The organism is Cellulosimicrobium sp. KWT-B (assembly GCF_002127155.1).
Classification (GTDB): domain Bacteria; phylum Actinomycetota; class Actinomycetes; order Actinomycetales; family Cellulomonadaceae; genus Cellulosimicrobium; species Cellulosimicrobium funkei.
This window is the reverse complement of record NZ_NEDO01000002.1, coordinates 167,600-398,285: the sequence shown is the minus strand read 5'-3', so window position 1 is coordinate 398,285 and position 230,686 is coordinate 167,600. Positions and strand designations below refer to the sequence as shown.

Below are 230,686 nucleotides of genomic sequence, written 5' to 3'. Positions count from 1 at the left end.
ACCTCGCCCAGGACCCGGTCTTCCACATCACGCTGCGCAACTCGCTGCTGTGGATCCTCCTGACGATCGTCCCGCAGGCGGTCATCGGCTTCACGCTCGCCTGGCTGCTCAACACCCGGCTGCGGGGACGCACGGTGTACCGCGCGATCTTCTTCCTGCCGGCCGTCCTGTCGCCCGTCGTCGTGGGCATCGTCTGGCAGCGCCTGCTCGACCCGTTCAACGGCGTCCTCGCACAGCTCGGGCGGGCGACCGGCCTCGAGGTCCTCACGCGCCCCTACCTGTCCGACCCGTCGACGGCGATCGTCACGGTGATCGTCGTCAACGTGTGGATGTGGTCGGGCTTCTCCATGCTGTTCTACCTCGCCGGCCTCCAGCTCCTCGACCACTCCGTCCTCGAGGCGGCGCGCATCGACGGGGCGAGCGGCTGGGCGCTCGTGCGGCGCATCGTCCTGCCGCTCCTCAAGCCGACCCACCTCTCGCTCGTCCTGCTCGGGATCATCGGCTCGCTCAAGACCTTCGAGCTCGTGTGGGTGCTCACCGAGGGCGGGCCCAACCACGCGTCGGAGCTCATGCCCACGTACATGTTCAAGGAAGCCTTCCAGCTCCAGTCGTTCGGCTACGGCGCGACGATCTCCGTCGTCCTGCTCGTCCTCGCGATCGGCTCGTCCGTCGCGATGCTGCGCACGTTCGGGGCCGGGTTCATCACGGGGGAGAAGTCATGACGGCGCTCAGCTCCGGCACCGACCGCGCGCGGCGCGCGGCCGACGGCACCACCACGCCGCCCGCCGCCCCCGTCCGCCGTCGGCGCGGCCACGGCCGCAGCAAGGACGTCGAGGCCCCGCCGCGGTGGTCGCACTGGGTGCTCGGACCGCTCGCGGCGCTGTGGATGGTCCCCGTGGTGATGGTGGTCGGCATCTCGCTGCTGCCCACGTCGAACCCCTCGACGACGGCGCTCGGCCTGCTCCCCGAGGAGCCGACGCTGCGCAACTACGTGACGATCTTCGAGACCAACCCGATCCTCCAGCACCTGCTCAACAGCCTGCTGGTGTCGGTCCCGTCGATCCTCCTCGTCGTCCTCCTCGGCTCCATGACCGCGTTCGCCCTCGCCCGCCTGCGCGTGCCGTTCCGGGGCGTCGTGTTCGTCGGGCTGCTGCTCGCGCTCGTGCTGCCCATGGCGAGCATCGTCGTGGCGGTCTTCAAGATCCTCCAGGCGATCGGCCTCTACGACTCGCTGCTCGGGCTCGTCCTCGCCTACACGGCGCTCGGCCTGCCGTTCGCCGTGATCATGATCCGCACCACCTACCTCGCGATCCCCGACGAGACGTACGAGGCCGCGCTCGTCGACGGCGCGTCCGCGTGGACGATCTTCTGGCGCATCTACTTCCCGCTCGGCAAGGCGGCCGCCGCGGTCGTCGTGATCTGGCAGCTCATGATGACGTGGAACGACTTCCTCCTGCCGCTCGTCGCGATCAGCGACAACGACCTCAAGCCCCTGACGCTCGTCCCCCTCGCGTACCGCGGGATCTACCTGAGCCAGCCCGGCGCGCTGTTCGCGGTGCTCGTGCTCATCTCCGTGCCTATCGTCGTCGTCTACCTGTTCATCCAGCGGTACCTGGTGAACGGTCTCGCGGGGTCGGTCAAGTGAGCTACCTCGGCATCGACCTCGGGACCACGGGGACGCGCGTCGGCGTCTACGACGAGGGGGGCAACGAGCTCGTCGCGCGCTCGCGCCGCACGACGGTCGTGCGCCCCGCGCCGGGGCGCGCGCACGTCGACGCGGAGGCCGTGCTCGACGGCGTCGAGGCGCTCGTGCGCGACGTCGTCGCCGAGCCCGCGGTGGCCGCGGACCCGGTGGAGGCCCTGTCCTTCTCGACGCTCGGCGAGGCCGTCGTGCCCGTCGACCGCGCGGGCCGCGCGCTCGGCCCCGCCCCGCTGAGCATGGACGGCCGGGGCGCGGGCTCGGCGGACCGGCTCCGCGAGCTGCTCGGCGGCGACGCCGTCCAGGAGATCACGGGCCAGCCGCTGCACCCGATGTTCTCCGTGCACAAGGTGCGCGGGCTCCTGCCCGACGGCGCGCTGCCCGCCGCGGTGCGCACCCTGGACGACTTCGTCGCGACGCGGCTCGGCGCGGCGCCGGCCGTGGACCTGACGATGGCGTCCCGCACGGGGGCGTTCGACGTCCGGACGCGCGCCTGGTCCGACGCGGTGCTCGACGCGCTCGACGTGCCCGCCGCGCTCCTGTCCCCGGTGGTCGCCGCGGGCGACGTGATCGGCGCGGTCTCCGCGGACGCCGCCGCCCGGACGGGGCTGCGCGCCGGGACGCCCGTCGTCGCGGGCGTGCACGACCAGGCCGCGGCCTTCCTCGGCGGGGGCGGACGCCCCGGACTGCGCGCCGTGTTCTCGTTCGGGTCGAGCGACTGCCTCACCGTGGGCACGCGCGCCCGGCCGGAGCGGCTCGGCGGGACCGGGCTCGCGACCTACCCCGTGGGAGCGGACCTGTGGGTCACGCTCGCGGGCACGGCGGCGGGCGGCTTCGCGCTCGACTGGTTCTCGTCGATCGTCCACCACGACCGGATCGACCCGTGGGCGTCGCTCTACGAGGTCGGCGCCGTCGACCCGCCCCCGCTCCTGGTCGCGCCCTACCTCGCCGGGTCGGGCACGCTCGACAACGACCCCGCCGCGCGGGGCGCGCTCCTCGGCCTGACGCTCGAGACGACGACGGCGCAGATCGCGCGCGCGTTCGTCGAGGCGTCCGGCTTCGAGCTCGCGAAGATCCGGGCGGCGCTCGCGGAGCGCGGGGTGGAGCCGGTGGACGTGCACGCCGTCGGCGGCGGCTCGGCCAACCTCGGCGCCCTCCAGGCCCGGTCCGACGCGGCCGGGGTCCCGCTGCGCGCCGTCGTGCGGGAGGCGGCGGGGCGCGGCGCCGCGCTCCTCGCCGCGCTCGGTGCCGGCACCTTCGCGAGCGTGCTCGACCTGCCCGCCCCCGCCGTCGTGCACGAGGCGAGCCCCGACCCGCGGCACGCCGGATGGTACGCGCGGCAGCGCGCGACGTTCGACTCGCTGCACCAGCTCCTCACCCCCGTCAGCACGTCCCTCGCCGTCGAGACCGTCGACGGCACCGCACTCAAGGAGATCGCATGACCACGCTGGACACGTTCGACCTGCAGGCCGCGCGCGAGGACGTCCTCGCGTACTGCCTGGAGTCCGTGAAGCTCGGGCTCAACTTCAACACGCAGGGCAACATCAGCCTCCGCATCCCGGGCACGTCGACGTTCCTCATCACCCCGACCGACCTCGAGTACGACCGCATGACGCCGGACGACCTCGTGGTCGTGGACGAGGACGCGAACGTCGTCGAGGGGCGGCTCCAGCCGTCGTCGGAGGTGACGGTGCACCTCGCCGTCTACGCCGCACGCCCCGACGTCCAGGCCATCGTCCACACCGAGCCCACGTACGCGAACGTGTTCGGCGTGCTGGGCGAGCCGATCCGCGGCGCGCTCGTCAACATGGTCATCTACACCAAGGGCGACGTGCCGGTCATGCCGTTCGCGCTGAGCAACTCGACCGAGTTCGGCCGGGACATGGCGCGGTACCTCGAGGACCGCAACGCCGTCGTCTGGGCCAACCACGGCCTGCTCACGGTCGGGCCGAACCTGCGCGACGCGTTCAAGACGAGCGTCGCGGTCGAGAGCGCGGCGAAGGTGCTCTCCGCGGCGCGCGCCGTGACGGACGACCCGATCGTCCTCGACTACGCGTCGCTGGGCATCACGCACACGCTGTGAGCGGGCCCGGCGCGCGGCGACCCGGTCCGGTCGGGCGCCCCGCCCGGCCGGGCCGCCTAGCCGAGGACGTTGCGCGCCGGGTCGATCGGCACGCACCCGCAGGTCGTGCCGTAGGCGATGTCGTAGTCCATGTCGAGCAGGCGCGGCGGCAGCGACGGGTTGTTCATGCGCTCCGTGAGGAGCTGGACCGTCCGGGCGGCGAGCGTCGCCGCCGGCGCGACGGCGTTCGTGGGCACGAGGCCCGTCGTCCCGACGCCGGGCACGTTGTCGAACGTCGTCAGCACGACGTCGGACGGCACCTTGAGGCCGAGGCGCTGCGCCGCGGTGAGCACGCCCCAGAACATGAGGCTGTTGGTCGCCAGCACGCCGAACGGCGGCTCGAGCGTCCGGAAGAGCGAGTACGCCGCGGTCGCCGCCTCCTCCGACGTCGTGAGGCCGGCGAGGACGTGGTTCTCCGTCCCCGTCCGGCTGACGACGCGCTGGAACGCGGTGTGCCGGTTGCGCAGCGTCGAGACCGCGAGGTCGCCCGCGACGAGGCACACGCGCTGCACGCGGTGCTGCTCGATCATGTGCAGCGTGAGCTGCTCGGCCGCGTGCCGCGCGTCCGGCAGCACGTGGTCGACGAGGCCGCGCACGGACGGCACCGTGCGGTCGACGACGACGGTCGGCACCGACTGCGCGAACTCCACGAGGCCCGGGGCGCCGGTCGGGAAGATGACCATGCCGTCGACGTCGAGCCGACGGAACGCGGTGAGGATCGCCTCCTCGGTGTGCAGGTCGTCGTCCGAGTCCGCCGACAGCAGCGTGGGGCTCACGTTGGCGAGCCGCTCCTGGAGCGCGCGGCTGACGGCCGCGAAGTAGTCGTTGCGCACGTCCGGGAAGACCAGCCCGACCACGCCCGTGCGCCGCTTGCGGCCGCGCGGGCGGGACTCGCCCTCCAGCCCGAGCTCGGCGATCGCGTCCTCCACGAGGCGCCGCGTCGCGGCAGCGACGTGCGGCTCGTCGTTGACGACGCGCGACACCGTCTTGATGGACACCCCCGCGCGCGCCGCGATGTCGGCGAGCCGCACGGACCGGCCACCCGCTCCCGCGGTCCGGTCGTCGTCCTGCGTCACGTCGCCTCCGCCCGTCGCTCGCCCGCACCCGCCGCCGTCCGCCCGGGCGGCACGCTCCCGACGACACGACAGGAAGGTCAGCCATGACCCTCGTCACGAACCGTACCCTGCTCGACGCCGCCGCCCGGGGTGGCTACGGCGTCGGCGCCTTCAACGTCGCGGACCTCGCGATGGCGACGGCGGTGCTCGACGCCGCGCGCGCCACGGAGAGCCCCGTCATCGTCGAGACCCTGGCCGGGTCCCACCCGTACGCCTCGGACGCGCTGTGGTGGTCCGCCCTGCGCACGGCGATCGCGGCGTACCCCGACGTCCCGGTCGCGCTGCACCTCGACCACGGCCCCGACGAGGCGACGTGCGCACGCGCCGTCGCGGCGGGGTTCACGAGCGTCATGATCGACGGCTCCCTCGGGCCCGACGGCCGCCCCGCCGCCTTCGAGGACAACGTCGCGGTGACGCGGCGCGTCGTCGAGCACGCGCACGCGCACGGCGTGTCCGTGGAGGGCGAGCTGGGGACGATCGGCGGCTCGAAGGACGGGCGCAGCCACGCGGAGATCGTCCTCGCGGACCCGGAGCAGGCCGAGGAGTTCGTGCGCCGCACCGGGGTGGACGCCCTCGCCGTGGCGATCGGGACCTCGCACGGCGCCTACAAGTTCACGAGCCCGCCCGACGGCTCCGTCCTGCACATGGACCTCGTCGAGCGCATCGCGTGGCGCGTGCCGGGGACGCACCTCGTCATGCACGGCTCGTCGGGGCTCCCGGCCGACCTCCGGGCGACCATCAACGCGCACGGCGGCGACCTGCCGGAGTCGTGGGGCGTCCCCGACGCCGAGAAGGCCCGGGCGGCGAGCCTCGGCGTGCGCAAGATCAACCAGGGCATGGACCACTACATGGCGTTCACGGCGGGCGTCCGCGTCGCGCTCGCCGCGTCGCCCGGCGACGTGGACCCGGCGCGCTACCTCGCGCTCGGCCGGGAGTGGGCGCAGCGGCTCGTCGAGGAGCGCATGGTGCTGTTCGGCCAGGCCGGCCGCGCGTCCGACGTGCTGCCCGCCGCCGCGGGCGCCCCGGCGGCGGGCTGAGGCCGGCTCACGGCCCGGCGGGCGTGCCCTGGACGACGCGGCGCGCCGGGTCGTCGGCGCCGGCCAGCCGGTCGAGCAGGATCCGCGCGGCCGTCGTGCCGAGCGCCCGGGGGTCGAGCGGGACGAGCGCGACGTCGGACGTGCGCGACGTCGCGAAGGGCAGGTCGCCCACGATGCCGACCCCGACGGCGGGCCCGTCGCCGGCGCCGCGGGCCCGTGCGTCGGTGGCCGACGCCGCGGGTCGGCCGTGCGCCTCGGCGAGCGCCCGGAGCACGCCGACGCCCACGAGGTTGTTGGTGGCGAGGATCGCGTCGGGCGGGTCGGGCCGGGCGAGCAGGTCGACGGCCGCCCCGTGGCCGCCGTCGACGCGGAAGTTCGCGTGCACGAGCAGCCCGTCGGGGGAGAGCCCGGCCTCGGCGAGCGCCTCGCGCCACCCGTCCGCGCGCTCGACCGCCGTGCTCGTGCCGCGCGGCCCGGTGATGCACGCGACCCGGCGGAACCCGCGCTCGACGAGCTCCGCGGCGGCGCGGCGCCCGAGCGCGACGTTGTCGAACACGACCTGGTCCACGTCCTGGCGCACCCGGCGGTCGATGACGACGACGGCCCGACGGCGGGCGCGCAGGGCGGCGGTCTCGGGCGCGTCGGTGGCCGGGGCCAGGACGACCCCCGCCATGTTCTCGCGCTCGGCGACGGCGAGGTAGCGCTCCTCCTTCGCCGGGTCGTCGTCGGTGTTGCACAGGACGACGGAGTAGCCCGCCTGCTGGGCGACGTCCTCGACGCCGCGCGCGACCGCCGTGAAGAAGGGGTTCTCGACGTCGGGCAGGACGAGCGCGACGACGTCGCTCGACCGGCGGCGCAGGGACCGCGCCGTGCGGTCCGGGGCGTAGCCGAGGTCCTCGACCGCCGCGCGGACGGCGGCCGCGAGCTCCGGCCGGACGGTCTTGCCGTTGAGGACCCGGGAGACGGTGGCCGTGGACACGCCGGCGTGCCGGGCGACGTCGACGATGCGGGTCATGCCCGCGAGCGTAGCCGGGCGCCCGGGTCCCACCCGCGCGCCTGCGGCACAATGGTCCGGTCATGGGGCCGGTCGCCGGCCCCGTCGGGCGTGGGGACGAAGGGGCGAGGGTGTCGGTCGACACGGTGCGTGCGGGGTCGCTGGGGGATCGTCTCGCCCACGTCCTGAGGGTCGCGATCGTCCGGGGGGAGCTGGCGCCGGGGGAGCGGCTCGTCGAGGAGGGCGTGGCGCGGCAGTACGACGTGTCGCGCGGGCCCGTCCGCGACGCGCTGCGGGTCCTCGCGGCCGAGCACCTCGTCGAGTCCGAGCGCCGCGGCTACGTCGTGCGCGGCGTGGGCGCCGCCGACGTCGACGAGCTGTACGACGTGCGCAGCGCCCTGGAGGCGGTCGCCGTGCGCGCGGCGGCGGAGCACGCCGACGAGGTCGACTGGTCCGCGAGCGAGGCGGCTCTCGCCGGCATGCGCGAGGCGGCGGACGCCGGCGACTGGTACACGTACGCCGCCCACGACCTCGCGTTCCACTCCACGCTGTACGCCGCCGTGCCGAACCGCCGCCTGCGCACGCTGTGGGAGCAGATCGAGCCCACGTTCGCGGTCATGCTCCAGGAGACGAACAAGCAGGACGTCGACCTGCACCCGTCGTGCGCGGACCACGAGCGGCTGCTCGACGCGATCCGGACGCCGCGCCTCGACGAGGCGCTGGCCTACCTCGACGAGCACCTCGCCGGCTCGCGCCGCCGCATGAAGGACGCGCTGCAGCAGCCGCGCCGCTGAGCTCCCTCCCGCACGCCCCGGTCTGCCTCGGCAGGCCGGGGCGTCGTCGTGCCGCAGGAACGTCTTCTCGTTGACGGTTGACTGTTAACAGTAAACGGTGCCATCCTGACGGCGGCGCGAAGCAGCGCCCGCGCAGCGACGCGAGAGACCGAAGGAGACGTGCCATGACCACGGCACCGGAGATCATCACCCCGCCCGTCACGACCTACGACGCGTCGGGTGCGCTCGACCTCGGGGCGCTGCGCGTGCTGCTCGCCCACGTGGAGCCGGAGGTCGACGGGGTGTTCGCCGTGGGCACGACGGGCGAGTTCCCGGCCCTCGACGCCGCCGAGCGCGCCGCGCTCGTGCGGACCGCGGCCGACGTGTTCGGCCCCGACCGGACGATCGCGCACGTCGGTGCCGCCTCCGTGCACGAGGCGCTCGACCACCTGCGCGCGGCCGAGGACGCCGGCGTCCGGCGCTTCGCCGCCATCACGCCCTACTACCTCACGGCGAGCGACGAGGGCGTCGTGCGCTACTACGCCGCCCTGCGGGCCGCGACCGACGGCGAGCTCTACGCCTACGTCTTCCCGGACGTCGCGTGCTCCGACGTCTCGCCCGAGCTCCTCGCCGTGCTCGCCGAGCTCGGGCTCGACGGCGTCAAGACGTCCGGCGCCGCCTCGGCCCGGGTCGACGCGTACCGGTCCGCGGCCCCGCGGCTCGCGCTCTGGTCGGGGAACGACGCCGACCTCCCGCACGTCGTCGCGGCCGGTGGGCGCGGGACCGTGTCCGGCGTCTCCGGGGTCGCGCCGCGCGCGTTCGCGGACCTGCGGGCGGCGCTCGCCGCGGACGACGCGGCCGCCGTCGTGCGGGCGCAGGCGGTCGTCCAGCGGCTCGTCGCCGCGCTCGGGCCCAGCATCGCCCGCCTCAAGTACGGCCTCGACGTCCAGGGTCTGCCCGGCGGGACGACGCGCATGCCGGTCGACCCGCCGTCTGACGCCGTGAAGGCGGAGATCCGCGCGGCACTCGCCGCCGCCGGGCACGACCTCGCGGCCGCCTGACCCCCGCTCCGAACCGCTCGACCCGCGGCACCCCGGACGGGTGCCGCGGGAGGGGCCCGGGCCCTCGCCGCTGAGACCCGGAGCCCCCACACTGAGATCAGCGGAACCCCGCACCGAAGGAACAACGATGTCCGTCACCGCACCCGCGGCCCCGCTCACGAGCAGGCGGTACGCCTGGAAGGTCACGCTCTCGAGCTTCGTCGGCAACACGCTCGAGTACTACGACTTCCTCGTCTACGGCACCGCCGCCGCGATCGTCTTCCCCGCCGTGTTCTTCCCGTCCGAGAACTCGTTCGTCGCCACGCTGTCGTCCCTCGGCACGTTCGCCGTCGGGTTCCTGGCCCGCCCGCTGGGCGGCATGTTCTTCGGCCGCCGCGGCGACAAGCAGGGGCGCAAGTCCACGCTCGTCCTCACGCTCGCGATCATGGGGACCGGGACCCTGCTCATCGGCTTCCTGCCGTCCTACGACTCGATCGGCCTCCTCGCGCCGGCGCTGCTCGTCGTGCTCCGGCTCGTCCAGGGCTTCGCCGTCGGCGGCGAGTGGGGCGGGTCGATGATCATCGTGCTCGAGTCCACGAACCCGCGGCACCGCGGCTTCTACACGTCGTGGCCCAACACCGGCGGCTTCTCCGCGCAGATCCTCATCACCCTCGTGTTCGCCTGGGTGTACACGCTCGACGACGCGCAGCTCCAGTCGTGGGGCTGGCGCGTGCCGTTCTGGCTCTCCGCCGTCGTGCTCGCCGTCGGCCTGTGGATGCGCCGCTCGCTCGAGGAGACGCCGGTCTTCACCGACGCCGTCGCCGGCCTCGAGAAGGAGGGCCGCAACCGCTCGCTCACCGTCGAGAACCTCGAGGCCAGCCAGGCCGCCGTCCGCGAGCGCCAGGAGCGCGACGCCGCCGCGGCCACCGAGACCGCTCCGCAGGCGCCCACCCGCGGGCCGCTCGCGAGCGTCTTCCTCGAGGACTGGCGGAACCTGCTGCGCATCGTCGGGCTGCGCTTCGCCGAGGCCCTGCCGTACTTCCTGCTCACGGTCTTCGTGCTCAGCTACGGCCCGCAGCACCTCGGCATCGAGAAGGAGAGCCTCAACACCGCGATCCTCATCATGGCGGTCCTCGCGTTCCCCGCCCACGGGATCTTCTCCTGGGTCTCCGACAAGATCGGTCGCCGGCCGGTCTACTTCTTCGGGGCCCTCGTCGTGTTCGTCATGGCCTTCCCGTTCTTCGGGCTGCTCAACACGGGCAGCTTCGTGCTCATCGTGCTCGGGTACGTCCTCATGCTGAACCTCGGGCACAACGCCATCAACTCGATCCAGCCGGCGTTCTTCGCCGAGCTCTTCCCGGCGGACCGCCGCTACTCCGGCGCGGCCACCGGGCGCGAGATCGCGTCGATCGTCGCGGGCGGCCTCACGCCGTTCATCGCGACGGCGCTCGCGGGCGAGGACGGGTCGCGCTGGCAGCTCGTCGCGCTGTACGTCATGGTCGGTGCGCTCATCACGATGCTCACCGTGTGGAAGACGCCGGAGACCTTCCGGCGCGACCTCAACGTCGTCGGCGAGACCGTCCGGTGACGACGCCCGTGGAGCGCCTGCTCGTGTCGGGCGACGGCGAGGCGTGGGCCCAGTGCCACGCGTCCACCGTCGCCCGCACGGGCGGGCGCACGCTCGTGGCATGGTTCGCCGGCACCCGGGAGGGCACGCCGGACAACGCGATCTGGCTCGTCGCCGAGGAGGACGGCGTCTGGGGCGAGCCCCAGGTCGTGCTGGGCGAGGACGACGGCGTCGCGTGGTGGAACCCCGTGCTCGCCGTCGCGCCCGACGGCCGGCTCTGGCTCTTCGCCCGCCGGGGCGAGCGGATCTCGCGCTGGGTGACCTGGTACCGCACGTCCACGGACCACGGCCGCACCTGGACGGCGCCGCGCGAGCTCGTGCCCGGGGACGCGAGCGGCGGTCGGGGCCCGGTGAAGAACCCGCCCGTCGTCACGCCGCGCGGCGCGTGGCTCGCCCCGTCCTCGGTCGAGAGCGGGGGAGCGGACCCCGTCTGGGCCGCGCGCTTCGACCGCTCGGAGGACGCCGGGGCGAGCTGGGCGCTCGCGGACGTCCCGCTCGACCGGTCGCGGCTGCGCGGCGCCGGGGTCATCCAGCCGGCGCTCTGGTCGGGGCGGTCGGGTCTCGTCGCCGTCTGCCGGTCGAGCGAGGGCCTCGTCTTCCGGACGACGTCCGCCGACGACGGCCGCACGTGGACGGTCGCCGCACCCACGCGGCTGCCCAACAACAACTCGGGTCTCACGGCCGTCCGCCTGCCGAGCGGGCGCGTCGCCCTCGTGCACAACCCGGTCGGCGAGGAGTGGGGCGCGCGGTGCCCGCTGAGCGTCTCGGTCTCGGACGACGACGGGCTGACCTGGCACCGGGTGCTCGACCTGGAGGACGGGACCGAGGCGCCCGCCACGCTCCCGGGCGTCCCCGTGCCCGCCCTGCGGGAGGCCGGCCCGCCGAGCGGGTTCGCCGCCGGCGACACGGGGATCGTCACGGACGGGCGCGGCGAGTACTCCTACCCGTCGGCGACGACCGACGGCGCGACGCTGCTCGTCGCCTACACCTGGCAGCGCCGGGGCATCGTCCTCGCGCGCGTGCCGCTGCGGCTCGTGGACCGGCCGGTCGCCGCCGCGACCGACCGGGCCGGGTCGTCGTGAGGATCGCGCGGCTCCGCACCGCGCACGGCCCGCGGGCCGCCGTGCTCGACGGCGACGCCTGGGACGTGCTCGTCGCGGACGTCCCCGAGCCCGCGACGGGTCGCGACGGCCGCCCGGCGCTGCCCGCGTCGAGCGGCGTGCGGGTCCGCGTCGACGACCCCGGCCTCGACGGCGCCCTGCTCGCGCCGTGCCGCCCGCGCGTGGTGGTCGGCATGGCCCACAACAGCGGGCCGGAGGGTCGGGCGCTGCCCCCGCAGGCGTTCCTCAAGTCGGCGCGCACGGTCGTCGGGCCGGGGGTCGTCGTCCGGCACGACCGCGCGCTGGGGCGCCTGGTGGCGGAGGCGGAGGCCGCGGTCGTCGTGGGACGACCGTGCCGCGACCTGCGGCCCGACGACGTCCCCGGCGCGATCCTCGGCTGCACCGTCGCCGACGACCTCACGGCCGACGACCAGGTGCCGCTCGACGCGATGATGACGCGCGCGAAGAACGGCACGGGGTTCACGCCGCTCGGCCCGTGGATCGACACCGCCGCCACGCTCGACGACGCCGCGCTCGTCGTCGCGGTGGACGGGGTGGAGCGGGCGCGGTCGACCACCGCGGGGCTCTCCTACGACGTCGTCGACCAGCTCGTGTTCCTCACGCGCCACCTCGAGCTCGGCCCGGGCGACGTCGTGCTCACGGGCGCGCACCGGTCCGCCGTGCCCGTCGAGGGCGGGGTGGAGGTCGCGCTCGAGGTCGGCGGCGTCGGCACGCTGCGCCACCGCATCGCCTGAGCGGCCGCGTCGCCGGAGCCGACCGGGCGCCGGTGGGCCGGCGCGGCGGCTCCTAGCCCTGCACCGCGCCGTCGACGTAGGACCAGCGGTCGCCCTCCCGGACGAACCGGCTCACCTCGTGGAGCCGCCCGCGGTCGGCCGGGTCGGTGCGCGAGCGGTGGTGCGCGACGAACTCCACGACCCCGGTCGTGTCGAACGGGCCGCCCGCCTCCGTGCGCACGACGTCGAGGCGGCGCCACTCGACGTCGTCGTCGAGCTCGAGGTCGGCGGGCCGGGTGGAGGCGTGCCACGTCGCGAGCAGGTAGTCGGCGTCGCCGGCGGCGAACGCGCTGTAGCGCGAGCGCATGAGCGCCTCGGCGGTCGGTGCGTGCGGGCCCGGGGCGGCGCCGTCCGGGCCGGGGCGCAGCCCCGCGTGGTACCGGCCGCAGCACGACCCGTAGGTGTCGCCGGAGAGGCAGGGGCAGCGCGCGCCGTCGTCGAGCGGGTTCCCGGTCATGCGGCCGCATCCTACGGGCGAGCCGTGCGGGCACGGCCCTCGCACGACGACGCCCGCCTACCGAGGCGGACGGGCGTCGTCGTGCTCGACGGCTCTCCCGGGCGCCTCGCCCGCGGGCGAGGCGACCGGGAGGGGTGCGTCAGTCCTGCGGGTCCCAGGGGCCCCAGCGGTCGCCGGGCGCCTGGTTCCGCGTCCACCACTTCGCGGTGTACGTCGTGCCCTCGTACGTCACGCTGTCGCCCTTGACGTAGATGCGGCTCGGCTTCCACGCGCCGACCCCGGCGGAGTCGACCCCCGCGATCTCCTCCCACGGGCCCCACGCGTCGGCGCCGGGCACCTGGCCCTTCGTCCACCACTGCGCGCGCCAGACGGCGCCGCCGTAGGTGACCGTGGTGCCGCCCGCGTAGGCGGTGCCCTTCGACCAGGCCGGCGGCTCGGTGTACGTCGGCTGGGCCTGCGGGTTGAACTCGTCCGTCACGACCGACTTCGCGGCGTTCGTCACCGGGTCGTCGAGCAGCAGAACGTCGAGGCCCTGCTGGATGTCGTTCGAGATGATCGCGCCGTTGTACCAGTACGCCGACCACGAGCCGCCGAGGACCAGGCGCTCCGCGGACAGCGGGCCACGGTCGAACCACGCGATCTCGACGGGGTTCGCCGAGTCCGTGAAGTCCCACACCGAGATGCCGCCCTGGTACCAGGCCTGGACCATGATGTCGCGGCCCGGGACGGGGATGAGCGAGCCGTTGTGCGCGACGCAGTTCTCCGTCGCGGCCTGCTCGCGCTCGATCTTGTAGTAGCTCTTGAACACGAGCTCGCCGCCGACGATGTCGTAGATGGCGTCCGCGCCCTTCTCCGGCCCGACGGTCGGGTTGCACGTCGGCGCCCCGCCGCCGCCCAGCTCGTCCGTGAAGACGACCTTGGTGCCGGCGTTGTTGAACGTCGCCGAGTGCCAGAACGCGAAGTTCGTCGTGTCCCGGACGACCTCGGTCACCACCGGGTGCGCGCGGTCGGAGATGTCGAGCAGGATGCCGTCGCCCATGCACGCGCCCGCCGCGAGGTCCTTCGACGGGTAGGTCGTGATGTCGTGGCAGCCCGACGTCGTGCTCGAGCCGTTGCCGCCCGGGTTGCCGCCGTCGGGGAAGAGGACGGGCGTGGAGACGAGCTCCGCCGCTGCGGGGTCGTCGAGCGGGATCTGCACGACCGAGATGAGGTCGTGCGGCGGCTGGCAGTCGGGGAACGCCGCGTTCGGGCTGTACGACGAGACGTAGACGAACAGCTCCTCGCCGTCCTGCGACGGCGCGAGGGAGTGCGTGTGGGAGCCGCACTGGGTCTCGACGGACGCCACGTACTCGGGCGCCGTCGGCTCGGAGATGTCGAAGACCTTGATGCCCTCCCACGAGTCCTTGATCGCGGCGCTCTGGGCGACGTTCTCGCACGAGTCGTTGCTGCGCGAGGAGTCGGTGCTGAGGACGAGCAGGTCGCCGTAGACGGAGATGTCGTTCTGGGACCCGGGGCACACGACCTGGGCGACCTGCTGCGGGGCGGTCGGGTTCGCGACGTCGTACACGGTGAAGCCGCCGTAGTTCCCGGCGAACGCGTACCGGCCCTGGAACGCGAGGTCGGTGCTGTACTGCCCCTCCGGCGCGAAGCTGCCGTTCTTCGGGATGTTGGCGACGTGCGTGAGGTTGGGGCTGCCGGCCGTCTCCCCGGGCGCCAGGACGTCGGTGGCCTGGGCGAGGGGGGCGAGGCGCTGTGCGGGGAGGTCTGCGAGCGAGGCGGCGGACTGCTCGGTGAGCGCCGCCACCGCCTCGGGGGAGCCGTCGGACGGCTCCGCGGCGGCGGTCGTGGCGACCGCGAGGGTCGAGACGGCGAGGGTCGCCGCCAGGGACGAGGCGAGCAGGACCCGGCTCCGGTGCCGGTGCGTCTGCCGGTGCGTTCTTCGATGCACGAGGGAAACACCTCCTTGGTAGTGTGCTGCAAATTCTGGCGGGCACATGTGATCTGGACCACTCAAACCGGGCGGATGGCGAGGATCTTTTACACGGAGGGAACAGCGCGGGTGCAGATTTTTCCCAGCCGTAACACAGCGCGGCGCAGCGCCGTGCGTGCCCTGACCTGCGGCGTCACCGCGACCGGCCTGGCGCTCGGGTTCGCGCTCGGGCTGGCCGCGTGCACGCCCGACCCGCAGCCGACGTCGACGCCGTCGAGCGTCGTCGTGCAGCCCGGGCGGCCCGGGGAGGACGCGACGACCGTCGACCCCGAGGACTACGCGGGGGCGCCCGACGAGGGCTCGTGGAACCAGGCCGACGCCGCGTTCGTCACCGGCATGATCGAGCACCACCTCCAGGCCCTCGAGATCGCCGCGCTCGCGCCCGACCGCGCCGGGTCCGACGCCGTCCGGTCGTTCGCGGAGCGCGTCACCGCCGCGCAGGGGCCCGAGGTGCACGCGCTCGCGTCGTGGCTCCAGGCGCGCGACCTCGCCGTGCCCGAGGGCGCGCAGGACGCGGGCGGGACCGGCCCGCGCGCGCCCGACGGCGCGGAGCACGACCACGGCGACGGGACCGCCGGGATGCTCTCGGACGAGCAGCTGGCGGCGCTCGAGGCCGCGAGCGGCCCGGAGTTCGACCGCCTCTTCCTCGAGGGGATGATCCAGCACCACGAGGGCGCGCTCGCGATGGTCGACGTCGTGCTCGTCGAGGGGGAGGACCTCTTCGCGAACGAGATGGCCGCCGAGACGGCGGCCGGCCAGGGCGGCGAGATCGACCGCATGCGGGACCTCCTCGCGCAGCTCTGACCCGTCCGTCCCGGCACGGGGCACCACGCACGACGGCGGCCCGCCCCGGGGTGGGACGGGCCGCCGTCGGGCGTGCGGGACGGGTCAGCAGGAGAGGTTGTTGCCCGTCGTCGTGCCGAGGATCTGCGTGAACCGCTGGAACGCGGCGATGCGCGACTGCACCTGCGCCGGGTTCCCGCCGTTGCACTCCATCGTGCCGTTGATCGAGCGGATGGACTCGCCGAAGCCGGCGCCCGACACGATCGCCTGGTGTCCGGACATCGAGCCCGCGCCCGACTGCGTGTTCCAGAACCACAGGCCGGTCTTCCACGCGACCGCGGAGTTCTGCTCGACGAGGTACGGGTTGTTGAGCAGGTCGATGCCGAGCGCGTCGCCCGCGGCCTTGTAGTTGTAGTTCCAGCTCAGCTGGATCGGGCCCTTGCCGTAGTAGGCGGACTGGCCTGCCGGGCAGCCGTACGGCTTCGAGGTGTCGCAGTAGTGCGGGTAGTTCGCGGTGTTGATCTCCTTGACGTACACGAGGCCGCCGGTCTCGTGGTTGACGTTGGCGAGGAACGCCGCGGCCTCGCGCTTGGCGACCTCGGTGCCGCCCGTCGTCGCGAAGCCCGGGTAGGCGGACAGCGCGTCGACGAGGCCCTGGTACGTGTAGAACGGGTTCCGGTTGGGGAACATCTGGTTGAACTGCGCCTCGGAGACGACGAACCCGGTCGGGTTGCCGGGGTTCCCCGGGTTGCCGGGGTTCGTGCCGCCGCCGCAGGCGCCCTGGCTGCGCCAGACGCCCCACTCGCCGGTGGTGCCGGGCGTGTCGCCCTGGGTCCACCAGCCGGCCTTCCAGTTCTGGCCGCCGTGGGAGACGACGGCGCCGCCCGTGTAGACGGCGCTCGCGCTCCAGGGGGCCGCGCACGTCGCGGCGTGCGCCTGCTGCGCCGGGCCCGCGACGGACCACGAGAGCGCTCCCGCGAGCGCGAGGACGAGGCCGAGGAGCAGGGCGAGAGAGCGGGAGATCGGCCGGGCGGCGGCCGTCGTGGGCGCCGCGGGGGAGGACGACGCCGGGGCTCGCGTGTGCATCGGTGCACCTTTCGTCGGTGGTCGGGTCGCGTCGAGCCTGACCGCCGCGCGGCGTCGTGGACAACCCCCCTACGCGGAACCCCGTACCCGTGGAAGCCCGAGGTAGAGCCGAGGTCCCGCGAGGTAGAGCCGAGGTCGGGACCACGGCTCTACCTCGCGCGACCGCGGCTCTACCTCGCGCGACCAGGGCTCTACCTCGTAGTGGGGGACGGGCGTCGCGGGGGCGGCGGGGTTGACGTCCGGGCGGGGCGGGTGCGAAAGTGTCCGCCAACCCGGAAACGTTTCCAGGGCTGTCGAGGTCGTCAGTCTGGAAACGTTTCCAGAACGACGGTCCTTCGACGACGAGGTGGACGACAGTGACGTCATCACGCGCCACGCTGATCCAGGTGGCACAGCGGGCCGGGGTCTCCCTGGCCTCGACCTCCCGTGCGCTGCACGGGACGGGCGCGAGCCCCGCGATGGTCGAGCGCGTGCGCGCCGCGGCCACCGAGCTGGGGTACAGCCCGGACGCCATCGGGCGCTCGCTGCGCCTCAAGAAGACGTTCCAGGTGGCGTTCGCCGTCGCGGACATCGGCAACCCCGTCTACGTCGAGATGATGACGGCGATCCACGAGGTGCTCGCGCCGCACGGCTACCGCGTCGTCGTCATGACGACGGGGGACACCACGCGGTCCACCGTCGAGCTCGTGCGCAGCCTGTCGAGCGGCTTCGTCGACGCCATGATCCTCAGCCCGCTGCGCACCGACGACGAGCTCGTCGAGGAGATCCGCGAGGCGCCGGTGCCCGTCGTCGTCATCGGCCGCACGCTCGCGGACCGCGGTATCGACTCGGTGTCCACGGACTCGGCGGGCGGCATCGGCGAGGCGGTGCGGCACCTGCTCGGCCTCGGCCGTCGCCGGATCGCGTTCCTCAACGGCCCCCTCGACACGACCCCCGGTGAGGCGCGCCAGCGCGGCTTCGACGCCGCGACGCGTGCCGCCGACTTCGACGCCGAGCGGGTCGAGGTCGCGCCCGCCCTCGACTTCACCGTCGCCGCGGGCCTCGCGACGACGCGCGCGCTGCTCGACGCCACGGACGACGACGCCCGCCCGGACGCGATCGTCGCGGCCAACGACCTCCTCGCCATCGGCGCCATCCGGGCCGTGCGCGAGCGCGGGCTCTCGGTCCCCGAGGACGTCGCGGTGACCGGCATGGACGACACGGAGATCGGCCGCGTGTTCCAGCCCTCCCTGACGAGCGTCTCGCTCGGCTCGACGGAGCGTGGACGCGTCGCCGCGCAGCTCGTCGTGGACCTCGTCGACGGCGACGCGGAGCCCGGGCGGCACACGGCCGTCGGGCCGCGGCTCGTCGTGCGCGAGTCGACCGCTCCCGGGGGTGGTTCCCGGTGAGCGCACCGACCCTCGCGGGCGACCCCCGTCGCTCCGCTCTGCGCCCCGACCGCGGCCCGGTGCGCCGGACCGGCGGCATGGCCCGCGCCAAGCGGCGCGAGGCGATCGCGCTCGTCATGCCGTCGCTCCTGCCGATCCTCGTGCTCAGCGTCGCGCCGCTCGTCATGGGCGTCGCGCTCGCGTTCACCGACGCGCGGCTCGTGCGCCAGCCGGACTACCAGTTCGTCGGCGTCGACAACTTCGTGCGCCTCGCGGACAACTCGTTCTTCTGGGACTCGTTCCGCATCGGCATGATCTGGGCCGTCTCGGTGACGCTGCTCCAGCTCGTCGCAGCGATGGGCCTCGCGCTCCTGCTCAACTCGGGGCTCCGGCTCCAGGGCCTGACGCGCGTGCTCGCACTCATCCCGTGGGCCATGCCGCCGGTCGTCGTGGCGATCATGTGGCAGATGATCTACTCGCCCAACGCGGGGCCGCTCAACGCGTTCCTCGGCGCCCTGGGCCTGCCGGACGACATCAACTGGCTCGCGGACTTCTCGACCGCCCTGCCCGCGGTGATCGTCGTCGGGGTGTGGGTCGGCATGCCGCAGACCACCGTGACGCTGCTCGCCGGGCTCCAGCAGATCCCGGACGAGCTCCACGAGGCGGCGGCCATGGACGGCGCGGGCGCGTGGCGCCGCTTCACCGCGGTGACGCTCCCGAGCCTGCGCCCGATCATCACCTCGATCACGTCGCTGAACTTCATCTGGAACTTCAACTCGTTCTCGCTGGTCTACGTGCTCACCGAGGGCGGCCCGGGCGGCCGGACCATGCTCCCGATGCTCTTCACGTACCTCGAGGCGTTCAAGAACCGCAACATCGGCTACGCCGCCGCGATGGGCGTCGTCCTCGTCGTCGTGGTCGTCCTCCTGCTCGCGATCTACCTGCGGTCGCAGTTCCGCTCCGAGAAGGAGAGCTGACCCGTGCGCGCACTCGTCCGCCCCGCCCAGTACGCGGCCCTGGGGTTCTACATCCTGTTCCTCGGCTTCCCGCTGCTCTGGCTCATCTCGGCCTCGCTGAAGTCCTCGGGCGAGCTCAACTCGCTCACCGTGAGCCTCATCCCGCAGGACTGGCACTGGGAGAACTACTCCCAGGCGCTGGCCCGGCAGGGCCTCGTCCGCTCGGCCTGGAACAGCGCGATCGTCGCGGTCGTGTCCACGCTGCTCGTCATCGTCATCGCGCTGCCGGCGTCGTACGTGCTCGCCCGGCTGCGGGGGAAGATCCGCGCGGCGGGCGTCGGCTGGATCCTCGTGAGCCAGGTCTTCCCGGTGATCCTCATCATCCTGCCGCTGTTCCTCATCCTGCGGACCATCGGGCTCACGGACTCGCTCGTCGGCCTCACGCTCGTCCACACCACGTACACGCTGCCGTTCGCGCTGTGGATGATGCAGGGCTACGTCAGCGCCATCCCCGTGGACCTCGAGGAGGCGGGCTCCATGGACGGCGCGAGCCGGCTCACGGTCTTGCGCACCATCGTCTTCCCGCTGCTCATGCCCGGGATCGTCGCGACCGCGATGTTCAGCTTCGTGTCCTCGTGGAACGAGTTCTTCTTCGCGCTCGTGCTGCTGCAGTCGCCCGAGAACTACACGCTGCCGATCACGCTGAAGATGTTCATCGGCGGCGAGGGCAAGGTGGCGCTCGGCCCCCTCGCCGCGGGCTCCGTGCTCGCGGCCATCCCCAGCATCGTCTTCTTCTCGATCATGCAGAAGAAGCTCACCGGCGGCCTGCTCTCGGGCGCGGTGAAGGGCTGACCGTGACCCCCTCCACGCCCGGTCCCGCCCCCAGGCTCTCTCGACCCCACCCCCACCCGAAAGGTAGAACCATGAAGACTCGTGGTGCGTCCATCGCCGCATGCCTCACGATCACGACCCTGCTCGTCGCGTCCTGCTCCAGCGGGGGCGGCAGCGGGGACGACGGCGCCGACGGCGGCACGGTGACGCTGAAGTTCCAGTCGCTGTCCGACCAGCCCGCCGCGATCGAGGCGACCGAGAAGATCGTCGCCGACTGGAACGAGGCGAACCCCGACGTCCAGGTCGAGATCGTGCCCGCCGGCTGGGACGGCATCTACGACAAGCTCATCACCCAGTTCAACGGCGGCGCCGCGCCGGACATCATCCACTACGAGGCCGCGAGCATCGTGCCGTTCGCGGTCGACGGGTACCTCGCGGACCTCTCGGAGTACATGTCCGACGAGCGCCGGGACGACATCCCCGAGGGCATCCTCGACGCGGTGACGGTCGACGACCAGGTCATCGCGTACCCGACCGAGCTGCAGTCCTACATGGTCTTCGCCAACAAGACGATGCTCGACGCGGCCGGCGTCGAGATCCCGACGGGCGAGACGATGACGTGGGACGAGCTGCGCCAGATCGCGCAGGCCACGACGAAGGACGGCGCGTACGGGCTCGGGTGGGGGCTCGCGAGCCCGACGGCCGCGTTCATGGCGATGGCCCCCGGCTTCGGCGGCGAGTACTTCGAGGGCACCGGCGCGGACGCGAGCATCACCATCGGCGAGGGCGAGATGGCCCTGCCGGAGCTCGTCGACACGATGGCGCACACCGACGGCACGGTGCTGCCGGTGACCCTCACGCAGTCCGGGTCGGAGACGCTCGCGTCGTTCTACGCCGGCGACGTCGCGATGACGATCCAGGGCTCGTTCCAGGCCGCGAACATCGCGAACGACGCGCCCGAGGGCTTCGACTGGGTCGTGCTGCCCCCGCTCGAGGGCCCCGACGGCGCCGAGCAGGCCGCGAACCCGCAGACGCTCTCGGTGAACATCGACTCCGAGCACGTCGAGGAGTCCGCGGAGTTCATCGAGTTCTTCACGCAGACGGAGAACCTCGCCGCGCTCAACGAGGCGGACGCGCTCATCCCCGCGACGACGTCGGCCCAGGAGGCCATGGCGGAGTCGCTCGGCGACGAGAACGGCTGGTCGACGATCCTCTCCTCCGGCCAGTACCTCACCTCGGCGCCGTACCTGTTCGTCGACGCGTACGCGCAGTGGAAGGACACCGTCGCGACGCCCGCGTACCAGAAGTTCCTCGCCCAGGAGATCGACGCCGACCAGCTCGCGACCGAGCTCGAGTCGGGCTGGGCCGAGATCACCAAGTAGCACTCTCGGTCGCTCGCCGCGGCACCGCGTCACGGGTCGCGGCGAGCACCGAGCAGCAGCGGCCGGGCGGCCGCGCACGCGACCGCCCGGCCGGGAACCGCGACCCGCACGGGTCGCACCGGCGCGAGGCGCCGAGACGGATCGACAGGGAGTGGATCGTGACCTGGCTGGACGACCGAGCGGTGGCAGTGATCACCGGAGCGGCGGTGGGGGACGCGCTGGGAGGCGCCACGGAGGGCTGGACGCCCGAGCAGATCGAGGAGCGCCACGGCGGCCGCGTGACGGGGATCGTGGAGCCCTGGTACCCGAACTGGCAGGACGCGCGTCCGATCGCGCCCTACCACAAGGGCGACGGGCACATCACGGACGACACCCTCATGACGCGCGCGCTCGTGGAGGTGTACGCGAAGCGCCGCGAGCACCTCGACGCGTACGCGATGGCCGAGGACCTCGTGCCCCTCATGATCGGCGAGCCGCGCTGGATCCCCGAGCTCGAGTCCACGGCCCTGCTGCTCCAGCGCGTGTTCCTCGCGGAGAAGTGGATCGTCGCGCGCCTGCACTACGGGCACGTCGACCCGCGCGAGGCCGGGGTCGGGAACGTCGTCAACTGCGGCGCCGCGATGTACGTCGCGCCCGTCGGGCTCGCGAACGCGGGCGACCCGCGCGGCGCGTACGCCGAGGCGATCGACCTGACCGGCGCGCACCAGTCGAGCTACGGCCGTGAGGCGGCGGGCGTGTTCGCGGCCATGGTCGCCGCGTCCGTCGCGCCGGGGGCCACGGTCGACGACGTCGTGCACGCCGCGCTCGACGTCGCGCACGACGGCACGGCCGCCGCGCTCCAGGCCGTCGTCGAGGCGTTCGACGGCTGGACGACGGCGCCCACCACCGACGAGGAGGAGCGCGCCCTCGCGCGGCTGATCCGCGACACGGTCGCGCCGTTCGACTCCGTCGGGCCCGCGTACCGGCAGATGTCGATGGACGCGCGGCGCCCGTCGCGCACCAAGTCCATCGAGGAGCTGCCCGCGGCGCTCGGCTTCGTGCTCGGGCACCGCGGCGACTTCCGCGGCGCGGTCCTCGGCGCCGTGAACTACGGCCGCGACGCCGACTCGATCGCCGTCATGGCCGGCGCGGTGTGCGCGGGCCTCGGCGGGACCGCCGTCGTGCCGGACGAGTGGCTCGACGCGATCGAGGAGGCGAGCCGCATGGACGTCCGGGAGACCGGGCGGCTCATGGCGTCCGCCGCGCAGGACATCCTGCGGGCCGACCGCGAGCGCGCGACCGCCCGCCTGCGCGCGCTCGCCGAGCTCGGCAACGCGCCCGTCGACGGCGCGGCCCTCGCCGCGCGGGCGGGTGACCCGGCGTGAGGCTGACCTGGGCCCAGCCCGAGGACCTGCTCGCGCACGAGCTCGTCCAGGCCGCGGCGGAGGGCAAGGACCCCGCGGCGCTCGCGGACGTGCGCGAGCGCTGGGCCGCCGCGGGCGGGGACCCCGTCCCCGCGGTGAGCGGGGCCGGTCCCGTCCCCGCGACCCCGGAGCTGCGCGCGCTCGCGCACGACCTGCTCGTGGAGCTCGACGCGCTGCCCGCGGCGCCCGCGCCGCACGAGCCCGACGACTGGGACGCGATCCTCACCACGCTCCCGGCGGCGCCCGGCCTGCCCACCCGCCCGGGCGCCGTCGGGTCCTCCGCCGGCATCGCGGCCGGTGCGCCAACCGGAACCGCCGCCGCCGACGCCGCGTACGCGGACCGCGTGCTCGGCGCGTGGACCGGGCGCGCGGCGGGCTGCCTGCTCGGCAAGCCCGTGGAGAAGATCCCGCGCGCCGGGATCGAGGAGATCCTGCGCGCCACGGGCCGGTGGCCGCTGGACCGCTGGTTCACCGCCGTCGGGCTGCCCGACGACGTCGCCGCGCGCTGGCCGTGGAACCGGCGCAGCGCCCCGACGTCGCTCGAGGAGAACATCGACGGGATGCCCGAGGACGACGACCTCAACTACCCGATCCTCGCGCTCGCCCTGCTGGAGCGGCACGGGCGCGGCTTCACGACGGACGACGTCGCGCAGCTCTGGCTCGACGCGCTGCCCGCGGGCCGCGTGTTCACGGCCGAGCGCGCCGCGTACCGCAACATCCTCGACGCGCGGCCGGTGCCGGAGACGGCGACGCACCACAACCCGTTCCGGGAGTGGATCGGCGCGCTCATCCGCACGGACGTGCTCGGCTGGGTCTCGCCCGGCGACGTGCGCGAGGCCGCGCGCCTCGCGTGGACGGACGCGCGCCTGAGCCACACGCGCAACGGCGTGTACGGGGCGATGTGGGCGGCCGCGCTCGCGTCGGCGGCGATGGTCTGCGAGACGGTGGACGAGGTGCTCGACGCGGCCGACGCCGTCGTGCCGCCGGGCAGCCGCCTGGCCGCCGCGATCCGGCTCGGGCGGGAAGCGGGCCGCGACGGCGACGCGTCCGAGGCGGGCGTGCGCGCCGGGCTCGACACGATCCACGCGGCGTACGGCGACCTGCACTGGGTGCACGTGCTCAACAACGCCGCGGTGATCGCCTACGCGCTCACCGCGGGGCGTGGCGCGGACGGCCGCGGCGACTTCGGCGCGAGCGTCGCGATCGCCGTCACCGCGGGCTGGGACACCGACTCGGCGGGGGCGACGGTCGGCGGCGTGGTGGGTGCGCTGCAGGGCGTCGAGGGGATCGGCCAGCGGTGGACGCGCCCGCTCGACGGCCACATCGCGACCTCGCTGCCCGGCGGCGAGCAGAGGATCGTGGACCTCGCGGCGCGGACGGTCGCGCTCGCGACGGTCCCGGTCGTGGTGGCCGGGGGAGCCGTGCAGGGTCCCACGGAGGAGGCGCAGGCATGAGCACGACGGCGGACGGGGAGCAGGGCGCCACGGTCCCGGGCGGGTCGGGACGGGTCGTGGTGGTCGGGTCGGCGAACGTCGACCTCGTCGTCGACGTGCCGCGGCACCCCGGCGGCGGCGAGACCATCCTCGGCGGCGAGCTGCGGCGCAACCCCGGCGGCAAGGGCGCGAACCAGGCGGTCGGCGCGGCGCGCGCGGGCGGTGCCGAGACGACCTTCGTCGGCGCGCTCGGGCACGACGACGCGGCCGACCTGCTGCTCGCGTCGCTCGACCGCGGCGGGGTGCGGGCCGACCTCGTCGAGCGCGTGGACGCCGCGACGGGCACCGCGCTCATCACCGTCTCGCCCGACGGCGAGAACGCGATCGTCGTCGCGCCCGGCGCGAACTCGCACGTGACGGTCGGCGCGGCGCAGGCCGAGCGGATCGCCGCGGCGAACGTCGTGCTCGCGCAGCTCGAGATCCCGCTCGACGTCGTGCGCGCCGCCGCCGCGGCGCGCCGGCCGGGCGCGCTGCTGGTCCTCAACGCGGCGCCGTCGCGCGACCTGCCCGACGACGTCTGGGCCGCGCTCGACGTGCTCGTCGTCAACGAGCACGAGGCGGCGGACCTGGCGGGCGCCTCCGGCGACGCCGACCCGAGCACGCTCGCGGGGCTGCTGCTGGAGCGCGTGCCGGCCGTCGTCGTGACGCTCGGCGGAGAGGGCAGCCTCGTCGCGGAGCGCCGCCCGGCCGGGCCCCTGCTCACGACCGTCCCCGCGATCGCCGTCGAGGCGGTCGACACGACCGGCGCGGGCGACACGTTCTGCGGCGTCCTCGCCGCGGCGCTCTCGCGCGGCGCCGACCTGCCCGACGCCGCGCGGCTCGCCGCCGCCGCAGGCGCGCTCGCCGTGACCCGCCCCGGTGCGCAGGACGCCGTGCCCGACGCGGCGGACGTCGTCGCGCTCGCCGAGCGCGCCGCGAACGCCGACCGACCGACCTGAGCCCGTCCGCAGCACGTCCGAGCGCGGGCCCGGCCCGCCGAGGGAAAGGCACCATGACCTACACGTTCGACCCGCTGGTCCCGCGCCCGATCGACCTGCCGACCGAGGTCGCGCTCGACGGGCCGCTCACGCCCGAGCAGTCCCTCGCGCTCGACGAGGCGAAGATCTTCGTCGGCCCGGCCGACCCCGCCGACCGCCCGGCCTGGCGCGAGCGCCTCGCCGCGTGGCGCGACGACGCGCGCCGCCGCCACGGGTACACGGGCGCGGCGTACGACCGCCCGGACGCGGCGTGGGCCGCGGGGTGCTCGACGGTCGCGCAGGTGTGGCTGTGGGACGAGCTGCTGTACTCGTTCGAGGAGCACCGGTTCACGCCGGAGCGGTTCCTCGCCGACGCGCGCGAGCGGTTCGGCGGCCTCGACGCCGTCGTGCTGTGGCACGCGTACCCCGTCATCGGGATCGACGACCGCAACCAGTGGGACTTCTACCGCGACGTCCCGGGGATCGTCGACCTCGTGCAGACGTTCCACGACGCGGGCCTGCTCGTGTTCGTCGACTACAACCCGTGGGACGTCGGCACGCGCCGCGGCGACGACGACCTCACCGAGCTCGCCGCCGTCGTGCGCGACCTCGGCGCCGACGGCGTCTTCCTCGACACGCTGAAGAAGGCCGAGCCGGAGCTCGTCGCGCGGCTCGAGGCCGCGCGCCCGGGCATCGTCCTGGAGGGCGAGTCCAAGCTCCCGGTCGAGCGCATCGAGGACCACTCGTCGTCGTGGGCGCAGTTCTTCGCCGACTCGCCCGTGCCCGGCGTGCTGCGCGCGCACTGGTACGAGCGCCGGCACATGCAGCACCACGTGCGCCGCTGGCACCGCGACCACTCCGAGGAGCTCCAGTCCGCGTGGCTCAACGGCGTGGGCGTCATGGTGTGGGAGGTCGTGTTCGGCGTGTGGGTCGGCTGGTCGCGGCGCGACGCCGCGACCGTGACGCGCCTGGTCACGGTCCAGCGCGCGGCGCGTCCGCTGCTGCTCGACGGCGAGTGGACGCCGCTGGCCGAGCTCGCGCCCGAGGCCGAGGCCGCCGGGGTGTATGCGTCGCGCTGGGAGCTCGACGGCGTCACCCTGTGGACGCTCGTCAACCGCGGTGACGCCGACTACGCGGGCCCGCTGCTCGCGGGCGGCGGGGACGGAGCGGACGTGCGCGTGCCCGGCCGAGGGATCGCCGCGGCGCTGCGCGTGGCCGACGGCGCGGCGGAGCCCGCGTGGCTGCCGCACCTGCGCGACGTGGTCGCCTCGCTCGACGAGACCGCGCCGCACGACCCCGACGCGCGGTTCCCGCACCGCCTCGCGCGGCGCCTCGACGCCTCTGTCCCCACGTCCGCTCCGACCGGGGAGACGGACCCGACCGGGCCGGAGGCCGTCGTCGGGCAGGACGCCGCCCGGGCGACGGGCGCGCCCGGGGCGGGCGCCGTCGTCGTGCCTGAGGGGCCGTACGCGCTGACCGTCCGCTACCGCGCGCGCGAGACCGGGATGTACCAGGGCGCGCCGTACGTGGACGAGTGGAAGCCGCTCCCGCCGCGCCTGCACGACGCGCGGACCCTCCAGCGCGACGGCGGCCTCGCCGCCCCGGTGGCGGTGGGCCGCGACGTGACGAACGCGGAGTTCGCGGAGTTCCTCGCGGCCACCGCGTACGTGCCCGCCGTCGCGCACCGCTTCCTCGCGCACTGGGTCGACGGCCGTCCAGCGCCCGGCACGGAGGACGAGCCCGTGACCTTCGTCGACCTCGACGACGCGCGCGCGTTCTGCGCGTGGCGCGGCGGGCGCCTGCCCACCGAGGACGAGTGGCAGCTCGCGGCCGAGCAGCCCGGCTGGACGCGCGGCGAGCCCGCCGTGTGGAGCTGGACGGGCTCCGAGCACTCCGACGGCCGCACGCGGTTCGTCATGCTCAAGGGCGGCAGCGACCACCGCGCCGAGGGCTCCGACTGGTACGTCGAGGGCGGGCGCCACGCGGCGGACTACGCGGTCAAGCTCCTCGTCCCGGGCCTGGGGCTCGCGCGCGGCGCGACCGTCGGGTTCCGCTGCGCGTGGGACCTCGCCGACGACGCGACGGGGGTGACGGCATGACGGACGCACCGCGCGTCTCGCGCGACCCGGCCGCGGGCGCGCTCGCGGGCCTGCGCGTCGTCGACGCGTCGACGCTGTTCGCCGGTCCCATGGCGGCGATGCACCTCGGCGACCTGGGCGCCGACGTCGTCAAGGTCGAGCACCCCACGAAGCCCGACCCGTCGCGCACGCACGGCGCCGCGAAGGACGGCGTGAACCTGTGGTGGAAGACGCTCGGGCGCAACAAGCGCACCGTCACCGCGAACCTGGGGAGCGACGGCGGCCGCGAGGTGTTCCTCGCGCTCGCCGCCGAGGCGGACGTCGTCGTCGAGAACTTCCGGCCCGGCACGCTCGAGCGCTGGGGCCTCGGCTACGACGAGCTGTCCGCGCGCAACCCGCGGCTCGTGCTCGCGCGCGTGAGCGGGTTCGGGCAGGTCGGGCCGTACCGCACCCGCCCCGGGTTCGGCACGCTCGCCGAGGCGATGAGCGGGTTCGCCGCGATGACCGGCGAGCCCGACGGCCCGCCGACCCTCCCGCCGTTCGGGCTCGCCGACGGGGTCGCGTCGCTCGCGACCGCGTTCGCCGTCATGGTGGCGCTGTCCACGCGCGAGCGCACCGGGCACGGGCAGGTCGTCGACACGGCGATCATCGAGCCCATCCTCGCGATGCTCGGGCCGCAGATCACGCGCTGGGACCAGCTCCGCACCGTGCAGCCGCGCACCGGCAACCGGTCCGCGAACAACGCTCCGCGCAACACCTACCGCACGCGCGACGGGCAGTGGGTCGCGGTGTCGACGTCGGCGCAGTCCATCGCCGAGCGCGTCATGCGCCTCGTCGGGCGTCCCGAAATCGTCGACGAGCCGTGGTTCGCGAGCGGCGTCGAGCGCGCGCAGCACGCCGACCTGCTCGACGAGGCCGTCGGCGGCTGGATCGCGCAGCGCACGCGCGACGAGGTCGTCGCCGCGTTCGAGGAGGCGCAGGCCGCCGTCGCGCCGATCTACGACGCCCAGGACATCGTCGACGACCCGCAGTTCCGCGCGCTCGGCACGATCCACGAGATCGAGGACCCCGAGCTCGGCCCGATGCTCATGCAGGGCCCGCTGTTCCGGATGTCCGAGAACGACGGCGTCATCCGCTTCACCGGCCGCGCGCACGGCGCCGACACCGACGCCGTGCTCGGCGAGCTCGGCTTCTCGCCCGAGCGCGTCGCGGAGCTCCGGGCCGAGGGGGCGGTGTGACGGGCCGCGGCGACCGGCCGGGCGCCGTGCCGCTGACGCTGCTGTACGTGCCCGCGGACCGGCCCGACCGGGTCGCGAAGGCGCTCGGGTCCGCGGCCGACGTCGTGCTCGTCGACCTCGAGGACGCCGTCGCGCCGGCGCGCAAGGACGAGGCGCGGGCGCACGCCGTCGCGCTGCTCGACGACGCGGCCGCCGCGCGCGGCGTCCAGGTGCGGGTCAACCACCCCGCGACGCCGTGGCACGCCGCCGACGTCGCGGCCCTCGCCGGGCTGCCGCTCGCCGTCGGGGCGCGCGCACCGAAGGTCGAGTCCGCCGACGAGGTGCGCGCGCTCGCCGCGGCGCTCCCCGGGCGAGCGCTGCACCTGCTGGTCGAGTCGGCGCTCGGCGTCGAGCGCGCGTTCGAGCTCGCGACGGCGTCGCCGCAGGTCGCGTCCCTCGGGCTCGGCGAGGCCGACCTGCGCTCCGACCTGCGGGTCGACGACGAGGCCGGGCTCGCGTGGGCGCGCAGCCGGGTCGTCGTCGCGGCGCGGGCGGCGGGGCTGCCGTCGCCCGCGATGTCCGCGTTCACGCACGTGCGCGACCTCGACGGGCTCGCGGCGTCGTGCCGCGCCGGGCGGTCGCTCGGGTTCTGCGGCCGCACCGCGATCCACCCCGTGCAGCTCGACACCATCCGCGACGCGTTCCTCCCGACCCCGGACGAGGTGGACCGGGCGCGCGAGGTCGTCGAGCGCGTCGGCGACGCGACGGCGTCGGGCACGGGCGTCGTGGCGCTCGCCGACGGCACGTTCCTCGACGTCGCGATGGTCGAGCGCGCGCGCACCGTGCTGGCCCTGGCGGGCCGCCGCCCGCCCGGCTAGCGCGGCCGAGAACGACCCTCCTCCCGGTCGAGCACGACGTCGCTGTCGTCATCGGCCCGGTCACGACAGCAACGTCGTGCTCGGCGGGACGAGGGAGGGGGAGGGGGCAGTCATCACCGGATCTCGACGAGGAGACACCATGGACGCAGCACGACGGCCGCACCGGCGGTCCGGGACGACGGCGGCCCTCGCCGCGCTGGCGGTGAGCGCGACGATCGGCGGGTCGGCGCTCGCGCTCCCGGCGACCGCCGCGGAGCAGGGCACGGTCGAGACGGGGCGGGTCGCGGACTCCGCGGCCGGGCCGATCGACTACACGGTCTACCTGCCGCCCGGCTACGACGACGCCGCGCAGGAGTACCCGACGCTCTACCTGCTGCACGGCCGCGGCGACACGCAGGCCGCGTGGCAGCAGGTCACGGGCGACCTCGACGAGCTCATCGGGGCGGGCGAGATCCAGCCGATGGTCGTCGTCATGCCCGACGCGCCGTGGAACGACCGCGGCTCCTGGTACACGGATTCCCTGTACACCGGGGACGCGACGGGCGCCGGGGCCGGCACCGCCGTCGAGACGGCGTTCACGCGCGACCTCGTCGAGCACGTCGACGCGACCTACCGCACGGTCGAGGACCGCGAGGCGCGCGCCGTCGGCGGCTACTCCATGGGCGGCGCGGGCGCGCTGCGGTTCACGCTCGCCCACCAGGACACGTTCTCCGCGGGCATCGTGCTGAGCCCCGCCGTCTACGTGCCGCAGCCGCCCGCGGACTCCTCGGCCCGCGACCATGGCGGCTACGGCGTCGGGAGCGCGCCGTTCGACGCCGACCGGTACACCGAGCTGTCGTACCCGACGGCGCTCGCGGCGCTCGACCCGGCGCTCCCGGTGCACCTGTTCGTCGCCGTCGGCGACGACGAGTGGGCCAACCCCGACCCCGCCGAGGCCACGCACGACATCGACTTCGAGTCCGCGCGCCTCTACAACCAGGCGCGCCGCGTCCCGGGCGTGACGGCCGAGCTGCGCGTGCTCGACGGCGGCCACGACTGGGACGTCTGGCGGCCCGCGTTCCGCGAGGGGGTCGTCGACGTCTCGGCGCGCCTGCGCACCACGCCCGCCGCGCCGTGGGACGCCGAGCTCCTCGGCTCCGCGGGCGACGACCGCGCGGGCGGGGTCGCGGCCCTGCCCGACGGCGGGACCGCCGTCGCGCTCAACCTCGCCGGTGCGTGGGACGGGTACGAGCCCGCGGGCGGGCTCGACACGGTCGTCGTGCGGCGCGACGCCGACGGCGCCGAGGTCTGGCGGCACGCGGTCGCGACGGCCGCGGACGACCGCGCGTACGGCGTCGTGCCGGGCGCCGACGGGGGCGTGCTCGTCGCCGGGTACACCAAGGGCGACCTCGACGGCGCCCACGCCGGCACGACGCGCGACGACGGGTTCGTCGCGGCCGTCACCGCCGACGGCGAGCGCGCCTGGACGCTGCAGACCGGCGACCCCGGCGCGGCCGACCGCTTCTACGCCGTCGCGCCCGACGGCGCGGGCGGCGCCTACGTCGCCGGGTACACGAGCGGTGCCGTGGGCGACGCGCCGAGCGCCGGGGACAAGGACGCGCTGGTCGGGCGGGTCTCCGCGGCGGGCGAGCTGCTGTGGCTGCGCCAGGTGGGCGGGCTCGGCGAGGACAAGGCGCTCGCGGTCGCGGCCTCGCCCGACGGCGCGGTGTACGTGGGCGGGGTGTCGGGCGGCGGGATGCCCGGGGCCGAGCGCGCGGGCGGGAACGACGGCTGGGTCGCGCGGTACGGCGCGGACGGCGAGCAGGAGTGGCTGCGTGCCGTCGCGACGAGCGAGAACGACCAGGTCAACGGCCTCGTGGCGCGCTCGGACGGGTCGGTCGTCGCCGTCGGGCACACGCGCGGGGCGCTCGGTGACGGCGGCAACTTCGGGGACAACGACGTCGTCGTGCGTGCCCTCGACGCCGCGGGCGAGGTCCTGTGGACGACGCAGGTCGGGACGTCGACCGACGACCGCGGCGTGACGGGCGCGCTCGGCGCCGACGACGCGGTGCTCGTCGTCGGCACGACGTACGGCGCGCTGGGCACGGCCGTCGGCGGGGTCGACGTCGTGACGTTCCCCGTCGCGGCCGACGGCACCCCGGGCGAGGCGACGCAGACCGGGTCGCGCGAGCGCGACGGCGCCGACGAGTGGGACGACGCGAACCTGTTCGCGGCCCCCGCACCCGCCGCCGACGGCCGCGACGGCGCGGCGCTGCTCACCGGGCTCACGTACGGCGCCCCCGCGGGCACGACGAACGCGGGCGCCGCCGACGTGTTCGTGGCCCGGGCGCCGTGGGACGCCGTCGTGCCCGACGCCGGTGCCACCGGCCCGGCGCTCGACGTCACCGCCGAGGCGCGGTGCCTCGCGGGCAAGGCCTACGTCGCGGTGCGCGCGACGAGCACCGGGGACGCGCCCGTCGACGTCGCGCTCGCGACGCCGTACGGCACGCACGTCGTCGCGGACGTCGCCCCGGGCGCGTCGGCCTACCGGTCGTTCGCCGTCCGCTCCACGACCGTCCCCGCGGGCGAGGCGACCGCGACGGTGGACGGCCGCGCCGTCGTCGTCCCGTACGACGCGCTCACCTGCGCCTGACTGCGCCCGGCGCCTGGCGGCGCCGAGAACGACCCTGCACGCGGCCGAACACGACGTTGCTGGTGTTATCAGCCTGATGACGACAGCAACGTCGTGCTCGGCGGGGGCTCGTTGCTGGCAGGCGGTCAGCAGGTGAGGTGGTCGCCCGTCGTCGTGCCGACGATCTCGACGTAGTGCCGGAAGAGGCGGACGCGGTTGTTCATCTGGCGGGGGTTGCCGCCCTCGCACTCGAGCGGGCCGTTGATCGAGCGGATGGTCTCGGCGAAGCCGTGCTCGCCGACGATCGCGTCGTGGCACGTCATCGAGGCCGTGCCGGGCTGGGTGTTCCAGTACCAGAGCGCCGTCTGCCACGCGACGGTCGGGTCCTGCTCGACGAGCCACGGGTCGGCGAGGAGGTCGATCCCCAGCGCCTCCCCGGCCGCCCGGTAGTTGAAGTTCCAGCTCAGCTGGAGCGGGCCGCGGCCGTAGTAGGCGTCCTGCCCGGCGGGGCACCCGTACGGCTGCGCGGGGTCGCAGTAGTGCGGGTAGTTCGCGGTGTTGACCTCGACGACGTGCTCCAGACCGTGCGTCTCGTGGCTCACCTGCGCGAGGAACGCCGCGGCCTCGCGCCGGGCCACGCGGTCGCCGCCCGACGTCGCGAACGCGGGGTACGCGACCGTCGCCGCGACGAGCCCGGCGTACGTGTAGAACGGGTTCCGCTCCGGGAACATCGCGTCGAACTGCTGCTCGGTCACCACGAACGTCGTCGGTGCGGTGGTGGTCGTCGGGTCGGTCACGGGGTCCCCCTTCGTCGGCGGCGGCCGCGACGCCGCGGCCGCGCCCACCCTACGGGATTCGTGAGGACACCTGCGTAACCGGTGAACCAGCCTCGATCAAGCCACCGGGTCGCCCACCGAGACCCCCACGACGCTGCCGAGCACGGGGTCGGCGACCGGATGGGTGCGGATCCGGTCGCCGTCCCCGTGCTCGACGGGTGGGGGTCAGGGCGTCAGCGGCATGCCGTCTCCGGGTAGGCGGCGGTCGTCTCCGTCTGCACGGCCCGCCCGTCGACGTCCTTCGTCGCGACGAGCGTGATCTCGCCCGCGTCGAGCGTCTTGGCCTTCACGGCGAGCGTCTTCTCGGCCGACTCGCCGGCGGGGACCGCCGAGAACGTGTGCTCGCCCGCCGGGGTCTGCACGTGCACGTCGATCGGCACCGTGTCCTCGTTCGTCACGGCCGCCGTCAGCCAGAGCTGCTTGCCCGCGGCCTTGCACGACGGCGTCGCGGTGCCGGAGAAGCGGACCGTCGTCGAGCCCGGCTCGGCGCCGACCGTGGCCGCCGTCGCGGACTGGTCGAACGACGCGTTGCCGAAGGTCGTGAACCAGCCCTGGGCGGTCGCGAAGTCGTCGGTGAAGGCGCGTGACAGGAGCAGCAGGAGACGCGCCTTGACGGCCGTGAGGTCGCCGCCCGCGATGATGCCGTTGCCGCCCCCGTACGACGACCCCGACCCGGTGCGCGTCGTCGAGACGAACCAGACGCCCTTGTCGCGGACGGCGGCGGTGCGCGCCTGGCTCATCGCGGACGAGATGCCCCCCGCACCCGTCCCCGCGGTGACGATGCCCTGGACGCCTGCGTTCGCGAACGCCGTCACGGCCTCGCCGCCGGCCTGCTGGTAGGACATGAGGATCTCGACGCGCGGGAGCGTCTTCGCGTCGACCTTCGCGAGGTCGAACGGCGTGAACCACTCCTCGGTGTCGCACGCGAGCACGCGCGCCGGTGCGCGGCCGAGCGTGACGTTGTCGCCGTCGATCCAGCCGAGCACGCCGTACTCGCGCGTCTGGAACGTGTCGGTGCGGTACGAGTTCGACTTCGTGACCTCGCGGGCCGCCTGGATCTCGTCGTTGAGCATGAGCACCGTGCCGAAGCAGAACGTCTGCTGGGACGCGGCGACCTTGATCGCGTTGTAGAGGTTCGCGGGCGCGTCCGTGCCGAACACGAGGCTCGAGTCCGGCCCGGCGCCCGACCCCCACGGGCGCATCGAGCCGGACGTGACGACGGGCTTGCGCGACCGCACGGTGAGGTCGAGCCAGTACGCGAACTCCTCCTGCGTGTCCGTGCCGGTCGTCACCACGACGGCGTCGGCGGTCTTCAGCTGCTTCTCCACCTCGAGCGTGAGCGCGTGGAACTGCTCCATCGAGTAGCCGGACGAGCCGGCGTTGCCGAACTGGACGGCGGTGACGTCGGCGACCGCGTCGAGCTCGGGCCGCAGCGTGTTCAGCATGTCCTCCATGCGGTAGGTACCGGCGCGGTAGCTCGTGAACGTGTCGCGGCCGGTCGCCTTGCCGGCCATCGTGCCGCCGGTCGCGACGACGACGACCTTCGGCTTCTCCGCCGCGGCGGTCGCCGTCGCGGTCGCGTACCGCGCGGACGTGATGCCGAGCGGGTTGGCGGGCGCGGTCCCGGCCGCGAGCACCGGTGCCGCGGCACCCTCGGCGCGCGCGGCGGCGGCCGACGCCCGGGAGTCGGCGACGGTGTACGCGACCGTCGCGGCGAGGGCGGCGCACGCGAGCACGAGCGCGACGACGGCCGCGACGGCGCGGCCGGACAGGGTCAGGGTGAACGTTCTCAACAGGGGGCCTTCCGTCGGGGGGAACATCTGGCCCGCCCGACGCTAGGGACCGTGTGTTGCCTGGGGATTGCCTGGGCGTAAGAAGTACGGACGTGCCGGTTACCGCCGGAGCGGTTGACCCGCGCTCCCCACGGGTCCAGCCTGGCGGGAGGGCCGGCGTCGGTCCGGCCCGGTCAGGAGCGGTCATGGACGATCGCGACGCCGCCCTCCTGCGGGCGCACGAGCACGCCGCCGCGTGGCTCGACTCCCTCGCGACGCGCCCGGTCCCGCCCCGGGCGGGCGTCGCCGACGTCGTCGCCGCGCTCGGCACGGACCTGCCGGACGGCCCGAGCCCGGCCGCCGACGTCGTCGACCTGCTCGCCACGGCGTGCGGGCCGGGCCTCACCGCGATGCCGTCGGGCCGCTTCTACGGCATGGTCATCGGCGGCAGCCACCCGGCGGCGCTCGCGGCCGACTGGCTCACGAGCGCGTGGGACCAGAACTCCGCGCTGCGCACCGTCACCCCGGCCCACACCGCCGTCGAGGACGTGACGAGCGCGTGGCTGCTCGAGCTGCTGGGCCTGCCCGCGTCGGGCGCGGTCGGGTTCGTCACCGGCGCCACGACCGCGAACTTCACGGCGCTCGCCGCTGCGCGCGGCGAGGTGCTGCGCCGCGCGGGGTGGGACGTGCGGCGCGACGGTCTCACGGGTGCGCCGCGCGTGCGCGTGCTCGTCGGTGCCGAGCGGCACGAGTCGGTCGACCTCGCGCTGTCGTACCTCGGGCTCGGGGCGCCCGAGGTCGTCGCCGCGGACGACCAGGGCCGGGTCTCGGTCGCCGCGCTCGAGGAGGCGCTGGCCGACCCTGCCTCTCCCTCGGACGACCGGGGCTCTACCTCGCGGGACCTGGCCTCTACCTCGCGGGACCGGGGCTCTACCCCGGCGCCCACGATCGTCGTGCTGCAGGCGGGCAACGTGCACTCCGGGGCGTTCGACCCGTTCGGCCCGGCGGTCGACGTCGCGCACCGGTACGGCGCGTGGGTGCACGTCGACGGCGCGTTCGGGCTCTTCGCCGCCGCGTCGCCGACGTACCGCCACCTCGTCGCGGGGTACGAGGGCGCCGACTCGTGGGCGACCGACGCGCACAAGACGCTCAACGTCCCGTACGACTGCGGGCTCGCGATCGTCGCGGACCCGGCGCCGCTGCGGGCCGCGATGGGCATGCACGGCGACTACCTCATCCAGAGCGAGGCGGGCGACCCGCTCGACAAGGTGCCCGAGCTCTCGCGGCGCGGTCGCGCGTTCCCCGTCTGGGCGGTGCTGCGGGCGCTCGGCCGCTCGGGCGTCGCCGATCTCGTGGACGGGTTCTGCCGCCACGCGGCGACGTTCGCCGACGCGGTGCGCGCGCTCGACGGCGAGGTGCTGCACGACGTCGTGTTCACCCAGGTGTGCGCGGCGTTCGTCGACGACGCGCGCACGCAGGACGTCGTGCGGCGCGTGCTCGACGACGGGACCGCGTGGATGTCCGGCTCGCGCTGGCACGACCGCGCCGTGCTCCGCGTCTCCGTGAGCTCCTGGGCGACGACGGACGCCGACGTCGCGGTGAGCGTCGACGCGCTCGGCCGGGCGGTCGCCGCGGCCCGCGCCTGACGACCGACCCCGGGCGCCGAGGCGACGCCCGGGGTCGGTGGTCCGTCAGCGCCCGCCGTGCCGGCCGAGGTCGATGCGCACGAGGTGCCCGTCGGGCGGCGTCGTCTCGTCCGCCGGGAGAGCGTTCGTCGTCGCGAGCAGGCCCTTGCCGTCCCACTCGAGGCCCGCGGGGAGCGGGACCTCGACGAGGGCGCTCGGCCCGCGCTTGCCGACCTGCGAGATCTTCCCGCCGAACAGCTCGGCGACGTAGACCGTGCCGTCGCCGGACACGGCGAGGTTGGTCGCGCCGAGGAACCCGGTGGCGAGCCGGCGCACCGCGCCGCGCCAGGGATCGACCGTGTACACCGCGCCGCGCGCGCCGAGGCTCGCGTCCTCGGGCCCGCCGGGGAGCGTCGTCACGTAGAGCACGCCGCGCGGGCCCACCTCGACGTCCGTCGGGACGGGCTCGAACCAGTACGTCTGCCCGACGACGCACGCGGGCCACCCGAGGCCCGCTGCCGCCTCGGCGGTGACGACCGCGGGCTGCGCGGGCAGCACGGCCACCGTCCGGACCCGGCCGCGGTCGCTCACCGACAGGATCGCGTTGGCGCCCGCGTCGGCGACGTACGTGGTCCCGCGGGACGACGTCGTGGCGTACGGGTGGGAGTCCGCGATCCCCGTGTACCGGGGCGGGACGGGCGACGCGGGGACCTGGGCGACGCACGCCGGGTCGGTGTCGCGCAGGCCGTAGGTCACGCCGCCGTCGGGGTTGTTCGCCCGCTCGTACGCGAACGTGTCCGCGAGCACGACGGGCGCGCCCGTCGGGTTGCCCCGCCGGTCGGTCCGCAGCGTCGACACCTCCGACGCGACCGGACCCTCCTCGCCGAGCTGCGTCTCGGTGAAGGTGATCCGACGGCCGTCGTAGGAGACGCCGCCCACCTCGCCGCCGTCGGGCGACGCGTAGAGGACGGTCGGGGTGCCGTCGCGGCCGACGGCCGTGAGCAGCCCGGGGAAGTTCTGGGTGACGTAGGTGGTGCCGCGCGGTCCGACGGCGAGGCTGAGCGGCGTGACGAGGCCGGTCGCGACGTCGGTCACGGTCGGCGGGCGCGGCGTGGGCTTGCCGCCGTGCGCGACGGCGGGCCCCGCGACGAGCACGAGGGCGGCGGTCGCGGCGGCGACGGCGGCGGGCAGGGCGGTGCGGAGTCTTCTCATGGGTGCTCCTGGTCCGGCGGTCCCGCGGGGGCGAGGGGAGCCGGCGCGCGCTGCTGTCGGCGCGGGCGTCGCCCCGGGGACGAGGGTGAGGTGGTCGTCGGGCCGGACGACGTGGCGCGCCGGGGCGTGCCGTGCGACCGGCGAGGCGCCGGCCGGGAGTCTGCTGTGCGTCGGCGGTGAGCACAGACCTCCGAGTGTGCACCCGCGGGCGGCGCCGGTCCACCATCGTCGCCCCGGGCGACGAGCACCCGGGGCGACGTCGGGGCCGGTGGGTCAGCCGCGGACGGCCAGGTCCACCCAGACGAGCCGGTGGTCGCTGCTCGGGAACGGGAAGACGCCGGTGAGCCGCGAGAGCGGGTCGGCCTGGACGGGCCAGAACACGCCCGCGTCCCGGACCCGCAGGTCGCGCGACGGCAGCACGTAGTCCGCGCGCAGGTTCCCGGGCGCGGTGTCGGCGAAGTCGGCGGTGTCGAGCGCCGGGTCGCCCCGGTGGGTCGTGTTCGCCCCGCCCTGGAGCGTGGCGGCCTCGACCGCGCCGGCGGACCGGGGCGCCGGGTCCTGGACGCGCCGGTGGTCGAGGAGCTGGTCGATCGCGGCGTCCACGGAGTCGCCGTCGAGCGGGTCGGCGTTCTGGTCGCCCAGGACGACGAAGCTCGCGCCCGGGCGCAGCCCGCCGCGCCGGCCCGCGTCGTCGTACACGTAGCGTGACGTCTTGCCGGGCGTCACGTAGTCCGCCCAGAACCGGATCTCGTCGTGGTTGCGGCGGCCGTTGCGGTCCTCGGGGCCGTCGAACGTGGGCGGGGTCGGGTGCGACGCGAGCACGTGGACGGTCTGCCGCCCCACGCGGACCGGGACGTCCCAGTGCGACTTGCTCGACAGCCGCACGACGTCGAGCTCCTCGGGCGTGAACCAGTCGGCGGGCGCGGGCGTCGCGGGGTCGTCCGGGAGGAGCGCTCCCGGCATGTCCTTCCACAGGAAGTGCTGGAACGTGCGGACGCCGCGCGTGTCGATCGGGTACCGCGACAGCACGACCATGCCGTACTGCCCCTCGAACGCGCCGAAGCCGAACGCGTCGTCGCCGCCGCCGACCACGCCGTCGCCGTTGAGGTCGAACCCGCTCGGCACGCCGGTGTTCGACGGCGCGACGTAGGCGTGGCGGTACTCGATCGGCTCGGCGTCGCCCTGGGGGACCTCGAGGTAGTTCTCGCGGAACAGGTCGACGGCGCGCCCGCCCGGCACGTAGTCGAACTCGTTGAGCAGCACGACGTCGGGCCGCGCGCGCTGGAGCACCTCGGCGATCGTCGCGGCCTGCGGGTCGTCGGGGGTCGAGAGGTCGGCCTCGAGCTCGCCCGCGGCGGCGCGGTTGAGGCTCGCGTTGTACGTCGCGACGCGGAGCGTCCCGCGGTCGTGGCCGTGGCGGTCGCCGTGCGCGGCGGCGGGCGCGGCGACGGCGCCGGCGCCCGCGACGGCGAGGGCCGTGGCGGCCGCGAGGGCGGGGACGAGCGCGGTGCGTGCTGCGCGCGGCCGGGTGCGGCGCGGGGTCGGGGTGGACGGTCTCGTGGACACGGTGGCTCCTCGTCGTCGGGGACGGTGGTCGTCGAGAGGTTCCCCGCCACCGTACGCACGGGTGCCCACGCCCGGAAGGTCGGGAAGGTGTCGCGCGGGCGAACACCCGGCGCCGGGCCGGGGTGACGATGTGGGGTGCCCGGTGGGACCGTGAGACATGGACACCTCGCCGTCCCGACCCGTCCGCACCTACCCGCACGGCGTGCCCTGCTGGGTGGACACCGAGCAGCCCGACGTCGACGCCGCCCTCGCGTTCTACGGCGCCCTCTTCGGGTGGGAGTTCGAGGACCGGCTCCCGCCCGGCGCGGGGGAGCGGTACGTCGTCGCCTCGCTCGGCGGGCAGGACGTCGCGGCCGTCGCGACGGGCCGCGGCGAGCCCGGGTGGATCACGTACGTCGCGGTCGACGACGTGGACGCCTCCGCGCGCGGCGTCCCGGACCTCGGGGGCGAGGTCCTCGACGGCCCGACGACGGTCGGCCCGCCGGGGCGCATGGCGACCGTGCGCGACCCCCAGGGCGCGACGTTCCGGCTGTGGGAGCCCGGCGCGCGGCTCGGCGCGCAGCGCGTCAACGAGCCGGGCACGTGGAACTTCAGCGTGCTGCGCACGCCCGACGTCGCGCGGGCCCTGCACTTCTACGGCCCGCTGCTCGGCTGGGAGGTGAGCCCGGACCTCGGGGCGGGGATGGCGCGCGTCGAGGGCTACGGCGACCATCTCGCGCGGACCGTCAACCCGGAGATCGACGCGAACCAGGCGGGCGCGCCGCCCGGCTTCCGGGACGTCGTGGCGGGCGTCCTGGAGGAGCCCGGACCCGCACGTCACACGGTCACGTTCGCCGTCGCGGACCGGGACGCCGCGGCCGCGGCGGCCGAGCGCGCCGGTGCGGTGGTGCTGTCCTCGGTCGACACGGGGTGGACGCGCGAGGCCGAGGTCCGCGACCCGCAGGGTGCGGTGCTCACGCTCTCGCAGTTCACGCCGCCCGAGGGCTTCTGACGGGACGGCGGCCGCCGGGCCGCGGCGGGTGCGGCATCATGACGCCGTGAACGTCGTCACGCGCAGCCCGCACGCCCAGGTCGTCGACCGTCTCCGCGCCGCGGACCTCGAGTACGGGCGCGTCGGCCCGACGGACGACCGCGGCTGGACCTTCGCCGAGGTCGACACCGAGGACGGCACGTGCGCCGACGAGGCGGACGTCCCCGGGTCGGTCGCCGAGTCCCTCGCGCGGGTCGACGCGCTCGTGCCGGCGCCGTGGGTCGTGCAGCTCGACGCGGGCTCGGACCTGCTGCCCGAGGGCGTGAGCGCGATCCTCGCCGCCCGCCCGGACGCCGTCGCGCCGCCGGTCGTCGTCACGTGGGCCCCCGCGCAGCCCGGCTCGACCACCGACCACACGATGCGCCTCGACGGCGACCCGGGCGCCGTGCTCGCGGCCGTCGGCGCGCTCGTCGGGCTGCGGGACGCGACGACCGCCGCGGACCGGCTGCGCGCGCTCGAGCACCCCGACGACCTTCTCGAGGCGTTCGCGGCGGTCGCGGACCTGCCCGCGACGGGCTCTGCGGCGCCCGACGCCGTCGTGCAGCTCGTCCGCGCCGACGCCGCGTTCGTCCGCGCCGCCGTGCGCCGGGCGGGCGCGGCGTGGGTGCGCGCGACCGACGAGCGCACCGTCGTCTGGACCGCCGCACGCCCCGAGGCGCCGAGGTTCGGTGCGTCGGACGAGGCGGAGCAGGAGGCGTTCCGGTCGGCCCTCTCGGGCGAGTTCCGCGCCCGGTCCACGATCGAGCGCGGCCTGCGCGCCGGGGAGGTCGTCGTCAGCCTGGAGCGGACCGGCGGCGGCGTCGCCTGGACGCTCAGCACGCCGGGGCGCCCGTGGGTCTTCGGAAGCTGGAACGACACCTGGACGGACCTCTCGACGTCCGGTCCCGAGGGTGCGTACGAGGCCCTGGTCGAGGCGTTCGGCGCCCCGCGCGACCCGGGCCGGCTGCGCGCCCTGCTCGCCGCGTCGACCTGGCCCGGCGACCCGGTCGCCGACCTCGCCTACCTCCTCGGGCTGCCCGCCGCGCTCGTCGAGGCCGTCGAGGACCCGGCGCGGTTCCGGCACGGCGCCGAGCGCGTCCAGCCCCTCGGCCCGACGGCGCCGCTCACCGCGACCGAGAAGGCAGCTCTCGTCGCCCGCGCGCCCCGGCGCGGCGCGGGGAGCGCGGCGTGGGACGTCGTCCTGCTGGTGCTGGGCCTCGTGCTGCTCGGCCTCGGGGCGGCGATCCTCGCGACGGACGGCGCCGTCGTCGGGTCGGACGGGCCGCCCGGGTGGGACGTCGTCCCGTGGGTCGCGGGCGGCGCCCTCGTCCTCACCGGCTGGGCGCGGGCCGGGTCCGCCCGCGGGGAGCGGCGGCGCTTCCTCGCCGACGCGTGAGCGCCCGTCCCCGGTCGGCTCCGACCGGGGACGGGCGACGTACCGGGCCGCTGCGCGCAGCGGCCCGGTCGATGTCAGGCGCCCCGTCAGGCTGCCCGGTCAGCGGCCGTCGAGGTGGTCGACCTCCTCGAGCAGGCGCTCGCGCGTGGCCGTGTCGCGCACGAACTTCTCCACGACCTTCCGCACCGACGCCCACCGTCCGGCCTCGACGGCGTCGAGCGCCTTCGTCAGCTGGCCGGGCGGGAGGTCGAGCGCCGCGAGGCGCGAGCGCAGGCCCTCCGGCGTGACGGTCACGACGACGGTCGCCTCCGCGGTCGCCTCGCCGCCCGCGCCCCGCGCGGTCGCGGTCACCGTGTGCTCGCCGAGCGCGAGGTCCGCGGCCGGGACGACCGCCCCGTTGTCCACGGGCTCGCCGTCGAGCGTCACGACCACCTCGTCCGCGTCCGTCGTGCTCGCCGCGACGACGAGCGTGCCGCCCCGCTCGACCTCGGTGCCCTCCGCGGGGCTGACGATCGTGACCGTCGGCGCGCCGGGAGCGGGCGCCTCCTGCTCGCGCGCCTGCTTCCACCCGACGAACGCCCCCGCGCGGTCGGTGATGATGCCGTCGACCCCGATCTCGGTGAGGCGCGCCCAGTCGGCCGCGGAGTTCACCGTGTACGGCATGACGGCGACGCCCGCCGCGTTGAGGTCGGCGACGACGCCCGGACGCGCGAGCAGCGCGCTCGCCGACGGGTTGTACATGACCGCGCCGAGGTCCTGCGCCACGGCGACCGGGTCGGCGTCGAGCGCGCCGCGGAGCAGCCCGCGCGGGATCTGCGGGGCGTGCTCGCGCGCGGCGCGCAGCGCGTCGACGTCGAACGACTGGAGCACCACGCGGTCCTCGAGCCCGGCCTCGACGACCATGTCGACGACGCGCTCGACCTCCGCGGACGTCTCGGGCCCCTTGATCTCCAGGAGCAGGGTCGACGACCCGGTCTCCAGCAGGTCGAGCAGCTGCGCGAACGACGGCAGCCGCTGCCCGGCGAACGCGGGCGAGAACCAGGACCCGGCGTCGAGCGCGGTGACCTGCTCGCCCGCCAGGACGGCGACGTCGCCCGTGCCGTCGGTCGTGCGGTCGACCGTCTGGTCGTGCAGCACGACGGGGACGCCGTCGGCCGTGGTGTGCACGTCGACCTCGACGTACTCCGCCCCCGTGCGCATCCCGGCCGCGACGGCGGCGAGCGTGTTCTCGGGTGCCACCGAGGAGTAGCCGCGGTGCGCGACGGTGACGGGCAGCTCGCCGTCGCCGCCGACGTACGACGCGGGCTCGATCTCCGTGACGGTCACGTCGTCGACGCTCACGGTCGCCCCGGCGGTGACGAAACCGAGCGCGCCGTCGCGGGACCGGTCGATCCGCCCCTCCAGCACGGTCCGCCCGTCGAGCGCGTACGTGACGGCCGCGCCCTGCACCTCGACGGACAGGTGCACGTCGCGCCCGGTCGCGGCGTCGGCCGGCGCCGAGCCGGTGTACGGGACGTTCCAGGCGTCCGCGACGGTGCGCTGGGCGATCTCGACGCCGTTGGGCGCCGTCGTCGTGCTGCGCAGCACGGCCTGCCACCACGGAGTCGTGCCGTCGGGCGCGACGTCGAGGATCGCGCCCGCCCAGCGCGACGCGTTGTCCACGCTCTCGAACCGGAGCGTCGCGTCGAGCCGGTAGTTCTCCGCGGAGCGGCCGAACACGATCCGCGCGGGCGACGACCCGTCGGGTGCGTCGCCGACGAGCCGGCCGTCGCGCACCTGCCAGTCGCCGAGCACGGGCGTCCAGCCCTCGGGGAGGACGTCGCCGTCGAACGACTCGGCGAGCAGCACGTCGCCGGGTGCGGCGGCGGCCGGGGCGGCGAACGGCACGGTCGCGGTCGTGGCCGTGGCGGCGACGGGGGTCGTCGCGAGCAGGGTCCCCGCCAGTGCGGCGGCGGTGCCGCGCACGGCGCGGCGTCGGGTGGTCGTCATCGGGTCCTCCGAGCGTCGGGTCGGTTGCCCCGGCGACCCTAGGAACGCGGCGTTGCGCTCCGGTGGACGCCGGGCGACGCCTCGGGGACGGTCAGGTGTCGGGACGCCGCCGCCCCCTCGGCATCCCCCCGAGCCTCACCCGGGCTGCCCCGTCGCGCCCGTCAGGAGCCGTGCGACGTCGGACCCCGCGGCGAGCAGCGCGACGGTGCGGCGAGCGATCGCGTCGAGCCGGGCGTCGAGGGCCGCGAGGGTCGGGGCGACGTCGTCGAGCCGGCGCAGCGCCGCGATCGTCTCGCGGACCGCCGGGACCGGGTAGCCGGCCGACCGCAGCGCCGCGGTGATGCGGGCCTCCCGGACGGCGGCGGGCGGGTAGGCGCGCGCACCGTGGGTCCCGGCGCGCGTCGCGACGCGCTCGGGAGCGACGAGCCCCTCGCGCTCCCAGTGGCGCAGCGTCGAGGCCCGCACGCCGAGCGCCGCGGCGAGCCCGGTGATGGTGAGGACGTCGTCCTCGTCGCCGGCCGCGCCCGCGGGCACGTTCGCGGACGGGCCGCCCTCGTCGGGTCCGGTCTCGCCGGTGGGCCCGCCCTCCGCGCGGATCGCGAGCAGCGCCCGGCGGGCGACGAGCGCCTCGTCCCGCTCGCGCGCGAGCGTCACGTGCAGCGCCCCCACGCGCGCTGCGGCGTCGGGCAGGGGGAGCGTCCGGACCTCGCGCAGGACCGCGCGCGCGACGACCGGGCCGACCGCCGTCGCCAGCCCCCGGTACGCGCGCAGCGCCAGCACGTGCTCGTCGCCGAACGTGCGGTAGCCGTTCGGCGACCGGCCCGCGGGCGGCAGGACGCCGAGCGCCTCGAGGTCGCGCACCTGCTGGACGGACCAGCCGGTCGCGCGCGCGACGTCGGACGTGCGCAGCACCCGGGGCGCGCCGGGACCGCCGCCCGACCCCCGCGCTGCACCCACGTCGCCCAACCCTCCGGAAGCACGTCAACCTCACACTGGAACCATGAGTATGGAGCAGATCCTCGCCACGGTCCGGTCGCTCGACGGCGCCCTCGTGCTCTCCCCGGGGCCGGGCAGCGCGTTCCCCGAGCTCGCGTGGGGCGACCACTTCTTCTACCACGCCCCCGACGGCGTCGTCCCGCCCGGTCAGCCGTACGGCACCGTCGTCACGAAGGACTACCCCGACGACACCGCGTCGCGCCTGGGTGCGGAGGGGCGCTGGAGGGTCAACGTGCACGTCGGGCGCGACCGGTTCCGGACGCTCCTCGGCACCGACCCGCGCGACGGCACGGCGTCGGAGGTGGCGGAGACCGACGTCGTCGTGCCGCACCCGGTCTACGGCGCGCTCGGCTGGGTGGCGGTCGTGGTCCCGGGCGAGCGCACGACCGCGCTCGTCCTCGACCTGCTGCGCGCGGCCCACGACGACGCCCGCGCCCGCACCGCCCGCCGCACCACCCGGTAGCGGAGACCTCCGGCGGCCTGCCGTCGACCACGGGGTTGATCCCCGCCGAGCACGGGGTTGGCGGCGTGTTCCGCCGGAGAACGACCACAACCCCGTGTTCGGCGGAGGTTCCACCGTCGGGGGGATCACGCGGGATGGTGGTCAGGCGGGGAGTCGGGTGCTCGCGCGAGCGGGAGCGGGGCGCGCGGCGACGTGGCCGTGGCCGGCGACGTCGACCCCGGCCGCGAGGAGGCGGGGGACGCCGTCGGTCACCTCGACGGTCGAGACGGACGCGTTGGGCAGCGCGACGAGGCCGGTGGGGGCGAGCGTCGCGAGCCACGCGCCGAGCGTGAGGCCGTGCCCGACGACGAGCACGTGCCGGTCCCGCGTCGCGCCCGGGCGGGACGCGTCGTCGTGCGCGGCGACGACGCGCGTGAACACCGCGCGCACGCGCGCCATGAAGTCCCGGCCCGGCTCGCCGCCGCCGACGCCCGGGTGGGTGCCCGCGAGCATGCGGGGCACGAGCTCGGCCCACGGCTCGACGGCGTCGAGCTGCGACTCCGGCCGTCGCTCGTAGGAGCCGAACGACAGCTCGCGCAGGTCGGGGTCGACCGTGAGCGGGAGGTCGGGGTGGTGCCGCAGGATCTCCATCGCCGTGAGGACCGCGCGGCCCTGCGGCGAGGAGTACGCGGCCGCGAAGTCGTGCCGAGCGAGGTGCTGCGCCGTGACGCGCACGCCCGCGCGTCCCGTGCGGGTGAGGGGGGAGTCGCACGCCCCCTGCAGGTGGCGTCGTGCGTTGAGGTAGGTCTGCCCGTGGCGTACGAGCGTGATCGTCAGGGTCATCGTCGCTGTGCCCTCTCCGGTGCGTCCCGGTCTGCTGGTCACGGCCGACGCTAGGGGAGCGGGGTGTCGGGACGACGACCGCCGGGTGACGCCGGGGTGGCGGGTGCCGGAACGCCGTCCCTCAGGAGCGCGCGGTGACCTCGTCGCGGTGCCGGGCGTCGTCGGGCCCGGGAGCGTCGTCGGCGTCGCGCGGCCCTGCCTGCTCGGGGTCGGGTGCCTCCGCCTGCTCGGCGCCGCGGGCCTCCCCCTGCTCGGGCGCGCGCTCCTCGGGCTGCTCGGGAGCGACGGGCGCGGGCCACGGCTCGTCGGCGACGGCCGACCCCGCGTGCGGTCGCGCGCCCGCGTGCCGGTGCACGACCACCGCGAGCGGCGCCACGAGCACCCCGCACACCATCCCCCAGGAGAGGCCCGCCTCGAGCACGGGGAGGGTGCGGCCGGCGTCGGGCAGCACACCGCCCGCGGCGAGCGTGGAGGCGACGACGGGCACCGCCGCGGCGAGGGCCGCACCTCCGGCGCACGCGAGCCACACCCCGAGCAGCAGCACCGCGCGGCCCTCGACCGGCGGCAGGCGTCGCGCGGCGAGCGCCGTGAGCAGCCCGACCGCGAGCCCGACGCCGACGGGCAGCAGCAGGTGCACGGGGTCGTCGAGGAGCGCCGCGCGGTCGACGGCGATCCGGGCGGAGGGCAGCAGCACGACGTCGCGCGCCACGCCCCACGGCGACTGGGGGTCCGCCGCGCCGGGGAGCGTCGTGCGCCCGACGCCCGCGGCCGCCCACAGCACGCCCGTCGCCGTGCCCGCGGCGAGCGCGGCGGGCCACGCGCGCACGCGCGTCGGCGTCCGGGTGTGCCGCGTCCCGGCGGGGTCGTCGTGGCGGTCGGTGAGGGCGCGCGCGACGGCGACCGTCACGGCCACGAGCGGGCCGTTGACGAACCCCCACCAGCCGCCGAGCGCGGTCGCGACCAACCGGGTGATCGTGTCCGCGCGCCAGGCGAGCGTGACGCCCGCGAACCAGGCCGCCGTCGCGGCGAGCGCGGACGCGAGCACGGCCGCGCCCCACACGGCGAGGAACGCGGCCCAGCGGCCCTCGCCCGCGGGCAGGCGCCGCAGCACGAGGTGGGTGCCGAGCGCGACGAGCCCGCCCGCGAGGGCGGCCGTGAGCACGGTGCTGCCCGACACCTGCTGACCGCCCGTGACGACCCCGGTCGGGTGGGGCAGGAGCGTCCGGACGAGCCCGGCGGGCAGGGCGTGCGCCGCCCCGGCGAGCCAGTCCGCGACCTGCCCGGTGACGACCCAGAGCACCGCGGTGAGCGTCCCCGCGGCGACGACGGCGGGCACGGTCCTCGATGACGGCATCCTGCGAGGGTAGTGGCAACGCGGGGCCGCGCGGACCGCTCAGTTCCGGCGACGGGCGCCGTCTCTACGCACGGGACCTGCCGCGACGCGCGGCGGCACGACGACACGGAGGACGCCATGAGCGAGACCACGACCCGCACCACGAGCCACACCCTGGACGTGCCGGGCGCCGTCCTGGCCTACGACGTCCGGACCCCCGCGGCGCCGGGCGACCTGCCGCCGCTCGTCGTCATGGGCTCGCCCATGGCGGCGTCGGGGTTCGGGCAGCTCGTGGACCTGATCGACGACCGGGTGGTCGTCACGTACGACCCGCGCGGCACGGAGCGCAGCACGCTCGCCGCCGACGGCGAGGTGTCGGTCGAGCGGCACGCGGACGACCTGCACGAGGTCGTGGCCGCCCTCGGGCTCGGGCCGGTGGACGTGTTCGGGTCGAGCGGGGGCGGAGTCGTCGGGCTCTCGTGGATCGAGCGGCACCCGGGCGAGGTGCGGACGTTCGTCGCGCACGAGCCGCCGATCACGCCGCTCCTGGAGGACGCCGCGACCGCGACGGCGGTGCAGGCGGACATCGTGGAGACGTACCGCCGCGAGGGCTTCGGGCCCGCGATGGCGAAGTTCGTCGCGCTCGTCAGCCACGTGGGGCCGCTGCCCGCGGACTACCTCGACCGCCCGGCGCCCGACCCGGCGATGTTCGGCTTCCCGACGGAGGACGACGGGTCGCGCGACGACCTGCTCCTCGGCCTCAACCTGGCCACCATGCCGTCGTGGGCGCCCGACGGCGACGCCCTGCGCGCGGCGACGACGCGCATCGTCCCGGCCGTGAGCGCCGCGGGGGAGGGCACGCTCGCGTGGCGCGGCGGCGCGGCCCTCGCCGCCCTCCTGGGCGTCGAGCCGGTGACGTTCCCGGGCGACCACGGCGGCTTCATGGTCAACGAGTGGTCGCCCGCGAACGACCCGGCCGCGTTCGCGACGACCCTGCGCGAGGCGCTCGCGGGCTGACGACGGAACCCGGTCGCGCCGACGACGCGGCGCGACCGGGCCCGCCCCCTACGAGGCGGCGAAGAGCGGTGCGCGGCCGGGCGGCTGCGCGGGCGGCGGGTCCTGGATCCCGGCGAGCAGGGGCCGCTCGAAGACCGCGTGCTCGGGCGTGAGCTCGAACGGCTCGTCGCCGTGCACGACCCGCAGCCGCTCGCCGGACTCGAGGCGGTACGTGACGCCGTCGGGCCGGACCTCGACGCGCGCCCGGGCGTCGCCGTGGTGGACGGCGAGCGCGAGCCGCGTGAGCCGGGACGGGAGCCGGGGGGCGAGGCGGAGCCCGTCGTCGTCGTGCCGCAGCCCCACGATGCCCGTGACGACGGCGGTCCAGGCGCCCGCGAGCGACGCGACGTGCAGCCCGCCGTCGGTCGAGGCGCGCAGGTCGCACAGGTCGAGGAGCGCGCTCTCGCGCGCGTAGTCGTACGCGAGGTCGACGTAGCCGATCTCCGCGGCGACGACCGCCTGCACGGGCGCCGAGAGCGAGGAGTCGCGGACGGTCAGCGGCTCGTAGTAGTCGAAGTCGCGGCGGCGCTGCTCGGGCGTGAACTCCTCGGGCGCGGCGTGCAGGGCGAGCACGAGGTCGGCCTGCTTGACGACCTGCCGCCGGTACAGCTCGACGTAGTGCACGTGGTCGTCGAGCGGGAACCGCGCGGTGCCCCGCGACTCGAAGTCCCAGGGGGCGTGCCGCGTGAAGTCCTGCGACTGCTCCGTGACGCCGAGCTCCGGGTTGTACGGGACGACCATCCGGTCCGCCGCGCGCCGCCACCCCGCGCGTTCGTTCGCGGTGACGTCCAGCCGCGCCGCCTGCTCCGGGAACCGCTCGCACAGCTCGTCCGCCGCGCGCAGGTTCTTGCGCGCCATGAGGTTCGTGTACGTGTTGTTGTCCACCACGGCGGTGTACTCGTCGGGCCCGGTCACGCCGTCGATGCGGAAGCCGGCGGCCGTGTGGTGGCCGCGCCCGGCCCACAGCCGCGCGGTCTGCACCACGAGGTCGACGGCGACGTCCCGGGCGAGCTCGTCGTCGTGCGTGGCGGCGACGTGCCGCACGGCGGCGAGCGCGACGGCCGACGAGACGTGGAACGCGGCGGTGCTCGCGGGCCAGTAGCCCGACGACTCGCGGCCGCTGATCGTGCGCCACGGGAACGCCGCGCCGGGCAGGCCGAGCTCGGCGGCCCGCTCGCACGCGTGGGGGAGGGTGGTGTGCCGCCAGCGCAGGTGCGCGGCCGCGGCGTCGGGCAGCACGTGGTCCAGCACGGGGAGCACGAACGTGTCCGAGTCCCAGAAGGCGTGGCCCGCGTAGCCGGTGCCCGTGAGGCCCTTCGCCCGCACGCCCACGCCCTCGACCCGCGCCGACGCCTGGACCACCTGGAACAGGCTGTGCCGCAGGGCCTGCTGCATCTCGTCGTCGCCGTCGAGCTCGACGTCGCCCCGGTCCCAGACCGCGGCGAGGGCGTCGGCCTGCTCGCGCTCGAGCGCGTCCCAGCCCGCGTCGACGGCCGCGGCGAGCACGGTGTGCGCGTGCGCGGGGAGCGCGTCGGCGTCGGCGCCGCCTGCGTACGCGGCGAGGACGACGACCTCCAGCCACTCGTCGGCGCGCAGGTCCACGGTGAGGACGGCGGCGCCGCCGCGGTGGTGCCAGCGCGGGCGGACGCCGTCCGCGGCGTCGACGAGGTGCGCGGTCTCGGCCGCGACGCCGCGCTCCGAGCGGGCGGTGCGCTGGCGCACCGACGACCCCTCGGCGTCGTGCCGGCACGAGACGGTGACCAGCCCGGGCGCCTCGCGGCCGGGGTCCTGCCCGCCGTGCGCGCAGCCGGGCACCGGGCGCAGGGTGACGGTGACGTCGTCGTGCGCGACCACGCGCCAGCGCGACGCGACGACCTCGCGGCGCGAGAGCGGCACGAGCCGCTCGTTGTGCAGCGTGACGGTCCCGCCCGACGGCGCCGTCCAGCGCAGCTCGCGCCGCAGCACGCCCCGGCGCAGGTCGAGCACGCGCTCGTGCGCCTCGACCGTGCCGTCGGGTCCGGCGGGGTCGGCGGTCCGGACGTCGACCGGCTCCCCGTCCACGGACCAGCCGACCCGCCACGCGTCGACGACCGGCACGAGGCGTTCCTCGACCTCGGGGTAGGCGTACGCGCGTTCCGCGTAGGTCTGCTCGAACTCCTCGTGGACGGAGGCGACGAGGGTCGAGGGGTCGTCGTCGGGGTCCGCCTCGTCGAGCGTTCCGCGGACGCCGACGTATCCGTTGGCGAGGGACAGGAGGGACGCGGCCGTGGCCGGGTCGTCGACGTCGAGGGCCGACTCCCGGACGGACCACGCGGGGAGGTCGTGGGTCACGCGGTCACTCCACCACGACGCCGTGTCGTACACCCGTCCGGGGCGTGCTCGAGCCCCGTCCAGGGCCGCTCCGGAGACAAGTGTCGATCGGGCATGGACTTTTGCTTGTTGTCGACACAACTTTCGCCTACCTGTTGACATCCACGCACTGACTGCGGTGTCATGAACCTCGTTGCCCCTGGAACCGACCAGGGGGCCGGACGTCGGCGCAGGGGAGCCCGTCGTCCGGACCGACAGCCGGACGGTACGCACCGACGCGTATCCCGGCGGGGCCACGACGGCCCTGGACCTCGCCCCACGGCCGGTCTCCCACCGGCCCGGGTCGAGCCCCGCACGACCGAGCACCCTCTCGACCCTCTGCGACCGCGGGACACCCCCGCACCACCCAGTCCTGCTGCTCAGAGTCCCCCCGCACCACCTCGGGGAGCCTCCGCGCGCCCGAGCGCGCCGGCACGCGGGGCGGCGACCGCCGTCCCGCCGGTCCGGCGCGCCACGGACCGCCCGGACGACCCCGTACGCCCGGAAGGAGTCCCCCATGCCCGACCCGACGACCGAGACGGCGCCGAGGCCGCTCTCGAGGCGGGCCCTGCTCGCCGGGGCCGGCGTCGTCGCTGCCAGCCCCGCCGCCGCACTCCTGCTCGGAGCCGGCGGCAGCGTCGCCGCGGCGCCCCCCGCCGCCGCCGCGACGACCGTCACCGCAGCCACCGGCGTCCGCAAGATCACCATGTACGCCGAGCGCATCTCCGACACCCTCGTCGGCTACGGGCTCGAGCGCGGCAAGGCGACCGTCCCCGGGCCCATCCTCGAGATGTGGGAGGGCGAGACCCTCGAGATCACGCTCGTCAACACGACCGACAAGCGCCTGTCGATCCACCCGCACGGCGTGAACTACGACGTCAACAGCGACGGCAGCACGTTCAACAACTCGTTCAACGAGCCGGGCGAGACGCGGACGTACACGTGGTCGACGGTCAAGATGGCGCGCGACCGCGGCATCTGGATGCCCGGCAGCGCGGGGTACTGGCACTACCACGACCACGCGTGGGGCGAGCACGGGACGCAGGGCCTCGCCGCGGGCCTCTACGGCGCGCTGGTCGTGCGCCGGGTCGGCGACGTGCTGCCGCAGAAGCAGTTCACGATGGTCTTCAACGACATGACCATCAACAACAAGGTCGCGCCGGACACGCCGATGTTCGAGGCGAAGCTCGGCGAGCGCGTCGAGTTCATCTGCATCGGGCACGGCAACCAGCTCCACACCTTCCACCTCCACGCGCACCGCTGGGCGAACAACCGCACCGGCCTGCTCGCGGACCAGTACGACCCGAGCCAGGTCGTCGACAACCGGGACCTCAACCCGGGCGACGCGTTCGGGTTCCAGGTCGTCGCCGGGCTCGGCGTCGGACCCGGTGCGTGGATGTACCACTGCCACGTCCAGTTCCACTCCGACGGCGGCATGGCGGGCATCTTCCTCGTGCGCAACGCCGACGGCTCGATGCCGCCGGGCGCCCAGGAGTCGATCGACCGCTTCCAGGGTCACGGCAGCCACACCATGTCGGCCCCCTCCGGGGCCGCGCCGTCCGGCGCCGCCGCGACGACGAGCGCCCCGGCCACCGCCCCCGGCGGTCCGGCCGCCGGTGGCTCCGGTCCGGCCGTCGTCGACCTCACGGGCCACGCCGGCCACTGACCGTCCGCCGGTGAGGTGGGACGGGCCGCCGGCCCGTCCCGCACCCGGCAGGACCCGCTCCCGGCCCGTCCGGGAGCGTCGCACCGATGACGAAGGAGTTGGAGAGTGCTTTCCAGACGATCGACACCCCCCACGAGGGGGCGCTCCCGACCGGGGGCACTACGGGCCCTGACCGTCGGCCTGACGGGCGTCGCGCTCGTCGCGAGCGCCGCCGTCCTCCCGGCGGCGGCCCAGACCGGCGCCACCGCACCGACCACCGCGGTCAGCGCGGGCGGGTCCCTCGCGGCCGGGTCCGTCGCCGCCGCGCCGGCCGCCGCAGCCGCGCCCGTGCGCGTGCTCGTGTTCCACGGCGCGCCCGACGAGCAGACCGACCCCGTCGTCGACGCGACGGCGGCGCTCACCGAGATCGGGGCCGCCAACGGCTTCGAGGTCGAGGCGACGTCCGACCCGGAGATGATCAGCGCGGCGACGCTCGGCGAGTACCGCGGCGTCGTCATGCTCTCCGCGGAGGGCATCGAGCTGAGCGGCGAGCAGGAGGCCGCGCTCCAGGCGTACATCAACGGCGGCGGCGGCTTCCTCGGCGTGCGCGACGCCGCGCGCTCGCAGGAGGCCTCGAAGTGGTTCGAGGGCCTCGTCGGCGCCCGGATCAAGGGCGCGACGATGACGGCGGAGAAGGTCGCCGAGGCGACCGGCACCGGCCGCAGCCCGGCCGCCGAGACGCCGGCCAAGGCCGTCGACGGCGACCCCAACACCAAGTGGCTGACGTTCGCCCGCACGGGCCAGCTCACGCTGCGCATGGAGCAGCCCGTCGCGGTGGTGAAGTACGGCATCACGTCGGCGAACGACTCCGCGGGCCGCGACCCGAAGAACTGGAAGCTCCAGGGCTCGACCGACGGGCAGACGTGGGTCGACCTCGACACGCGCGCCGACGAGGACTTCCCGCAGCGCTTCCAGCCGCGCACGTTCGACGTCGCGAACGAGACCGCGTACGGCTGGTACCGGCTGGACGTCACGGCGAACTCCGGCGACGCCGAGATCCAGCTCGCGGAGCTCTCGATCTTCGGCCCCGACTCCGTCGAGCAGCCCGACCCGGAGATCCCGCTCGAGGAGCGCACGGTCGACCTGGTCGACCGCCAGCACCCCGCGACGGCGGACCTCCCGCTCACGTGGGACCGCGAGGACCGGTGGCTCGACTGGGCCGACGACCCGACCGGTGACGTGCACACGGTCGCGACGCTCGAGCCCGGCCCCGACGCCGGCCCGACGACGAACCCGTTCCAGCCCGTCTCGTGGTGCCGCGACTACGACGGCGGCCGGTCGTTCTTCACCGGCATGGGCGGCACGCCCGAGAGCTGGGCGGACGCGACGTTCCGCGAGCACCTGCTCGGTGCGCTCCAGTGGACGACGGGTGTGGTGCGCGGCGACTGCCAGGCGACCATCGCGTCGAACTACAAGGCCGAGCGCCTGTCCCAGGTGAACACGGCCGGCACGCTCGACCAGAACGGCGAGCAGCACGGCCTGACGATCGCGCCCGACGGCACCGTCTTCTACATCGGCCGCGGCGCCTGCCCGACCGGCCCGATCGTCCCGTGGAGCGACCCGAACGTGGGCCTCGGCTGCGGCACGATCCACCAGTGGGACCCGGAGACGGGTGAGGCGAAGCTGCTCACGACGCTCGACGTCATGGGCAACCGCGGCAGCGGCGACGAGCTCGTGAAGAACGAGGAGGGGCTGCTCGGCATCGTGCCCGACCCCGACTTCGCGACCAACCACTGGCTCTACGTGTACTGGATGCCGCACGAGAACATCGACCGGGAGCGTCGCGTCGGCTACCGGACCGTCTCGCGGTTCACCTACGACCCCGAGACGCCGACGATCGACCAGAGCACGCGCGTCGACCTGCTCGAGTGGGAGACGCAGATCCACAGCTGCTGCCACGCGGGCGGCGGCATGGCGTTCGACAGCGAGGGCAACCTCTACATCGGCTCGGGCGACAACAACTCGTCCGGCGGGTCGAACGGGTACTCCGGCAACAACTGGACGCAGGAGTTCGCGGGCATCAGCTTCCAGGACGCGCGCCGCACGTCGGGCAACACGAACGACCTCAACGGCAAGATCCTGCGGATCCACCCCGAGGACGACGGCACGTACACGATCCCGGACGACAACCTGTTCCCGGTGGGCGAGTACCCCGCGGACAAGACGCGCCCGGAGATCTACGTCATGGGCGTGCGCAACATCTCGCGCCTCCAGATCGACCCCGACACCGACTGGCTGACGGCCGCGTGGGTCGGCCCTGACGCGACGAGCCCGAGCCCCGAGCTCGGCCCGGCGAAGTACGAGACCGCGACGATCATCACGTCCGCGGGCAACCAGGGCTGGCCGTACTGCATGGGCAACAAGCAGCCGTACCGCGACCGGAGCAACGAGGACGCGAGCGTCCTCACCGGCTGGTACGACTGCGACAACCCGAAGAACACGTCGCCCCGCAACACGGGCCTCGTGGACCTCCCGCCCGTGCGGGACAACATGATCTGGTACTCGCCCTCGGGCGGCGGGCCGGTCTTCCCGGACCGCGGCAACGGCATCCCGACGTACGAGGACGACGAGGCGACCTACACCATCCCGTGGCTGCGGGGCGGCGGCCAGGCCGTCATGTCCGGTCCGACGTACCGCCAGTCGCAGGTCGACCCCGAGTCCGACGTCGCGTGGCCGTCGTACTGGGAGGGCAAGTGGTTCATCGGCGACCAGTCGAACTCGAACAACCGCGTCGCGGTGACGGTCGACCCGGACGCCGTCGAGGAGCAGGGCGCCCCGGCGTTCATGGAGGACCTGCGCCAGATCATCCCGGGCGGTCGCGGTGACGGGCTGCTGCAGAGCTGGATGGACGCGAAGTTCGGTCCGGACGGCGCGCTGTACCTGGTCGACTACGCGGGCGGATTCTTCAGCCTCGACCCGAACCAGAAGCTCATGCGGATCACGTACCAGGGCGGGGCCCCGACCCCGGCCCCGGCCGCGTCCGCGACGAGCATCCAGGGCGACCCGCTCACGGTGCAGTTCACGGGTGCGCGGTCCGGCGGCGTCTCCTACCTGTGGGAGTTCGGCGACGGCAAGACCTCGCGCCAGGCCAACCCGAAGCACAAGTACCCCCGCATCGGGACCTACGAGGCCAAGCTCACCGTCACGTACGCGGACGGCTCCACGGCCACCGTGACGACCGACGGCTCGCCGTCGTGCACCCTGCCCGACGAGCGCGAGACCGTGTTCTTCGGCGACGTCGACTCCACGGTCGAGAACCTCGACCTCGGCGCCTGCACGATGAACGACCTGTTCCAGGACGAGAAGGAGTGGCGTACCCACGCCCGGTTCCTGGCGCACGTCGAGTCGGTCGCGAAGAGCCTGTACGACGACAGCCGGATCGACGAGCGCGAGCGTGCTCGCCTCGTCGACGCCGCGGCGCGGTCGCAGATCGGCGTGGACCCGGGCGGGTACCGCACGATCTTCGACGGCACGCAGGAGTCGCTGTACGACTGGTTCCAGGCACCGAGCGGCAAGTTCACGCTCGAGCCGGGCGGTTCGCTGAAGTCGAGCGGCGGCCTCGGGATGCTCTGGTACGCGGGCGAGGAGCTCGGGGACTTCTCCGTGAAGCTCCTGTACCGCGACGTCTCCGCGGGTGACCACCACGCCAACACGGGCGTGTTCACCCGGTTCCCGAACCCGAACGACCCGGGCGACGTGCCGTGCGCGGCCAACCAGTCGCCCGCGTGGGTCGCGATCTCGTGCGGTCACGAGATCCAGATCTACGACGGTCCGACGGGCGAGCCGCAGAAGACCGGCTCGGTCTACAACTTCGACCCGCTCGGCCTGAACACCGGCGGCGAGAAGCCGAAGGGCGAGTGGAACGAGTACGAGATCCGGGTGGTCGGCCAGCAGTACACGATCATCCGCAACGGCGTCGTCATCAACGAGTGGGAGAACACCCCGGGACAGCAGTCGTCCCGTGCCGGTGACCCGCCGACCGACCTGCGCCAGTTCGACAGCGGGTTCATCGGGCTCCAGAACCACGGGAACGCGGACCTCATCGAGTTCCGCGACATCCGGGTCGCGGACCTGTAGCACCGCCGGGCGGGGGCGGCCGTCCCGGCCGTCCCCGCCCGTACCCCGCAGTCCGACAGAGCCCCCAGAACCACCCCCAGAACCTTCCCGAGACACCCCCCGAGGAGTGCACCCTCATGGAACGACGTACCAGTCCCGGCGGCGTCCGCCGCCGCGGCGCGCGGCGGTTCCTCGCCGCCACGGTCGCCGGGCTCACCGCGACGACGGTCCTCACCGTCGCCCCGGCGTCCGCGTCCCCCGCAGGGACGGCAGCGCCGTCGTCCGTCTTCTCCGTCGCCGACGCCACCGTCGCGGCCGAGCAGGTCCTCACGTGGACCGCGGACAACAGCGTGACCGACTACAAGGCCTTCCCCGCCACGGCCGAGGCGGGCCCCGCCACGATCGTGTTCGAGAACAGCATCGCGACCGGCAGCACGTTCGGCATGAGCCACACGCTCACGTTCGACACGTCGTCGCCGGGCTACAACCACGACGTGAACCTCAACATCCTCGCGAGCCCGTTCGACGCGAACGGCGGGCGGCACGAGGCCCAGGTCACCTTCACCCCGGGCAAGTACCGCTACTTCTGCGCCATCCCCGGGCACGGCGAGATGTGGGGCGAGCTCGTCGTCACCGACGGCGGCACCGGCGGCGAGGACACCACGGCCCCGTCCGTGACCGCGCTCGTCACCGGCGAGCAGGACGGCGACGGCGCCTACGTGGGCGGCGCGACCGTGACGCTCGACGCGACCGACGACGACTCCGGCGTGGCCGGGGTCGAGTACGACCTCGACGGCGCGGGCTGGCAGGCCTACACGGAGCCGTTCGTCGTCGACGCCGTCGGCGCGCACACGCTCCAGTTCCGCGCGACCGACGCCGCGGGCAACACGTCCGAGGCGCAGACCGCGAGCTTCACCGTCGTCGAGGGCGACGTCGAGGAGGACACGACCGCGCCGGTCGTCGAGCCCATGGTCATGGGGCAGCAGGACGAGGACGGCGCCTACGTCGGCACCGCCGCGTTCATGCTGCACGCCACGGACGAGGGCTCGGGCGTCGCGTCCGTCGAGTACCAGGTCGACGGCGGCGCGTGGCTCCCGTACACCACCACGGTGCCGTTCACCGAGGTCGGCGAGCACACCGTGTCGTTCCGGGCGACCGACGTCGCGGGCAACGTGTCCGAGGTCGGCTCCGTGACGTTCACCGTCGTCGCCGGAGGCGGCGAGGACGACACGACCGCCCCGACCGTCACCGCCGAGGTCACCGGCACGCGCGACGGCAACGGTGCGTTCGTCGGGTCCGCCACGGCGACGCTCACCGCGACGGACGACGCGTCCGGCGTGGAGAGCGTCGAGTACGACCTCGACGGCGCCGGCTGGCAGCCGTACACCGAGCCGGTCGTCGTGGACGAGCCCGGCGAGCACACGCTCGTCTACCGGGCCACCGACGTCGCGGGCAACGTCTCCGAGGAGACCGTCACCGAGTTCGTCGTCGTCGCGGAGGCCGAGGAGGACACCACGGCCCCCGTCGTCGCGACCGAGCTCAGCGGCCAGCAGGACGAGGACGGCGCCTACGTCGGCTCCGCGTCCGTGCTGCTCACCGCCACGGACGACGGCTCGGGCGTCGCGACCGTCGAGTACGACCTCGACGGCGCGGGCTGGACCGAGTACACCGGGGCCGTCGTCGTCGACGAGCCCGGCCGCCACACGCTCGCCTACCGCGCGACCGACGTCGCGGGGAACGTCAGCGAGCCGGCGACCGTCACGTTCGACGTCGTCGCGGGCCAGGGCGGCGACACCGTCGCCCCGACCGTCGACCACCGCGTCATGGGCGGCGACAAGAACGAGGCCGGCGAGTACCTCGACAACGTGTTCGTGCGCCTCCTCGCGAAGGACGCCGACTCCGGCGTCGCGTCGGTCGAGTACCAGCTCGACGGCGGCGAGTGGACCCCGTACGCCAAGCAGATCTCCGTGCGGACCCCCGGGTCGCACACGGTGACCTACCGCGCGACGGACGTCGCGGGCAACGTGTCCGCCCCGAAGACGGTCACGTTCGTCATCGCGGGCGGCGAGGAGCCCGGCGGCGACACCGACGGCCCCGTCGTCACGGCGGGCGTCAGCGGCAGCCGCACGCGCGACGGCGACTTCGTCGCGAGCGCGCGCGTCACGCTCACGGCGGTCGACGAGGAGTCGGGCGTGGACCGCATCGAGTTCCAGGCCAACGACGGCGCGTGGCAGCGCTACGCGGCCCCGGTCGCGTTCGCGGCCGATGGCCAGCACGTGGTCCGCTACCGCGCGGTCGACGGCGTCGGGAACGTCACGAGCGGCGAGGTGACCTTCACGGTCCTCAAGCTCGTGCGGGACCGCTGCGTCGGCTCGGACATCCGCCCGACCGTGATCATCGACGGCCACGACAGCACGGTGCAGAACTACGACGACGGCACCGGCTGCACGGTCAACGACCACGTCGCCGAGAACGACGAGTACGCGACGCACCGCGAGTTCGTCGACCACGTGAGCCTCGTGACCGAGGACCTCGTCCTCGACGGCGTCCTCGACGACGCCGAGCGGGACCTCGTCATCACGGCGGCCCAGCTGTCCGACATCGGTCGCCGCTGACAGCACCCGTCCCACCAGCAGTCCGACCGGCGAAGGCCCGGACCCGCTCCCTCCAGGAGCGGGCCCGGGCCGTCGTCGTCCCCGGGCCCGCCGGACACCCCCGGCCCGCCGGACACCCCCGGTGCGCCGAGCACGACGTTGCTGTCGCCATGGGCGGGATCCCGACGACAAGGTCGTTCTCGACCGCGCGCAGGGTCGTGCTCGGCCTGCCCCGCGGGGAGGGGCGCCCGGGAGGGGCGCGCCTCGCCGTCGGGCAGGAGGTAGGGCGACTACGCTGCCCGACGCCGCGCGGACCGGTCAGGCCGGCGGCTCGCCGTACACCGGGCGGACGAAGGCCAGGACGATCCCGAGTCCGCCGCGCTGGGCGAGGCGCGCGCGGTCCTCCGGGTGGTCGAGCAGGTGCCGCAGGACGCGCGCGACCGCCTCGGGGTCCGTCACGACGACGGGGTCGGGGTCCGGTCCGTGCGCGGGCCGGCCCTGGAGCAGGTCCTCGCCCTCCGCGTGGCGTGACCGCGCGCCGTCGTGCAGGTCGACCCGGAGCGACGGGCGCCCCTCGCCCGGGACGACGTGGACGCGCGCGACGTCGTCCCACCGCACGACGACCCGGACCACCTCCGCGCGGCCCACCGGGAGCTCGACCTCGTGCGGCCGCAGCACGACCGCGTGCTTCGACGGCCCGCGCACGTACGCCAGCAGCCCGCCGCCGAAGGCGAGGGCGACGATGCCGATCAGGGCGGCCGCGAACCCCTCGTCGTTCCGCAGGAGCCACACCGCGAACGCCACCGCGCCACCGCACAGCGCGAGCAGGATCAGCAGCACCGCGAGGTAGTCGACGACGGGCGTCAGGCGCTCGCGACCGCGCACGCCGCCCCGCACGGCGGTCCACACCATCGTCGGCCGGTACGGCTGCCGTGGTCGGCGGCTGCTGCTCACGGAGGACAGTCTGCCGGGCGCCGGGCCCGCCGCCGATCGGGCGGCCCGCCCACCGCCGGCCCGGCGCCCGGGTCACCACCGGAGGCCTTACCTGGCTGCGGACGTCCTAGGCCAGGAAGTCCGTGACCGCCGAGACCACGGCCGAGTACGCACCGTCCTCGCCCTGGAACTCGTGGCAGGCGGTGTAGACCTCAAGGCCGACCAGGGACTCGACGTCTGCCCAGCCGCCTAAATAGACGACGATCTCGAGCAGGACGTCGACGTTGCGCTTCCGGACGATCAGCCCCAGCGACTCGGGAGTCCGAACGCTCGCCCGATCGGGCGTGATCGGCCTCGGCCAGCCAGCCTCGTAGTCGCACCAGGTCAACGGGCCGACATCGACCTCACGTCTCCACCCCTCGACGACAGACTGCAGCCGGTCCGGCGAGAACGTCCAGGTCAACAAGGTGCTCCTTCACGGGCACATCTTGGTCCGGCCGACCATTGCGAGACGTGGCCCAGTGCGTGTCTCCCACAACGGTGGTGAGGCGCACGGGAGCATCGGAGTGTGAGTAGCTACTTCCAGCGCGTTCAGTGGCGTCATGACAACGCGGAGGATCCGGTTGTGCTCTGGGCGCATGTCGTCGACGGCTGGGAGGTACGGAAGATAGACGAGCTCGCCGATGGGCGTCTGGCGTGGGCGGACGGCGAGCATGAGTCTGGCAGCACACGGCTCGGCGTGGAACCGCTTCCGCCACCTGAGGATATTGCCAGTGATCCACAGTTCGTGGTCGAGGTTGTGGATGAACCCGCCTTTGAGCGTGTCTGGCTGCGAGCTCGCCGCGGTACCTGAGCAGGCGCTACCCGATCATCCAGCGCCCCCTCGGCGCATGGGGAGATGCGCCCTCGGGGGCTTGAGGGCTCGGGCGGGCGGCCGATCCGGTCGGCTCAGGAGCCGCCGAGGAGCATCCGCTTGGCGGCGGTGAACTCGTCGTCGGTGAGGGAGCCGGCGGCGTGCAGGCTCGCGAGCTCGGCGAGCGCCGCGGTGACGCCGTGCTGCACGGTCACCTCGGGGGTGCCCGCGCCGCGGGTCATCCGGGTCGTCGTGTACGTGGTCGTCGTCGAGGACGACGAGCGCGTGGGCGAGCCCCACGCGGGGGCGTCCGCGTCGGTCGTCGGGTCGTCGGCGACCGGTGCGTCGGCGACGGTCGCGCTCGCGGCCCGGGCGGCGTCGTGCAGCGCGCGCGTGCGGTCGCGGCGGGCCTGCACCACGACCCGCTCCCCGGGCAGGCGCCAGACGACCACGGGGTCGCCGGGCTGCGGGACCTCCGAGGGGAGCAGGTTCGTGACCGGGGCGAGGCGCGTGACCGTCGTCGTCAGCGCCCCGTGCCGCACGCGCACGGCGCAGTGCGCGACGCCGCCCGACTCCGTGCGGTCCGTGACCGACACCGTCACGACCCCGGCCTCGCGCGTCGCCGCCAGGCGGTCGCGGTGGTACTGCGCGTAGAGCGGGGCGTCGTCGCGCGACCGTCGCAGCGACCGCGCGTAGCCCGCCCACATCGGGCCGAGGAAGACCCACGGGAAGATCGTCCACACGACGTTCCAAAACCACGGGAAGAAGCCGTCGTGGTCCCACGCGTTGACCGTCACGAGCCAGACGAACCCGCCCGACAGCAGCGCGAGCAGCACCCCGTTGCGGATCTTCGTCCCGGCGCCCGACGGCGGCTCCATGAGCCCCTCGGGCGTGCGGGGCAGGTCGTCGACGGACTCGTCGTTGCCCACCAGCCGCAGGATGGCCTTCGGGTCCGCGGTCTTGCGCGCGAGCGCGGCGGACGGCGGCAGGGGCGATTCGTCATGAGGGGCGGACGGCGCCCCCGTCGTGTGGTCAGACATCACCCCGATCCTACGATCGCCTTGCCCCGCCGGGCCCACCTGCCGCCCCGCCCTGCCCACCCCTCTCCAGGTGAGCACGGGGATGGCGACCTCTTGCGGCTGTTTCTGGTCGGCAACCCCGTGGTCGACGGGCGGTGAGGGCGTGGTGGTCAGCGGTTGGTGGTCACCGTCGTGCCGGCGGTGCGGGTCGCGGCCAGCAGCGAGTGGAGGCCGAACGCCTGGACCGGGCCTAGCGCTCCCGTCCCGTTCGTCTCGCCGGCCGCCGCCCGCGTCGCGCCCCACGCGAGGTAGTGGGCCGTGAGGTCGTACGCGTCGGGACCGTCGAGTCGGGCCCGACGCAGCACCTTGCCCTCGGCGTCGCGCGCCACCGCGAGCACGTGCGTGCGCGACGCCGCGCGGGCCGCCTCGTCCGGCCCGCCGCTCGACCCGCTGCGCGAGCGGGCGAGCCGCCGCAGGCCGTCGCCCAGCCCGGGGACGCGCAGCGCGGCCGTCGCGACCGCCGTCGCCACCGGCGCGAGCCGCACCGCGGGACCGGACACGCCCAGCGCCACCTCGACGTCGCGCAGCCCCCGCGCGAGGCCGGGCAGCGTGAACGGCTCGGTCCCACCCGCGGTGACACCGCGCACGCGCCGGCCGGGGCCGACGTCGAACGTGACGACGCGCGCCGCGACACGCTCGGTCCGGAGACCGCCGTCGCGCCACGCGTACGACGGCTCGAGCGCCGTCTCCAGCGCGCTCACGCGCGTGCCGCCGCTCACGCCGCCGCCGGTGGGGAAGTAGCCGATCTCCAGACGCGCCGCGTCGGCGCCCTCGTCCTGGAGCGCGAGCGCCCCCGCGAGGTTGCCGGGCACCCAGTCGTGGCCGAACGCCGTGAGCAGCGCCGCACCCGTGCGCCGGGCGCGCGGACCGAGCTCGTCGAACACGCGCCGGATGAACGCCGGCTCGCCCGTTGAGTCGAGGTACACCGCACCCGCGTCGATCGCGGCCTCGACCGCCGGGCCGCCGTGCCGCCCGAACGGCCCGACCGTCGAGACCAGCACGTCGCCCGGTCCGACCAGAGCACGCACGGTCCGCGCGTCGTCGACGTCCGCGACCGTGGTCTCGAGCGGCGATCGCGCAGCGGTGCCCGACGGCGGGCTCCCGGCCTCAGGCGAGCCCGCGGGCTCGGCGCGGTGACGGGCCGCGGAGCCTGCCGTCGCGGTTGGCGTCTGTTCGGCGAGCTCGGCGGCGAGCGCGTCCAGCCGGTCCGGGGACCGACCCGCGAGCACGGGCCGCGCGCCGCGCGCCACGAGCTCGTGCGCGACGAGCGTGCCCGTGTAGCCCGTCGCGCCGAGGAGCACGATGCGGCCCGTCGCCGGGGGAGGGGTCGGGGCGTCGGTCATGGGGTCACCTTTCGCCGGAACCAGGGATCCCGCGAGACTACGGAGCGGTGCCGGGGCTCGCGCGTCGGCGGAGTGTCAGCCGCTCCGTGCTCGCGCTCGTGCGCGAGAGGCGTGGTGTCCTGGCGGTATGGACTCGGAGCCGGACGACGAACCGCGGCGCAAGGGCGGAGCGCCCGACGGCGGGGCGCCTGGGGCTGGCGGACCGTTCGATGACGGCGGGCCACGCGGTGGTGATGCGTCTCACGGGCCCTACCAGGGCTCGTCGGCGCGCTGTGGTGCGTCGTCGTCATCGTGGCCGTCCTGGTGGTCGGCGTCGCGTTCGGGATGTTGGACGGCCGCTGATCGCACCTGGGTGTTGCGTACGCAGATATGCGAACAGAGGGCTCGGGCCAGTGACCCTCGTTCTCATCTTGACGCCGCCGTCGCGGCGCTCGACGAGGCGTCCGGGCCTAACCCGGCCACGGCGCGGTCGAGATCGGTGCGCTACTCGCGCCCCACCGCCGGGGCGCAGCGTCCATACCTCGTGGGATCAAAGACGATCAATCCGGCAAGGACCACCTGTTGGCGCGCGAGCGGTTGATGCTCGCGTCGAGCTCGTCGAAGCTCATCGGGGTGTGCGAATCTCGGGGGCCGAGCAGTGGTCCGGGCAATACGGCGTGGCGCTCCTGCCCTCCTTCGGTGGAGCCGTCACGCCGCACGCTGCAACAACGCGTCGTCGCGGCGGAGGGTCAGTACTGATTTGTCGTCCTCTTCTGCTTTTTAAGGTGCTCGCGGCGCTTGATCTCCGCCGCGATGTTCCCCTCAGGCAAGTCGGTGAACGCAGTGAGCCGGTAGTAGCTGCGCATGCGGCCGTTCTCTTTGCGTTTGATCGTCTGGTACTCCCAACCGATCTTGCGTAGCTCGCGCATGCGTCTCTGCCAGTCCTCCTGGTGCTGATGCATCGACGCAACGACACCGACGACCTGCGATGGAGCATCGACCCCGACGGCGTGGAAAGCCCTGAGTATCTCGCCAATTCGGCGGTGCGGATCCATATGCGCGGTGGCGGCACGAATCTGCTCTTCGAACGGGTCTAGCGATGAGTAGAAAGCCTGTTTGTCGTGGTTGCACTGCGAGCACAGCGGCTGGAGATTATCTATGTCGTCGGTGCCGCCCCAGCTGTGCGGGACCATGTGGTCGACCTCTAGCTTCACGCGATCTTCGGTCGGGGTTTTTCCGCACTGCGCGCACCGTTTCCTGCTGAGCACTTCACCACGCACTGTCGGCGAGATCCCACCTCGGTTGCCGTGATCTGTTCCGGCCCGACCCTCCAAGAGATAGATATGCGTTTTTCCAGAACGTACCGCGGACAAGCGGAACCAGCCACGCAGTTCCCGGACGCGCCGATCAGTTTGTGAATGTGAAGCGCCATTCTCCGCTGCAGCATGCGCGCGGATCTCCACCATCGTCGGCGGGTTCGAGCGTCGCGCATAGAGGAAGGCGTATAGCAAGCGCAAGTCGTCGCGGGTTAGCAACCGCCGAAGCTCATCGCTTTGGGGCGCGGGGAGGTCGGTCCCGGTCACCGGGGAATCACCGGCGCAGGCACCGTCAAGTTGTCGTCGGGTGTCGCCAGTCGCCAGCGACCGCCGTCGATCTCCACCCCGTCAGTCGCTGACGTCGGCGCCACCCGGATGCTGACTAGCTCCCCCGGTTCGGGAGTGGCAGCACCGAATTGAGCAGCGAGGTTCCGCTGCGCGTGATAATCGCCACCGAGAATGAGGTACCCCTCCGGGCGAAGTGCGCTGCGAGCGCCGCCATTGTCGCGGACACGCTTCATGTAGTCGTCCTGCTGCGCGACGGTGGCGATGATGTTGCGCGACAGGCGCAGGTTGGTCGCCCTCCGGAACAGCTCATTGACGCGGGACTGCCCGCTTCGCCCGCCCATGATCTCGACGACGACGTCCGGCGGCAGTTGGAGCAGGGCGTTGGGCTGCATCGAAGCGTTCTTGTGCAGCCAGAGGATCTGAGAGCGGCCGTGCGCGTTCAGCCCGGTCTTGCGGTCCCGGTTCTCGCTTGTGCGGCGGTTCTGCTCGCTCACGCGCACAAGGCCTGCACTCCACGCGGACTTTGCGTCGTCGGCCTGCATCACTAGGACAATCTGGTCGAAGCTCTCAATTGGGAGCATCCAGGCGCCAGTGTGGGAGTACTTGCAGTCCACCTCGTGCCCGGCGATCGAGAAGTCCAGCACGTGTCCGTCGTCAAGCTCCAGCTCGCGCTGGAGGTTGATCTCGGCGAGCGTGCCGAAGTGGGTCTTCTCGTTCTTGAACAGCTGGTCGAGCTTGTACCGGCCAGTGCGTTGGCCGTCGTAGAGCTGGTCGAAGGTCGCGCGGAAGACTCTCGCCATCCGCCGCCCGTCCGGATCGAGAGCGCGCAGAGCCGCGGCGACCTCGGACATCGCGCGATCGTGCAGAGGTTCCTTCAGTTCGAGCTGGCTCACAGGACAACTCTAGAACTCAGCGCTCGGCTTCTGGCCCTGGGTCGAATCTTGACCGACTCGCCGAGGAACCGGATCGAGGGCCTCCTTCGCGGTCAACTGCACGGCGCGAGTGCGCGTTAGCCGACATGGGTCCGGAGCGATCTGGCGTCGAGAGGTCTACCCGAGTCCTAGCGGCCAGCGTGACGCCACAAGACCGTTGCGCACCCGGTCTCCCACTCGAGGTGAGATCGTCGGTGTTCGAGTTGTCCCGTGGTCAGCGCTTAGGCTCTCTGAGAGTGCCGACGCAAAGGCTAGAGCAACTCGGGCCGTTGGTTAGCTGCAATCAACTGATCTTCGACCTGGCAGTCTCGAACGCTAGGTGGCGAATATGGTCCGCCTGGCCCACGAAACCCTTGAAAGAGCCCAATGCGTAGGTCCGTTCTTCACCTACTCCGTAGTGCTTGATCTCAAAGTCGCGGGAGAGCGTTCCGAGGTGCTGCTCGAAGTTCTTGGCCTCTACAGCGCCGCTGGCAGCCCGAATAATCTGACGGGCCGTCAGTGGCTGGTCGGCACGCTTAAGGGCAACGTAGATGGGGTCGTACATAACCTCAGCCTCGATCTGCGCGAGGTCCTTACGTGCACCCTCATGTCTGATCGCGGCGGCGATCGCGCTGCCCACGGCGCGGGCGACGGGCGGAGGGAAGGCGTTCCCGATCTGTCGGTAGCGGGAGGTCTTCCGGCCCGTGAACTTCCACTCGTACTCCGGCTCTGGCCCCCAGCCCTGGATGCGCGCAACCATTTCCGTGGTCAGCTTTGGGACGAAGTCGACAGGGTGCTCTGCGCTAGGCGGTGTGTCGCTGACACCCATGCCGTCGACGCCGAGCGTCGCCCATGCGCGCTTAGCGCGGGTCGGTCCGAGATCCGCTCCTCCGTGCTTCTTCGAACCCCCGACGATGGTCGGCGCGATGCCGTTCGCACGTGAGGCCCATGCATCGGCGCCCGGCCACCCGTCGGCTGCCATCAGATCCCGCAATGCCGAACCAACAGTGCCAATGAACGGAGTGGGCTCTGGCCAGTTGAAGTGGCGCGCGTCCTCTTCGCGGAGCGCGACGAGGATGAACCGCGGGCGCAATTGAGGAACCCCAAAGTCGCGCGCTTCAAGAAGTTTCCAATCTGACCAGTACCCCAGTTCCTCGAACCGGTCCTTGACGTGCTGGCGGTACCCTGAGAAGCGCGGCATCGACAAGCCTCGAACGTTCTCCAGGAGAACGGCACGAGGTTGCATCCTCCCGGCAAGTTCGACCGCCCAGGCAAACAGATCGCGTTCATCGCTGGTGCCGAGTTGCTTGCCCGCTATCGAGAACGGCGGGCAGGGTACGCCACCCGCAAGTAGGGTGAGGTCATCACTGAAATCCTCTGGGTTCCAGACCGTCTCGTCGGCGACGTCACCGACGCGGACTTCCCATCCGCGGTTCTCCCTCAGTGTGGCGGCAGCGTTCCCATCGAGCTCTACGGCGAGCCGGTGCTCGAAACCAGCGAGCTCGAGGCCGAGGGCTTGCCCCCCAGCACCTGCGCAGATCTCGACAACTGTTAGACGGCTCACAGTCAACTCCTCTTGGGTCCTATCGAGGCTAGTCCACGGTCATGCTGACACCCGCTACGGACACGGGGGCGGGAAACAGCCGATTGGCCACCATCGTGCCTTAGGCGCGCCGCCCAGTGTGGGTCGAGGTCGTCGGCTGTGGGTGGATGCTCGCGTGCCTCGTGGTGTGGATAGCCAGAACCGTTGCTAGCGCGTGAAGGCGACGGCAGTGGCAACCCCACGGTGCATCCCTGAGAGTGACACGGTACCCGGGAAGGCGGGGCAGGGTCTTTGTTCTCGTTGGGCGCCACTTCGCGGGGCGGCGCGGCAACAGGGCTGGAGCTTCTCCGTCCCAGACGTTGGCGTGGTCATCCCCGCTTTGGCCAGCTGCGACACGATCACCACGACCTGCATGCGGTTCGCATCGCCCAACTTCGCGCTCGCCACAGTGAGGCGCGCCTTGACTGCCGCGCCGATGGCGTAGAGCGGCTGCGCGACCTCGGGGTCGGCAGGCCTTGCGCGAGGAGTTGTGCGAGGTCGAGCTTACGCTCGACCACTGCCGCGAACTGCTCACCGGTCTCCCCGTGCTCCGTTGCGACCACCATCAGGCCGGTGCGCCGTCCTGGTGGCGCACCCAGGTCTCGCGGACCTCGGTGAGGTGGTCGAGCATCGCGGCGCGGGCGCCGTCGGCGCGGTGCGCGTCGAGGTTGTCGACGATCGCGCGGTGCGCGCGCGTGACGACGTCGATGCGGCGCGGGTCGTAGGAGAACGTGGCGATGCGCGTCTCCATGAGCCCTTCGCCGAGCACGTCGTAGAGCATGACGAAGAAGTCGTTGCCGGTCGCGACGGCGAGGCCGCGGTGGAAGGCGTAGTCGTTCTTGGACGCGGCGACGATGTCGTCGGCGTGCCCGGGGAGCTGGTCGACGAGGTCGGCGAGGCCGGCGAGCGCGGCGTCGTCGATGCGCTCGGCGGCGATGCCGGCGACGGCGACCTCGAGCGTCGCGCGGACCTCGTGGAGCTGGAGGTAGGGCACGTTGGGGCCGTGGTGGAGGAACATCTGGAGCATCTGGCCGACGTCGTCGATGCTGGTGCGCCCGACGCTGAGGCCGGAGCCGGGCGTGGCGGTGACGATGCCCTTGGCGGTGAGGGCGCGGACGGCCTCGCGCACGACGGTGCGGGAGACGCCGTAGGACTCGCAGAGCTCGCGCTCGGAGGGCAGCCTGTCGCCGGGCTGGAGCTCGCGCGCGAGGATGTCGTCGCGGATCGCGTCGGCGACCTGGTCGGACAGTCGGCGCTGTCGCACGATGCCGCTCGTCGGCAGCGTCGCATCAGGCTCGGGCACCGTTCCTCCTCGGGGTGACGACCGCGCCATTCTGCCTCACGGGGGCCACGACCTGCCCGGACGCGGTCGATGCTCACGGTCGTGAGACGGGGTTGGCTCAACTGGTATGACAGGATACAGTCACTCAACCTGCTGAGCCGAGCGTCCGACGTCGGGCACCCGTGCCGGCAGGTCTCCCCTCACCCGCACGCAGAGCAACGCGGCTTCCCAGTCGCGGGGAAAGAGCTGTTCCACGATGCGCGCCATCAGATTCGAGACGTCCGGGACCGCCCACGTGGTCGACATCCCGCGCCCGGTCCCCGGCCCCGGCGAGGTCCTCCTCGCCGTCACCTCCACGGGGGTGTGCGGCTCCGACCTGGCCGCCCTCCGCGGCACCCACCCGTTCCGCGTCCCGCCGCTGATCTCCGGCCACGAGGCCGGTGGCCGCGTCGTCGAGGTCGGCCCGGGCGTCGCCGACGTGGCCGTCGGCGACCGCGTCGTCGTCGACCCGCAGCGCCCGTGCGGCACGTGCGACCTGTGCACGACGGGCGGCTACCACCTGTGCGCGAGCAAGCAGATGCTCGGCGTCGCCGAGTGGGACGGCTCGTTCGCCGAGCACGTCGTCGTGCCCGCGTACACGCTGGTCCCCGCGCCCGACGGCGTCGCGGACGAGCACCTCGCGCTCGCCGAGCCGGTCGCGGTCGCGGCCCACGCCGTCGCGCAGCTGGGGGAGCGGCGCCGCGAGCGCGCGCTCGTGCTCGGCGGCGGCACGATCGGCGCGCTCGTCGCGCGCGTCCTCGCCGACGGCGGCAGCACCGTGGTCGACGTCGTCGAGCCGCGCGAGCACGTCCACGAGGTGCTGCGCGCGGTCGGCGCGACGGGCGTCCACCGGCCCGACGCCGCGCTCGAGCCCGGCTCGTACGACGCCGTCTTCGTCGCCGCGGGCGTGCCCGCGCTCGTCGAGCGCGCGTTCGGGGCCGTCGCGCCCGGTGGGGCGATCGTCCAGGTCGCGGTGTTCAACCAGCCCGTTCCGGTCCCGGTGGGGCAGCTCCAGGTGCGCGAGATCGCCCTGCTCGGCACGGCCATGTACACGAAGGACGACTTCCGCACCGCGCTCGACGTCCTCGCGCGGCACCCCGGGCTCGCCGACGTGCTCGTGTCCCGCACGACCTCCTTGGAGGAGGGCGCCGCGATCACGACGACCATGGCCGCCGAGGGGCCGGGCGACATCGTCAAGCTGGTGATGGTCCCGTGAGCGCGGCCCGCGCCGTCCGCGGCGTCCTGTCCGGCGCCGAGCGCGCGCTGTTCGTGGTCTCGGGCGTCGCGATCACGCTCGTGAGCGCCGTCCTCGTGCTCCAGGTCTTCATGCGGTACGTGCTCAACAGCCCGACCGTGTGGTCCGAGGAGTTCGCGACCCTCGCGTTCGTCTGGTGCGTCATGACGGCGATCCCCGTCGCGGTGCGCCGCAGCGAGCACATCGCGGTGACGCTGCTCCTCGACCGCCTGCGCGGGAAGGTGCGCCGCGCGTTCGTCGCGCTCGGCTACGCACTCTCCGCGGGCCTGTTCGGCCTCGTCGCCGTCTACGCCGCGATGATGCTCCCGACGGGCGCGCGCCAGCTCATGACCGGCCTGACCATCGCGACGGGCACGGACATCACGCTGCTCGCCATGTACGTCGTCGTGCCGATCGGCATGGGCTTCTCCTGCGTCTACGCGGTCGAGAAGCTCGTCGAGGCGCTCCGCGGCGACTTCGACACCCCCGACGACGCCGTGGAGGCGAACATCGCCGAGGCGGAGCAGCTCGTCGCGCCCACCTCCCAGGACAAGGACGTCTGACCCATGCCCCTCATCCTCGGAGGGCTCCTCCTCCTCATCCTCGTCATCGGCGCCCCGGTGGGCGTCGCCGTCGGCCTCGCCTCGTTCGCGAGCCTCGCCGCCGAGGGCGTGCCGCCCGAGGTCGGCGCCCAGCGGTTCGTCGCCGGGATGCGCTCCTTCCCGCTCCTCGCGATCCCGCTCTTCGTGCTCGCCGGGTCGCTCATGAACGCGGGCGGCGTGACCCAGCGCCTCATCGACTTCGCCTACGCGATCGTCGGCCGCATCCGCGGCGGGCTCTCGGCCGTCAACGTCCTCACGAACATCACGTTCGGCGGCATGTCCGGCTCGGCGGTCGCGGACGCGTCGTCGGTCGGCCGCCTCCTCATCCCGCAGATGCTGCGCCGCGGCTACGCGCCCGGCGACGCGGCGTCGGTCACCGCGACGGCGTCGATCGTCGCGCTCGTGCTCCCGCCGAGCATCACGATGATCATCTACGGCGTCGCGGCCGAGGTCTCGATCAGCGCGCTGTTCTTCCACGGCCTCTACATCGGCCTCGGGTTCGGCCTCGTCTACCTGGTCACGGGCTGGCTCGTCGCCCGCAAGAAGGGCTACCCGGCCGAGCGCGGCGTGGGCGCGCGCGAGCTCGTGCGCACCGCCGCCAAGGCGCTCCCGGCCCTGCTCATCCCGGTCGTCGTGCTCGGCGGCATCCGGCTCGGCGTCTTCACCGCGACGGAGGGCGGCGCGGTCGCGGTCCTCATCGCGGTGATCCTCGGCGTCCTCGTCTACCGCGAGCTGTCCTGGCAGCGGGTCGTCAAGGCGATGCGCGAGACGACGATGCTCGTCGCCGCGATCATGCTCATCATCGCGATGGCGCAGGCCTACTCGTGGGCGCTCGTGACCGGCGGCACGCCGCAGATCGTCGCCGACGCCGTGCTCGGGCTCACGGACAACGTGCTGCTCATCCTCTTCGTCGCCAACGTGATCCTGCTGCTCATCGGCACGGTCGTCGAGGGCAACGCGGCGATCATCATCTTCACGCCGATCCTCCTGCCGATCGTCACGGCCGCGGGCGTCGACCCGGTCCACTTCGGGCTCATCGTCGTCATCAACCTCGCGATCGGGCTCATCACGCCGCCCGTCGGGATCAACCTGCTCATCACGAGCCGGATCGCCGGGATCTCGGCGGAACGGGCGCTGCGCGACATGCTCCCGTGGCTCGGCGTCTCGATCGCCCTGCTGTTCCTCGTCACGTACGTCCCCGTCCTCACCGGCATGTACTAGCCGGCGCGACGGTCGACACCCGCCACCGGCACCAGCACCCCGGCGGGCGAGGGCGTCCCGCGCCCTCGCCCGCCCCGCACACGAAGGAGCTTCCCGTGGGGAAGAGAACCACCGCGCCGCACCGTCGCGTCGCCGCCCTGGTCGTCGCGAGCGCGCTCGCCCTCGGCGGCTGCACGGCCACGACGACCGACCCCGAGCCCGACCTGCTGCTCCGCCTCGGCCACTCGTACGGCGCCGGGAGCCTGCAGGACCGCGCTGCGAACCGGCTGTCCGCGCAGGTCGCCGACGCCTCCGACGGCCGCGTGACGATCGAGGTCTACCCCGCCTCCCAGCTCGGGAGCTGGGAGGACATGCAGGAGGGCCTGGAGTTCGGGGCGGTGGACATCGTCGTCGAGTCCGTCGGCTCGCTCGAGCGCTACACCGACCTCGCCGCGATCGAGGGCGTGCCGTTCCTCTACGAGGACGAGGACCAGTTCCTCGAGGTCTGGGACGGCCCGCTCGGCGACGAGATCATCGAGGCCATCCGGGAGGACTCCGGGTTCCTGCTGCTCGGCCAGATGTACCGCGGCGGGCGCGTGCTCAACACGCAGCGTCCCGTCACCGAGCTCGCCGACGCGCGTGGCCTCAAGCTGCGCGTCCCGACCCAGCAGACCTACCTCGACACGTGGCACGCGCTCGGCGCGAGCCCCATGCCGCTCGCGCTCAGCGAGGTCTTCCCCGCGATCGAGCAGGGCGCGGTCGAGGGCCAGGAGAACCCGATCGACGTCGTACGGTTCAACTCGTTCTACGAGGTCGCGCCGCACGTCACCCTCACCGAGCACGTGTTCGGCAACTTCCACTTCCAGGTCTGGGCCGACGCCTACGAGGGCTGGCCCGAGGACCTCCGCGCGATCGTCGACGCCGAGATCGACGACGTCTCCTCCTGGTACCGCGAGACGTCGATCGCCGAGCGGCAGGAGAACGTCGACTTCCTGGTCGAGCGCGGCGTCGAGCTGCACGAGATCGACCGCGCCGAGTGGGCCGAGGCCTCGTCCGAGGTGCTCGACCACGTCGACCCCCAGGTCGTGGAGTGGGCCGAGCGCATCCGCTCGGGCGACGCGTGACGCCGTACCGCGGCCCCGAGCCGCGCCGGCGCGTCGACCGCGCCGCCCGCGACGACCGACGACCCGACCCACGAGAGGAGACACCGATGCGCGGCGCGATCGCCGACGACTTCACCGGGGCCACCGACCTCGCCGGCAACTGGAGGGCGCGTGGTCTGCGGACCGCCGTCGTGCTGGGCGTCCCGGGCCCGGACGACCTCGCGGACCTCGCCGACCACGACGCCGTCGTGGTCGCGCTGAAGATCCGCTCCGTGCCCGCACCCCAGGCCGTGGAGCAGGCGCGCGCGGCCTACCGCGCGCTCGCCGCGCTCGGCGTCACGCAGGTCTACGACAAGTACTGCTCGACGTTCGACTCCACGCCCGAGGGCAACATCGGGCCCGTCGCGGACGCGCTGCTGGAGGAGACCGGCGCGCGCAGCGCCGTGGTCGTCCCGGGCTTCCCGGACGCGGGCCGCGCCGTCTTCCGCGGCCACCTGTTCGTGGGGGACGAGCCGCTCGACCGCAGCCCCATGAAGGACCACCCGCTCAACCCCATGTGGGACTCGCGCGTCGCGAACCTCCTCGCGGCGCAGACCGCGCACCCGGTCGCCGAGGTGCCGGTCGGCGTCGTGCGGGCCGGCGAGCAGGCGCTGCGGGGCGCGATCGTCGCGGCCGAGGCGGGCGGCGCGAGGTACGTCGTCGTCGACAGCATCGACAACGACGACCTCGCCGTCATCGCCCGCGCGACGTCCGACGCCCCGCTCGTCACGGGTGGCTCCGGGCTCGCGCTCGGCCTCGACCCGACGGGCGCGACGCTCGGCCACATCGCCGCCGTCCCGGGTCGACGCGCGGTGCTCGCGGGCAGCGCGTCGCGCGCCACCCAGGCGCAGGTCCGGGCGGCCCTGCCGCACCTGCCGCACCAGAAGGTCGACGTCGCGGCGGCGCTCGCGGACCCCGGCGCGGAGGTCGAGCGGCTCCTCGCGTGGGCCCGCGAGCGCTGGGCGGAGCAGCCCGACCGGCCGGTGCTCGTGTACTCCGTGGGCGAGCCGGACGACGTCGCGCGCGGGCGTGCGGTGACCGCCGACGCCCCCGCCGTGGTCGAGCGGCTGTTCTCCGCGCTCGCGCCGCGGCTCGCGGAAGCGGGCGCGACGCAGCTCGTCGTGGCGGGCGGCGAGACGTCGGGCAGCGTCGTCCAGGGGCTCGGGGTGCACGTGCTCGAGGTCGGGCAGCTCCTGAGCCCGGGCGTGTCCTGGCTGCGCGGTCGCCGCCGCGGAGCCGACGACGTCAACCTCGTCCTCAAGTCCGGCAACTTCGGCACCGAGGACCTCTTCGTCACCGCGTGGGAGGAGCTCGCATGAGCGACCTGGTCGAGGAGCTGCTCGCCGCCGGGCGGGGTCTCGCCGCGAGCGGGATGTCGCCCGGGACGTCGGGCAACGTGTCCGTGCGCGTCGGCGACGAGGTGCGCATGAGCGCGACCGGCACGTCCCTCGCGACCCTCACCGCCGAGCAGATGGCCCGCACCACGCTCGACGGCACCCCGATCACCGAGGGCGACGGCCCGACGCCGCGGCCCACCAAGGAGTGGCCGCTGCACCTCGCGATGTACGCGCGCGACCCGGAGTACCGCTGCGTCGTGCACCTCCACTCGCCGAGCGCCGTCGCGGCGTCGTGCCTCGCTCCGTGGCGCGAGCACACGGCGTTCGCGCCGGTCACGCCGTACGTCGTCATGCGCGTGGGCAACGTGCCGCTCGTGCGGTACGCCGCGCCGGGCGACCCGGCGCAGGCCGAGCGGGTGCGGGGGAGCGCGCTGCGCTTCCACGGCGCCCTGCTCCAGAACCACGGGTCGATCGCTGCCGGGCGCACGGTCGCGGAGGCCGTCGACCGCGCGGTCGAGATCGAGGAGGCGGCGCGCGTCCGGCTGCTGCTCGGGGACCGGCTCGACGCGCGGCTCCTCACCGACGACGAGGTGCGCGAGCTCGTCGAGGCGTACGGGCAGCCCTGGGGCTGACGTCCGGGCGAGGATGGTCCGGTGCCGACCGACCCGCCGTACGCGCGCCCGACCGCCGACGACCTCGCCGCCGCGCGCGGCCGTGAGATCGAGGACTGGCTGCGGCCGGGCCTCGACGTGCTGTTCTGCGGGATCAACCCCGGGCTGTATTCGGCGGCGGTCGGGCTGCCCTTCGCAAACCCGGGAACGCGGTTCTGGAAGGCGATGCACGAGGCGGGTTTCACCGACCGCGTGCTCGGGCCGTGGGAGCGTGAGGAGTTCCTGGCCGCCGGGCTCGGCATGACGAACGTCGTGCGCCGGGCCACGGCCCGCGCCGACGAGCTGACGCCGGAGGAGATCGTCGGGGGCGGACGCCGCCTCGTCGAGACGGCGGAGACGTACCGGCCGCGGTGGGTCGCGGTGCTCGGCCTCGGCGCGTACCGCACGGCCTTCGCGGACCGTCGCGCCGCGACCGGCCCGCTGGAGCGTCGCGTCGGCCCCGCGCGGGCGTGGCTGCTCCCGAACCCGAGCGGTCTCAACGCGCACCACACGGTCGCGACGCTCGGCGCGGCGTACGCAGAGCTGCGCGTCGCTGCGGGGCTGCCGGACCGCCGTCGGACCTGAGCGCCGCGCGGGGAGAGCCGAGCTGTCGCCGCCCGTGCGCGCCTCGGCCGTGACATCTTGCTTGTTGACTCTTGCGAGAAGTTGTTGACTTGTGTGAATCGGCCCGGGAGACTCGAGGTCCCGAGGTCGACGCCGTCCCGGGTTCTTGCCCCCTCACCGTCGAGGAGACACCCCATGAAGCTCTCCCTGTCCCGGGCGCGCACGCGTGCCACCGCTGTCACGGGTGCGCTGGTCGCGCTCGGGCTGGTGGTCTCGGGCGCTGCCGCCGCGACCGCCGCCCCGTCGGCGGCGCCCGCTGCGCCCACCGCAGCCTCGACCGCCGTCGCCCCGACGATCGCCCCGGTCGTCGACGCCAACTTCCCCGACCCGGACGTCCTGCTCGTCGACGGCGTGTACCACGCCTACGCGACGAACGACCAGGGCCGGAACGTGCAGCACCGCACCTCGACGGACCTCGTCACGTGGAGCGCGCCGACCGACGTCGCGCCCGACCTCGGCGCGTGGGTCAGCGAGGCGTGCACGTTCTCGCCGGGCGGCGCGACGGACCGCTGCGTGTGGGCGCCCGAGGTCGCCGCGGTCGAGGGCGGGTACGCCCTCTACTACACGGCGCGCGACGCAACGTCGCCGCGCCAGTGCATCGGCCTCTCGCTCGCCGACTCGCCCGAGGGCCCGTTCGAGCCCGTCGGCGACGACCCGTTCGTCTGCCCCAACGGCGAGGACGGCACCGAGGACCTCGGGGGAGCGATCGACGCCGGGACGTTCGTCGACGGCGACCAGCTCTACCTGCTGTGGAAGGCCGACGGGAACTGCTGCACCGGCAAGACGGCGATCATCTTCGCCCAGCCGCTGTCGCCCGACGGCACCACCCTCACCGGGCCGGCCACCGAGCTGATCCGCGTCAACACCGCGTACGAGGGCCGCGTCGTCGAGGCGCCGACCGTCGTCGAGCGCGACGGCACCTACTACCTCTTCTACTCCGCGAACGACTTCTACGGCGGCGCGTACCGCACGTCGTACGCGACGGCGCCGAGCCTGGCCGGGCCGTGGACCAAGGCGACGACGGAGCTCATGACGAGCGACCGCTTCCAGGGCGACGTGCGCGGCCCGGGCGGGCAGGACGTCGTCACCGCACCCGACGGCTCGGACGCGATCGTCTTCCACGGCTGGAACGCGGCGTTCACGTACCGCGCGATGTACGTCGCGGACCTCGAGTGGTCGGCCGACGGCGTCCCGTCCGTCCCGCAGGCGTCCGACCGCTACCAGGCCGAGGACGGCGTCGTGACGAACGCGCGCGTCGTGGCCGACGGCGGGGCGTCGGGCGGGGCGAAGGTCGGCGGCCTGGACTTCGCGGACTCCTCCGTGACGGTCGAGGTGCACGCCGACGCGGCCGGGCCGGCGCTGCTCGGCATCCGGTTCGCGAACGGCTCGCAGGACGGCGCGGCGCGCGTCCCGTCCACCGGGACGCTGGCCGTGAACGGCACGGTGACGGAGACCGTCGTCTTCCCGCACACCACGTGGGGCAACTGGCAGACGTCCGAGCACCTCGTCGACCTCGTCGCCGGGACCAACACGATCACGCTGACGCGCGCGACGTTCTACACCGAGCTCGACGCGTTCGACGTCTACCCCGCGACGCGCGACCCGCGCCCGTCGGCCCCGCCGGTCATCCCGTCGGACGCGACGCGGTACGAGTTCGAGGACGGCGTCATCACGCGCGGCTCCGTCGGGAGCGCCGCCGGGGCGTCGGGCGGGCAGAAGGTCGGCGGGCTCGACTTCCTCGACAGCTCCGTCGCCCTCCAGGTCTACGCCGACGAGGCCGGTCCGTACACGCTCGGCGTGCGGTTCGCGAACGGCTCTGAGCGCGGCGGCTACACGCTGCCGTCGTCGAGCACCGTCACGGTGAACGGCGCCGACGCCGGGGTCGTCACCTTCCCGCACACCACGTGGGGCAACTGGCAGTCCGTCACGCACCAGGTCGAGCTCCAGCAGGGGTGGAACACCGTCACCCTGACCAAGCTCACCTGGTACACGGAGCTCGACGCGCTCGACGTCTTCCCGGCCGAGGCGCCGCCCGTCGACCCGCAGGTCACCGTCACCGCGCAGCCCCGCTGCCTCGGCGGCACGCCCTATCTCGCCGTCCGCGCGACGAACGACGGCGACGAGACCGTCGCCGTCGCCCTCACCACCCCGCACGGCGAGCGGGCGTTCGCCCAGGTGGACCCGGGCAAGAGCGCGTACCAGTCGTTCAAGGTGCGCGGCGGGGCGCTCGAGGCGGGCGAGGCGCTCGTCGCGGTCACCGACGTCGCCGGCACGACGACGGAGGTGACGGCCGCGTACGACGCGCTCACCTGCGCGTAGCCGCCTCCTGACCAGCAGACCGCGGTGCCGCCCGGCCGATGGGCGGCACCGCGGTCGTGCGTCCGGGCCGGAGCGACAGGTTCGTGCGCCCAGGGCTGCGCCACCGGGTCGGGGCGGGGGATCCTGCGGCGGTCAGTCCCGGGGACGGTCCCACGGCAGGTGGGCCCGGACGACGAACCGGCCGTCCTCGACGCCCGCCGAGAACGTCCCGGCGAGCGCCTCGCAGCGTTCGCGCATCCCGACGATCCCGGTGCCGCTGCCAGGGACGCCCAGGGCGTCCGCGGTGAGCGCGTTGCGGACCGTGAGGTCGACGCCGTCGCCGGGCCGGGCGCGCACGTCGACGTCCGCGCGGGCGCCCGGGGCGTGCTTCATCACGTTCGTCAGAGCCTCCTGCACCACCCGGTACACCGCGCGCGTGAGCGCCGGCGGCGCGGAGTCCGCGTCCGTGACGAACACCGTCGCGGCGAGGTCGACGCCCGACGAGCGAGCCTCGTCGAGCAGCGCGGCGAGGTCGCCGAGCGCCGGGGCGGAGCCCGTGTACTGCTCCGCGCCGTCGCGCAGCGACGTGATGAGCGCCCGCATCTCTTCGAGCGCGCGGTGGGCGGACGAGCGCATGGTCCGGGCGGCGTCGGCCACCTCCGGGTCCTCGGTCGTCACCTCGAGCGCCGACGCCTGCAGCGACATGACCGACAGGTTGTGCGCGACGGTGTCGTGCATCTCGCGCGCGATGAGCTCGCGCTCGTCCTGCCGCGACAGCTCGGTGCGCAGGTGGTCGGTCTGGCTGCGCAGGTCCTCCGCGTGCGTGCGCAGCGTCTCGGCGCGACGGGTCTCCACCGCGGCGGTCTGCTGGGCGACGTGCGCCTGCCCGGCGTAGCGTCGCACCAGCCCCGCGCCGAGCGACGCCGCGATCGCCAGGACGCCGATGACCACGTAGCCGACCGCCCCGAGGTACGACCTGCTGCCGTCCTCGAGCGACGTCGCAGCGAAGATCACGGCGTCGCCGTCGCGGGCAGCGTCCCGCCACAGCGACGCCGTGACGGCGAGGACGGTCGCGGCCACGCACCCGGCGACGACCCGACGCCGGTGCTCGCGGGCGAGCACGAACGGCAGCGCAAGCAGAGGCGCGAGAGCACCGACGGGCGTCAGGATCCCGGCCGCGGCCGTGGCGAGGCAGACGACGACCGGGTAGCGCGCACGCCAGACCACCGCTGCGCACACCCCGGAGAGCACGAACAGGCAGAGGAAGTAGAAGGCGAGCTGTGCCCCGGTGATGGCGTCGCCGTGCCGCATCGAGGAGAACGTGGCGCTGATCATCCCGACGCCGAAGGTCGCGGCGACCGCGCCCACGGTCCCGGCGACCGACCAGAACCGCCGGGCCCGCCCGGGGGCGGGGGCCGCCGTCGGGCGCGCGCCGCCGACGGGGTGCGGCGGCACGTGGCCGATAGGGGCACCGGCGGCGGCCGGGCCGGTCGGCGTCGGCGGCCGGGTGGGCCCGGGATACCCGGGTGGCGGGGCACCCGGGTGGCCGGGCGCCGGGTAGCCCGGTGGAGGCGCGGCGCCCGGCGGCACCGCGGGGCCGCCCGGCTGCTGCGGCGGGGGGTACATGCGGCGAGCATACGCACGGGCGCCGACGCCCGGCCTCCGCCGACCGGCTCGCGCGACCGGCCCGGATCTCCTCCGGTCGGACGGCCCGGACGAGCCGGTCGGGCGATCCGCCGGACGGTGCCGCGCGGCCACGATCATCCTCGAACGCAGCGACCACGACGTACCGAGGAGACCACGATGTCCGCACCCCACGAGGGCCAGCGCCCCAACCAGCCCGGCGCGTACCCGGCCCAGCCCGGACCGACGCCGCCCCCGGGCCAGCCCTACTCGTCGCCCCTGGGGCCGGGCGCCCCCGGAGCAGCCGGCCCGATGCCGCACGCCGCCCACCCCGGTCAGGCGGGCTGGGCCGGTCAGCCGGGTCAGCCGGGTCAGCCAGGCATCCCGAGCCAGTCGGGCTTTCCGGCACAGCCGGGGCAGCCGGGTGCGGCCGCGTTCGCGGGGCAGGCGCCCGGCGTCCCGCCGCGCAAGAGCTGGTTCGCGCGGCACAAGATCCTCACGGGCCTCGGGGTGGTCGTGATCCTCGCCGTGATCGGGGCCGCGCTCGGCGGCGGGGGAGGGGACGAGCCCGAGGCACCGGCACCGGTCGCGGGGTCGAGCGCCCCCCAGGATCCCGCCGAGCCCGCCCCCGAGGCGCCGGACGAGGAGCCCGCTCCGGAACCCGCGGCGGCCGCGGTCGGCACGCCGGTGCGCGACGGCAAGTTCGAGTTCACCGTGACGTCCGTGGAGACGGGGGTCCCCACGGTCGGGGACGAGTTCCTCAACGCGCAGGCGCAGGGCCAGTTCGTGCTCGTGCACGTGACGGTGACGAACATCGGCGACCAGGCGCAGATGTTCGACGGCAGTAGCCAGAAGCTCGTCGACACCGCCGGGCGCGAGCACTCCGCGGACACCAGCGCGGCGATCTACCTCGGAGACGCGAACTCGTTCCTCACCGACATCAACCCGGGCAACAGCGTCGAGGGCACCGTGGTGTTCGACGTCCCCGCCGACGCCGTCCCCGCGAGCGTGACGCTCCACGACTCCTTCTTCTCCGGTGGGGTCGAGGTGTCGCTCGGCTGATCGCCGGGGCGCGCCTTCCCGGGCCGTCGCGACGTGCCGGAGCCACGGACGGACACGGTCCCGCGCTCGCTGCACCGCCGCGCACCCCGCACCCGGACGCCGGGGGCAGGAGTGCGCGGCGGTGGGCGTCAACCGCCCGGCAGGTCGTCGGTGACCAGGCGTGACCTGGCCTCGTAGACCTGGAGCGGGTCGGCTGCGCTCGTCGTCGTCGCGGTGCCCGTGACGTCGGTCCAGCTCGGCGTGCCGGTGATCCGGAACTGCCCGGACCACGTCGTGGTCAGCGTGATCGTCACCCGGTCCGCCGGTTGGTCGTAGGTGTGCGCGACGGTGTGGTGCGGGTACGCGGCGCCCGGGTCGGTCGTCGTCACCGGACCGCTCCCGTCGCCGTAGTCCCAGGTGAACGACCGCGGGGTCGCCCGGATCTGGACCGGGATACCGAGCAGCGTCGTGTCGAGCACCTGCTCCTCGGGCTCGGTGTAGGTGATCGTCGGCACGTTGACCACGGTCCAGCCGTCCGGCGGCTGCACGACGACGGGCGACGGCGCGAGCGTCAGGGCGGCGAGGGCTCGCGATGCCTCGTCCGCGAGGTCAGCTGGCGTCACGCACGACTGGTCGGCCACGGGCGCGCCCGCTGTCGACCACTCGCCAGGCGTGCCGTCTGCAGTGATCTCACGAGTCTGCCGGTACAACGCGCCCAGATAGTAGGAGTTCGCGTCGCACTCGAGCCCTTCGGTGACGAGCCGCTCCCATTCGGCGCATCGGCCAGACAGATCTGACGTCGGGTCGTCGAGGCCGTTGAACACCGCGCAGGTTGTCTGCGAAGACCGGTAGTACCGCTCCGTCGCAACGTCACCTTCCCCGCCAGCAGTCTCGTATGTCCCGCCACCGCGGGTCGCGGACTCTGCCTCCGCGATGAACTTGTTGCCTGTCGAAGCGCCCCGCACGCTCGCGTAGTCCGGTGCGGGCACGCTGGGGGCCAGAGTGACACCCGCGGAGGGCAGTAGCGCGAGCGCGACATGTCCCGCGACAAGCGCCTTGCGACGGGGTAGACCCGTCATGACGGAATCTCTCCGATCGTGACGACGATCCACTCGCCGTCAAGGGTCCCCATCTCGACACGCCGGGTGTCCGACTCCATGGACGTAGAGAAGACCTCCGCCCCGTCCTTGTCCACGATCGATATGGGCTCTTGCTCGAACGTGAGGTCGAGTGGTTGGAGCCCGGTCGCCTCGTCTCGCACGTAGCGTCCAGGTTCGTCAACTGTTGCCGCGACTGTGCCCCCGCTGAATACGTCGTCCCGGAGAGAGATCGTGCGAGCTTGCTCGAGGAAATCTGAGCAGGTGTCGCACTGCGAATGCGACATCGCTTCCCAATCGGCCGTGTCACCTGTCGCCATGACGTACGGGTAGAGCTCGAGGAAGTACTCTGCCGCCGCAGCAGCACCCTCGGCGTCGTCGCGATCCATGGCCGCGGGTCGTTCGGGCTTCGGCGGCCCGGTCGTGGTCGGCTCGGGTTCGGGTGTCTCCGTGACAGACGGCTCGGCCGACGTCTCGACCGGAGGTGACGGTGCGGGTTCGCCCCCGCCGGTGCACCCGGCGACCAGGCACCCGGCCGTCACGACGACGCCCAGGGCGAGCGTTCGCCGTCGGGCGTTGCTCCTCGACCGGAGCGCTCGGGCGCTCTCCTTCGTTCCTGCCGGTCGTCCTCCGACCGGCGCATGACGCCTACGACTCACCAGACCCCCTGCCCGCGAACCGGGCGGCGCGGCCCGGACCGGGCGGCACCGCGCGAACGCCACGAACCTAGCGAAACGCCGCGCGACGCGGAACCGCCCGTCCCGCCCTGTGGACGACGCGTCACGAGGTGTCCACCACGTGACCGCTCCACAGGTGCGGGTGGCGCGGCGGGCACGGCTCGGTGAACGTTGCCCGACGCCCGTCCCCGCACCTGCCCATTCCGGCACAAAACCGGCGCCTCCGCTTCCTATGCTCCGAGTGGCCGCCCACCCGCAGGACGGGTGCCGCGCCGGCCGTGACCTGCACCCTCGGACGAGCGGACCTGTGCTGTGACCACCGTTCTCACCCCGGAGTCCCCGGGCTCCTCGGGCGCGCCCCGCGGCGCCTCGCCGGGCGCCACCACCCCGGCCTCGGGCCCGGACGCGACCCGCCCGGGCGCGACCCGCCCAGGCGCGCCGGGATCGCCTGCCGGCCCGACGTCGTCGGGCACCGACCGCGAGCCCCAGACGCTGCACCGCAGCCGCCTGGGCGCGCGCCGCCGTCGGCGGAACCTGCTGTGGGCGCTCCTGCTCGCGGGCCCGAACGTCCTGCTGCTGCTGGTGTTCGTCTACCGGCCGCTGCTCCAGAGCTTCTACCTCTCGACGCTCCAGTGGAACCTCGGGTCGCCGGTCGCGCGGCCGGTCGGGCTGGGCAACTACGTCGAGTGGTTCACCGCCCCGACGACGGGTCGCATCGTCACGACGACGCTCGTCTTCACGCTCGCCACGGTCGGCGGGGCGATGGTCCTCGGCCTGGGCCTGGCGCTGCTGCTCAACCGCCGCCTCAGGGGCCGCGGCGTCGCCCGGACCGTCGCGTTCGCGCCGTACGTGCTGTCGGGCTTCGCGGTCGGGATCCTGTGGCTGTTCATGTTCGACCCGCGCTACGGGCTGGTCCAGGAGGTGCTCGGCTGGGTCGGCGTCGCGTCGCCGCAGTGGTACACGCAGCGCCCGTGGCCGCTCGTGATGATCGTCGTCGTCTACCTGTGGAAGAACCTCGGGTACGTCGCCCTCATCTACCTGGCGGGCCTCCAGTCGGTGCCGCAGGACCTCAAGGACGCCGCCGCGCTCGACGGCGCGTCGTCGGCCCGGACGCTGCGCTCGATCGTCCTGCCGCTCCTCACCCCGACGACGTTCTTCCTCGTGGTGACGATGCTCCTCGCGTCGCTCCAGTCCTTCGACATCATCAAGGCGATGACGCAGGGCGGCCCGCTCGGCTCGACGACGACGCTCATGTACTCGATCTACGAGGAGAGCTTCGTCAACGGGCGTGCCGGGTACGCGTCGGCGGTCGCCACGGTCCTGTTCCTCGTGCTGCTCGCGGTGACCGCGGTGCAGATGCGGTTCGTCCAGCGGAAGGTCCACTACGCATGAGCGCCGTCGCGCCCGCCCGTCCCGAGACGGCGCCCGCCACGCCGGCCGCCCTCGCGCCCCGCGCGTCGGGCGCACCCCGTGCCCGACGCCGTGCCCTCCAGCCGGGCGGGTACCTCGCCCTGGTCCTCGCGACCGTCGTGCTCGGCGCGCCGCTGGTGTGGATGGTGCTCGCGAGCATGAAGACGCCCGCCGAGCTGTACACCGTCCCGCTGCAGTGGCTCCCGGGCAGCGTGAACCTCGACAACTACGCGCAGGCCGCGGACTCGATCCCGCTGGGGCGCCTGCTGCTCAACAGCGTCGGGATCACGGTCGTGGGCGCGGGCCTCAAGGTCGCGCTGGGCCTCACGTGCGCGTACGCGCTCGTGTTCCTCGACTTCCCGTTCAAGAAGGTCGTGTTCGGGCTCGTCATCGCGACGCTCATGATCCCGCCGCAGATCACGATCATCCCCAACTACACGCTCGTCGCGAGCCTCGGGTGGCTCAACACCTACCAGGGCATCCTCGTGCCGGGCCTGGCGAGCGCGTTCGGGACGTTCCTGTTCCGGCAGCACTTCCTCACGCTGCCGCGCTCGATCCTCGAGGCCGCCGAGCTCGACGGCGCGGGGCACTGGCGCAAGCTGTGGCGGTTCGTCGTGCCGATGAGCACGCCGACGCTCGCGGCGGTCGCGCTCGTGTCCGTCGTGACGGAGTGGAACGACTACCTGTGGCCGTTCCTCGTCATCGACCGCCCGGACAAGATGACGCTCCCCGTCGGTCTCACGCTGCTGCAGAACACCGACGGCATGACGAACTGGGGCGTGCTTCTCGCCGCGACCGTGGTCGTGACGCTGCCGATCCTCGTCGTCTTCCTCGTCCTGCAGCGTCGCCTCGTCGCGGGCCTCACCGCGGGCGCCGTCACCGGCTGACGCGCACCCGTCCGACCACCGGACTCCCCGGCCCGCCCGCAGCGGTCCGGGTTCCTCGAAGCGCACCGACACCCGGTGCACGACCTGAAGGAGCACCTGTGTCCCACCGCACCGCACCCGGCCGGCCCGCGCGCCGCCGTCGGGCCCGCGCCGCCGCCACCGCCCTCACGGCGGTCACCGCCCTCGCGCTCACCGCGTGCGCCGGCCCGAGCGTGGCGGGGGCCGACGGCGCCGGCACCGCGGGCGACGACGCGGCGGCCGAGGCCGTCGACTGGTCCGCCGTCGAGCCCGCGTCCGAGATCACGTGGTGGAGCAACCACCCCGGCACGTCGCAGGAGATCGAGCAGGAGCTCATCGACCGGTTCGAGGAGGAGTCCGGCATCACGGTCAACCTCGTGACCGCGGGCGCCAACTACGACGAGGTGGCCCAGCGCTTCCAGGCCGCCTCGCAGACCGACGAGCTGCCCGACGTCGTCATCGCGTCCGACGTGTGGTGGTTCCGCTACCACCTCAACGACCAGATCCTGCCGCTCGACGACGTGCTCGAGTTCGTCGACGCCGACGCGGACGACTTCCAGCCCGCGCTCTACGCGGACTACGAGTACGACGACCAGCACTGGGCCGTGCCCTACGCGCGCTCGACGCCGCTCTTCTACTACAACAAGGACCTGTGGACGGCGGCCGGCCTGCCCGACCGCGGGCCGGAGACCTGGGCGGAGCTCGAGGAGTGGGACGCGTCGCTCAAGCCGCTCGTCCCGTCGGGCGGCTCGACGCTCGGCCTGTCCACCGGGCCGTCGTGGGGCGCGTGGTGGTTCGAGAACATGATCTGGGGCCAGGGCGGCGCGTACTCCGACGGGTTCGACCTCACGCTCGACTCCGAGGAGTCGGTCGCGGGCGGCCAGTTCCTGCACGACCTCTTCCACGAGAAGGGCGTCGCGACGCTCTCCGCGGACGACGCGATGGTCGACTTCTCGTCCGGTCTCATCGCCTCGACCATCGGCTCGACGGGCTCGCTCAAGGGCGCGCTCGACGCGGCGTCGTTCGAGGTCGGCACCGCGTACCTGCCCGACGGCCCCGACGGCGGCGGCACCCCGACCGGCGGCACCGGGCTCGCCATCCCGTCGTCGAAGTCGCCCGAGCAGCAGCTCGCCGCGGCGATGTTCCTCGCGTTCCTCACGGACACGGAGAACACCGCGTACTTCTCGCAGAACACGGGCTACATGCCGGTGCGCACGTCGGCCGTCGAGTCCGACACCATGAAGGCCATCTACGAGGCGACGCCGCAGTTCCGCACGGCCGTCGACCAGCTCGCCGACAAGGCGCGCCCGCAGGACGACGCGCGCGTCTTCATCCCGGGCGCCGACGCGCTGCTCAACGAGGCGATCGAGCAGATCGTCATCGAGGGCGCCGACCCAGCGGCCGCGTTCGAGTCCGTCGCGCCGCGCATCGAGACGGCGTACAGCGAGAACGTGGAGCCGTACCTGTGACGGCGACCGCCCTCGCGCCCACGGGCTCGGTGCCGGACCGGGCCGCGCGCCCGCGCGTGATCGCGCACCGCGGCAACAGCTCCGTCGCGCCGCAGAACACGCTCGCCGCGTTCGAGGCGGCGTGGCGGGCCGGCGCGCACAGCATCGAGATCGACGTGCAGCTCACGGCCGACGGCGAGCCCGTCGTCATCCACGACGACACCGTGGACGCGACGACGTCCGGCAGCGGCACGGTCGCGCGGCTCGACCGCGCGGCGATCCGGGCGCTCGACGCCGGGTCGTGGTTCTCCCCGGCGTTCGGCGGCCAGCGCGTGCCGACGTTCGCCGAGGTCGTCGACCTCCTCGTGCGGCGGCCGGGCACCGACCTGCTGCTCGAGCTCAAGGGGTCGTGGACGGTCGAGCAGGTGCGGCGCGTCACCGGGTCGATCCGCTTCGCGGGCCTCGCCGACCGGGTCGTGGCGCAGAGCTTCTGGCCCGAGACGGTCGCGGCGCTGCGCGAGGCCGACCCGGGCCTGCGCCGTGGGCTGCTCGTCGTGGCGCTCGACGACGACGTGCTCGCGCGGTGCGCCGAGCTCGACCTCGTGACGTGCAACCCGATGGGCGCGCTCCTCCTGGAGGACCCGGGCCTGGTGCAGCGCCTGCACGACGCTGGTCTCGAGGTCGCGGTCTGGACGCTCAACGAGCCCGCGCACTGGGCCGCCGCGGTCGACCTCGGGGTGGACGCGATCATCACCGACCGTCCCGACCGGCTCGCAGGCTGGCTCGCGGCCCGCGGGGTCTGAGGCCCGGACCGGTCGCACCGGGGTCGCGCGCCGGACGCTCGTCGTCCGGCGCGCGGCCCCGGTCTCGCGTCCCGCCGCGGACGCCTCCCGGGGTCAGCGCACGACGATGGTCGTGACGACGTCGGTCACGCTCGGCCGGGGCGGGGTCGACCCGAAGCCGAACCGGACCGGCGGGACGACGTCGCGCAGGTCGCCCAACGACGTCCCGTCCCAGCGCGTCTGCGCGGCGACGAGCGCGCGGACGTCGGTCGCGCCGTAGTGCTCGGTGCGCCCCGGCCCCGCGCTGCCCCGCGTCCGGACCCCGCGCAGCAGCACGCGCGCGACGGGGTCGGTGAGCACGGTCGCGTGACGCGATGTCGCGACGCGGCGGGGCACCACGCGCAGCACGCGACCCAGAGTCGTGCGCGGCCCGACGGCGAGCCGCGCCTCGAGCGGCCCGGCCACCACGTGCCAGTCCGGCAGGCGGCCGCGGCCCGGTCGCGCACCCGCCCCGTGGTCGCGGGTGGCAGCGGGCACGGCGTGGGCCGGCTCGTCCGTGACGGCGACCGGCACCAGGACGACCCGGTCGAAGCGGTAGGTCGACGCGACGAGCTCCGCGACGGGGCGCGACGGCGCGAGGAGGAGGCGCTCGCCGTCGGGCCGCTCGACCATGACGTCGGCGAACGCGCCGAACGGCGACACGTCCCAGCGCCCGACGACGACCCGCGTCCCGGACGCCGTGCCCCAGCCCGCGATGCGGCCGCGGAACCGCAGGACGCTCGACATCCCGGCAGCGTAGGCCGCGCCCGGTGCGCCCGCCCCCGTTCGGCGCGCGAGCCGTCGCCCGGGGCGGGACGCTCGGGGGAGGCGGCGACCGCCGTCGGGCAGCAGGAGGTGACCCGTGCCGAAGACGACGCGCGACGGCGACGCGAAGCAGTCCGAGATCCCCAGCACGCTGCAGCGCTCGGACGAGAAGGCGCAGCGCACGTTCGCGAAGGCCTACGACGCCGCGATGGAGCAGTACGGCTCCGAGGAGCGCGCGCGGCGCGTGGCGTTCGCGGCGCTCAAGCACACGCACGAGAAGATCGGCGACCACTGGGAGCCGAAGGACGAGCCCGGCCCGTCCGACGAGCGCGCCGAGGAGGGCGGGCTCGACGCGAGCACCGACACCGCGGGCGGCGTCGACGCGAACGCGACCAAGGAGCACCTGCTCGACGTCGCCCGCAGGCTCGAGGTCGACGGCCGGTCGACCATGACCAAGGACGAGCTCGTCGAGGCGATCCAGCGCGCCAACGACCGCGCGACCCGCCGCGCCCGCGGCGACTGACCCGCAGACCCCGCGACCCCACCTCTACCTCGCGCGACCGCGCCTCTACCTCGCCGAGGTAGAGCCCTGGTCCCGCGAGGTAGAGCCGTGGTTCCGCGAGGTAGAGCCGTGGTTCCGCGAGGTAGAGCCGTGGTGGTTCGTCGGCGTCAGGCGGGCCGACGGCGGTGGGGCACCCGCACGCGGTCGAGGTCCTGCGCGACGGTGAGCTCGCCGTCGAACACCTCGCGGGCCTCGCGCCAGAACTCCGTCGGGTCGGGGTAGCGCTGGGAGAAGTGCGTGAGGACGAGCGACCGGACGCCCGCCTCGGCCGCGACCGTCGCCGCCTGTCGGGCCGTGAGGTGGCCCCAGCGCTCGGCCTGCTCGCGGTCGCGGTCGAGGAACGTCGACTCGATGACGAGCAGGTCGACGCCGTCCGCGAGCCGGTGCACCGCGTCGCACAGGCGCGTGTCCATGACGAACGCGAACGACTGGCCGGGCCGGGGGCCGCTCACGTCGTCGAGCGTGACGGTCCGGCCGTCGGGCGTCGTGACGCGGCCCGCGCGCTGCAGCTCGCCCACGACCGGGCCCGCGAGCCCGTGGCGGGCGAGGAGCGCGGGGTCGAGCGAGCGGCCGTCGGGCTCGTCGAGGCGGTAGCCCACGGCGTCGATCGTGTGGTCGAGACGCTCGGCGCGGAGCGTGAAGCTCGGCTCGGGGCGGCCGGGGACGGGCGGCACCACGCCGTCCGTCGTGAGCGGCTGGAGCTCCAGGTGGCCGCGGCGGTAGTGGGCGCTCGCGTCGAGCAGGTGGTTCACCCACCGCTGGCCCGACGCCGGGTAGGTCACCCCGATCGTGTGCCGCACCCCGTCGCCGCTGATGCGCTGGGAGACGCCCGCGAGCCCGAGGCTGTGGTCGCCGTGCAGGTGCGTGATCGCGATGCGGGTGAGGTCGGTCGCCGACACCCCGGCGAACGTCATCTGCCGCTGGGTGCCCTCGCCGGGGTCGAAGAGGATCGCCTCGTCGTCCCAGAGCAGGACGTACCCGTTGTGGTTGCGCGTGCGGGTCGGGACCATGCTGGCCGTCCCCAGGACGACGAGCTCGCGGCGGGACATGCGCCCAGCGTGCCACGCCGCGCTCGCTGCCGGGCTCGTAGGGTGGCAGGAGACCCCCGCACCCGAGAACCGGAGAACCATGCGCCTGCTCCTCGTCCGTCACGGACAGACCCCGTCCAACGTCGCCGGCCTGCTGGACACCGCCCTGCCCGGGCCGGGCCTCACCGCCCTCGGGGCGCGCCAGGCAGCAGCGATCCCGGACGCGCTCTCGGGCCGCGTGGTCGACGGCGTCGCGGTGTCCACGCTCGTGCGCACGCACCTCACGGCGGCGCCGCTCGTCGAGCGCCACGGTCTGGAGCCGCTCGAGCTCGACGGCCTGCGCGAGGTCGACGCGGGCGACCTGGAGATGTCCGCCGACCACGACGACCACGCCCTCTACCTCGAGACGGTCTTCGCGTGGGGCCGCGGCGAGCCCGACCGGCGGGTGCCCGGCGGCCCCGACGGCACCGAGTTCCTCGACCGGTACGACGACGCGCTCGCCGCCGTCGCGCGGACCGGGTGGGAGACCGCCGTCGTCGTGTCGCACGGCGCGGCGATCCGCGCGTGGGCGTGCGCGCGCGCCGCGGGCGTCGACGTCGACCGGCTCGCGTGGACCCCGCTCGCGAACACCGGGCTCGTCGAGGTCGAGGGGGACCCGGCGTCGGGCTGGCGGTTCGTCGGGCTGAGCGACGGGCCGCTGGGCGGCGCGTTCCTCGACGACCTCGTCGCGGAGGACCCGACGGGCGAGCCCGTCGACGAGGAGGAGCGCCGCGCCGCGGCGGACGACTGACCCCTACCGCCCGGTCGGAATGACGCAATGATTAGATCATTGCGACATCGCAACGCATCGCACGGATCTAGCGGTCGTCACGTTCGTGACATACGCTCGACGGATGGCCGACGCACCGCTGCCCGCGCCGAACGAGCGCGCGCTGGAGTCCGACATCGTCACGGACCTGCGCGAGCAGATGACGTACGGGTCGTACCTGCACCTCGACACGCTGCTCGCCGCGCAGGAGCCCGTGAGCGACCCGGAGCACCACGACGAGATGCTGTTCATCGTGCAGCACCAGACGACGGAGCTCTGGCTCAAGCTCGTGCTGCACGAGCTCCTGTCCGCGCGCGACCTGCTCGCCGCCGACGAGCTGGGCGCCGCGCTCAAGCGCGTCGCGCGCGTCAAGCACGTGCAGCGCACGCTCACCGAGCAGTGGTCCGTGCTCGCGACCCTCACGCCGAGCGAGTACGCGCAGTTCCGCGGGTTCCTCGGGCACGCGTCGGGCTTCCAGTCGTGGCAGTACCGCGCGGTCGAGTTCCTGCTGGGGAACAAGAACGCGCGCATGCTCGACGTGTTCGACGCCGAGCCGGACGCGCGCGCGGAGCTCGCCCGCCTGCTCGCCGAGCCGAGCGTCTACGACGAGTTCCTGCGCCACCTCGCGCGGCACGGCCACGACGTCCCGCAGCGCGTCCTGGACCGCGACGTCACGGTCGCGCACACGCTCGACGACGACCTGGTCGAGGTCTTCCGGCGCATCTACGACGACCCGGAGACGTACTGGTCCGCGTACGAGACGTGCGAGGAGCTCGTCGACCTCGAGGACAACTTCCAGCTCTGGCGGTTCCGCCACATGAAGACGGTGCTGCGCATCATCGGCACCAAGCGCGGCACGGGCGGGTCGAGCGGCGTCGGCTTCCTCCAGCGCGCCCTCGACCTCACGTTCTTCCCCGAGCTGTTCGCGGTCCGCACCGAGATCGGGCGGTCGTGAGCCTCGGCCGGGCGGGCGACGGCGGCACCTGGCTCCCGCCGCTCGCGGACGCGCACGTGCACCTCGGCCTCGTCGACCCGGTCGCGGTGCGGCGCGGCGGGATCGCCGTCGTGCACGACCTCGGGTGGGTGCCCGACGTCGCGCGCACCTGGCCCGGACGGCCCGGCTTCCCGGTCGTCGCGTTCGCGGGCGCGTTCCTCACCGCCCCCGGCGGCTACCCGTCGGACCGGTCGTGGGCGCCCGCCGGGTCGGTCGAGGAGGTCGGCTCGCCCGAGGCGGCCGTCGCCGCCGTCGACCGCCAGGTCGCCGCGGGGGCGTCGTTCGTCAAGGTCGCCCTGCACTCCGGCGCCGGCCCGGTGCCCGACGACGTCACCCTCGCCGCGCTCGTCGGCCACGCCCACGCGCGGGGCCGGGACGTCGTCGCGCACGTGGAGGGGCGCGGGATGGCGGCGCGCGCGTTCGAGGCGGGCGTCGACCGGCTGGCGCACGCCCCGTTCAGCGAGCGCCTGCCCGAGAACCTCCTGGCGGCGATGGCCCGCCCCCGCCCCGCCGACCACGACCTTCCACGCGCTCGAGCACGGGATCACCGACGAAAAACGGCCGAGAACGGCCCTAACCCCGTGTTCGGCGCGGTGGGCCGGGTGGGTCCGGTGGGTCAGGTGGGTCGGGTGAGCTGGGTGAGCACGCTCGACGTGCACGGGTGGGGGAGCCCGACGGCCGAGCAGGACGTCGCGATCGACAACGTCCGACGGTTCGTCGCGCTCGGCGGGACGGTCGTCTACGGCACCGACCTCGGCAACGGCCCGCTCCCGCCCGGTGTGAACGCCCGCGAGCTGCGGGCGCTCGCGGAGGCCGGACTCGACGCGCGCGCCCTCTTGGGCGCGATCGCGCACGACGGCGCCGCGCCCAGCCCCGAGGGCGCCGCGACCTGGGTCCCCGGCGACCCGCCCGACCTCGACGACCCCGACGACGTGGCCGCGTGGTTCGCGCGCGCCGTCGTCGTGGCGCGACCCGAGCCCCACGGTGCGCCGCGCGCACCCCGCACCCCGGAGGACCGGCGATGACCGACCGCACCGATGCCACGACCACCGACCACGCCGCGCGGTCGGCCGCGCTCGACGCGGCGGACCCGCTCGCGCGGTTCCGCGACGCGTTCGTCGACTCCGACGAGGTCACCGCCTACCTCGACGGGAACTCGCTCGGCCGGCCGACGCGCGCGTCGGCCGAGCGGCTCGCGCGGTTCGCGACCGACGTCTGGGGCGCGCGGCTCATCCGGGGCTGGGACGAGGAGTGGTACGAGCTCCCCCTGACGCTGGGCGACCGGATCGGCGCGGTGACGCTCGGCGCGGCGGCGGGCCAGACGTTCGTCGGGGACTCGACGACGGTGATCCTCTACAAGCTCGTGCGCGCCGCGCTCTCGGCGCCGCAGATCGCGGGCCGCGACGAGATCGTGCTCGACGCCGGGAACTTCCCGACGGACCGGTACGTGCTGGAGGGCGTCGCGCGCGAGCACGGCGCGACGCTGCGGTGGATCACGCCCGACCACGACGGCGGCGTGACCCCGGAGCAGGTGGCGGAGGTCCTCTCCGACCGCACCGCGCTCGTGCTGCTCAGCCACGTCGCGTACCGGTCGGGGTACGTGAGCGACGCCGCCGCGATCACGACGCTCGCGCACGACGCCGGGGCGCTCGTCCTGTGGGACCTGTGCCACTCCGCGGGCGCGGTCCCGGTCGAGCTCGACGCGTGGGGCGTCGACCTCGCGGCGGGCTGCACGTACAAGTACCTCAACGGCGGTCCGGGCGCGCCCGCGTTCGGCTACGTGCGCGCCGACCTCCAGGGCGCGCTCACGCAGCCGATCCAGGGCTGGATGGGGAGCGCGGCGCCGTTCGAGATGGGTCCGGCGTACGCGCCGCACGACGGCGTCCGGCGCTTCCTCTCGGGGACGCCCGCGATCGTCGGGATGCTCGCGATGCAGGACATGCTCGACCTCGTCGACGCGGCCGGGATGGCGGCGGTCCGCGCGAAGTCCGTCGCGCTCACCGAGCTCGCGACCGCCCTCGTGGACGACCTGCTGCTCCCGCTCGGCGCCCGGTACGCGTCGCCGCGCGATCCCGAGCGCCGGGGGAGCCACGTGACCGTCGACCACGACGCGTTCGAGGCCACGCTCCCGCTGCTCTGGGAGCGCGGCGTGATCCCCGACTTCCGCCGACCGAACGGCCTGCGCCTCGGCCTGTCCCCGCTCTCGACGAGCTTCGACGAGGTGCGCGTCGGCGTCGAGGCGGTGCGCGACGCCCTGGCCGAGGTCCTCGACGGCCGGACGACCGCGCCCGGCGCGGCCGGGTCCGCGTGATCCTCGACGACCTCGACTCCCGGCCCGGGAGCACGACGTCGTTGCTGCGCACCGTCGTCGGGCTGTACGTCCGGGCCCTGGGGGGCGCGGTCGCGGTGGCGGACCTGGTCGACCTGCTCGGCGCGCTCGGCGTGCCGCCCGCGGGGGCGCGCAGCGCGGTCTCGCGCGTCAAGGCCAAGGGCCTGCTCGTGCCCGAGACGCTCGACGACGGCCGCGCCGGGTACCGGCTCGCGCCCGACGCCGGGCCCATGCTCGCGCGCGGCGACCGGCGCATCTTCGGCTACCGGCAGCAGGGCGACGACGACCCGTGGTGCCTCGTGTCGTACTCGTTGCCCGAGGAGCGGCGCGACGCGCGGCACCAGCTGCGCCGGCACCTCGCGTGGATCGGCGCCGGGAGCGTCGCGGACGGGCTGTGGATCACGCCCGGTCACCTCGTGGACGAGGTCGAGGAGATCCTCGTGGCGCTGGAGGTCCGCGACGCCGCGACGGTGTTCCTCGCGGGGGCGCCGCGCGTCGCGGGGTCGTTCGCGGACGCGGCGGCGCGCTGGTGGGACCTCGACCGGGTCGCGGCGCTGCACCGCACCTTCCTCGCCCGACACGGTGCCTCGCGTCCAGGCCGCGGCGCGGTGCCCGACGGCGCCCCACCCGCCGCGGACGACGGCTCGCCGCGTGCCGCGTTCGCCCGGTGGGTCCGCGCCGTCGACGACTGGCGGCCGATCCCGTACGCCGACCCCGGGCTGCCGTCGGCGGCGCTGCCCGCGGACTGGCCCGGCACGTCGAGCGTCGCGCTGTTCGAGCGGATCCGCGAGACCCTCGCGGCTCCCGCGTCCGAGCACGTGCGGGGCGTCGTCGGGAGCTGACCGGGGCACAACGCGCCCTGTTCGCCGGTCGGCCGTCGCGCGTTCACCGCGGCGACGCGTGGGAGCCATCCCCGCTCCCTACGGTGACAGCGCTTCCCACCACGGGTCCGACGCCGCCACGGTGGTCCGACGGTCGTCGCCGCGCGGACCCCTGACCTGCGAAGGAACCCATGAACCCGCACGCCTCCCGGCTGCCCGGCGCGCTCGCGCGCGCGGCGGCGTCGGCGCTCGCCGTCTCGCTCGTCGGCACGGCGCTCGTCGCCGCGACCGCGACCTCGACGGCCGCCGCCGACGAGTCCCTGCTCTCGACGTCCGGCACGACCTGGCGCTACCTCGACGACAACACGAACCCGGCGGGATCCGCCGCGGACCAGCGCGTGTGGACGACCACCGCCTTCGACGACTCCGCGTGGAAGTCCGCGACGGGCGCGTTCGGCGCGAAGCGCGGCGCAGCGACGGGGATCGGCGCCGCCTTCCCGATCACGACGCTCCTCACCCAGTACATCGAGGGCACGACGACGGACGTCCCCACCTTCTTCTTCCGCACCGACGTGGAGCTCACCGCGGCCGACCTCGACGGCGTCCCGGCGTTCGAGGGCGAGATCGTCTACGACGACGCCGCGATCGTCTACGTGAACGGCGAGGAGGTCGTGCGCCTCGGCGACGACGACCGGAAGATCACCGAGAACCTCCAGTACCACGGCAACGGCCGCACGGACCCGGTGACGGGCACGTTCGTCGTCCCGGCCGACGCGTTCGAGCCCGGCGAGAACACGATCTCCGTCGCGCTCTACCAGGACGCGCCGACGAGCTCGGACATCTACCTCGACGTCCGCTCGCTCGTCCCGACGCACGGCGAGGTCCGCGACGTCGCCCTGAACGTCGGCGCGGACGAGACGCAGGCCAACGTCGCGTGGTTCTCGACGCTGCCCGGCGCGGGCGAGGTGCAGTGGGCCCGAGCCGACGAGACGGGCGGCGAGGTCGACTGGCGGACGGCCGCGACGTCGTCGTCCCGGAGCGGCGCGGCCGCGGACGGCGCGACGTACCACCACGCCACGATCACCGGGCTCGAGGAGGACGCGGCGTACGTGTACCGCGTGGGCAGCGCGGCGACCGGCTGGTCCGAGCAGTCGACGTTCACGACGGGGACGTTCGGGGACGAGTTCTCCGCGCTGTTCGTCGGCGACGCGCAGATCGGTGCGAGCGGCAACGCCGCGAGCGACGCGGCGCGCTGGGCCGCCAACCTCGACACCATGACCGAGCGGCACCCGGACACCGCGTTCCTCATCTCCGCGGGCGACCAGGTCGAGAACGCGGGCAGCAGCCAGCAGTACGCGGGCTTCCTCGCGCCGCGCCAGATGCGCGAGCTGCGCTTCGCCGTCCAGGACGGCAACCACGACACCGCGTCGGCGCTCTACGACCAGCACTACGCGATGCCGAACCTCTCGACCGAGCAGCGCCGCGACTACTGGTACGCGTACAACAACGTGCTCGTCGTCGTGATCGACTCGAACGACTCGTCCGCGACGCAGATCGCGGGGCACGAGGCGTTCCTGCGCGACGTGGTCGGCACGCACGGCGACGCGTACGACTGGGTCGTCGTGACGTTCCACCACTCGCTCTACAGCCAGGCGTTCCACTCGCGCGACACCGACGTGGTGCGCCTGCGCGAGGCCCTGTCGCCCGTCTTCAGCGACCTGGGCGTCGACCTCGTCCTCGCGGGCCACGACCACATCTACACGCGCTCGTACCTCATGGAGGGCGCGACGCCGGTCGTCCCGGCCGCGGCGCCGGCCGAGGGCGACGTCCTCACCCCGGACGACGGCCAGGTCCTCTACCTGACGGGCAACTCGTCGTCGGGCTCGAAGTTCTACGACTTCGACGGCGCCAAGCCGTGGACGGCCCGCTGGGAGCAGTCGCGCGAGGCCAGCTACTCCGACCTCGACGTCACGCCCACGTCGCTCACCGTCACCACGTACGCGACCGGGTCGCAGCGCGTCGTCGACCGGGTGACGCTCCAGCGCGAGGACGAGGCGGGCCCCGCGCTCGCCGTCGAGACCAGCACCCGCTGCCTCGCGGGCACCGCGTACGTCGCGGTCCGCGCGACGAACACCGGCGACGTCCCCGCCGACGTCACCCTCGCGACGCCCTTCGGCACGCGGACGGTCGCGGCGGTCGCGCCCGGCAAGGCGGCGTACCAGTCGTTCTCGACGCGAGTGGTCGCCGCCGACGCCGGGTCCGTCACCGTCACGGGCACCCTGCCCGACGGCGGCGCCTCCTCCGCCCAGGACGTCGCCTTCCCGGCGGTCTCCTGCGGCTGAGGCCACGCCTCCGGGCCGGGAGCGCGAGCGCGCTGCCGGCTCAGGCGGGGTCGTCGAGCGGCTGCACGACGACCCCGCCGAACCGGGCCTCCTGCGCACGGAGTGCGACGCCGTCGATCCAGACCCTCCCGGCGAGCACCTCGGACGACGCCGGCGAGCCGTCGGGGCGCTGCGCGGTGTACCCGCCCGTGAGGCTCGCGTTCGCCAGCACGACGGGACGGCCCGCCTCGTCGGTGACGTCCTGCGCGCACCACCCGCACACGTGACGCGGGTAGCGGGGGTTCTCGCGGAGCAGCGTCCCGCACAGCGGGCAGTGCTGCACGGGGCGCGCGTCGCCGTCGGGCAGGACGAGCGCCTCCGAGCGCACGAGGCCGCCCTGGGCGGTGCGGCGCGCCAGCGCCGTGAGCACGCGGCGGCCGATCCCGGGCCAGCCGTGGACGGCCGCGGACCATTCCTCGGGCACCGCGCGAGCGCCGTACCGCGCGCCCAGCAGGCTGCCCGCGATCGCCGCGACGGTGTCGGTGTCGCCGCCGACGGAGACCGCGGCCTGGAGCGCCGCCACCAGGTGGTCCCGGCCCGCGAACCGCGAGCGCTCCGGCGGGGACGTCGTCGCGATCGCGCGCCACGCCGCCTGGAGCGCGGTCACCGTGAAGCCGTTCTGCCGGAGGTCGGCCTCGGGCCGGGCGGACTCCGCGTCCGCGACCCACGCCGACCAGCGCGCGGCGGCCTCCGCGTCGAGCAGGTCGAGGCCGGCCCGCACGTCGAGCCGCTGCTCGGTCACCGCGACGCGCACGGCCTCCGACCACAGCACGCACGACTCGGCGGCGAGCGGGTCGGTGTGCGTGATCTCCGCGACGGCGCGCGCCGCGCGGGCGGTCGCGTCCCGGTCGCCGAGCGCGACGAGCCCGACGACGCCCGTCCGCATGAGCGCGCCGTTCCCCGCCGTGCGACCGGTCGCCGCATGGAGCGCGGCGGACGCCTCGCGCAGGCGCGTCGCGGCAGGTCCCCGGCGGGCGGCGGCGTCGCGCAGCACGGCGGCGGTCTGCGTCCCGACGTCGGACGCGCCCCCGGTGCGCCAGGCCTCGAACGCGGCGGCGACGTCGTCGAGCGGGGTCGCCCCGAACGCGTCCGGCACGGGGGAGTGGACGTCGTGCGCCGCGGTCACGCGCGCGACGCACACCGACATCTGCGTGTCGTCGCTCCACTCGCCGGGCGCGTACGGGCCGAGCCCGCCCCCGCGCATGACCGCGACCTCGTCGCGGTGCCCGGGCCCGGGCGGCTGCGCGAACTCGTACGGCACGCCGAGCGCGTCGCCCGCCGCCTGCGCGAGCAGCACCCCCGACGCGCGGTCGAGCAGGCCGTGGTCGAGCGGGTCGAGGGGTGCCGGGCGGGGAACGGGCGTCGTCGTCACGTCGTGATCGTGCCACGATGACCGCATGACGACGCCCGACGACCTCGCCGCCCTCGTCGCCTCCGTCGAGGCGGACGAGCGCGACCTCGTGCTCCGCACCTTCACGCACGACGACGCGTGGCGGCTCGGGTGCCTCCTCGTCGAGCTCGCCGACGAGCGCGACCTGCCCGTGACGATCGACGTCCGCAAGGGGCCGCAGCAGGTGTTCCACGCCGCGCGCGCGGGCACGACGCCGGACAACGACACCTGGGTCGAGCGCAAGGTGCGGGTCGTCGAGCGGTTCGGGGCGTCGTCGTACCTCGTGGGCCTGCGGGCCCGGGTGACGGGGACGTCGTTCAACGAGAAGCACGACCTCCCGCTCCAGGAGTACGCCGCGCACGGAGGCGCGTTCCCCGTCCGGGTCGAGGGCGTCGGGATCGTCGGCGTCGTCACCGTGTCCGGGCTGGCGCAGGGCGACGACCACGCGCTCGTCACCGAGGCCCTGCGGTCGTTCCTCGGCCGCGCGGGCGCGGCCGAGGGCTGACGCACCTACTCGCAGGCGACGCCGTCGCCGTCGCGGTCGAGCTTGGGGGCGTAGCCGGGCTCGCCACGGAGCAGCGGAGCAGCGCCGGCGGCCCGCACCGCGTCGCAGTTCTGGTAGTACGTGGACGTGCTGCCCCCGGTGTCCGCGACCCCGGCCGGGGCGCTGGGCCGGGACTGCTGGGTCGAGCGGGCCGCGGCGGCGGCCGCCTCCGCCTGGGCGACGGCCGCCTCGCGGCCCTCGACGTCGGACACCCGGGTCGCCAGGTCGGCCTCGACGGTCGCGACCGCACCCTCGCGCGCCGCGACGTCGGCTTCCGACGACTGGAGCGCCGTCGCCCGCTCGTCCAGCTCGGTCTGGGCCGCCTGCGCGGCGGCCGTCTGCTCCTCGAGCGCGGTCCGCTCGGCGTCCAGCTCGGCGCGCTCGCCCTCGACCGCGTCCTGCTCGTCGGCCGCCTGCGCGACGAGGGTCCTGGCCTCGTCGAGCGCCCGGCCCGAGTTGCCCTGTCCGACCAGCAGCCCGACGACGAACAGAGCGACGCCCGCTGCGGTCAGCAGGGCCGCCCGGCGCCCGCGTCGAGGCCGCGTGGCCCCGGTCGACGGTGCGGTGGTGGTGTCCTCGACCCAGAACGTCCAACCCTCCGGCGCGGACGGCCAGGCAGGGTCCGGGGTCCAGCCCGGCTCGGGGCGCCAGTCCCCGGGGGCCACGGGCCAGCCGGGAGGGGCGTTGAATCTCAGGGCCATGCGTCGTCCTCGTCTCGCGGTCGCCGCGTCGACGTCGACGGGCAGGACCGAACCCTCCTGGGGGCGTGAGGTGAACGCTAACGCGCGGTCAGCCGCCTCGGGGAGGGCGTGACGGGGTGAAAGGACGTCAGACACCCGGTCGGGGACGTCGGTCCCGTGAGCCGTGCGAGAGAGCGCCCGTACCGGACGGGGCCGGCACGCCGGCGCGACGTCGGGCGTCGCGCCGGCGGTGCGGCGTCAGGCCGCGCGCGTGACCTCGATGCGCTGGGGAGCGCGGCCGGCGAACACGCCGGCGACGGTCACGGTGAGCACGCCCGCGTCGTAGGACGCGCGGACGGCGTCCGCCTCCGCCGTCTTCGGCAGGGTGACGGTGCGGCGGAACTCGCCGAACCGGACCTCGCGGACGCGGCGCCCGGCCGGGGCGGTCTCGGCCGCCTCGTCGGTGCTCGTCGCGGGCTGCTCGCCCTCGGCCTGCTCGGCGTCGTCGGACGCCTCGTCCGCCGGGGCCTCGACGACGCGCTGGTCACGACGCTCGCCACGGACGACGAGCCGGCGACCCTCGAGCTCGACGGTGACGTCGCGCTCCGGGTCGACGCCCGGCAGGTCGAACCGGGCGACGAGGTCGTCGCCCTCGCGGTAGACGTCGGCGGCGGGCGCGAAGCCCGTGGGAGCGACGCCCGCGCCGGACGGGCGCGTCCAGAGCTGGCGCACGAGCCGCTCGGTGGGGAGCGGACGGAACGGCGCCACGGTGTAGGTGCTGATCATGGTGGTCCTCCAGGTCGGTCGTGCCACGGGGGCCGTGGCGTCTGACCTGTGCAACCTTGAGCGTGCCCCGCTCAGTCCCGAGTTCGCGCACGACGAACGGCCTCAGCGGGGGCGCGCCGCCCGGCGGGCCTTGCGCGCGGCCGCGGCCCGCTCCTCGGCGGCGTCGAGCCGCTCGTCGACCGCGTCGAGCGCCTCCCGCGCGGCGGACTCTGCGTCCCGCGCGTCGCTCAGGCGGGCGCGCAGCGTCTCGCGCTCGTCGGCGAGCCGCGCGAGCTCGTCCTCGACGCGGGCGAGCTCGTCCTCCACTTGCCCGACGGCGTCCCCCGCCTCGCGCGCGCGGGCGTCGGCGTCGTCGCGCTCGGCCTCCAGCCGGTCGACCTCGGCCGCGCTCTCCTCGACCTCGCGCTCGGCCGCCTCCTGGGCGTCCTCCTCGGCGTCGGCCGGGGGCTCCTCGTCGCCGTCGGCCGTCCCGCCGCCGTCCGTGACTGCGCCCGTGCGCGCGCGCAGCTCGACGACGTCGGCCGGCTCGCCGCCCTCGTCGACGATCCCGAACCCGACGTGCTGGAGCGCCTGCGACAACCGGCCCGCCCGGACGAGCGCCCCCGCGTCCGGGTCCATCACCGCTGCCGTGAGGGTCTCCGCGAGCCGGTCGACCGCCGTCCCGGACACCGCACGGCCCGCGATCTCGCCCGCGTCGCGCACCTCCCCGACGACGCGCTCCACCCGCTCGCGCCGCAGCCGGTCGAGCGTGCGCAGGCGGGTGCGGTCGCGGTCGGCCGTCGCGTCGCGCAGCTCGTCCCCGAGGCTCACGAGCGCGGCGACGTCGTCCGGCCGCTCGCGCGCCACCTGGTTGACGACCCACGCCGCCACCGTCGGCTTCGTGAGCCGGCCGACGCGCTCCGCACCGACCGCGTCGCCCGACGCCTTGATCCGCTTCGCGGCGGCCGTGCGCGCCACGACGAACTGCTCGAGCGGCAGCGCGAAGAGGTCGTCGACGAGCGCGTCGACGTCGACCGCGTCCTCGCCGGCCTCCTCGGTCGTGGCGCCCGTCGTCCTGCGCGTGCTCATGACGCCCAGCGTCGCACCCCGGGCTCGGGCGTGCGCCCGCTCGCGCCCTCGTGCGCGGCGAGCAGGCGCGCGAACGCCGCCTCGGTGACGACCGGGACGCCGTAGCGGCGCGCGGTGCGGGCCTTCGTCGAGAGGGAGTCGGGGTCGGCGGCGACGAGGAGCCGCGTGCGGCGCGTGACGTAGGGCCAGGGGGAGAGGCCCGCGGCGCGGACGTCGCGCTCCCAGGCCTCGCGCGTCCGGGACATCGAGCCGGTGAGCACGACCTCGTCGCCCGCGGCGAGCACGAACGCGGGCCTGGTCGGGACCGTGGCGCCCAGGACGGCGGCGCCCGGTACCGCGGCACCCGGGGCCCCGACGTCCGTGACGGCGTCGACCAGGCGCGTCCCGAGCGCCGCCTCGACCGCTCCCGCGACGTCGTCGGCGTCGAGGCCGAGCTGCCCCGCGACCTCGTGCAGCGCCGGGTCGTCGCGCAGCGCCGCGCCGTCGTCCCGGTCGCCCGCGGCGGTCGTCCCGTCGAGCGCGTCGAGCTCGGCCCGGGCCAGCGCGGCCAGGTAGTCGCGGTGCAGGGCCTCGATCGTCGCGCGGTCGAGCCCGGCGTGCCGGGCCTCCGCGAGCAGCGCGGCCCGCTCGGCGTGCGAGACGTAGCGGTCGAGGAGCGCGTCGTCGAGCATGCGCAGGTACGTGCTCACGTCGCGCCGCGCTTCCGCTCCCGGGGCGCCGGGCGGGGACGGGTCCGGAACGGCGGGAGGGTCGGCGAGCGCCGCGAGCCAGTGCCCGCGGGCGCGGCTCGCGCCGCGCAGCACCGGCTCCGCGCCGGGCAGGGCGGCGGGCAGCGACCAGCGCACGCCGTCCGCCGCGGCGCGCGCGACGGCCCAGCACTCGTCGTCGGCCGCGACGTCGAGGTAGTACCCGAGCAGCCCCGCGGTGGCGCGCGCGTCGCCCAGGGCCGAGTGGACGCCGTCGTGCACGACGCCCACGGCCGCGCAGCACGCGGCCAGCGCCCGCGAGCCCGTGAGGTAGCGGCTCGCGAGCTGCTGCGTGCACAGGCACGCGACGGGGTCGATGGCCGCGGCGATCCCGGCGCGCCCGATCTCGGCGCGCAGGAAGCGCGCGTCGAACGCCGCGTTGTGGGCGACCAGCACGCGCCCGGCGAGCAGGCGCAGGAGCGCTGGTGCGACGCGGTCGAACGTCGGGGCGAGCGCGACGTCCGCGGCGGCGATGCCGTGCACGTGCTGCGGCCCGAGGTCCCGCTCGGGGTTGACCAGGGTGGACCACTCGTCCTCGACGCGACCGGTGTCGTCCACGAGGACGACCGCGACCTCGGCGACGCGGTCGCCGAGGCGGGGGGAGAACCCCGTGGTCTCGAGGTCGACGACGGCGAATCCGGGCACGGGCACAGTCTGCCCGACGTCGCCCACGGCCTGCCCCGGCGCCACGGCCGTTACGGTCGTGTGAACTCCTGACGCTCGTGCCGCGCGGGGGTTCCGCGCACGGCCCGGGAGGCATACGCTCGCGAGCACACGAGCCTCCGCAGCGTCGCGTCTCGTGTGCGACTCGGCCGCACCCGACACGACCGGGGGTGGTCCGCGGGGGCCACTGTCGAGGAGGATGCGTGAGACCACGAACGATCGTCCCGTCCGCAGCGGTAGCGGGCCTCGTGCTCGCGGCGCTGACCGCAGTTCCCGTCGGCGCCGAGCCTCTCGGCGCCGCGTCCGGCACGGCCGCCGGCAGCCTGCGGGCCGCCGCGGCACCGCCCCCGCTCGAGGACCTCGTCACCGGCGACGCGGTCATGCAGCGGCTCCAGGACCTCCAGGACATCGCGGACGCCAACGGCGGCAACCGCGCGCTGGAGACGCCCGGCTACGAGGCGAGCGCCGTCTACGTCGAGGACGCCCTGCGGGCCGCGGGCTACGAGCCCGAGCGCCAGTACTTCACGTTCGAGGACCTGGAGACCGACGAGCTGTCCCTCACGGCGGCCGGCGTCGAGGTCACGTCGGACGTCTACCCGGCCGAGTTCGCGCCCGACACCCCGGACGACGGCGTCACGGGCCCGATCGTGCAGCCCGCCGACGCGCTCGTCCAGGGCTGCACCGCCGACACCTGGGACGGGGTCGCCGTGAGCGGCGCGGTCGCGCTGATCAGCCGCGGCTCGTGCCCGTTCGCCGACAAGGCGCTGTACGCGGCGCAGGCCGGTGCGGCGGCCGTGATCCTCTACAACAACACCGACGGCGCGCTGAGCCCGACCCTCGGTGCCGAGAACGACGCCTGGGTCCCGACGGTGGGCATCACGCAGGCCGCGGGCCAGCAGATCCTCGCCGCGATCGCGGGCGGCGCGGAGCCGGTCGCGACCTACGACCTGCAGACCCACGTCGAGGAGTTCGAGACGTTCAACGTGCTCGCCCAGACCCCGGGCGGGCGCGACCACAACGTCGTCATGGTCGGCGCGCACCTCGACGGCGTCGAGGACGGCCCGGGCATCAACGACAACGGCTCCGGCTCCGCCGCGATCCTCGAGGTGGCGGTCCAGCTCGCGGCCGCGACCGACGGCGGCCAGGACGTCGAGAACGCCGTCCGGTTCGCGTGGTGGGGCGCCGAGGAGGTCGGCCTGCGCGGCTCGACCCACTACGTGAGCGACCTCGCCGCGAACGACCCGGCGGCGCTCGACGACATCGCGACGTACCTCAACTTCGACATGGTCGGCTCGCCGAACTACATCATCGGCGTGTACGACGCGAACGAGTCGACGTACCCGGCCCCGGTCGAGGTCCCGCCGGGCTCGGCCGAGACGGAGGCGGTGTTCACCGACTACTTCGACGGCATCGACCAGCCGTGGGTCGACACCGAGTTCTCGGGCCGCTCCGACTACCAGGCGTTCATCGAGAACGGCGTCCCGGCGTCGGGCCTGTTCACCGGTGCGGACGGCTCGAAGACGGCCGAGGAGGTCGCGATGTTCGGCGGCACCGAGGGCATCTTCTACGACCCGAACTACCACTCGCCGGCGGACACGATCGACAACGTCGACGCGACCGCGCTCGACATCATGTCGCGCGCCATCGGGCACGCCGTCGCCGCGCTGTCCGAGGACACGTTCGCGATCAACGGCGTGGGCAACCCGCGCGTCGACGCCGTCGAGGCGGAGGCGCGGTGCCTCAACGGCACGGCGTACGTCGCCGTGCGCGGCGCCAACGGCGAGGACGCCCCCGCGGACGTCCGGCTCATCACGCCGTTCGGCGAGAAGAAGTTCAGCGCCCTCGCGCCGGACAAGAACGCGTACCAGTCGTTCAGCACGCGCGCGTCGTCCGTCGCGGCGGGTACCGCGACGGTCGCGGCCTACCAGTGGCGCGGCGGCGACCCGGTGTACCAGCGGTACGACGTGTCTTACGACGCGATCGACTGCGGCTGACCCTCCGCGTCGACCTGACGGGCGGGGCCGTCCTCCACGGGAGGGCGGCCCCGCCCGGTCTACGCTGGCTCGCGGTGCGCCGTCGGGAGGCGCGACGGACGGGGGGCACGTGGCGAAGGAACCGTTCCTGACGACGACGGACGACGAGCCGGGAGAGGGCCCCGACCTGCCCGGCACGACGTCGGGCGACGGGCGCAGCACCCTCGCGCGGCTGCTCGGCGAGAGACGTCTCCTGCGCGTCCCCGCCCTCCGGGCGCTGCCGCGACCCAGGCTCCCGCGGCCCTCGTTCTCGCTCCCCGGCCGTCGTGCGCGGCCCGACGACGGCGACCCGGCGCCCGAGGCGGTCCCCGGACCTGACCTCGACACCGCGCTGGAGGACGCGCTCGTCGAGGCGCTCGCGGACGACGGTCCCGTGACCGACGGCGCGAACGGTCGCCTGCCCGACGCCGCCGCGGCCGACGGCGGGTTCGACGACGTCGTCGCGGAGTGGGTGCGCCGCGTGATCGCCGCCTACCCCCGCCCGACGTACCCGCTCGAGCGCGAGTGGGACGTGTCGGTCCAGGGGGTCGTGCGGCTCGTCCCGTACGTGCCGCGGTTCGCGACGGCGCCGCTCGCGCTGCTCGACCGGTTCGGCGCCGTGACGATCGGCCCTCGGCGGGTGGGCCTCGACGGCAAGGACGTCGACTGGGACCGCGTGGTCGAGGTCCGCACGGCGCCCGCGTGGACGTGCCTGTCGGCCGAGGCGCTGGAGGTGAACCTCGCGCAGTACGTCGTGGCGCTGCCCCCGCTGCCCGGCCGGGCGTGGGTGCTGGGCAAGATCAGCGAGCTCCTGCTCTCGCTCTACCTCGCCGTGCTGCCGCCGGACGCGGACGGTGACGACGTCCTCGCCGACGCGCCACCGGACCGGATGTTCGACCGCGTGGTCACCGAGGTCGTCTACCGGCGGCGGTTCGGGACGGGCGAGGCGCAGGCGAGCACGACGTCGGTCCTGCTCCAGCTCGCGCTGCGCGGCGCGACGGACACGATCGTCCGCACGGCTGCGGAGCGCGGGGTCGACGTCGTGCACGTGAAGGCCGAGGAGACGAGCATCGGGTCGGTCGTGGCGCGCGCGGCGACGTGGCGCCGCACGGCGCTCGACCTGCGCGAGCGGGTGGACCGGCGCCTCGGGCGCTGACGGCTAGCGCTCGAGCGCCTCGAGCACCGGGGTGTCGCCCGCGGTGAAGCGGATGAACCGGCCCACGGTCGAGGGCGTGCGCAGCGCCTGGGCGACCACCATCGCGACGTCCGCCCGCGAGACGCGGGAGGCCGCGCCGTCGGGCACGTCGTCCGCGCCGTCGAGGCCGTCCGGGCCGTCGCCGACGACGCGGATCGCCCCGGTCGGGTCGTCGTCGGTGAGCGTGCCCGGCCCGAGGACCGTCCAGTCGAGGTCGGTGCCGCGCAGGTGGTCGTCGGCGGCGAGCTTCGCGTCGGCGTAGGCGAAGAAGCTCGAGTCGGGGTCGACGCCGTGGTCGGGCACCGACCCGATCCACGACACCATGACGTAGCGCGGCACCCCGGCCGCGACGGCGGCGTCCATGGTGCGGCCGGCGGCGTCGCGGTCGACGGCGTACGTCCGCTCGGGGTCCCCGCCGCCGGCGCCGGCCGACCACACGACGGCGTCGAACCCGTCGAGCGCGGCGGCGATCTCCTCGGTCGGGGCGTGCTCGACGTCGAGCAGGAGCGGCTCGCCGCCCAGGCGGCGGACGAGCGGGAGCTGTTCCTCGGCGCGCACGATCCCCGTGACGGTCGCGTCGTGGTCGACGAGGATCGGGACGAGCAGCCGGCCCACCTTGCCGTGGGCACCGACGAGGGCGATCTTCATGCGGCGGACTCCTGTCTGTGAAGGATGAGAGTCCACCGTCCTCCGCCGTCGTCCGCGCCGCCACCCGGGGCGACCCGGGCCCGGGTGCGCCGGGTCTCGGTCAGGAGCGCGTCACGGGCACTGCTTCGCGTTCGGGGCGGCGTCGAGCGTCACGGTCTGCGACGCGCGCACGAGGTCCCCGCCCTCCGGGTCCTGCGCGCACACCGTCCAGCCGTTGGCCGCGCCGGGCAGAGCACCGGCCCGCGCGTCGCGCGCGTCCACGACGACGACCGTCACCGCCCCGCGCTTCTCCAGGTCGGCACGCGCCTGCTTGAGCCGCGTCTCGACGAGGTTGGGCATGGAGAACGCCGGCTCGATCTCGACCGAGACCTCGACCCCGTCCGAGCTGCCCGGCTCACCGGGGCCGCCGGTCGGGTCCGGCGTCGGCTCGACGGTCGGCTCGGAGGTGGGGGTCGTCGTCGGCTGCGACGTGGGCGACGGCGACGGGCTCCCCGGGCCGCCCGGCAGCCCGTCCACGCGGCACCCGGCGAGCGCGGTCACGGCCACGACGGCGAGCACCACCGCACGTGCGCGTCGCGGTGCTCCCACGACCCGCGGCCGCGCGCCGTCGCGCGTGCTGTCGTCGTGCTTCTTGCTGTGCGTCCGGCCCGTCGTCGACGACGGAGCCGGGATACGTGCTACCACCACACTGCCCCCGGTTGCCCCCTGAAACTGCTTGCGTGATCGAGGGTACGCGACGGGTGCCTGGTTGGCCCGCGCGCGGGCCGCCGTCGGGCGTCAGGGGCGCCCGGTGCCGGTGCGCTTCGGCGGCCGGACGGTCGGCACGTCGCCGACGATGGGGATGGGCCGACGGTGGAACGGGAAGCCGTAGCGCGTGACCAGACCGGCGAGCGTCGTGAGGCGGTTGCGCGGCCCGATGAGCCCCATGATGTGGACGAACAGCCACGCGAGCCACGCGACGCCGCGCGTGAGCCGCAGCCTCCCGACGACCTCGGCGATCGCCGCGCGTCGGCCGATGACCGCCATGGTGCCCTTGTCGAAGTACCGCAGGGACGTCGTCGGGCGCCCGGCGAGGAGCGCCTCGATGTTCCGCGCGACCTGCTCGCCCGACTGGATCGCGGGCTGCGCGAGCTGCGGCAGCCCGGCGGGCGAGATCGCGATGTCACCCGCCGCGAACACGCCCGGCAGGCCCTCGACCTGGAGGTCGTCGCCGACGACGACGCGCCCGCCCTCGCCGCGCGGCAGGCCCCAGTCGTCGACCTCCTCGTGGGGGTGGACCCCCGCCGACCACACCGTGAGGTCGGAGCGGATGCGCGTGCCGTCGGTGAGGACGACGGCGTCGGGCAGCACCTCCGCGACCCCGGCGCCCAGGTGCAGGCCGACGCCGCGACGGCGCAGCTCCTCCGCCGCGTACCGGCGCAGCTTCGGGTGGAACGACTTGAGCACCTCGCCGCCGCGCTGGACGATCTTCACCTCGAACGCGTCGCCGTGGATCTCCGGGTAGGCGGGGCGCAGCCCCGCGGTGCGGAGCTCGGCGAGCGCCCCTGCGACCTCGACGCCCGTCGCGCCGCCGCCCACGACGACGACCCGCAGCCCCTCGTCCTTGCCGGGGTTCGCCGCGGCCTTCTCGAGGCGGATGAAGAGCGTGTCCCGGATCTTCATGGCCTGGGACCGCGAGTACATGGGGAACGAGTTCTCCTTGGCGCCCGGGGTGCCGAAGAAGTTGGCCGTGACGCCGTTCGCGACGACGAGGTAGTCGTAGTCGACCCACTCGTCGTTGAGGAGGCGGATGCGGCGCGCCTCGTGGTCGATGCCGACGAGGTGCTCGTGCACGACCCGCACGTTCTTCTGCTTGAGCCGCAGCCCCCGCAGGAAGTAGGTGACGTCGCCGGGGTTCAGGCCGCCCGTCGCGACCTGGTAGAGCAGCGGCTGGAACGTGTTGTAGACGCGACGGTCCACGAGCGTCACGCGCACGGGCGCCTTCGCGAGCCCCTTGACGACGGCGAGCCCGGCGAACCCGGCGCCGACCACCACGACGTGCGGCAGGGGGGTGGCGGCTGCCGGTGCGGGGGCAGCGGTGACGGGCTCGGGCACGTGGCCTCCTCGGGGCGACGGGGTGGGAGAGCGCCGGTGCCCGCCCGACTGCGTCGCGGACGTCGCCGACGACGTGTGCCAGGTTACGGCGAACCCCGCCCCCACGCCGAACAGCCGACCCTGCCCCCGAGGCAGAGCCCTGGCCGCGCGAGGTAGAGCCCTGGTCGCGCGAGGTAGAGGCGTGGTCGCGACCACGCCTCTACCTCGGCGGACCGGGGCTCTACCTCGCGCGTTCGGCGTGCGGGTGTGCGTCGCAGTCAGGAGCGGTGGTGCTCGACGTCGTCGCGGCCCAGGAGGTCTTCGCGGACGACACGGCGCAGCACCTTGCCGATCTGCGAGCGCGGCAGCTCCGGCACGACGGCGAACGTGCGGGGCAGCGCGTACCGGGCGAGGCGCTTCTCGCCCCACTCGCGCACGGCGGCGAGGTCGACGCGCGGGGGCGAGGCGGCGTCGTCCGCGTCGTCGAGCACGACGACGGCCGCGACGTGCTCGTCGGAGCCGGACCCGGGCACGCCCACGACGGCGACGTCCCGCACGCCGGGCATCCCGCGCAGGTGCTCCTCGACCTGCGACGGGTACACCTTGAACCCGCCGGTGACGATCATCTCCTTGATGCGGTCGACGAGCGTGACGAGGCCCGCGTCGGGGCCGTCGAGGGCCACGCGCACGACGTCGCCCGTGCGCAGCCACCCGTCGTCGAGCAGCTGGTGGGCGGTCTCCTCGGGCCGGTTCCAGTAGCCGCGGAACACCTGCGGGCCGCGGACGAGCAGCTCGCCGCGCACGGTGCGCACGCTGTCGTCGGACGGCTCGGCGTCGCGGAGGTCGCCGGCGTCGAGCGCGTCGGCGTCGACGACGCGGATCTCGGTGCTGGGGAACGGGAGCCCGAGGGTGCCGGGGCGACGGTCGTCGGAGCACGGGTTGCCGAGCGAGATCGGTGACGTCTCGGTCATGCCGTAGCCCTCGATGAGCAGGCCGCCCGTCGCGTCCTCCCAGCGCTGCGCCGTCTCCGCGGTGATGGGCATCGCGCCGGCGAAGGCCAGGCGGATCGAGGTGAGGTCGGAGCCCGCGCCCGCGGCGTCGGCCGCGGCGGTGACGATGCGGTCGAACATGGGCGCGACGCCGGGCAGGAACGTCGCGGGCCGCCGCGCCTGGGCGGCGACGAACGCCTGCGGGTCGAACTTGGGGAACGCGACGAGGGTTGCGCCCACGCGCGCGGGCAGGGTGAGGCAGAACGTCAGGCCGAACGCGTGGAAGAAGGGCAGCACGCCGTAGACGGTCTCGGCGCTCTCCTCGAACGACGCCCACGCCTGGCCCTGGACCACGTTGGCGACGAGGTTGCGGTGCGTGAGGACCGCGCCCTTCGGGGTGCCGGTCGTGCCGCCGGTGTACTGCAGGAGGGCGACGTCGTCGGCGGCGGGGTGGGGCAGCGTCGGGGGGAGGGCCCGTGCGCGCCGGACGAGGTCGTGCCAGTCGGGCACCCCGGCCGGGAGCGGCGTGCGCAGGGCCTCGCGCTGCGCGCGGGCCCGGGCGACGGGCAGGCGCAGCGCGAGACGGCTGCCGCGCGGCAGGTCGCGCGCGATGTCGAGCCCGACGACGCGCCGCAGCCCGGGCACGTGGGCGCGGGCCTCGAGCACGGCCGGGACCGTCTTGGTCCACACGACCGCGACGCTCGCGCCGGAGTCGGCGAGCTGGTGGGCGAGCTCGTCGGCCGTGTACGTCGGGTTGTGCTCGACCACGACGCCGCCCAGCCGCTCTACGGCGTAGAACGCGACGACGTGCGACGTCGCGTTGGGCAGCACGAGCGCGACGCGGTCGCCGTGCCGGACGCCGAGGTCGTGCAGGGCGCTCGCGGCGCGCTCGACCTGCGCCACGAGCTGCGCGTACGTGGTGGTCGCGCCGAAGAAGTCGACCGCGACGCGGTCCGGCCAGCGCTCGGCCGCGCGGTAGAGGGCGGCCGTGACCGGCTCGTCGGGGACCTCGACGTCCGTCGGGACGCCGGGGGCGTAACGGTCGGTCCACGGCCTCGTCGCCAGAGTGTTCACTACGCCACCGTAACCTACGGTTGCGTAGGTTGTGTGCGGCAGCGGTGCCGAGCCGGGGAGGGCGCCGCGCGACGACACGTCATCCCGCGAGGACGCGGTCGAGCGCCGCGCGCCCCACGGGTCCCGAGTGGGCCTTGCCGCCGGGCAGACCCCGCTCGCCGTTCTGCCCCATGAGCAGGAGGAAGAGGGCCTTCAGCGCGGCCAGACCTCGGGCACGCCGGACCGCCGCGTCGTCGGCCGGCGCGTAGGCGTCGAAGAACCGCGCCGCGAGGCCGGCGGGCAGCAGCACCCAGGCGGCGGCGAGGTCCCACGCCGGGTCGCCCGCGAACAGGTCGCCGAAGTCGACGACGCCCGCGAGCGTCCCGGCCGCGACGACGACGTTCGCGGGGTGCAGGTCCCCGTGCACCCACACGGGCGGACCCTCCCACGCGGGGGCCGCGACGGCGTCGGCCCAGACGGACCGGACGGCGGCGGAGTCCGCGGGGGCGACGGCGCGCAGAAACCCCTCGAAGCCGTCCGTGACGTCGCGGGGGTGGGCGCCCCGGTCCGCGGACGACGGCGCGTCGGCGGGCGCCGCGACGTGCAGCGCCCGGAGGAATCCCGCCAGCGCGTCGGCGGCGTGCTCGCCCCGGGTGATCGTCGCGTGGTCGAGCGGCTCGCCGGGCACCCAGGTCATGACCGTCCAGTGCCGCGGGAGGTGCGCGGACGGCTCGCCGTGCCGCACCGGCGTCGGCACGGGGAGCGGCAGGCGCGGCGCGAGCACGGGCAGCCACCGCCGTTCCTTGAGCTGGAGCTCCGGCGTCGGGTCCATGCGCTGCACCCGGACGGCCAGGTGGTCACCGAGCCGCCACATCTGGTTCCCCCAGCCGCCGGCGACCTCGCGGAGCGGCAGCCCGGCGAGGTCGGGATGCTGCTCCGTCAGAGCCGCGCGGACGAGGTCGGCGGTGATCGGGGTCTCCGGGGCGCTCATGCGCGCCCACGGTACCGACGCGTCGCGCCTACGCGGCGACGTCGCCCTTCAGCGGGTCCCGGCCCGCGACGGAGTGCCGGTAGCCGTAGAACCCGTAGATGATCAGCCCGACCACGACCCAGCCGAGGAACCGCAGCCACGTGAGGGTCGTGAGGTTCGCCATGAGCCACAGGCACGCGACGCCGGACACGATCGGCAGCACGGGCGACCACGGCACCTTGAACGAGCGCTGCAGGTCGGGCCGGGAGCGGCGCAGGATCGGGATGCCGAAGCTCACGAGGACGAACGCCGAGAGCGTCCCGATGTTGATCATCTCCTCGAGCAGCTCCACCTGGGACAGCCCGGCGATGAGCGCGACGACGACCCCGACCCCGACCTGGAGCCGGACCGGCGTGCGGTAGCGCGGCGACGTGCGGGAGATGCCGCGGGGGAGGAGGCCGTCGCGGCTCATCGCGAAGACGATGCGCGTCAGACCGAGCAGCAGCACCATGATCACCGTCGTCAGGCCGATGAGGATCCCGACGGAGATGACCCGCCCGGCCCAGTCGGCCCCGACGATGACGAACGCGGTGGTGAGCGACGGCGCGTCGGACTCCGCGAGCTCGGTGTACGACACCATGCCCGTCACGACGAGCGTGACGAGGATGTAGAGCACCGTGACGATCGCGAGGCCGCCGAGGATGCCGCGCGGGAGGGTGCGCTGCGGGTCCTTGGCCTCCTCGGCCGTGGTCGCGACGACGTCGAACCCGATGAAGGCGAAGAACACGAGCGCCGCCCCGGCGAGGAGGCCCATGACACCGTAGGTCGTGGGCTCGAGGCCGGTGAGGAACCCGACGAGCGGCTGCTCGAGGTTGCCCTGCTCGGGCGCCGGCTGCGCGGGCGGGACGAACGGCGTGTAGTTCGAGGCGTCGACGAAGAAGAACCCGACGACGATCACGAACAGGGTGATGGCGACCTTGATGACGGTGAACACGCTGTTGACGCGCGTGCTCAGCTTCGTGCCGAGCGCGAGGAGCGTGGTGAACACCGCGACGATGAAGACCGGGCCCCACTCGAGGTCGACCGGGCCGAGGGGGATCGTGAGGGGGAGGTCGATGCCGAACAGCCCGAACGCGTCGCCGAGGTACACGCCCCAGAACTTCGCGATGACCGCGGACGCGAGCAGCATCTCGAGGATGAGGTCCCAGCCGATGATCCACGCGACGAGCTCGCCCATGGTCGCGTAGGAGAACGTGTAGGCGGACCCGGCGACGGGCAGCGCGGACGCGAACTCGGCGTAGCACATGACGGCGAGCGCGCAGACGATCGAGGCGATGACGAACGAGACGATGACGCTCGGGCCGGCGTAGTTGGCCGCGGCCGTCGCGCCGACGGAGAAGATGCCGGCGCCCACCGCGACGGCGACGCCGAGCACCGCGAGGTCCCACGCGGTCAGCTCGCGCTTGAGGGAGCGCTCGGGGTCGTCGACGGCCGCGAGCGAGTCCTCCACGGACTTGCGGCGGAACAGGCCGGTCCTGGTGGTCACGGGTGCGCCTCCCGGCGTCGGGGTCAGCTCCGTCCATTGAACCGGCCCCCGGACCCGGTCGCGCGGCGACCGCACCCCCTCGGACCCGGCGGGTCCGGCGGGGATGCCGTCGCGCGTCGTCGGCCGCTGCTCAGGCGGGGTGCCAGCGCGCTCCCCAGCGGCGGGTCAGGCGTCCGCCCGACGTCGCCGCATGGGCCCGCACGCCCGCCTCCACGGCGTCCGCGACACCGTGCGCGGACGCGTCCGTGTCGGCGAGGAAGCGCACGGTGACGCGCGCCTCGCCGCGGACGACGCCGACGTCGTACGCCTCGACGGTCGTGAGGGCGCGCGCCGCGTCGGCGGCCGCGGGCAGCACGGCCTCGGGGTCGGCGCCCGGGTGCAGGAGGCCGACGGCGAGGGTCACGCGGTAGGACGGCACGGCTCAGGCCACGCCCGGCCGGGGCGCCGCGTCGCTGAGCACGGCGACGAGGAAGTCGGCGTCCGGGGTCCAGGGGCGCAGGTCCCACGTGGCGAGCGCGAGGTCGAGGTGCAGGCCTGCCTCCGTGGCGTCGGCGAGGAACTGCTCGGGCGGGTACCCGCGACCCGTGCCGAAGCCCACGACGGCGCGGCCGCCGGGCGCGAGGTGGGCGCGGAAGCGGCGCAGCACCTCCACCTCGGTGCCCGGCGCGAGGAACGTCACGACGTTGCCCGCGCACACGATCAGGTCGAACGGCTCGGTGACGCCCTCCGCGGGCAGGTCGAGCTCCGCGAGGTCGCCCACGCGCCAGTCGGGGCCCGGGTGGTCGGTGCGCGCGGCGTCGATCAGGACGGGGTCCACGTCGACGCCCACGACGGCGTGCCCGCGCGCGAACAGCTCGGCGCCCACGCGCCCCGGCCCGCAGCCCGCGTCGAGGACCCGGGAGCCGCGCGGCAGCATGGCGTCCACGAGGCGGGCCTCGCCCGCGAGGTCGGCGCCCCGGGCGGCCATGGCCCGGAAGCGTTCGACGTACCAGGTGGAGTGCGAGGGGTCGGCGGCGGTCTTCTGCTCCCAGCGCGAGGGACGGGTGACGCTCATGCCGCCGACGCTACCCGGGCGTGGGAGAGTCGGTCCCGTGACCTTGGTCCCCACCACCCTCGGCATCGACCTCGGGACGAGCGGGCTCAAGCTCGTCCTCCTCGGCCGGGACGGGTCGGTCGTCGCGGAGGCCGAGGCGGCGTACGACGTCGAGCACCCGCGCCCCGGCCGCTCCGAGTCGGCCCCGACGACCTGGACGACGGCGCTCGGCGTCGCCCTCGACGACCTCGCCGCCCGCGCGGCCAGGCTCGGCGAGGTCGCGGTGCGCGCGGTCGGTGTCGCGGGCCAGATGCACGCCGCGGTGCTCGTGGACGACGCGGGGGACGCCGTCGTGCCTGCCGTCCTGTGGACGGACGCGCGCGCGGCCGACCGGCTCGACCGCTGGCGCGTGCTGCCCGACGCCGTGCGCGCCCCGCTCGCCAACCCCCTCGTGCCCGGGATGACCGGGCCCGTGCTCGACTGGTTCGCCGCGCACGACCCCGCCACGCTCGACCGCGCGGCGCACGTGCTGCTGCCCAAGGACGTCGTGCGCGCGTGGCTCGTCGACGACCCCGTCCTCCCCGTCGCCACGACCGACCGGTCCGACGCCGCGGGCACGCTCCTGTGGGACGTGCCCCGCGACGCCTGGGCGGCCGACGTCGTCGCGCACCTCGACCTGCCGGCCCGGCTCCTGCCGGGCGTGGCGCCGTCGGACGCCGTGGCCGGGACCACCGCCCGGCTCGCGCGGTGGTTCCCGGCGAGCGGGAGGGCGGTGCCCGTCGTGGTGGGCGGCGGGGACACCCCGGCCGCGCGGCTCGCCGTCGGGACGCCCGGGCTGCACGTCAACCTCGGCACGGGGGCGCAGGTCATGGCCGCGCTCGACCGCCCCGAGCCCGTGCTGGACCCCCTCGTGCACACCTTCGCGGACACCGGCGCCGGCCCCGCCGCGCGGTGGTACCGCCTCGCGGCGGTGCAGAACGCGGGCCTCGCGCTCGGCTGGGCGCTGCGGGTCCTCGGGCTGGGCTGGTCCGACGGCCTCGCGCTCGCGCGGACCGTGCCCGACGGCGCGGGCGGCGTGACGTTCCTGCCGTTCCTCACGGGGGAGCGCGGCGGGGTCGCCGGTCCCGACGCACGCGGGGCGTGGACCGGGCTGCGCGAGGACACGGGGCGGCCCGAGCTCGTGCGCGCCGCCGTCGAGGGCATGGTGTTCGCGGTCGCGGCGGCGGTCGACCTGCTCGACCCGGCGCCCGCGGCCCCTGGCACGGCACCGGCACGGCCCGTGCGCCGTCCGGAGGGCGAATCCGGCGCGGTGGTCGTGACGGGCGGCGGGTCGCGCGACCCGCTCGTGCGCCGGCTCCTCGCCGACGCGCTCGGCCGGCCCGTCCACCGCGTCGGGCTCCGCAGCGCGACCGCGGTCGGCGCGGCGCTGCTCGCCGCGCGGGGCACGGGCGACCCGGTCGAGCCGGTCGTCGCCACGGACGAGCCGGAGCTCCCGGGCCCGGGCCGGGCGGACGTCGTCGGGCACCTCGCGCGCTGGCGGGAGGCCGCTGCGGCCCTCGCGTGACGCACCCGGGGCCGACCCTGCGAGAATCGAGGGATGTCCACCGCAGCCGCCGTGACCACCGGGACCGCACCCGTCACGGACCTCGCCTCCAGCGCCCCCACGGGCGAGATCCTCGCGGTGTGCCGCGTGCACGCCCTCCTGCCGGACGCGGGGCCCGTCGGCGTCACGGCGATCGACAAGCGCCCCGTCACCGGACCGGTGAAGGTGCGCCGGCTCGGGCTCTACGCGGACCTGCAGGCCGACCGCGCGAACCACGGCGGCGAGGATCAGGCGGTGTACGCGTACGGGCAGGACGACGCGGACTGGTGGGCCGGCGAGCTCGGTCGCGACGTCCCGCCGGGCCTGTTCGGCGAGAACCTGCGCGTGGAGGGCATCCCGGTCACGGAGGCCGTCGTCGGCGAGCGCTGGGCCGTGGGCACCGCGCTCCTCGAGGTCACCCAGCCGCGCACGCCCTGCTCGACGTTCGCGCGCCGCCTCGGCGAGGACCGGTGGGTCAAGCGGTTCACGGTCGCGAACCGCACCGGCGCGTACCTGCGCGTCGTGCAGCACGGCGAGCTGCGCGCGGGCGACGCGGTGACGGTCTGCTACCGGCCCGAGCACGGGGTGACGCTCGCCGACTGGTTCGGCGCCTGGAACGGTCGCGGCGCGAACCCCGAGCGCGCGGCCGGGCTCGCGCGCCGCCTCCTCGCCGCCCACCTCGAGGGCGACGTCACGCTCACGGACGAGCTGCGCGCCCGCGCCGAGATCGCGGCCGGACGCCGGATCGAGGACTGAGCGTCAGCGCTCCGCGCGCGGGATGCGGGGGCCGCGACGGCCGCGGGGCGGCTCGTTCGGCGGCCACTCGCCGTCGTCGGAGCCGTCGTCGGCGGTGAAGAGCAGGTCGTGCAGGCGCACCTGGACGTTCTCGACGTCCGGCACGTCGTGGAGGTTCAGCCCGGGCTTGTCGGTCGCGTCCGAGATGACGAGGGTGCCGCAGCCGAAGATCCGGTCGATCGGGCCCTTCTCGTAGTTGACGTCGTTGATCCGGTAGAGCGGGATGTCGCGGCCGGTGCGCGTGATGATGCCCGAGCGCATGGCGATGCGCTTGTTCGTCACCGTGTACTCCGTGGTGCGCCAGCGCAGCCACGGCACGAACACCCAGACCACCGCCGCGACCAGCGCGAGACCCGCCACGACCCACCGGACGACGTCGTTCGGGACGAGCAGGACCGTGACCACGACGGCGGCGACCAGCACGAGCAGCAGCACGAACGGCCAGAACAGCGCCTTGGCGTGCTCCTTGAGCTCCATGACGACGTGCTCGCCCTCGGTGAGGTGCTTCTCGCTCAGTCCCATGGGCAGCATCGTGCCACCCGCGCTACCCCTGCGCGGCCAGGTTCCAGCCCTCGACCGTGCGCAGCCCGTGCCCGTAGCCGAGGAGGCAGATCGCCGCGGTGCCGAGCTCGAACCGCGCGCCCAGGGCCGGGTCGAGCCCCAGCCAGACCGTCGCGAGGACGCGGAGCAGGTGGCCGTGCGCGAACAGCACCACGTCGTCGCCGTCCTGGAGCGTCGGCTCGACGCGCCCGAGCACCCGGGCGGCCCGCGCCGCTACCTGGTCGAGCTCCTCGCCGCGGTGCCCGTCCGGCGCCGCGAGGACGTTCACGCCGTCGCGGAAGAGCAGCCACTCGCGCCCGAGCTGCTCGCCGACCGCGACCGACGTGCGCCCCTCGACGGGCCCGTAGTCCCACTCGGCGAGGTCGTCGTCGGTCGTGGCGGCGGGGAAGCCCGCGAGGTCGGCGGTCCGGCGCGCCCGCTCCCGGGGGCTCGTGAGCACGACGGCGGGCCGCCGCCCCCGGCGGTCGGCCCACCCCTGGAGCCACACGCCGGCCGCGACGGCCTGCTGCTCGCCGGCGACGGTGAGCGGGACGTCGGAGCGGCCCGTGTGGCGCCCGCTCGCGCTCCACTCCGTCTCGCCGTGGCGGACGAGGACGAGCTGCGGGTCGGGGGAGGGGGCGGTCAGGGTCACGGGGCGGCCTTCCTGCGCGGGGGTTCCTCAGCAGGATCACCCCGGTGCGCGGACGGCGCGCGGCGACGGCCCTGCCGGGCGGTGCCGGGGGCCCGGCCGGCGGGCGCGCGGTCGGGTCAGTCGGGGATGCCGTCGAGGCCGTTGACCGCGAGGAAGACGACGAGCGCGCCGAGCAGGACGACGGCGAACCCGGTCGCGACGAGCAGGACGGTACGGGGGCGGACGCGCACGAGGACTCCGGGCCTGGGGGACGGGCGGGCCTCCCCATTCTCGCGCAGCGCCGCGACGGTGCGGTTCGTGGGTGCTGCGTGGCGGGGTGCGCCGGGGTGCGGCCCGCCGGGGGTTGGCCAGGGTGCGGCCGTCGGGGTGCGGCCCGCGTTGACACGCCCCACGAGGCCCGGCAGGGTGGCCGGACGCGTGGTCGGGACGACCGCGCGGACGAGGACGTCGGCGACCGCGCCGCGGCACGACGCCGACGCGCCGGTCCGGGGGAGGAACCGCGATGGTGCACGAGACGGCGGACGGGCAGACCGCGTACGGCAGCCCGGAGTTCGACTGGTCGATCCTCACGGTGCCGACGGCGCTCGCCGTCGTGCGGGGGCAGCTCGGCTTCTCGTGGCTCGAGCTCAGCGACCGGCTCGCGACACTGACGCAGGCGGAGCTCGAGTGGGAGCCGGGCCCGGACGCGCTGCGGGTCGTGCGGCGGGGGTCGGAGCGCACGCCGCGCACGCTCGGTGCGGGCGAGTGGGTGATGGAGTGGCCGGAGGGCCCGGACTCGCCGCAGCCGCGCACGGTGGCGTGGCTCGTCGCGCACCTCACCGAGGCGTTCTTCGAGCGCTGGGAGTGGACGTTCGGGCCGCACGAGCGGCGCCGGGACGCGGTGACCTTCTCGGGGGAGGTCGGGCCTGCCGTCGACGGGCTGCGGCACGAGGTCGAGCGGTGGCGCGCGGGCGTCGACGGCCTGCCCGAGGACGGGGCGTTCACGGTCGGGCTCGGCCAGGCGACGGAGATCGACGCGCAGGCGCCGTTCGCCCACCTCGTCGCGCACATGAACCGCGAGCTCGTGCACCACGGGGCCGAGATCATGGTGCTCCAGGACCTGTACCGCGCGACGCACGGCGCCGACTGATGCCCTGCCGCGGGAATCGCGCGGCCGCCCAGATGGTTGAAGCGTCACATGACCACGAACAGCCCGGCGCCGACGGACGCCGCCGCCCCCACGGTGAAGATCGACATCTGGTCCGACGTCGCGTGCCCCTGGTGCTACGTCGGCAAGCGACGCCTCGAGACGGCGCTCGGCCGCCTCGCGGAGTCGGGTGACGGGCCGCAGGTCGACATCGAGTACCACTCGTTCGAGCTCGCGCCCGACACGCCCGTCGACTTCGACGGCACCGAGGTGGACTTCCTCGCCGGGCACAAGGGCATGCCGCGCGCCCAGGTCGAGCAGATGCTCGGACAGATGACGCAGCTCGCCGCGGCCGAGGGGCTGCGCTACGACTTCGACGCGCTCCAGCACACCAAGACGCTCACAGCCCACGAGCTGCTGCACCACGCGAAGGCGCACGGCAAGCAGGTCGAGATGAAGGAGCGGCTGCTCAAGGCGTACTTCGAGGAGGGCCGTCACGTCGGCCGCGTCGAGGAGCTCGCGGACCTCGCGGCGGAGGTCGGGCTCGACCGCGCCGAGGTCGTCGCGGCGCTCGAGGACGGGCGCTGGGCCGACGACGTCCAGGCCGACATCGACCAGGCGCGCGCCTACGGGATCAACGGCGTGCCGTTCTTCGTGGTCGACGGGCGGTACGGCGTCTCGGGTGCGCAGGACCCGGCGGTGTTCGTCCAGGTGCTGCAGCAGGCCGTCGCGGAGCGTGACGCGGCCTGAGCCGCGGCGTCCCGGACGACATCGGGATGCGGCGTGGAAGCGACGCATCTCACACCCGGTGCGGTGGAACTGCGACTCGGTATCACCCAGACTGGACGCAGCCCGCACCGACGCCGGCCCACACGTGCACCGGCGCCCGTGAATCCCACGAGGAGGCCTCAGATGACGGACACGACCACGAACCTCTACCACTCGATCGCGAACCCGCGCCGCACGACGCTCATGACCGTGAGCGCCGCGGACGCCGCCGCCCCGCACCGTGAGCCCGCGCCGGGCCTCACGCTCGTGGGCGCCGACGACGCCGCGGTGTGCGTCGACGGGTCGTGCGCGCTGCCCGAGTAACCGGGAGTGCCTGAGAGAGTCGCCGGAACACCTCGTTCCGGCGACTCTTTCCTGCACCAGGCGAGGGGTGAGGCCGGTCAGTTGCGGCGGTGGTCCTGGATCGACAGGCGCGGGCCGCGCCGCGGGGCCTGCGCCCGGCCGGAGACCTCGAGGAGCCGCACCACGCGGTAGCGGTGCGGCGCGTACGGCGCGAGCAGCTCGAGCATGCGCTCGTCGTCGACGCGCTCGCCCACGAGCGCCCACCCCACCGCCTTCGCCAGGTGGTAGTCGCCCACGGACACGGCGTCCGGGTCGCCCAGCGCCCGCTGCGCGACCTCGGCCGCCGTCCACACGCCCACGCCGGGCACGGCCTGCAGCCGCGCGTGCGCGGCCGACGCGCCCTGGACGTCGCGCAGGCGGTCGCACTCCTCGAGGCGCCGGGCGACGCGCGCCGCCGCGACGACCGTCCGCGCGCGGCCCGGGTCGACGTTCGCGCGGTGCCAGTCCCACGTGGGGACGCGCGCCCAGGTGGCCGCGTCGGGCACGACGAGCATCCCGGCGTCGCCCGCGGGCCCCGGGGCGCGCTCGCCGTGCCGACGCAGGAGCCAGCTCCACGAGCGCCACGCCGCGACGGACTGCACGCGCTGCTCGAGGATCGCCGGCACGAGCGCCTCCAGCACGCGCCCCGTGCGCGGGATCCGCAGGCCGGGGCTGCGGCGGTGGGCGTCGCGCAGCACGGCGGGCGGGGCGAAGCCCGTGTCGTCGTCGTCCTCGCCGAGCAGGCGGGGCAGGCCGTCGAGCACCTCCGCGGCGCCCGGCCCCCACGCGTGCCCGACGACGTCGCACGGCCCGGTCTGCACCAGCCGGTACGCCGCGGGCCCGGTCTCCGCGCGGGTCGTGCGCCACACGTCGCCGGACGGCGTGCGGCGGAACGTCGGGTCGTACGGACCGCGCGCGAGCCGGTCGAGCGTGAGGTGCAGGTCGAGCGGCCGCCTCGACCGGAAGCGACGCGCGAGCGGCGCGCCGGGCTGCGCGAGGTCGCCGACCGTGCGCTCGGCGGGCGCGCGGCCCGTGCTCGGCAGGACGGTCACCCGTCCATGGTCGCACCCGCCGCCGACGCCCCGACCCCGCCGCCCGACCCCGCTGCCCTTGCCGATCCTCACCGCCCGGCCGTCGAGCACGACGTTGCTGGCGGCATCAGCCTGTTCGCGACAGCAGGGTCGTGCTCGGCGGGAGGGGTCAGTCGAAGAGGGTGTCCATGTCCCACGTCGGCTCGGGCGCGGCCTGCCGGGCCGCGGGTGCCCCCCGGTCGGCTGCGGCCGGTGCGGGCACGCGGCCCGGCGAGCGGGTCGGGTCGCCGAGCTCGGGCACGAGCGTGCCGTCGAGGTCCCCGCGGCCCGCGGCCCAGTCCTGGGCGGCGAGGCCCGCGAGCTGGTCCGCGCGCTCGTTGAACGGGTCACCCACGTGGCCGCGCACCCAGCGGAACCGGACGGGTCCCGCGCGCTCGGCGATGACCCGGTCGATCGCCTGGACGAGCTCGAGGTTCTTCACGGGCTGGCCGCCCGCCGTCCGCCACCCCTTGCGCTTCCAGGCGACCACCCACTCGGACGCGCACTTGATCGCGTACTGCGAGTCGGACTCGATGAGCAGCGGCTCCGCGCCCGGGTGGGCGCGCACCGCCTGAAGCAGCGCGGTGAGCTCGGCGACCTGGTTGGTCCCGCTCACGGCGCCGCCGGAGTCGAACGTGCCGTCGTGGTTGATCCACGCCCACCCGATGGCTCCGCCCGGGTTGCTCAGGCACGAGCCGTCGGTGCTGACAGTGATCACAGCGCTCCTCGATCACGGACGATCCCGCCCGCCGGCTGCGGCGCGGGGAGGCGAATGCGTCGGCGCCATTGTCCCCCGCCCGGGAGGGTCGTGGTGCACGTGTCCGACGCCGTCCCTCCTGGAGGCGCGCGGCCCACCCCGCGCGGGCCGTTCCGGGGCGTCCCGGGACGACGTCCGGGAACCCCGGCGGTCCCGGTCCGACGTCGTCGCTCGGGGTCGCCTCAGGGGAGAACCGGGGGGATACCCCATGGTGCGGCGGGGCGGCGCCGTCGAGGCTGGGACGCATGGTCGCGTGGGTCGTGGAGCTGTGGGGACAGGTCGAGTCGTGGCTGCTCGCGCTCGTGGACTCGGCGTGGGCGCTCCCCGTGCTCTTCGCGACGACCGCCGGCGACGGGTTCTTCCCGCCGATCCCGGGCGAGACGGTGATCGTCATGCTCGCCGTCGCGGCCCAGTCGGGCGGCGGGGTCGCGTGGGGGATCGTGCTCGCGGTCGCCGCGCTCGGCGCCTGGTGCGGCGACCAGCTCGCCTACGCCCTGGGGCGCGCGCTCGGCACCCGTGCCCTGCCCGCCCTGCGGGGCGCACGCGGGCGGCGCGCCGTCGAGTGGGCCACACGGTCGCTCGACCGGCGTGGCGCGTCCGTCGTGCTCGGGGCGCGGTTCGTCCCCGTCGGGCGCACGGCCGTCAACGTGACCGCCGGCGCGGTCGGGTTCTCGCGGCGCCGGTTCATGGCGCTGTCCGCCGTCGCCTCCGTGACGTGGGCGACGTACTCCGTGGTCATCGGGACGCTCGCCGCCGCGTGGGTCGGCGACAGCCCGCTGCTCGCCGTCGTGGTGGGCGTGGTCGGGGGCATCCTGCTGGGCGTCCTCGTCGACACCGTCGTCCGGCTCCGCGCGGCGCGGCGCGAGCGGGCCCTCGCCCCGGCGACCGGACCGGTCCCGGTCCCGGCAGCCGTCGCGGCGCTCGCGGTGCCGAGCGGCGCGCCCGAGGAGACGGACCCCGCCCTCGTCCCGTGCCCCGGCGCCGGGAGCTAGGGCCCGCCAGACCCGACCCGGGACGGCCGACCTGCCCCGCCCCGACCCGCCCCGTGACGGTCGACCCGTCCCGCGACGCCCGAGACGGTCCGGGAGGGCCGGGACGCACGAGGGCCCCGGTCGACGACCGGGGCCCTCCGCTCGCTCTCGGGACGCGTCGGTCAGGACACGCCGAGCAGGTCGATGACGAAGATCAGCGTCTTGCCGGACAGGCGGTGCCCGCCGCCCGCCGGGCCGTACGCGAGCTCCGGCGGCACCACGAGCTTGCGGCGCCCGCCGACCTTCATGCCCGGGATGCCCTGCTGCCAGCCGGCGATGAGGCTGCGCAGCGGGAAGTTGATCGACTCGCCGCGGTTCCACGACGCGTCGAACTCCTCGCCCGTCTCGTACTCGACGCCGAGGTAGTGCACGTTCACGGTCGCGCCGGGCGTGGCCTCGGGGCCGTCGCCCACGGTGAAGTCCTCGACGACGAGCTCGGTGGGCGCGGGACCCTCCGGGGCGTCGACCTCGGGACGGGACAGTCCGTTCTCTCCAGTGGTCATGCTCCGATCCAACCACGGCGACGGGCGCCCGGTCCGGCGTGCGGATCCCGACGGCGCTCCGGCGCGGGGTCGAGGTTGGGGTCGTCCGCAACCCCGGTCGGGGGCGCCCCGCACGGCCCGTTCGGCGACGCGCAACACCGCGAGCCCGAAAATCGCCATCATGGAGGCATGCCCACCACACCTGAGCCGCCCTCCGGCGTGCCCGCCGACCCCGCGCGCCCGGACGCACCCGAGGCGCCGCCGACCGGGGTGCCGCCGACCGCCGCCGGGCACCGGCCCTCCCCGCAGGAGGTGCGGCGGTGGCGCCGCTTCCTGGCCGACGAGCGCGCCGAGGCCGCGGTGTACCGGGACCTCGCGAGCCGGCGGACGGGCGAGGAGCGGGACATCCTGCTGGCGCTCGCGGAGGCGGAGCGCCGCCACGAGCAGCACTGGCTCGACCTGCTCGGCGAGGACGCGGGACGGCCGCTGCGCGGCGACTGGCGCACCCGCACGCTCGGGTGGCTCGCGCGGCGCTTCGGCGGCGTGTTCGTGCTCGCGCTCGCCCAGCGGGCCGAGGCACGCTCGACGTACGCGACCGACGCCGACGCGACGCCCCGGATGGCCGCCGACGAGCGGATCCACGAGGAGGTCGTGCGCGGCCTCGCGACGCGCGGGCGCAACCGCATGTCCGGGACGTTCCGCGCAGCGGTGTTCGGCGCGAACGACGGCCTCGTGTCCAACCTCGCGCTGATCCTCGGCATCGGGGCGTCCGGCGCGTCGAACAGCACGGTCCTCCTCTCGGGGCTCGCGGGACTGCTCGCGGGGGCCCTCTCGATGGGCGCGGGGGAGTACGTGTCCGTGCGTTCCCAGCGCGAGCTGCTCGACGCGTCGACGCCGAGCCCGCAGGCGTCGGCGGCGCTGCCCGACCTCGACGTGGACGCGAACGAGCTCGCGCTCGTCTACCGGGCGCGCGGCATGGCGCCCGCCGAGGCCGAGGAGCACGCGGCCGACGTCCTCGCGACGTACACGCAGCAGACCGTGATCGCGCCGCCGCCCGGTATCGACGAGCACGAGACGCACGGGACCGCGATGGGGGCGGCGGTCTCGTCGTTCCTCTTCTTCGCGTCGGGTGCGCTCATCCCGGTCGTGCCGTACCTCCTCGGGATGACGGGCTTCCTCGCGGTCGGGGTCGCGGCGCTCCTCGTCGGGGTCGCGCTGCTCGCGACCGGCGCGACGGTGGGCCTGCTCTCGGGGACGTCCCCGCTCACGCGGGCCCTTCGCCAGATCGCCATCGGGTTCGGCGCGGCCGCAGCCACGTACGCGCTCGGCCTGGTGTTCGGGGCAACCGTCGGGTGAAATTCGGCGCGTCGAGTGGTGAGCGTCACACTGCCGTGCCTACCGTGACCTCGGACGGGCCCCACGGCCCGCCCCTTCGCTGCACCGACGACCCACGGGGCACACGATGGACGCGACTCACGACGCGCAGGGCAGGCGCGCATCAGCCGCCCGTCGCTGGCTCGTGCGCGCGCTCGTCGCCGGTGGCGGTCTCGGTGCCGGCCTCGCGTTCGCCGTCGCGACCGCGGGCGGCGCGTCCGCCGCGGACGACCCGCTCGGGCTCGGCAAGGCCCTCTCGCCCGTCACGTCGACGGTGCAGACCGTCGTCGACCCGGTCGTCCAGGACGTGGTCAAGCCCGTCGTGCGCGACGTCGTCGCCCCCGTGGTCCAGCCCGTCGCCCCGGTCGTGGAGCAGGTCGTCACCCCCGCCGCCCCGGTGGTCGAGGAGGTCGCGCGGCCCGTCGCCCCGGTGGTCGAGCAGGTCGTCCAGCCGGTCGCTCCCGTGGTCGAGCAGGTCGTGGAGCCGGTGGCGCCCGTCGTGCAGCCGGTGACCGACGCCGTCGCGCCCGTGACCACGCCGGTGCTCGACGCCGTCGTGCCGGCCGCGACGCCCGTCGTCGAGGCGGTCGCCCCCGTGGTGGACCCCGTGCTCGAGACGGTCTCGCCCGCGCTCGACCCGGTGACCCCGGTCCTGGAGGCGCTGACGCCGGTCCTCGACGTCCTGGCCCCCGTGACCGACCCGGTGCTCGGCCCGATCACGGGCCCGCTCGCTCCGCTGGACCCGCTGACGCCGCTGCTCCCCGGGACTCCCGGCACGGACACCCCGGGCACGGACGACCCGCCGGTCGGCGTCCCGTCGACGCCGGGCGCGGTCGACCCGGGCGGCGTCGTGGCCGCGCCGTCGGCGACCGCCGTCCCCGCGCTCCCGCCCGCCGCACCGGCGGCCGCCGAGCCCAGCGCCACCACGACGGGCCGCGACGGCCCCGAGGATGTGACCGCGCGGGACGCGCGCGCCCGGACGGCGGCGGTCGACGTCGCACCGAACGGCGCGCCGCCGGGCTCGGCGCTGCCCTCCGACGGGCCGACCGGCCCGGGGGGCGTCCCCTCCGACGGCGGCCCCGGCACCACTCCCTCGCCCTCCGGCAGCGCGCAGCGCGCCGGGGCGGGCGGCGAGCTCGCGGCGGTCGGCAGCGGTGCCGACGCCCCCGCGCTCTCCTCCTGGACCGCCGTCGTGGACGACGCGCGGTCGAAGCACCCCTCGACCTTCTTCGAGGTCCCCGTCTCTCCTGCCTGACGTGGCTCGCGCCGCGCCCCGAGCGCGGCACACGCGACCCGGCGCCGTCGTGCGCCAGCCACTTCTGAGCAGGAAAGAGAAACGATCATGCACACCTTCGTCCGGCGCGCGCTGCGCACAGCGCTCGTCACAGGCGGCCTCGTGGTCGTCGGGGCCGGAGCGGCCCACGCAGCCGAGGGCGACCTCCTCGGCGATCTCGGACTGGACGTGTCGGTCGAGGCTCCGCTGAGCCAGGTGACCGAGGTCCTGCCCGACGTCGCGGTCGACGTGCCCGTGCACGTCCCCGTGACCGTGTCCGACGTCGCGGTGGGCGCCCTGGGCGACGCCGCCGTCACGTCCGAGCCGGCACCGGCACCCGCGCCCGCGCCCGCGCCGGAGGCCGCCCCGGCGGCTCCCGCGGACGTGGACGTCGACGTGCCGGTGACCATTCCGGTGAACGTGTCCGGGGTCGCGGCCGGCGTCCTCGGTGACGCCGCGGTGACCCAGGCACCGGCCGAGCCGGCGCCCGCGCCTGCTCCTGCTCCTGCGCCGGAGCCTGCACCCGCCACGGGGGCGGACCCGGCGGACGTCGACCTCGACGTGCTGGTGACGGTCCCGGTGGACGTGTCGGGCATCGCTGCGGGCGTCCTGGGTGACGCCACGGTGGCCCCGGCACCGGCGGCGCAGCCGTCGGCCCCGGCGACCGGTGGTGGTGCCGAGGGCTCGACCGACGAGGAGGCGTCCGGGGTGGACGTCGACGTGCCGGTGACGGTCCCGGTGAACGTGTCGGGGGTCGCTGCGGGCGTCCTGGGCGACGCGGCGGTGACGCCGGCTCCGGCGCAGCCGTCGGCTCCCGCGGCCGGTGGTGGCGCCGACGGCTCGACCGGCGAGGAGGCGTCCGGCGTGGACCTCGACGTGCCGGTGACCGTCCCGGTGGACGTGTCCGGTGTCGCCGTCGGTGTGGGCGGTGACGCCACGGTCGGCGGCGGGACGGCCGGCGAGGGTTCGGGCGACGGGACCGGCTCGACCGGCACCGACGGCTCGGGCCTGCTCGACGGCGTCCTCGGCGAGGACGGCCTCGTCGACGACCTGCTGGGCGACGGCCTCCTCGGGGGCGGTCTGCTCGGTGAGGGCGACGGCCTGCTCGACGGCGTGCTCGGCGACGACGGTCTCGTGGACGACCTGCTCGGCGGCTCGTCGGGCGCGGGTCTGCTCGACGGCGTGCTGGGCGAGGACGGGCTGCTGGGCGACGGCGGCGTGCTGGACGGCGTGCTCGGTGAGGACGGCGTCCTCGGGGCGCTGCCCGACCTGGACGTTGACCTGCCGGTGACCGTGCCCGTGACGGTCTGCGGCGTGGGTGTGGGCCTCCTGGGCGACGCCTCGGCGGGGTGCCCGACGTCCGCCGTCGACCCGACGGACCCGACCGACCCGACGGACCCCACGGACCCGACGGACCCGACGGACCCCACCGACCCCACCGACCCCACCGACCCCACCGACCCCACCGACCCCACCGACCCGACGGACCCCACGGGCCCGACCGGTCCGGCGGACCCGGGGGCGAACGGCGGCTCGGTGACCCGGGTGCTCAACCCGGTGAGCACGGGGACGGGCACCTCGGCCGGTGCCGCGACCGGTGCGGTGACCGCCGCGTCCGGTGCCGTCACGGCGTCGGGCCCGACCGCCCTCGCCACGACGGGCGCGGGCGGTGACCTCGGTCTGCTCGTGATGGCCGGGCTGCTGACGCTGCTCGGTCTGTCGCTCCAGCGCTTCCGCCGGAAGTCCTGGGTCGCGGACCCGGACGCCTACACCCCGGTCTTCACCGACCGGAGCTGACGTCCGGAGACGGCAGGACCGCCCGGGCCGTGCGCCCGGGCGGTCCTCGCCGTGCTGTGGAGACGCCGGTCGCTAGACGACGAGCCCCAGGAGCAGGACGACGACGAGCGCCACGACGGACAGGACGCACTCCATGAGGGACCACGTCTTGAACGTCTGCCCGACCGTCATGCCGAAGTACTCCTTGACGAGCCAGAAGCCGGCGTCGTTGACGTGGGAGAGGAACACCGACCCGGCCCCGATGGAGAGCACGAGCAGCGCCGCGTGCGTCGGGGGGAGGTCGGCCGCGATCGGCGCCATGATGCCCGCGGCGGTGATGGTCGCGACGGTCGCGGAGCCGGTGGCGACGCGGATGAGGACGGCGACGATCCAGCCCGCGAGCAGGGGCGTGATGTTCGCGTCCGAGATGCCCTTCGCGACGACGTCGCCGACGCCCGAGTCGACGAGCGTCTGCTTGAAGCCGCCGCCGGCGCCGACGATGAGGAGGATGCCGGCGATCGGCGCGAACGACGAGTCGACGAGCTTGCTCACCTGGTCGCGGGTGCGGCCGAGCGCGGAGCCCAGCACGACGAGCGAGGTGAGCGCGGTGATGAGCAGCGCGACGAGCGGCGTGCCGATGAACTCGAAGACGCGGCCCCAGCCGGTGTCGATCGAGCCGGTGACCTCGACGAGGGTCCGGGCCAGCATGAGGATCACCGGCAGCAGGACGACGCCGACGGACACCGCGAAGCTCGGGCGCGGGGCGTCCTCGTCGCGCTCGGTGATGCCGAGCACGGACGTGGGCGGCGGGAGCGGGACCCAGCGGGCGAGGGGCTTGGCGAGCAGGGGCCCGGAGACGATGACGGTGGGGATCGCGACGAGCAGGCCGAGGCCGAGCGTGAGGCCGAGGTCGGCTCCGAGCGCGTCGATCGCGAGCAGCGGGCCGGGGTGCGGCGGTACGAGCCCGTGCAGCGCGGACAGCCCGGCGAGCGCCGGGATGCCGACGAGGATCGGGTTGGTGCGCACGCGCTTCGCGACGAGCATGACGACGGGGACGAGGAGGACGACGCCGACCTCGAAGAACAGCGGGATGCCGATGACGAAGGCGATGAGCGCCATGGCCCACGGCAGGCGCTGCGTCGAGGTCTTGCCGAGGATCGTGTCGACGATCTGGTCGGCGCCCCCGGAGTCGATGAGCAGCTTGCCGATGATCGCGCCGAGCGCGATGAGCACGCCGACCCCGGCGACCGTCGAGCCGAGCCCGGCCGAGAAGCTGGTGAACGCGTCGACGAAGTCGATGCCCGCGACGACCGCGAGCACGGCCGAGCCGATCATCAGCGCGAGGAACGGGTGCAGCTTGAGCCACACGATGAGCACGACGATCGTCGCGATGCCGACGACGGCCGCCAGGATCAGCTGGGTGGTGCCGGCGTCGGTGGCGGGGGAGTCCTCCGCGGCGCGCGCGACGGTCGCGAGAGCGGGGGCGTGCTGGGCGAGGGCGGCGATCACGGGCGCGCCTCCGTCCCGCGCGCGGGTGCGGCGCAGTCGGCGCGGCGCTCCAGGACGAGGTCCGCGATCTCGTCGGGCGCGAGGGTCACGTCGACGGTGAAGCCTGGCTCGTCGTCGGCCAGGGGCTCGAGCGTGGCGAGCTGCGACGGCAGGAGCGACGTGGGCATGAAGTGCCCGCTGCGGTGCTGCATGCGCTCGGCGAGGAGCTCGGGGGTGCCGTCGAGGTGGACGAAGCACACCTCGCCGCGGGCCGTGCGCAGCAGGTCGCGGTAGGAGCGCTTGAGCGCGGAGCACGTGACGACGCCGGACCGGCCGGCCTCCGCCTCGCTGCTCAGCCAGTCGCGGATCGCCTCGAGCCAGGGCCACCGGTCGTCGTCGGTGAGCGGCGTCCCGGCGCTCATCTTGTCGATGTTGGCCTGCGGGTGGAAGCGGTCGGCCTCCGCGTACTCGGTGCCGAGGCGCTGCGCGAGCAGCGTCGCGACGGTGGTCTTGCCCGAGCCGGCCACGCCCATCACGACGAGGTGCTGGGGCAGGGGGTGGTGCCCGGTGTCGTCGGGCCGGTCGGTGGAGCTGACGTCGGTGTCCATGTGTCGACTTCCGTGTCGGGTGGGGGCGTCCGGTCGGGGCGGTGCCTGGGGCCCCGACCGTCCCGGTGACGACCGTCGTGGTCGTCCTCGACCTCCACTGTGGGGCATTGGTAGCACCTTTGGCAAGTGATTGATAGCACCATTGGCCGCCACTAGGCTGCGAGACATGGCGACGACGGTCCTGCACACCACCGTGCTCGACTCGCTCGGACGTCGCATCACCAGCGGCGACGTCCCCGCGGGCACGCCGCTGACCCTGGAGTCGATCGGCGCCGAGTTCGGGGTGTCGCGCACCGTCGCGCGCGAGGTCATGCGGCTCCTCGAAGGGCTCGGGCTCGTGCGGTCGAGGCGTCGCGTGGGGATCGTCGTGCTCGGCATCGAGGACTGGAACGTGCTCGACCCGCGCGTCATCCGCTGGCGGCTCGAAGGCCCCGGCCGTGACCCGCAGCTCCGCACGCTCACCGAGCTGCGGCACGCCGTCGAGCCGCTCGCCGCCGCCGGGGCCGCGCTCCACGCCACGCCCGCCGAGCGCGCCGAGCTCGTCGCCGCGGCAGGTCGCATGCGCCTGCTCGGGGAGGCGGGCGACCTCGAGGAGTTCCTCGCGCTCGACGTCCGGTTCCACGAGATCCTGCTCCGCGCGAGCGGCAACGAGATGTTCGGCGCGCTCGCGGGGGTCGTCGCGGCCGTCCTCAGTGGTCGGACGCACCTGGGCCTCATGCCTGCCTCGCCCGTCCCCGAGGCCCTCGACCAGCACGAGGCGGTCGCGCGCGCGGTCGCAGACGGCGACCCGGAGGCCGCCGAGGCCGCGATGGCCGCGATCGTCGGCGAGGTGCGCACCGCGCTCGACGGGGTCCCGCCCGCCCCCGCCTGAGCGGCGCGCCCCGGTCCCGCCTGGGCGGCGCGCCCCGGTCCCGTCGGGGCGGCGCGCCCCGGTCGCGTCGGGGTCGGCAGGTCCCGCGGGCTCAGCGCGGGTGCACGCGGACCTCGGCCGCCTTGACGACGAACCAGACGCGCTCGCCCGGCACCAGGCCGAGCTCCGCGACCGCGCGCGGCGTGAGGTCCGCGGCCAGGCGCGGCGCGTCGTGCCCGACGGCGGTCGTCGCCCCCGCGGTCGGGTCGCCCGGGTCGTCGTCCACCGCGCGTCCCCACACGCGCAGGAGCGGCCCGTGCGGCTCGACGCTCGTCACGACGACCCGGTACGCGTTGCGCGGGCTGCCCTCGGGTGTCGTGCGGTGCACGGCGACCGCGCGCGGCTCGAACACCGCCACGGCGCCGTCCCCGACCGCGAGCGGCTCGTCCGCCGTCCCGTGCACGCGGACCTCCGCGCCGTCGACGGCGACGGTCACCTCGCGCGCGAGGCTCTCCGCGTCCGGGGCGACGGCCGTCGCGGCGCCGATCGGGCCCGCCGTCCCACCCGCCGGCTCGGCCCCCGCCCCCTCGCGCACCGTCCGTACCGGCTCCGGGACGGCGACGTGCGCGACGCTCCCCGCGAGCAGGTTGACGCCTGCGAGACGGGCGGCGAACCGGGACCGCGGGCGCGTGAGCACCGCGACCACCGGCCCGTCCTCGACGACGCGGCCGCCCTCCAGCACGACGACGCGGTCCGCGAGGAGCAGCACGTCGAGCAGGTCGTGCGTCACGAGCAGGGTCGTGCGCGGGTGCTCGCGCTGCGCGTGGTGCAGCACGGTCCGGACGTGCTGCGCGACGCCGACGTCGAGCGACGCGAGCGGCTCGTCGAGCAGGAGCACGCGCGGGTCGGTCACGAGCGCGCGGGCGATCGCGACGCGCTGCGCCTGCCCGCCCGAGAGGTCCGTCGAGCGGCGCCGCGCGAGGTCCGCCGCGCCGACGCGCGCGAGCGCGTCGCGGGCCTCCCCGCGGGCACGGGCGCGGGGCACGCCCCGGGACCGGAGGCCGAACGCCACGTCGTCCTCGACCGACAGGTGCTCGAACAGCAGCGGGCGCTGGCTCAGCCACGCGAGGTGGCGACGGCGCGGCGGGAGGCGCGAGACGTCGTCGTGCCCGACGGCGACGCGCGCACCCGGGGCCTCGCCGGGCGTGAGCAGGCCCGCGACGACCTGCACGAGCGTGGACTTGCCCGCGCCGTTCTCGCCGAGCACCGCCACGACCTCGCCCGGCGCGACGGTGAGGTCCACGTCGAGCCCGCGCTCCGGCACGACGGCGCGCACGGTCAGCGCGGCCGGGGGCGTCGGGGCCGCAGGCCCGGCGGGTGCCGGGGCCCGGTCGGCCGGCGGGGCGGCCTGCGGGCCAGGGGAGACGACAGCGCGGGGGCGGGGGCCGCCGTCGGGCAGGGAGCCCCGGACGCCCCGCTGCGGGCGCGGGCCACCGAGCGCGCGCGGCCCGTGGACGACCGCGGTGATGAGGACCGCCACCACGACGAGAACGAACGACAGCGCGACGGCGCTGTCCGGGTCAGCGCTGCGCTGCAGGTAGATCTCGAGCGGCAGGGTCTGCGTGACGCCCTGGAGCGCGCCCGCGAACGTCAGGGTCGCCCCGAACTCGCCGAGGGCGCGCGCGAACGCGAGCACGGCGCCGGAAAGCAGTCCCGGCAGGACGCGGGGGAGCGTGACCCGGCGCAGGACGGTCGTGGGCCGCGCGCCGAGCGTCGCGGCGACGTCCTCCAGGCGCGTGTCCTGGCTGCGCAGCGCACCCTCCAGGCTGAGCACGAGGAACGGCAGCGCGACGAAGGTCTGCGCCAGCACGACGGCCGTCGTCGTGAACGCGACCTCGATCCCCAGCACCTCGAGGTGCCGGCCGACCAGGCCCCGGCGCCCGAACGTGTGCAGCAGCGCGATGCCGCCCACGACCGGCGGCAGCACGAGCGGCAGGAGCACGAGGGCGCGTGCGACGCGCTGCCCGGGGAACGTGGTGCGCGCGAGGACGAGCGCCATGGGCGTGCCGAGCACCACGCAGCACGCCGTCGCGGCGAGCGCCGTGCGCAGCGACAGGCCGAGCGCGTCGAGAGCTGCCGGGGAGGTCACGAGCGCCCAGAAGCCGCCGGTCCCGTCCGGGCCCGGCGCGAGCTCCACGCGCCCGACCATCGCCGCCACGGGCACGACGACGAACAGCGCGCCCAGCAGCGCGGGGACGAGGACCCAGCGGGGCAGGCCGCGCATCAGGACCCGCCGGGGCGCGCGGGGGTCACGGTGCGTCGGGCGCGCCGAAGCCCGCGGCGGCGAGCGCGGCCTGCCCGGCGTCGCCGGTCACGAGGTCCACCCACGCCTGCGCGAGCGCGACCTGCTCCGGGCCGGCGTCCTCGGCCGCCGCGACGAGCGCGATCGGGTAGACGTTGAGCGCGGCGCTCGTCTCGGGCACGTCCACGACCTCGACGTCGTCGCCCGCGAGCGTCGCGTCGGTGACGTAGACGAGCCCCGCGTCGGCCTCTCCCGACGTCACCTTGCCGAGCACGTCGGTGACGCTGGCCTCCTCGCTCACGCGGTGGAGGGTCACGCCCGCGGCCGCTGCGACGGTGTCGGTCGCGCTGCCGCACGGCACCTGCGGCGCGCACACGACGACCTTGACGTCGTCGCGCGCGAGGTCGGCGAAGGTCTCGACGCCCGCGGGGTTCCCGGGCGGCGTGACGATCGTCAGCGTGTTCGTCGCGAACGCGACGGGGTCGGCGGCGTCCCCGGCGTCGACGACGCGCGCCATGGAGCGCTCGTCCGCGGACGCGAAGACGTCGGCCGGCGCGCCGGCGAGGATCTGGTCGCCCAGGTCGGACGACCCGGCGAACGACAGCGCGACGGTCACGCCGTCGTGGTCGTCCTCGAAGTCCGCCGCGAGGTCGGTGAACACGTCGCGCAGCGAGGCCGCGGCGAGCACGGTGAGGGTGCGGTCCTCGGTCGTCGTGCGCGCGGGGTCGGGGGTAGCGCCGTCGTCGGCCCCCGCGCCCGTGGCGCACGCGGAGAGGCCGGCGACCAGGGCCGCCGCCCCGAGCGCCGCGAGAGGGCCCCGGGCGGGGCGGCGGGTCGTCGTGCGGGCGGACGCGCTCACGCGGCTCCTCCGGGGGTCTCGACGATGACGGTCGTCGCCTTGACCACCGCGACGGCGAGGCTGCCGGGCTCGAGCCGCAGCTCGCGCACGGCCTCCGTGCTCATGAGCGACACGACCCGCTGGCCGCCGCAGAGCATCTCGACCTGGGACATGACGGTGTCGCTCACGACGTGCGTCACGATCCCCACGAACCGGTTGCGCGCCGAGCGGGCGACGCCCGACGGGTCCGGCGTCGGGTGCGACTGCGCGACGGCGAACCGCGCGAGCTCCGCGCCGTCGACGACCTTGCGCCCGGCGTCGTCGGCGCTCGCGGCGAGGTCCCCGGCGTCGACCCAGCGGCGGACGGTGTCGTCGCTGACCCCGAGCAGGCTCGCGGCCTCACGGATCCGAAAATGCGGCATGACGACGAGACTAGACCCGCACCTGCGGAGCGTCATCCCGGTATCGACCGGTGTGGCACCCTCGACGCGTGAGCGAGACGACCACCCGGGACGACGTGCGCGTCGTCGTGGAGGACCCGACGACCCCCGACGTGCTGGCGCTGCTGCAGGAGCACCTGGACGACATGTACGCGACGTCGCCGCCCGAGAGCGTGCACGCGCTCGACGTCGAGCGCCTGCGCGCGCCGGACATCACGTTCGTCACCGCGCGGTCCGCGGACGGCGGGCTCCTCGGGTGCGGCGCGCTCAAGCAGCACGACGCGACGCTGGGTGAGCTCAAGTCCATGCGCACGACGGCGGCCGCGCGGGGCCGGGGCGTCGCCGCCACGGTCCTCGCGCACCTGCTCGACGCCGCACGCGACCGCGGTCTGGACCGCGTGAGCCTGGAGACGGGCACCGAGGACTACTTCGCGGCGGCGCGACGGCTCTACGCGCGCCACGGGTTCGTGCCGTGCGGGCCGTTCGCCGACTACACCGACGACCCGAACAGCACGTACCTGACGCTCTCGCTCGCCTGACGGGGCCGCCCTGCACCGAGGTAGAACCTCCGGTCGCGAGGTAGAGCCCGCCGCGTTCTACGTCACGACCGGGGGCTCTACCTCGCGACCGTGCGGTGGCGGGGGAGCGCCACGCGTCACGCGTCGAGGCGCAGGCGGGCCCCGAGCGCGACGGCGGCGACGACGGCCGCCCCGGCCACGAGGACGAGGTCCTTGAGCACGTACTGGCCCATCAGGGTCATGCCGTGGCCGAACAGCTCGCCGCCGAACAGCACGATCGGCGAGAGGATCCCGGCCAGCGCGACGGCGAGCGCGAGCAGGCCCGCGCGGAGCAGCCGGCCGGTGAGGAGCGTCAGGCCGATGAACGTCTCCAGGACCGCGGTGAGCACCACGGCCGTGGTCCCGCTCACGAGGCCGAGCGTGAGCGTCTCGACGGTCCGGGCGGCGATCGCCTCCGCCGGGCTCGCGCCGGGGAAGAACTTGAGGACGCCGAAGCCGAGGAACACGAGGCCGAGGGCGACACGCAGGGCGGGCACGGACCAGCGGGTGAGGACGCGCGCGGTCGCGGCGAGGGCGGCGTCCGCCCGGCCCTCGAGACGTGCGGGCACGAGGGTGGCGCGACGGCGGCGGGCGGGCGTGGCGTGTGCCGCCGACGGCGCGGACGGGCGGGTGGCGCGGGGACGACCGGCGGTCGTCGGGGCGGTGGTGGACATGCGGGAACCTCTTCCAGGGACGGTCGCGGTCGGGATTGACCGCCCCGGGAAGGAGGGCGTCGCGGGGCGTCCTGTGGACGGCGTCGGACCGAATTCACCCGCCGACGGGCCTCGACCCGGACTATCCGGACCGGCCGGACCGGGCCTCCGGGGTCAGCGCGAGCGCGGGCGCTCCGAGGGGTCCCAGCCCGGGCGCGGGGCGCGCGCGGCGACCGACGCGTCGCGCGAGCGGTACACGACGTACGGGCGGAACAGGTACGGCACCGGGGCGGAGAACGCGTGCACGAGCCGCGTGAACGGCCAGAGGATGAACAGCAGGTTCGCCGCGACGATGTGGAGCTGGAACGCCGCGGGCACGCCCGCCATGAGCTCCGGCTGGGGCTGGAGGTACCAGAGCGAGCGGAACCACGGCGAGATGGTCTGGCGGTAGTCGTACCCGAGGCCGTCGGCGAGGAGCTGCGTCTGCACCGTGGCCCACGACCCGAGCAGGATCGACGCCCCGAGGAACACGTACATCGTCTTGTCCATGCGCGTCGTCGCGCGGAAGACGGGCCCGGACGTGCGGCGGCGGTAGACGAGGATGAGCAGGCCCGCGACGAGCACGACGGCCGCGACCGACCCCATGTACGTCGCGACGAAGTGGTACGCGACCTCCTGGATCCCCACCGCCTCCGTCCACGACTCCGGGATCACGAGCCCCATCAGGTGCCCGAGGATCACGAACAGCAGGCCGAAGTGGAAGAGCGGCGAGCCGAGCCGCAGCAGCCGCTTCTCGTAGAGCTCGCTCGACCGCGTCGTCCACCCGAACTTGTCGTACCGGTACCGCCAGATCGAGCCCACGACGAACACCGCGAACGTCACGTACGGGAACACGACCCACAGCAGGACCTCTCCGGTGCTCACCCCGCTCATCGCACCGCACCTCCCGTCCGGTCGGGCGCGCCCGTGCCGTACGGCTCGAGCGCGAAGGGCTCCATGCCCACGAGCTCGGCGGGCGGCCCCGCCGTCACGAGCTCGACGTACCGCTGCTGCGTGCGCTCGTCGAGCGGCGGCAGCGTGAGGCACACGGCCTCGACGACCCCGGTCCAGGGGCTGCGCGCGCTCTCGAGCGCCGTGCGCAGCACCTCGATGCCGTCGCGGTGGGACGCGAGCAGACCGGCCGCGATCGTCGCGTCGTCGCCCGTGGTCCGCGCCGAGAACTCGAGCACCGTCGGCAGGTAGTCGGGGAGCTCCGATCCCGTGACCTCCCACCCGGCCGCGCGGTACGCCTCGACGAACGCGACGAGCGCCGTCCCGCGCCGGCGGGTGTCGCCCGCCGCGTAGTACGAGAGGTACATCGAGCACTTCCGCTTGAGGTCGAACGTCGCCACGTACCGCGCCTGGAGCTCGCGCAGGCCCGGCCCGCCCGGCGTCGTGAGCACGTCGCAGAAGTCTTCCAGGCGCTCGCGGACGGGGCCGGGCAGGCCCGGGGCGGACGCGCGGACGGCGTCGACCGCGCCGAGCACGTCCTCGTCGGGATAGGCGAGCAGCAGCGACGCGGCCATGTGGGCCGTACGGCGTTGGGCGGCCGACGTCGCGACGGGGGCCAGGTGGTCGGGCTGCGGCCCCCGAGGTCGTGCCCCGGGCCGCAGCGCGGGGGTCGGGAGCAGGGAGCGCGCCCTCATCGGGTGCCCCCGTCGGGCTCGACGCCGGGGCCGCTCGCAGGCGCGGGGCCGCCCGCGGGACCGCCCGCGGGACCGCCCGCCGGACCGCCCGCCGGACCGCCCGCCGGACCGCCGTGCCCCGGTCCACCGGGCGGCGGGGGGCCGGGGATCGTGTCGTGCCGCGCGTCCTGGCGCCCGCCCGGCAGCGAGCCCGGGCCGCCCGGCGTGACGCCGCCGGGTGCGCCCGACACGTCGCCCGGCTCCGGCCCCTCGTCCGGCGGGAAGAGGCCGGGCGGTCGGCCGTTCCCGTCCCAGTTGAGGAGGTTGACGCGGCCGGGTGTCGACGGCCCGTAGGGCGAGTCCGCCGTCTGCCGCGCCTGGAGCACGTGGAAGTTCTCGACCGCGACCGGCACCGGGCTGCCCGACGTCTCGCCGAACGGTCCGCCGCCCGTGAGGCCCATGCCGCCCATGCCGGGGCCGCCGTCGTAGTCGAGGGAGCAGGACAGCTCGTCGAGCTCGCGCGCGATCTCGGTGTGCGCGGTCGGGATGACGTACCGGTCCTCGTACTTCGCGACGGCGAGCAGGCGGTACATCTCCTCGACCTGGCCACCGGTCATGCCGACCGCGGCCGCGGTCCGCTCGTCGGCCTCCCGGCCGAGGTTGATGTCGCGCATGTACGACCGCATGGCGGCCAGACGGCGCAGCACGCGCTCCACCGGGGCGGTGTCGCCCGCCGTGAACAGTCCGGCGAGGTACTCGAGCGGGATGCGCATCTTCGAGATCGCGGCGAACAGCGTGCGCCCGTCCTCGCCGTCGTTCCCGGAGGCGGCGACGACGTCGACGACGGGGGACAGCGGCGGGATGTACCAGACCATCGGCAGCGTGCGGTACTCGGGGTGCAGGGGCAGCGCGACCTCGTAGCGCGAGATCAGGTCCCAGATCGGCGAGCGCTGGGCGGCCGTGATCCAGTCGTCGGGGATGCCCTCGGCACGTGCGGCGGCCACGACCTCCGGGTCGTGCGGGTCGAGGAAGACGGCGCGCTGCGAGGCGAGGAGCTCGTGCTCGTCCTCCACGCTCGCGGCCTCGGTGACCTTGTCGGCGTCGTAGAGGACGAGGCCGAGGTAGCGCAGGCGCCCGACGCACGTCTCCGAGCACACGGTCGGCAGGCCGACCTCGATGCGCGGGTAGCAGAGCGTGCACTTCTCGGCCTTGCCGGTCTTGTGGTTGAAGTAGACCTTCTTGTACGGGCACCCGGTCACGCACATGCGCCAGCCCCGGCACTGGTCCTGGTCGACCAGCACGATGCCGTCCTCGGCCCGCTTGTACATGGCGCCCGACGGGCACGACGCGACGCACGCCGGGTTGAGGCAGTGCTCGCAGATGCGCGGCAGGTAGAACATGAACGTCTTGTCGAGCTCGGTGGCGACGTGCTCCGACATGTGCTGGAGCACGGGGTCGTCCTGCATGGTCGCGGTCGAGCCGCCGAGGTCGTCGTCCCAGTTCGCGGACCAGGAGATGTTGATGTCACCGCCCGTGAGCAGCGACTTCGGCCGGGCGACGGGCGTGTGCTGCCCCTGCGGCGACGAGAGCAGCATGTCGTACTCGTAGGTCCACGGCTCGTAGTAGTCGTGGATCGAGGGGAGCTTCGGGTTGGAGAAGATCGTCGCGAGCTTCTTCAGGCGGCCCCCGGCGCGGAGCTTGAGCCGGCCCTTCTTCGTCCGGACCCAGCCGCCCTGCCAGCGCTCCTGGTCCTGGTAGGTGCGCGGGTACCCGAGCCCGGGACGGGTCTCGACGTTGTTGAACCACACGTACTCCACACCCGTGCGGTTCGTCCACGCCTGCTTGCACGTCACCGAGCACGTGTGGCACCCGATGCACTTGTCGAGGTTCATGACCATCGACATCTGCGCCATCACCCGCACGACGCCACCCCCTCCCGGCCCGTCGGCCCGAGGCCGCCTGCTGTGCCCGTCCGCGTCACGAGTACCGCACCTCTTGGCTCCGACGCCGGACGACCGTCATCTCGTCGCGCTGGTTCCCCGTGGGCCCGAGGTAGTTGAACGCGTACGAGAGCTGGGCGTACCCGCCCGCGAGGTGCGTCGGCTTGAGCAGGATGCGCGTCAGCGAGTTGTGGATCCCGCCGCGCAGGCCCGACGTCTCGGCGAGCGGGACGTCGATCGTGCGGTCGGTCGCGTGGAACATGTAGACCGTGCCCTCGGGCATCCGGTGGCTGACGATCGCGCGCGCCACCACGACGCCGTTGCGGTTGTACGCCTCGATCCACTCGTTGTCCGCGACGCCGATCTTGGCCGCGTCGGCCGGGCTCATCCAGATGCCGGGCCCGCCGCGCGAGAGCGACAGCATGAAGAGGTTGTCCTGGTACTCCGAGTGGATCGCCCACTTGTTGTGCGGGGTCAGGTACCGCACCGCGACCTCCGCGTGCCCGGCGGACCCCGGGTAGCCCGACGGCGAGGTGTCGCCCACGACGGGCGAGTCGCCGAACAGCCGGTGCATGTCGAGCGGCGGCCGGAACACCGGCAGGTGCTCGCCGAGCTCGATCATCCAGTCGTGGTCGAGGTAGAAGTGCTGCCGACCCGTGAGGGTGTGCCACGGCTTGAGCCGCTCCACGTTGACGACGAACGCCGAGTACCGGCGCCCGCCGTGCTCCGAGCCCGACCACTCGGGCGAGGTGATGACCGGGGTCGGGCGGGACTGGACGTCCGGGAACGTCACGCGCTTGCCCTGCTCGTCGCGGGCGAGGTCCGCCAGGGGCGTGCCCGTGCGGCGCTCGACGTGCTCGAACCCCTGCACGGCGAGGCGACCGTTCGTCGTCCCCGAGAGGGCGAGGATCATCTCGCACGCGTGCGTGTCGCGGTCGAGGCGCGGACGACCGGCGGCGGGGCCGTCGGGCACGAGCCCGTTGCGCCGGCCGAGGTCCGCGACCTCCGGCCCGGGCGAGAACTGCACGCCCTTGGTCGCCATGCCCGCCTTCTCGGTGAGAGGGCCGAGCGCGGCCATGCGCGCGGCGAACGCCGGGTAGTCGCGCTCGACGACGACGAGCTTCGGCATCGTCACGCCCGGCACGAGCTCGCGCTCCGTCACGGGCCGCCCCGAGTCGGTGAGCGCGCCGTGCGGGACGGCCATCTCGTCCGGGGTGTCGTGCGCGAGCGGGGCGGCGACGAGGTCCTCCCGCACCCCGAGGTGCGTCACCGCGAGCTCGGAGACCTTCGCCGCGACGGTGTGGAAGATGTCGAAGTCCGTGCGCGTCTGCCACGGCGGGTCGATCGCCGGGTTGAACGAGTGCACGAACGGGTGCATGTCCGTCGAGGACAGGTCGTGCTTCTCGTACCAGGTCGCGGCGGGGAGCACGACGTCCGAGAACAGCGTCGTCGACGTCATCCGGAAGTCGAGCGTGACGAGCAGGTCGAGCTTGCCGCGCGGCGCCTCCTCGCGCCACGTCATCGACCGCGGGCGCCGCTCGGGGCCGGACTCCGCGGCGTTGACCGCGGCGTCCGTCCCCAGGAGGTGCTGGAGGAAGTACTCGTTGCCCTTGCCCGACGACCCGAGGATGTTCGCGCGCCACACCGTGACGACGCGCGGGAAGTTCGCGGGGTCGTCGGGGTCCTCGCACGCGAACCGCAGGTTCCCGGCCTTGAGCTCGTCGACGACGTGCTGCGCCGGCTCCTTGCCCGCCGCGCGGGCCTCGTCCACGAGGTCGAGCGGGTTGCGGTCGAACGTCGGGTAGCTCGGCATCCAGCCGCGCTGCGCGGACTCGACGAGCGTGTCCGCCGTCGTGCGCCCGGAGAACTGGCCCTGCGCGAGCGGCGACGCGAGCGCGTCCGCGGGCAGGCCGTCGTACCGCCACTGGTCGGTCGCGAGGTACCAGAACGCGGTGCCGATCATCTGGCGCGGCGGTCGCGACCAGTCGAGGCCGCCCGCGTACTGCGCCCAGCCCGTGACGGGGCGGCACTTCTCCTGCCCCACGTAGTGCGCCCACCCGCCGCCGTTGACGCCCTGGCAGCCGGTGAGGGTGGTCAGCGCGAGCATCGCGCGGTAGATCGTGTCCGAGTGGAACCAGTGGTTCGTCCCCGCGCCCATGATGATCATCGAGCGCCCGCCCGAGTCGAGCGCGTTCTGCGCGAACTCGCGCCCGATGCGTGCGGCGGCCGCGGCCGGGACGCCCGTGAACCTTTCCTGCCACGCCGGGGTGGCAGGCGTCGCGTCGTCGTCGTAGCCGGCGGGCCACTCGCCCGGCAGGCCGAGCTCCGGCCGGTTCACGCCGTACTGCGCGAGCAGCAGGTCGAGCACCGTCGTGACGAGCCGCCCGCCGACGCGCCGCGCCGGCACGCCGCGCACGACGACGCCCGCACCGCCCAGGTGCGCGCCCGCGTCGTCGCCCGGGGCCGGTTCGAGGTCGAACCGCGGCAGCCCGACGGCGACCGTCTCGTACGAGAGCCCGGCCGGGGTAGAGCCGTGGTCCGCCGGGGTAGAGCCGTGGTCGGCCGGGGTAGAGCCGGGGTCCGCCGGGGTAGAGCCGCGGTCGGGCGACACCGGGCGGTCGGGGACCGAGTCGCGGGTGGGAGCGGCCTGGGGCGCACCCCAGAAGACGCCGTGCGGGTCGGCGACCGAGAGCAGCGGGTCGATGTCACCGAGGTCGAGGTTCCACCGCCCGGCGTCGGCCTCGCCGTAGCGGTGGCCGAGGCTCCCGTGCGGGACGCGCGGGGTGCCGTCCGCGTCGAGCACGACGGTCTTGAAACGCGCGTTCGCCGAGCCCGCGCCGTCGTCCCCGGGGCGCCCGACGCCGTCGGGCAGGTCCGCCGCGGTGAGGAACTTGCCGGGCACGTACGTCGCGCCCGACCCCGAGCCGTCGTCGTGCTCGTCGAGCACGACGAGGTGGGGGAGGTCCGTGAAGCGGGCCGCGTACTGCGCGAACTGCGGGGTGCGGCGCTGCGCGTAGTGCTCCGTGAGGATCACGTGGCCCATGGCCTGGGCGAGCGCGCCGTCGGTGCCCGGGTGCGGGGCGAGCCACTCGTCGGCGAACTTCGTGTTGTCCGCGTAGTCGGGGGACACGACGACGACCTTCTGACCGCGGTAGCGCGCCTCGGTCATGAAGTGGGCGTCGGGCGTGCGGGTCACGGGGACGTTCGAGCCCCACATGATGCAGTACGTCGAGTTCCACCAGTCCGCCGACTCCGGGACGTCGGTCTGGTCACCGAACACCTGCGGGGACGCGACGGGCAGGTCGGCGTACCAGTCGTAGAACGACAGCATGGTGCCGCCGAGCAGCTGGACGAACCGCGCACCGACCCCGTGGGAGACCATCGACATGGCCGGGATCGGGGAGAACCCCGCGATGCGGTCGGGCCCGTACGCCGCGATGGTGTGCACGTGCGCGGCGGCGACGATCTCCGCCGCCTCGTCCCACGTGGCGCGCACGAGGCCGCCCTTGCCGCGCGCCGCCTTGTAGGCGCGGGCGGTCTCCGGGTCGGTCGTGACCTTCCGCCACGCGAGCACCGGGTCGCCCGTCGCGGCCCGGGCCGCGCGGTAGGCGTCGAGCAGCGCGCCGCGCACGTAGGGGTAGCGCACGCGCGTGGGGGAGTAGGTGTACCAGGAGAACGCGGCGCCGCGCGGGCAGCCGCGCGGCTCGTACTCGGGCGAGTCCGGTCCCACGGAGGGGTAGTCGGTCTGCTGCGTCTCCCACGTGATGATGCCGTCCTTGACGTACACCTTCCACGAGCACGACCCGGTGCAGTTCACGCCGTGCGTCGAGCGCACGACCTTGTCGTGGGACCAGCGGTCGCGGTAGAACACGTCGCCCTGGCGACCGCCCGTGAGGAACACCTGCCGCAGGTCGTCGGAGACCTTCCCGCGCTTGAGGTGCTTGCCGAGCCGCAGCAGCGCGTCCTCGACCGGTCCCTCCGACGTCGTCGTCATGCCCCGCTCCCGGCCCCTGGGACGGCGGGGACCATCGGGCACCACCAGGGGCGGCGCGCCGGCAGCGACGACGGCACGGACAGGTACGACATGAGGCCTCCTGGGCGAGCAGGTGCGGCGGTCGGTCCACAGCCACTATGCCCAGACCGTCCGGATCGCGCGCGGCGAGCGCCCGCCGCGGTCCCGCCCCGCCCGGCTCGCTACCGTGGCGCCATGACCGCACCCACCGGACGGCCCGCGGACGCGACCGTCGCCGTCGTCACCGTGTCCGACCGCTGCTCGCGCGGCGAGGCGGAGGACCGCTCGGGACCGCTCCTCGCGGGGCTGCTCGCGGCGGCGGGCTGGGCGGTCGTCACCGACCTCGTGCCCGACGGCGTCGCCCCCGTCCGCGACGCGGTCGCCCGGGCGGTGGCCGGGGGAGCGCGCGTCGTGCTCACGACCGGGGGGACCGGCGTCGGGCCGCGCGACCTCACGCCCGAGGGCACCCGCGAGGTGCTGGCGCAGGAGATCCCGGGCATCGCGGAGGAGCTGCGTCGCCGCGGCGCGGAGCACGTCCCCGCGGCGGTGCTGTCCCGCGGCGTCGCGGGGGTCGCGCCCGGCCCGCACGGGCGCGCGCTCGTGGTCAACCTCCCCGGCTCCACGGGCGGGGTGCGCGACGGCTGGGCTGTCCTCGAGCCGCTCCTGCCGCACGTCCTCGCCCAGCTCGACGGCGGCGACCACTGACGACCAGGCCCTCCCGGCGGGCCGACCAGGCGGTCGTGGCGGGTCCCGGGGCCGTGACGAGCCAGGACCGCCTGCTCGGCACGGGGCGGGGCAGCCGGGCGGGGTCAGCCGCCGGCGAAAGGGGGGAGGACGTCGACCGTCTCGTCGGCGGCTATCGGGGTGTCGTCGTCCGCCGCGCGGACGCCTCCCACGAGGAGCGAGCAGCGCGGGAGCACGTCGGCGAGCGCCGCGTGCCGGGCGACGACCGCGGCGTGCAGTTCGCCGACCGTCGTCGCGTCGACGGTCTCGGACTCGGTGCCGGCGGCGTCGCGCGCGCCGGCGAAGTAGCGGACGGTCGCCATCTCTCAGTCCTGCGTCTCGGCCGGGGCCGCCGTGCCGGGCAGCTCGGGCTCGGGCGTCCACGCGAGCGCGAGCTCGGCGGCCCGGTCGAGCACGTCCTGCACGCCGCGGCCCGAACCGTCGTGCGCGGCGAGCCCGGCGACGTAGCCCGCGACGAACGTGGTGAGGGGCGCGGCGGGGCGCTCGATGCCGTGCGCGGCGTCGCGCGCGAGGTCGAGGACCGCGCCGATGTCGACGACCTCCGGGTCGACGCCGAGGTCCTGCGCGAGCGCGTCGACCCAGCGTTCGAGGTTCGTCATCGTGGCCTCCTGCCGTCGTCGGGGGTGCCGGCGGGCGGGGCGCCGGGCACCGCGGGCGCGCCTGCGGCCAGGCGGCGCTCCTGCTCGCGGGCATCCTCCCACGTGTCCACGTCGTCGGTGGCGCCCGTGTCGTCGGGCACGCCGATCGCGGGCAGGCCGGCGAGCAGGCGCCGCACCGACGCGCCGTGCACGGTCGGCAGCGCGGCGAGCGCGGCGTCGAGCGCCGCGCGCTCGTACAGGCCGACGAGCCACTGCTCCCGTCCGTCGCGCACCGCGTGCACGGCGACCTCGCCGCTCCGGCGCCGGGCGGCGGCGAGCAGCGCGGGCACCGCCTCCGCGGCCCGCGGGACGTCGCACGCGAGCACGAGCACCCAGGGGGCGCGGCCGTCGTCGGGCAGGGCGGCGAGCCCGGCCGCGATCCCGGCGACGGGCCCCCCGAACGGCGGGTCCTCGCGCGTGCGGACGTAGCGCCCCGGGGCGGCGAGCTCCGCCGGCCCGACGACGACCGTCCGCCCCGCGCCCGCCGTCGCCGCGAGCGCGTGCTCCAGCAGCGGCCGACCCCCGACGACGAGCCCGGGCTTGGGCGTCCTGAGCCGCTCCGCCCGGCCCCCGGCCAGCACGACGGCGTCGAACGCGAGGGACGGTTCGGCACCCCGTGCGGGGATCGGCAGCTCGAGGTGCCGACCCGGGCCGTCGGGTGCCGACCTGTCGTCGGGATGGGGCGTCACCGTTCGCGGTGCCAGTCGCCGGACTTGCCGCCGGTCTTGGCGACGAGACGGACGTCCGTGAGCTCGACGGACTTGTCGAGGCCCTTGACCATGTCGACGACCGCGAGGCCCGCGACGGCGACGGCCGTCAGGGCCTCCATCTCGACGCCCGTGCGGTCCGCGGTCCGGACGGTCGCGGTGACGTCGACGCCGTGGTCGCCCACGACGAGGTCGACGACGGCCCCGTGGACCCCGATGACGTGCGCGAGCGGCAGGAGTTCGGCCGTCCGCTTCGCGGCAGCGATCCCGGCGACGCGCGCGACGGCGAGCACGTCGCCCTTGGGGACGGTCCCGTCCCGCAGCGCGGCGACGATGTCCGGGGAGCACCGCACGGTCCCGGTCGCCGTCGCGGAGCGGACGGTCGGTTGCTTGGCGGTGACGTCGACCATGCGCGCGTGCCCGCGCTCGTCGAGGTGCGTGAAGCTCATGCCGCCACTCTCGCACGCGGGGCAGCGCGCGGCGCCACGCTCGGGGTCGGCCGCGGGCTCGGGTGCGCTCGCGGCCCGCGACCGCGAGGATCGACCCATGCGCAGCTCACTCCTCGACCACGCCGAGCGCTCCGTCGAGCCCGGCAGCTTCCAGCTCCAGAACGACCGCATGCTCAAGGTCGACCTCCGCGGCACGGGCGGGTTCTTCTTCGCGAAGCAGGGCTCGATGGTCGCCTACCAGGGCGACGTCGACTTCGCGTACGAGGGCAGCGGCGGTCTCGGCAAGATGTTCAAGAAGGCGTTCACGGGCGAGGGCATGTCGCTCATGAAGGTCTCGGGCAGCGGCGACGTCTTCCTCGCGCAGGACGCGGACCAGGTCTTCGTGCTCCACCTGGAGGACGAGGGCGTGACGGTCAACGGCGCGAACGTGCTCGCGTTCGAGAGCTCGCTCGCGTGGGACATCAACCGGGTCGAGGGCGCGTCGATGCTCAGCGGCGGCCTGTTCAACACGACGTTCACCGGGACCGGGGCGCTGGCCGTCACCGCGTTCGGCACGCCCGTCGTGCTCGACGTCGACGTCCCCACCTTCGTCGACATGCAGGCCGCGGTGCTGTGGTCGACGTCGCTGCAGTCCTCGATCCGCAAGACGGCGAAGCTCGGGGCCGCGATCGGGCGCGGCTCCGGCGAGGCGTACCAGCTCGCGCTCTCGGGGCGCGGGTTCGTCGTCGTGCAGGCGTCGGAGGGCCACCCGCCGCCCCCGGCGAAGTGACCGCGGCCGGCCCCGGGGTCAGAGCAGCAGCACCTGCACGGGGTCGCCCGGCGCCACGGCCGTGACGTCGGCCCCGACGACGGCGAGCGCGTCGGCGTGCGCGAGCGCGCTCAGGCGGTGCGAGCCGGAGCCGCGCGCCGTCGCGTCCTCCTCGGGGCGACGGCCCGCGGGGACGACGTCCGCGCCGTCGGGCTCGGTGTGGCGCACGAGGACGAGCTGCTCGCGCCCGGCCGGCGAGGACCACCCCGCGGCCGCGACACGCGGGACGAGCGCGCGACCCGGGGCGGGCACGCCGCGCAGCCGGTCGACGACGGGCCGCACGAACAGCTCGAACGAGACGTACGCGCTCACCGGGTTCCCCGGGAGCGCGAGCCACGGCACGCCCCGCCAGCGCGCGAGGCCCTGCGGGCGGCCGGGCTGCATGCCGACCGCGACGAGCCGGGCGTCGGTGACCGCGTCCTGCCACGGCGTGCCCGCGCGGGTCGCCGGGTCGAGCACCTCGCGCACGACGTCGAACGCGCCCGCGCTCACCCCGCCGGTGCTGACGAGCAGGTCGGGCGGGGCGCCGTCGAACGCGTCGAGGAGCCCGTCCAGCGTCGCGACGAGCGCGGCCGCGGAGTCGCCCACGGCCCCGCGCCGGACCACGCGCGCGCCCCCGGCCCGCGCCGACGCGGCGAGCAGGACGGAGTTGGAGTCGGGGATCCGCCCCGGCCCCGGCGTGGTGCCCGGGGCCACGAGCTCGCTGCCGGTGGAGAGCACCGCGACGCGCGGCGCGCGGTGGACGGGCACGGTCGCGTGCCCGGCGGACGCCGCGACCGAGACGTGCCGCGCGGTGAGCACGGTGCCCGCCGCGACGACGACGTCGCCGCGCCGCACGTCCTCCCCGCGGGGCCGCACGTGGGTGCGCGACGCGTCGTGGACCGCGACCGTCGTCGGGCCGCTCCCGGCCGCGCCCGGCGTGAAGCGGCCGGTCGACGTGCGCTCGACGGGCACGACGGCGTCCGCCCCGGGCGGCACGGGAGCGCCCGTCATGATCCGGACCGCCTCGCCCGTCCCCAGGCCGCCGTCGAGCCCGGGCGGACCCGCGTCCCCGGCCGCGACGTCGCCCACGACGCGCAGCACCACGGGGGCCGACGGCGTCGCCCCCGCCACGTCCTGCGCGCGTACGGCGTACCCGTCCATCGCGGACGCGTCGAACGCGGGGGCGTCCAGGACGGACACGACGTCGGCGGCCAGGACGGCGCCCACGGCGTCCTCGAGCGGGGTGTCCGCAGGCGGCGTCGGGCGGACGAGCGCGAGCGCGTCCGCGGCGTGCTGGACGATAGTCCGACTCGGCTCGCGCATCATGCCCGCACCGTAGCCGAGCCCGGGTGCCGACCTCGGGAGGGTGGGCTACGTTGGGCATCGGAGTCATGAAGCGGCCCGAAGCCCCCCGAACCTTGGGAGGACGACATGGCCTCGATCCCCGTGACCACCCTCAGCCCCGACCAGACGGCGCCCGTGCGCCCCGCAGCGCTTGCGGAGGTGCTCGCCGTGGGCACGCACCTCCTCGTGGGGCAGTACCGTGTCGAGCTCGGCACCGGGACGTGGTGGTGGTCGGACGAGGTGTACACCATGCACGGCTGGGCGCCGGGGGACGTCCAGCCCAGCCTCGATGCGCTGCGTTCGCGCAAGCACCCGGACGACCGCGCCCGCGTGGTGCGCGCCGCCACGGAGGCGATCCGTTCCGGTCGCCCGTTCTCGTGCGCCCACCGGATCGTCGACGGGCACGGCAAGGCCCGGTCCGTCGTCGTGACGGGACAGGGCCGACGGGACGCGCGCGGTCGCGTCGTCGAGATCGCGGGGTACGTCGTCGACGTCACCCCGACGCACAAGGAGGCGCTGGAGCGCGAGTCGCAGCGCGCCGTCACGCGCGCGTTCGTCGCGCAGGCCGCCGTCGAGCAGGTCAAGGGCGTGCTCATGGCCGTGCACGGCGTCGACGACGTCGCGGCGGGCCAGCTCCTCGCGGAGGCGGCCGGCGAGGCCGGCGTCCCCGTCCAGGAGACCGCCTCGCAGGTGATGCGTGCGCTGAGCAAGGCCGGCGGGGTCGGCCCGACGGCCGAGGCCACGGTCGCGGGCGCGTTCGCCGCGGTCCGTCCGGTCGCGCGGCCCCGCGCCCACGAGGCGCAGCTCGCGCGTCGTCGGGAGCCGGCCCGCTCCTGAGCCGGACGGCCCCGCGCACGACGAGAACCCCACACGAGAAGGAGGAACGACATGACCGACGAGACCACCTTCCCGGCCCAGCAGCAGGAACCCCCGGGCCTCACCGGACGCATGGATCCGGTGCCCGACCACGGCGAGCAGTCCTACCGCGGCACCGGGCGGCTCGAGGGCCGTCGGGCGCTGATCACGGGCGGTGACTCGGGCATCGGCCGCGCCGTCGCCATCGCGTTCGCGCGCGAGGGCGCCGACGTCGCCATCGGCTACCTGCCCCAGGAGCAGGAGGACGCCGAGGAGACGGCGCGCTGGGTCCGCGAGGCGGGCCGCACGTGCGCCCTCCTGCCCGGCGACGTCACCGACGAGGCGACGGCGCGGGCCCTGCCCGGACGCGCCGCGGCCGAGCTCGGCGGGCTCGACGTGCTCGTCAACAACGCCGGCTTCCAGATGGCGCGGCGCGAGTCGATCGAGGACGTCACGACGGACGAGATCGACCGGGTGCTCAAGACGAACCTCTACGCGCTGCTGTGGATCACGCAGTCGGCGCTCGAGCACCTGGGCGAGGGCGCGGCGATCGTCAACAACTCGTCGATCCAGGCGTTCCAGCCGTCGACGTCCCTGCTCGACTACGCGTCGACGAAGGCGGCGATCAACAACCTCACGGTGAACCTCGCGGCCGAGCTCGGCCCGCGCGGCATCCGCGTGAACGCCGTCGCGCCGGGACCGATCTGGACGCCGCTCCAGCCGGCCACTCAGCCCGAGGAGAAGATCGAGCAGTTCGGGAAGGACACCCCGCTGGGGCGCGCGGGCCAGCCCGCGGAGGTCGCCCCGGCGTTCGTCTTCCTCGCCTCCCCGACGGACGCGAGCTACGTGTCCGGCACCGTCCTCGGTGTCACGGGAGGCAAGCCCGTGTTCTGACGGGCACCTCCTCGCCGGGGGAGCCGCGGACGGTGAGACCGCGGCTCGCCCGGGAGGGTCGGAGGGTGGGCGTCCGCGCCCGCCCGGGGGCGGGACCGCCGCGAGAGCGACGGCGCCCGTGAGAGGGTCACAGCCGCCACGCCTTGTGCGGGCGAGACGGCCGCCGCCCCCGCCCCGCCCCGGTGACGCCCGGGCGGGGCCTCCGGCACCGTGCGTGCTCCGGCCCGCCGCGACGTAGGCTTGCGGCGGAGACAAGGAGAGCACCATGAGCACCGATCGCGGAACGAGCGGCGAGCCGACCCCGGGAGGGTCCGGAGCACCGCTGACCGAGGTCCCCGTCGTCGACCTGATGGCGGAGGAGGCGACGGTGGCAGGCCTCGTGGCGGACGCCGCCCGCGCGCTCGCCGACGAGCCCACCCTCCAGCAGACCCTCGACCGCGTCGTCGAGCTCGCGGTGGCGATGGTCGACGGCTGCGACGAGGCCGGAATCTCGCTCGTGACCCGCCGCCGCATCGAGAGCGCAGCCGTGTCGGACCCGGTCGTGGCGCGCGGGGACGCGCTCCAGTACGAGCTCGACGAGGGCCCGTGCCTCGACGCGATCCGCGAGCACGCGCTCGTGGAGTCCGGGGACGTCGCGGCGGACCCGCGCTGGCCGCGCTGGGCGCCGCGCGCGGCGGGCGAGCTCGGCGTCGGCTCCATGCTGTGCGTCCAGCTCTACACGTCCGAGAACGCGCACGGCGCGCTCAACATGTACTCCGGCTCGCGCGACGCGTTCGGCCCGGACTCCCACCACCTCGCCTCGACGTTCGCGGCCGTCGCCGCCGCGGCCATCTCGGCCGCGCGGACCGAGGAGCAGCTGCAGTCCGCCGTGCAGACCCGCACGCTCATCGGGCAGGCACAGGGCATCATCATGGAGCGGTACTCCCTGACGCCCGGCCGCGCGTTCGCCGTGATGAGCCGCGTGTCCCAGGACGCGAACATCAAGCTCGTCGACGTCGCCCGCGAGATCGTCGAGACCCGCCGCATCCCCGGCGTCGGCGCGCCCGCGGGGGACTGAGCCCCGACGCTCAGCCGCCGGTGGCCGGCTCGTCGGCGCACGGCGCCTCGAGCAGCGCGTCGACCCGGCGTCGGACCGACTCGTCGAGCAGCGGCCCGGCCGTCTCGGCGCCGCCGACCACGCCCTCCACGAGGCGACGGGCGAGCTCGCGGACGGGGACGTTCACGTCGTTCGAGCGCCGGCGCAGCACCTCGAACGCGTCGTCGGGTCCCGTGCGCAGCGCCGCCATGAGCACGCCCTTCGCCTGCTCGATCACCGAGCGCGACGCGTCCGCGGCCCGGATCGACGCGGTCGCCTCGCGCCGCGCGGCCTCGGCGTGCGCCGTCGTCAGGTCGACGAAGTAGCCCACCACGTGCGCCCAGGGCAGCTCCGCGCCCGGGTTCTTCCCCTGCGCCGCGACGGCGAGCGTGCGAGTAGCGCCCGTCGCGTCCACGATGCGGTGCATGGACCCGAACGGCTCCCCGGTCCGCGCGGCCTGCGCGAGTTCGCTCGCGACGCGCTCGCGGTCCTCGGGGTGCTTGTGCGACAGGACGAGGGCGGTCGTCGGCACGACCTCGCCCGGCGCGAAACCGTGCATCTCGTACACCTCGTCGGACCACCACCACGTGTCGGTGGCGATGTCCACGCGGAAGCGGCCGACCGGCTGGGGGTCACCCGGGCCGAGGGCGGCGAGGAGGTCGGCGAGAGCGGGCGGGACGACGTCGTCGGGCTCGGTGGCGTCGGCGGGCAGGGCAGCGTCCATCGATGGGGGTCCCCGGAGATCGAGCAGGACGGAGCCGATTCCTGACCCCAGCAGACTGAAGATTATCCCAGCGTCGGCGCGAGGGAGGAAACCGTGACCACCCAGGTCAGCGACGGGCGGGACGAGTCGGCCGAGGAACGGTCCGACCGGAACTGGGCAGAGCTGCTCCAGGAGCTGCGCGTCATGCAGATGGGCGTGCAGATCCTCACGGGGTTCCTCCTCACGCTGCCGTTCCAGCAGCGCTTCGGGGACCTCGACACCTTCCAGACCGACGTCTACCTCGCGCTCGTCGCGCTGGCCGTGCTGTCGACCGGCCTGTTCGTGACGCCCGTGAGCCTGCACCGCACGCTCTTCCGCCGGCACCGCAAGACGACGCTCGTGACCCTGAGCGACCGGATCGCGCGGTTCGGCGTGCTCGTCCTCGCGTTCGTCGTCACGGGGACCGTGCTGCTCGTGGTCGACGTCGTCGTGAACCGCACCGCGGCCCTGTGGTCGAGCGGCTGCGCGCTCGTGCTGCTCGTCGGCCTCTGGTTCGTCCTCCCGCGCCTCGTCGCCCGCGACACCGCGGCGTCCGACTGACCTCGCGATCGAACCGCCGTCGCGCGAGGTAGAGAGGTAGAGCCCTGGTTCGCGCGAGGTAGACCTGTGGTCACGCGAGGTAGAGCCGTGCGCCGAGGTAGAGCTGTGGTCACGCGAAGTAGAGCCGTGGTCAATGGCGAAGACCGTGGTGGAGCCAGGCACCACCCCCCCCGGCCGCCCCGCGCCGGCCCGGAGGGTCGAGCGACACTCCCTGTCCACCATGGGCCGCGGCCTCCGGCGAGCAGGTGATTGTGGTCCGTCAGCCGACCAGGACGAGCCCAGATCACCTGCTCGCCACCGAGTTCCGGCGCGACCGCGGTGACCCGGTGGGCCGTGCGGTGCGAGCGCACCTGACCCCGCGGGCAGTCGCTCGGGCAGGGGAGACCCAGAGGTGAGACGACGCCGGGCGGGGTGGGTGGTGGCACCACCGCCCACCCCGCCCACCCGGGGCGACCACGCGCCGTCGGGCATGACCACGGCTCTACCTCGCGTGACCCCGGCTCTACCTTGCGCGACCCCGGCTCTACCTCGCGTGACCACGGCTCTACCTCGCATGACCCCGGCTCTACCTCGCGCGACCACGGCTCTACCTCGCGAGCCCGAGGCCTCCCGGGCGGGTCAGGACGACGAAGCGGCGGCGCGGGCCTGGACGCCCCGACGGACGGGGCCGAGGGTGAACAGCAGGGTCAGCAGGGCGGTCAGGGCGAGCAGCCCGAAGCCCAGGCCGTAGGTGCCCTCGAGCTGGTAGACGGCGCCCATGAGCAGCGGCGGGATGAACCCGCCGAGGCCGCCCGCCGCGCCGACGAGGCCCGTGACCGCGCCGACCTTCTCGACCGGCGCGACCTTCGAGACGAGGGCGAACGTCGCGCCCGACGACGCGCCGAGCGCGGCGGCGAGGCCGAGGAACGCGATCGTCCCGAGCGGCACGAGCGACGGCTGGAACGCGACGACCGCGGCGAGCGCCGTGACCACGGCGAAGCACGCGACGGACACGGGCACGCCGCCGAACCGGTCGGACAGCGCGCCGCCGACGGGCCGCATGACGACGGCGAGCACGACGAACCCGGCGGTGCGGGCCGCGGCGTCGGACGCGGTGAGGTCGTAGGCGTTGACGAGGAACGTCGGCAGGTAGACCGAGAACGCGACGAACCCGCCGAACCCGACGGCGTACAGCCAGGAGAGCTGCAGGGTGGCGGGGAGGCGGAACGTCGCCCAGGTGCGGGACCAGAACCCGCCGGCGGGGGCGGCCGCGCGGCCGGGCGGGACGCGCAGCAGCAGCCACGACACGACGGCGAACACCGCGAGGACGGCGGCGACGAGGAGGAACGGGGCGGCGTCGCCCCAGGCGTCGCGGATGCGGACGGTGGTGAACGCGGAGATCGCGGTGCCACCCATGCCCATGCCGAAGATCCCGACGGCGGTGCCACGCCGCGCGGGCGGGTACCACGCGTTGACGAACGGCACCCCGACGGCGAACGCCGTGCCGCCGAGACCGAGGAAGAACCCGCCGACGATCAGCCAGACGAAGCTGTCCGCGACGAGCCCGACGAACAGCACGGGCAGGATCGTCAGCGCGCTGACCAGCGGGAACATGATGCGCGCGCCGTACCGGTCGGTGAGTGCCCCCACCGGGATGCGGCCGAGCGACCCGACGACGACCGGGACGGCCACCAGCACGGACACCTGCACGTCGGTGAGGTCGTACTGCTGTCCGTACGCCGCGCCGAGCGGGCTGATGAGCGCCCAGGCCCAGAAGTTCACCGCGAACCCGACGGTCGCGAGGACGAGCATGAGGGTCGGGGAGGTGGACGTCGACGTCGTCGTCGCGGCGGGTCCGGCGGCCCTGCCCGCGTCCTGCTGCGCCATGGCGACTCCTGGGGGGAGGTGCCCGTCGTCGGGCACGGGGGGAGATCGTTGCGTCGAGCACCTCCACGCTAACGACGCTCCCCGCGCCGCGCGCGGGGAACCCCCCGTACCGTGGGGGCGTGCTCGACTGGCTCTTCGGGGGCGTGGCCCTGCTCAACGTGTACGCGCTCGCCCTCGTGGTGCTGCGCGCGCCGCTGTACCGCACGCGCGTGTACCGGCCGATGCTCCTCAACATCGGGCTCTCGATCGCGCCCGTGATCGTGCTCGGGCTCGTCGTCCTCGTCGACGCCGTGCTCATCGCGGGCGGCGCCCCGTCGTGGGCGGTCGTGACGTGCGCCGTCGTCGGGTTCGGCGTCTGGCTGCTGCTCCTGCCGAACGCGGGCTACCTCGTCACCGAGCTGAACTACAGCCACCGGCAGGAGGGCGAGGAGGTCCCGCTCTGGTACGACATCGTGGCCGTGCTCACGCTCGCCCTGTCCGGGGTGATGAACACGCTCGTCAACGTGTTCCTCGCGCAGGCGCTGCTCGCGATCGTGCTCTACCCGGACGACGACGCCCCGTTCCGCCGTCCCGTGTCGTGGGTCGTGGTGCTCGTCGTGCTGGCGCTCGTCTCCGTCGGGATCTACCTCGGCCGGTACGTGCGGTTCAACAGCTGGGACCTCGCCCACCCGGTCCAGTTCGTGCGCAAGCTCGTGCGCCACTTCCGGGCCCGTGGCGCCGTGCTGGACGCGCTGCTCTTCGTGCTCCTGCACACGCTGTTCTTCGCGGTGATGTACGCGATCGTCATGGGGCCGGTCACGACGCTCCTCGTGCGCGGGGCCTGACGGCCCGTGAGGTTCCGCCGACGGCCCGTGACGGCCCCGTAGGATGCGCGCCGTGACGTCGACCGCGCCGAAGGCCGCCCGGGGCGTGCCGCTGCTCCGCGCCGTCGTGGGCACGTGGCCGCGCCGCGTGGCGCTCGCCGTCGTCCTGGGGGCCGTCGTCGGCACGACGGCGGCCGGCGGCCTCGCCCGGCACGACGCCGCCGACGCGGGGCCGGCCCGGGCCGCCGCGGGGGAGCCGGTCGCCACGGGACCCTTCGACCTCACCGTGCGCTCGTGGTCCGTGACGGACGCCGTGCAGGTCTCGGCGCTCGAGGACTCCGGGGCGGACGCGTGGCTCGTCGTGGTCGTCGGCGCGCTCGACACGGACCGCGAGTCGCGCCGGCTCGACCGCACCGCGGTGACGCTCCCCGACGAGCTGCCCGGCGGCCTGGCGCTCGCGGGCGACGCGGAGCCGGACCGCCCGGACCCCACGCTCCTCGTGCGCGACGCGTCGTCGTACCCCGTGCTCTCGCCGGGCCTCGCCGACGACGTCGCGCTCCTGTGGCCCGTGTCGGTGCCGGGGGAGGGTGGCGCGGTGAGCACGCCCGACGAGCCGCTGACCGTGACCGTCCCGACGTTCCGGTACCGCGACATGACGGTCGGCGGCGGTCGGCGGTGGGCCGAGACGGGCGCGATCACGCTCGTGGACGTCCCGGCGGGGGCCGTCCCGCCCGAGATCGTGGACCCGCCCGAGACGGAGGACGGCTGGTGACCGAGGAAGCGACCGCCGTGGCGCCGGACGGGCCCGAGGCGTCGGACGGGCCGGACGCATCGGACGGCCGCCCGCGGCGGACCGGCCGGGCCGTGACCGTGGTCCTGCTCGTCATCGCCGTGGGGGCGGGGGCCGCGGTGTCGCGCGTCGACACGTGGTGGCCCACGCTCACGCCGACGACGTCGCGGGGCGCCGTGGGCGAGGTCGTGACCGCCGGCCCGGTGCGCGTGCGGGTCGACGACGTCCGCACCGGCACGACGCTCGACGACGGGTCCGGCCCGCTGACGACCGACGGCGTCTGGGTCGTCGTGGACCTCGCGGTGTCCGGGACGACGGGCGAGGCGAGCATCGAGGTGGTCGAGCTGCGCGACGCCGCCGGGCGGGACCACGAGGCGTCGCACCGCGTGGGCAACCAGGTCCTCAGCGCGTTCGCGGACCCGGACGTCCCGGAGGCGGGGACCGTCGCCGTCGAGGTGCCCGCGCGGGCGCTGGAGGGCGACCTCGTGCTGCGCGTGCTCACGGAGCACCAGGACGCGGACCTCGACCGTCCCCAGGCGATCGCCGAGGTCGACCTCGGCCGCGTCGCGCCGCCCGCCGCGGGGGACTCCGTGGAGACGGCGCGGCCCGCGCTCGTCCCGGGTGGGTGGGACGCATGAGCGCCGGCTGGTGGCGGACCAACCGCTGGTGGCTGCCCGTGCTGGTCGTGGCGCTCGGCGCCCTGGGCTGGCTGACCTGGCGGTCGGACGACGTGCAGGCCTGGTGGTCGGGCGAACCGCGCGTCGCGCACGCGCCGGACGCCGACGGCTGGGCCCAGGTCGGTGACGTGCGGGCCCGGCTGGTGGGCGTCGAGGCGGTCGACGGGCTCGACGACGGGTACGGCGGCCGGATCGAGGCGCCCGACGGCTACACGCTCTGGGCGGCCGACGTGTCGCTGCGCTCCGACGCGCCGCCCGCCCCGGAGGGCGCGGAGGAGACCTTCTCGTCGTGCGCGGTGCTGCTCCGGGACACGGCCGGCCGGGAGTACGCTGCGGGCGCCTCGGCGCTCCCCGGCATGCCGTACCCCGAGGCGCCGGTCTGCACGGGCGCCGTCTCCAGCCGGAGCACGCAGCACTTCCTGACCCCGGACGGCGCCGAGCCCGCCGAGGTGCGTCTCGTCGAGCCGGGCCTCCTGCCGGCGTACTGGTCGCTCCCTGTCGCGGACGTCGGCTGACCGCCGCGCCCGGCCGGGTGGCGCGTCAGGCTGAGGCCGCGCCGACCGCGGTCGGCGTGCTCGGCGTCCCGCTGCCGGCGCCGGTGTCCGGCTCGCCGGCCCGCCGCGCCGCACGCCGCGTGCGCAGCGCGGACGGCAGGCCCAGGCTCGCGAGCAGCGCGTCGGCCGCGGCGGCGAGCAGGACGGTCGTGAGCACCTGCACGACGACGGTCGCGACCGTCTCCAGCGGGCCGACGAGCGCGCGCCACGCGACGATCCCCGGCTGGCCGACGACCGCCTGCGCGGCGGTGAGCACGACCTGCTCGGCGAGCGTGAGGAGCGCGAACGCGACGCAGAAGAGCAGCACCGCGCCCCAGCGGCTGCGCCACAGCATCCCGAGGGCGCCGACGAGGCCGCCGAACCGCCGGCCCGGGTCGAGCATGAGCGCCCACGCCCGCTGGGCGCCGCTCTCGCCGAGCGTCCGGTTGAACCGGTCGACGGCGCGGGCCGTCCGGCCGGTCGCGCCGCCGTCGCCCGGCACCGCGTGCGCGGGGTCGACGACGTCGATCGCCTCCACGCCGTACACGATCGTCCCGAGCGTGAGCCACGCGAGCGGCACCACGAGCCCGGTGACGACGCCGGCGACGAGGAGGGACGTCGTCGGGCCCACGGCGTCGACGAGCGGCTTGAGCGCGTCCACGCGCGCGACCACGCCGTCCCACCAGGTCGTCACCTCGACGACGACGACGCGCGTCGACCACCACTCGCGCACGCGCCCGACGAGGGCCGTGACGGTGAACGCGCCGACGACGATCCACACGACCTCGCAGTAGCCCGCGGCGATGCGCACGGCGGCGGAGCGGGCGCTGTGCCGGGCGTTGCCGTCGTGCGCGGGGACGCCGCGGTCGAGGCGTCGCGCGAGCCGTTCCAGCAGGGTGCGGGCGAGCAGCGCGCCCGCGACGACGAGCACGACGGTGAGCCCGAAGCCCTCGGGGACGGGGCTCGCGGTCTCGATCCCCGCGCCCGCCGCGAACGCGTGGTCGAGCGCGGCGGAGTCGATGTACGCCTGCCAGTCGGACGACAGCCCGCCGTAGAACTCGTAGATGACGAGGTAGGGCACGAGGACCGACGCGATCGAGCCGAGCAGCGCCCGGACCTCGAGCCGGTCGCGCTCGGTGCGCGGCTCCCGCCGCAGGACGTGCAGCATGACGACGATCCCGACGACCGTCGCGAGCGGCGAGAAGCACAGCACGAGCAGGCCGAGCACCCCGGACGACGGCGCGACGGCGAGCGCGGCCCGCAGCGCGAGCTCGTGCAGCACCTGCGCGAGGACGGCGACCGCGACGAGCGCGGGCCAGTGCCGGGCCAGGAGCCGGCCGGCGTCGGCGAGGACGCGCAGGCCGGCGCGCAGGATCGAGTCCTGAGGGGGCGTCGTCGGGCTCGCCGGCGGGGCGGTCACGCGCGCCAGGCTACCGGGCGGCCCGGCCTCGCTCGCGCGGACGGGGCGGGCCGAGCGTCAGGCGCGCGACGCGAGGCGGGCGACGACGCGCTTCGCCTCCTTGCCCGCGAAGCGGCGGGCGAGGACGCCGACGCCCGCGGCGACGGCGGCGAAGGTCACGGCCTGGACGACGCCGACCTCCTCGTCGTCGAGGTCCTTCGGGGCGTCGTGCCCGGTGACCTTGGCCCAGACGAACGTGACGAGCTTCTGCGCGGCCCAGCCCGCGGCGAAGGTCAGGGCGACGGTCCCGACCTTGAGGGCCAGGGTCTGCTCGTTCTCGTTCGTGTCGGCCACGAGGGGTTCCTCCGTCGGTCGGGGCGCCGGGCGGCGCCGGGCGTGCTCGCACGACCACCGTAGTGCGAAGTCGCCGCCCACGCGTCGCCCGGCGCGCGCACCCGGCTCAGTCGTGGCTCACCGCGTCCAGGACGGGCAGGCGCGCGGCGCGCACCGCGGGCCACACCGCGGCGACGACGCCCACGACGCCCGCGAGCACGAGCATGGCGCCGAGCTGGGCCCACGGCACGGCGAGGGTCGTGAAGCCCTGGTCCGCGAGCACCGACGGGAGCGCGGCGGCGAGGCCGGTCCCCACGGCGAGCCCGACGGCCGTGCCGAACACCGCGACGAGCACGGACTCGATGACGATCGTCGTCGCGAGCTGGGCCCGCCCGAGCCCGACGGCCCGCAGCAGCCCGATCTCGCGCGTCCGCTCCGCGACGGACAGGGCGAGCGTGTTGACGATGCCCAGCACGGCGACGAGGACGGAGAGCCCCAGCAGGGCGTAGACGATCGCGAGGACCGACTCGACCTGGCCCGCGACGTCCGCGGCGAACTCGTCGGCGTCGAGCACGGACGCGACGACGTACGGCGCGACGGCGTCGGTCACCCCGGCCCGCACGGCCGCGAGGTCGGCGCCGGGCTCGGCGTCGAGGAAGAGCATCTCCGTCGTCGTCGCGCCGACCGCGGCCGCCACGTCGGGCGGCAGGAGCAGGTCGACGGAGAACGCGTGCGAGTCGACCACCGCGCCGATGCGCACCTCCCGGGCCGGGAGGTCGGGCCGTGCCGGGTCGGCGAGCGTCAGGACGTCGCCCAGGGCCCAGCCGTGCTCGTCGAGCGCGTCCGCCATGACGGCGGCCTCGCCCCGCGCGTACGCGTCGAGGTCGCCCTCGGTCGCGGTCGTGCGCACGGAGCGGCCGAAGCCGTCGGCGGGGAACCCGACGACGAGCTGGGGCTCGCCGTCGACGACGACCTGCCCGTACGTCGTGACGTCGACCGCCGCGACGCCGGGCACGGCGCGGACGTCGCCCGCGACCCCCTCGGGCAGGTACGGCATCGCCGAGCGGACGACGAGGTCGGCCGCGGTCTCCTGGTCGACGATGTCCTGCACGGAGACGCGGGTGGACAGCGCGAGGACGGACGTCGTCGAGACGAGCGCCATCCCGACGACGAGCGCGCCCGCGGTGGCCGCGGTCCGCCGCGGCTGGCGCGTGACGTTGCCGCGCGCGAGGCCGCCGAGCGGGCGGACCAGCGCGACGAACGGCGCGGCGAGGACGGTCAGCACCGGGCCGACCGCGAGCGGGGCGAGGAGGAGCACGCCCGCGACGACGCCGGCCGCGCCGAGGCCGAGGAGGGGCGCGCCCCCGCTGCCGACCACGGCCGCCGCGACGACCAGCCCCACGCCCGCGAGCAGCGCGAGGGTCCCGGCGACGGCACGGGCCCGCCCGGTCCCGGCGGGCCGGACGACGTCGGCGCGCATCGCCTCGACCGGGCGGACGAGCGCGGCGTGCCGCGCGGGCAGGGCGGCGGCGAGCACCGACACGACGACGCCGACCACGAGCGGGACGGCGACCCCCGTGGCCGTGACGGGCAGCGAGCCGGAGAGCTCCATGCCGACGGCGCCGAGCCCGCTGCGGGCGAGCTCCGCGAGGCCGAACCCGGCCCCGACGCCGAGCAGCGCGCCCACGGCCCCGACGACCGCCGCCTGCCCCACCACGGAGCCGAACACCTGCCCGGGCGACGCGCCCACCGCGCGCAGGAGCGCGAGCTCGCGGGTGCGGCGTCGGACGTGCATCGAGAACGTGGTGGTGATGATGAACGTGCCGACGAACAGCGCGAGCGCGGCGAACACCAGCAGGAACGTCGAGACGAAGCCGAGCTGGTCGGTGATCGCCTCGCTCGTCTCGGCGCGCAGCTCCGCCCCCGTCAGCGCCTCGGCGCCCGCGGGGAGCGCGGTCGCGACGGCGTCGCGCAGCGCCTCGGGGGAGACGTCGTCGGCCGCGTACAGCGCGACCGACGGCACGAGGCCGTCGGGCGCGTACGTCGCGGCGGCGGTCCCGGCGTCGAGCAGGACGATCGTCGCGCCCGCCATCGGTGCGGACAGCGAGACCTCGCCGACCACGCGCACCGGCCGCACGGCGTCGCCGAGCACGACGTCGGTCGTGTCGCCCACCACGAGGCCCGACGCCGCGAGCGTCGCCGACTCGAGCGCGACCTCGTTGCCGTCGCGGGGTGCGCGGCCGTCGACCACCTGCGGGCCGGGGTCGCGGGGGTCGTAGGCGACGCCGATGCTCGGCGCCTGGCTGCCGAGGACCGCGGTCCCGTCCGCGCCCACGAGCACCGCGGGACCGCTCACCTCCGGGAGCGCGAGCGCGACGTCGTCGCGCGCGCCGAGGTCGCGCGCCAGGTCTGCCGGGACGAGGCTGCGCGCACCGCCGACCTGGGCCGACGTCGACATCAGCGCGTCCCCGGCCGACGACGCACCGCGCACGTACGCGTCCGCCTGGACCGACGAGGCGACGATGCCGTCGAACGTGGTCGCGAGCATCGCGCGCAGCGCGAACGTGCCGGTCACGAACGCGACGCCGATCGTCACGGCGAGGACCGAGAGGACGAGCTGCGCGCCGTGCGCGCGCACGCCGCGCAGCGCGATCCGGCCCATCATCGGGCGGCCGCCGTCGTCGCTGCCGGGGCGGCGTGCGCCGGGGACGGCCCGGCGGGCGTGAGGGAGCCCAGCGTGTCGAGGACCGCCTGCGGCGTGGGGTCGTGGAGCTCGGTCACGAGGCGGCCGTCCGCGAGGAAGAGCACCCGGTGGGCGTACGACGCGGCGGTCGGGTCGTGCGTGACCATCGCGACGGACTGGCCGAGGTCGTCCACGGACGCGCGCAGGAAGCCCAGGACCTCCGCGGCGGCGCGCGAGTCGAGGTTCCCCGTCGGCTCGTCCGCGAGCACGATCGCGGGCCGCGACACCAGCGCCCGCGCGCACGCGACCCGCTGCTGCTGCCCGCCCGACAGCTCGGCGGGCCGGTGCCCCAGCCGGGGGCGCAGGCCCACGGCGTCGACCACGCGGTCGAACCACTCCCGGTCGACGGGGCGCCGGGCGATCGCGAGCGGCAGCACGATGTTCTCCTCCGCCGTGAGCGTCGGCACGAGGTTGAACGACTGGAAGACGAACCCCAGGCGCGTGCGCCGCAGGCGCGTCAGCCGGCGCTCGCTCATCGCGGAGACGGTCTCGCCGTCGACGACGACGGTCCCCGCCGTGGGGGAGTCGAGCCCCGCGAGGCAGTGCAGGAGCGTGGACTTCCCGGACCCGGACGGGCCCATGATCGCCGTCAGCCGACCCTTCTCCACGTCCACGTCCACGCCGTCGAGCGCACGCACCGCGGCCTCGCCGCGCCCGTACGTCTTCACCAGCCCGCGCGCGGTCGCGATCGCGGGTCGTGCACCGCCCTCGGCGCCCTCAGTGCCCTCAGTGGGCGCGCCCTCGCGCGGGGTGCTCCGCCGTGCCGCACCTGTCGTCGTCACGTCCTCGTCCGTCCTCTCGTCGTGCCGCTGCGCGGGAGCGTCGTGGCTCGCCGGGCGGCGTCGTCCTGTGGTGGCCGCCGGGGCTCCCGGCGGCCGCACCGACCCTCCCGCGGCGCGCGTCCCCGCGGCATCGGGGGCGGGCCCCGAACCGTCCCTGGTCCGCGGGCGCCGGCGCTCAGGGTTCTCTCAGGGGACTCTCCGGGTGTGGGGCCGGTGTAGGCTCGCGGTGAACGACAGGGGAGCTCCTGGAGGAGCTGAGAGTGCGGACCACCGCAGACCCTCGAACCTGATCCGGTTAGCACCGGTGGAGGAAGTCGGGATTCTCGATCACCTGCTCGCGCGGTCCGTCGCGCCCACCCGGCGCGCGGCCCGTCGGGCCGGTGGACCCCTCCTGAACGTCCAGGGAGGACACATGCAGCACACGACCACCGTCGCCCGCCGCGGCCGGGCCCTCGCGACCGGCGTGGGCGCGACGCTCGCGCTCCTCGCCCTCGCGGCCTGCTCGGGGGGCGACGGCGCCGGGGGCGACGACGCGTCGTCGGGCAGCGGGGGCACGGTCACCCTGGTGACCCACGACTCCTTCGCGGTGAGCGACGACGTGCTCGCCGCGTTCGAGGAGGAGAGCGGGCTCACCGTCGAGCAGGTCGCGCCCGGCGACGGCGGCGCGCTGGTCAACCAGCTGATCCTCACGAAGGACTCGCCCCTCGGCGACGTCGTGTTCGGGATCGACAACACCTTCGCGTCGCGCGCGATCGACGAGGGCGTCCTCGAGCCGTACACGCCCGCCGACGTCTCGGAGTCCGCCGCGTCGTACGCGGTCGGCGACGGCGGCGAGCTCACCGCCGTCGACCTCGGGGACGTGTGCGTCAACGTGGACCACGCGTGGTTCGCCGACGCGGGCATCCCCGAGCCCGTGACGCTCGAGGACCTGGCGAAGCCCGAGTACCGGGACCTCCTCGTCGTGACCAACCCCGCGACGTCGTCGCCGGGCCTCGCGTTCCTCCTCGCGACCGTCGGGGCGTTCGGCGAGGACGGCTGGGAGGACTACTGGGCGGACCTGCGCGCCAACGGCGTGAAGGTCGTCGACGGCTGGTCCGACGCGTACTACGTCGACTTCTCCGGCTCGGAGGGCGCGGGGCCGCGCCCGCTCGTGCTGTCGTACTCGACGTCGCCCGCGTTCACGCTCACCGAGGACGGCTCCGCGTCGACCACGGGCGCGCTGCTCGACACGTGCTTCCGCCAGGTCGAGTACGCGGGCGTGCTCGCGAACGCGAAGAACCCCGAGGGCGCGCAGCAGCTCCTCGACTTCCTCGTGAGCGAGACGTTCCAGGGCGACGTCGCCGACCAGATGTACATGTACCCCGCCGACGACTCCGTCACGCTGCCCGACGGCTGGGCCGAGTTCGCGCCGCTCGCCGACGAGCCCTTCGAGGTCGCTCCTGCCGACGTCTCGGCGCACCGCGACGAGTGGATCAAGGCATGGACGGCGACGGTCGTCGACTGACCTCCGGTCCCCGAACCCCCGGTCCCCGAGCGACCGCGGCTCTCCCTCGCGGGGTAGAGCCGTGGTCGCGCGGGGGAGACCCGTGGTTTCCCGAGGTAGAGCCGTGGTGAGGGGTCGGGCGGTCCGGCGGGGCGGCGTCGGGCGCGGGGTGCTGTGGGGTCTGGCGGCGGCGGTGCCGCTCGCGTTCCTCGGGGTGTTCTTCGCGTGGCCGGTCGTCACGCTCGTGGCGCGCGGGTTCGTCGGGGACGACGGCGGCCTCGACCTCTCGGGGTTCGCGGAGGTCTTCTCCGAGCCCCGCACGTGGCGGATCGTCGGCCTCACGCTCTGGCAGGCCGTGCTCGGCACGGCGCTGTCGCTGCTGCTCGGCGTGCCCGGCGCGTACGTGCTGTACCGGTGCCGGTTCCCCGGTCGGCGGATCGTGCGCGCGCTCGTCACGGTGCCGTTCGTGCTGCCGACCGTCGTCGTCGGCGTCGCGTTCCGGTCGCTGCTCGTGCAGGGCGGCCCGCTCGGGTTCCTGCGGCTCGACGAGACGTTCGCCGCGATCGTCGTCGCGCTCGTGTTCTTCAACTACTCCGTGGTGGTGCGCACGGTCGGCGGGCTCTGGGAGCACCTCGACCCGCGCGCCGAGCAGGCGGCGCGCGCCCTCGGCGCGACGCCGTGGCGCGCGTTCCGCACCGTGACGCTCCCGGCGCTCACGCCCGCGATCGCGAGCGCCGCGTCGATCGTCTTCCTCTTCTGCGCGACGGCGTTCGGCGTCGTGCTCGTGCTCGGCGGCATCCGCTACGGGACGATCGAGACGGAGATCTGGATCCAGACCACGCAGTTCCTCGACCTGCGCACCGCGGCGGTGCTGTCGGTCGTGCAGCTCGTGGTCGTCGCGGCGGCTCTCACGGTCGCGAACCGCACGCGGGCCCGGCGCGAGCGCGCCCTCAACCTGTCGTCGTCGGCGTCGTCCGCCCACCCGCTGCGCCTGTGGCGCGACGGCCGCCCGACGGGCGACCTCGCGCCCGCGGCGCTCACCGCGGCCGTGGTGGTCGTGCTCGTCGGGCTGCCGCTCGGCACGCTCGTCGTGCGCTCGTTCCGCGTCCCGGGCGGCGGCTGGGGCCTCGACAACTACGCGAACCTCGGCACCACGGGCGGGCGCAACGCGCTGTCCGTCACCGTGTGGGAGGCGGCGGGCAACTCGCTGCGCACCGCCGCGCTCGCGACCGTGCTCGCCGTCGTGATCGGGGGCCTCGTGGCGCTCGTCGTGTCCCGGCGCCCGCGCTCGCGCGGCGGGCGGCGCGCGATCTCGGTGCTCGACTCGGTGTTCATGCTCCCGCTCGGGGTCTCTGCGGTGACCGTCGGCTTCGGCTTCCTCGTCACGCTCGACCGGCCGCTCGGCCTCGACGTCGACCTGCGCACGTCGGGGCTGCTGGTGCCGATCGCGCAGGCGGTCGTCGCGACGCCGCTCGTCGTGCGCACGGTCCTGCCGACGCTGCGCGCCATCGACCCGCGCCTGCGCGAGGCCGCCGCGACCCTCGGCGCCGCGCCCGGGCGCGTGTTCCGCACGGTCGACGGCCCGATCGCCGCGCGCTCGCTCGGCCTCGCCGTCGGGTTCGCGTTCGCCGTCTCGCTCGGAGAGTTCGGCGCGACGTCGTTCCTCGCCCGCCCGGACAGCGCGACCCTGCCGGTCGTGATCTTCCGGCTCATCGGGCGCCCGGGCGCCGAGAACTACGGCATGGCGCTCGCGGCGAGCGTCGTGCTCGCGCTGCTCACCGCGACCGTGATGCTGCTCGCCGAGCGGTTGCGCGGCGACCGACCCGGAGGAGAGTTCTGATGGTGCAGACCGACCCCGTCCCCGCGCGCGCGGGCGCGCCGGAGCCGTCGCGCCCCGGCCCCGGCACCGGGGAGGCCGCCGGGCTCGCGGTGCGCGACGTCGTCGTGCGGTACGGCGGGCGCGGCGCCGGGGGAGCGCGCACGGACACCGGCACGACGGCGGTCGCGGGCGTCACGCTCGACGTCGCGCCCGGCGAGGTGCTCGCCCTGCTCGGGCCGAGCGGTTGCGGCAAGTCGAGCCTGCTGCGCGCCGTCGCGGGGCTCGAGCCGGTCGCCGCGGGATCCGTGGCGTGGGACGGCCGCGACCTCACGGGCGTCCCCGTGCACCGCCGCGGGTTCGGGCTCATGTTCCAGGAGGGCCAGCTCTTCCCGCACCGCGACGTCGCGGGCAACGTCGCCTACGGGATCGCGGGGCTGCCGCGCGCCGAGCGCGACGCGCGCGTGGCCGAGCTGCTCGACGTCGTCGGGCTCACCGGGTACGAGCGGCGCGCGGTCGCGACGCTCAGCGGCGGCGAGCGCCAGCGCGTCGCGCTCGCCCGGTCGCTCGCGCCGCACCCTCGCCTGCTCCTGCTCGACGAGCCCCTCTCCGCGCTCGACCGGGGGCTGCGCGAGCGCCTCGCGCTCGACCTGCGCGAGGCCCTGCGCGCCACCGGCACGACGGCCGTCTTCGTCACCCACGACCACGACGAGGCGTTCACCGTCGCCGACCGCGTCGCCGTCATGGACGCGGGCCGGCTCCTCCAGGTCGCGCCGCCCGAGGACCTCTGGCGCGCGCCCGGGTCGCGCCGCGTCGCGGAGTTCCTCGGCTACCAGGCGTTCGTGCCGCACGGGCCCGGCAACCTGCTCGCGGTCGGTCCGCGCGGCCTGCGGCTCGCGGGCGAGGGCGCACCGGCGTCGGACGACGCGTGGGACGCGATCGTCGTCGGGAGCGTGTTCCGCCGCGGCGCGGTCGAGGTGACCGTCGACGCTGACCTGCCCGGACGTCCCGGCGGTGCGCCCGCGCGGCTCGTGGCGCTCGCGGGCGCCCCCGCGGTCGCGGAGCCGGGCGACCGGGTGCGGGTCGTCGTCGACCCGGCCGGGTGCGCCGTCGTCCCGGACTGACGCCCCGGGCGGGCCGCCCGGGGCCGTGCGACGAGCGAGAGCGCCGCAGCCGACCTAGCGTCGGGGGATGGACGACGTGACGACCGGTGACCACCCCCCGGAGAAGAACGGCAGCAAGTCCGCGAAGATCCTGTACCGCCCCGTCGGCATCGTCAGCTCCGTCGTGGGCGGGCTCGTCGCCGGGCAGGTGTTCAAGCAGATCTACAAGCGGGTCTCGCCCGGCCACCGCAAGGACGCCCCGACACCCCTGCAGTCGGAGTACCCGCTCAAGGAGATCGTGCTCGCGGCGCTCCTGCAGGGCGCGATCTACGCGGTGGTGAAGGCGCTCATCGACCGCGGCGGGGCGCGCGCGTTCGAGCGCTGGACGGGGGAGTGGCCCGGCGACTGACGGTCAGTCGAGGCCCGCGGCATGGACGAGCAGCGCGACCTGCGTGCGGTTCTCCAGCCCGAGCTTGAGCAGCACGCTCGACACGTGGGCCTTGACCGTCGGGACGCTGAGGAACAGGCGCGCGGCGATGTCCGCGTTCGTCGCGCCGCGGCCGAGCTCGACCGCGACGTCGCGCTCGCGCCCGGTCAGCGCGTCGAGCGCGGCCCGGGCGCGCTCGCGCTGGCCGCCCGCGTCGGCGACCGACGTCATGAGACGCCGCGCGATCTCCGGTGACAGCACGGGCTCGCCCGTCGCGGCCGCGCGCACGGCGGCGACGATCCGCTCGGGCGGCATGTCCTTGAGCAGGTAGCCGGACGCCCCGGCGTGCAGGGCGCCGACGACCTCCTCGTCCGTGTCGAACGTCGTGAGCACGACGACGGCGGGCGCGTCCGGCCGCGCCCGCACGCGCCGCGTGGCCTCGATCCCGTCGACGCGCGGCATGCGCAGGTCCATGAGCACGACGTCGGTCGGGTGGGCGTCGAGCACGGCCGTCACCTCCGCGCCGTCGGCGGCCTCGCCGACGACCTCGATGCCGTGCGCGCCGTCGAGCATGAGGTGCAGCCCGGCGCGGACCAGCGCGTCGTCGTCGACGATCACCAGGCGGGTGCGCGGGGTGCCCGGGGCGACCGCTCCGGCGTCGTGGTGGTCGCTCCCGCGCGGGACGTCCCCGCGCCCACCCTGCTCCGTCACGCGTCCCACGGTAGCCGGACGTCGAGCACGAACCCCGCGCCCCGCGCCCCGGCGTCGAGGGTCCCGCCGAGCAGGTCGACGCGCTCCCGGAGCCCGACCAGCCCGGTGCCGGTGCCGCCGCCCGCGCGGTCGCCGACGCCGCCACCTCCCGGGCCGATACCGCCGCCCGCGCCGACGGGGACGCGGCGCGCGCCGTCGTCGGACACCGTGACCCGGACCTCGCCCGCCCGGGCCACGACGCGGAGCGTCACCGGACCGCCCGGCGCGTGCCGCCGGGCGTTCGTCAGCCCCTCCTGCGCGACGCGGAAGGCCGCGACCGCAACCGTCGGCGGGACGTCCGCGGACCCCGTCCGCTCGTAGGTCACCTCGCCGCCGGCGTCCCGCGCCTCGACGACGAGCCGCTCGACGTCGTCGAGCGTCGGCTGCGGCGACAGCGCGTCGGCCCCGCCGGGCCCGGGCTCGGCGCGCAGCACCCGCACGACGTCGCGCAGGTCGTCGAGCGCGGAGCTCACCCCGGCGCGCACCAGGCCTGCGGCGCGGGCGAGCCGCTCCGGGTCGGCGTCCGGCCGGTACTCGAGCGCGCCCGCCGTGGCGGCGAGGAGCGAGAGCCGGTGCGCGAGGGTGTCGTGCATCTCGCGCGCGATCCGGGTGCGCTCCGCGACGCGCGCCTCGGCGACACGGCGCTCCTGCTCGCGCTCGGCGCGGCGCGCGCGGTCCCGCAGCGACCACAGCAGCTGGTCGCGCGCCTGCGCGTACTGGCCCCAGCCGAGGAGGGCGGCGTGCACGGCGAGGTCGCACAGGAGCCACCAGCCGAGCGGCAGCGCCTGCGGCCGCCACAGCGCCTGCACGGCGTGGCCGAGAAACCCGGCGACCGCGACCGGGACCGCGGTGCGCAGCGGGTACCAGCGCGCGATCTGCAGGGTCGCGACGGTCGAGGCCGGGGTCGCGGCACCCGAGTACGCCGCGAGCGAGGCGAGGACCAGCGCGCCGACCACCGGGGCGTCGCGCGGGGTCCGCGACCACAGCAGGGGCAGCGCCGCGAGGGCGAGGACCGCGACGGCGACGTCGAGCCACGGGGCCGCGCCGGCGTCGTCCTGCGCGACGACCCCGGCGGTCGCGAGCGCCGTGAGCACCGCGACGGCGAGCCAGGCGAGCGCGACCACCCACACGGGGACGAGCGGGCGCGTGCCGTCGCGGCGCGCGGCGGCCGTCGCGAGGACGGGGCGCCCGGCGAGGGGAGGGCAGTCGGTGGTGGTCATGCTCCGGACGCTAGGCGGCCGGTGAGCGGTCGACCACCGACCAAGGTCGGGGGTCGCCGTCCGGCAGGAGGGTCGAGGCCCGACGCCGGTCGGCCCGGCGGCCACCCTCCGACCGGTGCGGGACGGCGCCTCCGGCCGCGAGCGTGGGGGCGTCGGCACCCGCCGGCCGCGGCCCAGGCCGCGCGAGAGCCGCGGCACCGCGCCGCGCGACGAAGGAGGAACGTCATGTCCACGACGCGGAGCACCTCGGACGGCACCTCGGACGGCACCTCGGACGCCACGCCGGACGGCCCCCCGCACGTCCCGCACCGTCGCCGCACGTCGGCGCCCGACGGCGGGCGCGGCCCTGCGGCACGGGGCCACCAGCCCGAGGTCGGGGTTCGTGCTCGTCGCCGCGTCCCGGGGGTCGGGTCGGCGCCGCGTGTTCCGCGCTGGCTCGTCCCGCCCGCCGCGGCGGTGGTCGCCGCCGTCGTGCTGCTGGCTGGGACGGCGCTCGGCGTCGACCCCGCGGTGCGCACCTCGAGCGGGACGCAGACGGTCGGCGTCGTGGCGGCCGTCGTCGTGACGCTCGTCGTCGGGTACGTGGGGTGGGGCGTGCGTGCGCTGATCGGCCGCCTGCCCTCGGGCGGCCGGCGTGCCTGGCTCGTGACGTGCGGCGTCGTGCTGCTCGTCTCCCTGCTCGGCCCGCTCGCGGCGGTGACGCCCGGCGCGGTGGCCCTGCTCGTCGTCGAGCACCTGACGGTGGGCGCGACCCTGACCCTGGCCCTGCGCCGCTGACCCCCCGCCCGCGCCCCGCCCGCCCGCCCCCCACCCCCACCCCGTCGAGCACGGGGTCGGCGACCGTTTTCCGGCGGATCTGGTCGCTGACCCCGTGCTCGACGGTCGTTAGGGATGCGTTCGGCGTCGGGCGATGAGTTCCATGAGTCCCGACGGTCTGCCCCTCGTCGATCTCCCCAGACCGGAAGGCCGCTCATGACCGCGACGCTCGTGTCCACCCTGTTCCTCTCGCTCGACGGCGTCGCCGAGATCGACCCGGCGTGGCACTTCCCCTACTTCGACGACCACATGGCCGCGGCGGTGGACGAGGACTACCGGGACGTCGACGCGCTCCTGCTCGGGCGCGTCACGTACGACAGCTTCGCCGGCGCGTGGCCCGAGCGGGAGACCGCGGGGGAGGAGGACGCGGAGTTCGCCGCGCGCCTCGGGAACCTGCGCAAGATCGTCGCGACGCGCGGCGACCAGGACCTCGGGTGGCGGCACGTCGAGCGGGTCGACGGCGACCTCGTCGACGCGGTCCGCGCCCTCAAGGAGGAGCCGGGCGTCGGCAAGGTGCTCGTCGCCGGGTCGATCTCGGTGGTCCGCCAGCTCCTCGCGGCCGGGCTGCTCGACGAGCTGCGCCTGCTCGTCCACCCCGTCGCGGCCCGCACGGGCGAGCGGCTGTTCGACGAGGGCGAGCCCGTCTACCCGCTGACGCTCCTGCGCTCGGAGACCTTCCCCACGGGCGTCGTGCGGCTCGTCTACGCCCCGGGCGAGATCCCCGGGGACGTCGGCTACGACGACGTCAAGGACAAGGTGCCGTCCGGCGACGCGTGACGCGCGACGGCGACCACCGCGACGTCGTCCTCGCGGCCCGGGTCGTCGAACGCCGCGACGACGCGCTCGCACAGGAGCGCCGGGCTCGCGCCGGCGCTCCGTCCCGCGGCCTCGGCCAGCCGGTCCAGCGCGTCCACGAGGGACGCCCCGCGGCGCTCGACGAGACCGTCGGTCACGAGCACGAGGAGGTCCCCGGGGGCGAGCACGTCGTGGTGCGCGGGGCGCGCGCGCGGGCTCGGCACGCCGAGCAGGCGCGAGCCCGCCTTCGCGCGGTCGACCGTGCCGTCGGCGCGCACGAGGAGCGCGGGCAGGTGGCCGGCGTCCGTCAGCTCGAGGGCGCCGGTCCGGGGGTCGAGCACGCACACGCACACGGTCGCGAACTCGGGGTGGTCCTCGCGCAGCGCCGCGTTGAGCAGGTCCAGGGCGGACGCCGCGTCGTGGCCCTCGCGCAGGTAGGCGCGCAGCGTGACCCGCACCTCCGCCATCACGGTCGCCGCGCGCAGCGAGTGGCCCTGGACGTCGCCGATGACGACGGCCACGCGCCCGTCCGGCAGGTCGAACGCGTCGTAGAAGTCGCCGCCGACGTCCAGCCGGTCGTCCGAGGCCTCGTAGCGCGCGACGACCTCGACGCCGCCGCTCACCTGGAGCCCCGACGGCAGGAGCGCGCGCTGGAGTGCGAGAGCGATCCGGTGCTCCTCGGTGAACGTGCGCAGGTTCGACAGCGCGACCGTCGCGGCCTCGGTGAAGCGCGCGGCGGCCTCCTGCTCCTCGTCGGACAGCGGCTCGTCGCCGACCTCGATGCCCAGGCCGCCGACGAGCGCCCCCGACGCGTCGACGAGCCAGTGCGTGAACCACGCCGACGGCCCGACGCCCGCCTCCTCGAAGAGCGGCCGCCAGGGGAGGGGGACCTCGTCCGGGCCGAACACGGCGGTCGACGCCCCGGTCGGCGGGAGGACCGCCGTCGGGCCGCGACCGCGCACGAGCGCGGCGCCCTCCGCGACGCAGACGGAGCGCAGCACGACCCCGGCGTCCGCGACGACCATCGAGATCACGGCGCGACCGAGGACGGCGCACGCGCCCCGGGCGGCGTGGTCGGCGACGGCCTCGGGGGAGCGCGCCTCGTGCAGGGGGACGAGCGCGTCGGTGAGCGCCTCCAGGCGGCGGGCGGTGCGCCCGGCGCCACGCTGGGCGTCCACGCGTCGGCACAGCGCGCTGATCGTCGCGAGGAACTCGTCGCGGTCGAGCGGCTCGGGCAGGTAGGCGTCCGCGCCGCCCTCCAGCCCGGCGGTGCGCGCGGCGGCGTCGACGTCGGTCGCGGAGACGTGCAGCACGGGGAGGTGCGCGGTCGCGGGGTCGCTCTTGAGGATCCGGCACACCTCGCGGCCCGAGAGGTCCGGCAGGTTCACGTCGAGCACGACGGCGTCGACCGGGGTCGTGGCGTGCGCGAGCGCGTCACGGCCGGTCCCGGCCTCGACGACGCCGAACCCGGCCCGCCGCAGCCAGCTCGCCATGACGTACCGGTGCGCGGGCGTGTCGTCGACGACGAGCACGGTGCGGTCGGCGTTCATCGGCTTCGCACCTCGCGTCCCAGGGCCGCCACCAGGCGGTCGCGGTCGATCTCGGACTTGGCGAGGAACGGCACGTCGCCGATGCCGGGCGGCGGCGGCGCGCTCGACATGAGCACGGCGGCCGTGCCCGGGTGCACGTCGCGGATCCGCGACCGCAGCGCGAGGCCGTCCGTGCCGGGCAGGCACACGTCGAGGAGCGCGACGTCGGCCGGGCCGTCGTGCAGGAGGGCGAGCGCGTGCGTGGCGTCGTGCGCGACGCTGACGCGCGCCGCGGCGTCGCGCAGCATCGAGGCGACGACCGACGCGTAGGCCCGGTCGTCGTCGACGACGAGCACGTGCCCGAGCGGGGTGTCGCGCGCGGCGGCCTCCTCGGGCTCCGGGCGCGCGGCGGGGGCGTCCTCGGGCGTCGCGGGGAGGGACGGGAGGCGCAGCGTGAACACGCTCCCGGCGCCCGGGCGCGACGTCGCGACGAGCGTGCCGCCCAGCGCCTCCGACGTGCGGCGCGCGTACGGCAGGCCGAGGCCCGTGCCGCGGACGGTCGGCTGGAGGCGGTTGGGCACCTGGACGAACTCCTCGAACACGGCCTCCAGCTGGTCGGCGGGGATCCCGAGGCCCGTGTCGCGCACGTCGAACCGCACGACGTCGCCGTCGGCCGCCGCCCGCAGCACGACCTCGCCCTCGTCCGTGAACTTCACCGCGTTCGTCAGCAGGTTGCGCAGCACGCGGGACAGCAGCCGACGGTCGGTGACGAGCGTGAGGCCCGGCTCGGCCGCGACCCGCAGGGAGACGCCGGACCGCACGAGCGGCAGGGTCGTGCCGCGCAGCTCGTCGAGCAGCGCCCCGAGGTCGACGGGCGTGGGCTCGACGTCGTCGTGGCCCGCCTCGGCGCGCGCCAGGTCGAGCAGCTCGTCGACGAGCGTGAGCAGCGTCGTCGCGCTCTCGCGCAGGAACCCGACCTGCTGCGTCTGGTCGGCGTCGAGGTGGGAGTCCGTGAGGAGCGAGGTCAGGCCGATGATCGAGTTCACGGGCGAGCGCAGCTCGTGGCTGACGTTCCGCAGGAAGCGGGTCTTCGCCTCGTTGGCGGCGGCGAGCTCGCGCCCGCGCTCGTCGAGCTCGGCGTACAGCGCGACGACGCCGGTGTTGGTCTCCTCGAGCTCCGCCGAGAGCTGGTCGTACATCGCGAGGACGCCGCGGTTCGTCTCCTCCAGCTCCTCGTTGAAGCGCCGGAGCTCGTCCTGCTGGCGCGTCAGCTCGTCGAGCGTCCGCACGAGCTCGGCGTTCTGCACGCGCACCTCGTCGCTCGCGTCGGCGACGTGCGCTGCGGCGGTGGAGCGGCGCACGCCCGCGAGCGTCGCCTCGTCCGTGCGCGCGGTGGCGGGCAGGGCCTTGGTGAGCAGCACGCGCGTGCCCGTCGGGTCGACCTGGAGGCCGGGCACGAGCCGTCGGGCGGCCGGGACGCCGCCGTCGCTCGAGTCGCCCTCGACGAGGAACGGCGTCCCCGCCACGATCTCGGCGCGCAGCGTGGCCTGCGGCAGCCCGGGCAGGACGCCCACGACGACGTCGGCCGTGCCGGAACCGACCGCGGACCGCCCGATCTCGGACAGCGCCGTCGCGACGCGCACCTGGTCCTGCGTGTCGAGGCCGAGCAGCCGGCAGATCTCCCGCCCGGCCCGGCGCAGCGCGAGCACGTCGGAGTCCGAGCGCAGCTGGGTGATGAGGAGGGTGGTGCTCACGCGGCCTCCCGGGCGATCGGCAGCACCGCCACGCACGAGTCGTCGCGGCGCACGGCGTGGTCGCGCAGCAGGACGCCCGCGACGACGAGGGGGGAGCGGGCGGCGAGGCCCGGGTAGTCGGCGAGCGACCACCGGGCCGTCAGTCCGTCGCTGTGCAGCACGACGACGTCGCCCGGCTCGACGGGGTACGTCGTCTCGCGCAGCGGCCGGCCGCGCGTCCCCGCGATGCCGGGGTGGCTCACGAGCCCGCGCGAGCGCGCCCCGTGGACGGTCCCGGCGATGTTGCCGAGGCCCGCGCTGCGCAGCACGCCGCCCGACGCCTGGACGACCGAGACGGCCGCGCCCCGCGTGCCGCCGAGGGCGCCGTGCACGCGCTCGAGGAGCGCGACCGCGCTGCCGGGCGGCGCGTCGAGGAAGGCGCGCACCGCGGCGCCGGAGGCCGCCGCGGCGAGCGGCCCGTGGCCGAGCCCGTCGGCGACGAGCAGGCTGGGCACGCCGTCGTCGTGGCGCACGGCGAGGGCGTCGCCGCACACGTCCTGCCCGGTCATGGGGCGGGTCACGCCCGTGGGTGCCGCGAGGTCGGTGGTCGCGCCGTGCGCGACGAACGTCGCCGCGATGACCGTCCCCTGCCCGGGCGACGTCCATGCGTCCCACGCCGACGCGAGGCGGGGGAGGGTGCCGAGGCCGATGCCGAGCGTGCCGCGGCTCGAGACGCCGTCGCGCATCGCCGCGGTGATGTCCCGCATGCCCGGCCCGGCGTCGACGGCGAGCACGTCGAGCGCGGCGTCGGCGCGCGTGCGCCGGACGCGGACGAGCACCGAGCCGCCTCCGGCATGGCGGCACTGGTTGGTCGCGAGCTCGGAGACGACGAGCCCCACCTCCGCGGCGCGCTCGTCGTCGAGGCCGAGGTTCCGCGCGGCGACGCTCGCGCCGCGGCGCACGCTGCCGACCGCGGACGGGTGGTCCACGGTGTACCAGGTCCCGTCCTCGACGAGCGTGCGGCGGTCGTCCGGGCGGCCCGGCTCCGCCGAGGTCATCGGGACCAGGTCGCGATCTCGACGCGCGTGCCCACGCCCGGCGCGGTGTCGATCGCGAAGTGCTGGACGAGGCGCCGCGACCCCGAGAGCCCCAGCCCGAGCCCGCCGCCGCTGGTCCAGCCGTCGGTGAGCGCGAGGTCGAGGTCGGGGATGCCCGGCCCCTCGTCCGAGAAGACGGCGCGGACGCCCGTCCGCGCACCCTCCGTGACGAGCTGCACCTCGGCCTCGCCGCCGCCCCCGTACACGAGGGTGTTGCGCGCGAGCTCGCTCGCCGCCGTCACGAGCTTCGTCTGGTCGACGAGCGAGAGGCGCGCCTGCTGCGCGAGCGACCGGACGAGCTGGCGCACCTTGACGACGTCGGAGTCCGTGCGCACGGGCACGCGCTCCGCGGTCGCCGGCGGCGGGGTGGTGGTGGTCATCTCTCCTCGCGCTCGGCGGCGGCCAGGAGGACGTCCTCGGCGGACCGCTCCTCGGGGGCGAGGAGCGCGAGGCCGCGCTCGACGTCCAGCGCGGTGCGGACGTCGCCGAGCGACAGGCCGAGCTCGACCATGGTGATGGCGACGGCCGGGCGCATGCCCACGACGACCGTCGTCGCGTCGAGCACGTGCGAGATCCCGGCGACCGACGCGAGCATGCGGCCGATGAACGAGTCGACGATCTCCAGCCCGGAGATGTCGATGATCACGCCGCGGGCACCGGTGTCGGTGATCCGCTGGGCGAGGTCCTCCTGGAGCTGCAGCGCCGTGTCGTCCTGGAGGTCGATCTGGATCGAGACGAGGAGCGTCGAGCCGATCTTGAGGATGGGGACGCCGTCGGTCATGCGGGGAGCCCGGCCTGCCGGGTGTCGCGGCTCGCGCGCAGCGCGTCGACGAGGGCGTCGGCGAGGGTCGCGCGCGTGCGGATGTCGCCGAACTCGATGCCGAGCGCGACGATCGTCTGCGCGATCTGCGGGCGGATGCCGCTGATCGTGCACTCGGCGCCCATGAGGCGCGCCGCGACGACCGTCTTGAGCAGGTGCTGCGCGACCTGGGTGTCCACCGCGGGCACGCCCGTGATGTCGATGATCGCGTGCTCGCTGCCCGTGTCGACGAGCGTGTTGAGCAGCTTCTCCATGACGACCTGGGTGCGCGCGGAGTCGAGCGTCCCCACGAGCGGCACCGCGACGATGCCCTCCCAGAGCTTGACCACGGGCGTGGAGAGCTCGAGCAGCTGCTCGGCCTGCTCGGCGATGATCGCCTCGCGCGCGGCCGCGAACGTCTCGAACGTGAAGAGCCCGAGCTGGTCGACGAGGCGCAGCAGCGGCGTCACGTCCGTGTCGGCGCCGGTCGCGGAGTCGAGCCGGTACAGACCCTCCTTGAGGGCGAAGACGCCGATCGCGGTCTCGCGCGGCGTGAAGCCGAGGCGCGCGCGGGCGGACGACACGTCCGCGAGGATGCCCCGGAGCTGGTCGAACGCCGGCTCGGCGAGCGAGACGCCGCCGGCGCGCAGGCCCTCGAGGAGCGCGTCGAGGATCTCGCCCTGCTCCCGCTCGAGCTCGCCTCGCGACGTGCGGCCGTGGAGCTCGTTCGCCGCAGCCTCCAGCCACGCGCTGCGCACGGCGTCGGCGTGCTCGATCAGGGTCCGAGCAAGAGTCTCGGGGGTGGCGGCGTCGGCCATCGGGGTTCCTTCCACGGTGAGAGCGACGCCGAACGGGCTCGCGGCGGTCGCGCGCCCGCCAGTGTACGCAGGGCGCGGGCGCTCGCAGCGCGGCTGTGGACGGGCGGTCGCGCGCACGGCGCCACGACCTCGCGACACGTCCGCGCCGTGAGGCGGACGACACACCGCGGGACGCCGCCCGCGGAGCTGCTGGGCCCCGCCTCGCCGCGCACGACCGGCCCCCGCGAGCCGCCCGAGCACGGTCGTCCCCGTGCTCGGGCGGGGCGCGGGCTAGCCGCGCAGGTCGAGGTAGCGGTCGATGAGGGCCGCGGTGCTCGGGTCCTGCGCCGCGAAGGCGTCCTCGTCGCCCGCGACGGCCGGCGCGATCTCCAGCGCGAGCTTCTTGCCGAGCTCGACGCCCCACTGGTCGAAGCTGTCGATGCCCCACACGACGCCCTGCACGAACGTGATGTGCTCGTAGAGCGCGATGAGCTGGCCCAGCACCGACGGCGTCAGCGCGGGGGCGAGGATCGACGTCGTCGGGCGGTTGCCCGGGAAGGTGCGGGCGCTCACGAGGTGCTCCGGGGTGCCCTCGGCGCGGACCTCGTCCGCCGTCTTGCCGAACGCGAGCGCCTTCGTCTGGGCGAAGAAGTTCGCGAGGAACAGGCCGTGCACGTCCGCACCGGGCTGGACCGCGCCGCCGTCGCCCACCGCGTCGACGAGGGGGTGCGCGGGGTTCGCGACCGCGATGAAGTCGGCCGGGATGAGGCGCGTGCCCTGGTGGATGAGCTGGTAGAACGCGTGCTGGCCGTTCGTGCCCGGCTCGCCCCAGAAGATCTCGCCCGTCTCGGTGGTCACCGGGGAGCCGTCCCAGCGCACGCGCTTGCCGTTGGACTCCATGGTGAGCTGCTGGAGGTAGGCCGGGAAACGGTGCAGGTACTGCGCGTACGGGAGGACGGCGTGCGTGTGCGCGTCGAGGAAGTTCACGTACCAGACGTTGAGCAGCCCCATGAGGACCGGGACGTTGCGCTCGAACGGCGTGCGGCGCACGTGCTCGTCGATCGCGTGGAAGCCCGCGAGCAGCTCGGCGAACCGGTCCGGCCCGATCGCGATCGCGAGCGACGTCCCGATCGCGGAGTCGACCGAGTACCGCCCGCCGACCCAGTCCCAGAACCCGAACGCGTTCGCCGGGTCGATCCCGAACGCCGCGACCTTGTCGAGCGCCGTCGAGACCGCGACGAAGTGCTGCGCCACGGCGGCCTGTCGGGACTCGTCCGTGTCCTCGATCGCGCCGACCGCCGCGAGCTCCGTCCACAGCCAGTCCCGCGCGAGGCGCGCGTTGGTCAGGGTCTCGAGCGTGCCGAACGTCTTCGACGCGACGATGAACAGCGTGGTGCGCGGGTCGAGGCCCGCCGTCTTCTCCGCGACGTCCGTCGGGTCGATGTTCGAGACGAACCGGACCTCGATGTCCTGGTGCTTGTACGGCAGCAGCGCCTCGTACGCCATGACCGGCCCGAGGTCGGAGCCGCCGATGCCGATGTTCACGACCGTGCGCACGCGCTCGCCGGTCACGCCCGTCCACTCGCCCGAGCGGACCTTGTCCGCGAACGCGTAGACCTTCGCGAGCTCGGCGTGCACGTCCGCGTCGACGTCCTGCCCGTCGACGACGAGGTGCTCGTCGTCGCCCAGCGGCGTCGGTCGGCGCAGGGCGGTGTGCAGGACGGCGCGGTCCTCCGTGACGTTGATGTGCTCGCCCGTGAACATCGCCTCGAGGCGGTCGTCGAGGTGGACCTCCTCGGCGAGGCGCACGAGCAGCTCGAGCGTCTCGTCGGTGACCAGGTTCTTCGACAGGTCGACCGTGAGGTCGGCCGCCTGGTGCGTGAGGCGGCGCGCGCGGTCCGGGTCGGCCGCGAACCAGGTGCGCAGGTCCGGCTCCACGGTGTCGCGGTGCACGGTCAGCGCGGTCCAGGACGGCGTGGTGGTGGGGTCGATCGGGGGCGGCACGGGCTGCGAGGTCATGACCACCAAACTACTGACCGACGTCGGCCCTCGCCCACCCCGACCGTCCCGCGGTCCATGGTCCGGCGGCCTGACGAACGGCCGTCGCAGGTCCCTGGACCCCGGGCGCGCGGGGGCGGGCCGCGCGACGATGGGGGTCGTGCGCCGTCGGGCGCGCACCGGGCGGCGGCGCCGTCGCACGGCCCACGAGCGACGATCGGAGGAGGGACCATGGCGGAGGTCGTGCTGTTCCACCACGTGCAGGGACTGACGGAGGGCGTGCGGACGCTCGCGGAGACGCTGCGCGGCGCGGGGAACGTCGTGCACACGCCGGACCTCTTCGAGGGGCGCACGTTCGCGACCCTCGACGAGGGCATGGCCCACGTGCAGGAGCTCGGGTTCGGGACCGTGCTGGAGCGCGCCCGGGGGGCTGTGGACGGCTACGACCTCGGTGTCGTGTACGCCGGGGTCTCCCTCGGCGTCCTCCCGGCCCAGATGCTCGCCCAGACGCAGCCGGGCGCCAAGGGCGCGGTGCTGCTCGAGGCGTGCGTGCCCGTGTCCGAGTTCGGCGACGCCTGGCCCGACGCCGTGCCCGTCCAGGTGCACGGCATGGACGCGGACCCGTCGTTCGCGGGCGAGGGCGACCTCGACGCGGCGCGCGAGCTCGTGGAGTCCACGCCCGACGCCGAGCTGTTCGTCTACCCCGGCGACCGCCACCTCTTCACGGACCCGAGCCTGCCGTCGTACGAGCCGGAGGCCGCCGCGCTCGTCACAGAGCGGGTGATCCGCTTCCTCGACGGCATCCGCTGAGCGGTCGGGCCGCGGCGGCCCCCGGGGTCAGGGCGCGCTGCCGCGGTCCGGTGCGTCGAGGACGAGCTGCCACTCCGCCTCGACGCCCGTGGGCGCGAAGCCCAGCGCGACGTTGATCGCGAGCATGTGCTGGTTCTCCTCGGCGTTCCACGTGTGCACGCGGCGCGACGACGGCCGGGCGCGCGCCAGCTCGTCGAGCACGGCGACCTTGACGAGCAGGCCGAGGCTGCGCCCGCGGTGCTCGCGCAGCACGAGCGTGTCCTCCTGGAACACGACCTCGTGCCGGTCGCGGGGGTACGTGACCATCGAGAACGCGGCGAGCGTGCCCGTCGCCGTGTCCTCCGCCGCGGCGACGACGTAGCCGCGGCCCCGGTCGTGGATCTCCCGGGAGAAGGTCAGGACGCGCTCCGCGTCCCACGGGTCCTCCGCGAGGTCGAGGCCCCCGCTCGGGGCGTCGGTGCTCATGCGCGTCTCGAGCACCGCGAGCTGCGCGAGCCACTCCTCGGGGACGTCGTCCGTCCACACGTGCACGCGGTACCCGACGGCCCGCGCCGTCGCCGCTTCTCGCAGCGGGTCGAGCACGGCGGGCGGCACCGGGAGCTCGAGCACGGAGTGCCGCATCACCTGCTCGAGCGTGAAGCCGCGGTGCAGCGCGAAGGTCGTGGCGTCGTCGTGCGCCGGGACGCGCCCGCTGCCCGTGGGCGCCTCGATCGCACCCGGGCCGGGCGGCGGCTCCGGCGCGAAGGACGAGTCGGACTGGACCACACGCCGGCCCTCCGCGCGCACGACGTCGAGCGCCGCCTCCCACAGCGCCGTGCCGACGCCGCGGCGTCGGTGCGCCGGGTCCACGCCGACGTAGACGAGCGCCGTGTGCGTGTTGCCCTGCTGCGGCAGCGCCACCATCGACCGTCCGACGACGTCCTCGGGCCGGGGCGTCGTGCCGTGCGGGGCGTCGTCGAGCACCGCGACCCACCGCAGCACGCGGCGATAGCCGGCGCTGGCGACGGTGGACGCGACCGTGGCGGCGTCGAGCGCGAGGTCGGTGTGGCCGTGGATCGCGCGGTCGATCGCGTCGCCCACCCTGACCGTGCCGTGGACGGCCCACGCGTCGGGCGCGTCGAGGCGCCCGGGGACGGGCTCGATGCGCACGCGCCCGTCGCGGGTCGTGGCGGTGGTCTGTCCCGCCTGCAGTGCGCTCACTCGGCGTCCCCCGGGGTCGTCCGGCGCTGCCACGCGGCCCACACGCCCGCGGGGCGGAAGCCGAGGGCGACGTTGATCGCGAGCATGTGGTCGTTCTCCTGCGCGTTCCACGTGTGGACGCGCCGGGCGCCGGGGCGCTGCGCCGCGAGCGCGTCGAGGTTGGCGACCTTGACGAGCATCCCGAGGCGGCGCCCGCGGTGCTCGCGCAGCACGAGCGTGTCCTCCTGGATCGCGAAGTCCTCGCGGCCGCGCGGGTGGACGAGCACGGTGAACGCCGCGAGCGTGCCCGACGGCACGTGCTCGGCGGCGCACACGAGGAAAGTGTCGTCGTTCTCCGCCTGCTGCTGCACCCACGTCCGCACGCGCCGCGCGTCCCACGGGTCCTCGCCGTAGTCGACGCCGCCCGTGGGCGCGTCGGTGCTCATGCGCGTGAAGAGGACCGCCACCTGGTCGGCCCAGGCCTCCGGGACCTCGTCGGTCCAGGTGTGCAGGCGGTAGTCACTGCCCGCCGCGGCCCGGGCGTCCTCGCGGTGCGCGTCGAGGACCGCGGGCGCGACCGGGAGGTCGAGCACCGAGTGCCGCTCGACCTGCTCGAGCACGTACCCGTGCGCGCGCAGGAAGCGCGGTCCGGGCGCGTCCGCGGGGACCCGGCCCGCGCCCGTCGTGGCCTCGAGCGCGCCGGGCCCGGGCGGCGGCTCCTCGCCGTGGTTCGTGTCCGAGAAGAGCACGGTGCGCCCCGCGTCGAGGTTCAGCCGCTCGCCGAGCGCGAGCAGCGCGCCCCCGATGCCGCGGCCCCGCTCGGCGGGACGCACGACGGCGTAGGACTCGCCCAGGTGCTCGTTGCTGGTGACCGGGCGGGTCACGAAGAGGTGCGCGACGACGTCCGCCACCGCGGGCGGGACGCCCTGCTCGTGCCACGCGGCCGCCGCGGCGGAGCGCACGACGACGAACCGGCGCTTCGTGGAGTACTCCTGGTGGGCCATGCCCGTGAAGATCTCGCGGGGCGGCAGCGCGAGGTCGTCGTAGCCGTGCACCTCGAGGTCGTGCTCGCGGCCGACGTCCGCGACGGCGAGGTAGGCCCACGCCTCGGGCGCGTCGAGCGACGCGGGGTGCGGGGCCTCGACGAGCGCGTACCCGCGCGGGAGGGAGACTTCCGGGACGGGAGGGGCGACGGCGCTCATGGGTCCAGCGTGTCCGGCCCACGGGCGGCGCGTCCACGGCAATACGCCCGGGACGCACGGACGGCCCGGTCCCCCTGAGGGGACCGGGCCGTCCGGAGAAGCGGGCCGCCGGTGCGGCCGACGCCGTCAGGCGCGCTTGCGGTTGGTGAACCAGGACCAGATGAACACCACGATGATGGAGCCGATGAGCGCGAAGCCCCACGTGCCGAGGTCGAAGAACTCCTCGTTGACGTCGGTGCCGAACACCGCCGAGGCGATGAACCCGCCGAGGAGGGCGCCCACGATGCCCAGCAGGAGGGTGACGATCCAGCCGCCCTTCTGCTTGCCCGGCACGATCGCGCGGGCGATGGCACCCATGATGAGGCCGATGAGGATCCAGCCGATGATGCCCATGTCACGCTCCGTTTCCCGTAGGGACAGATCCGGCCAAAAGGACTGTTGCCCCGAATGACCTGCAACCACCGTGGCACGGCTGCCCGGTCCTCGCACGCCGACGGCGGTCTGCCGGGGCGGGCGACCCCGCCGGCACCGGGCACTGCGCGGTCTCGTAGGCTCGGAGGGTGGTGACGACCGAGGCGACGAGCGCGCGCGTCGACAGCTGGCTGTGGGCCGTCCGCGTGTTCAAGAGCCGCTCGCAGGCGACGGCCGCCGTGAAGGCGGGGCACGTGCGCGTCAACGGCGAGCGCGCGAAGCCCGCGACGAGCGTGAAGGTGAAGGACCGCGTCGTCGTGCGGGGCGGTCCGGTCGAGCGGATCCTCGTCGTCGAGAAGGTGCTCGTGAAGCGGGTGTCCGCGACCCTCGCCGCGACGGCCGTCGACGACCAGAGCCCGCCCCCGCCGCCGCGCGAGCTCACCGTGCGCGTCGCCGTCCGTGACCGCGGCGCCGGGCGCCCCACGAAGCGCGAGCGCCGCGACCTCGACCGGCTGCGGGGCCGGGGCTGACCTCGGGCTGCCGCCGACCCGCGCGACCGCGCCCCGTGCGCCCGACACGCAGGACGGCCGACGGTCGCGTGCGTGCACGCGTCCGCCGGCCGTCGGCAGTGCTGTCGGGATCGCTCCCGGGATCGCGAGATCAGCAGGTCAGCAGGCTCCGAGGTCCTTCCAGACGCCCCACTGGCCGCTCTGCGACGGGTTCTCGCCCGTCGTCCACCACTTGGCCTGGTAGTTGCGGCCGGAGTAGGAGACGTTCGCCCCGCCGACGTAGGCGGCGGACGCCGACCAGGCCGGAGCCGTGCACGTGCCGGGGTTGCCCGGGTTCCCGGGGTTGCCGGGGTTGCCCGGGTCGGTCCCGCCGCTGCCGATCTTCAGGTCGACGCAGTTGTAGAACGCGTTGACCGTGTTCGACACGTTCCAGCGCGCGAGGATCGTGTGGTTGCCCTCGGGCAGGCCCGTCAGGGTGTGGGAGATGTTGCTGGGCGGCTGCGCGCCGTTCTGGTTGAACGTCTTGAACAGCACGCCGTCGACGAAGTACTCCCACGTGCTCGTGTTGTGCGCCGCGGTGAGCTTCCACTGGAACGTGACCGACGTGCCGGTCTGCGTGCGCGGCCAGGGCTTGCTCGAGTCGTCGAGGATGCTGAAGCCGCTGCCGCCCGAACACTGCATCGAGCCCTTGGGCGCCTCGACGGACTGGGGCTCGTACTTGATCGAGCCGCAGTCGAAGGACGTCGTGCCCTTCGCGCAGTGGTCCTGCCGGCTCGGCGGCGACGTGATCCAGCCGTGGGCGCTCGCGCTCGGCGCGACGGCCACGGGCGCGATGATCGCGACCGCGCCGACGACGGCTGCCAGGAGTACCGCTCTCAGTCTTCGCATGAGATGTCTCGCTCTCCATCCGGTGGTGCATGGGTCCTGCGGCGCGCTTCCTCGCGGGCCGCTTCTCGGATCGGGCACCTCGACGCTACGAAACGGGCGGAGAGCCGGACAATTGGGCAAAGCCCGTACGTGCTTCCGCGTACGCGCGCCGGGCGCCCTCGTCGCCGCGTCGGCGACGCACGACGGCGGGTGGTCTCGCCCGTCGGACGAGACCACCCGCCGTCGCGGGGTTCAGCAGGTCAGCAGGCGCCGATCAGCTTCCACGGACCCCATGCCTCGGAGCCCGGGACGTTGTTCTGCGTCCACCACTTCGCCTCGTACACGTTGCCCGCGTAGGAGACCTTCGCGCCGCCCGTGTAGGTCGACGTCGCGGCCCACGCCGGGTCCGCGCAGGTGCCCGGCGTGCCGCCGCCGGGGGTGCCGCCGCCCGGGGTGCCCGGATCGGGCGTGCCCCCGCCGGGGTTGGTGCCGTCGGCCGTGACGGTCAGGTCGACGCAGTTGTAGAACGCGTTGACCGTGTTCGACACGTTCCAGCGCGCGAGGATCGTGTGGTTGCCGAGCGGCAGGCCCTTGAGGGTGTGCGAGATGTTCTTGGGGGGCTGGACGCCGCCGCCGTCGAACGTCGCGAAGAGCTGGCCGTCGACGAAGTACTCCCACACGCTCGTGGCGTGGTTCGCCGTGAGGTTCCACTGGAACGTCACGTCGCGGCCCGTGGTCGTGCGGGGCCAGGGCTTGCTCGCGTCGTCGAGGATCGCGTAGCCGCTGCCGCCGGAGCACTTCATCGAGCCCTTGGGGGCCTCGACGGACTGCGGCTCGTACTTGATGGAACCGCAGTCGAAGGACGTGGTGCCCTTCGCGCAGTTGTCCTGCCGGCTGGGCGGAGAGGTGATCCAGCCGTGCGCCGAGGCGCTGGGGGCGATCGCGATCGGGGCGATGATCGCGGTCGCGCCCACGACGGCGGCGAGGAGCGCCGCGCGGAGTCGCTTCATCGGGGGACTCGCTTCCTTGGTCGGGGAGGGCCGACGTCGTGCGGAGCCCGCACCGTCGACCGTGACGAGGGGGACCGTAAGCAGGTGGAGGACGAGGCTCCAACGCCTACGCAGGGCCGCTCCGGAGTACGGGATGTCCCGTACGCGACGTCCTGCGGAGGGCGTCTTCGTGCGGCTGGACCGGGGTGCGGGACCCCCTCGCGAGGTGCCTCGGGCATCCGTCCGGCGGGTGAAAAGTGTGGGGACTACGTAGGGCGCCGGGGCGCCGGACGGGACGGTGGCCCGACCTGGACGAGCGTCCGAGAACGAGGGTGCTGGATGCCCCACGGACCCGGCGTGGGGGCGCGTGCGAGGGCGCGTGCCGGGGTCGCGGCCCGTCAGGCGGGCGCGTCCTCCTCGCGCAGCCGCGGCTCGGTGCGCAGCGCGGGCCGGAGGCCGGACTTGTCGGCGTAGAACGCGCGCACGACGTCCATGTCGGCGCGCACGTCACCGGTGAGGTCGATCGTCGGGCCGAGGCCCGTCGTCATCGTGGTGCGGTCCACGTAGCCGAGCGTGACCGGCAGGTGCGCCTCGCGCGCGATCCGGTAGAACCCCGACTTCCAGTACGACCCGGCGCCGCGCGTGCCCTCGGGCGTGACGACGAGCGAGAAGACCTCGCCCGCCTGGAGGCGGCCGACGACGTCCGCCACGACCCGGCTCGGGTCGCGCCGGTCGACGGGGATGCCGCCCAGCGCGCGCATGACCGGGCCCGCGGGGCCGGCGAACAGCGTGTGCTTGCCCAACCAGCGCACGTGGATGCCGGTGCTCCACGCGATCGCGAGCATGAGCACGAAGTCCCAGTTGGACGTGTGCGGGGCGCCGACGAGGAGCGTGGGCCGGCTCGTGTCGTAGGGCTGCGAGCGCAGCCGCCACCGGCTGGTCGCCCAGAAGGCGCGGGCGAGGGCTCGGCGGATCACGACGTCACGCTACAGGGTGGGAGCGCGGGGCCGCCGTCGACAACCACAGGCGGCGCCGTTAGTCTCCGGCGGGTAGGGAACTTCCCGCCCTACCTGCTCGGCCCGGACATGTCTGCTCGACCACCCACTGCTCGACGGAGACCAGATGGACACCACTCCCGCCGGAACCCCCGCCCTCCTGCGCACCCTCAACGCGCGCGCCGTGCTCGACGTGCTCGGCACCGGCGCGCTGGTCGCGCGACCGGACGTCGTCGCGGCGACGGGCCTGTCGAAGACGACCGTCGCGCAGACCCTGCGCGCGCTCGAGGCGACGGGCGTCGTCACGGAGGCAGGGCTCGACCGGGACCGTCGCGGCCCGGCAGCGACGCTGTACCGGGTCGACCCGGACTACGCGTTCGGGCTGGGGATCGACGTCGCGCGCGACCGCGTGCGGGTCGCGCTCGTCGACGTCACGGGAGCGGTCCGCGCCCGCGCCGAGCGGCGCGACGTCAGGCCGACCCCGACGGCGCGCGCCCGCGCCGCCGCCGAGCTGGCCCGCGCGTGCGTGACCGACGTCGAGGCACGGCTGCCCGAGGGTGCGAGCGTCGAGGTGACGCGCGCCGTCGCGGCGGTGCCGTCGATCGTCAGCCCGGACCACGCGACGATCCGCCGGGTGCCGGGCTTCGAGAAGGGCGGCACGGACCTCCACGACGCGCTCGTCGACGCGCTCGGCTGCCCCGTCACGCTCGAGAACGACCTCAACCTCGCGGCGCTCGCGGAGCAGCGCGACGGCGTCGCGGCGGGGGTCCGGACGTTCGTCGTGCTGGGGCTCGGCGACGGGTTCGGCGCCGGACTCGTCCTCGACGGTCGCCTGCACCGCGGCGCGGCGGGCGGTGCGGGCGAGGTGTCCTTCCTCCCGCACCCCGGCCGGTCGCTCGGCTCGGAGACGCTCGGGGCGTCGTCGATCGCGGCCATCGCCAAGGAGAACGGCCTCCCGGACGACATCGCCGTCAAGGACCTCGTGGACCGCGCCGAGCACGGCGACGGCGCGTCGTGCGACGTGCTCGACGAGGTCGCGGAGCGCATCGGCGTCGTGGCGGCGGCGGTCGCGCTCGTCGTCGAGCCGGAGCTCTTCGTGCTCACCAACCACGCCGCACGCCCGCCGATCGCCGAGCGCGTGCAGCGGTTCCTCGGCGAGAAGCTGGCCGTGCTGCCCGTGCGGGTCGTCCCGTCCGAGCTCACGAGCGACGCCGTCGTCGTGGGCGCGGCCCGGTCCGCGAGCGACGCGCTGCGCGACGAGGTGTTCCGCGCCGCCGCGGCCCACTCCGCGCCGGGCGAGGGCGGCGACGCCGACGACGAGCGCGCGGAGGCCGCGTCGTGACCGAGCCGGGCGGCCCGCCGTCGGACCTGGTGTCCCGGCTGGGTCTCGCGGACGACGCGCGCGCCGTGATCCTCAACGCCGACGACTACGGCATGTGCCGGGCCGCGAACCGCGCGATCTCGGAGCTGCTCCTCGCGGGGCACCTCGACTCCGCGACCGTCATGGTGCCGTGCGGCTGGGCGCCGGACGCGCTCGCGTTCGCCGCGGCCCACCCCGTCGACGTCGGCGTCCACCTCGTGCTCACGAGCGAGTGGACGCGCTACCGGTGGCGGCCCCTCACGGGGACGGGGACGTCGCTCGTCGACGACGCGGGGTACTTCCCGCGCGACGTGCGCACCGTCGAGCAGCAGGCGCGCGCCGAGGACGTCGCGGCCGAGCTCGCGGCGCAGCTCGACGCCGCGCTCGCCGCCGGGGTCGACGTCTCGCACCTGGACAACCACATGGGCTCGGTCTACGGGCTCGAGACGGGACGCTCGTTCCTGCCGCAGGTGCTCGAGCTCGCGGCCCGGCACGGGCTGCCGTTCCGCCTGCCGCGCACGACCGACGGGATGCTCCTGCCGCCCGGCGACTTCCAGCCGCTCCTCGACGAGGCGACCGCGGCGGCCGACGCGCTCGGCGTCGTGCTCGTCGACCGCCTGTGGACGCACCCGTTCGAGCTCGCGGGCGAGGGCACGGACGACGCGGAGGGCTACGAGGACGTCCGCGACGGATTCCTCGACCTGCTGCGCCGCGCGCCGGCCGGCGTCACCGAGATCTACCTGCACCCCATGCTCGACGACGACGAGCTCGGCGACGTCGCCGACTACGCCGCGCCGAAGCGCGGGTTCGAGCACCGCCTCCTCGCCGACCCGGCCGTCGCGGCCGTGGTCGCCGAGGAGGGCCTCGTCCGCGTCGGCTGGCGCGACCTGCGCGCGGTCCAGCGGGGCGAGCGATGAGCGCGCCGTCCGGGACGCCGTCGGGCACGGTGCCGAGCGGGGGGCTGCTGGCCCGCGTGCGCGACCGCCGCCTCGTCGGCGCGGCCACGCGCGCGCAGACGGTCGCCTACGGCGCGTCCGCGTTCCCCGCGAACCTGCTGCTCCAGACGTTCTCCGCGTTCGTCGTCTACTTCTACGTCGACCACCTCGGCGTGCCCGCCGGCTGGGTCGCGGGCGCCATGGTCGCGCACGGCGTCCTCAACGCGGTGCTCAACCCGCTCGTCGGCGCGGCCTCCGACCGGCGACGCACCCGCTGGGGCCGTCGCGTGCCGTGGATCGGGCTGGGCGTCGTGCCGCTCGTCGTCGCGTTCGCGCTCGTGTGGATGCCGCCCGCGCTGAGCCCCACCGGGCTCGTCGTGTGGTTCCTCGTCGTCGTCGCCGTGTACGACGTCGCGTACGTCGTCGTCGTGCTCAACGTCTCGGCGCTGTTCCCGGAGATCTTCCGCACGACGGCGGAGCGCGCCCGCGGGAACGCGCCGCGCCAGATCTTCGGCCTCGTCGGCATGATCCTCGGCACCGCCGGCGCCCCGCTGCTGTACGGGACGCTCGGGTGGACGTGGATGGCGCTGCTCCTCGCCGTCGTGAGCCTCGGGTTCTTTGCGTGGTCCCTCGCCGGCATGGTCGAGCGCCCCGTCGACGTCGCGGCGGTGCGCGAGCGCGAGGCCGCCGTCGGGCTCGGCGCCCAGCTGCGCTACACGTTCGCGAACCGGGCGTTCGTCACCTACGTGCTCGGCTCGCTGCTGCTGCAGAGCACCACCGCGATCGTGCTCGCCGCCGTGCCGTTCTACGTGCGCTACGTGCTCGGCGGGGCGGAGGCCGACGCGACGTTCCTCCTCGCGCCGATCTTCGTCGCCGCCATCCCGGCGATCGTCGGGTGGTCGTGGGTCGTGCGCCGCATCGGCCCACGCTCCACGATGCTGTGGGTCGTCGCCGTGTACGGGCTCGCGACGTGTCTCTACCTCGTGCCGACCACCGTGCTCGGCGCCGCGCTCGCGGGCCTGGCCGTCGGCGTCGGCGTGGCCGGGCTCATGCAGGTGCTCGAGGTCGCGCTCGCCCAGGTCATCGACGACGACGAGCGCCGCACCGGCCTGCGCCGGGAGGGCATGTACTTCGGGGCGAACGGGTTCGTCGTGCGCGGGTCCGTGATCGTGCAGGCCGTCCTCGTCGCGGCCGTGCTCTCCGCGAGCGGGTACGTCGAGGGCACGGGCGACGTCGTGCAGCCGGAGAGCGTCGCGACGGGCGTGCGCCTCCTGCTCGGCGGCGTCCCCGTCCTCATCGCCGCCCTGGCCTTCCTGTGCTTCTGGCTCTACCCGCTGCGCGGCCGGGACCCCGAGGGCACCGACGCCGCCCTCGCCGACGCCGACGCGTCACCGACCGCCGCGGACCCCCTCCCGAGGTAGCCCCCGCCCCCGCGAGGTAGAGCCCAGGTCACGCGAGGTAGAGCCGTGGTTGCGCGCGAGGCGCACCACAGCTCTACCTCGGCGGACCCTGCCTCTGTCTCGGGTGACCTTGCCTCTACCTCGGCGGGGTGGTGGTGCCGCGGAGGGTGTGCTCGGCGACGGCGCACGGGTCGGTGCCGGCGTCGATGTCGCGGAGGTCGCACGCGACGCGGCGCATGAGGGTGCGGAACGTGCCGCGCTCGTCGGGCGAGAGCATGTCGAGGAGGTCCTCCTCGGCGTCGTGCACGGCGGCGGCCCACCCGGCGAGACGACGGCGGCCCTCGGGCGTCGCGACGACGCGGCGCGCGCGCCGGTCCGCGGGGTTCTGCTGTCGCTCGACGAGGCCGGACGCGACGAGGTCGTCGACGAGATACGTCATGACGGTGCGGTCGATGCCGTGGTGCTCGGCGAGCGCGAGCTGCGTGGGGTGGTCGCCCTGCGTCACGGTCACGAGGACCTGGTAGCCGCGCGTGCCGTGCGGGACGTCGTCGAGCGCCTGTTCGACGGTCGCGCGGTAGGCGCGCAGCAGGACACCGAGGTGCCAGCCGAGGTCCTCGAGGCGGCCGGGGAGCTCGGCCGGGCCGGTGGGTGCGGCGGTCGTCGCGCTCGTGCTCATCCGCTCAGGGTACCGCGGGAATGCGGTTGCACCACCTATCTGTTCTCGATATGTTCTGCTCAACAACGTATCTTGAGATCGCGAGGAGCCATGCCCGACTACGGCCACGACCTGCGCTTCGGGTCCTTCGTCACGCCCACCGCCGCGGCGCCCCAGCAGGCGGTCGCGCTCGCGCAGCTGTCCGAGGAGGTCGGCCTGGACCTCGTGACCTTCCAGGACCACCCGTACCAGGCGGCGTTCCTCGACACCTGGACCCTGCTGTCCTGGGTCGCGGCGCGCACCGAGCGCATCCGCCTCGCGGGCAACGTGCTCAACCTGCCGCTGCGCCCGCCGGCCGTGCTGGCGCGCGCCGTCGCGAGCCTCGACCGGCTGTCGGGCGGGCGCGTCGAGCTCGGCCTGGGCGCGGGCGGGTTCTGGGACCCGATCGTCGCGATGGGCGGCGAGCGCCTCACGCCGGGGCAGTCCGTCGACGCGCTCTCCGAGGGCATCGACGTCATCCGCGGGCTGTGGGACACGACGACGCGCGAGCGCCTGGAGGTGGGCGGCACGTACCACCACGTCGACGGCGCCAAGCGGGGCCCCGCCCCCGCGCACGACGTCGAGATCTGGGTCGGGGCGCTCAAGCCCCGCATGCTGCGCCTCGTCGGCGCGCAGGCCGACGGCTGGCTCCCGTCGCTCGCGTACCTGCAGAGCTTCGAGGCGCTCGCGCAGGGCAACGCGACGATCGACGCTGCCGCGCAGGAGGCGGGCCGCGACCCGCGCGCGGTGCGCCGCCTGCTCAACGTCGGCGGCCGGTTCACCGCCGACGGCGGCGCCGGGTTCCTCCAGGGGTCGCCCCGGCAGTGGGCCGAGCAGGTCGCCGAGGTGACGCTCGAGCACGGCGTGTCCACGTGGATCGTCGGCGGGGACGACCCGACGACGCTCGCCGTCGTGGGCCAGGAGGTCGCGCCCGCGGCGCGCGAGCTCGTCGCCGCGGCGCGCGGCACGACCGACGGCCCGGCACCGGTCGCACCGGCCGACGGCGGGGCCCACGCATGACCGACTACGGCCACCCGCTCCGGTTCGGCACGTTCGTCACGCCGGCGGCGCAGGACCCGGAGGCGACCGTCGGGCTCGCGCGCGTCGCGGAGGACGCCGGCTACGACCTCGTGACGTTCCAGGACCACCCGTACCAGCCGCGCTTCCTCGACACGTGGACGCTGCTGTCGTACGTCGCGTCCGCGACGGAGCGCATCCACGTCGCGCCCGACGTCGTCAACGTCCCGATGCGGCCGCCCGCCGTCCTGGCGCGCGCGGCGGCGAGCCTCGACCTGCTCTCCGACGGGCGCGTCGAGCTCGCCCTCGGGGCGGGGTCCTTCTGGGACGCGATGGCGGCGATGGGCACGCGCCGGCTCACGCCGGGGGAGTCCGTGGACGCGCTCACCGAGGCGATCGAGGTGATCCGGGCGATCTGGGGCGAGGACGGCGACGGTGAGCTGTTCGTCCCCGGCCGGCACCACCGGCTCGACGGCGCGACGCCCGGCCCGGGCACCACGCGCCGCATCCCGCTGTGGCTGGGCGCGCTCGGCCCGCGGATGCTGCGCCTCGTGGGGGAGAAGGCCGACGGCTGGCTCCCGTCGCTGGGCCGCGTGGGCCTCGACGGGCTGCGCGCGGGCAACGCGCGCATCGACGAGGCGGCGGCCGCCGTCGGGCGCGACCCGCGCGAGGTGACGCGGCTGCTCAACGTGTCGGGCACGTTCGACGCGGTCCCGGAGGCGTCCGGCCTCGGGGGCGCCCCCGACCTCTCCGGGCCGCCCGCAGCCTGGCTCGAGCGGCTCCTGCCCCTCGTCCTGGAGGAGGGCGTCTCCACGCTGGTCCTCGCGACCGACGACGAGCGCACCACCCGCCGGTTCGCGGACGAGGTCGCGCCCGCCCTGCGCGACGCCGTCGACGCCGCGCGCGCGGAGCGGGGCACCGACACGTCGCGCGTCGTGCCGCTCGCCGTGCGGTCCGCGCGTCGCGACGGCATCGCGTACGACGACGTCCCCGCCTCGCTCGCGGAGCGCGCCGTCGAGCCGGGCGACGCCGCGTACGCGGGCGTGCGCTCGAACTACCTGCGCGGCGGCTCGCCGGGCCTCGTGCTGCGCCCGCGCGACACCGCGGAGGTCGTCGAGGCGCTCGCCTTCGCGCGCGCCCAGCCGGTGACGCGCCGGGTGCCGCTGTCCGTCCGCTCGGGCGGGCACGGGATCAGCGGACGCTCGACGAACGACGGCGGCATCGTCCTCGACCTCGGCGCGCTCGACCAGGTGGAGGTGGTCGACGACGCCGCGCGCCTCGTGCGCGTCGGCCCCGGCGCGCGCTGGGGCGGGGTCGCGGCGGCGCTCGCGCCGCGCGGCTGGGCGATCACGTCGGGCGACTCCGGCGGCGTCGGGGTGGGCGGTCTCGCGACCGCGGGCGGCATCGGCTTCCTCGGCCGGGCGCACGGCCTGACGATCGACCACGTGCGCGCGGTCGAGGTCGTGCTCGCCGACGGCTCGGTCGTGCGCGCGAGCGACGACGAGAACACGGACCTGTTCTGGGCCGTGCGCGGCGCCGGGGCGCAGGTCGGGATCGTCACGTCGTTCGAGCTCGTCGCGGACGAGGTGTCCGCGGTGGGGTTCGCGCAGATGGTGCACGACGCGTCGGACCTCGCCGGGTTCCTCGAGCGCTGGGGCGCCACGGTGGAGGCCTCGCCGCGGGACACGACGAGCTTCCTGATCGTCGGGCGGCCGCGGCCCGGGCAGCCCGTCGTCGCGCAGTCCATGACGATGGTCGACTCCGACGACCCGGACACCGTCCTCGCGCGGCTCCAGCCGTTCGCGGCGATCTCCCCGCTGCTCGCCCGGGCGACGGCGCAGATCGTGCCGTACGACGCCGTCGTCTCGGCGCCCCCGCCCGGCCCGCACGGGGGGCAGGGCGAGCCCGTGTCGCGGTCCGGGCTGCTGGAGCACCTCACGCCGGAGGCGTCGGCGCGTCTCGCGGGCCTCGTCACGAGCGGGGACACGTACTTCTTCCAGATCCGCTCGACGGGCGGTGCGGCGTCGGACGTGCCCGCCGACGCGACGGCGTACGCGCACCGGTCCGCGAACTTCTCGGTCGTCGCGATGGGGGCGAGCCGGTCCCGTCTCGACGCGCGGTGGGACGCGCTCGCCGACGTGTTCGACGGCATGTACCTCAGCTTCGACACCGACCTGCGCACCGAGCGCGTGACGGACGCGTTCCCGCCCGCGACCCTGGAGCGGCTGCGAGAGGTCAAGCGCCGCGTGGACCCGACGAACGTCTTCCGCGACAACCTGCCCGTCCTCGGGCCGCACCCGACGGACGAGCCCGCGCCCGCCGTCGTCCCGCCGAGGTAGAGCCCCGGTCCGCCGGGGTAGAGCCCCGGTCCGCCGAGGTAGAGGTGTGGTCCGCCGAGGTAGAGGCGTGGTCAACGACCACGCCTCTACCTCGCGCTACCAGGGCTCTACCTCGGGGTGCCGGGGCTCTGCCCCGAGGTGGGGGCCCGACGGCGCAGCGTGAGGACCGCGTGGACGGCGAGGCCCGCGAGCACGGCCCAGAACGCGGCGCCGATGCCCGCGACGACCGTCCCGCCCGCGGCGACGAGGAACGTCACGACGGCCGCCTCGCGGCCCCGCGGCTCGGCGACCGCGCCCGCGACGGCGGCGCCGAGCGTCCCGACGAGCGCGAGCCCGGCGGCCGCCTCGACGAGCCCGGCCGGCGCGGCCGCGACCAGCGCGGCGAGGCCGGCCGAGCCCACGGCGAGCACGAGGTAGGCCCAGCCCGCGGTGTGCGCGGCGACCCAGCGCCGTCGGGGGTCGGGGTGCGCCTCGGGTCCCGCGGCGAGCGCGGCGGAGATCGCCGCGAGGTTGATCGCGTGCCCGCCGGCGGTGGCGCCCGCGAGCGTCGCGAGGCCGGTGACGGTCATGGTCTCGCGCCACGGCACGCGGTAGCCGAACGAGGCCATGACCGCGACGCCGGGGACGTTCTGCGACGCCATCGTCACGACGTAGAGCGGCACGGCGAGCCCGACGACCGCCTGCCACGAGAGCGTCGGGACGGTGAGGTCGAGGCGGGGGACGGCGTCGGCCCAGGCGAGGGTGCCGCTCCCCACGGCCTCGTACCCGACGATCGCGAGCGTGACCGCGAGCGCCGCCGGCGCGGCCCAGCGCGGCGCGACCCGCAGCAGCACGAGCCACGTGAGCACGACGGGCGCCACGAGCAGCGGCGTCGTGACGAACGCGCGGACGGGCGCGAGGCACAGCGTGAGCAGCACGCCCGCGAGCATCGCCTGGGCGATCGGGGTGGGGATGGCGGCGACGAGGTCGCCGAGGCGCGGCCAGAGCGCGGTGAGCAGCACGAGCCCGCCGACGACGCAGAACGCGCCGACCGCGGCGGGCCAGCCGCCCGCGACCGCCCCCGTGCTGACGAGGAGCGCGGCCCCGGGCGTGGACCAGGCGAGCGTGAGCGGGGTGCGGTGGCGCGTCGTCAGCCAGAGGATGCCGACGGCCTGCGTCACGCACAGGGCGAGGAGCCCGGACGCGGCCTGGTCGGGCGTGGCGCCGACGGCGCGCAGGCCGGCGAGCACGACGGCGAACGAGCTCGTGAAGCCGACGAGGGCCGTGACGAGCCCGGCGAGGACGGGGCGCAGGCGCTCCGGGTCGGGTTCCATGCTGCTCCAGCGGACGTACCGAGCCGTTCTGTTTGCGGAACGCTACCAGGGTGGCCTGGGTCACGGCCGGTAGGCTGCCGCGCGTGAGCGACGGGGGAGCGCAGGCGGGCACGGGAGCGAGCACAGGGTCGGACGACGACGGCCCGGGCGGTGGTGCCCCCGCGCCGTCGGACCGCCGCGGGGACGAGACGCTCGCCGCGGTCGCCGCCCAGATCCGGGCGCTGCGGGCCGAGCGCGGGCTGTCGCTGTCGGCGCTCGCGGCGGCGGCGGGCGTCGGGAAGGGCTCGCTCTCCGAGATCGAGCACGGCGCGCGCAACCCCACGCTCGCGACGCTCTACGCTCTCGCCGGGGCGCTCGGCGTCCCGCTCGCGACGCTCCTCGCCGAGCGGCCGGGCTCGGAGGTGTCGTCCGAGGGCGTCCGGGCCCGCCTCCTCGACGCCCACCACCTGCCTGACGGCACCGCCGTCGAGGTCTACCACCTGCACCTCGAGCCCTCCGCGGACCGCACGTCGCCGCCGCACGGGCCGGGCGTCGTCGAGCACCTGCTCGTGACGTCCGGTCGCGTGCGCGCGGGGCGTCGTGGCGCGGAGGCCGTGGTGACCGTGGGCGACGAGCTGCGCTGGGTGTCGGACGCCGAGCACTCCTACCGCGCGCTCGACGGGGCACCGGTCGACGCGGTGCTCGTCATCCGCACGCCCCCGCGACGCGGCGAGCGGCCCGCTACCGCAGGCCCGGTCCCGGCGCCCACGCGCCGGACGTGAACCCCGACGGCGCGCCCGGCGACCACGGGGCCGGCGGCGGCTGCGGGGCCCGGACGAGGAACGCCTGGCGCGCCGTGAGCATGAGCTGCAGCAGCGCGCGCCGCTGCCCCTCGACGCGCCACGCCTCGACGGCGCCGCGCTCGACCCGGTCGTGGAGCAGCGCGAGCTCCGTCGCCGCCTGCTGGTAGTCGCGCATCGCGTGCGCGGCCCCCGCGCCACCGGTGCGGCGGGCCCAGTCGCGCGCCTGGCGGCGCGCGGCGAGCGTCGACAGCATCGCGAGGTCGGCGGGCGTGACGAGGCCCGTCGGCACGTAGGGCACGAGCTGGCGCTGGATCGTCGCGACCGTGCGGCGTCGGTCCCGGACGAGCAGGACGACCAGCGTGACCAGCACCCCGAGCCCGGCGAGGTACGCGACCCCGAGCGCGAGCGGGCCGAAGCCGGTCGAGGCGTTCCACAGCATGTGCAGGGCGATGGCCGCGGCGAGACCACCGAGCGGCGCGAACACGCGGCGCGGCCCGGGCGGGCTCGTGGCCGCGCTCGCGACGCCGAGGCCCGTGAGCGCCGTGCACAGCGGGTGCAGCAGGGGGGTGATGATCGCGCGCAGCACGAACGTCGGGCCGAGCGTGCCGTCCTGCGCAGCCATGATGAAGTACGTGACGTTCTCGACCGCCGCGAACCCGAGGGCGACCATCGCGGCGTAGATCACGCCGTCGGTCCAGCCGTCGATCTCGTGGCGCCGGAACCAGAGCATCCCGAACAGCACCGCGCCCTTGAGGATCTCCTCGACGAACGGCGCCCCGAACGACGCGACGACGTACCAGCCGACCTCCTCGCCGAACAGCGGCGCGGTGAGCAGCTCCAGGCCGAGCGTGTTGAGGATCCCCGCGACGAGCGTCGCGATCCCCGCGCCCCACAGGAACGCGACGACGAGCGCGCTCGGCGGCTCGGGCTCGAGGCGGTCGAGCGCGAGCACGACCGGCACCCAGATGCCCAGCGGCACGAGCGCGAGCAACAGCCCGACCGTGAACGTGCCCACCCCGGACAGCGCCGCGAGCACGAGGCCCACGAGCAGGCACAGGCTCGCGACGGCGATCGTCACGATGACGCCGACGCGCGCGCGGCCCGGCGGCCGGCCCTCGAGCACGGCGCGCGGGTCGAGCGGGACGGCGGCACCCGCCGGGCCCAGCGGGTGCGGCGGCTGCTGGGGCGGGGGGACGGCCGGGCCGTGCGGCGGGAAGGTCACGGGCGGTAAGGCTACGCACCCGGCGGGCGACGCGGGAAGGCGTCCGCCCGGCGCGCCGCGCGGCGACCGGGGGAGGTCGCGCCACGCGGTGGCCGGGGGGTGGGGCTACGCCGCGACGTCGTACCCGGAGCGCAGGCCGCCCCGGCGGCGCACGGTCGCGTCGTCGGGCACGATCTCGTCCGGCGGGACGACGGCGCCGGCCTCCACGAGCACCCGGCGTCCGACGCGCGCGCCGCTGCCCACCCGGGCACGGTCGCCGACGCGCGCCTCGGGGGCGATGCGGACGTTGTCGCCGACGCGGACGTCGCGGCCGAGGACGACGTCCCGGTCGATCCAGGTGCCGTCGCCGAGCCGGCAGCCGTGGCCCACCACGGCGCCCTTCTCGACGTAGGTGCCCCACCCGACGGGCACGGACTCGGGGACGCGGGCGTGGGGCGACACGAAGCCACCGCCGGTGTGACGGTCGTAGTGCATGATCTCGCCGAAGTCGTTCTCGACCTGGACGCGGCGTGCGAGGCGGGCCACCTGACCTCCTCAAGGTCTGTCGACAGTGGTACTGATGACATAACGACGACGAGGCGCCCAGGATTCCGACGCCGCCGCCCCGCCGAGGTAGAGCCCTGGCTTCGCGAGGTAGAGCCGTGGTCCCGCGGGGTAGAGCCCGGGTCGCCGGGCCGACGGCGGGCGTCGCCCCGCCTTCCGCGCCCCGCAGGCGAGCATCGCCCGGGCGACCTCCCGCGGCGGCGCCACGGTCGCCGGGTGCGGACCGACCGCCGTCGTGCCGAGCAGGTGGATCGGGTGCGTCCTGGCCGACGGACGCGCCGGAACCGCCTGCTCGCGCTGCCCGGATGGCCTGGTCGGCCCGCCCCCGGTCCCGACGGGCGACCTGGCCGCCCCGGGTGCCCGGCCGACGTCGGGCGCGGCCAGCCTGGACGCCGCGGCGAGGCCGCGGCGTCGGGTGTGACCTCGGCTCTACCCCGAGGCACCGCGGCTCTACCTCGGCCGACCGGGGCTCTACCCCGCGGAGCCAGGGCTCTACCTCGGCCGACCAGGGCTCTACCCCGGGGGACCACGGATCTACCTCGGCGGGACCTCGCCTCTACCTCGGCCGACCAGGGCTCTACCTCGCCGGACCACGGCTCTGGCCCGCGACGGCGGCGCCGTCCTGCGGGCCGATGGGTCAGACGGCGCGGGTGGTGCCGCGGACGACGAGGGTCGTGGGGAGGCGGACGTGGGGGTCGCGCTGCCGGCCCTCGACGAGGTCGACGATGAGGCGCAGGGCCTCGGTGCCCATGCGGTGGATGGGCTGGTCGACGGTCGTCAGGGGCGGGGTGGTGAGCGCGGACTCGGGCACGTTGTCGAAGCCGATGACGGAGACGTCGTCGGGCACGCGGAGGCCGAGCTCGGCGGCGACCTCCATGGTGCGGATCGCGGAGAGGTCGTTGGCGGCGAAGATCGCGGTGGGGCGCTCGGGGAGCGAGAGGAGCTCGTGCGCGGGGGAGTCCGCGAGGTCGGGGCGGTAGCCGCCGACGCGCACGAGGTCGGGGTCGAAGGCGATGCCGGCGTCGGCGAGCGCCTCGCGGTACCCCTGCTCGCGCAGGCGCGCGGACTCGAGGTCGGGGCGGCCGGCGAGGAAGCCGATGCGGCGGTGGCCGAGGTCGAGGAGGTGCTGCGTCGCGGTGCGGCCGCCGGCGAGGTTGTCGGAGTCGACGGTCGGGGGGTCGGACGGGCCGCGGTGCGGGTCGACGGCGACGACCGGGATCGAGCTGCCGCGCGCGACGACGGTGGGCGTGACGAGGATGGCGCCGTCGATGAGGGTGCCGCCGAGGCGGGACAGGGAGCGCTGCTCCCATCCGACGCGGTCGTCGCGGCGCAGGCCCCCGGAGTAGGCGAGGAGCTCGTACCCGGTCCCGTCGACGGCCTCGGAGATGCCCTTGAGCAGCTCGGTCGAGAACGGCTCGAACTCGGCGACGAGGATCCCGATAACGTTGGTCTTGCTGCTCCGCAGGCTCCTCGCGACGATCGACGACTCGTACCCGAGGTCGTCGATGACCTGCTGGACGTGACGGGAGGTCTCGGGCGCGACGCCGTAGCGACCGTTGATCACCTTGGAGACGGTCGCGACGGAGACGCCGGCGGTGCGCGCGACGTCGCCGATCGTGACTCTTCCCGTGGAGCGCATGGGGATGACAGTAGCCCCTGGCGAGGGCGTCCGGAGGCCCCCGCCACGTCGTGTGTAAAACGTTATCGATATCGATTGACACGACCCTGTCGCGCCTGCCAGAGTCGCTACCGGCGGCCCCACAGCGGTGGCGGCCCGGCGCGCTCGAGGCAGCGTGCGCCCCGGTGCGACTCGACGAAGAGGACGGAACGATGAAGTCTCGGAAGCTCCTGACGGCGACCGCCGTCGCCCTGGCGGGCACGCTCGTGCTCACGGCCTGCGGAGGCGGAGGCGACTCCGGCTCGGACGACGGCTCGGTCTCGATGACCTTCTGGCACAACTCCACGACCGGTGAGGGCAAGGCCTACTGGGAGGAGACGGTCGCGGCGTTCGAGGAGGCGAACCCCGGCGTCACGATCGAGATCCAGGCCATCCAGAACGAGGACATGGACGGCAAGCTCCAGACGGCCCTCAACTCGGGCGACGCGCCCGACATCTTCATGGCGCGCGGCGGCGGCAAGCTGGCCGACGTCGTGGAGGCCGGCCAGGCGATGGACCTCACCGACGCGATCGACGACACCACGCGCGAGGCCGTGGGCGACGCGGCGCTCAGCGCCTTCACGGTCGACGGCAAGGTCTACGGGATGCCGGTCTCGATCCTCCCCGGCGGCGTCTACTACAGCGAGGACCTGTTCGAGCAGGCCGGCGTGACGGCGAACCCGACGACGATCAGCGAGCTCGAGGGCGTCGTCGACCAGCTCAAGACCGCGGGCGTCGCGCCGATCGCGCTCGGCGCGAAGGACGCGTGGCCGGCCGCGCACTGGTACTACTTCTTCGCCCTGCGCGAGTGCTCGCAGGACACCATCAACACGGCGGCGAGCGAGCGCAGCTTCGACGACCCGTGCTGGCTCAAGGCCGGCGAGGACCTCCAGGCGTTCGCCGAGACGGAGCCCTTCAACCAGGGCTACCTCACGACCTCCGCGCAGCAGGGCGCGGGCTCGTCCGCGGGCCTCATCGCCAACCACCAGGCCGCGATGGAGCTCATGGGCGCGTGGAACCCCGGCGTCATCGCGTCGCTCACGCCGGACGAGAAGCCGCTCGCGGACCTGCAGTGGTTCCCGTTCCCGGCCGTCGAGGGCGGTGACGGCGAGCCCGGCGCCATGATGGGCGGCGTCGACGGGTTCTCCTGCTCGGCCCAGGCCCCCGCCGAGTGCGCGGAGTTCCTCAACTTCATCATGTCGAAGGAGTCGCAGGAGGCGTACGCCACCGCGTTCCACACCCTGCCCGCGAGCAAGGAGGCGCAGGGCGTCGTGACGGAGCCCGCGCTCGTCTCGATCCTCGAGGCCTACAACGAGGCGCCGTACGTCACCGTCTGGCTGGACACGCTGTTCGGGCAGAACGTCGGCAACGCGCTCAACACCTCCGTGGTCAACCTGCTCGCCGGCAAGGGCACGCCGCAGGACATCGTCGACACGACGAACGCCGCAGCGGCCAAGGAGTAACCGGAGCCATGACCGTGTCCCAGGGCGAGACCTCGCCGAGCACGACGACGCCCGAGGACCGGGCCGGGGGCGGCGCCGGCGCCGTGGCGGGGCCGCCCCCGGCCGCCGCGGCGCGGGCCCGCCGCCCGCGCCGCGGCCGCTGGGGCCAGCGAGCCGAGATCGCGGTGCTCGCCGGGCCGGCGCTCGTCGTCTTCCTCACGTTCGTCATCGTGCCCGTGCTGATGGCGGCGTACTACGGGTTCTTCAAGTGGAAGGGCTTCGGCCCGCCGACGGACTTCGTGGGGTTCGAGAACTACCTCACGATCTTCCGCGACCCCGAGTTCCTCGCGGCGCTGCGGCACAACGGGTTCATCGTGCTCATGTCGCTCGTGCTCCAGGGCCCGGTCGCGGTGGTCGTCGCGCTCATGCTCAACCGGCGCATGCGCGGCCGCTCGGTGGTCCGCGTGCTCGTGTTCGTGCCGTACGTGGTGTCCGAGGTGATCGTCGGCACGGGGTTCAGCCTCATGCTCTCGACGACCGGCGCCGTGAACGACCTGCTGGAGAAGATCGGCCTCGGGTTCCTCGCGGTCGACTGGCTCGCCGACCCCGACGTCGCGATCTGGACCCTGCTGCTCATCATCACGTGGAAGTACATCGGCTTCGCCGTGATCCTCTTCCTCGCGGGCCTCCAGGGCATCCCCGACGAGCTGGGCGAGGCCGCCGCGATCGACGGCGCGTCCTACTGGAAGGCGCAGCGCTACGTCACGCTCCCGCTGCTGGGCCCGACGGTCCGCATCTGGGCGTTCCTGTCGATCATCGGCTCGCTCCAGCTGTTCGACCTCGTCTACATCATCTGGGGCCAGTACGTGGCCTCGACGGCGGGCACGTCGACCATGGCGACCTACATGGTCGCGAACGGCCGCAACGCGGGGAACTACGGGTACGGCAGCGCGGTCGCGGTCGTGCTGTTCCTCATCTCCCTCGCCGTGGCGCTCGTGTACCAGCGGTACGTCCTGCGCCGTGACACCGAGGGCGCGATCACGGAAGGGAAGAAGTGATGGCCACCGTCACCGCCGTACCCGCGCCCGAGCGTCCCGCCGGCGTCAAGACCCCGAAGGAGCCCCGCGGCTCCGGCATCGGCCGGGGCGGCCCGCTGACCTACGTGGTCGCGTGGCTGCTCGTGGGCGTGTGCCTCGCGCCGATCGCGTACATCGTCGTCGGCGGGTTCCGCACCAACGCGCAGATCACGGCCGACCCGTCGGGCCTGCCCGACCCGTGGCAGGTCGTCAACTACGTCGAGGTCCTGTCGAGCTCGCTGTTCTGGCAGCAGCTCGGGAACTCGCTCGTCGCGGCGCTCCTCACGACGCTCGGCGTCGTGGTGCTCGGCCTCATGGCGAGCTACGTCATCGCCCGCTACTCGTTCGTGGGGCGCGGGGCGCTCTACGCGCTGTTCGCGGCGGGCCTGATGTTCCCCATGACGGTCGCGATCACGCCGCTGTACATCATGATCCGCTCGCTCGGGCTGATGAACTCCGTGGGCGGCCTCGTGCTCCCGCAGATCGCGTTCGCCCTCCCGACGACCGTCATCATCCTGGTGCCGTTCCTGCGCGCCATCCCGCGCGAGATCGAGGAGGCCGCGTCGATCGACGGCGCGAGCCGCCTCGGCTTCTTCTTCCGGATGGTCGTGCCGCTGTCCCTGCCGGGCGTCATCACCGTGGGGATCCTCGCGTTCGTCGCGAGCTGGAACAGCTACATGCTCCCGCTCTTCATCCTCAACGACGAGACGTCGTACACGCTCCCGCTGGGCGTGCAGGCGTTCGCGTCGCAGTACTCCGTGGACACCGCCCGCGTGCTCGCCTTCACCTCCCTGTCGATGATCCCCGCGCTCGTCTTCTTCTCGCTGTTCGAGAGGCGCATCGTCGGGGGCCTCACCGGCGCCGTGAAGGGCTGACCACGCCCGTCCGCACCCTGCCCCGTCTCGCGCCGCGCGCGGGACGGGGCCACCACCGAAGGAGAACGGTCCCGTGACCGACGTCGTCCCTGCCGTCCCGACGGCACCCCTCGGCAGCCCGACCCCGGGCGCCGACCCCGCGCCGACCCCGCGCCCCGCACCCACGCAGATGCCCACGGTCTCCGAGCGCGTGCGCGCGCTCCACGCGCGCATGACCCTCGACGAGAAGCTCGCGCAGCTCGTCGGCTACTGGCTCGACCAGAACGGCACCGTCGCCCCGATGCAGTCGGAGATGACGGCCGGCCAGGCCGACGGCGGCCGGCTCGCGGAGATCACGCAGCACGGGATCGGGCACTACACGCGCGTGTACGGCACGCGCCCCGTCGACCCGGCGGAGCGGGCGGCGTGGCTGTGGGCGGAGCAGCGGCGGCTGCGGACCGGGACGCGGCTGGGGATCCCGGCGATCGTGCACGAGGAGTGCCTCACGGGTCTCGCCGCGTGGCAGGCCGCGACGTACCCGACGCCGCTCGCGTGGGGCGCGTCGTTCGACCCGGACCTCGTCGAGGAGATGGCGCGCGAGGTGGGGGAGTCGATGCGCACGCTCGGCGTCCACCAGGGCCTCGCGCCCGTGCTCGACGTCGTGCGCGACCCGCGCTGGGGCCGCGTCGACGAGTGCGTCGGCGAGGACCCGTACCTCGTGGGCACGGTCGGCACGGCGTACGTGCGCGGTCTCCAGGACGCGGGCGTGCACGCGACGCTCAAGCACTTCGTCGGGTACTCGGGCTCCCACGCGGGGCGCAACCACGCGCCCGTGAGCGCGGGGCCGCGCGAACTCGCGGACGTCTACCTCCCGCCGTTCGAGATGGCGGTGCGCGACGGCGGCGCCCGGTCCGTCATGGCGTCGTACGTCGACGTCGACGGCGTGCCGCTGCACGCGAGCACCGAGCACCTCACCGAGGTGCTGCGCGAGCGCTGGGGGTTCGACGGCGTCGTCGTCGCCGACTACTTCGGCGTCGCGTTCCTCGAGGTGATGCACCGCGTCGCGGCCGACCGCGGCGAGGCGGCGGCGCAGGCGCTCCGGGCGGGCCTGGACGTCGAGCTCCCGACGGGCGACGCCTACCTCGCGCCGCTCGCCGAGCGCGTGCGGTCGGGCGCGCTCGACGAGGCGTGGGTCGACCGCGCCGTGCTGCGCCTGCTCACCCAGAAGGAGGAGCTGGGCCTGCTCGACCCCGGTGCCTACGCCGACGAGCCGCCGACCGCCGTCGACCTCGACACCCCGCGCCAGCGCGCGACCGCGCGCCGCCTCGCGCAGGAGTCGCTCGTGCTGCTCGCGAACGACGGCGTGCTCCCGCTCGTGCGGCCCGGGGCCGACGGCGCGACGACCGCCCCGCGGCGCGTCGCCGTCGTCGGGCCGGACGCCGACTCGGCCGAGGCGCTCATGGGCTGCTACTCGTTCGTCAACCACGTGCTCGCGCACCACCCGGGCACCCCGGCGGGCATCGAGCTGCCGACGGTGCTCGAGTCGCTGCGCGACGCGCTCGCCGGGGCGGGCACCGACGTCACGTACGTGCGCGGGTGCGCGGTCGAGGGCGACGACGTCACGGAGATCCCGGCCGCGGTCGACGCCGCGCGGGACGCGGACGTCGCGGTCGTCGTCGTCGGCGACGAGGCCGGGCTGTTCGGGCGCGGCACCGTCGGCGAGGGGAACGACGTCGAGTCGCTCGAGCTGCCGGGCGTGCAGCGACGGCTCGTCGAGGAGGTCGTCGCGACGGGCACGCCGGTCGTGCTCGTGCTGCTCACCGGCCGTCCCTACGCGATCGGCTGGGCCCTCGACGCGGGGTCGTCGCGCGACGGCGTCCCGGCCGCCGTCGTGCAGGGCTTCTTCCCCGGCGAGGAGGGCGGGCGCGCCGTCGCGGACGTGCTCGTCGGCGCGGTGAACCCCTCGGGCCGCCTGCCCGTGTCGCTGCCCCGCGCGGGCGGCGCGCAGCCCTACTCCTACCTCCACCCGGTGCTCGGCGGGCCGTCCGACGTGACGTCCACCGACCCGACGCCGGTGCGGCCGTTCGGGTTCGGGCTGTCGTACACGCAGTTCGCGTACGCGGACCTCGAGGTCGACACGGCCGTGGCGGCGGGCGGGACGTTCCGCGCCGCGGTCACCGTGACCAACACGGGCCCGGTGGCCGGGGCGGACGTCGTGCAGCTGTACGCGCGCGACGTCGTGGGCTCCGTGCCGCGGCCCGTCGCGCAGCTCCTCGGGTACGCCCGCGTCGACCTCGCTGCGGGCGAGTCGCGCCGCGTGACGTTCCGCGTCCCGACGACGCGCCTCGCGTTCTCCGACCGCCGCCTCGTGCGCGTGGTCGAGCCGGGCGACGTCGAGGTGTGGGTCGGCGCGCACGCGGCGGCCGTCGACTCCGCCCCCGGAGCGGGCGACCTCGGGTCGACGACCGGCGGCGCGATCGTCAACGAGTCCGCGCCGGCCGCGCGGCACGTGGTGCCGGGCGCGGCGACCGCGCGCGCGACGATCGCCGTCACGGGCCCCCTGCACGAGGTCACGGCCGCGGACGAGCGGCTCGTCGCCGTCGAGGTGTCCGCCCGCGTCGAGGCGGGGGAGCGCGCATGACGCGCGTCCAGAACCCGGTGCTGCCCGGGTGCAACCCCGACCCGTCGGTGTGCCGCGTCGGTGACGACTTCTACCTCGTCACCTCGACGTTCGAGTACCTGCCCGGCCTGCCGGTGCTGCGCAGCCGCGACCTCGCGACGTGGGAGCACGTGGGGGACGTCGTCGACCGGTCGGGGCAGCTCGACTACGACGGCATCCGCTCGTCGGGCGGCCTGTTCGCCCCGACGCTGCGCCACCACGACGGCACGTTCTGGCTCGTGTGCACGCTCGTGGACCCGGACGACGACTCCCGCGGCGGCAACTTCGTCATGACGGCGACCGACCCGGCCGGGCCGTGGTCCGACCCGGTGTGGCTGCGCGACGAGGACGGCGAGCGGGTCGCGGGGATCGACCCGTCGATCTTCTTCGACGACGACGGCCGCGTCTGGCTGCACGGCACGCGCCTCGCGCCCGAGCCGGAGTGGTTCCACCAGACCGAGGTGTGGGTGCGCGAGCTCGATCCCGCGACGTGCACGCTCGTGGGCCCCGAGCACGTCGTGTGGACGGGGGCCGTGCGCGGTGCCGTGTGGGCCGAGGGCCCGCACCTGTACAAGGTCGACGGCACGTACTACCTGCTCGCGGCCGAGGGCGGGACGGACTTCCACCACGCGGTGTCCGTCGCGCGCGCGTCGTCGGTCACGGGGCCGTACGAGGGCAACAAGGCCAACCCCGTGCTCACGCACCGGCACCTCGGGCGCGGCGTGGATGTCGTCGGCGTGGGCCACGCCGACCTCGTGGAGGCGCCCGACGGCTCGTGGTGGGCCGTGCTGCTCGCGATGCGCGTCTACGGCGGCTACCACTACCCGCTCGGCCGCGAGACGTTCCTCGTCCCCGTCGTGTGGGAGGACGGGTGGCCCGTCCTCGCGCCCGGTGAGGGCCGCGTGCCCGACGCCGTCGAGGTCCCCTTCGCGAGCCCGGCGCCCCGGACGGCGGTCCAGGGCGGGGCGAGCGGCGTCGTCCGCCCGGACGACCCGCGCTGGACGGCGGTGCGCGCCCTGCCGCGCGACGTCGCGACCCCGGCGGGCGAGGGCTGGGACCTCCCGGTCCGCCCGACGACGCTCGTCGAGCCGGGCGCGCCCGCGTTCCTCGGCGTGCGCCAGCAGCACCGCGACGTCGACGTGACGGTCACCGTGCAGGTCCCGGCCGTGGCGGGGGAGCGCGCGGGCGTCGTCGTGCGCCAGTCCGAGGAGGACCACGTGCGGCTCCTCGTCGACGGTGGCCCGGGCGACGAGCGGCGCGTCGTCGCGGTGCACCGGCGCGGCGGCACGGACGCGGTGGTCGGGGAGACGACGGTGACCGCCGCCCCCGGGGAGCCGGTCGTCGTCGGTCTGCGCGTGCGCGGGCAGGACTACGGGCTCGTCGCCGGGCCCGCGGACGGGCCGGTCGTGGACGTCGCGACGGTCGACGGGCGCACGCTCGACAGCGCCGCCGCGGGCGGGTTCCTCGGGCTCTGGCTCGGCGTGCACGCGACGAGCGAGGGCCGCCCGAGCGCGTCCGTCGTGCGCGTCGAGCGGTTCGTGTACGAGCCGGTGGCCTGACGCGTCGCCCGGGCGTGCGGGAGCATGCGGCCGGGCTACGGTCGGGGCATGTCGAGCGAACGGACACGCACCGAGGTGGACCTGCTGGGGCCGAAGGAGGTCCCGGCGGACGCCTACTACGGCGTCCACACGGTCCGCGCCATGGAGAACTTCCGCATCTCGGGGACGACGGTGAGCGACGTCCCCGAGATGGTGCGCGGCATGGTGATGGTCAAGAAGGCGTCGGCGCTCGCGAACCGTGAGCTGCGCACCATCCAGCGCGACGTCGCCGACGCGATCGTCGCCGCGTGCGACGCGATCCTGCGCGACGGGCGGTGCCTCGACCAGTTCCCCGTCGACGTGTTCCAGGGCGGCGCCGGGACGAGCGTCAACATGAACACCAACGAGGTCGTCGCCAACCTCGCGCTCGAGCTCGCCGGGTTCGAGAAGGGCCGCTACGACGTCATCAACCCCAACGACCACGTCAACCGCTCGCAGTCCACGAACGACGCCTACCCCACGGGGTTCCGGCTCGCGGTCCACGAGCTCGTCGCGCGGCTCCAGGGCGAGGTGCGGCGGCTCGAGCGCGCGTTCGACGAGAAGGCGTCCGAGTTCGCGGACGTCCTGAAGATGGGGCGCACGCAGCTCCAGGACGCGGTCCCCATGAGCCTCGGCCAGGAGTTCGCCGGGTTCGCCGTGAACGTCGGGGAGGAGATCCGCCGGCTCGAGGTCGCGGGCGAGCTGCTGCTCGAGGTCAACCTCGGCGCGACCGCGATCGGCACCGGGCTCAACACCCCGCCCGGTTACCCGAAGGTCGCGACGCGACGGCTCGCCGAGGTGAGCGGCCTGCACACCGTCCCGGCCGAGAACCTCGTCGAGGCGACCTACGACAACGGCGCCTACCTCGCCGTCCACTCCGCGCTCAAGCGGCTCGCGGCCAAGCTGTCGAAGATCTGCAACGACCTGCGCCTGCTGTCGTCGGGGCCGCGCGCGGGCCTCGGCGAGATCAACCTGCCCGAGCTCCAGGCCGGGTCGTCGATCATGCCCGCCAAGGTGAACCCCGTCATCCCCGAGGTCGTCAACCAGGTCTGCTTCAAGGTCATGGGCAACGACGTGACGATCACGCACGCCGCCGAGGCCGGGCAGCTCCAGCTCAACGTCATGGAGCCCGGGCTCGCGCAGTCGATGTTCGAGTCGCTGCACCTGCTGACCAACGCGTGCGTCGCGCTGCGCACCAAGTGCGTCACGGGCATCACCGCGAACGTCGAGGTCTGCCGCCGCCACGTGCTCGACTCCATCGGCATCGTCACGTACCTCAACGAGATCATCGGCCACCGCAACGGCGACCTCGTGGGCGCGGAGGCCGCCCGGACCGGGGCCTCCGTGCGCGACGTCGTGGTCGCGCGCGGCCTGCTCACGGCCGAGGAGGTCGACGCCGTGCTCACGACCGAGAACTTCCTGCGCCCCCGGTACACCGGCCGCTACTACGCGCCCGACGAGCGCGGCCTGCCGCCCGCGGGCGAGGAGGGCGAGTCGTCACGCGTCGTCGAGTCCGACGACGCCACCGGCGCGCCCCCGGAGCCCGAGCCCGAGTCCTGAGGCCGAGGGCGACCTGCCCGCCGTCGGGTCGGCCCGAGGGTCGATCCCGCCGCTCGGGTCGATCGTGCGGCGGAGCGGCGTCATCCCCGGACGAGGCGAGCGATCTCCGTGCCGTCCGGGCCGACGAGCACCAGCCGACCGCCGTCCAGGCCGGCACGGGCGGCCGAGGCGACGTAGCCGGGGACGCTCTCTCCCTCGCACCACATCAGGGTCTGGAGGCCCGTGGTCGCGAGCAGGCGACCGCCGTCGTCCAGGGCCCACGCGCCCCCGCCGCCGTTGCACCCGTCGGAGCCGGACCACGTCCCGTCCTCGTGGAAGACGACGTGCGGGTCGGTGGAGGAGCGTGCGGCCGGCTCCCACCGCCCGACGAGGTCCCGCACCTCGGCGGGCGCGAGGCCGCCCGGCAGCGGCGCGGGCGGGTCGAACGCCGCCCGCACGTCGTCGGTCATCTCGGGGGCCTGCGCGAAGTGCTCCGCGGCGTCGGGGATCGGGGCCGGGGCGCCGTCGACCTGGAGCCCGGCGACGGCGTCGCCGTCCGCGTCGAGCAGGCGCCAGCCCTCGCCGTCGGGCTCGTAGGCGACCACCGTGCGCAGCCACGGGATCTCGGGAATCCCCGCCGCGCCGCACGCCGCCGCGGCGGCGTACGGGTCCGAGGCGACGAAGGCCCGGCCTGCCGCCTCCCAGCCGCCCTCGACGTACGCGCCGCAGTCGCCCCACAGCATGTACTGCCCGGCGTCGAGCCGCAGCCACGTGTCGGGGCCCTCGCCGTCGGCCCCCGAGACCCGCCACATCCCGACCAGCCCGACGGGGTCCGAGCCGGACGTGCCCGGCGCCCCGGGGGTCGTGCCGTCGGGGGCGCCGCAGCCCGTGGCGAGACCGACCGCCAGGAGGGCGGCGATCGTCGCCGCGGACGTACGCACGGCCCGGTCTCCGCTCATAGCTCGCTCGTGTCCCGGGGCCCGCGGGTCTTGCAGCCGGACGGTGAGCAGCGCGGAAGGCTACGACCGGACGCGCACGGCTCGCAGCGCGACGCCGACCGCGAGCACGACGACCCCCGCGACCACGCTCGGGACGGGCAGCGTGACGACCAGCGCGACGCACCCGAGCGCGCCGAGCACCGGGAGGGCGCGCGGGTACAGGCGGTGCGGCGCGGTCTGGCGCAGCGCCGAGAGGTTCGCGACGAGGTAGTAGACGAGCACCCCGAACGACGAGAACCCGATCGCGCCGCGCAGGTCCGTCGTGAGCACGAGCAGCACGACCGCCGCCCCGACCGCGAGCTCTGCGCGGTGCGGCACCCGGTGCACGGGGTGCACCGCGGCGAACCACCCCGGCAGGTCGCCGGTACGGGCCATCGCGAGCCCCGTGCGGCTCACCCCGGCCAGGAGGGCGAGGAGCGCGCCGGCGCTCGCGGCGACCGCGCCGACGCTCACGACCGGTCCCGCCCACGCCCACGACCCGGCCGCGACGGCGTCGGCGAGCGGCGCGGCGGACGTCGCGAGCCGGGCGGGCCCGAGCACGGCGAGGAGCGTGACCGCCACGACGGCGTAGAGCACGACGACGGTCCCGAGCGACACGAGGACCGCGCGCGGGATGGTGCGGCGCGGGTCGCGCACCTCCTCGCCGAGCGTCGCGACGCGCGCGTACCCGGCGAACGCGAAGAACAGCAGCCCTGCGGCCTGGAGGACGCCGTACCAGCCGCCGTGCGCGCCGTCGGCGTCGAGGACGACGGACCAGCGCGGCGTCGTCCCCGCGAGGCTCGCGACGACCGCCGTCGCGATCGCGAGCAGCGCGACCGCGACGACCCCGCGCGCGAGGCGGGCCGTGCGCGTCACGCCGCGGTAGCCGACCGCGGTGAGCACGACGACCGCCGCGGCGGCGACGGGACGCTCCCACCCGGGCGGTGCGGCGTACGCGGCGAGGACGAGCGCCATGGCGGCGCAGCTCGCCGTCTTCCCGACGACGAAGCCCCACCCCGCGACGTAGCCCCACCACGGGCCCAGGTGCTCGCGCCCGTACACGTACGTGCCGCCAGACGTCGGGTGCTGCGCGGCGAGCTGGGCCGACGACGTCGCGTTCGCGTACGCCACGACGGCGGCCAGCGCGAGGCCGACGAGCAGGCCCGTCCCCGCCGCGGCCGCCGCCGGGGCGAACGCCGAGAACACGCCCGCGCCGACCATGGACGCGAGCCCGACGACGACGGCGTCCGTCGTGCCGAGGCGGCGGGCGAGCGACGGCTGGCCGGGTGCGGTGGTCACCCGCACAGCGTGCCAGGACCAGGTGTCCACGAGGTGTCCGACGGCGGCCCGGCACCCGCACGGGGGCGTGGTCCGGAGCGTCCCCGGGAGCCGGTACAGTTCCCGCCGGTGTCCCGTTCCGGTCGTCGTCGACCGGTCCCGACGAGCGGGGGGCGACGGGCTGTGCGCTTCGGCGAGGACGGCGGTGCAGGGGTGGTCTCAGGAGGGTCCGGCGACGGGCGGCGCGCGGGGCGGACGGCGTCGCGCGCGGTGCTCGTGGGGGTGCTCGCGGGCGCGGTCGTGGTGGGGGCGCCGGGGGTCGCGAGCGCGGACCCGGGTGACGGGCTGTCGGAGACGTCGCACGTCCGCTACGAGGTGGACGGCACCGGCCCGGTCCGGGTCCGGGTGACGACGACGCTGCGCAACGAGCAGCCGGACAGCGGCCAGTACTTCTACTACTGGGACGCCTACGGCATCCCCGTGCCGGCGGGCGCGACGGACGTCACCGCGACGAGCGGCGGCGCCACGCTCCCCGTCACGCTGGAGCCGACGGAGGACCCGGCCACGAGCGCCGCGCGGGTCTCGTTCTCGCCCCTCAACTACGGGCGCGAGCGGACCGTGGAGTGGGCCTACACGATCCCGGGCGAGCCGATCCGCTCGGAGGGGTACACGCGCGTCGGGCCGGGGTACGCGACGTTCGCCGTCAGCGCCGCCGGGGACCCGGGCCAGGTGACCGTCGAGATCGTCACCCCGACGTCGATGGACTTCGACAGCACGTGGGACGGGTTCACCCCGATCCTCGAGGGGACGACCCGGACGCACCGCGCGACGGAGAGCACCGACGACCTCGGCACGTGGTCGTTCGTCTCGCTCCGGGACCCGGCGCAGGTCGACACGACCACGGTCGACGCCGCGGGGACGGAGCTCGTGCTCGAGAGCTTCCCGGGCGACGCCGAGTGGAGCGCCTTCGTCGCGGAGCAGGTCGCCGCCGGGCTGCCCACGCTCGAGCGCGTCGTCGGGATGCCGTGGCCGGGGAACCTCGAGCGCATCCGCGAGGACGTGTCGCCCGAGGTGCTGGGGTACGCGTGGTTCGACCGCGGGTCCGGCGAGATCGTCATCCCCGAGGACCTCGACGCCGGGCTGCTCTTCCACGAGCTCTCGCACGCGTGGCTCGCCGGGGACCGGTTCGCGGACCGGTGGGTGTCCGAGGGCCTGGCCGAGGTCGTGGGGGAGCGCGTCGCGGCGCAGACGGGCGGCCCGACCGAGACGTTCCCGGCCCCCGCGCGCGACGCGGCCGAGGCGCTCCCGCTCGTCGCCTGGGCGGACGTCGACGTGCAGGACGGCGCCGACGCCACCGAGGAGTACGCGTACGCCGCCGCGTGGACGGCCGTGTCCGCGCTCGTCGGCGGGCTCGACGACGAGGCGCTCGGGTCGCTCGTCGCCGCCGCGTACGCGGGGGAGAGCGCCTACGACGCGCCCGGCGAGCCGGGCCGCCCCGGCCTGACCGACGGGCGTCGCTTCCTCGACCTCGTCGAGGTGCGCGGCGAGGTCGCCGACGCCCAGGCTGCCTACCGCACGTGGGTCGCCGACGCCGACGAGACCGCCCTGCTCGACGCGCGGGGCCCGGCCCGCGAGGCCTACGTCGCCCTCGACGCGGCCGACGGCGCGTGGCTGCCGCCCGCGGGGCTGCGCACCGCGATGACGGACTGGGCGTTCGCGGACGCCGACGCGGCCCGGGAGGCGATCGGGCCCGACGCCGCCGCGGCCGCCGGCCAGGTCCAGGAGGCCGCCGACGACGCGGGCCTGCCCGAACCGGCCGCCGTGCGCACGCAGTACGAGAGCGCCCGCACCGCCGAGGAGTACGCCGCGCTCGCGACCGTGCTGCCGCGCACGGTCGAGGTCGTCGGGACGGTCGGCGACGCCGTCGCCGCGAGCACCGGCGGCGGGCCGTTCGCCGACCTCGGCCGCCTCCTGCTGGACGTCGACGGCTCGACCGCCGACGCACGCGCCGCGCTCGACGCCGGGCGCCTCGACGAGGCCGACGCCGCGGCCGACGACGCGTCGTCGCGCGCCGCCGTCGCGCCGTGGGTCGGGATCGGCGCGGTGCTCCTCGTCGTGGCGGCGCTCGCCGGTGCGGTCGTGCTCGTGGTGCGCCGCCGTCGTGCGGCCGCCGCGCCTGCCGCGCCTGCCGCGCCTGCCGCGCCGGACGCGGCCCCGGCGGTCGAGCACGATCCGGTGGTCGACGGGACGGACGACCCGGCGGACGAGGGGAAGCCCGTCGTCCCCGCCGCGGCGCCGTAGCCCGCGGCCCGGGTGGTGAGCCCGGCGGGGCGACGTACGGTCGAGGGAGTGCGCCCGGTCGACCAGGCGGCCGGGCCGGAGACCAGGAGGGCCCGCTCATGACCGCGTCGCAGCCGCAGGACCGCCGGGGCACCGGCGACGAGCAGGACTGGCGGGACGAGCAGGAACCGGCCCGCGGCGAGCCGGACATCGGCACCGCGGGGGCGTTCCCCGCGCTCGCCAACGACGCGCTGCCGAAGGACCCCGAGGTCCCCACCGACGTCGACCCGGGCGACGAGCGGAGCTGGAGCGGCGACGACGTCGACGACCCGGGCGCGGAGCCGGGTGCCGGCGCGTCGGGCACCGGCCGCTGAGGCCGACCGAGCGGTCCCGCGGCGCCGGGGCGCGGCGCCGTCGGGGACACTAGGAGCAGCACTGTCTGTCGATGCAAGGAGTCCTAGGTGCCCCAGGGAACAGTCCGATGGTTCGACGCCGACCGAGGGTTCGGCTTCATCGACCTCGGGAACGAGGCCGAGGACCTGTTCGTGCACGCGTCCGAGATCGTCGGTGACGACGGCCCGAAGCAGCTCCGCGAGGGGCAGGTCGTCGAGTTCGAGATGGGCACCGGCGACCGCGGCCCGCAGGCGCGGCGCGTCCGCGTGACGGGCGACCGCGCCGCCGACGCGCCCGTGGGCGTGCTCGGCACGGTGGTCTGGTACGAGCCGGCCAAGGGCTACGGCTTCGTCACGCCCGACGGGCGCAGCGACGAGATCTTCCTGCACAGCTCGGCCATCGTCGGGGGCGGCGTCGTCACGGAGGGGCAGCGCGTGGCGTTCCTCGTCGTCGAGGGCGAGAAGGGCCCGCAGGCGGACCACCTGCTGCCGCTCGGCGCGCAGGCCGCGCAGCCCGCGGCGGACGGCGCCGACGGCACCGTGTCCTGGTACGACGACGTCAAGGGCTTCGGCTTCGTCGCTCCCGACGGCGGCGGGGACGACATCTTCGTGCACGTCAGCGCCCTGAGCCGCGGGCTCACCGAGCTCGCCGAGGGTGCGCGCGTGACGTACGACGTCGTCGAGGGCGACAAGGGGCCGAACGCCCGGAACGTGCAGCTCGTGGGAGGCTCCGGGCGCCCGGGGCCGGACCGCGGCCGACCGGGCTCGGACCGTGGTCGACCGGGCTCGGACCGTGGTCGTCCGGCGTCCGGCGGGCGCGTGCGCGGCGGCGAGGGCACGGTCGCGCGGTACGACGCCGACCGCGGCTTCGGCTTCATCACGCCCGACGCCGGGGGCGAGGACCTGTTCGTGCACGTGTCCGTCGTGCGCGGCGGGGAGGAGCTCGAGGAGGGTGACCGGGTCCGGTTCAAGATCCGGCAGAGCGACCGCGGGCCGCAGGCCGACGGCGTCGAGCTGATCTGAGCGAGGGGCGGCGCGGCTCCCGTCGAGCCGCCCCGCCCCGCACCCGCCCCGCCGCGTCCCACCGCGGCGGGGCGCGGTCGTCCTCGCCGGGGGCCGCGGGGATTGCCCTGGAAGTCGGTGGTGCCGGTCCCTAGGGTCGTCGGATGGACGCCCAGGAGATCCGCTCGGCCTACCTCGACTTCTTCGCCGCCCGGGGGCACGCCGTGATCGAGCGAGCGCCCCTCGTCCTGCGCGAGGACCCGACGACCCTGTTCACGGGCGCGGGCATGCAGCCGCTGATGCCCTACCTGCTCGGCGTGCGTCCGCACGCCGCCGGGCGGCTCCTGGTCGACTCGCAGCCGTGCCTGCGGTCGCAGGACATCGACGAGGTCGGCGACCGACGGCACACGACCTTCTTCGAGATGCTGGGCAACTGGAGCCTGGGGTCGGCCGACGTCGAGCGGCAGGTCCGGTGGTTCGCCGACTTCCTCGCGCTCGTCGGCGTCGACCTCTCGCGCCTCTACGTCACGTGCTTCCGCGGGTCGGTCGAGCACGGGATCCCCCGGGACGAGACGGCGGCCCAGGCCTGGGTCACGGTGTTCGCCGAGCACGGCATCGAGGCGTCGGTCGTGGACGTGGGGTCGCGTGCGGACGGGGACCGCGACGGCATGCGCGGCGGCCGGGTCTTCCTCTACGACGCCGAGGAGAACTGGTGGAGCCGGGGAGGTGGCCTGGAGGGCACGCCTGTCGGCGACCCCTGCGGGCCGGACTCGGAGGTCTTCTACGACCTCGGCCCGGAGCTCCACGACCCGTCGACCGGGGAGCCCCATCCGGCGAGCGAGGGCGGGCGGTTCGTCGAGATCGGCAACCAGGTGTTCATGCGCTACCGCCGCACGAGCGAGGGCTTCGTCCTCCTCGACGAGCCGAGCATCGACTTCGGGGGCGGGCTGGAGCGCATCGCCGCCGCCGCGACGGCGACGCCCGACGTGTTCGACGTGAGCCTGCTGCGGCCCCTGGTCGACCGACTCGAGGACCTGAGCGGTCGCACGTACGAGGACGACCCGCGCCCGTTCCGCGTGATCGCGGACCACGTGCGCGCCGCGACGTTCCTCGCCGCCGACGGCGTGCGGCCAGGCAACAAGGCCCACGGGTACGTGCTGCGGCGGCTCGTGCGCCGGGCCGTGGTGCACGCGCTCCGGCTCGGGCTGGAGGACCGGTTCGTCGACGACCTCGTCGCCGTCGTGGCCGGGTCGTACCGCGACGCCTACCCGAACCTGGTCGAGCAGCGCGAGGAGCTGAGCGGCGTGCTGCGGGACGAGGAGTCGCGCTTCCGGCGCACGGTGCACCGAGGGCTCCGAGAGCTCGACAGGCTCCGGGGCACGACCGTCACGGGCGACCACCTGTTCGTGCTCGCCGACACCTGGGGGTTCCCCGTCGAGCTGGCGGTCGACGAGGTCCGCCGCCGCGACATGCCCCTCGCCGTCGACTGGCAGGAGGGCTACGCGGAGCAGCGTGCGCGCCAGCAGGCGCGTTCCCGGGCGGCCGCGAGCGGGGAATAGTGCGGGTCGCGTGAAGGTTGAGCCTGATGGACTCAAGTTGAGCCGGGTGAGGTTGCGCGAGCACCGACCACGGATCTACCTTGAGTGAAGCAGACTCAACCCGGTGTGCCGAGGCGCAGCAGCGCCGTCGGGCACCCAGAACGACGGAGGCACACACATGGCACGAGCAGTCGGGATCGACCTCGGCACCACCAACTCGGTGGTCGCCGTCCTCGAGGGCGGAGAGCCCACGGTCATCGCGAACGCCGAGGGGTCGCGCACGACGCCGTCGGTGGTCGCCTTCTCCAAGACCGGCGAGGTCCTCGTCGGCGAGGTCGCCAAGCGCCAGGCGGTCACGAACGTCGACCGCACCATCAGCTCGGTGAAGCGCCACATGGGCACCGACTGGTCGGTGGAGATCGACGACAAGAAGTACACCGCGCAGGAGATCTCCGCGCGCATCCTGGGCAAGCTCAAGCGCGACGCCGAGGAGTACCTGGGCGAGCCCGTCACGGACGCGGTCGTCACCGTCCCGGCGTACTTCAACGACGCCGAGCGCCAGGCGACCAAGGACGCCGGGCAGATCGCGGGCCTCAACGTGACCCGCATCGTCAACGAGCCCACCGCGGCCGCGCTCGCCTACGGCCTGGAGAAGGGCAAGGAGGACGAGCTCATCCTCGTCTTCGACCTGGGCGGCGGCACGTTCGACGTCTCGCTCCTCGAGGTCGGCAAGGACGAGGACGACTTCTCCACGATCCAGGTCCGCGCGACCTCGGGCGACAACCGCCTCGGTGGCGACGACTGGGACAACCGCATCGTCGAGCACCTCATCAAGCAGGTGAAGAACAGCTCGGGCGTCGACCTGTCGAAGGACAAGATCGCGCTCCAGCGTCTGCGCGAGGCCGCCGAGCAGGCGAAGAAGGAGCTCTCGTCCGCGACGAGCACCACCATCTCGATGCAGTACCTCTCGATGAGCGAGAACGGCCCCATCCACCTGGACGAGAAGCTCACGCGCGCCCAGTTCCAGCAGATGACGCAGGACCTCCTCGACCGGACGAAGGCCCCGTTCCACAAGGTCATCTCCGACGCGGGCGTCTCCGTCTCCGACATCGACCACGTCGTGCTCGTGGGTGGCTCCACCCGCATGCCGGCCGTGACCGACGTCGTCAAGGAGCTCACGGGCGGCAAGGAGCCGAACAAGGGCGTCAACCCGGACGAGGTCGTCGCCGTCGGCGCGGCCCTGCAGGCCGGCGTCATCTCCGGTGACCGCAAGGACGTCCTGCTCATCGACGTGACCCCGCTGTCCCTCGGCATCGAGACCAAGGGCGGCGTGATGACCAAGCTCATCGAGCGCAACACGGCCATCCCGACCAAGCGCAGCGAGATCTTCTCGACGGCCGAGGACAACCAGCCGTCGGTGCTCATCCAGGTGTTCCAGGGCGAGCGCGAGTTCGCGCGCGACAACAAGCCGCTCGGCACGTTCGAGCTCACCGGCATCGCGCCGGCCCCGCGCGGCGTGCCGCAGATCGAGGTCACCTTCGACATCGACGCGAACGGCATCGTCCACGTCGGCGCGAAGGACCGCGGCACCGGCAAGGAGCAGAAGATGACCATCACGGGTGGCTCGGCGCTGCCCAAGGAGGACATCGACCGCATGGTCAAGGAGGCCGAGGAGCACGCGGCCGAGGACAAGAAGCGTCGCGAGGACGCGGAGACCCGCAACCAGGCCGAGGCGTTCGTCTACTCGACCGAGAAGCTCGTCTCCGAGAACAAGGAGAAGCTCCCCGCCGACGTCGTCACCGAGGTCGAGGCCGACATCGCGTCGGTCAAGTCCGCGCTCGAGGGCGAGGACGCCGACGCCGTGAAGACCGCGCACGAGAAGCTCGTCGCGTCCTCGCAGAAGATCGGCCAGGCGCTCTACGCCTCGGCCGAGCAGGAGCAGGCCGCCGGCAACCCCGGCGCCGCGCAGGACGACGCCACCGCCGCGGCGGGCGCGACGTCCGCCCCGGACGAGGACGTCGTCGACGCCGAGATCGTGGACGAGGAGGACGAGCGCAAGTGACGGCCGACGGACCGACCGACCCGCAGGGCCCCGAGGAGCAGGCCGGGCGCGAGCCCGGCCAGGGCTCCGACGACAAGCCCTTCCAGTTCACGGACAAGCGCAAGGTCGACCCGGAGAGCGGTCGGCCCCGCCCCGAGGGCGAGGCCGGCGGCTCCGCGGGCGACGACGCGGAGACGGACCCGCTCGCGGGCCTCGACTTCGAGCCGTCCGACGAGGCCGAGGTCGACGCCGCGGTCCTCGCGGCGAAGGCCGAGGCCGCGGAGCACCTCGACGCGCTCCAGCGCGAGCGGGCCAGCTTCACGAACTATCGCAACCGGTCGCTGCGCGACCAGGAGGCCGCGCGCACGAAGGGGATCGAGGACGTGCTCACCGCGCTCCTGCCGGTCCTCGACGACATCGACCGCGCGCGGCAGCACGGCGAGCTGACGGGGCCGTTCGCGGCCATCGCCGACAAGCTCGACGCGTCGCTCGAGAAGTTCGGGATCGAGCGCTACGGCGCGGTCGGGGACGAGTTCGACCCCACCGTGCACGAGGCGCTCATGCACCAGCCCGACCCCGAGGCCACCGCCACCACGGTGAACCTCGTCATCGAGCCGGGCTACCGGATCGGGGACCGGGTCGTGCGCGCCGCGCGCGTCTCGGTCGTCGGCCCGCAGTAGCCACCCCTTCCTCGTGCCCGACGGCGCGGGCGCACCTCCCGCGCGGAGGTGCGCTCCGCCGTCGGGCACGCGAGGATCACCAGCAGCAGACCCACCGGCAGCAGCCACGGAACGAAGGACCAGGACCACGACCACCGACAGGAGGGAGGCGCCGTGACCGGACAGGACTGGATGGAGAAGGACTTCTACGCCGCGCTCGGCGTCCCCAAGGACGCCGACGACGCCGCGATCAAGAAGGCCTACCGCAAGCTCGCCCGCAAGTACCACCCCGACCAGAACCAGGGTGACGCGAGCGCCGAGGCCAAGTTCAAGGAGATCGGCGAGGCGTACGCCGTGCTGTCGGACCCCAAGGAGCGCGAGCAGTACGACGCGATCCGGGCGATGGCGGGCGGGGGCGCGCGCTTCTCCGCGGGCCCCGGCGGTGCCGGGGGAGCGGGCTTCGAGGACGTCTTCGGCGGCATGTTCGGCGGCGGCGGGGGGCCGGGCGGCACCCGGGTCCGCTACTCGACCGGCGGCCAGGGCGCGGGCGGGTTCGAGGACATCCTCGGCTCGATGTTCGGCGGCGGCGCGGGCCAGCAGTTCGGCGGCCCGCGGCCCCGCGCGGGCGCCGACCTCGCGGCCGCCACGACGCTGCCGTTCCGGCAGGCGGTCGAGGGGTCCACCGTGACGTTCACCGTCGACGGCCGCACGGTCACGACGCGCATCCCGCCGGGCGTCCGCGACGGCCAGAAGATCCGGCTGCGCGGCAAGGGCCGCCCCGGCACGGCGGGCGGACCCGACGGCGACCTCGTCGTCACCGTGCACGTCACCCCGCACCCGGTGTTCTCGCTCGACGGCGACAACCTGCGGATCACGGTCCCGGTGACGTTCCCCGAGGCCGCGCTCGGCGCCACCATCGCCGTCCCGACGCTCGACGGCTCGACCGTCAAGGTCAAGGTGCCGGCCGGCACGCCGTCGGGGCGCACGCTGCGCGTCCGCGGCCGCGGCGTGAAGACCGCGAAGTCGACCGGCGACCTGCTCGTCACGGTCCAGGTCGCCGTGCCGCAGAAGCTCTCGAAGGCCGCGCGCGAGGCCGTCGAGACGTTCGCCGCCGAGACCGCCGGCCAGGACGTGCGCGCCGACCTGGTCCGCCAGGCCGCGGAGTGACCGGCGCCCGGAGCGCCGGCTCGGGAAGGAGGCCCGGATGACCGCGTACCGCACGGACGACGCCCGGACGGGTCCGGACGTGACGCCCGACGTCGACCAGGACGCGCCCGTCCTCGTCATCTCGCAGGCCGCCGCGCTCGCAGGCATGCACCCGCAGACCCTGCGCCAGTACGACCGCCTCGGCCTCGTGGTGCCGCGCCGCACCGCGGGCCGGGGACGGCGGTACTCGCTGCGCGACGTCGCGAAGCTGCTCGAGGTGCAGCGCCTCAGCCACGACGAGGGCATCAACCTCGCGGGCATCCAGCGGATCCTTGCCCTCGAGTCCCAGGTCGAGCGGCTCGAGCGGCGCATCGAGGCGCTCTCGGCGCGCGTCGAGCCGGGCGGCCGCGTGTTCGCCGCCGCGGCGAGCGGCGACGTCGTCGTCGTGCCGCGCGGGCGCAGCGTGCGGCGCGGGGTCGAGGAGGCCCTGCGCGAGACGCTCGTCGAGCACGGCGAGGCGCGCGCGCTCGTCATCTGGCGGCCCCGGGCCGACGGCACCGACAACTGACCTGCGACGAGGCAATTCCGCAAGAATGCCGTGCGCTAATTGCAGCGCATTCCTGCATTTCTTAGCAAGGCCTTCCTTGCTATACACCGAGGAATTCCGGGAATACCGTGGAACGCGGAGACCGACCCACGGCGGGTCCTCGGAGACAGGAGATCGCGATGAGCAGCCTCACGGAGATGCCCCAGGTCGTCGAGTGTTCCATCGACGGCTGCGGCTACAACCACGACCACGGGTGCCACGCGGGCGCCGTGACGATCGCCGGTCACACGGGTGACGCCGAGTGCGCGACGTTCATCCCGCTGGGCACGAAGGGCGGGCTGGAGAAGGTGCTCGCGCACGTCGGGGCCTGCCAGCGCACGGAGTGCGTCCACAACGCCTCGCTCGAGTGCTCCGCGCCGTCGATCCGCGTCGGGGCGGGCGCGTCCGGCGAGGACCGGGCCGACTGCCTCACCTTCACGCCGCGCTGACGCGCGGTCGCAGCCTTGCTCGCGGGCGGTCGGTCACCTGCCGGCCGCAGACGCCCCCGGACGCCCCGGACCACGTGCTCGCCCGCGTGGGACGGGGCGTCGTCGTGTCAGCGCTGGAGCGTGTCGAGGAGCTGGACGGCCGCCGTGTGGGTGCGGGGGAGCGGTTCGAGCCAGACGCGCGGCGGCCGGCGCAGGATGGCCGTGACGCCCAGCGCGAGCCCGGTGCGCTCGATGTTGTGGCGGAGCACGGTGCGCACCATGGCGTCGTCGGCGTCCCGCTCGCCGAGCACGACGAAGAGCCCGTTGCCGATCGAGGCCATGGGGTGGCCCTCGCCGAACGTGTGGGTGAGCGCGCGGCCCATCGCCGCCGACCGCGCGAACCGCTGCCAGCCCGTCAGGTCGTCGAGCGCGACGTCGACGACGAGCAGCCCGTGGGTCTGGGTCGCGTCGAGGCCCGCGCGCTCGGCCGCGCCGTACGTCTCGCGGAGCCGGTGCACCAGGTACTGGGTCGTCGCGAGACCGGACTCCGGGTCCAGGACCTCGGGTGCCACGGGGCTGGCCTCGTACCCCTCAGACCAGCCGACCGCCACGCCGCGGACCAGGTCGACGACCGGCTCGCGGTCGTGGGCGCGGTACAGGCAGACGACGTCGTCGATGGCCTCGCCGATCCCGACCCCGGCCTCCGCGCGGACGCGGCCGAGCCGCTCGGCGGCGGGCGTCGCGTCCCGCTCCTCGCACAACGCCTCGACGAGCGCGTCGACGGCAGGGTGGTACCAGTCGCCCGGCCGTAGCCAGACGCTGTCGGCGCTCGCGCGCCGCCACCGCTCGCGCACGGCGTCGGTCGCGGGCACGGCGTACCCCGGGAGGTGGTCCATGTAGATGAGACGTGCGGGCGGGCGGTCCATGACGCGGGAACGGCGAGGAGTTTCCAGGACCTCACGTCCCGGGTCAAAGGGGACGAAAGCCAGAAAGCACCGCCGTTCCCGTTCCGGTGGCGGGAACCCTCTGCCCGTGAGATGGACGGGCGTCTACTATGGCCACCGTAGCCTCGGTTCGGGGCGGTCTCCGGGGCGGGTGACGATGACGCAGGCACAACGGGTGGACAGCGAGGCGTTCAGCGACGCCGAGCTCATCACCGCCGTACGTGCAGGGGACACGAGCGCCTACGGGGTGCTCTACGAGCGGCACGCCGGGGCCGCGCGCACGGTCGCGCGCCAGTACGTCCGCTCGAGCGCCGACGCCGACGACGTCGTGTCCGACGCGTTCGCCCGCACCCTCTCCGTGCTGCAGAACGGCGGCGGCCCGGACGTCACGTTCCGCGCCTACCTCTTCACGGTCGTGCGCCGTCTGTCGTACGACCTCGTCAGCGGGGCGCGGCGCACGCAGCCGACCGACGACGAGCGCACGTTCGAGTCCGCGTTCGGCCCGATGGCCTCGACGGAGGACCCGACGCTCGAGGGCTTCGAGCGCTCGACGGTCACGCGCGCGTACCAGGACCTGCCGGAGCGGTGGCGTGCCGTGCTCTGGTACACCGAGGTCGAGAACCTGTCCCCGGCCGAGATCGCCCCGCTGCTGGGCCTCACCGCGAACGGCGTCTCCGCGCTCGCGTACCGCGCCCGTGAGGGGCTGCGCCAGGCGTACCTCCAGCAGCACCTCACGTCCGTGCCCGCCGAGGAGTGCCGCACGGTCAACGCGCTCCTCGGGTCGTACGTGCGCGGGGGCCTCGCCAAGCGCGAGACGGCACGCGTCGAGTCGCACCTCGAGGGCTGCGACGACTGCCGCGGGCTCGTGCTCGAGCTGGGCGACGTCTCCCACGGCATGCGCGCCGTCATCGCCCCGCTCGTGCTCGGCGTGGGCGCGCTCGGTCTCGTCGGGACGGCGCTGCCCACCACGGGTGGCGCGGCGGTCGCCGGCGGGCTCGCGGCCGCGCTCCAGGGCGCGTCCGGCAGCGGGACGGCGAGCAGCTCGGGCGCCGGTGGGTCGGGCGGCGCTGGCGGGTCGAGCGCCGGCGGGTCGAGCGCCGGAGGATCGGGCGCCGGTGGGTCCGGCGCGGCGGGAGGCTCGGGTGCTGCCGGCGGGTCCGGTGCGGCGGGCGGGTCCGGTGCGGCGACCGGTGCCGGGGCCGGTGCGGGCGTCGGCGGCGGCGCCGGTGCAGGCGCCGCCGGGACCGGGGTGATCGGCGGGGCCGGTGCGGCGGCGGGAGCCGTCGGCGCCGCGGGCAGCGTCGCCGGGGGAGCGGCCGGTGCGGGCGCGGGTGCCGGGGCTGCCGCGGTGGGTGGAGCAGCGGCCGTCGGCGGTGCGGCGGCGGGCGGTGGTGCCCTGGCCGCGGCCGGGGCCGGAGGCCTGCTCGCGCTGGTCGCGTCCGCGCCCATCGCCGCGGCGGCGGTCACCGTGGGCGTCCTCGCGGTCGCGGGGCTGGGCGTCGCGGGCGCGCTCGGGGCCTTCACTCCCGAGCCCACGCCGCCACCGACCTCGCAGTCGTCCCCGACGCCGTCCGGCTCGTCCCCGTCTCCGTCCCCCTCGCCGAGCTCGGGGACGACCGCCCCGACGCCCGACCCCACGACGGACCCGACGTCGCCCACCAACATCCCGCCGGCGCCGACGGACCCCGCCACCCCCGACGCGACGACGGCTCCGCCTGCGGGTGGGGCCGCGCCCGGCGGGACGAGCCCGGTCGGCTCGACGCCCACCGACCCGGCTCCCGGCGGCTCGACCCCCGTCGACCCGGGGACCGGCGAGCCGACGCCCGTCGACCCGCCGCCGGAGCCCGCTCCGGCCGCGCTCGACGTCGCGCTCGGGACCGGTATCGAGATGGAGGCGCGCAAGCCCGCGGACGTGCGCCTGACGGTGTCGAACTCGGGCGGGAGGGCGGCGCAGAACGTCACGGTCGAGGTCGACCTGCCGGCCGGCGTCGAGGCCGTCACGTCGTCGGTCGTCGCGCGCGGCGCGTCGGTCGCGCCCGTGCTGCGCACGGCTGCGCTCCCGTGCGGTCCCGCCGCTGCGGGCGGGACGCTCGCGTGCGCGGTGGGCGTGCTCGCGCCCGGCGAGGCGCGCGACCTCGTCGTCACGGTCACGGCCCGCGGCGGCGGCGTCTACGAGTTCCCGGCGCGCGTGAAGGCGGAGGGCCTGCGGACGGTCGAGCGCAACCTCACGCCGCCGCCGCTGAAGTACGTCGGCGCGGAGGTCCGGCTCGACGACGAGCGCGTGGCGCTCGCGGCGAACCCCGGGTCCGCGACGCTCACGCTCACGGCCGCCAACACCGGCGACCGTGATGCCCAGGGCGTCCGCTTCACCGTGCCCGAGCTGCCGAAGGGGCTGTCCCTCCGACCTGTCGACGACGGCTGGACCTGCACCACCCCGGCGCGGGGCGCCGCTCTCGAGTGCGCGAACGACACCGTGCTGCCCGCGCCGGCCCGGGGCGCGTCCGCGGGACGGTCGGTCGAGCTGGCGGTCGAGCTGCGCGCGAACGGTGCGTTCGTGCCCGAGGTCCAGCAGCGCGACGACGGCGCGCTCCGCGTGCTCCCGGCGGACGTCCCCGTCGAGGTGCGGGCCGGAGCCGACGACCAGGCAGTCACGGCGAGCCGCACCCTGAGCGCGGCGGTGCCGCTCGCGTGGCTCGGGGCCGACGGCGTCCAGGTCCGCGCGGAGAACGCGGACGGCACGGTGCGGTACACCGCCGACGTCGCGAACCGGACGGGCGCGCCCGTCACGGTCGGCCTGGCCGCGCCCGACACGCCCGCGTGGCACGCGGCCGACCTCCCCGCGCGCACGAGCGTCGGTGAGAACGCCTCGCTGGTCGTCGACGTCAACGCGCCCGCGGTGCCCGCGAGCATGCTCGTGCTCTCGCAGGAGCGGCTGCTCGTCGGGCCGGGCGGCGAGGCGGTCGTCTCGCGGCCGCCGAGCGACGTCGCGCTCGCCCTCGACGGCCAGACGATCGCGCCGGTCGTCCCGGACGCGGCGGTCGCGCAGTGCGTGTTCGACCCCGAGACGGACACGTCGTCCGCCGCCGCGACGCTGACCTTCGACAACTCCGCCTCCACCCTCCCGGTCGAGTTCTCGGTCGACGGGCACCCGGGCCTCGCGCAGACGGTCCCGGCGCGGGCCCGTGCCGAGGTCGAGCTTCCTCCGGCGGGAGCCGCGCCTGCGACGTACGCGCTGCGGGCCGACGGCGACGCGCTCGTCTCCCGCACGGTCGGCGCGGTCGACTGCTTCGCGTGGGACGTCGAGGGCTCGGCGACCGCGGAGTGGGCGCCCACCGAGGGCGGCGGCTCCGTCGTGGTGAGCGGGACGTTCCGCAACGACCACGCGGCGGCGACGCTGCGCGTGGCCCTGGACGGCGGAGCGCTCGGCACGACGCGCGCGGTCGACGTCGCACCCGGCGCGGAGGCCGTGCTGACCCTCGACACCGGCTCCCGGCAGGTCGCCGCGGGCGAGGTCGCGTTCCGGGTCTCCCGGCTCGACGGCTCGGGCAGGTCGCACGTCGTGACCGCCGCGTACGACGCCGTGCGGCACGCGCCCGCGGTGGACGCGCCGACCGTCGGGGCGTGCCGGCTCGGCCCGGCGACCGAGCGGTCGTCCGCCCCGGTCGCGCTGCGCTACGACAACACGCGCTCGACCGTCCCCGTGGTGTTCGCCGTCGCCGGTCGCGACGACCTGACGCGCACGGTCGACGGCGGCCGGGACGCCGTCGTCGACGTGCCCGGCGGTGTCGGGGAGGCGTCGCTGACGCTCGACGTGCTGGCCGACGGCGCGGCCCTCGCGAGCCACGAGGTCCCGGGCGTCGACTGCTTCGACTGGTCCGTCGCGGACGGCTCCGCATCGGCGACGGCCACGTGGGTCGTGCCGGACGGCGCGGGCGCCGGCGCGGCGGTCGTGCGCGGGACGTTCCACAACCCGTACCGGGCGACGACGCTGCGGGTCACGATGACCACGCCGTACGGCGCCGCCGCGCCCGTGGAGGTCGCCCCGGGCGCGACCGCGACGCTCGCCGTCGACACCCGCCTGCGCGACGTCCCGGCGGGGGCGGCCACGTTCGCGGTCGAGCGGGCCCACGCCCCCGGCCTGGCGGGGAGCACGCTGAACGCGTCGTACGCCGCGACGACCTACGCGCCGTCGTGGGCGCGCACGGCGACGGTCGAGGCGCGCTGGCAGGACGGCTCGATCCGGCTCGTCGGCACCCTGACGAACGACACGGCGGAGACGCTCGACGCCCGGATGCTCGGCGGCGCGCTCGGGGACTCCGCCCCGGTGAGCGGCATCAAGCCGGGGGAGACGGCGACCTTCACGATCGACACGGGGGCGCTCGACGTCAAGGCCGGGAAGGTGACCTTCCGCCAGTACCGCTGGGTGCTCGGGAAGGGCTTCCAGGACTCCGCCCTCGCGGCGACCTACCGGGGCGCGGCGTACGTGCCGGACTGGGCGGCGACGCTCACGGCGACGACGCAGTGCGCGCCCGGCGGGGGCGGGGTGGTGCTCACGACCGGTCTGCGGAACGACGCCGACGAGCCGACCCGCGTCGTCGTGCGCACCCCGTTCGGCACGCGCGACCTCGGCGAGGTCGCGCCGGGTGCGAGCGCGAGCGTCGACCTGCCCGCGGGTGCCCTCGCGGTGCGGTCCGGTGCGGTCACGTTCGAGCTCTCGCGCACGGTCCTCGGCACCCCGTTCGCGGAGACGGTGACGGCCCGGTTCGACGCGCTCGACTGCGCGGTCGTGGCGCCCGGCGGGAGCCTCGTCCTCGGTGACCCGTACTACGACGCGAAGCGTGGTGACTCGTTCCGCACGGTGTCCGTGCTCCTCGACAACGCGGGCTCCAACGTCCCGCTGACCTTCCGGGTCACCGGGCAGGCGAAGGGCCAGTGGGACCTCGCGGCCGGCGAGCGCCGCACGGTGGCGCTGGGCGAGGCCTCCGGGTCCGGGGCGAAGTACGTCCTGCACGCGGGGTCGTGGTCCGAGCAGCTCGTGGTCGACCCCTTCAGCGCGGCGCCCGCGTGCTACGCCGCGTGGGACGCGGGGGAGTGGTACGGCTTCGGCGACGAGGTGTCCTACGGCGGCTGGAACTACACCGCGCGGATCGCGAACGTCCTCATCCGGCCCGACCGTGACCCGCTCGGGGTGATCTGGCAGCGCGAGGCCCGCTGCGAGGGCTGACACGCCCGACGTCCGTCTCCGGGCCGGGCGGTCAGGGCAGGACGTCGGCGAGCGCGTCCTCGACGGGGCGGTCGCCGCCCACGAGGTCGAGCACGAGTCCGGCCGAGCGGGGCTCGTGGAGCACCGCCGCGAGCACGAGCGCGACGTCGTCGCGCGTCACGTCGGACCGCTCGCCCACGGCGGCGCCGGGCTTGCGCCGCTTGCCGCGCGGCTTGTCGCCGTCGCCCACGGGGGCGAGGGCCACGAGCCCGACGCCCGGGTCGTCGGTGAGACGGCCGGGCCGGACGATCGTCCACTGCAGGTCCGTGCGGGCGCGCAGGTCGTCCTCCGCGGCGGCCTTCGCGCGCAGGTAGGCCCAGAACACGTCGTCGACACCGTCGGGGCGCTCGTCGGCGCGGGCCGCCTCGACGCCCCGCGACGAGACGAGGACGTAGCGCCCCACCCCGGCGCGCTCGGCGGCGTCGGCGAGGAGGGCCGCGCCCGCGCGGTCGACCGCGTCCTTGCGCGGTGCCCCGCTGCCGGGTCCGGCGCCCGCGGCGAACACGACGGCGTCCGCGCCCTCGAGCTCGAAGGACACCGCGACGGCGTCGTCCTTCTCGAGGTCGACGAGCGCGACGTGCGCGCCGAGCTCCGTGAGATCCGTGATCTGCGCGGCGGACCGCACGAAGGCGACGACGTCGTCCCCGCGCTCCACCAGCGTCCGGGCCAGGCGACGGCCCACCTGGCCGTGACCTCCCGCGATGACTGTGCGCATGGGCCGAACGTATCGCCGCACGCGCGTCCGCGCCCGACGAGCGGGCGGCGTGCGAGGGTCGTCACAGGAGGGGGTTGCGCTGCCGGGCGCGTGGTCCCCCACGTACCCCCACGTCGACCGCGGCCCGGCAGCGCGGTCCTCAGGCGGCGTCCCCCGAGCCGCCGAGGACGACGGGGGTCTGCGGATCGAACCGGTAGCCGAGCCCGCGGACCGTGGTGATGACGTGCTCCAGCCCGAGCTTCTCGCGCAGGCGTCGCACGTGGACGTCGATGGTGCGGCTGCCGCTCGCGACCTCGTGGTCGGCCCACACGGTCTCCAGCAGCTCGGCGCGCGTCACGACGCGGTGCGCCGTGCGCGCGAGGTACGACAGCAGCTCGAGCTCGCGGAAGGTCAGGCGCGCGGAGCGGCCCTCCACGGTGACCGTGCGCCCCGCGGGGTCGATGACGACGCGCGGCACGGGCGAGAGGGTCGCGAGCCGCTCGCGGAACGCGGCGATGTCCTGGACGGGCGACGTCGTCGCGGTCGTGGGCTCGGCGAGGGCGAGCGCCGTGTACGTCTCGGCGCTCGGCAGCCAGTCGCGCGCGAGCTCGCCCAGGGCCTCGGCGAGCTCGACGAGCTGCGCCTGCGGCTGCTCGCCCGGCGCGGCGTCGACGCCGACGTAGAGCACGAAGCCGGGGTTGCGCCGCGGGGCGGCCGGCTCGGGTGCCGCCGCGCGAGGCGCGGGGGCGGTCCGCGGGGCGGTGGTGCGCGGCGTCGTCGCCCGGACGGCGGGGACGCGGGCCGACGGCGTGCGGCGTGCGGTGCGGGTAGCGGTGAGCGTCATGGGTGGCTCCGGGTGCGTCGGGCCGACGGCGATGCCGGGAGTCCGGCGGGTCGGCAGGGGTCGAGGGCTGAACCGAGGTGCGGGAGAGGGTTCAGGCCTGACAACAGACGCACACGACCGCGCCCGGGAGCACGCCGGACGGCGCGCTGACGGGACGGGTCGAGGTGCTCACGGGAGCGAGCATGGCAGCGGAGCGCACGGCACGCCAAGAGGAGCCGTGGAAGTTCTCAGCATGCGGACCGCGGCGATCTCGCGTTCCGGGCGTGCCGAGCGGGCGCCGGGACGTCCCGGCGGGTGTTCGTGCAGGTGGGAGGGTCAGACGACGCCGTACAGGCGGTCGCCCGCGTCGCCCAGCCCGGGCACGATGTACGCCTTCTCGTCGAGGCGCTCGTCGACCGCCGCGACCACGAGCTGGACGTCGACGCGCTCGCCGACCGCCTTCTCCAGCACCTGGATGCCCTCCGGGGCGGCGAGCAGGCACACGGCCGTGACGTCGCGCGCCCCGCGCGCGAAGACGTAGTCGATCGCCGCAACCAGCGTGCCGCCGGTCGCGAGCATCGGGTCCAGCAGGAACACGTGCCGGCCCGTGAGGTCGTCGGGGAGGCGGTTCGCGTACGTGACCGCTTCGAGCGTCTCCTCGTCGCGCTGCATCCCGAGGAACCCGACCTCCGCCGTGGGCAGGAGGCGCGTCATGCCCTCGAGCATGCCGAGGCCCGCGCGCAGGATCGGCACGACGAGGGGGCGCGGCTCCGCGAGGCGGACGCCGACCGTCCTGGTCACGGGCGTCTCGATCTCGTGCGGCTCGACGCGCACGTCCCGCGTCGCCTCGTACGCGAGGAGCGTGACCAGCTCGTCGACGAGGAGCCGGAACGTCGAGGACGTCGTCTCCTTGTTCCGCAGGACGGTCAGCTTGTGGGCCACGAGCGGGTGGTCGGCGACGTGCAGGCGCATGGTGACAACGGTATCGGACCGCGGGCCGTCCGCCGTACCGGCCGGTAACCGGTCCGCGCACGGGGTGGGCGCCCGGTCGCTAGCCTGGTGCGGCCCGCTCCTACCGACCGGAGGTCCCGTGCCCGACGACGTCGCCCACCCCGGCGAGCCGGCCCACCCGGGCGGCCCCGCCCGCTCGGGCGACCCCGCGCACCGGGGCGACCTCGCGCACCCGGAGGAGGGGACGGCGTCGGGCACCGTGCCGCGCGGGCTCGCGATCCCCACCACGGAGGGTGCGTTCCCGCCCGCCACGGTCGCGGGGCGCCGCCGGACGTGGGACGCCCTCATGGGCCTCGCGCTGCACGAGGCGACCCACGCGCTCGCGAGCGCCGACGTGCCCGTGGGGGCGGTCGTCGTCGGGCCCGACGGGCGGCTGCTCGGCGTGGGGCGCAACCGGCGCGAGGAGACGGGCGACCCGACCGCGCACGCCGAGGTGCTCGCGCTGCGCCAGGCCGCCGCGACGTGGGGGGAGTGGCGCCTCGAGGGCTGCACGCTCGTCGTCACGCTCGAGCCGTGCGTCATGTGCGCGGGCGCGCTCGTGCTGGCGCGCGTCGAGCGGCTCGTGCTCGGGGCGTGGGACCCGAAGGCCGGCGCGACCGGCTCGGTGTGGGACCTCGTGCGCGACCAGCGCGCGAACCACGCCGTCGAGGTCGTCGGCGGCGTGCGCGAGGACGAGTGCGCACGGCTGCTCCGCGACTTCTTCGGCGCGCAGCGCTGAGCGCACCGCCCCTGCGCAGCCTCCCGCCACGACCCGGCGCCGTCCTACCTCCCCACCGCTCGTGGGTCGGTCGCCTCAGCGCGCGAGCGCCTCGGCGAGGGCGGTGAGGGTCTCCGTGGTGCCGGCCTCGATCTTGAGCGTCGCGAGCGGGTCACCGCGCGTCCAGCCGCGGTTGACGATCACGACCGGCTTGCCGTCCTTCGCCGCGTGCCGCACGAACCGCAGCCCGCTCAGCACCGTGAGCGACGACCCCGCGACGAGGAGCGCGTCGCCCTCGTCGACCATCGCGAACGCACGGTCGACCCGCTCGCGCGGCACGTTCTCCCCGAAGTACACGATCTCCGGCTTGAGCACCCCGCCGCAGAACTCGCACGGTGCGGGCCGGAAGTGCGACGTCTGCTCGATCACCGCGTCCGCGTCCGGCGCGATCTCCACGTCGCCGACGTCGCCGACGCTCTCCAGGAACCCCGGGTTGAGCGCGGTCAGGCGCTCGGCCAGGTGCTCGCGCGAGATGACGCGCCCGCACTGCAGGCAGATCACCCGGTCGTAGCGGCCGTGCAGGTCGATGACGTTGCGGCTGCCCGCGTCCTCGTGCAGCAGGTCCACGTTCTGCGTGATGAGCCCGACGAGCACGCCCGCGTCCTCCAGCCGCGCCAGCGCCCGGTGGCCCGCGTTCGGGTGCGTGCGGTGCACGTGCTGCCACCCGACGTGGTTGCGCGCCCAGTAGTGGCGGCGGAACGCCTCGTCCTGCACGAACTGCTGGTACGTCATCGGGTTGCGCGGCGGCGAGTCCGGGCCGCGGTAGTCCGGGATCCCCGAGTCCGTCGACACGCCCGCGCCCGTGAGCGCCGTGACCCGCAGCCCCCGCAGCAATTCCACAGCGTCCTCGACCGTCCCCGTCCGCGGCGCGGGCTCCGCGCCCGCCGGCGGCTGGCTCGGCCGCCACGCGAGCCGCGACGACAGGGTCGGGACGGCGGACGGCAGGTCTGCGGCCGACGTCGCCACGTGCGCGGGGGAGGCGGTCGTCGGTTCGGTCGGGTCGGTCGGGGACGGTGCGGTCGGGTCGGTGGGCACGTCTCCCACGGTACGACGAGAGCGGGGCAGAACCCCGGCCCGCCGAGGTAGTCCTGGTCACCCCGAGGGAGACCCGAGGCCCCGCGAGATAGAGCCGTGGTCGGGCGAGGTAGAGCCCTGGTCCACGCGAGGTAGAGCCGTGGCTGGGCGAGGTAGAGCCCAGGTCCACGCGAGGTAGAGCCGTGGTTCACGCGAAGGAGAGCCGCGGTCGGGTCGGTAGAGCTGTGACCACGCCTCTACCTCGCGTGACCGGGGCTCTACTTCGCGGGACCGGGGCTCTACCTCGGCGGAACGCGCGGGCCGGGATTCCGGCCCGGGCGACATGCTGTCAGGACTCGGTGATCGTGCCGGAGGTCGTGCTGCCCTCCGTCGTCGCGCCGTCCTCCGCAGCGCCATCATCCGCAGCGCCGCCCCCAGCCGTGCCGGGCCGACGCGCGGCGCCGCCCGGGCCTGCGGTGCCCGTCCACTCGCCCGCGACGGCGGTCACCGAGCCGGACGGGGCGGTCACCGTGTAGGTCTCGCCGGCCGTCACGTCGGGGGAGGAGACGACGACGTTCGCCGTCTCCTTGGTGACGGTGAGCTCGGCGACGACGGCGCCGTCGGCCGCCGTGACGGTGACGGTGTCGCCCGCGCTCGCGGAGACGTCGGCGGCGAGCCAGCCCTGCTCGGAGTCGGTGGCCGGGACGACGACCATCCCCGCGCTGCCCGCCGCGACGAGCGAGCCGCCGGAGACGGTGAACGTGCCGTTCACGTCGAGCGCGCCGTTGCCGTCGTTCGTCGGGCCCTGGACGACCGTCTCGCCGCCCGTGACCGTGAGCGACCCGTTCGAGTCGATCCCGTCGCCGCCGGCGTCGATCGTGAGCGTGCCGCCGGAGATCGTCAGCGACGAGCCGTCGTCGGCGTCCATGCCGCCGCCCGCCATGCCGCCTGCCCCACCGCCGGGGCCGCCCTGCGGCAGGTCGCCGCCCTGCGGGGGCTCGGGCATCTCGCCGTCGGCCGGCATCTCCGGCGGGGTGCCGCCCGCCGTGCCGCCCGGTGCACCGTCCGGCGGCTCCGGCATCGTGCCGTCGGCCGAGCCGCCCGCCGC

200 protein-coding genes and 1 riboswitch (2 of these 201 cut by a window edge) are annotated in these 230,686 nt (G+C 75.1%); of the genes, 106 read left to right on the top strand and 94 right to left on the bottom strand.

Annotated elements, in window-relative coordinates; translation table 11 throughout:
• The 4 genes in view from B9L22_RS07985 to B9L22_RS07970 are tightly spaced (each overlapping or abutting the next) and all read left to right on the top strand, a layout consistent with a single transcriptional unit that may run on beyond the window.
• A protein-coding gene (locus B9L22_RS07985) for a carbohydrate ABC transporter permease (RefSeq protein ID WP_083711552.1) crosses the window boundary here: on the top strand, positions 1–722 show its 3' portion. The gene continues 247 nt to the left of window position 1, outside the view; 722 of the gene's 969 nt are visible here — the last part of the coding sequence; its start codon lies off the left edge, out of view; the stop codon is at positions 720–722.
• On the top strand, positions 719–1,645 hold the full coding sequence (locus B9L22_RS07980) for a carbohydrate ABC transporter permease (protein ID WP_086149933.1): 927 nt from the start codon (positions 719–721) through the stop codon (positions 1,643–1,645). Before B9L22_RS07985 ends, B9L22_RS07980 begins: the two co-directional genes overlap by 4 nt.
• Complete coding sequence (locus tag B9L22_RS07975; protein ID WP_086149932.1) at positions 1,642–3,141, top strand: L-fuculokinase; 1,500 nt, start codon at positions 1,642–1,644, stop codon at positions 3,139–3,141. Before B9L22_RS07980 ends, B9L22_RS07975 begins: the two co-directional genes overlap by 4 nt.
• On the top strand, positions 3,138–3,782 hold the full coding sequence (locus tag B9L22_RS07970; RefSeq protein WP_021483183.1) for a class II aldolase/adducin family protein: 645 nt from the start codon (positions 3,138–3,140) through the stop codon (positions 3,780–3,782). The genes B9L22_RS07975 and B9L22_RS07970 overlap by 4 nt, the downstream gene beginning before the upstream one ends.
• A gap of 56 nt (positions 3,783–3,838) precedes the next feature.
• On the opposite strand, the gene B9L22_RS07965 is transcribed toward B9L22_RS07970, so the two are convergent.
• On the bottom strand, positions 3,839–4,897 hold the full coding sequence (locus B9L22_RS07965) for a LacI family DNA-binding transcriptional regulator (RefSeq protein WP_076404334.1): 1,059 nt from the start codon (positions 4,895–4,897) through the stop codon (positions 3,839–3,841).
• Between the two features lie 83 nt (positions 4,898–4,980).
• Here B9L22_RS07965 and B9L22_RS07960 point away from each other — a divergent pair, with 83 nt between their 5' ends.
• Entirely contained in the window at positions 4,981–5,973 is a 993-nt protein-coding gene (locus B9L22_RS07960) for a ketose-bisphosphate aldolase (protein WP_086149931.1), read from the top strand.
• A 7-nt stretch (positions 5,974–5,980) separates the two neighbouring features.
• Here the strand turns inward: B9L22_RS07960 and B9L22_RS07955 are convergent, their stop codons facing one another.
• Positions 5,981–6,988, bottom strand: a complete 1,008-nt coding sequence (locus B9L22_RS07955; protein ID WP_086149930.1) for a LacI family DNA-binding transcriptional regulator — start codon at positions 6,986–6,988, stop codon at positions 5,981–5,983.
• Positions 6,989–7,098: 110 nt separating this feature from the next.
• Here B9L22_RS07955 and B9L22_RS07950 point away from each other — a divergent pair, with 110 nt between their 5' ends.
• The 5 genes from B9L22_RS07950 (at position 7,099) to B9L22_RS07930 (ending at position 12,262) form a co-directional block, all read left to right on the top strand.
• Positions 7,099–7,761, top strand: a complete 663-nt coding sequence (locus tag B9L22_RS07950) for a GntR family transcriptional regulator (protein ID WP_021483304.1) — start codon at positions 7,099–7,101, stop codon at positions 7,759–7,761.
• Between the two features lie 164 nt (positions 7,762–7,925).
• Entirely contained in the window at positions 7,926–8,801 is an 876-nt protein-coding gene (locus B9L22_RS07945; RefSeq protein WP_086149929.1) for a dihydrodipicolinate synthase family protein, read from the top strand.
• 127 nt (positions 8,802–8,928) lie between these two features.
• The gene (locus B9L22_RS07940; protein ID WP_086149928.1) at positions 8,929–10,368 is read left to right on the top strand and encodes an MFS transporter; all 1,440 of its coding nucleotides are present in this window, start codon (positions 8,929–8,931) and stop codon (positions 10,366–10,368) included.
• A complete protein-coding gene (locus B9L22_RS07935) occupies positions 10,365–11,489 on the top strand; it encodes an exo-alpha-sialidase (protein ID WP_158097171.1) in 1,125 nt (374 codons plus the stop codon). Before B9L22_RS07940 ends, B9L22_RS07935 begins: the two co-directional genes overlap by 4 nt.
• Positions 11,486–12,262 (top strand): fumarylacetoacetate hydrolase family protein, encoded by a 777-nt coding sequence (locus tag B9L22_RS07930; RefSeq protein WP_086149927.1) that lies wholly within the window; start codon positions 11,486–11,488, stop codon positions 12,260–12,262. Before B9L22_RS07935 ends, B9L22_RS07930 begins: the two co-directional genes overlap by 4 nt.
• 52 nt (positions 12,263–12,314) lie before the next feature.
• Here B9L22_RS07930 and B9L22_RS07925 read toward each other — a convergent pair whose 3' ends face one another.
• Both B9L22_RS07925 and B9L22_RS07920 read right to left on the bottom strand, forming a co-directional pair.
• Positions 12,315–12,758: a YchJ family protein gene (locus B9L22_RS07925; protein WP_086149926.1), complete on the bottom strand. Its 444-nt coding sequence runs from the start codon at positions 12,756–12,758 to the stop codon at positions 12,315–12,317.
• Positions 12,759–12,897: 139 nt separating this feature from the next.
• Positions 12,898–14,706 carry a carbohydrate-binding protein gene (locus B9L22_RS07920; RefSeq protein ID WP_086149925.1) on the bottom strand — a complete coding sequence of 603 codons (1,809 nt, stop codon included), beginning with the start codon at positions 14,704–14,706 and terminating at the stop codon, positions 12,898–12,900.
• Positions 14,707–14,859: 153 nt separating this feature from the next.
• Here B9L22_RS07920 and B9L22_RS07915 point away from each other — a divergent pair, with 153 nt between their 5' ends.
• A complete protein-coding gene (locus B9L22_RS07915) occupies positions 14,860–15,552 on the top strand; it encodes a DUF305 domain-containing protein (RefSeq protein WP_158097170.1) in 693 nt (230 codons plus the stop codon).
• Between the two features lie 84 nt (positions 15,553–15,636).
• On the opposite strand, the gene B9L22_RS07910 is transcribed toward B9L22_RS07915, so the two are convergent.
• Positions 15,637–16,617: a glycoside hydrolase family 19 protein gene (locus B9L22_RS07910; RefSeq protein ID WP_086149923.1), complete on the bottom strand. Its 981-nt coding sequence runs from the start codon at positions 16,615–16,617 to the stop codon at positions 15,637–15,639.
• A gap of 356 nt (positions 16,618–16,973) precedes the next feature.
• Between B9L22_RS07910 and B9L22_RS07905 the strand changes: the two genes are divergently transcribed.
• From B9L22_RS07905 to B9L22_RS07855, 11 genes are all read left to right on the top strand, one after another.
• Positions 16,974–18,005 carry a LacI family DNA-binding transcriptional regulator gene (locus tag B9L22_RS07905; RefSeq protein ID WP_021481797.1) on the top strand — a complete coding sequence of 344 codons (1,032 nt, stop codon included), beginning with the start codon at positions 16,974–16,976 and terminating at the stop codon, positions 18,003–18,005.
• On the top strand, positions 18,002–18,961 hold the full coding sequence (locus tag B9L22_RS07900) for a carbohydrate ABC transporter permease (protein ID WP_021481798.1): 960 nt from the start codon (positions 18,002–18,004) through the stop codon (positions 18,959–18,961). The genes B9L22_RS07905 and B9L22_RS07900 overlap by 4 nt, the downstream gene beginning before the upstream one ends.
• A 3-nt stretch (positions 18,962–18,964) precedes the next feature.
• A complete protein-coding gene (locus B9L22_RS07895; protein ID WP_021481799.1) occupies positions 18,965–19,792 on the top strand; it encodes a carbohydrate ABC transporter permease in 828 nt (275 codons plus the stop codon).
• A gap of 71 nt (positions 19,793–19,863) precedes the next feature.
• Positions 19,864–21,153, top strand: coding sequence for an ABC transporter substrate-binding protein (locus tag B9L22_RS07890; RefSeq protein ID WP_086149922.1), 1,290 nt, complete (start codon positions 19,864–19,866; stop codon positions 21,151–21,153).
• 158 nt (positions 21,154–21,311) lie between these two features.
• Positions 21,312–22,517 carry an ADP-ribosylglycohydrolase family protein gene (locus B9L22_RS07885; RefSeq protein ID WP_233139877.1) on the top strand — a complete coding sequence of 402 codons (1,206 nt, stop codon included), beginning with the start codon at positions 21,312–21,314 and terminating at the stop codon, positions 22,515–22,517.
• Entirely contained in the window at positions 22,514–24,010 is a 1,497-nt protein-coding gene (locus B9L22_RS07880) for an ADP-ribosylglycohydrolase family protein (RefSeq protein ID WP_086149921.1), read from the top strand. Before B9L22_RS07885 ends, B9L22_RS07880 begins: the two co-directional genes overlap by 4 nt.
• The gene (locus B9L22_RS07875; RefSeq protein WP_086149920.1) at positions 24,007–24,987 is read left to right on the top strand and encodes a ribokinase; all 981 of its coding nucleotides are present in this window, start codon (positions 24,007–24,009) and stop codon (positions 24,985–24,987) included. Before B9L22_RS07880 ends, B9L22_RS07875 begins: the two co-directional genes overlap by 4 nt.
• A 53-nt stretch (positions 24,988–25,040) precedes the next feature.
• Positions 25,041–27,104: an SUMF1/EgtB/PvdO family nonheme iron enzyme gene (locus B9L22_RS07870; protein ID WP_086149919.1), complete on the top strand. Its 2,064-nt coding sequence runs from the start codon at positions 25,041–25,043 to the stop codon at positions 27,102–27,104.
• Positions 27,101–28,321 (top strand): CaiB/BaiF CoA-transferase family protein, encoded by a 1,221-nt coding sequence (locus tag B9L22_RS07865; RefSeq protein WP_086149918.1) that lies wholly within the window; start codon positions 27,101–27,103, stop codon positions 28,319–28,321. The genes B9L22_RS07870 and B9L22_RS07865 overlap by 4 nt, the downstream gene beginning before the upstream one ends.
• Positions 28,318–29,178, top strand: coding sequence for a CoA ester lyase (locus tag B9L22_RS07860; protein WP_233139871.1), 861 nt, complete (start codon positions 28,318–28,320; stop codon positions 29,176–29,178). Before B9L22_RS07865 ends, B9L22_RS07860 begins: the two co-directional genes overlap by 4 nt.
• 139 nt (positions 29,179–29,317) lie before the next feature.
• Entirely contained in the window at positions 29,318–31,810 is a 2,493-nt protein-coding gene (locus B9L22_RS07855) for an alpha/beta hydrolase-fold protein (protein ID WP_086149917.1), read from the top strand.
• A gap of 125 nt (positions 31,811–31,935) precedes the next feature.
• Here B9L22_RS07855 and B9L22_RS07850 read toward each other — a convergent pair whose 3' ends face one another.
• Complete coding sequence (locus tag B9L22_RS07850; protein WP_232322685.1) at positions 31,936–32,586, bottom strand: chitinase; 651 nt, start codon at positions 32,584–32,586, stop codon at positions 31,936–31,938.
• 212 nt (positions 32,587–32,798) lie between these two features.
• A complete protein-coding gene (locus B9L22_RS07845) occupies positions 32,799–34,418 on the bottom strand; it encodes an asparaginase (protein WP_233139869.1) in 1,620 nt (539 codons plus the stop codon).
• Positions 34,419–34,603: 185 nt separating this feature from the next.
• On the opposite strand from B9L22_RS07845, the gene B9L22_RS07840 reads away from it, so the two are divergent.
• Positions 34,604–36,043, top strand: coding sequence for a pyridoxal-dependent decarboxylase (locus tag B9L22_RS07840; RefSeq protein ID WP_086149915.1), 1,440 nt, complete (start codon positions 34,604–34,606; stop codon positions 36,041–36,043).
• A 45-nt stretch (positions 36,044–36,088) separates the two neighbouring features.
• Here B9L22_RS07840 and B9L22_RS07835 read toward each other — a convergent pair whose 3' ends face one another.
• Together B9L22_RS07835 and B9L22_RS07830 are read right to left on the bottom strand one after the other, a co-directional pair.
• Entirely contained in the window at positions 36,089–37,234 is a 1,146-nt protein-coding gene (locus tag B9L22_RS07835; RefSeq protein ID WP_086149914.1) for a ScyD/ScyE family protein, read from the bottom strand.
• Positions 37,235–37,507: 273 nt separating this feature from the next.
• Positions 37,508–38,800, bottom strand: coding sequence for an endonuclease/exonuclease/phosphatase family protein (locus B9L22_RS07830; RefSeq protein ID WP_233139868.1), 1,293 nt, complete (start codon positions 38,798–38,800; stop codon positions 37,508–37,510).
• Between the two features lie 157 nt (positions 38,801–38,957).
• On the opposite strand from B9L22_RS07830, the gene B9L22_RS07825 reads away from it, so the two are divergent.
• The gene (locus B9L22_RS07825) at positions 38,958–39,791 is read left to right on the top strand and encodes a VOC family protein (RefSeq protein WP_086149913.1); all 834 of its coding nucleotides are present in this window, start codon (positions 38,958–38,960) and stop codon (positions 39,789–39,791) included.
• A gap of 46 nt (positions 39,792–39,837) precedes the next feature.
• Entirely contained in the window at positions 39,838–41,205 is a 1,368-nt protein-coding gene (locus tag B9L22_RS07820) for a hypothetical protein (protein WP_086149912.1), read from the top strand.
• A 99-nt stretch (positions 41,206–41,304) separates the two neighbouring features.
• On the opposite strand, the gene B9L22_RS07815 is transcribed toward B9L22_RS07820, so the two are convergent.
• Both B9L22_RS07815 and B9L22_RS07810 read right to left on the bottom strand, forming a co-directional pair.
• A complete protein-coding gene (locus tag B9L22_RS07815; protein WP_086149911.1) occupies positions 41,305–43,194 on the bottom strand; it encodes a glycerophosphodiester phosphodiesterase family protein in 1,890 nt (629 codons plus the stop codon).
• 135 nt (positions 43,195–43,329) lie between these two features.
• Positions 43,330–44,151 carry a MerR family transcriptional regulator gene (locus tag B9L22_RS07810; RefSeq protein ID WP_233139867.1) on the bottom strand — a complete coding sequence of 274 codons (822 nt, stop codon included), beginning with the start codon at positions 44,149–44,151 and terminating at the stop codon, positions 43,330–43,332.
• Positions 44,152–44,194: 43 nt separating this feature from the next.
• Between B9L22_RS07810 and B9L22_RS07805 the strand changes: the two genes are divergently transcribed.
• Positions 44,195–44,653: a DUF6194 family protein gene (locus B9L22_RS07805; protein WP_198947252.1), complete on the top strand. Its 459-nt coding sequence runs from the start codon at positions 44,195–44,197 to the stop codon at positions 44,651–44,653.
• Between the two features lie 141 nt (positions 44,654–44,794).
• Here the strand turns inward: B9L22_RS07805 and B9L22_RS07800 are convergent, their stop codons facing one another.
• Entirely contained in the window at positions 44,795–45,475 is a 681-nt protein-coding gene (locus B9L22_RS07800) for a histidine phosphatase family protein (RefSeq protein WP_086149909.1), read from the bottom strand.
• A gap of 121 nt (positions 45,476–45,596) precedes the next feature.
• Positions 45,597–46,829, bottom strand: coding sequence for a hypothetical protein (locus tag B9L22_RS07795; protein ID WP_143317172.1), 1,233 nt, complete (start codon positions 46,827–46,829; stop codon positions 45,597–45,599).
• A 117-nt stretch (positions 46,830–46,946) separates the two neighbouring features.
• On the opposite strand from B9L22_RS07795, the gene B9L22_RS07790 reads away from it, so the two are divergent.
• Positions 46,947–47,825 (top strand): alpha/beta fold hydrolase, encoded by an 879-nt coding sequence (locus B9L22_RS07790; protein ID WP_086149907.1) that lies wholly within the window; start codon positions 46,947–46,949, stop codon positions 47,823–47,825.
• A gap of 48 nt (positions 47,826–47,873) precedes the next feature.
• Here B9L22_RS07790 and B9L22_RS07785 read toward each other — a convergent pair whose 3' ends face one another.
• Positions 47,874–50,195 carry a glycoside hydrolase family 65 protein gene (locus tag B9L22_RS07785; protein WP_158097169.1) on the bottom strand — a complete coding sequence of 774 codons (2,322 nt, stop codon included), beginning with the start codon at positions 50,193–50,195 and terminating at the stop codon, positions 47,874–47,876.
• 535 nt (positions 50,196–50,730) lie between these two features.
• On the opposite strand from B9L22_RS07785, the gene B9L22_RS07780 reads away from it, so the two are divergent.
• The 3 genes from B9L22_RS07780 to B9L22_RS07770 all read left to right on the top strand — a co-directional run bounded on the left by B9L22_RS07780 (position 50,731) and on the right by B9L22_RS07770 (position 58,589).
• On the top strand, positions 50,731–51,879 hold the full coding sequence (locus B9L22_RS07780; protein WP_081896028.1) for a multicopper oxidase domain-containing protein: 1,149 nt from the start codon (positions 50,731–50,733) through the stop codon (positions 51,877–51,879).
• A gap of 105 nt (positions 51,880–51,984) precedes the next feature.
• Positions 51,985–55,995, top strand: a complete 4,011-nt coding sequence (locus B9L22_RS07775) for a ThuA domain-containing protein (protein ID WP_233139866.1) — start codon at positions 51,985–51,987, stop codon at positions 55,993–55,995.
• Positions 55,996–56,111: 116 nt separating this feature from the next.
• On the top strand, positions 56,112–58,589 hold the full coding sequence (locus B9L22_RS07770; RefSeq protein WP_086149905.1) for an Ig-like domain repeat protein: 2,478 nt from the start codon (positions 56,112–56,114) through the stop codon (positions 58,587–58,589).
• Between the two features lie 297 nt (positions 58,590–58,886).
• On the opposite strand, the gene B9L22_RS07765 is transcribed toward B9L22_RS07770, so the two are convergent.
• On the bottom strand, positions 58,887–59,522 hold the full coding sequence (locus B9L22_RS07765; RefSeq protein WP_143317168.1) for a glycosyltransferase: 636 nt from the start codon (positions 59,520–59,522) through the stop codon (positions 58,887–58,889).
• Between the two features lie 106 nt (positions 59,523–59,628).
• Positions 59,629–59,964: a hypothetical protein gene (locus B9L22_RS07760; protein WP_143317166.1), complete on the bottom strand. Its 336-nt coding sequence runs from the start codon at positions 59,962–59,964 to the stop codon at positions 59,629–59,631.
• Positions 59,965–60,069: 105 nt separating this feature from the next.
• On the opposite strand from B9L22_RS07760, the gene B9L22_RS19655 reads away from it, so the two are divergent.
• Entirely contained in the window at positions 60,070–60,354 is a 285-nt protein-coding gene (locus B9L22_RS19655) for a hypothetical protein (protein ID WP_143317163.1), read from the top strand.
• A 95-nt stretch (positions 60,355–60,449) separates the two neighbouring features.
• On the opposite strand, the gene B9L22_RS07755 is transcribed toward B9L22_RS19655, so the two are convergent.
• From B9L22_RS07755 to B9L22_RS07730, 6 genes are all read right to left on the bottom strand, one after another.
• Positions 60,450–61,394: an SHOCT domain-containing protein gene (locus B9L22_RS07755; protein WP_086149902.1), complete on the bottom strand. Its 945-nt coding sequence runs from the start codon at positions 61,392–61,394 to the stop codon at positions 60,450–60,452.
• 149 nt (positions 61,395–61,543) lie between these two features.
• On the bottom strand, positions 61,544–62,776 hold the full coding sequence (locus B9L22_RS07750) for a trans-acting enoyl reductase family protein (RefSeq protein ID WP_086149901.1): 1,233 nt from the start codon (positions 62,774–62,776) through the stop codon (positions 61,544–61,546).
• 728 nt (positions 62,777–63,504) lie between these two features.
• Positions 63,505–64,338, bottom strand: coding sequence for an HNH endonuclease (locus tag B9L22_RS07745; RefSeq protein WP_086149900.1), 834 nt, complete (start codon positions 64,336–64,338; stop codon positions 63,505–63,507).
• The gene (locus tag B9L22_RS07740) at positions 64,335–65,252 is read right to left on the bottom strand and encodes a NaeI family type II restriction endonuclease (RefSeq protein WP_233139862.1); all 918 of its coding nucleotides are present in this window, start codon (positions 65,250–65,252) and stop codon (positions 64,335–64,337) included. The genes B9L22_RS07745 and B9L22_RS07740 overlap by 4 nt, the downstream gene beginning before the upstream one ends.
• Before the next feature lie 322 nt (positions 65,253–65,574).
• Positions 65,575–66,834 (bottom strand): DNA cytosine methyltransferase, encoded by a 1,260-nt coding sequence (locus B9L22_RS07735; protein WP_086149898.1) that lies wholly within the window; start codon positions 66,832–66,834, stop codon positions 65,575–65,577.
• Positions 66,835–67,417: 583 nt separating this feature from the next.
• The gene (locus tag B9L22_RS07730; protein ID WP_158097168.1) at positions 67,418–68,155 is read right to left on the bottom strand and encodes a FadR/GntR family transcriptional regulator; all 738 of its coding nucleotides are present in this window, start codon (positions 68,153–68,155) and stop codon (positions 67,418–67,420) included.
• A 235-nt stretch (positions 68,156–68,390) separates the two neighbouring features.
• Between B9L22_RS07730 and B9L22_RS07725 the strand changes: the two genes are divergently transcribed.
• From B9L22_RS07725 to B9L22_RS07690, 8 genes are all read left to right on the top strand, one after another.
• Positions 68,391–69,389 carry a zinc-binding dehydrogenase gene (locus B9L22_RS07725; RefSeq protein WP_086149896.1) on the top strand — a complete coding sequence of 333 codons (999 nt, stop codon included), beginning with the start codon at positions 68,391–68,393 and terminating at the stop codon, positions 69,387–69,389.
• Positions 69,386–69,970 (top strand): TRAP transporter small permease, encoded by a 585-nt coding sequence (locus B9L22_RS07720; protein WP_074803496.1) that lies wholly within the window; start codon positions 69,386–69,388, stop codon positions 69,968–69,970. The genes B9L22_RS07725 and B9L22_RS07720 overlap by 4 nt, the downstream gene beginning before the upstream one ends.
• A 3-nt stretch (positions 69,971–69,973) precedes the next feature.
• Positions 69,974–71,230 (top strand): TRAP transporter large permease, encoded by a 1,257-nt coding sequence (locus B9L22_RS07715; protein WP_086149895.1) that lies wholly within the window; start codon positions 69,974–69,976, stop codon positions 71,228–71,230.
• A gap of 95 nt (positions 71,231–71,325) precedes the next feature.
• Positions 71,326–72,333 (top strand): TRAP transporter substrate-binding protein, encoded by a 1,008-nt coding sequence (locus tag B9L22_RS07710; RefSeq protein ID WP_158097167.1) that lies wholly within the window; start codon positions 71,326–71,328, stop codon positions 72,331–72,333.
• 86 nt (positions 72,334–72,419) lie between these two features.
• Positions 72,420–73,670 carry a 3-oxo-tetronate kinase gene (otnK, locus tag B9L22_RS07705; protein WP_086150216.1) on the top strand — a complete coding sequence of 417 codons (1,251 nt, stop codon included), beginning with the start codon at positions 72,420–72,422 and terminating at the stop codon, positions 73,668–73,670.
• Positions 73,667–74,320, top strand: coding sequence for a class II aldolase/adducin family protein (locus B9L22_RS07700; RefSeq protein ID WP_086149893.1), 654 nt, complete (start codon positions 73,667–73,669; stop codon positions 74,318–74,320). Before otnK ends, B9L22_RS07700 begins: the two co-directional genes overlap by 4 nt.
• A 21-nt stretch (positions 74,321–74,341) precedes the next feature.
• The gene (mug, locus tag B9L22_RS07695; protein WP_086149892.1) at positions 74,342–74,923 is read left to right on the top strand and encodes a G/U mismatch-specific DNA glycosylase; all 582 of its coding nucleotides are present in this window, start codon (positions 74,342–74,344) and stop codon (positions 74,921–74,923) included.
• Between the two features lie 174 nt (positions 74,924–75,097).
• On the top strand, positions 75,098–77,281 hold the full coding sequence (locus tag B9L22_RS07690; protein ID WP_086149891.1) for a family 43 glycosylhydrolase: 2,184 nt from the start codon (positions 75,098–75,100) through the stop codon (positions 77,279–77,281).
• A 132-nt stretch (positions 77,282–77,413) separates the two neighbouring features.
• Here the strand turns inward: B9L22_RS07690 and B9L22_RS07685 are convergent, their stop codons facing one another.
• The gene (locus B9L22_RS07685; RefSeq protein ID WP_086149890.1) at positions 77,414–78,715 is read right to left on the bottom strand and encodes a sensor histidine kinase; all 1,302 of its coding nucleotides are present in this window, start codon (positions 78,713–78,715) and stop codon (positions 77,414–77,416) included.
• 348 nt (positions 78,716–79,063) lie between these two features.
• Here B9L22_RS07685 and B9L22_RS07680 point away from each other — a divergent pair, with 348 nt between their 5' ends.
• Positions 79,064–79,945, top strand: a complete 882-nt coding sequence (locus B9L22_RS07680) for a DUF4352 domain-containing protein (protein WP_233139860.1) — start codon at positions 79,064–79,066, stop codon at positions 79,943–79,945.
• Positions 79,946–80,073: 128 nt separating this feature from the next.
• Here B9L22_RS07680 and B9L22_RS19650 read toward each other — a convergent pair whose 3' ends face one another.
• Both B9L22_RS19650 and B9L22_RS07670 read right to left on the bottom strand, forming a co-directional pair.
• Positions 80,074–80,913, bottom strand: a complete 840-nt coding sequence (locus tag B9L22_RS19650; RefSeq protein ID WP_143317161.1) for a hypothetical protein — start codon at positions 80,911–80,913, stop codon at positions 80,074–80,076.
• 86 nt (positions 80,914–80,999) lie between these two features.
• Entirely contained in the window at positions 81,000–81,563 is a 564-nt protein-coding gene (locus B9L22_RS07670; RefSeq protein WP_255376890.1) for a DUF6318 family protein, read from the bottom strand.
• 627 nt (positions 81,564–82,190) lie between these two features.
• On the opposite strand from B9L22_RS07670, the gene B9L22_RS07665 reads away from it, so the two are divergent.
• The 4 genes from B9L22_RS07665 to B9L22_RS07650 all read left to right on the top strand — a co-directional run bounded on the left by B9L22_RS07665 (position 82,191) and on the right by B9L22_RS07650 (position 86,264).
• Entirely contained in the window at positions 82,191–83,090 is a 900-nt protein-coding gene (locus B9L22_RS07665; RefSeq protein WP_053370706.1) for a carbohydrate ABC transporter permease, read from the top strand.
• Positions 83,087–83,995, top strand: coding sequence for a carbohydrate ABC transporter permease (locus B9L22_RS07660; RefSeq protein WP_085387187.1), 909 nt, complete (start codon positions 83,087–83,089; stop codon positions 83,993–83,995). Before B9L22_RS07665 ends, B9L22_RS07660 begins: the two co-directional genes overlap by 4 nt.
• Before the next feature lie 98 nt (positions 83,996–84,093).
• Positions 84,094–85,482, top strand: coding sequence for an ABC transporter substrate-binding protein (locus B9L22_RS07655; protein WP_086149887.1), 1,389 nt, complete (start codon positions 84,094–84,096; stop codon positions 85,480–85,482).
• Positions 85,479–86,264: a glycerophosphodiester phosphodiesterase family protein gene (locus B9L22_RS07650; protein WP_233139858.1), complete on the top strand. Its 786-nt coding sequence runs from the start codon at positions 85,479–85,481 to the stop codon at positions 86,262–86,264. The genes B9L22_RS07655 and B9L22_RS07650 overlap by 4 nt, the downstream gene beginning before the upstream one ends.
• Before the next feature lie 93 nt (positions 86,265–86,357).
• On the opposite strand, the gene B9L22_RS07645 is transcribed toward B9L22_RS07650, so the two are convergent.
• The gene (locus B9L22_RS07645) at positions 86,358–87,029 is read right to left on the bottom strand and encodes a hypothetical protein (protein ID WP_086150213.1); all 672 of its coding nucleotides are present in this window, start codon (positions 87,027–87,029) and stop codon (positions 86,358–86,360) included.
• A gap of 115 nt (positions 87,030–87,144) precedes the next feature.
• On the opposite strand from B9L22_RS07645, the gene B9L22_RS07640 reads away from it, so the two are divergent.
• On the top strand, positions 87,145–87,570 hold the full coding sequence (locus B9L22_RS07640; protein WP_086149886.1) for a ChaB family protein: 426 nt from the start codon (positions 87,145–87,147) through the stop codon (positions 87,568–87,570).
• A gap of 146 nt (positions 87,571–87,716) precedes the next feature.
• Here the strand turns inward: B9L22_RS07640 and B9L22_RS07635 are convergent, their stop codons facing one another.
• Positions 87,717–88,658, bottom strand: a complete 942-nt coding sequence (locus B9L22_RS07635) for a ribonuclease Z (protein ID WP_086149885.1) — start codon at positions 88,656–88,658, stop codon at positions 87,717–87,719.
• A gap of 79 nt (positions 88,659–88,737) precedes the next feature.
• Here B9L22_RS07635 and B9L22_RS07630 point away from each other — a divergent pair, with 79 nt between their 5' ends.
• The 6 genes from B9L22_RS07630 to B9L22_RS07605 all read left to right on the top strand — a co-directional run bounded on the left by B9L22_RS07630 (position 88,738) and on the right by B9L22_RS07605 (position 95,931).
• Positions 88,738–89,427: a histidine phosphatase family protein gene (locus B9L22_RS07630; protein ID WP_086149884.1), complete on the top strand. Its 690-nt coding sequence runs from the start codon at positions 88,738–88,740 to the stop codon at positions 89,425–89,427.
• 103 nt (positions 89,428–89,530) lie between these two features.
• Positions 89,531–90,400: a tryptophan 2,3-dioxygenase gene (locus tag B9L22_RS07625; RefSeq protein ID WP_076404398.1), complete on the top strand. Its 870-nt coding sequence runs from the start codon at positions 89,531–89,533 to the stop codon at positions 90,398–90,400.
• A complete protein-coding gene (locus B9L22_RS20210) occupies positions 90,397–91,464 on the top strand; it encodes a hypothetical protein (RefSeq protein WP_086149883.1) in 1,068 nt (355 codons plus the stop codon). The genes B9L22_RS07625 and B9L22_RS20210 overlap by 4 nt, the downstream gene beginning before the upstream one ends.
• Positions 91,461–92,750: a kynureninase gene (gene kynU / locus B9L22_RS07615; protein ID WP_086149882.1), complete on the top strand. Its 1,290-nt coding sequence runs from the start codon at positions 91,461–91,463 to the stop codon at positions 92,748–92,750. Before B9L22_RS20210 ends, kynU begins: the two co-directional genes overlap by 4 nt.
• On the top strand, positions 92,747–93,610 hold the full coding sequence (locus B9L22_RS07610) for a PaaX family transcriptional regulator C-terminal domain-containing protein (protein ID WP_086149881.1): 864 nt from the start codon (positions 92,747–92,749) through the stop codon (positions 93,608–93,610). Before kynU ends, B9L22_RS07610 begins: the two co-directional genes overlap by 4 nt.
• 170 nt (positions 93,611–93,780) lie before the next feature.
• On the top strand, positions 93,781–95,931 hold the full coding sequence (locus tag B9L22_RS07605; protein ID WP_086149880.1) for a metallophosphoesterase family protein: 2,151 nt from the start codon (positions 93,781–93,783) through the stop codon (positions 95,929–95,931).
• A gap of 40 nt (positions 95,932–95,971) precedes the next feature.
• On the opposite strand, the gene B9L22_RS07600 is transcribed toward B9L22_RS07605, so the two are convergent.
• Positions 95,972–97,342: an ADP-ribosylglycohydrolase family protein gene (locus B9L22_RS07600; RefSeq protein ID WP_233139857.1), complete on the bottom strand. Its 1,371-nt coding sequence runs from the start codon at positions 97,340–97,342 to the stop codon at positions 95,972–95,974.
• Positions 97,343–97,367: 25 nt separating this feature from the next.
• Here B9L22_RS07600 and B9L22_RS07595 point away from each other — a divergent pair, with 25 nt between their 5' ends.
• Positions 97,368–97,865, top strand: coding sequence for a heme-degrading domain-containing protein (locus tag B9L22_RS07595; protein ID WP_086149879.1), 498 nt, complete (start codon positions 97,368–97,370; stop codon positions 97,863–97,865).
• 5 nt (positions 97,866–97,870) lie between these two features.
• Here B9L22_RS07595 and B9L22_RS19965 read toward each other — a convergent pair whose 3' ends face one another.
• The 4 genes from B9L22_RS19965 to B9L22_RS07575 form a co-directional block, all read right to left on the bottom strand.
• Positions 97,871–98,605, bottom strand: a complete 735-nt coding sequence (locus B9L22_RS19965) for an excalibur calcium-binding domain-containing protein (RefSeq protein WP_143317159.1) — start codon at positions 98,603–98,605, stop codon at positions 97,871–97,873.
• 237 nt (positions 98,606–98,842) lie between these two features.
• On the bottom strand, positions 98,843–99,370 hold the full coding sequence (locus B9L22_RS07585; protein ID WP_086149878.1) for an Hsp20/alpha crystallin family protein: 528 nt from the start codon (positions 99,368–99,370) through the stop codon (positions 98,843–98,845).
• 102 nt (positions 99,371–99,472) lie between these two features.
• The gene (locus B9L22_RS19960) at positions 99,473–100,438 is read right to left on the bottom strand and encodes a hypothetical protein (protein ID WP_086150210.1); all 966 of its coding nucleotides are present in this window, start codon (positions 100,436–100,438) and stop codon (positions 99,473–99,475) included.
• Positions 100,435–101,829 carry an exonuclease domain-containing protein gene (locus tag B9L22_RS07575; RefSeq protein WP_158097166.1) on the bottom strand — a complete coding sequence of 465 codons (1,395 nt, stop codon included), beginning with the start codon at positions 101,827–101,829 and terminating at the stop codon, positions 100,435–100,437. The genes B9L22_RS19960 and B9L22_RS07575 overlap by 4 nt, the downstream gene beginning before the upstream one ends.
• Before the next feature lie 221 nt (positions 101,830–102,050).
• Here B9L22_RS07575 and B9L22_RS07570 point away from each other — a divergent pair, with 221 nt between their 5' ends.
• Positions 102,051–103,841 carry a M28 family peptidase gene (locus B9L22_RS07570; protein WP_143317155.1) on the top strand — a complete coding sequence of 597 codons (1,791 nt, stop codon included), beginning with the start codon at positions 102,051–102,053 and terminating at the stop codon, positions 103,839–103,841.
• A gap of 109 nt (positions 103,842–103,950) precedes the next feature.
• Positions 103,951–105,015 (top strand): hypothetical protein, encoded by a 1,065-nt coding sequence (locus B9L22_RS07565; protein WP_086149876.1) that lies wholly within the window; start codon positions 103,951–103,953, stop codon positions 105,013–105,015.
• Positions 105,016–105,018: 3 nt separating this feature from the next.
• On the opposite strand, the gene B9L22_RS07560 is transcribed toward B9L22_RS07565, so the two are convergent.
• The 8 genes from B9L22_RS07560 to B9L22_RS07525 all read right to left on the bottom strand — a co-directional run bounded on the left by B9L22_RS07560 (position 105,019) and on the right by B9L22_RS07525 (position 113,387).
• Positions 105,019–105,702 carry an SDR family oxidoreductase gene (locus tag B9L22_RS07560; protein WP_086149875.1) on the bottom strand — a complete coding sequence of 228 codons (684 nt, stop codon included), beginning with the start codon at positions 105,700–105,702 and terminating at the stop codon, positions 105,019–105,021.
• A gap of 111 nt (positions 105,703–105,813) precedes the next feature.
• On the bottom strand, positions 105,814–106,260 hold the full coding sequence (locus tag B9L22_RS07555; RefSeq protein ID WP_143317153.1) for a PASTA domain-containing protein: 447 nt from the start codon (positions 106,258–106,260) through the stop codon (positions 105,814–105,816).
• Between the two features lie 219 nt (positions 106,261–106,479).
• Positions 106,480–107,796: an NAD(P)/FAD-dependent oxidoreductase gene (locus B9L22_RS07550; RefSeq protein WP_233139855.1), complete on the bottom strand. Its 1,317-nt coding sequence runs from the start codon at positions 107,794–107,796 to the stop codon at positions 106,480–106,482.
• Positions 107,797–108,053: 257 nt separating this feature from the next.
• Complete coding sequence (locus tag B9L22_RS07545; RefSeq protein WP_086149873.1) at positions 108,054–109,838, bottom strand: AMP-binding protein; 1,785 nt, start codon at positions 109,836–109,838, stop codon at positions 108,054–108,056.
• A gap of 79 nt (positions 109,839–109,917) precedes the next feature.
• A complete protein-coding gene (locus tag B9L22_RS07540) occupies positions 109,918–110,808 on the bottom strand; it encodes an aminoglycoside phosphotransferase family protein (RefSeq protein WP_086149872.1) in 891 nt (296 codons plus the stop codon).
• 28 nt (positions 110,809–110,836) lie between these two features.
• Positions 110,837–112,333, bottom strand: coding sequence for an amino acid permease (locus tag B9L22_RS07535; RefSeq protein WP_086149871.1), 1,497 nt, complete (start codon positions 112,331–112,333; stop codon positions 110,837–110,839).
• Between the two features lie 130 nt (positions 112,334–112,463).
• Positions 112,464–112,751 carry a hypothetical protein gene (locus B9L22_RS07530; RefSeq protein WP_086149870.1) on the bottom strand — a complete coding sequence of 96 codons (288 nt, stop codon included), beginning with the start codon at positions 112,749–112,751 and terminating at the stop codon, positions 112,464–112,466.
• Positions 112,752–112,754: 3 nt separating this feature from the next.
• Positions 112,755–113,387, bottom strand: coding sequence for a bifunctional 2-polyprenyl-6-hydroxyphenol methylase/3-demethylubiquinol 3-O-methyltransferase UbiG (locus B9L22_RS07525; protein WP_086150209.1), 633 nt, complete (start codon positions 113,385–113,387; stop codon positions 112,755–112,757).
• A gap of 37 nt (positions 113,388–113,424) precedes the next feature.
• On the opposite strand from B9L22_RS07525, the gene B9L22_RS07520 reads away from it, so the two are divergent.
• Together B9L22_RS07520 and B9L22_RS07515 are read left to right on the top strand one after the other, a co-directional pair.
• The gene (locus tag B9L22_RS07520; protein WP_158097165.1) at positions 113,425–114,930 is read left to right on the top strand and encodes an FGGY family carbohydrate kinase; all 1,506 of its coding nucleotides are present in this window, start codon (positions 113,425–113,427) and stop codon (positions 114,928–114,930) included.
• A 33-nt stretch (positions 114,931–114,963) separates the two neighbouring features.
• Positions 114,964–115,704 (top strand): MOSC domain-containing protein, encoded by a 741-nt coding sequence (locus B9L22_RS07515; RefSeq protein WP_086149868.1) that lies wholly within the window; start codon positions 114,964–114,966, stop codon positions 115,702–115,704.
• Between the two features lie 3 nt (positions 115,705–115,707).
• Here the strand turns inward: B9L22_RS07515 and B9L22_RS07510 are convergent, their stop codons facing one another.
• Together B9L22_RS07510 and B9L22_RS07505 are read right to left on the bottom strand one after the other, a co-directional pair.
• Positions 115,708–116,265 carry a PH domain-containing protein gene (locus tag B9L22_RS07510; RefSeq protein ID WP_043659328.1) on the bottom strand — a complete coding sequence of 186 codons (558 nt, stop codon included), beginning with the start codon at positions 116,263–116,265 and terminating at the stop codon, positions 115,708–115,710.
• A 22-nt stretch (positions 116,266–116,287) separates the two neighbouring features.
• Positions 116,288–116,935 (bottom strand): histidine phosphatase family protein, encoded by a 648-nt coding sequence (locus B9L22_RS07505; protein ID WP_233139853.1) that lies wholly within the window; start codon positions 116,933–116,935, stop codon positions 116,288–116,290.
• A gap of 502 nt (positions 116,936–117,437) precedes the next feature.
• On the opposite strand from B9L22_RS07505, the gene B9L22_RS07500 reads away from it, so the two are divergent.
• The 3 genes from B9L22_RS07500 (at position 117,438) to B9L22_RS07490 (ending at position 119,153) form a co-directional block, all read left to right on the top strand.
• Entirely contained in the window at positions 117,438–118,064 is a 627-nt protein-coding gene (locus B9L22_RS07500; RefSeq protein ID WP_086149867.1) for a DinB family protein, read from the top strand.
• Between the two features lie 48 nt (positions 118,065–118,112).
• Entirely contained in the window at positions 118,113–118,811 is a 699-nt protein-coding gene (locus B9L22_RS07495) for a DsbA family protein (RefSeq protein WP_021483014.1), read from the top strand.
• A 162-nt stretch (positions 118,812–118,973) separates the two neighbouring features.
• Entirely contained in the window at positions 118,974–119,153 is a 180-nt protein-coding gene (locus tag B9L22_RS07490) for a hypothetical protein (protein WP_021483013.1), read from the top strand.
• Positions 119,154–119,230: 77 nt separating this feature from the next.
• Here the strand turns inward: B9L22_RS07490 and B9L22_RS07485 are convergent, their stop codons facing one another.
• Entirely contained in the window at positions 119,231–120,223 is a 993-nt protein-coding gene (locus tag B9L22_RS07485; RefSeq protein WP_233139851.1) for a DNA-3-methyladenine glycosylase, read from the bottom strand.
• Positions 120,224–120,371: 148 nt separating this feature from the next.
• Positions 120,372–120,959 carry a ribonuclease H gene (locus tag B9L22_RS07480; RefSeq protein WP_086149866.1) on the bottom strand — a complete coding sequence of 196 codons (588 nt, stop codon included), beginning with the start codon at positions 120,957–120,959 and terminating at the stop codon, positions 120,372–120,374.
• Between the two features lie 284 nt (positions 120,960–121,243).
• Here B9L22_RS07480 and B9L22_RS07475 point away from each other — a divergent pair, with 284 nt between their 5' ends.
• Positions 121,244–121,990: a DedA family protein gene (locus B9L22_RS07475; protein WP_086149865.1), complete on the top strand. Its 747-nt coding sequence runs from the start codon at positions 121,244–121,246 to the stop codon at positions 121,988–121,990.
• 161 nt (positions 121,991–122,151) lie between these two features.
• Here the strand turns inward: B9L22_RS07475 and B9L22_RS07470 are convergent, their stop codons facing one another.
• On the bottom strand, positions 122,152–122,532 hold the full coding sequence (locus B9L22_RS07470; RefSeq protein ID WP_086149864.1) for an FKBP-type peptidyl-prolyl cis-trans isomerase: 381 nt from the start codon (positions 122,530–122,532) through the stop codon (positions 122,152–122,154).
• Between the two features lie 168 nt (positions 122,533–122,700).
• Here B9L22_RS07470 and B9L22_RS07465 point away from each other — a divergent pair, with 168 nt between their 5' ends.
• From B9L22_RS07465 to B9L22_RS20690, 3 genes are all read left to right on the top strand, one after another.
• Positions 122,701–123,867 carry a VIT1/CCC1 family protein gene (locus tag B9L22_RS07465; protein WP_086149863.1) on the top strand — a complete coding sequence of 389 codons (1,167 nt, stop codon included), beginning with the start codon at positions 122,701–122,703 and terminating at the stop codon, positions 123,865–123,867.
• A 106-nt stretch (positions 123,868–123,973) separates the two neighbouring features.
• A complete protein-coding gene (locus tag B9L22_RS07460; protein WP_143317151.1) occupies positions 123,974–125,140 on the top strand; it encodes a hypothetical protein in 1,167 nt (388 codons plus the stop codon).
• 87 nt (positions 125,141–125,227) lie between these two features.
• Positions 125,228–126,955, top strand: a complete 1,728-nt coding sequence (locus B9L22_RS20690; RefSeq protein WP_143317149.1) for a hypothetical protein — start codon at positions 125,228–125,230, stop codon at positions 126,953–126,955.
• A gap of 72 nt (positions 126,956–127,027) precedes the next feature.
• Here the strand turns inward: B9L22_RS20690 and B9L22_RS07450 are convergent, their stop codons facing one another.
• Both B9L22_RS07450 and B9L22_RS07445 read right to left on the bottom strand, forming a co-directional pair.
• The gene (locus B9L22_RS07450; RefSeq protein WP_233139850.1) at positions 127,028–128,443 is read right to left on the bottom strand and encodes a gluconate:H+ symporter; all 1,416 of its coding nucleotides are present in this window, start codon (positions 128,441–128,443) and stop codon (positions 127,028–127,030) included.
• Positions 128,440–129,030 carry a gluconokinase gene (locus tag B9L22_RS07445; RefSeq protein WP_198947250.1) on the bottom strand — a complete coding sequence of 197 codons (591 nt, stop codon included), beginning with the start codon at positions 129,028–129,030 and terminating at the stop codon, positions 128,440–128,442. Before B9L22_RS07445 ends, B9L22_RS07450 begins: the two co-directional genes overlap by 4 nt.
• 166 nt (positions 129,031–129,196) lie before the next feature.
• Between B9L22_RS07445 and B9L22_RS07440 the strand changes: the two genes are divergently transcribed.
• Entirely contained in the window at positions 129,197–129,901 is a 705-nt protein-coding gene (locus tag B9L22_RS07440; protein WP_086149861.1) for a FadR/GntR family transcriptional regulator, read from the top strand.
• Positions 129,902–129,992: 91 nt separating this feature from the next.
• On the opposite strand, the gene B9L22_RS07435 is transcribed toward B9L22_RS07440, so the two are convergent.
• From B9L22_RS07435 to B9L22_RS07425, 3 genes are read right to left on the bottom strand one after another with little or no spacing between them, the layout of a single operon-like run.
• Entirely contained in the window at positions 129,993–132,164 is a 2,172-nt protein-coding gene (locus tag B9L22_RS07435) for an ABC transporter permease (protein WP_086149860.1), read from the bottom strand.
• A gap of 25 nt (positions 132,165–132,189) precedes the next feature.
• Complete coding sequence (gene modA, locus B9L22_RS07430; protein ID WP_233139848.1) at positions 132,190–133,041, bottom strand: molybdate ABC transporter substrate-binding protein; 852 nt, start codon at positions 133,039–133,041, stop codon at positions 132,190–132,192.
• Positions 133,038–133,442 (bottom strand): molybdopterin-binding protein, encoded by a 405-nt coding sequence (locus tag B9L22_RS07425; protein ID WP_086149859.1) that lies wholly within the window; start codon positions 133,440–133,442, stop codon positions 133,038–133,040. The genes modA and B9L22_RS07425 overlap by 4 nt, the downstream gene beginning before the upstream one ends.
• 68 nt (positions 133,443–133,510) lie before the next feature.
• On the opposite strand from B9L22_RS07425, the gene B9L22_RS07420 reads away from it, so the two are divergent.
• Positions 133,511–133,999 (top strand): GNAT family N-acetyltransferase, encoded by a 489-nt coding sequence (locus tag B9L22_RS07420; protein ID WP_233139846.1) that lies wholly within the window; start codon positions 133,511–133,513, stop codon positions 133,997–133,999.
• Positions 134,000–134,115: 116 nt separating this feature from the next.
• On the opposite strand, the gene B9L22_RS07415 is transcribed toward B9L22_RS07420, so the two are convergent.
• The 5 genes from B9L22_RS07415 to B9L22_RS07395 form a co-directional block, all read right to left on the bottom strand.
• On the bottom strand, positions 134,116–134,691 hold the full coding sequence (locus B9L22_RS07415) for a DoxX family membrane protein (RefSeq protein ID WP_198947249.1): 576 nt from the start codon (positions 134,689–134,691) through the stop codon (positions 134,116–134,118).
• Between the two features lie 153 nt (positions 134,692–134,844).
• Positions 134,845–135,603, bottom strand: coding sequence for a respiratory nitrate reductase subunit gamma (narI, locus tag B9L22_RS07410; protein WP_198947248.1), 759 nt, complete (start codon positions 135,601–135,603; stop codon positions 134,845–134,847).
• Positions 135,600–136,355: a nitrate reductase molybdenum cofactor assembly chaperone gene (gene narJ, locus B9L22_RS07405; RefSeq protein WP_083711597.1), complete on the bottom strand. Its 756-nt coding sequence runs from the start codon at positions 136,353–136,355 to the stop codon at positions 135,600–135,602. Before narJ ends, narI begins: the two co-directional genes overlap by 4 nt.
• Positions 136,352–138,256 carry a nitrate reductase subunit beta gene (narH, locus tag B9L22_RS07400; RefSeq protein WP_233139844.1) on the bottom strand — a complete coding sequence of 635 codons (1,905 nt, stop codon included), beginning with the start codon at positions 138,254–138,256 and terminating at the stop codon, positions 136,352–136,354. Before narH ends, narJ begins: the two co-directional genes overlap by 4 nt.
• 55 nt (positions 138,257–138,311) lie before the next feature.
• A complete protein-coding gene (locus B9L22_RS07395) occupies positions 138,312–142,268 on the bottom strand; it encodes a nitrate reductase subunit alpha (protein WP_233139843.1) in 3,957 nt (1,318 codons plus the stop codon).
• A gap of 213 nt (positions 142,269–142,481) precedes the next feature.
• Between B9L22_RS07395 and B9L22_RS07390 the strand changes: the two genes are divergently transcribed.
• The gene (locus B9L22_RS07390; RefSeq protein ID WP_198947247.1) at positions 142,482–142,991 is read left to right on the top strand and encodes a molybdenum cofactor biosynthesis protein B; all 510 of its coding nucleotides are present in this window, start codon (positions 142,482–142,484) and stop codon (positions 142,989–142,991) included.
• Between the two features lie 104 nt (positions 142,992–143,095).
• Here B9L22_RS07390 and B9L22_RS07385 read toward each other — a convergent pair whose 3' ends face one another.
• The 4 genes from B9L22_RS07385 to moaC are packed head-to-tail and all read right to left on the bottom strand — an operon-like array spanning position 143,096 to position 144,824.
• Positions 143,096–143,332 carry a MoaD/ThiS family protein gene (locus tag B9L22_RS07385; RefSeq protein ID WP_086149857.1) on the bottom strand — a complete coding sequence of 79 codons (237 nt, stop codon included), beginning with the start codon at positions 143,330–143,332 and terminating at the stop codon, positions 143,096–143,098.
• Positions 143,333–143,335: 3 nt separating this feature from the next.
• The gene (locus B9L22_RS07380) at positions 143,336–143,629 is read right to left on the bottom strand and encodes a DUF6457 domain-containing protein (RefSeq protein WP_086149856.1); all 294 of its coding nucleotides are present in this window, start codon (positions 143,627–143,629) and stop codon (positions 143,336–143,338) included.
• Positions 143,626–144,357, bottom strand: a complete 732-nt coding sequence (locus B9L22_RS07375; RefSeq protein WP_233139842.1) for a molybdenum cofactor guanylyltransferase — start codon at positions 144,355–144,357, stop codon at positions 143,626–143,628. Before B9L22_RS07375 ends, B9L22_RS07380 begins: the two co-directional genes overlap by 4 nt.
• The gene (gene moaC, locus B9L22_RS07370; RefSeq protein ID WP_086150198.1) at positions 144,354–144,824 is read right to left on the bottom strand and encodes a cyclic pyranopterin monophosphate synthase MoaC; all 471 of its coding nucleotides are present in this window, start codon (positions 144,822–144,824) and stop codon (positions 144,354–144,356) included. The genes B9L22_RS07375 and moaC overlap by 4 nt, the downstream gene beginning before the upstream one ends.
• Before the next feature lie 97 nt (positions 144,825–144,921).
• Between moaC and B9L22_RS07365 the strand changes: the two genes are divergently transcribed.
• Positions 144,922–145,593 carry an AIM24 family protein gene (locus tag B9L22_RS07365; protein ID WP_021483456.1) on the top strand — a complete coding sequence of 224 codons (672 nt, stop codon included), beginning with the start codon at positions 144,922–144,924 and terminating at the stop codon, positions 145,591–145,593.
• Between the two features lie 18 nt (positions 145,594–145,611).
• Here the strand turns inward: B9L22_RS07365 and glp are convergent, their stop codons facing one another.
• Positions 145,612–146,940 (bottom strand): gephyrin-like molybdotransferase Glp, encoded by a 1,329-nt coding sequence (gene glp / locus B9L22_RS07360; RefSeq protein WP_086149855.1) that lies wholly within the window; start codon positions 146,938–146,940, stop codon positions 145,612–145,614.
• Between the two features lie 105 nt (positions 146,941–147,045).
• On the opposite strand from glp, the gene B9L22_RS07355 reads away from it, so the two are divergent.
• From B9L22_RS07355 to B9L22_RS07345, 3 genes are all read left to right on the top strand, one after another.
• On the top strand, positions 147,046–147,795 hold the full coding sequence (locus B9L22_RS07355) for a PAS and ANTAR domain-containing protein (protein WP_034653310.1): 750 nt from the start codon (positions 147,046–147,048) through the stop codon (positions 147,793–147,795).
• 51 nt (positions 147,796–147,846) lie between these two features.
• Positions 147,847–148,707 (top strand): SDR family oxidoreductase, encoded by an 861-nt coding sequence (locus B9L22_RS07350; protein WP_076404425.1) that lies wholly within the window; start codon positions 147,847–147,849, stop codon positions 148,705–148,707.
• Positions 148,708–148,972: 265 nt separating this feature from the next.
• Complete coding sequence (locus B9L22_RS07345; RefSeq protein ID WP_228074952.1) at positions 148,973–149,764, top strand: GAF and ANTAR domain-containing protein; 792 nt, start codon at positions 148,973–148,975, stop codon at positions 149,762–149,764.
• 10 nt (positions 149,765–149,774) lie between these two features.
• On the opposite strand, the gene B9L22_RS07340 is transcribed toward B9L22_RS07345, so the two are convergent.
• The gene (locus B9L22_RS07340; protein ID WP_086149854.1) at positions 149,775–150,506 is read right to left on the bottom strand and encodes a PAS and ANTAR domain-containing protein; all 732 of its coding nucleotides are present in this window, start codon (positions 150,504–150,506) and stop codon (positions 149,775–149,777) included.
• 93 nt (positions 150,507–150,599) lie between these two features.
• Between B9L22_RS07340 and B9L22_RS07335 the strand changes: the two genes are divergently transcribed.
• Positions 150,600–151,085, top strand: a complete 486-nt coding sequence (locus B9L22_RS07335; RefSeq protein ID WP_086149853.1) for a DUF6328 family protein — start codon at positions 150,600–150,602, stop codon at positions 151,083–151,085.
• 618 nt (positions 151,086–151,703) lie between these two features.
• On the opposite strand, the gene B9L22_RS07330 is transcribed toward B9L22_RS07335, so the two are convergent.
• On the bottom strand, positions 151,704–152,951 hold the full coding sequence (locus B9L22_RS07330; RefSeq protein WP_086149852.1) for a nitrate/nitrite transporter: 1,248 nt from the start codon (positions 152,949–152,951) through the stop codon (positions 151,704–151,706).
• A gap of 119 nt (positions 152,952–153,070) precedes the next feature.
• On the opposite strand from B9L22_RS07330, the gene B9L22_RS07325 reads away from it, so the two are divergent.
• Genes B9L22_RS07325 through B9L22_RS07310 form a run of 4 tightly spaced genes read left to right on the top strand, consistent with a single transcriptional unit; the run spans position 153,071 to position 155,736 of the window.
• On the top strand, positions 153,071–153,775 hold the full coding sequence (locus tag B9L22_RS07325) for a DUF1361 domain-containing protein (protein ID WP_021482839.1): 705 nt from the start codon (positions 153,071–153,073) through the stop codon (positions 153,773–153,775).
• Positions 153,776–153,827: 52 nt separating this feature from the next.
• Positions 153,828–154,526, top strand: a complete 699-nt coding sequence (locus B9L22_RS07320) for a hypothetical protein (protein WP_143317147.1) — start codon at positions 153,828–153,830, stop codon at positions 154,524–154,526.
• Positions 154,523–155,182: a hypothetical protein gene (locus B9L22_RS07315; protein ID WP_086149850.1), complete on the top strand. Its 660-nt coding sequence runs from the start codon at positions 154,523–154,525 to the stop codon at positions 155,180–155,182. Before B9L22_RS07320 ends, B9L22_RS07315 begins: the two co-directional genes overlap by 4 nt.
• Complete coding sequence (locus tag B9L22_RS07310) at positions 155,179–155,736, top strand: hypothetical protein (protein WP_143317145.1); 558 nt, start codon at positions 155,179–155,181, stop codon at positions 155,734–155,736. The genes B9L22_RS07315 and B9L22_RS07310 overlap by 4 nt, the downstream gene beginning before the upstream one ends.
• Before the next feature lie 25 nt (positions 155,737–155,761).
• On the opposite strand, the gene B9L22_RS07305 is transcribed toward B9L22_RS07310, so the two are convergent.
• From B9L22_RS07305 to B9L22_RS07290, 4 genes are all read right to left on the bottom strand, one after another.
• Complete coding sequence (locus B9L22_RS07305) at positions 155,762–157,174, bottom strand: hypothetical protein (RefSeq protein ID WP_086149848.1); 1,413 nt, start codon at positions 157,172–157,174, stop codon at positions 155,762–155,764.
• 57 nt (positions 157,175–157,231) lie between these two features.
• On the bottom strand, positions 157,232–157,507 hold the full coding sequence (locus B9L22_RS07300; protein WP_009861813.1) for a DUF4235 domain-containing protein: 276 nt from the start codon (positions 157,505–157,507) through the stop codon (positions 157,232–157,234).
• Positions 157,508–157,613: 106 nt separating this feature from the next.
• Complete coding sequence (locus B9L22_RS07295; protein WP_369824814.1) at positions 157,614–160,151, bottom strand: ABC transporter permease; 2,538 nt, start codon at positions 160,149–160,151, stop codon at positions 157,614–157,616.
• Positions 160,148–160,918: an ABC transporter ATP-binding protein gene (locus tag B9L22_RS07290; protein WP_233139942.1), complete on the bottom strand. Its 771-nt coding sequence runs from the start codon at positions 160,916–160,918 to the stop codon at positions 160,148–160,150. Before B9L22_RS07290 ends, B9L22_RS07295 begins: the two co-directional genes overlap by 4 nt.
• A 318-nt stretch (positions 160,919–161,236) precedes the next feature.
• A riboswitch (TPP riboswitch) is annotated at positions 161,237–161,341 on the top strand.
• A gap of 82 nt (positions 161,342–161,423) precedes the next feature.
• Here B9L22_RS07290 and B9L22_RS07285 point away from each other — a divergent pair.
• From B9L22_RS07285 to B9L22_RS07270, 4 genes are all read left to right on the top strand, one after another.
• A complete protein-coding gene (locus tag B9L22_RS07285) occupies positions 161,424–162,515 on the top strand; it encodes a thiamine ABC transporter substrate binding subunit (RefSeq protein ID WP_086149845.1) in 1,092 nt (363 codons plus the stop codon).
• Between the two features lie 103 nt (positions 162,516–162,618).
• Complete coding sequence (locus B9L22_RS07280; RefSeq protein ID WP_233139840.1) at positions 162,619–164,334, top strand: iron ABC transporter permease; 1,716 nt, start codon at positions 162,619–162,621, stop codon at positions 164,332–164,334.
• Positions 164,334–165,434, top strand: coding sequence for an ABC transporter ATP-binding protein (locus B9L22_RS07275; protein ID WP_086149843.1), 1,101 nt, complete (start codon positions 164,334–164,336; stop codon positions 165,432–165,434). The genes B9L22_RS07280 and B9L22_RS07275 overlap by 1 nt, the downstream gene beginning before the upstream one ends.
• A 67-nt stretch (positions 165,435–165,501) precedes the next feature.
• On the top strand, positions 165,502–165,822 hold the full coding sequence (locus B9L22_RS07270) for a DUF4235 domain-containing protein (protein ID WP_034654055.1): 321 nt from the start codon (positions 165,502–165,504) through the stop codon (positions 165,820–165,822).
• A gap of 3 nt (positions 165,823–165,825) precedes the next feature.
• Here the strand turns inward: B9L22_RS07270 and B9L22_RS07265 are convergent, their stop codons facing one another.
• Together B9L22_RS07265 and B9L22_RS07260 are read right to left on the bottom strand one after the other, a co-directional pair.
• Complete coding sequence (locus tag B9L22_RS07265; protein WP_198163212.1) at positions 165,826–166,458, bottom strand: response regulator transcription factor; 633 nt, start codon at positions 166,456–166,458, stop codon at positions 165,826–165,828.
• A gap of 89 nt (positions 166,459–166,547) precedes the next feature.
• On the bottom strand, positions 166,548–167,810 hold the full coding sequence (locus B9L22_RS07260; RefSeq protein WP_086149842.1) for a sensor histidine kinase: 1,263 nt from the start codon (positions 167,808–167,810) through the stop codon (positions 166,548–166,550).
• 225 nt (positions 167,811–168,035) lie between these two features.
• Between B9L22_RS07260 and B9L22_RS20205 the strand changes: the two genes are divergently transcribed.
• Both B9L22_RS20205 and B9L22_RS07250 read left to right on the top strand, forming a co-directional pair.
• Positions 168,036–168,587 (top strand): DUF6069 family protein, encoded by a 552-nt coding sequence (locus tag B9L22_RS20205; protein WP_198947245.1) that lies wholly within the window; start codon positions 168,036–168,038, stop codon positions 168,585–168,587.
• Positions 168,588–168,782: 195 nt separating this feature from the next.
• Positions 168,783–169,403: a dihydrofolate reductase family protein gene (locus tag B9L22_RS07250; RefSeq protein WP_086149841.1), complete on the top strand. Its 621-nt coding sequence runs from the start codon at positions 168,783–168,785 to the stop codon at positions 169,401–169,403.
• Here B9L22_RS07250 and B9L22_RS07245 read toward each other — a convergent pair.
• The 7 genes from B9L22_RS07245 to pgi form a co-directional block, all read right to left on the bottom strand.
• Positions 169,361–170,971 (bottom strand): fused response regulator/phosphatase, encoded by a 1,611-nt coding sequence (locus B9L22_RS07245; protein ID WP_086149840.1) that lies wholly within the window; start codon positions 170,969–170,971, stop codon positions 169,361–169,363. The genes B9L22_RS07250 and B9L22_RS07245 overlap by 43 nt on opposite strands.
• Positions 170,968–172,704 (bottom strand): ATP-binding protein, encoded by a 1,737-nt coding sequence (locus B9L22_RS07240; protein ID WP_086149839.1) that lies wholly within the window; start codon positions 172,702–172,704, stop codon positions 170,968–170,970. The genes B9L22_RS07245 and B9L22_RS07240 overlap by 4 nt, the downstream gene beginning before the upstream one ends.
• A complete protein-coding gene (locus B9L22_RS07235) occupies positions 172,701–173,741 on the bottom strand; it encodes an ATP-binding SpoIIE family protein phosphatase (protein WP_086149838.1) in 1,041 nt (346 codons plus the stop codon). Before B9L22_RS07235 ends, B9L22_RS07240 begins: the two co-directional genes overlap by 4 nt.
• Positions 173,738–174,160 (bottom strand): anti-sigma regulatory factor, encoded by a 423-nt coding sequence (locus B9L22_RS07230; RefSeq protein ID WP_086149837.1) that lies wholly within the window; start codon positions 174,158–174,160, stop codon positions 173,738–173,740. Before B9L22_RS07230 ends, B9L22_RS07235 begins: the two co-directional genes overlap by 4 nt.
• Positions 174,157–174,561 (bottom strand): STAS domain-containing protein, encoded by a 405-nt coding sequence (locus B9L22_RS07225; RefSeq protein WP_021483159.1) that lies wholly within the window; start codon positions 174,559–174,561, stop codon positions 174,157–174,159. The genes B9L22_RS07230 and B9L22_RS07225 overlap by 4 nt, the downstream gene beginning before the upstream one ends.
• Positions 174,558–175,397 carry an STAS domain-containing protein gene (locus B9L22_RS07220; protein WP_043653447.1) on the bottom strand — a complete coding sequence of 280 codons (840 nt, stop codon included), beginning with the start codon at positions 175,395–175,397 and terminating at the stop codon, positions 174,558–174,560. The genes B9L22_RS07225 and B9L22_RS07220 overlap by 4 nt, the downstream gene beginning before the upstream one ends.
• Positions 175,398–175,667: 270 nt before the next feature.
• Positions 175,668–177,395: a glucose-6-phosphate isomerase gene (pgi, locus tag B9L22_RS07215; protein ID WP_086149836.1), complete on the bottom strand. Its 1,728-nt coding sequence runs from the start codon at positions 177,393–177,395 to the stop codon at positions 175,668–175,670.
• A 210-nt stretch (positions 177,396–177,605) separates the two neighbouring features.
• Here pgi and B9L22_RS07210 point away from each other — a divergent pair, with 210 nt between their 5' ends.
• Positions 177,606–178,184, top strand: a complete 579-nt coding sequence (locus B9L22_RS07210) for a dienelactone hydrolase family protein (RefSeq protein WP_021483513.1) — start codon at positions 177,606–177,608, stop codon at positions 178,182–178,184.
• Positions 178,185–178,211: 27 nt separating this feature from the next.
• Here the strand turns inward: B9L22_RS07210 and B9L22_RS07205 are convergent, their stop codons facing one another.
• The 3 genes from B9L22_RS07205 to B9L22_RS07195 form a co-directional block, all read right to left on the bottom strand.
• On the bottom strand, positions 178,212–179,384 hold the full coding sequence (locus tag B9L22_RS07205; protein ID WP_143317143.1) for a GNAT family N-acetyltransferase: 1,173 nt from the start codon (positions 179,382–179,384) through the stop codon (positions 178,212–178,214).
• A complete protein-coding gene (locus B9L22_RS07200) occupies positions 179,381–180,565 on the bottom strand; it encodes a GNAT family N-acetyltransferase (RefSeq protein ID WP_086149834.1) in 1,185 nt (394 codons plus the stop codon). Before B9L22_RS07200 ends, B9L22_RS07205 begins: the two co-directional genes overlap by 4 nt.
• Positions 180,566–180,691: 126 nt before the next feature.
• Entirely contained in the window at positions 180,692–180,958 is a 267-nt protein-coding gene (locus B9L22_RS07195) for a GlsB/YeaQ/YmgE family stress response membrane protein (protein ID WP_009865881.1), read from the bottom strand.
• A gap of 170 nt (positions 180,959–181,128) precedes the next feature.
• Here B9L22_RS07195 and B9L22_RS07190 point away from each other — a divergent pair, with 170 nt between their 5' ends.
• Entirely contained in the window at positions 181,129–181,506 is a 378-nt protein-coding gene (locus B9L22_RS07190) for an RNA-binding S4 domain-containing protein (protein WP_034651673.1), read from the top strand.
• 138 nt (positions 181,507–181,644) lie between these two features.
• Here the strand turns inward: B9L22_RS07190 and B9L22_RS07185 are convergent, their stop codons facing one another.
• The 3 genes from B9L22_RS07185 to B9L22_RS07175 all read right to left on the bottom strand — a co-directional run bounded on the left by B9L22_RS07185 (position 181,645) and on the right by B9L22_RS07175 (position 184,318).
• A complete protein-coding gene (locus tag B9L22_RS07185) occupies positions 181,645–182,373 on the bottom strand; it encodes a lytic polysaccharide monooxygenase (protein WP_086149833.1) in 729 nt (242 codons plus the stop codon).
• A 239-nt stretch (positions 182,374–182,612) separates the two neighbouring features.
• Complete coding sequence (locus B9L22_RS07180) at positions 182,613–183,362, bottom strand: lytic polysaccharide monooxygenase (protein WP_034651675.1); 750 nt, start codon at positions 183,360–183,362, stop codon at positions 182,613–182,615.
• 377 nt (positions 183,363–183,739) lie between these two features.
• Positions 183,740–184,318 (bottom strand): 1-acyl-sn-glycerol-3-phosphate acyltransferase, encoded by a 579-nt coding sequence (locus B9L22_RS07175; RefSeq protein WP_061269366.1) that lies wholly within the window; start codon positions 184,316–184,318, stop codon positions 183,740–183,742.
• A 145-nt stretch (positions 184,319–184,463) separates the two neighbouring features.
• On the opposite strand from B9L22_RS07175, the gene B9L22_RS07170 reads away from it, so the two are divergent.
• From B9L22_RS07170 to B9L22_RS07160, 3 genes are read left to right on the top strand one after another with little or no spacing between them, the layout of a single operon-like run.
• Positions 184,464–185,678, top strand: a complete 1,215-nt coding sequence (locus tag B9L22_RS07170; RefSeq protein WP_086149832.1) for an ROK family transcriptional regulator — start codon at positions 184,464–184,466, stop codon at positions 185,676–185,678.
• On the top strand, positions 185,675–186,613 hold the full coding sequence (locus B9L22_RS07165) for a ChbG/HpnK family deacetylase (RefSeq protein WP_233139838.1): 939 nt from the start codon (positions 185,675–185,677) through the stop codon (positions 186,611–186,613). Before B9L22_RS07170 ends, B9L22_RS07165 begins: the two co-directional genes overlap by 4 nt.
• On the top strand, positions 186,610–188,052 hold the full coding sequence (locus tag B9L22_RS07160) for an MFS transporter (RefSeq protein WP_086149831.1): 1,443 nt from the start codon (positions 186,610–186,612) through the stop codon (positions 188,050–188,052). Before B9L22_RS07165 ends, B9L22_RS07160 begins: the two co-directional genes overlap by 4 nt.
• A 115-nt stretch (positions 188,053–188,167) precedes the next feature.
• Here B9L22_RS07160 and B9L22_RS07155 read toward each other — a convergent pair whose 3' ends face one another.
• Positions 188,168–188,707 (bottom strand): MarR family winged helix-turn-helix transcriptional regulator, encoded by a 540-nt coding sequence (locus tag B9L22_RS07155; RefSeq protein WP_086149830.1) that lies wholly within the window; start codon positions 188,705–188,707, stop codon positions 188,168–188,170.
• 90 nt (positions 188,708–188,797) lie between these two features.
• On the opposite strand from B9L22_RS07155, the gene B9L22_RS07150 reads away from it, so the two are divergent.
• Positions 188,798–189,745, top strand: a complete 948-nt coding sequence (locus B9L22_RS07150) for an LLM class flavin-dependent oxidoreductase (protein WP_086149829.1) — start codon at positions 188,798–188,800, stop codon at positions 189,743–189,745.
• Positions 189,742–192,081: an LLM class flavin-dependent oxidoreductase gene (locus B9L22_RS07145; protein ID WP_086149828.1), complete on the top strand. Its 2,340-nt coding sequence runs from the start codon at positions 189,742–189,744 to the stop codon at positions 192,079–192,081. The genes B9L22_RS07150 and B9L22_RS07145 overlap by 4 nt, the downstream gene beginning before the upstream one ends.
• Before the next feature lie 107 nt (positions 192,082–192,188).
• Here the strand turns inward: B9L22_RS07145 and B9L22_RS07140 are convergent, their stop codons facing one another.
• The gene (locus tag B9L22_RS07140; RefSeq protein ID WP_086149827.1) at positions 192,189–193,394 is read right to left on the bottom strand and encodes a benzoate/H(+) symporter BenE family transporter; all 1,206 of its coding nucleotides are present in this window, start codon (positions 193,392–193,394) and stop codon (positions 192,189–192,191) included.
• Between the two features lie 83 nt (positions 193,395–193,477).
• Here B9L22_RS07140 and B9L22_RS07135 point away from each other — a divergent pair, with 83 nt between their 5' ends.
• Complete coding sequence (locus B9L22_RS07135) at positions 193,478–194,155, top strand: helix-turn-helix domain-containing protein (protein WP_086150195.1); 678 nt, start codon at positions 193,478–193,480, stop codon at positions 194,153–194,155.
• Here the strand turns inward: B9L22_RS07135 and B9L22_RS07130 are convergent.
• The 3 genes from B9L22_RS07130 to B9L22_RS07120 form a co-directional block, all read right to left on the bottom strand.
• Entirely contained in the window at positions 194,115–195,398 is a 1,284-nt protein-coding gene (locus B9L22_RS07130; RefSeq protein WP_233139836.1) for a PrsW family intramembrane metalloprotease, read from the bottom strand. The two genes, B9L22_RS07135 and B9L22_RS07130, sit on opposite strands and share 41 nt — an antisense overlap.
• 105 nt (positions 195,399–195,503) lie before the next feature.
• Positions 195,504–195,923, bottom strand: a complete 420-nt coding sequence (locus tag B9L22_RS07125) for a hypothetical protein (protein ID WP_034652356.1) — start codon at positions 195,921–195,923, stop codon at positions 195,504–195,506.
• A gap of 655 nt (positions 195,924–196,578) precedes the next feature.
• Positions 196,579–197,580, bottom strand: a complete 1,002-nt coding sequence (locus B9L22_RS07120) for a LacI family DNA-binding transcriptional regulator (protein WP_021482631.1) — start codon at positions 197,578–197,580, stop codon at positions 196,579–196,581.
• 191 nt (positions 197,581–197,771) lie between these two features.
• Here B9L22_RS07120 and B9L22_RS07115 point away from each other — a divergent pair, with 191 nt between their 5' ends.
• The 6 genes from B9L22_RS07115 (at position 197,772) to aspA (ending at position 206,766) form a co-directional block, all read left to right on the top strand.
• Entirely contained in the window at positions 197,772–199,061 is a 1,290-nt protein-coding gene (locus B9L22_RS07115; protein ID WP_043660009.1) for an ABC transporter substrate-binding protein, read from the top strand.
• Between the two features lie 8 nt (positions 199,062–199,069).
• Positions 199,070–200,098, top strand: a complete 1,029-nt coding sequence (locus B9L22_RS07110; protein ID WP_074803268.1) for a carbohydrate ABC transporter permease — start codon at positions 199,070–199,072, stop codon at positions 200,096–200,098.
• Positions 200,098–200,991 (top strand): carbohydrate ABC transporter permease, encoded by an 894-nt coding sequence (locus B9L22_RS07105; RefSeq protein ID WP_043657187.1) that lies wholly within the window; start codon positions 200,098–200,100, stop codon positions 200,989–200,991. The genes B9L22_RS07110 and B9L22_RS07105 overlap by 1 nt, the downstream gene beginning before the upstream one ends.
• Before the next feature lie 169 nt (positions 200,992–201,160).
• The gene (locus B9L22_RS07100; protein WP_086150193.1) at positions 201,161–203,611 is read left to right on the top strand and encodes a glycoside hydrolase family 3 N-terminal domain-containing protein; all 2,451 of its coding nucleotides are present in this window, start codon (positions 201,161–201,163) and stop codon (positions 203,609–203,611) included.
• The gene (locus tag B9L22_RS07095; RefSeq protein WP_086149826.1) at positions 203,608–205,188 is read left to right on the top strand and encodes a glycoside hydrolase family 43 protein; all 1,581 of its coding nucleotides are present in this window, start codon (positions 203,608–203,610) and stop codon (positions 205,186–205,188) included. The genes B9L22_RS07100 and B9L22_RS07095 overlap by 4 nt, the downstream gene beginning before the upstream one ends.
• Positions 205,189–205,236: 48 nt before the next feature.
• The gene (aspA, locus tag B9L22_RS07090; protein WP_086149825.1) at positions 205,237–206,766 is read left to right on the top strand and encodes an aspartate ammonia-lyase; all 1,530 of its coding nucleotides are present in this window, start codon (positions 205,237–205,239) and stop codon (positions 206,764–206,766) included.
• Between the two features lie 80 nt (positions 206,767–206,846).
• Here aspA and B9L22_RS07085 read toward each other — a convergent pair whose 3' ends face one another.
• Together B9L22_RS07085 and B9L22_RS07080 are read right to left on the bottom strand one after the other, a co-directional pair.
• Positions 206,847–207,704, bottom strand: a complete 858-nt coding sequence (locus tag B9L22_RS07085; protein WP_086149824.1) for an META domain-containing protein — start codon at positions 207,702–207,704, stop codon at positions 206,847–206,849.
• 60 nt (positions 207,705–207,764) lie between these two features.
• Positions 207,765–209,021, bottom strand: coding sequence for an APC family permease (locus B9L22_RS07080; protein WP_304441586.1), 1,257 nt, complete (start codon positions 209,019–209,021; stop codon positions 207,765–207,767).
• A 192-nt stretch (positions 209,022–209,213) separates the two neighbouring features.
• Between B9L22_RS07080 and B9L22_RS07075 the strand changes: the two genes are divergently transcribed.
• The 9 genes from B9L22_RS07075 to B9L22_RS07035 all read left to right on the top strand — a co-directional run bounded on the left by B9L22_RS07075 (position 209,214) and on the right by B9L22_RS07035 (position 219,093).
• Positions 209,214–211,301: a hypothetical protein gene (locus tag B9L22_RS07075; RefSeq protein WP_143317141.1), complete on the top strand. Its 2,088-nt coding sequence runs from the start codon at positions 209,214–209,216 to the stop codon at positions 211,299–211,301.
• A 98-nt stretch (positions 211,302–211,399) separates the two neighbouring features.
• Entirely contained in the window at positions 211,400–211,654 is a 255-nt protein-coding gene (locus B9L22_RS07070; protein WP_086149822.1) for a hypothetical protein, read from the top strand.
• An 87-nt stretch (positions 211,655–211,741) separates the two neighbouring features.
• Positions 211,742–212,695 carry a cold-shock protein gene (locus tag B9L22_RS07065; protein WP_086149821.1) on the top strand — a complete coding sequence of 318 codons (954 nt, stop codon included), beginning with the start codon at positions 211,742–211,744 and terminating at the stop codon, positions 212,693–212,695.
• A gap of 143 nt (positions 212,696–212,838) precedes the next feature.
• Positions 212,839–214,233, top strand: a complete 1,395-nt coding sequence (locus B9L22_RS07060) for an alanine--tRNA ligase-related protein (RefSeq protein WP_086149820.1) — start codon at positions 212,839–212,841, stop codon at positions 214,231–214,233.
• 157 nt (positions 214,234–214,390) lie between these two features.
• A complete protein-coding gene (gene dnaK / locus B9L22_RS07055; protein WP_021479837.1) occupies positions 214,391–216,274 on the top strand; it encodes a molecular chaperone DnaK in 1,884 nt (627 codons plus the stop codon).
• Positions 216,271–216,933 (top strand): nucleotide exchange factor GrpE, encoded by a 663-nt coding sequence (gene grpE, locus B9L22_RS07050; RefSeq protein WP_086149819.1) that lies wholly within the window; start codon positions 216,271–216,273, stop codon positions 216,931–216,933. Before dnaK ends, grpE begins: the two co-directional genes overlap by 4 nt.
• Positions 216,934–217,086: 153 nt before the next feature.
• Positions 217,087–218,079, top strand: a complete 993-nt coding sequence (locus tag B9L22_RS07045) for a DnaJ C-terminal domain-containing protein (RefSeq protein ID WP_086149818.1) — start codon at positions 217,087–217,089, stop codon at positions 218,077–218,079.
• Between the two features lie 37 nt (positions 218,080–218,116).
• The gene (locus B9L22_RS07040) at positions 218,117–218,626 is read left to right on the top strand and encodes a heat shock protein transcriptional repressor HspR (RefSeq protein ID WP_083384591.1); all 510 of its coding nucleotides are present in this window, start codon (positions 218,117–218,119) and stop codon (positions 218,624–218,626) included.
• Positions 218,627–218,784: 158 nt separating this feature from the next.
• On the top strand, positions 218,785–219,093 hold the full coding sequence (locus tag B9L22_RS07035; protein WP_021482763.1) for a DUF1540 domain-containing protein: 309 nt from the start codon (positions 218,785–218,787) through the stop codon (positions 219,091–219,093).
• A 107-nt stretch (positions 219,094–219,200) separates the two neighbouring features.
• Here the strand turns inward: B9L22_RS07035 and B9L22_RS07030 are convergent, their stop codons facing one another.
• A complete protein-coding gene (locus tag B9L22_RS07030; protein WP_233139835.1) occupies positions 219,201–219,998 on the bottom strand; it encodes a hypothetical protein in 798 nt (265 codons plus the stop codon).
• 193 nt (positions 219,999–220,191) lie between these two features.
• Here B9L22_RS07030 and B9L22_RS07025 point away from each other — a divergent pair, with 193 nt between their 5' ends.
• Positions 220,192–225,240 (top strand): sigma-70 family RNA polymerase sigma factor, encoded by a 5,049-nt coding sequence (locus B9L22_RS07025; protein WP_158097164.1) that lies wholly within the window; start codon positions 220,192–220,194, stop codon positions 225,238–225,240.
• Positions 225,241–225,271: 31 nt separating this feature from the next.
• On the opposite strand, the gene B9L22_RS07020 is transcribed toward B9L22_RS07025, so the two are convergent.
• From B9L22_RS07020 to upp, 3 genes are all read right to left on the bottom strand, one after another.
• A complete protein-coding gene (locus B9L22_RS07020; protein ID WP_034651883.1) occupies positions 225,272–225,994 on the bottom strand; it encodes an NAD(P)-binding oxidoreductase in 723 nt (240 codons plus the stop codon).
• 139 nt (positions 225,995–226,133) lie between these two features.
• Positions 226,134–226,817 carry a winged helix-turn-helix domain-containing protein gene (locus B9L22_RS07015; protein WP_086149815.1) on the bottom strand — a complete coding sequence of 228 codons (684 nt, stop codon included), beginning with the start codon at positions 226,815–226,817 and terminating at the stop codon, positions 226,134–226,136.
• Between the two features lie 315 nt (positions 226,818–227,132).
• A complete protein-coding gene (gene upp, locus B9L22_RS07010) occupies positions 227,133–227,768 on the bottom strand; it encodes a uracil phosphoribosyltransferase (RefSeq protein ID WP_021482058.1) in 636 nt (211 codons plus the stop codon).
• 325 nt (positions 227,769–228,093) lie between these two features.
• On the opposite strand from upp, the gene B9L22_RS07005 reads away from it, so the two are divergent.
• Positions 228,094–228,525, top strand: coding sequence for a nucleoside deaminase (locus B9L22_RS07005; protein WP_074804208.1), 432 nt, complete (start codon positions 228,094–228,096; stop codon positions 228,523–228,525).
• Positions 228,526–228,600: 75 nt separating this feature from the next.
• Here the strand turns inward: B9L22_RS07005 and B9L22_RS07000 are convergent, their stop codons facing one another.
• Positions 228,601–229,404: an NAD-dependent protein deacetylase gene (locus tag B9L22_RS07000; RefSeq protein ID WP_043656515.1), complete on the bottom strand. Its 804-nt coding sequence runs from the start codon at positions 229,402–229,404 to the stop codon at positions 228,601–228,603.
• A 523-nt stretch (positions 229,405–229,927) separates the two neighbouring features.
• Positions 229,928–230,686 carry the 3' end of a carbohydrate-binding domain-containing protein gene (locus B9L22_RS06995; protein WP_086150191.1) on the bottom strand. The gene runs 1,332 nt beyond the window's last position, so only the last 759 of its 2,091 coding nucleotides appear in the window; its start codon lies beyond the right edge, outside the window; its stop codon occupies positions 229,928–229,930.

Coding starts and splice junctions, on each gene's coding strand:
- B9L22_RS07790 (WP_086149907.1), top strand. CDS start 46,947: ATGAGCGAGACCACGACCCGCACCACGAGCCACACCCTGGACGTGCCG.
- B9L22_RS07275 (WP_086149843.1), top strand. CDS start 164,334: ATGGTGCAGACCGACCCCGTCCCCGCGCGCGCGGGCGCGCCGGAGCCG.
- B9L22_RS07690 (WP_086149891.1), top strand. CDS start 75,098: ATGAAGCTCTCCCTGTCCCGGGCGCGCACGCGTGCCACCGCTGTCACG.
- B9L22_RS07825 (WP_086149913.1), top strand. CDS start 38,958: ATGGACACCTCGCCGTCCCGACCCGTCCGCACCTACCCGCACGGCGTG.
- B9L22_RS07115 (WP_043660009.1), top strand. CDS start 197,772: ATGAAGTCTCGGAAGCTCCTGACGGCGACCGCCGTCGCCCTGGCGGGC.
- B9L22_RS07395 (WP_233139843.1), bottom strand. CDS start 142,268: ATGACGACGACGTCGGAGGGACCGGTCGAGGACGCGCTGCTGCGGCTC.
- B9L22_RS07415 (WP_198947249.1), bottom strand. CDS start 134,691: ATGTCCACCACCGCCCCGACGACCGCCGGTCGTCCCCGCGCCACCCGC.
- aspA (WP_086149825.1), top strand. CDS start 205,237: ATGTCGAGCGAACGGACACGCACCGAGGTGGACCTGCTGGGGCCGAAG.
- B9L22_RS07445 (WP_198947250.1), bottom strand. CDS start 129,030: ATGGACACCGACGTCAGCTCCACCGACCGGCCCGACGACACCGGGCAC.
- kynU (WP_086149882.1), top strand. CDS start 91,461: ATGACCGACCGCACCGATGCCACGACCACCGACCACGCCGCGCGGTCG.
- B9L22_RS07870 (WP_086149919.1), top strand. CDS start 25,041: ATGACCTACACGTTCGACCCGCTGGTCCCGCGCCCGATCGACCTGCCG.
- B9L22_RS07855 (WP_086149917.1), top strand. CDS start 29,318: ATGGACGCAGCACGACGGCCGCACCGGCGGTCCGGGACGACGGCGGCC.
- upp (WP_021482058.1), bottom strand. CDS start 227,768: ATGCGCCTGCACGTCGCCGACCACCCGCTCGTGGCCCACAAGCTGACC.
- B9L22_RS07960 (WP_086149931.1), top strand. CDS start 4,981: ATGACCCTCGTCACGAACCGTACCCTGCTCGACGCCGCCGCCCGGGGT.
- B9L22_RS07875 (WP_086149920.1), top strand. CDS start 24,007: ATGAGCACGACGGCGGACGGGGAGCAGGGCGCCACGGTCCCGGGCGGG.
- B9L22_RS07940 (WP_086149928.1), top strand. CDS start 8,929: ATGTCCGTCACCGCACCCGCGGCCCCGCTCACGAGCAGGCGGTACGCC.
- B9L22_RS07380 (WP_086149856.1), bottom strand. CDS start 143,629: ATGACGAACCTCGAACGCTGGGTCGACGCGCTCGCGCAGGACCTCGGC.
- pgi (WP_086149836.1), bottom strand. CDS start 177,395: ATGACCTCGCAGCCCGTGCCGCCCCCGATCGACCCCACCACCACGCCG.
- B9L22_RS07225 (WP_021483159.1), bottom strand. CDS start 174,561: ATGACCGACGGCGTCCCCATCCTCAAGATCGGCTCGACGCTCCTCGTC.
- B9L22_RS07585 (WP_086149878.1), bottom strand. CDS start 99,370: ATGATCAGCACCTACACCGTGGCGCCGTTCCGTCCGCTCCCCACCGAG.
- B9L22_RS07540 (WP_086149872.1), bottom strand. CDS start 110,808: ATGAGCGCCCCGGAGACCCCGATCACCGCCGACCTCGTCCGCGCGGCT.
- B9L22_RS07435 (WP_086149860.1), bottom strand. CDS start 132,164: ATGCGCGGCCTGCCCCGCTGGGTCCTCGTCCCCGCGCTGCTGGGCGCG.
- B9L22_RS07890 (WP_086149922.1), top strand. CDS start 19,864: ATGAAGACTCGTGGTGCGTCCATCGCCGCATGCCTCACGATCACGACC.
- B9L22_RS07925 (WP_086149926.1), bottom strand. CDS start 12,758: ATGACCGGGAACCCGCTCGACGACGGCGCGCGCTGCCCCTGCCTCTCC.
- B9L22_RS07805 (WP_198947252.1), top strand. CDS start 44,195: ATGAGTATGGAGCAGATCCTCGCCACGGTCCGGTCGCTCGACGGCGCC.
- B9L22_RS19960 (WP_086150210.1), bottom strand. CDS start 100,438: ATGAGCACGCGCAGGACGACGGGCGCCACGACCGAGGAGGCCGGCGAG.
- narJ (WP_083711597.1), bottom strand. CDS start 136,355: ATGAGGGCGCGCTCCCTGCTCCCGACCCCCGCGCTGCGGCCCGGGGCA.
- B9L22_RS07155 (WP_086149830.1), bottom strand. CDS start 188,707: ATGAGCACGAGCGCGACGACCGCCGCACCCACCGGCCCGGCCGAGCTC.
- B9L22_RS07350 (WP_076404425.1), top strand. CDS start 147,847: ATGACCGACGAGACCACCTTCCCGGCCCAGCAGCAGGAACCCCCGGGC.
- B9L22_RS07070 (WP_086149822.1), top strand. CDS start 211,400: ATGACCGCGTCGCAGCCGCAGGACCGCCGGGGCACCGGCGACGAGCAG.
- B9L22_RS07180 (WP_034651675.1), bottom strand. CDS start 183,362: ATGAAGCGACTCCGCGCGGCGCTCCTCGCCGCCGTCGTGGGCGCGACC.
- B9L22_RS07560 (WP_086149875.1), bottom strand. CDS start 105,702: ATGAAGATCGCCCTCGTCGGTGCCCACGGCAAGGTGGGCCGGCTGCTC.
- B9L22_RS07185 (WP_086149833.1), bottom strand. CDS start 182,373: ATGCGAAGACTGAGAGCGGTACTCCTGGCAGCCGTCGTCGGCGCGGTC.
- B9L22_RS07795 (WP_143317172.1), bottom strand. CDS start 46,829: ATGCCGTCATCGAGGACCGTGCCCGCCGTCGTCGCCGCGGGGACGCTC.
- B9L22_RS07330 (WP_086149852.1), bottom strand. CDS start 152,951: ATGGCGCAGCAGGACGCGGGCAGGGCCGCCGGACCCGCCGCGACGACG.
- B9L22_RS07770 (WP_086149905.1), top strand. CDS start 56,112: ATGGAACGACGTACCAGTCCCGGCGGCGTCCGCCGCCGCGGCGCGCGG.
- B9L22_RS07295 (WP_369824814.1), bottom strand. CDS start 160,151: ATGATGGGCCGGATCGCGCTGCGCGGCGTGCGCGCGCACGGCGCGCAG.
- B9L22_RS07270 (WP_034654055.1), top strand. CDS start 165,502: ATGGACGACGTGACGACCGGTGACCACCCCCCGGAGAAGAACGGCAGC.
- glp (WP_086149855.1), bottom strand. CDS start 146,940: ATGATGCGCGAGCCGAGTCGGACTATCGTCCAGCACGCCGCGGACGCG.
- B9L22_RS07910 (WP_086149923.1), bottom strand. CDS start 16,617: ATGCACACGCGAGCCCCGGCGTCGTCCTCCCCCGCGGCGCCCACGACG.
- B9L22_RS07755 (WP_086149902.1), bottom strand. CDS start 61,394: ATGTCTGACCACACGACGGGGGCGCCGTCCGCCCCTCATGACGAATCG.
- B9L22_RS07945 (WP_086149929.1), top strand. CDS start 7,926: ATGACCACGGCACCGGAGATCATCACCCCGCCCGTCACGACCTACGAC.
- B9L22_RS20205 (WP_198947245.1), top strand. CDS start 168,036: ATGTCCACGACGCGGAGCACCTCGGACGGCACCTCGGACGGCACCTCG.
- B9L22_RS07500 (WP_086149867.1), top strand. CDS start 117,438: ATGGTGCACGAGACGGCGGACGGGCAGACCGCGTACGGCAGCCCGGAG.
- B9L22_RS07235 (WP_086149838.1), bottom strand. CDS start 173,741: ATGACCTCGGCGGAGCCGGGCCGCCCGGACGACCGCCGCACGCTCGTC.
- B9L22_RS07035 (WP_021482763.1), top strand. CDS start 218,785: ATGAGCAGCCTCACGGAGATGCCCCAGGTCGTCGAGTGTTCCATCGAC.
- B9L22_RS07980 (WP_086149933.1), top strand. CDS start 719: ATGACGGCGCTCAGCTCCGGCACCGACCGCGCGCGGCGCGCGGCCGAC.
- B9L22_RS07095 (WP_086149826.1), top strand. CDS start 203,608: ATGACGCGCGTCCAGAACCCGGTGCTGCCCGGGTGCAACCCCGACCCG.
- B9L22_RS19965 (WP_143317159.1), bottom strand. CDS start 98,605: ATGGCCCTGAGATTCAACGCCCCTCCCGGCTGGCCCGTGGCCCCCGGG.
- B9L22_RS07660 (WP_085387187.1), top strand. CDS start 83,087: ATGAGCGCCGTCGCGCCCGCCCGTCCCGAGACGGCGCCCGCCACGCCG.
- B9L22_RS07460 (WP_143317151.1), top strand. CDS start 123,974: ATGGACGCGACTCACGACGCGCAGGGCAGGCGCGCATCAGCCGCCCGT.
- B9L22_RS07510 (WP_043659328.1), bottom strand. CDS start 116,265: ATGGGACTGAGCGAGAAGCACCTCACCGAGGGCGAGCACGTCGTCATG.
- B9L22_RS07390 (WP_198947247.1), top strand. CDS start 142,482: ATGACCGCACCCACCGGACGGCCCGCGGACGCGACCGTCGCCGTCGTC.
- B9L22_RS07680 (WP_233139860.1), top strand. CDS start 79,064: ATGTCCGCACCCCACGAGGGCCAGCGCCCCAACCAGCCCGGCGCGTAC.
- B9L22_RS07110 (WP_074803268.1), top strand. CDS start 199,070: ATGACCGTGTCCCAGGGCGAGACCTCGCCGAGCACGACGACGCCCGAG.
- B9L22_RS07475 (WP_086149865.1), top strand. CDS start 121,244: ATGGTCGCGTGGGTCGTGGAGCTGTGGGGACAGGTCGAGTCGTGGCTG.
- B9L22_RS07490 (WP_021483013.1), top strand. CDS start 118,974: ATGACGGACACGACCACGAACCTCTACCACTCGATCGCGAACCCGCGC.
- B9L22_RS07700 (WP_086149893.1), top strand. CDS start 73,667: ATGAGCGACCTGGTCGAGGAGCTGCTCGCCGCCGGGCGGGGTCTCGCC.
- B9L22_RS07625 (WP_076404398.1), top strand. CDS start 89,531: ATGGCCGACGCACCGCTGCCCGCGCCGAACGAGCGCGCGCTGGAGTCC.
- moaC (WP_086150198.1), bottom strand. CDS start 144,824: ATGAGCTTCACGCACCTCGACGAGCGCGGGCACGCGCGCATGGTCGAC.
- B9L22_RS07595 (WP_086149879.1), top strand. CDS start 97,368: ATGACGACGCCCGACGACCTCGCCGCCCTCGTCGCCTCCGTCGAGGCG.
- B9L22_RS07105 (WP_043657187.1), top strand. CDS start 200,098: ATGGCCACCGTCACCGCCGTACCCGCGCCCGAGCGTCCCGCCGGCGTC.
- B9L22_RS07630 (WP_086149884.1), top strand. CDS start 88,738: ATGCGCCTGCTCCTCGTCCGTCACGGACAGACCCCGTCCAACGTCGCC.
- B9L22_RS07715 (WP_086149895.1), top strand. CDS start 69,974: ATGCCCCTCATCCTCGGAGGGCTCCTCCTCCTCATCCTCGTCATCGGC.
- B9L22_RS07425 (WP_086149859.1), bottom strand. CDS start 133,442: ATGCCGCATTTTCGGATCCGTGAGGCCGCGAGCCTGCTCGGGGTCAGC.
- B9L22_RS07030 (WP_233139835.1), bottom strand. CDS start 219,998: ATGGACCGCCCGCCCGCACGTCTCATCTACATGGACCACCTCCCGGGG.
- B9L22_RS07245 (WP_086149840.1), bottom strand. CDS start 170,971: ATGAACGCCGACCGCACCGTGCTCGTCGTCGACGACACGCCCGCGCAC.
- B9L22_RS07955 (WP_086149930.1), bottom strand. CDS start 6,988: ATGACCCGCATCGTCGACGTCGCCCGGCACGCCGGCGTGTCCACGGCC.
- B9L22_RS07285 (WP_086149845.1), top strand. CDS start 161,424: ATGCAGCACACGACCACCGTCGCCCGCCGCGGCCGGGCCCTCGCGACC.
- B9L22_RS07780 (WP_081896028.1), top strand. CDS start 50,731: ATGCCCGACCCGACGACCGAGACGGCGCCGAGGCCGCTCTCGAGGCGG.
- B9L22_RS07195 (WP_009865881.1), bottom strand. CDS start 180,958: ATGGGCATCATCGGCTGGATCCTCATCGGCCTCATCATGGGTGCCATC.
- B9L22_RS07020 (WP_034651883.1), bottom strand. CDS start 225,994: ATGCGCACAGTCATCGCGGGAGGTCACGGCCAGGTGGGCCGTCGCCTG.
- B9L22_RS07525 (WP_086150209.1), bottom strand. CDS start 113,387: ATGAGCGTCACCCGTCCCTCGCGCTGGGAGCAGAAGACCGCCGCCGAC.
- B9L22_RS07470 (WP_086149864.1), bottom strand. CDS start 122,532: ATGACCACTGGAGAGAACGGACTGTCCCGTCCCGAGGTCGACGCCCCG.
- B9L22_RS07465 (WP_086149863.1), top strand. CDS start 122,701: ATGCCCACCACACCTGAGCCGCCCTCCGGCGTGCCCGCCGACCCCGCG.
- B9L22_RS07635 (WP_086149885.1), bottom strand. CDS start 88,658: ATGTCCCGCCGCGAGCTCGTCGTCCTGGGGACGGCCAGCATGGTCCCG.
- B9L22_RS07150 (WP_086149829.1), top strand. CDS start 188,798: ATGCCCGACTACGGCCACGACCTGCGCTTCGGGTCCTTCGTCACGCCC.
- B9L22_RS07160 (WP_086149831.1), top strand. CDS start 186,610: ATGAGCGCGCCGTCCGGGACGCCGTCGGGCACGGTGCCGAGCGGGGGG.
- B9L22_RS07645 (WP_086150213.1), bottom strand. CDS start 87,029: ATGTCGAGCGTCCTGCGGTTCCGCGGCCGCATCGCGGGCTGGGGCACG.
- B9L22_RS07605 (WP_086149880.1), top strand. CDS start 93,781: ATGAACCCGCACGCCTCCCGGCTGCCCGGCGCGCTCGCGCGCGCGGCG.
- B9L22_RS07120 (WP_021482631.1), bottom strand. CDS start 197,580: ATGCGCTCCACGGGAAGAGTCACGATCGGCGACGTCGCGCGCACCGCC.
- B9L22_RS07440 (WP_086149861.1), top strand. CDS start 129,197: ATGGCGACGACGGTCCTGCACACCACCGTGCTCGACTCGCTCGGACGT.
- B9L22_RS07200 (WP_086149834.1), bottom strand. CDS start 180,565: ATGAGCGCCGTCGCCCCTCCCGTCCCGGAAGTCTCCCTCCCGCGCGGG.
- narI (WP_198947248.1), bottom strand. CDS start 135,603: ATGAGCGGGGTGAGCACCGGAGAGGTCCTGCTGTGGGTCGTGTTCCCG.
- B9L22_RS07310 (WP_143317145.1), top strand. CDS start 155,179: ATGAGCGCCGGCTGGTGGCGGACCAACCGCTGGTGGCTGCCCGTGCTG.
- dnaK (WP_021479837.1), top strand. CDS start 214,391: ATGGCACGAGCAGTCGGGATCGACCTCGGCACCACCAACTCGGTGGTC.
- B9L22_RS07515 (WP_086149868.1), top strand. CDS start 114,964: ATGTCCACCGCAGCCGCCGTGACCACCGGGACCGCACCCGTCACGGAC.
- B9L22_RS07260 (WP_086149842.1), bottom strand. CDS start 167,810: ATGACCACCACCGACTGCCCTCCCCTCGCCGGGCGCCCCGTCCTCGCG.
- B9L22_RS07060 (WP_086149820.1), top strand. CDS start 212,839: ATGGACGCCCAGGAGATCCGCTCGGCCTACCTCGACTTCTTCGCCGCC.
- B9L22_RS07210 (WP_021483513.1), top strand. CDS start 177,606: ATGGCGGAGGTCGTGCTGTTCCACCACGTGCAGGGACTGACGGAGGGC.
- B9L22_RS07385 (WP_086149857.1), bottom strand. CDS start 143,332: ATGGCGACCGTCCGCTACTTCGCCGGCGCGCGCGACGCCGCCGGCACC.
- B9L22_RS07750 (WP_086149901.1), bottom strand. CDS start 62,776: ATGACCGACGCCCCGACCCCTCCCCCGGCGACGGGCCGCATCGTGCTC.
- B9L22_RS07835 (WP_086149914.1), bottom strand. CDS start 37,234: ATGAGAAGACTCCGCACCGCCCTGCCCGCCGCCGTCGCCGCCGCGACC.
- B9L22_RS07865 (WP_086149918.1), top strand. CDS start 27,101: ATGACGGACGCACCGCGCGTCTCGCGCGACCCGGCCGCGGGCGCGCTC.
- B9L22_RS07355 (WP_034653310.1), top strand. CDS start 147,046: ATGGCCTCGATCCCCGTGACCACCCTCAGCCCCGACCAGACGGCGCCC.
- B9L22_RS07170 (WP_086149832.1), top strand. CDS start 184,464: ATGGACACCACTCCCGCCGGAACCCCCGCCCTCCTGCGCACCCTCAAC.
- B9L22_RS07085 (WP_086149824.1), bottom strand. CDS start 207,704: ATGAGCGGAGACCGGGCCGTGCGTACGTCCGCGGCGACGATCGCCGCC.
- B9L22_RS07100 (WP_086150193.1), top strand. CDS start 201,161: ATGCCCACGGTCTCCGAGCGCGTGCGCGCGCTCCACGCGCGCATGACC.
- B9L22_RS07340 (WP_086149854.1), bottom strand. CDS start 150,506: ATGGACGCTGCCCTGCCCGCCGACGCCACCGAGCCCGACGACGTCGTC.
- B9L22_RS20690 (WP_143317149.1), top strand. CDS start 125,228: ATGCACACCTTCGTCCGGCGCGCGCTGCGCACAGCGCTCGTCACAGGC.
- B9L22_RS07230 (WP_086149837.1), bottom strand. CDS start 174,160: ATGACCACCACCACCCCGCCGCCGGCGACCGCGGAGCGCGTGCCCGTG.
- B9L22_RS07365 (WP_021483456.1), top strand. CDS start 144,922: ATGCGCAGCTCACTCCTCGACCACGCCGAGCGCTCCGTCGAGCCCGGC.
- B9L22_RS07840 (WP_086149915.1), top strand. CDS start 34,604: ATGGACGATCGCGACGCCGCCCTCCTGCGGGCGCACGAGCACGCCGCC.
- B9L22_RS07015 (WP_086149815.1), bottom strand. CDS start 226,817: ATGACGCTCACCGCTACCCGCACCGCACGCCGCACGCCGTCGGCCCGC.
- B9L22_RS07040 (WP_083384591.1), top strand. CDS start 218,117: ATGACCGCGTACCGCACGGACGACGCCCGGACGGGTCCGGACGTGACG.
- B9L22_RS07140 (WP_086149827.1), bottom strand. CDS start 193,394: ATGGAACCCGACCCGGAGCGCCTGCGCCCCGTCCTCGCCGGGCTCGTC.
- B9L22_RS07815 (WP_086149911.1), bottom strand. CDS start 43,194: ATGACGACCACCCGACGCCGCGCCGTGCGCGGCACCGCCGCCGCACTG.
- otnK (WP_086150216.1), top strand. CDS start 72,420: ATGCGCGGCGCGATCGCCGACGACTTCACCGGGGCCACCGACCTCGCC.
- B9L22_RS07970 (WP_021483183.1), top strand. CDS start 3,138: ATGACCACGCTGGACACGTTCGACCTGCAGGCCGCGCGCGAGGACGTC.
- B9L22_RS07250 (WP_086149841.1), top strand. CDS start 168,783: ATGACCGCGACGCTCGTGTCCACCCTGTTCCTCTCGCTCGACGGCGTC.
- B9L22_RS07800 (WP_086149909.1), bottom strand. CDS start 45,475: ATGACCCTGACGATCACGCTCGTACGCCACGGGCAGACCTACCTCAAC.
- B9L22_RS07495 (WP_021483014.1), top strand. CDS start 118,113: ATGACCACGAACAGCCCGGCGCCGACGGACGCCGCCGCCCCCACGGTG.
- B9L22_RS07145 (WP_086149828.1), top strand. CDS start 189,742: ATGACCGACTACGGCCACCCGCTCCGGTTCGGCACGTTCGTCACGCCG.
- B9L22_RS07005 (WP_074804208.1), top strand. CDS start 228,094: ATGGGCCTCGCGCTGCACGAGGCGACCCACGCGCTCGCGAGCGCCGAC.
- B9L22_RS07345 (WP_228074952.1), top strand. CDS start 148,973: ATGAGCACCGATCGCGGAACGAGCGGCGAGCCGACCCCGGGAGGGTCC.
- B9L22_RS07725 (WP_086149896.1), top strand. CDS start 68,391: ATGCGCGCCATCAGATTCGAGACGTCCGGGACCGCCCACGTGGTCGAC.
- B9L22_RS07220 (WP_043653447.1), bottom strand. CDS start 175,397: ATGGCCGACGCCGCCACCCCCGAGACTCTTGCTCGGACCCTGATCGAG.